215 protein-coding genes, 3 tRNA genes and 2 pseudogenes (2 of these 220 only partly in view) are annotated in these 230686 nt (G+C 65.4%); 112 read left to right on the top strand and 108 right to left on the bottom strand.

The window, feature by feature from the left end; all coding sequences use genetic code 11:
* Both hxlA and hxlB read right to left on the bottom strand, forming a co-directional pair.
* On the bottom strand, positions 1-351 hold the 5' portion of the coding sequence (hxlA, locus tag JQT59_RS07035; protein WP_109334663.1) for a 3-hexulose-6-phosphate synthase. The gene continues 279 nt to the left of window position 1, outside the view; 351 of the gene's 630 nt are visible here — the first part of the coding sequence; its start codon is at positions 349-351; the stop codon falls past the left edge of the window.
* Between the two features lie 47 nt (positions 352-398).
* A complete protein-coding gene (hxlB, locus tag JQT59_RS07030) occupies positions 399-980 on the bottom strand; it encodes a 6-phospho-3-hexuloisomerase (RefSeq protein WP_213575519.1) in 582 nt (193 codons plus the stop codon).
* Between the two features lie 190 nt (positions 981-1170).
* Here hxlB and JQT59_RS07025 point away from each other — a divergent pair, with 190 nt between their 5' ends.
* Positions 1171-2391: a LuxR C-terminal-related transcriptional regulator gene (locus JQT59_RS07025; protein WP_213577475.1), complete on the top strand. Its 1221-nt coding sequence runs from the start codon at positions 1171-1173 to the stop codon at positions 2389-2391.
* A gap of 296 nt (positions 2392-2687) precedes the next feature.
* On the opposite strand, the gene zigA is transcribed toward JQT59_RS07025, so the two are convergent.
* The 5 genes from zigA to JQT59_RS07000 form a co-directional block, all read right to left on the bottom strand.
* On the bottom strand, positions 2688-3899 hold the full coding sequence (gene zigA, locus JQT59_RS07020; RefSeq protein WP_213575518.1) for a zinc metallochaperone GTPase ZigA: 1212 nt from the start codon (positions 3897-3899) through the stop codon (positions 2688-2690).
* Positions 3900-3998: 99 nt separating this feature from the next.
* Positions 3999-4637 carry a nitrile hydratase subunit beta gene (gene nthB / locus JQT59_RS07015; RefSeq protein ID WP_213575517.1) on the bottom strand — a complete coding sequence of 213 codons (639 nt, stop codon included), beginning with the start codon at positions 4635-4637 and terminating at the stop codon, positions 3999-4001.
* Between the two features lie 26 nt (positions 4638-4663).
* Positions 4664-5287, bottom strand: a complete 624-nt coding sequence (nthA, locus tag JQT59_RS07010) for a nitrile hydratase subunit alpha (protein ID WP_213575516.1) — start codon at positions 5285-5287, stop codon at positions 4664-4666.
* 74 nt (positions 5288-5361) lie between these two features.
* A complete protein-coding gene (gene oxdA / locus JQT59_RS07005) occupies positions 5362-6429 on the bottom strand; it encodes an aliphatic aldoxime dehydratase (protein ID WP_213575515.1) in 1068 nt (355 codons plus the stop codon).
* Between the two features lie 258 nt (positions 6430-6687).
* Entirely contained in the window at positions 6688-8241 is a 1554-nt protein-coding gene (locus JQT59_RS07000) for an amidase (protein WP_213575514.1), read from the bottom strand.
* Positions 8242-8958: 717 nt separating this feature from the next.
* Here JQT59_RS07000 and JQT59_RS06995 point away from each other — a divergent pair.
* Together JQT59_RS06995 and JQT59_RS06990 are read left to right on the top strand one after the other, a co-directional pair.
* Positions 8959-10002: an AraC-like ligand-binding domain-containing protein gene (locus JQT59_RS06995; protein ID WP_213575513.1), complete on the top strand. Its 1044-nt coding sequence runs from the start codon at positions 8959-8961 to the stop codon at positions 10000-10002.
* 201 nt (positions 10003-10203) lie between these two features.
* Positions 10204-10419: a hypothetical protein gene (locus JQT59_RS06990; RefSeq protein ID WP_213575512.1), complete on the top strand. Its 216-nt coding sequence runs from the start codon at positions 10204-10206 to the stop codon at positions 10417-10419.
* A 602-nt stretch (positions 10420-11021) separates the two neighbouring features.
* On the opposite strand, the gene JQT59_RS06985 is transcribed toward JQT59_RS06990, so the two are convergent.
* Entirely contained in the window at positions 11022-12464 is a 1443-nt protein-coding gene (locus tag JQT59_RS06985; RefSeq protein ID WP_249354188.1) for an MFS transporter, read from the bottom strand.
* A gap of 460 nt (positions 12465-12924) precedes the next feature.
* Here JQT59_RS06985 and JQT59_RS06980 point away from each other — a divergent pair, with 460 nt between their 5' ends.
* Complete coding sequence (locus JQT59_RS06980) at positions 12925-16206, top strand: protein kinase domain-containing protein (RefSeq protein ID WP_213575510.1); 3282 nt, start codon at positions 12925-12927, stop codon at positions 16204-16206.
* Here JQT59_RS06980 and JQT59_RS06975 read toward each other — a convergent pair.
* Positions 16203-18236 (bottom strand): helix-turn-helix domain-containing protein, encoded by a 2034-nt coding sequence (locus JQT59_RS06975; RefSeq protein WP_213575509.1) that lies wholly within the window; start codon positions 18234-18236, stop codon positions 16203-16205. The genes JQT59_RS06980 and JQT59_RS06975 overlap by 4 nt on opposite strands.
* Positions 18237-18486: 250 nt before the next feature.
* Between JQT59_RS06975 and JQT59_RS06970 the strand changes: the two genes are divergently transcribed.
* A complete protein-coding gene (locus tag JQT59_RS06970; RefSeq protein WP_213575508.1) occupies positions 18487-20070 on the top strand; it encodes a class I adenylate-forming enzyme family protein in 1584 nt (527 codons plus the stop codon).
* Positions 20071-20152: 82 nt separating this feature from the next.
* Here JQT59_RS06970 and JQT59_RS06965 read toward each other — a convergent pair whose 3' ends face one another.
* Entirely contained in the window at positions 20153-20830 is a 678-nt protein-coding gene (locus JQT59_RS06965) for a FadR/GntR family transcriptional regulator (protein ID WP_244372896.1), read from the bottom strand.
* Between the two features lie 412 nt (positions 20831-21242).
* Between JQT59_RS06965 and JQT59_RS06960 the strand changes: the two genes are divergently transcribed.
* The 5 genes from JQT59_RS06960 to JQT59_RS06940 all read left to right on the top strand — a co-directional run bounded on the left by JQT59_RS06960 (position 21243) and on the right by JQT59_RS06940 (position 26083).
* Positions 21243-22457 carry an amidohydrolase family protein gene (locus JQT59_RS06960; protein ID WP_213575502.1) on the top strand — a complete coding sequence of 405 codons (1215 nt, stop codon included), beginning with the start codon at positions 21243-21245 and terminating at the stop codon, positions 22455-22457.
* A gap of 169 nt (positions 22458-22626) precedes the next feature.
* A complete protein-coding gene (locus JQT59_RS06955; RefSeq protein WP_249354185.1) occupies positions 22627-23466 on the top strand; it encodes an HpcH/HpaI aldolase family protein in 840 nt (279 codons plus the stop codon).
* 31 nt (positions 23467-23497) lie between these two features.
* Positions 23498-24598 carry a thiolase family protein gene (locus tag JQT59_RS06950; protein WP_213575507.1) on the top strand — a complete coding sequence of 367 codons (1101 nt, stop codon included), beginning with the start codon at positions 23498-23500 and terminating at the stop codon, positions 24596-24598.
* 117 nt (positions 24599-24715) lie between these two features.
* Positions 24716-25714 (top strand): zinc-binding dehydrogenase, encoded by a 999-nt coding sequence (locus tag JQT59_RS06945; protein ID WP_213575506.1) that lies wholly within the window; start codon positions 24716-24718, stop codon positions 25712-25714.
* 3 nt (positions 25715-25717) lie between these two features.
* Positions 25718-26083 carry a cupin domain-containing protein gene (locus JQT59_RS06940; protein WP_213575505.1) on the top strand — a complete coding sequence of 122 codons (366 nt, stop codon included), beginning with the start codon at positions 25718-25720 and terminating at the stop codon, positions 26081-26083.
* 291 nt (positions 26084-26374) lie between these two features.
* On the opposite strand, the gene JQT59_RS36745 is transcribed toward JQT59_RS06940, so the two are convergent.
* From JQT59_RS36745 to JQT59_RS06895, 9 genes and pseudogenes are all read right to left on the bottom strand, one after another.
* On the bottom strand, positions 26375-26449 hold the full coding sequence (locus tag JQT59_RS36745) for a hypothetical protein (protein ID WP_249354556.1): 75 nt from the start codon (positions 26447-26449) through the stop codon (positions 26375-26377).
* A gap of 103 nt (positions 26450-26552) precedes the next feature.
* The gene (locus tag JQT59_RS06930) at positions 26553-26783 is read right to left on the bottom strand and encodes a hypothetical protein (protein WP_249354181.1); all 231 of its coding nucleotides are present in this window, start codon (positions 26781-26783) and stop codon (positions 26553-26555) included.
* A gap of 203 nt (positions 26784-26986) precedes the next feature.
* Positions 26987-27193: an alkyl hydroperoxide reductase gene (locus JQT59_RS38295; protein WP_213575504.1), complete on the bottom strand. Its 207-nt coding sequence runs from the start codon at positions 27191-27193 to the stop codon at positions 26987-26989.
* Positions 27194-27592: 399 nt separating this feature from the next.
* A complete protein-coding gene (locus JQT59_RS37980) occupies positions 27593-27742 on the bottom strand; it encodes a DoxX family membrane protein (protein ID WP_349307031.1) in 150 nt (49 codons plus the stop codon).
* Positions 27743-27958: 216 nt separating this feature from the next.
* The gene (gene folE, locus JQT59_RS06915) at positions 27959-28549 is read right to left on the bottom strand and encodes a GTP cyclohydrolase I FolE (protein ID WP_213577465.1); all 591 of its coding nucleotides are present in this window, start codon (positions 28547-28549) and stop codon (positions 27959-27961) included.
* A 47-nt stretch (positions 28550-28596) separates the two neighbouring features.
* Complete coding sequence (locus tag JQT59_RS06910) at positions 28597-29223, bottom strand: VOC family protein (protein ID WP_213575503.1); 627 nt, start codon at positions 29221-29223, stop codon at positions 28597-28599.
* A 161-nt stretch (positions 29224-29384) separates the two neighbouring features.
* Positions 29385-30599 carry an amidohydrolase family protein gene (locus tag JQT59_RS06905; protein WP_213575502.1) on the bottom strand — a complete coding sequence of 405 codons (1215 nt, stop codon included), beginning with the start codon at positions 30597-30599 and terminating at the stop codon, positions 29385-29387.
* A 778-nt stretch (positions 30600-31377) separates the two neighbouring features.
* Positions 31378-31581 carry a zinc-ribbon domain-containing protein gene (locus JQT59_RS06900; protein WP_213575501.1) on the bottom strand — a complete coding sequence of 68 codons (204 nt, stop codon included), beginning with the start codon at positions 31579-31581 and terminating at the stop codon, positions 31378-31380.
* Positions 31582-31672: 91 nt separating this feature from the next.
* Positions 31673-31768 (bottom strand): annotated as a pseudogene (locus JQT59_RS06895) (FitA-like ribbon-helix-helix domain-containing protein); the annotation flags it as partial.
* Positions 31769-31947: 179 nt separating this feature from the next.
* Here JQT59_RS06895 and JQT59_RS06890 point away from each other — a divergent pair.
* A complete protein-coding gene (locus tag JQT59_RS06890; protein ID WP_213575500.1) occupies positions 31948-32484 on the top strand; it encodes a DUF488 domain-containing protein in 537 nt (178 codons plus the stop codon).
* Positions 32485-32523: 39 nt separating this feature from the next.
* Here the strand turns inward: JQT59_RS06890 and JQT59_RS06885 are convergent, their stop codons facing one another.
* The 3 genes and pseudogenes from JQT59_RS06885 to JQT59_RS06875 form a co-directional block, all read right to left on the bottom strand.
* Entirely contained in the window at positions 32524-34029 is a 1506-nt protein-coding gene (locus JQT59_RS06885) for a protein adenylyltransferase SelO (protein WP_213575499.1), read from the bottom strand.
* Between the two features lie 46 nt (positions 34030-34075).
* Positions 34076-34354, bottom strand: a complete 279-nt coding sequence (locus tag JQT59_RS06880) for a hypothetical protein (RefSeq protein WP_213575498.1) — start codon at positions 34352-34354, stop codon at positions 34076-34078.
* A gap of 298 nt (positions 34355-34652) precedes the next feature.
* Positions 34653-34959, bottom strand: a pseudogene (locus JQT59_RS06875) (DUF4193 domain-containing protein).
* Positions 34960-35281: 322 nt separating this feature from the next.
* Between JQT59_RS06875 and JQT59_RS06870 the strand changes: the two are divergent.
* On the top strand, positions 35282-35674 hold the full coding sequence (locus tag JQT59_RS06870) for a DUF2267 domain-containing protein (protein ID WP_213575497.1): 393 nt from the start codon (positions 35282-35284) through the stop codon (positions 35672-35674).
* 11 nt (positions 35675-35685) lie between these two features.
* On the opposite strand, the gene JQT59_RS06865 is transcribed toward JQT59_RS06870, so the two are convergent.
* On the bottom strand, positions 35686-36741 hold the full coding sequence (locus JQT59_RS06865; RefSeq protein WP_213575496.1) for a YeiH family protein: 1056 nt from the start codon (positions 36739-36741) through the stop codon (positions 35686-35688).
* 101 nt (positions 36742-36842) lie between these two features.
* Here JQT59_RS06865 and JQT59_RS06860 point away from each other — a divergent pair, with 101 nt between their 5' ends.
* Positions 36843-37748, top strand: a complete 906-nt coding sequence (locus JQT59_RS06860; RefSeq protein WP_213575495.1) for a LysR family transcriptional regulator — start codon at positions 36843-36845, stop codon at positions 37746-37748.
* Positions 37749-37756: 8 nt separating this feature from the next.
* Here JQT59_RS06860 and JQT59_RS06855 read toward each other — a convergent pair whose 3' ends face one another.
* The 3 genes from JQT59_RS06855 to JQT59_RS06845 all read right to left on the bottom strand — a co-directional run bounded on the left by JQT59_RS06855 (position 37757) and on the right by JQT59_RS06845 (position 41016).
* Entirely contained in the window at positions 37757-38488 is a 732-nt protein-coding gene (locus tag JQT59_RS06855; RefSeq protein ID WP_213575494.1) for a sulfite exporter TauE/SafE family protein, read from the bottom strand.
* A gap of 40 nt (positions 38489-38528) precedes the next feature.
* A complete protein-coding gene (locus tag JQT59_RS06850; RefSeq protein ID WP_213575493.1) occupies positions 38529-39557 on the bottom strand; it encodes a phosphotransacetylase in 1029 nt (342 codons plus the stop codon).
* An 88-nt stretch (positions 39558-39645) separates the two neighbouring features.
* A complete protein-coding gene (locus JQT59_RS06845; RefSeq protein ID WP_204164849.1) occupies positions 39646-41016 on the bottom strand; it encodes an aspartate aminotransferase family protein in 1371 nt (456 codons plus the stop codon).
* A gap of 219 nt (positions 41017-41235) precedes the next feature.
* On the opposite strand from JQT59_RS06845, the gene ald reads away from it, so the two are divergent.
* Complete coding sequence (gene ald, locus JQT59_RS06840) at positions 41236-42357, top strand: alanine dehydrogenase (RefSeq protein ID WP_213575492.1); 1122 nt, start codon at positions 41236-41238, stop codon at positions 42355-42357.
* A 105-nt stretch (positions 42358-42462) separates the two neighbouring features.
* Entirely contained in the window at positions 42463-43926 is a 1464-nt protein-coding gene (pdxR, locus tag JQT59_RS06835; protein WP_213575491.1) for a MocR-like pyridoxine biosynthesis transcription factor PdxR, read from the top strand.
* A gap of 62 nt (positions 43927-43988) precedes the next feature.
* On the opposite strand, the gene JQT59_RS06830 is transcribed toward pdxR, so the two are convergent.
* The 3 genes from JQT59_RS06830 to JQT59_RS06820 are packed head-to-tail and all read right to left on the bottom strand — an operon-like array spanning position 43989 to position 47343.
* Positions 43989-45593 (bottom strand): amidohydrolase, encoded by a 1605-nt coding sequence (locus tag JQT59_RS06830; protein WP_213575490.1) that lies wholly within the window; start codon positions 45591-45593, stop codon positions 43989-43991.
* On the bottom strand, positions 45593-47089 hold the full coding sequence (locus tag JQT59_RS06825) for a sodium:solute symporter family protein (protein ID WP_213575489.1): 1497 nt from the start codon (positions 47087-47089) through the stop codon (positions 45593-45595). The genes JQT59_RS06830 and JQT59_RS06825 overlap by 1 nt, the downstream gene beginning before the upstream one ends.
* Positions 47086-47343 (bottom strand): DUF3311 domain-containing protein, encoded by a 258-nt coding sequence (locus JQT59_RS06820; protein WP_213575488.1) that lies wholly within the window; start codon positions 47341-47343, stop codon positions 47086-47088. Before JQT59_RS06820 ends, JQT59_RS06825 begins: the two co-directional genes overlap by 4 nt.
* Before the next feature lie 179 nt (positions 47344-47522).
* On the opposite strand from JQT59_RS06820, the gene JQT59_RS06815 reads away from it, so the two are divergent.
* A complete protein-coding gene (locus JQT59_RS06815) occupies positions 47523-48749 on the top strand; it encodes a PucR family transcriptional regulator (RefSeq protein WP_213575487.1) in 1227 nt (408 codons plus the stop codon).
* Here the strand turns inward: JQT59_RS06815 and JQT59_RS06810 are convergent.
* Positions 48699-49454 carry a sulfite exporter TauE/SafE family protein gene (locus JQT59_RS06810; protein ID WP_213575486.1) on the bottom strand — a complete coding sequence of 252 codons (756 nt, stop codon included), beginning with the start codon at positions 49452-49454 and terminating at the stop codon, positions 48699-48701. The two genes, JQT59_RS06815 and JQT59_RS06810, sit on opposite strands and share 51 nt — an antisense overlap.
* A gap of 161 nt (positions 49455-49615) precedes the next feature.
* On the bottom strand, positions 49616-51424 hold the full coding sequence (xsc, locus tag JQT59_RS06805; protein WP_109334701.1) for a sulfoacetaldehyde acetyltransferase: 1809 nt from the start codon (positions 51422-51424) through the stop codon (positions 49616-49618).
* Between the two features lie 199 nt (positions 51425-51623).
* Here xsc and JQT59_RS06800 point away from each other — a divergent pair, with 199 nt between their 5' ends.
* From JQT59_RS06800 to JQT59_RS06785, 4 genes are read left to right on the top strand one after another with little or no spacing between them, the layout of a single operon-like run.
* Complete coding sequence (locus JQT59_RS06800; RefSeq protein WP_213575485.1) at positions 51624-52457, top strand: IclR family transcriptional regulator; 834 nt, start codon at positions 51624-51626, stop codon at positions 52455-52457.
* A gap of 10 nt (positions 52458-52467) precedes the next feature.
* Positions 52468-53436 (top strand): AAA family ATPase, encoded by a 969-nt coding sequence (locus tag JQT59_RS06795; RefSeq protein ID WP_213575484.1) that lies wholly within the window; start codon positions 52468-52470, stop codon positions 53434-53436.
* 10 nt (positions 53437-53446) lie between these two features.
* On the top strand, positions 53447-55153 hold the full coding sequence (locus tag JQT59_RS06790) for a cobaltochelatase CobT-related protein (RefSeq protein WP_213575483.1): 1707 nt from the start codon (positions 53447-53449) through the stop codon (positions 55151-55153).
* 43 nt (positions 55154-55196) lie between these two features.
* On the top strand, positions 55197-55880 hold the full coding sequence (locus tag JQT59_RS06785) for a phosphonatase-like hydrolase (protein WP_213575482.1): 684 nt from the start codon (positions 55197-55199) through the stop codon (positions 55878-55880).
* 23 nt (positions 55881-55903) lie between these two features.
* Here the strand turns inward: JQT59_RS06785 and pdxS are convergent, their stop codons facing one another.
* The 4 genes from pdxS to JQT59_RS06765 form a co-directional block, all read right to left on the bottom strand.
* The gene (gene pdxS, locus JQT59_RS06780; RefSeq protein ID WP_109334706.1) at positions 55904-56794 is read right to left on the bottom strand and encodes a pyridoxal 5'-phosphate synthase lyase subunit PdxS; all 891 of its coding nucleotides are present in this window, start codon (positions 56792-56794) and stop codon (positions 55904-55906) included.
* Positions 56791-58338: an amino acid permease gene (locus tag JQT59_RS06775; protein WP_213575481.1), complete on the bottom strand. Its 1548-nt coding sequence runs from the start codon at positions 58336-58338 to the stop codon at positions 56791-56793. The genes pdxS and JQT59_RS06775 overlap by 4 nt, the downstream gene beginning before the upstream one ends.
* Positions 58339-58538: 200 nt before the next feature.
* Complete coding sequence (locus tag JQT59_RS06770; RefSeq protein WP_213575480.1) at positions 58539-59705, bottom strand: glutamate--cysteine ligase 2; 1167 nt, start codon at positions 59703-59705, stop codon at positions 58539-58541.
* 82 nt (positions 59706-59787) lie between these two features.
* Complete coding sequence (locus JQT59_RS06765) at positions 59788-61047, bottom strand: hypothetical protein (RefSeq protein ID WP_213575479.1); 1260 nt, start codon at positions 61045-61047, stop codon at positions 59788-59790.
* A gap of 280 nt (positions 61048-61327) precedes the next feature.
* Between JQT59_RS06765 and JQT59_RS06760 the strand changes: the two genes are divergently transcribed.
* From JQT59_RS06760 to JQT59_RS06740, 5 genes are all read left to right on the top strand, one after another.
* The gene (locus JQT59_RS06760; protein WP_213575478.1) at positions 61328-62263 is read left to right on the top strand and encodes a hypothetical protein; all 936 of its coding nucleotides are present in this window, start codon (positions 61328-61330) and stop codon (positions 62261-62263) included.
* Positions 62264-62628: 365 nt separating this feature from the next.
* Positions 62629-64032, top strand: a complete 1404-nt coding sequence (locus JQT59_RS06755; protein ID WP_249354553.1) for an amino acid permease — start codon at positions 62629-62631, stop codon at positions 64030-64032.
* A 141-nt stretch (positions 64033-64173) separates the two neighbouring features.
* Entirely contained in the window at positions 64174-65505 is a 1332-nt protein-coding gene (locus tag JQT59_RS06750) for a GlnX family signal transduction membrane protein (RefSeq protein ID WP_213575476.1), read from the top strand.
* On the top strand, positions 65505-66527 hold the full coding sequence (locus tag JQT59_RS06745; RefSeq protein ID WP_213575475.1) for a glutamate ABC transporter substrate-binding protein: 1023 nt from the start codon (positions 65505-65507) through the stop codon (positions 66525-66527). Before JQT59_RS06750 ends, JQT59_RS06745 begins: the two co-directional genes overlap by 1 nt.
* An 11-nt stretch (positions 66528-66538) precedes the next feature.
* Entirely contained in the window at positions 66539-68716 is a 2178-nt protein-coding gene (locus tag JQT59_RS06740; protein WP_213575474.1) for a serine/threonine-protein kinase, read from the top strand.
* A gap of 10 nt (positions 68717-68726) precedes the next feature.
* Here JQT59_RS06740 and JQT59_RS06735 read toward each other — a convergent pair whose 3' ends face one another.
* Positions 68727-68942, bottom strand: coding sequence for a hypothetical protein (locus tag JQT59_RS06735; protein ID WP_213575473.1), 216 nt, complete (start codon positions 68940-68942; stop codon positions 68727-68729).
* 199 nt (positions 68943-69141) lie between these two features.
* Here JQT59_RS06735 and JQT59_RS06730 point away from each other — a divergent pair, with 199 nt between their 5' ends.
* Entirely contained in the window at positions 69142-69942 is an 801-nt protein-coding gene (locus JQT59_RS06730; protein WP_502939840.1) for a thiazole synthase, read from the top strand.
* Here the strand turns inward: JQT59_RS06730 and JQT59_RS06725 are convergent.
* Both JQT59_RS06725 and JQT59_RS06720 read right to left on the bottom strand, forming a co-directional pair.
* On the bottom strand, positions 69893-70897 hold the full coding sequence (locus JQT59_RS06725; RefSeq protein WP_213577463.1) for a PHP domain-containing protein: 1005 nt from the start codon (positions 70895-70897) through the stop codon (positions 69893-69895). The two genes, JQT59_RS06730 and JQT59_RS06725, sit on opposite strands and share 50 nt — an antisense overlap.
* A gap of 44 nt (positions 70898-70941) precedes the next feature.
* Positions 70942-71817, bottom strand: coding sequence for a LysR family transcriptional regulator ArgP (locus JQT59_RS06720; protein ID WP_213575471.1), 876 nt, complete (start codon positions 71815-71817; stop codon positions 70942-70944).
* A 72-nt stretch (positions 71818-71889) separates the two neighbouring features.
* Here JQT59_RS06720 and JQT59_RS06715 point away from each other — a divergent pair, with 72 nt between their 5' ends.
* From JQT59_RS06715 to JQT59_RS06700, 4 genes are all read left to right on the top strand, one after another.
* On the top strand, positions 71890-72510 hold the full coding sequence (locus tag JQT59_RS06715; protein WP_213575470.1) for a LysE/ArgO family amino acid transporter: 621 nt from the start codon (positions 71890-71892) through the stop codon (positions 72508-72510).
* A 101-nt stretch (positions 72511-72611) separates the two neighbouring features.
* A complete protein-coding gene (locus JQT59_RS06710; RefSeq protein ID WP_213575469.1) occupies positions 72612-73025 on the top strand; it encodes a TIGR03668 family PPOX class F420-dependent oxidoreductase in 414 nt (137 codons plus the stop codon).
* Positions 73026-73069: 44 nt separating this feature from the next.
* Positions 73070-73738, top strand: coding sequence for an SDR family oxidoreductase (locus tag JQT59_RS06705; RefSeq protein ID WP_213575468.1), 669 nt, complete (start codon positions 73070-73072; stop codon positions 73736-73738).
* 172 nt (positions 73739-73910) lie between these two features.
* Complete coding sequence (locus JQT59_RS06700; RefSeq protein WP_213575467.1) at positions 73911-74252, top strand: hypothetical protein; 342 nt, start codon at positions 73911-73913, stop codon at positions 74250-74252.
* 3 nt (positions 74253-74255) lie between these two features.
* Here JQT59_RS06700 and JQT59_RS06695 read toward each other — a convergent pair whose 3' ends face one another.
* Complete coding sequence (locus JQT59_RS06695; protein WP_213575466.1) at positions 74256-74906, bottom strand: maleylpyruvate isomerase N-terminal domain-containing protein; 651 nt, start codon at positions 74904-74906, stop codon at positions 74256-74258.
* Positions 74907-75075: 169 nt separating this feature from the next.
* On the opposite strand from JQT59_RS06695, the gene JQT59_RS06690 reads away from it, so the two are divergent.
* Together JQT59_RS06690 and JQT59_RS06685 are read left to right on the top strand one after the other, a co-directional pair.
* Positions 75076-75633, top strand: a complete 558-nt coding sequence (locus JQT59_RS06690) for a CsbD family protein (RefSeq protein ID WP_213575465.1) — start codon at positions 75076-75078, stop codon at positions 75631-75633.
* A 28-nt stretch (positions 75634-75661) separates the two neighbouring features.
* On the top strand, positions 75662-76339 hold the full coding sequence (locus JQT59_RS06685; protein ID WP_213575464.1) for an IF2 family translation initiation factor: 678 nt from the start codon (positions 75662-75664) through the stop codon (positions 76337-76339).
* Between the two features lie 11 nt (positions 76340-76350).
* Here the strand turns inward: JQT59_RS06685 and JQT59_RS06680 are convergent, their stop codons facing one another.
* The 5 genes from JQT59_RS06680 to leuS form a co-directional block, all read right to left on the bottom strand.
* Positions 76351-77331 carry an alpha/beta fold hydrolase gene (locus JQT59_RS06680; RefSeq protein ID WP_213575463.1) on the bottom strand — a complete coding sequence of 327 codons (981 nt, stop codon included), beginning with the start codon at positions 77329-77331 and terminating at the stop codon, positions 76351-76353.
* On the bottom strand, positions 77331-79070 hold the full coding sequence (gene kstD, locus JQT59_RS06675; RefSeq protein ID WP_213575462.1) for a 3-oxosteroid 1-dehydrogenase: 1740 nt from the start codon (positions 79068-79070) through the stop codon (positions 77331-77333). The genes JQT59_RS06680 and kstD overlap by 1 nt, the downstream gene beginning before the upstream one ends.
* Positions 79071-79149: 79 nt before the next feature.
* A complete protein-coding gene (locus JQT59_RS06670; protein ID WP_213575461.1) occupies positions 79150-80217 on the bottom strand; it encodes a DUF6777 domain-containing protein in 1068 nt (355 codons plus the stop codon).
* A 63-nt stretch (positions 80218-80280) separates the two neighbouring features.
* On the bottom strand, positions 80281-80655 hold the full coding sequence (locus JQT59_RS06665; RefSeq protein WP_213575460.1) for a nuclear transport factor 2 family protein: 375 nt from the start codon (positions 80653-80655) through the stop codon (positions 80281-80283).
* A 119-nt stretch (positions 80656-80774) separates the two neighbouring features.
* Positions 80775-83612, bottom strand: coding sequence for a leucine--tRNA ligase (gene leuS, locus JQT59_RS06660; protein WP_213575459.1), 2838 nt, complete (start codon positions 83610-83612; stop codon positions 80775-80777).
* Positions 83613-83729: 117 nt separating this feature from the next.
* Here leuS and JQT59_RS06655 point away from each other — a divergent pair, with 117 nt between their 5' ends.
* From JQT59_RS06655 to JQT59_RS06645, 3 genes are all read left to right on the top strand, one after another.
* Positions 83730-84131, top strand: a complete 402-nt coding sequence (locus JQT59_RS06655) for an SdpI family protein (RefSeq protein WP_159926703.1) — start codon at positions 83730-83732, stop codon at positions 84129-84131.
* A 22-nt stretch (positions 84132-84153) separates the two neighbouring features.
* On the top strand, positions 84154-85119 hold the full coding sequence (locus JQT59_RS06650; RefSeq protein WP_213575458.1) for a DUF1648 domain-containing protein: 966 nt from the start codon (positions 84154-84156) through the stop codon (positions 85117-85119).
* Between the two features lie 94 nt (positions 85120-85213).
* The gene (locus JQT59_RS06645; protein WP_208959879.1) at positions 85214-85996 is read left to right on the top strand and encodes a Mut7-C RNAse domain-containing protein; all 783 of its coding nucleotides are present in this window, start codon (positions 85214-85216) and stop codon (positions 85994-85996) included.
* On the opposite strand, the gene JQT59_RS06640 is transcribed toward JQT59_RS06645, so the two are convergent.
* The 3 genes from JQT59_RS06640 to JQT59_RS06630 all read right to left on the bottom strand — a co-directional run bounded on the left by JQT59_RS06640 (position 85984) and on the right by JQT59_RS06630 (position 87647).
* Positions 85984-86193: a hypothetical protein gene (locus tag JQT59_RS06640; protein ID WP_109334731.1), complete on the bottom strand. Its 210-nt coding sequence runs from the start codon at positions 86191-86193 to the stop codon at positions 85984-85986. The two genes, JQT59_RS06645 and JQT59_RS06640, sit on opposite strands and share 13 nt — an antisense overlap.
* An 83-nt stretch (positions 86194-86276) precedes the next feature.
* Positions 86277-86882: a YqgE/AlgH family protein gene (locus JQT59_RS06635; protein ID WP_213575457.1), complete on the bottom strand. Its 606-nt coding sequence runs from the start codon at positions 86880-86882 to the stop codon at positions 86277-86279.
* A gap of 69 nt (positions 86883-86951) precedes the next feature.
* A complete protein-coding gene (locus JQT59_RS06630; protein ID WP_213575456.1) occupies positions 86952-87647 on the bottom strand; it encodes a TetR/AcrR family transcriptional regulator in 696 nt (231 codons plus the stop codon).
* Between the two features lie 132 nt (positions 87648-87779).
* Between JQT59_RS06630 and JQT59_RS06625 the strand changes: the two genes are divergently transcribed.
* The gene (locus JQT59_RS06625; protein WP_213575455.1) at positions 87780-88721 is read left to right on the top strand and encodes an NAD-dependent epimerase/dehydratase family protein; all 942 of its coding nucleotides are present in this window, start codon (positions 87780-87782) and stop codon (positions 88719-88721) included.
* 10 nt (positions 88722-88731) lie between these two features.
* Entirely contained in the window at positions 88732-90045 is a 1314-nt protein-coding gene (locus JQT59_RS06620) for an MFS transporter (protein WP_213575454.1), read from the top strand.
* A gap of 19 nt (positions 90046-90064) precedes the next feature.
* Here JQT59_RS06620 and JQT59_RS06615 read toward each other — a convergent pair whose 3' ends face one another.
* On the bottom strand, positions 90065-90475 hold the full coding sequence (locus tag JQT59_RS06615; RefSeq protein WP_109334736.1) for a PaaI family thioesterase: 411 nt from the start codon (positions 90473-90475) through the stop codon (positions 90065-90067).
* Positions 90476-90512: 37 nt separating this feature from the next.
* Positions 90513-91004 carry a hypothetical protein gene (locus JQT59_RS36735; RefSeq protein ID WP_249354178.1) on the bottom strand — a complete coding sequence of 164 codons (492 nt, stop codon included), beginning with the start codon at positions 91002-91004 and terminating at the stop codon, positions 90513-90515.
* Between the two features lie 242 nt (positions 91005-91246).
* Between JQT59_RS36735 and JQT59_RS06605 the strand changes: the two genes are divergently transcribed.
* Positions 91247-92761, top strand: coding sequence for a glycoside hydrolase family 183 protein (locus tag JQT59_RS06605; RefSeq protein WP_213575453.1), 1515 nt, complete (start codon positions 91247-91249; stop codon positions 92759-92761).
* A gap of 32 nt (positions 92762-92793) precedes the next feature.
* Here JQT59_RS06605 and JQT59_RS06600 read toward each other — a convergent pair whose 3' ends face one another.
* The 6 genes from JQT59_RS06600 to JQT59_RS06575 form a co-directional block, all read right to left on the bottom strand.
* A complete protein-coding gene (locus tag JQT59_RS06600; RefSeq protein WP_213575452.1) occupies positions 92794-93873 on the bottom strand; it encodes a sulfate/molybdate ABC transporter ATP-binding protein in 1080 nt (359 codons plus the stop codon).
* A complete protein-coding gene (locus tag JQT59_RS06595) occupies positions 93870-94676 on the bottom strand; it encodes an ABC transporter permease (protein ID WP_213575451.1) in 807 nt (268 codons plus the stop codon). Before JQT59_RS06595 ends, JQT59_RS06600 begins: the two co-directional genes overlap by 4 nt.
* On the bottom strand, positions 94673-95443 hold the full coding sequence (modA, locus tag JQT59_RS06590) for a molybdate ABC transporter substrate-binding protein (protein ID WP_213575450.1): 771 nt from the start codon (positions 95441-95443) through the stop codon (positions 94673-94675). Before modA ends, JQT59_RS06595 begins: the two co-directional genes overlap by 4 nt.
* Positions 95440-95844: a TOBE domain-containing protein gene (locus JQT59_RS06585; RefSeq protein WP_213575449.1), complete on the bottom strand. Its 405-nt coding sequence runs from the start codon at positions 95842-95844 to the stop codon at positions 95440-95442. Before JQT59_RS06585 ends, modA begins: the two co-directional genes overlap by 4 nt.
* An 87-nt stretch (positions 95845-95931) precedes the next feature.
* Positions 95932-100065 (bottom strand): bifunctional nitrate reductase/sulfite reductase flavoprotein subunit alpha, encoded by a 4134-nt coding sequence (locus JQT59_RS06580; protein WP_213575448.1) that lies wholly within the window; start codon positions 100063-100065, stop codon positions 95932-95934.
* A 232-nt stretch (positions 100066-100297) separates the two neighbouring features.
* Complete coding sequence (locus JQT59_RS06575; RefSeq protein WP_213575447.1) at positions 100298-101749, bottom strand: CCA tRNA nucleotidyltransferase; 1452 nt, start codon at positions 101747-101749, stop codon at positions 100298-100300.
* Between the two features lie 149 nt (positions 101750-101898).
* On the opposite strand from JQT59_RS06575, the gene JQT59_RS06570 reads away from it, so the two are divergent.
* The 5 genes from JQT59_RS06570 (at position 101899) to JQT59_RS06550 (ending at position 110304) form a co-directional block, all read left to right on the top strand.
* A complete protein-coding gene (locus tag JQT59_RS06570) occupies positions 101899-102474 on the top strand; it encodes an NUDIX hydrolase (protein ID WP_213575446.1) in 576 nt (191 codons plus the stop codon).
* Between the two features lie 2 nt (positions 102475-102476).
* Positions 102477-104867, top strand: coding sequence for a DUF6049 family protein (locus tag JQT59_RS06565; protein ID WP_213577461.1), 2391 nt, complete (start codon positions 102477-102479; stop codon positions 104865-104867).
* A gap of 113 nt (positions 104868-104980) precedes the next feature.
* Complete coding sequence (gene murJ / locus JQT59_RS06560; RefSeq protein WP_213577459.1) at positions 104981-108853, top strand: murein biosynthesis integral membrane protein MurJ; 3873 nt, start codon at positions 104981-104983, stop codon at positions 108851-108853.
* Between the two features lie 47 nt (positions 108854-108900).
* Positions 108901-109482 carry an RNA polymerase sigma factor SigM gene (gene sigM, locus JQT59_RS06555; RefSeq protein ID WP_213575445.1) on the top strand — a complete coding sequence of 194 codons (582 nt, stop codon included), beginning with the start codon at positions 108901-108903 and terminating at the stop codon, positions 109480-109482.
* Positions 109483-109560: 78 nt separating this feature from the next.
* Positions 109561-110304, top strand: a complete 744-nt coding sequence (locus JQT59_RS06550) for an RsmA family anti-sigma factor (protein ID WP_213575444.1) — start codon at positions 109561-109563, stop codon at positions 110302-110304.
* Between the two features lie 11 nt (positions 110305-110315).
* On the opposite strand, the gene JQT59_RS06545 is transcribed toward JQT59_RS06550, so the two are convergent.
* A complete protein-coding gene (locus JQT59_RS06545) occupies positions 110316-110873 on the bottom strand; it encodes a TetR/AcrR family transcriptional regulator (protein ID WP_213575443.1) in 558 nt (185 codons plus the stop codon).
* An 88-nt stretch (positions 110874-110961) separates the two neighbouring features.
* Between JQT59_RS06545 and JQT59_RS06540 the strand changes: the two genes are divergently transcribed.
* The 5 genes from JQT59_RS06540 (at position 110962) to JQT59_RS06520 (ending at position 115989) form a co-directional block, all read left to right on the top strand.
* Positions 110962-111933 carry an SDR family NAD(P)-dependent oxidoreductase gene (locus JQT59_RS06540; RefSeq protein ID WP_213575442.1) on the top strand — a complete coding sequence of 324 codons (972 nt, stop codon included), beginning with the start codon at positions 110962-110964 and terminating at the stop codon, positions 111931-111933.
* A 36-nt stretch (positions 111934-111969) separates the two neighbouring features.
* Positions 111970-113157 (top strand): 4,4'-dithiodibutanoate disulfide reductase, encoded by a 1188-nt coding sequence (nox, locus tag JQT59_RS06535; RefSeq protein WP_213575441.1) that lies wholly within the window; start codon positions 111970-111972, stop codon positions 113155-113157.
* Between the two features lie 108 nt (positions 113158-113265).
* Positions 113266-114249 (top strand): thioredoxin-disulfide reductase, encoded by a 984-nt coding sequence (gene trxB, locus JQT59_RS06530; RefSeq protein ID WP_213575440.1) that lies wholly within the window; start codon positions 113266-113268, stop codon positions 114247-114249.
* Between the two features lie 48 nt (positions 114250-114297).
* Positions 114298-114621 (top strand): thioredoxin, encoded by a 324-nt coding sequence (gene trxA, locus JQT59_RS06525; protein WP_109334752.1) that lies wholly within the window; start codon positions 114298-114300, stop codon positions 114619-114621.
* A gap of 168 nt (positions 114622-114789) precedes the next feature.
* Complete coding sequence (locus JQT59_RS06520) at positions 114790-115989, top strand: N-acetylmuramoyl-L-alanine amidase (protein ID WP_213575439.1); 1200 nt, start codon at positions 114790-114792, stop codon at positions 115987-115989.
* 4 nt (positions 115990-115993) lie between these two features.
* Here JQT59_RS06520 and JQT59_RS06515 read toward each other — a convergent pair whose 3' ends face one another.
* From JQT59_RS06515 to rpmH, 9 genes are all read right to left on the bottom strand, one after another.
* On the bottom strand, positions 115994-116689 hold the full coding sequence (locus JQT59_RS06515) for a GNAT family N-acetyltransferase (RefSeq protein WP_213575438.1): 696 nt from the start codon (positions 116687-116689) through the stop codon (positions 115994-115996).
* Positions 116690-116844: 155 nt separating this feature from the next.
* Entirely contained in the window at positions 116845-117906 is a 1062-nt protein-coding gene (locus tag JQT59_RS06510; protein WP_213575437.1) for a ParB/RepB/Spo0J family partition protein, read from the bottom strand.
* Positions 117903-118916: a ParA family protein gene (locus tag JQT59_RS06505; protein WP_159926747.1), complete on the bottom strand. Its 1014-nt coding sequence runs from the start codon at positions 118914-118916 to the stop codon at positions 117903-117905. Before JQT59_RS06505 ends, JQT59_RS06510 begins: the two co-directional genes overlap by 4 nt.
* 69 nt (positions 118917-118985) lie before the next feature.
* Complete coding sequence (gene rsmG / locus JQT59_RS06500) at positions 118986-119669, bottom strand: 16S rRNA (guanine(527)-N(7))-methyltransferase RsmG (RefSeq protein WP_213575436.1); 684 nt, start codon at positions 119667-119669, stop codon at positions 118986-118988.
* Between the two features lie 1740 nt (positions 119670-121409).
* Positions 121410-121964, bottom strand: a complete 555-nt coding sequence (locus tag JQT59_RS06495) for a Jag family protein (RefSeq protein ID WP_109334759.1) — start codon at positions 121962-121964, stop codon at positions 121410-121412.
* 19 nt (positions 121965-121983) lie between these two features.
* Entirely contained in the window at positions 121984-123093 is a 1110-nt protein-coding gene (gene yidC / locus JQT59_RS06490) for a membrane protein insertase YidC (RefSeq protein WP_213575435.1), read from the bottom strand.
* 4 nt (positions 123094-123097) lie between these two features.
* Positions 123098-123490, bottom strand: coding sequence for a membrane protein insertion efficiency factor YidD (gene yidD, locus JQT59_RS06485; RefSeq protein ID WP_213575434.1), 393 nt, complete (start codon positions 123488-123490; stop codon positions 123098-123100).
* 6 nt (positions 123491-123496) lie between these two features.
* Positions 123497-123862, bottom strand: a complete 366-nt coding sequence (rnpA, locus tag JQT59_RS06480; protein ID WP_213575433.1) for a ribonuclease P protein component — start codon at positions 123860-123862, stop codon at positions 123497-123499.
* Positions 123863-123889: 27 nt separating this feature from the next.
* Positions 123890-124033 carry a 50S ribosomal protein L34 gene (rpmH, locus tag JQT59_RS06475; protein ID WP_005263481.1) on the bottom strand — a complete coding sequence of 48 codons (144 nt, stop codon included), beginning with the start codon at positions 124031-124033 and terminating at the stop codon, positions 123890-123892.
* A gap of 706 nt (positions 124034-124739) precedes the next feature.
* Here rpmH and dnaA point away from each other — a divergent pair.
* The 19 genes from dnaA (at position 124740) to JQT59_RS06380 (ending at position 146235) form a co-directional block, all read left to right on the top strand.
* On the top strand, positions 124740-126326 hold the full coding sequence (gene dnaA / locus JQT59_RS06470; protein ID WP_213575432.1) for a chromosomal replication initiator protein DnaA: 1587 nt from the start codon (positions 124740-124742) through the stop codon (positions 126324-126326).
* Between the two features lie 63 nt (positions 126327-126389).
* Positions 126390-126638 carry a hypothetical protein gene (locus JQT59_RS06465; protein WP_213575431.1) on the top strand — a complete coding sequence of 83 codons (249 nt, stop codon included), beginning with the start codon at positions 126390-126392 and terminating at the stop codon, positions 126636-126638.
* Between the two features lie 349 nt (positions 126639-126987).
* Positions 126988-128172 carry a DNA polymerase III subunit beta gene (gene dnaN, locus JQT59_RS06460; protein ID WP_109325305.1) on the top strand — a complete coding sequence of 395 codons (1185 nt, stop codon included), beginning with the start codon at positions 126988-126990 and terminating at the stop codon, positions 128170-128172.
* A complete protein-coding gene (gene gnd / locus JQT59_RS06455; protein WP_283254081.1) occupies positions 128169-129146 on the top strand; it encodes a phosphogluconate dehydrogenase (NAD(+)-dependent, decarboxylating) in 978 nt (325 codons plus the stop codon). The genes dnaN and gnd overlap by 4 nt, the downstream gene beginning before the upstream one ends.
* A complete protein-coding gene (gene recF, locus JQT59_RS06450; protein WP_213575429.1) occupies positions 129147-130388 on the top strand; it encodes a DNA replication/repair protein RecF in 1242 nt (413 codons plus the stop codon). It begins immediately after the preceding gene.
* Complete coding sequence (locus JQT59_RS06445) at positions 130372-130932, top strand: DUF721 family protein (protein ID WP_213575428.1); 561 nt, start codon at positions 130372-130374, stop codon at positions 130930-130932. Before recF ends, JQT59_RS06445 begins: the two co-directional genes overlap by 17 nt.
* 123 nt (positions 130933-131055) lie before the next feature.
* On the top strand, positions 131056-131970 hold the full coding sequence (locus JQT59_RS06440; RefSeq protein ID WP_109325313.1) for a metal-dependent hydrolase: 915 nt from the start codon (positions 131056-131058) through the stop codon (positions 131968-131970).
* A complete protein-coding gene (locus JQT59_RS06435) occupies positions 131967-133085 on the top strand; it encodes a PDR/VanB family oxidoreductase (RefSeq protein WP_213575427.1) in 1119 nt (372 codons plus the stop codon). Before JQT59_RS06440 ends, JQT59_RS06435 begins: the two co-directional genes overlap by 4 nt.
* A gap of 49 nt (positions 133086-133134) precedes the next feature.
* Entirely contained in the window at positions 133135-134058 is a 924-nt protein-coding gene (locus tag JQT59_RS06430) for an alpha/beta fold hydrolase (RefSeq protein ID WP_213575426.1), read from the top strand.
* 222 nt (positions 134059-134280) lie between these two features.
* A complete protein-coding gene (gene gyrB, locus JQT59_RS06425; RefSeq protein WP_213575425.1) occupies positions 134281-136323 on the top strand; it encodes a DNA topoisomerase (ATP-hydrolyzing) subunit B in 2043 nt (680 codons plus the stop codon).
* A gap of 416 nt (positions 136324-136739) precedes the next feature.
* Positions 136740-139592: a sensor histidine kinase gene (locus tag JQT59_RS06420; protein ID WP_213575424.1), complete on the top strand. Its 2853-nt coding sequence runs from the start codon at positions 136740-136742 to the stop codon at positions 139590-139592.
* Positions 139589-140005: a roadblock/LC7 domain-containing protein gene (locus tag JQT59_RS06415; RefSeq protein WP_213575423.1), complete on the top strand. Its 417-nt coding sequence runs from the start codon at positions 139589-139591 to the stop codon at positions 140003-140005. The genes JQT59_RS06420 and JQT59_RS06415 overlap by 4 nt, the downstream gene beginning before the upstream one ends.
* A 7-nt stretch (positions 140006-140012) precedes the next feature.
* Entirely contained in the window at positions 140013-140387 is a 375-nt protein-coding gene (locus JQT59_RS06410; RefSeq protein WP_109325322.1) for a DUF742 domain-containing protein, read from the top strand.
* A gap of 13 nt (positions 140388-140400) precedes the next feature.
* On the top strand, positions 140401-140952 hold the full coding sequence (locus JQT59_RS06405) for a GTP-binding protein (protein ID WP_109334763.1): 552 nt from the start codon (positions 140401-140403) through the stop codon (positions 140950-140952).
* Positions 140953-140963: 11 nt separating this feature from the next.
* Complete coding sequence (locus tag JQT59_RS06400; RefSeq protein ID WP_213575422.1) at positions 140964-141806, top strand: MHYT domain-containing protein; 843 nt, start codon at positions 140964-140966, stop codon at positions 141804-141806.
* Positions 141807-141955: 149 nt separating this feature from the next.
* Positions 141956-144478 (top strand): DNA gyrase subunit A, encoded by a 2523-nt coding sequence (gene gyrA, locus JQT59_RS06395; protein ID WP_213575421.1) that lies wholly within the window; start codon positions 141956-141958, stop codon positions 144476-144478.
* Positions 144478-145860 carry a DUF3566 domain-containing protein gene (locus JQT59_RS06390; RefSeq protein WP_213575420.1) on the top strand — a complete coding sequence of 461 codons (1383 nt, stop codon included), beginning with the start codon at positions 144478-144480 and terminating at the stop codon, positions 145858-145860. The genes gyrA and JQT59_RS06390 overlap by 1 nt, the downstream gene beginning before the upstream one ends.
* A 108-nt stretch (positions 145861-145968) precedes the next feature.
* A tRNA-Ile gene (locus tag JQT59_RS06385) sits at positions 145969-146042 on the top strand.
* Between the two features lie 120 nt (positions 146043-146162).
* A tRNA-Ala gene (locus JQT59_RS06380) sits at positions 146163-146235 on the top strand.
* A gap of 81 nt (positions 146236-146316) precedes the next feature.
* Here JQT59_RS06380 and JQT59_RS06375 read toward each other — a convergent pair.
* Positions 146317-147414 carry a site-specific integrase gene (locus JQT59_RS06375; RefSeq protein ID WP_213575419.1) on the bottom strand — a complete coding sequence of 366 codons (1098 nt, stop codon included), beginning with the start codon at positions 147412-147414 and terminating at the stop codon, positions 146317-146319.
* Positions 147401-148084 (bottom strand): hypothetical protein, encoded by a 684-nt coding sequence (locus JQT59_RS06370; RefSeq protein WP_213575418.1) that lies wholly within the window; start codon positions 148082-148084, stop codon positions 147401-147403. The genes JQT59_RS06375 and JQT59_RS06370 overlap by 14 nt, the downstream gene beginning before the upstream one ends.
* Before the next feature lie 10 nt (positions 148085-148094).
* Between JQT59_RS06370 and JQT59_RS06365 the strand changes: the two genes are divergently transcribed.
* From JQT59_RS06365 to JQT59_RS06315, 11 genes are all read left to right on the top strand, one after another.
* Entirely contained in the window at positions 148095-148289 is a 195-nt protein-coding gene (locus tag JQT59_RS06365) for a helix-turn-helix domain-containing protein (RefSeq protein WP_213575417.1), read from the top strand.
* Complete coding sequence (locus JQT59_RS06360) at positions 148289-148495, top strand: hypothetical protein (protein ID WP_213575416.1); 207 nt, start codon at positions 148289-148291, stop codon at positions 148493-148495. The genes JQT59_RS06365 and JQT59_RS06360 overlap by 1 nt, the downstream gene beginning before the upstream one ends.
* Positions 148496-148498: 3 nt before the next feature.
* The gene (locus tag JQT59_RS06355) at positions 148499-148963 is read left to right on the top strand and encodes a helix-turn-helix domain-containing protein (RefSeq protein ID WP_213575415.1); all 465 of its coding nucleotides are present in this window, start codon (positions 148499-148501) and stop codon (positions 148961-148963) included.
* Positions 148964-149324: 361 nt separating this feature from the next.
* A complete protein-coding gene (locus tag JQT59_RS06350) occupies positions 149325-149783 on the top strand; it encodes a WhiB family transcriptional regulator (RefSeq protein ID WP_213575414.1) in 459 nt (152 codons plus the stop codon).
* A gap of 41 nt (positions 149784-149824) precedes the next feature.
* The gene (locus JQT59_RS06345; RefSeq protein WP_213575413.1) at positions 149825-149986 is read left to right on the top strand and encodes a hypothetical protein; all 162 of its coding nucleotides are present in this window, start codon (positions 149825-149827) and stop codon (positions 149984-149986) included.
* The gene (locus JQT59_RS06340; protein WP_213575412.1) at positions 149983-150357 is read left to right on the top strand and encodes a hypothetical protein; all 375 of its coding nucleotides are present in this window, start codon (positions 149983-149985) and stop codon (positions 150355-150357) included. Before JQT59_RS06345 ends, JQT59_RS06340 begins: the two co-directional genes overlap by 4 nt.
* Before the next feature lie 2 nt (positions 150358-150359).
* Positions 150360-150515, top strand: coding sequence for a hypothetical protein (locus JQT59_RS06335; RefSeq protein ID WP_213575411.1), 156 nt, complete (start codon positions 150360-150362; stop codon positions 150513-150515).
* A 132-nt stretch (positions 150516-150647) separates the two neighbouring features.
* On the top strand, positions 150648-151421 hold the full coding sequence (locus tag JQT59_RS06330) for a hypothetical protein (protein WP_213575410.1): 774 nt from the start codon (positions 150648-150650) through the stop codon (positions 151419-151421).
* 561 nt (positions 151422-151982) lie between these two features.
* Complete coding sequence (locus JQT59_RS06325; RefSeq protein WP_213575409.1) at positions 151983-152726, top strand: hypothetical protein; 744 nt, start codon at positions 151983-151985, stop codon at positions 152724-152726.
* A gap of 99 nt (positions 152727-152825) precedes the next feature.
* Positions 152826-153452 carry a hypothetical protein gene (locus tag JQT59_RS06320; RefSeq protein ID WP_213575408.1) on the top strand — a complete coding sequence of 209 codons (627 nt, stop codon included), beginning with the start codon at positions 152826-152828 and terminating at the stop codon, positions 153450-153452.
* Positions 153453-153615: 163 nt separating this feature from the next.
* The gene (locus JQT59_RS06315; RefSeq protein ID WP_213575407.1) at positions 153616-153927 is read left to right on the top strand and encodes a hypothetical protein; all 312 of its coding nucleotides are present in this window, start codon (positions 153616-153618) and stop codon (positions 153925-153927) included.
* Between the two features lie 202 nt (positions 153928-154129).
* Here JQT59_RS06315 and JQT59_RS06310 read toward each other — a convergent pair whose 3' ends face one another.
* Together JQT59_RS06310 and JQT59_RS06305 are read right to left on the bottom strand one after the other, a co-directional pair.
* Complete coding sequence (locus JQT59_RS06310; RefSeq protein WP_213575406.1) at positions 154130-154321, bottom strand: hypothetical protein; 192 nt, start codon at positions 154319-154321, stop codon at positions 154130-154132.
* A gap of 21 nt (positions 154322-154342) precedes the next feature.
* Entirely contained in the window at positions 154343-154492 is a 150-nt protein-coding gene (locus JQT59_RS06305) for a hypothetical protein (protein ID WP_213575405.1), read from the bottom strand.
* A 535-nt stretch (positions 154493-155027) separates the two neighbouring features.
* Here JQT59_RS06305 and JQT59_RS06300 point away from each other — a divergent pair.
* The 3 genes from JQT59_RS06300 (at position 155028) to JQT59_RS06290 (ending at position 159878) form a co-directional block, all read left to right on the top strand.
* Positions 155028-155759 (top strand): hypothetical protein, encoded by a 732-nt coding sequence (locus tag JQT59_RS06300; protein ID WP_213575404.1) that lies wholly within the window; start codon positions 155028-155030, stop codon positions 155757-155759.
* Between the two features lie 421 nt (positions 155760-156180).
* Positions 156181-156891 (top strand): hypothetical protein, encoded by a 711-nt coding sequence (locus JQT59_RS06295; RefSeq protein ID WP_213575403.1) that lies wholly within the window; start codon positions 156181-156183, stop codon positions 156889-156891.
* Positions 156892-157310: 419 nt separating this feature from the next.
* Positions 157311-159878: an AMP-binding protein gene (locus JQT59_RS06290; RefSeq protein ID WP_213577457.1), complete on the top strand. Its 2568-nt coding sequence runs from the start codon at positions 157311-157313 to the stop codon at positions 159876-159878.
* A 15-nt stretch (positions 159879-159893) separates the two neighbouring features.
* Here the strand turns inward: JQT59_RS06290 and JQT59_RS06285 are convergent, their stop codons facing one another.
* From JQT59_RS06285 to JQT59_RS06275, 3 genes are all read right to left on the bottom strand, one after another.
* Positions 159894-160934 (bottom strand): ABC transporter ATP-binding protein, encoded by a 1041-nt coding sequence (locus JQT59_RS06285; RefSeq protein WP_213575402.1) that lies wholly within the window; start codon positions 160932-160934, stop codon positions 159894-159896.
* Positions 160931-162439: an ABC transporter permease gene (locus tag JQT59_RS06280; RefSeq protein ID WP_249354549.1), complete on the bottom strand. Its 1509-nt coding sequence runs from the start codon at positions 162437-162439 to the stop codon at positions 160931-160933. Before JQT59_RS06280 ends, JQT59_RS06285 begins: the two co-directional genes overlap by 4 nt.
* 80 nt (positions 162440-162519) lie before the next feature.
* Entirely contained in the window at positions 162520-163551 is a 1032-nt protein-coding gene (locus JQT59_RS06275; protein ID WP_213575401.1) for an iron ABC transporter substrate-binding protein, read from the bottom strand.
* Positions 163552-163698: 147 nt separating this feature from the next.
* Between JQT59_RS06275 and JQT59_RS06270 the strand changes: the two genes are divergently transcribed.
* The gene (locus tag JQT59_RS06270; RefSeq protein ID WP_213575400.1) at positions 163699-164280 is read left to right on the top strand and encodes a chorismate mutase; all 582 of its coding nucleotides are present in this window, start codon (positions 163699-163701) and stop codon (positions 164278-164280) included.
* A 46-nt stretch (positions 164281-164326) separates the two neighbouring features.
* On the opposite strand, the gene JQT59_RS06265 is transcribed toward JQT59_RS06270, so the two are convergent.
* Positions 164327-164791, bottom strand: a complete 465-nt coding sequence (locus tag JQT59_RS06265) for a hypothetical protein (RefSeq protein ID WP_109325329.1) — start codon at positions 164789-164791, stop codon at positions 164327-164329.
* Positions 164792-164954: 163 nt separating this feature from the next.
* Positions 164955-165392: a hypothetical protein gene (locus JQT59_RS06260; protein ID WP_213575399.1), complete on the bottom strand. Its 438-nt coding sequence runs from the start codon at positions 165390-165392 to the stop codon at positions 164955-164957.
* Between the two features lie 102 nt (positions 165393-165494).
* On the opposite strand from JQT59_RS06260, the gene JQT59_RS06255 reads away from it, so the two are divergent.
* Together JQT59_RS06255 and JQT59_RS06250 are read left to right on the top strand one after the other, a co-directional pair.
* The gene (locus JQT59_RS06255) at positions 165495-166022 is read left to right on the top strand and encodes a peptidylprolyl isomerase (RefSeq protein WP_109325333.1); all 528 of its coding nucleotides are present in this window, start codon (positions 165495-165497) and stop codon (positions 166020-166022) included.
* A 12-nt stretch (positions 166023-166034) separates the two neighbouring features.
* Positions 166035-166976, top strand: coding sequence for a rhomboid family intramembrane serine protease (locus tag JQT59_RS06250; RefSeq protein WP_213575398.1), 942 nt, complete (start codon positions 166035-166037; stop codon positions 166974-166976).
* Here the strand turns inward: JQT59_RS06250 and JQT59_RS06245 are convergent.
* On the bottom strand, positions 166970-167425 hold the full coding sequence (locus JQT59_RS06245; protein WP_109325335.1) for a PH domain-containing protein: 456 nt from the start codon (positions 167423-167425) through the stop codon (positions 166970-166972). The genes JQT59_RS06250 and JQT59_RS06245 overlap by 7 nt on opposite strands.
* A gap of 73 nt (positions 167426-167498) precedes the next feature.
* Positions 167499-167762: a cell division protein CrgA gene (crgA, locus tag JQT59_RS06240; protein WP_109325346.1), complete on the bottom strand. Its 264-nt coding sequence runs from the start codon at positions 167760-167762 to the stop codon at positions 167499-167501.
* 120 nt (positions 167763-167882) lie between these two features.
* Between crgA and JQT59_RS06235 the strand changes: the two genes are divergently transcribed.
* Both JQT59_RS06235 and JQT59_RS06230 read left to right on the top strand, forming a co-directional pair.
* On the top strand, positions 167883-168584 hold the full coding sequence (locus tag JQT59_RS06235; RefSeq protein ID WP_213575397.1) for a DUF881 domain-containing protein: 702 nt from the start codon (positions 167883-167885) through the stop codon (positions 168582-168584).
* Between the two features lie 54 nt (positions 168585-168638).
* Positions 168639-169292: an aminodeoxychorismate/anthranilate synthase component II gene (locus tag JQT59_RS06230; RefSeq protein WP_213575396.1), complete on the top strand. Its 654-nt coding sequence runs from the start codon at positions 168639-168641 to the stop codon at positions 169290-169292.
* A 60-nt stretch (positions 169293-169352) separates the two neighbouring features.
* Here the strand turns inward: JQT59_RS06230 and pknB are convergent, their stop codons facing one another.
* The 7 genes from pknB to JQT59_RS06195 all read right to left on the bottom strand — a co-directional run bounded on the left by pknB (position 169353) and on the right by JQT59_RS06195 (position 179098).
* Positions 169353-171272: a Stk1 family PASTA domain-containing Ser/Thr kinase gene (gene pknB, locus JQT59_RS06225; RefSeq protein ID WP_109325350.1), complete on the bottom strand. Its 1920-nt coding sequence runs from the start codon at positions 171270-171272 to the stop codon at positions 169353-169355.
* Positions 171269-172642 carry a serine/threonine-protein kinase gene (locus JQT59_RS06220; RefSeq protein ID WP_213575395.1) on the bottom strand — a complete coding sequence of 458 codons (1374 nt, stop codon included), beginning with the start codon at positions 172640-172642 and terminating at the stop codon, positions 171269-171271. Before JQT59_RS06220 ends, pknB begins: the two co-directional genes overlap by 4 nt.
* 2 nt (positions 172643-172644) lie before the next feature.
* Positions 172645-174132 (bottom strand): penicillin-binding transpeptidase domain-containing protein, encoded by a 1488-nt coding sequence (locus JQT59_RS06215; RefSeq protein ID WP_109325352.1) that lies wholly within the window; start codon positions 174130-174132, stop codon positions 172645-172647.
* Entirely contained in the window at positions 174129-175583 is a 1455-nt protein-coding gene (locus JQT59_RS06210; RefSeq protein ID WP_213575394.1) for an FtsW/RodA/SpoVE family cell cycle protein, read from the bottom strand. Before JQT59_RS06210 ends, JQT59_RS06215 begins: the two co-directional genes overlap by 4 nt.
* Positions 175583-177019 (bottom strand): PP2C family protein-serine/threonine phosphatase, encoded by a 1437-nt coding sequence (locus tag JQT59_RS06205; protein WP_213575393.1) that lies wholly within the window; start codon positions 177017-177019, stop codon positions 175583-175585. Before JQT59_RS06205 ends, JQT59_RS06210 begins: the two co-directional genes overlap by 1 nt.
* Complete coding sequence (locus JQT59_RS06200) at positions 177016-177480, bottom strand: FHA domain-containing protein FhaB/FipA (protein ID WP_109325356.1); 465 nt, start codon at positions 177478-177480, stop codon at positions 177016-177018. Before JQT59_RS06200 ends, JQT59_RS06205 begins: the two co-directional genes overlap by 4 nt.
* A gap of 325 nt (positions 177481-177805) precedes the next feature.
* Entirely contained in the window at positions 177806-179098 is a 1293-nt protein-coding gene (locus tag JQT59_RS06195; RefSeq protein ID WP_213575392.1) for an FHA domain-containing protein, read from the bottom strand.
* A 259-nt stretch (positions 179099-179357) separates the two neighbouring features.
* Here JQT59_RS06195 and JQT59_RS06190 point away from each other — a divergent pair.
* The 3 genes from JQT59_RS06190 (at position 179358) to JQT59_RS06180 (ending at position 180831) form a co-directional block, all read left to right on the top strand.
* A tRNA-Leu gene (locus tag JQT59_RS06190) sits at positions 179358-179443 on the top strand.
* 234 nt (positions 179444-179677) lie between these two features.
* The gene (locus JQT59_RS06185) at positions 179678-180118 is read left to right on the top strand and encodes a DUF6292 family protein (RefSeq protein WP_249354175.1); all 441 of its coding nucleotides are present in this window, start codon (positions 179678-179680) and stop codon (positions 180116-180118) included.
* Between the two features lie 32 nt (positions 180119-180150).
* Positions 180151-180831, top strand: coding sequence for a helix-turn-helix transcriptional regulator (locus tag JQT59_RS06180; RefSeq protein WP_213575391.1), 681 nt, complete (start codon positions 180151-180153; stop codon positions 180829-180831).
* Here the strand turns inward: JQT59_RS06180 and JQT59_RS06175 are convergent.
* Positions 180818-181219, bottom strand: coding sequence for a VOC family protein (locus tag JQT59_RS06175; protein WP_213575390.1), 402 nt, complete (start codon positions 181217-181219; stop codon positions 180818-180820). The genes JQT59_RS06180 and JQT59_RS06175 overlap by 14 nt on opposite strands.
* Before the next feature lie 115 nt (positions 181220-181334).
* On the opposite strand from JQT59_RS06175, the gene JQT59_RS06170 reads away from it, so the two are divergent.
* Entirely contained in the window at positions 181335-181730 is a 396-nt protein-coding gene (locus tag JQT59_RS06170; RefSeq protein ID WP_213575389.1) for an SRPBCC family protein, read from the top strand.
* Positions 181727-181972, top strand: coding sequence for a hypothetical protein (locus JQT59_RS06165; RefSeq protein WP_249354174.1), 246 nt, complete (start codon positions 181727-181729; stop codon positions 181970-181972). The genes JQT59_RS06170 and JQT59_RS06165 overlap by 4 nt, the downstream gene beginning before the upstream one ends.
* 130 nt (positions 181973-182102) lie before the next feature.
* Here JQT59_RS06165 and JQT59_RS06160 read toward each other — a convergent pair whose 3' ends face one another.
* The 4 genes from JQT59_RS06160 to JQT59_RS06145 all read right to left on the bottom strand — a co-directional run bounded on the left by JQT59_RS06160 (position 182103) and on the right by JQT59_RS06145 (position 185884).
* A complete protein-coding gene (locus JQT59_RS06160; RefSeq protein ID WP_213575388.1) occupies positions 182103-182897 on the bottom strand; it encodes a hypothetical protein in 795 nt (264 codons plus the stop codon).
* Entirely contained in the window at positions 182894-183616 is a 723-nt protein-coding gene (locus tag JQT59_RS06155; protein WP_249354173.1) for a DUF8176 domain-containing protein, read from the bottom strand. The genes JQT59_RS06160 and JQT59_RS06155 overlap by 4 nt, the downstream gene beginning before the upstream one ends.
* 73 nt (positions 183617-183689) lie before the next feature.
* Positions 183690-184547: a glycoprotein gene (locus JQT59_RS06150; protein WP_249354170.1), complete on the bottom strand. Its 858-nt coding sequence runs from the start codon at positions 184545-184547 to the stop codon at positions 183690-183692.
* A gap of 314 nt (positions 184548-184861) precedes the next feature.
* A complete protein-coding gene (locus JQT59_RS06145; RefSeq protein WP_213575386.1) occupies positions 184862-185884 on the bottom strand; it encodes an FAD-dependent monooxygenase in 1023 nt (340 codons plus the stop codon).
* A gap of 55 nt (positions 185885-185939) precedes the next feature.
* Between JQT59_RS06145 and JQT59_RS06140 the strand changes: the two genes are divergently transcribed.
* The 5 genes from JQT59_RS06140 to JQT59_RS06120 all read left to right on the top strand — a co-directional run bounded on the left by JQT59_RS06140 (position 185940) and on the right by JQT59_RS06120 (position 194404).
* Positions 185940-186488 carry a TetR/AcrR family transcriptional regulator gene (locus JQT59_RS06140; RefSeq protein ID WP_213575385.1) on the top strand — a complete coding sequence of 183 codons (549 nt, stop codon included), beginning with the start codon at positions 185940-185942 and terminating at the stop codon, positions 186486-186488.
* Between the two features lie 306 nt (positions 186489-186794).
* Positions 186795-191393, top strand: coding sequence for a glutamate synthase large subunit (gene gltB, locus JQT59_RS06135; RefSeq protein ID WP_213575384.1), 4599 nt, complete (start codon positions 186795-186797; stop codon positions 191391-191393).
* Entirely contained in the window at positions 191386-192837 is a 1452-nt protein-coding gene (locus JQT59_RS06130) for a glutamate synthase subunit beta (protein WP_109325420.1), read from the top strand. Before gltB ends, JQT59_RS06130 begins: the two co-directional genes overlap by 8 nt.
* Before the next feature lie 184 nt (positions 192838-193021).
* On the top strand, positions 193022-193936 hold the full coding sequence (locus tag JQT59_RS06125; RefSeq protein ID WP_159926760.1) for a cutinase family protein: 915 nt from the start codon (positions 193022-193024) through the stop codon (positions 193934-193936).
* Positions 193937-193969: 33 nt separating this feature from the next.
* Complete coding sequence (locus tag JQT59_RS06120) at positions 193970-194404, top strand: acyl-CoA thioesterase (RefSeq protein WP_213575383.1); 435 nt, start codon at positions 193970-193972, stop codon at positions 194402-194404.
* 70 nt (positions 194405-194474) lie between these two features.
* On the opposite strand, the gene JQT59_RS06115 is transcribed toward JQT59_RS06120, so the two are convergent.
* Positions 194475-195383: an SDR family NAD(P)-dependent oxidoreductase gene (locus JQT59_RS06115; RefSeq protein ID WP_208963217.1), complete on the bottom strand. Its 909-nt coding sequence runs from the start codon at positions 195381-195383 to the stop codon at positions 194475-194477.
* A gap of 31 nt (positions 195384-195414) precedes the next feature.
* Between JQT59_RS06115 and JQT59_RS06110 the strand changes: the two genes are divergently transcribed.
* The 3 genes from JQT59_RS06110 (at position 195415) to JQT59_RS06100 (ending at position 196976) form a co-directional block, all read left to right on the top strand.
* Positions 195415-195912, top strand: a complete 498-nt coding sequence (locus JQT59_RS06110; RefSeq protein ID WP_213575382.1) for a hypothetical protein — start codon at positions 195415-195417, stop codon at positions 195910-195912.
* A 61-nt stretch (positions 195913-195973) separates the two neighbouring features.
* Complete coding sequence (locus JQT59_RS06105) at positions 195974-196267, top strand: putative quinol monooxygenase (protein WP_213575381.1); 294 nt, start codon at positions 195974-195976, stop codon at positions 196265-196267.
* A gap of 10 nt (positions 196268-196277) precedes the next feature.
* Positions 196278-196976, top strand: coding sequence for a dienelactone hydrolase family protein (locus JQT59_RS06100; RefSeq protein WP_213575380.1), 699 nt, complete (start codon positions 196278-196280; stop codon positions 196974-196976).
* Here the strand turns inward: JQT59_RS06100 and JQT59_RS06095 are convergent.
* Complete coding sequence (locus JQT59_RS06095; RefSeq protein ID WP_213577451.1) at positions 196954-197523, bottom strand: dihydrofolate reductase family protein; 570 nt, start codon at positions 197521-197523, stop codon at positions 196954-196956. The genes JQT59_RS06100 and JQT59_RS06095 overlap by 23 nt on opposite strands.
* Before the next feature lie 37 nt (positions 197524-197560).
* Here JQT59_RS06095 and JQT59_RS06090 point away from each other — a divergent pair, with 37 nt between their 5' ends.
* A complete protein-coding gene (locus JQT59_RS06090) occupies positions 197561-198085 on the top strand; it encodes a class I SAM-dependent methyltransferase (protein ID WP_213575379.1) in 525 nt (174 codons plus the stop codon).
* 58 nt (positions 198086-198143) lie between these two features.
* Positions 198144-199502, top strand: coding sequence for a DUF7159 family protein (locus JQT59_RS06085; protein ID WP_213575378.1), 1359 nt, complete (start codon positions 198144-198146; stop codon positions 199500-199502).
* Positions 199503-199541: 39 nt separating this feature from the next.
* Here the strand turns inward: JQT59_RS06085 and JQT59_RS06080 are convergent, their stop codons facing one another.
* The 4 genes from JQT59_RS06080 to lysX are packed head-to-tail and all read right to left on the bottom strand — an operon-like array spanning position 199542 to position 204992.
* Positions 199542-200141, bottom strand: a complete 600-nt coding sequence (locus JQT59_RS06080; protein ID WP_213575377.1) for a histidine phosphatase family protein — start codon at positions 200139-200141, stop codon at positions 199542-199544.
* 5 nt (positions 200142-200146) lie between these two features.
* Positions 200147-200983 (bottom strand): alpha/beta fold hydrolase, encoded by an 837-nt coding sequence (locus JQT59_RS06075; protein ID WP_249354168.1) that lies wholly within the window; start codon positions 200981-200983, stop codon positions 200147-200149.
* Entirely contained in the window at positions 200980-201660 is a 681-nt protein-coding gene (locus tag JQT59_RS06070) for a DUF998 domain-containing protein (RefSeq protein ID WP_213575376.1), read from the bottom strand. The genes JQT59_RS06075 and JQT59_RS06070 overlap by 4 nt, the downstream gene beginning before the upstream one ends.
* The gene (lysX, locus tag JQT59_RS06065; RefSeq protein WP_213575375.1) at positions 201657-204992 is read right to left on the bottom strand and encodes a bifunctional lysylphosphatidylglycerol synthetase/lysine--tRNA ligase LysX; all 3336 of its coding nucleotides are present in this window, start codon (positions 204990-204992) and stop codon (positions 201657-201659) included. Before lysX ends, JQT59_RS06070 begins: the two co-directional genes overlap by 4 nt.
* Before the next feature lie 110 nt (positions 204993-205102).
* On the opposite strand from lysX, the gene JQT59_RS06060 reads away from it, so the two are divergent.
* Positions 205103-205330, top strand: a complete 228-nt coding sequence (locus JQT59_RS06060; RefSeq protein WP_159918489.1) for an RNA-binding S4 domain-containing protein — start codon at positions 205103-205105, stop codon at positions 205328-205330.
* On the opposite strand, the gene JQT59_RS06055 is transcribed toward JQT59_RS06060, so the two are convergent.
* Both JQT59_RS06055 and rraA read right to left on the bottom strand, forming a co-directional pair.
* Positions 205321-206682 (bottom strand): dipeptidase, encoded by a 1362-nt coding sequence (locus JQT59_RS06055; RefSeq protein WP_213575374.1) that lies wholly within the window; start codon positions 206680-206682, stop codon positions 205321-205323. The two genes, JQT59_RS06060 and JQT59_RS06055, sit on opposite strands and share 10 nt — an antisense overlap.
* 59 nt (positions 206683-206741) lie before the next feature.
* Positions 206742-207212, bottom strand: a complete 471-nt coding sequence (rraA, locus tag JQT59_RS06050) for a ribonuclease E activity regulator RraA (protein ID WP_109325459.1) — start codon at positions 207210-207212, stop codon at positions 206742-206744.
* Between the two features lie 154 nt (positions 207213-207366).
* Between rraA and JQT59_RS06045 the strand changes: the two genes are divergently transcribed.
* A complete protein-coding gene (locus JQT59_RS06045; RefSeq protein ID WP_213575373.1) occupies positions 207367-208044 on the top strand; it encodes a TetR/AcrR family transcriptional regulator in 678 nt (225 codons plus the stop codon).
* Positions 208045-208077: 33 nt separating this feature from the next.
* Here the strand turns inward: JQT59_RS06045 and JQT59_RS06040 are convergent, their stop codons facing one another.
* The 8 genes from JQT59_RS06040 to JQT59_RS06005 form a co-directional block, all read right to left on the bottom strand.
* Positions 208078-208479 (bottom strand): hypothetical protein, encoded by a 402-nt coding sequence (locus JQT59_RS06040; protein ID WP_213575372.1) that lies wholly within the window; start codon positions 208477-208479, stop codon positions 208078-208080.
* 410 nt (positions 208480-208889) lie between these two features.
* Complete coding sequence (locus JQT59_RS06035) at positions 208890-210668, bottom strand: acetyl/propionyl/methylcrotonyl-CoA carboxylase subunit alpha (protein ID WP_213575371.1); 1779 nt, start codon at positions 210666-210668, stop codon at positions 208890-208892.
* A 27-nt stretch (positions 210669-210695) separates the two neighbouring features.
* Positions 210696-210968 (bottom strand): acyl-CoA carboxylase epsilon subunit, encoded by a 273-nt coding sequence (locus JQT59_RS06030; protein WP_249354164.1) that lies wholly within the window; start codon positions 210966-210968, stop codon positions 210696-210698.
* Positions 210969-210991: 23 nt separating this feature from the next.
* Positions 210992-212614, bottom strand: coding sequence for an acyl-CoA carboxylase subunit beta (locus tag JQT59_RS06025; RefSeq protein ID WP_213575369.1), 1623 nt, complete (start codon positions 212612-212614; stop codon positions 210992-210994).
* Positions 212615-212739: 125 nt separating this feature from the next.
* Positions 212740-213126 (bottom strand): DUF5313 family protein, encoded by a 387-nt coding sequence (locus tag JQT59_RS06020; protein WP_109325471.1) that lies wholly within the window; start codon positions 213124-213126, stop codon positions 212740-212742.
* A gap of 120 nt (positions 213127-213246) precedes the next feature.
* Positions 213247-214008 (bottom strand): MerR family transcriptional regulator, encoded by a 762-nt coding sequence (locus JQT59_RS06015; RefSeq protein WP_213575368.1) that lies wholly within the window; start codon positions 214006-214008, stop codon positions 213247-213249.
* Positions 214009-214046: 38 nt separating this feature from the next.
* Complete coding sequence (locus JQT59_RS06010; RefSeq protein WP_213575367.1) at positions 214047-215900, bottom strand: AMP-dependent synthetase/ligase; 1854 nt, start codon at positions 215898-215900, stop codon at positions 214047-214049.
* 66 nt (positions 215901-215966) lie between these two features.
* Entirely contained in the window at positions 215967-217268 is a 1302-nt protein-coding gene (locus JQT59_RS06005) for an MFS transporter (protein WP_213575366.1), read from the bottom strand.
* Positions 217269-217339: 71 nt separating this feature from the next.
* Between JQT59_RS06005 and JQT59_RS06000 the strand changes: the two genes are divergently transcribed.
* Positions 217340-218338 carry a GlxA family transcriptional regulator gene (locus JQT59_RS06000; RefSeq protein ID WP_213575365.1) on the top strand — a complete coding sequence of 333 codons (999 nt, stop codon included), beginning with the start codon at positions 217340-217342 and terminating at the stop codon, positions 218336-218338.
* Here the strand turns inward: JQT59_RS06000 and JQT59_RS05995 are convergent.
* Positions 218310-218861, bottom strand: a complete 552-nt coding sequence (locus JQT59_RS05995; protein WP_213575363.1) for a GNAT family N-acetyltransferase — start codon at positions 218859-218861, stop codon at positions 218310-218312. The genes JQT59_RS06000 and JQT59_RS05995 overlap by 29 nt on opposite strands.
* Positions 218862-219046: 185 nt before the next feature.
* On the opposite strand from JQT59_RS05995, the gene JQT59_RS05990 reads away from it, so the two are divergent.
* The 5 genes from JQT59_RS05990 to JQT59_RS05970 all read left to right on the top strand — a co-directional run bounded on the left by JQT59_RS05990 (position 219047) and on the right by JQT59_RS05970 (position 225267).
* Positions 219047-220408, top strand: a complete 1362-nt coding sequence (locus JQT59_RS05990) for an MFS transporter (protein ID WP_213575361.1) — start codon at positions 219047-219049, stop codon at positions 220406-220408.
* A gap of 47 nt (positions 220409-220455) precedes the next feature.
* Complete coding sequence (locus JQT59_RS05985; RefSeq protein WP_213575359.1) at positions 220456-222051, top strand: aldehyde dehydrogenase (NADP(+)); 1596 nt, start codon at positions 220456-220458, stop codon at positions 222049-222051.
* Between the two features lie 25 nt (positions 222052-222076).
* Positions 222077-223012, top strand: coding sequence for a 5-dehydro-4-deoxyglucarate dehydratase (locus JQT59_RS05980; protein WP_213575357.1), 936 nt, complete (start codon positions 222077-222079; stop codon positions 223010-223012).
* The gene (locus tag JQT59_RS05975) at positions 223012-224283 is read left to right on the top strand and encodes a glucarate dehydratase family protein (protein WP_213575355.1); all 1272 of its coding nucleotides are present in this window, start codon (positions 223012-223014) and stop codon (positions 224281-224283) included. Before JQT59_RS05980 ends, JQT59_RS05975 begins: the two co-directional genes overlap by 1 nt.
* Before the next feature lie 90 nt (positions 224284-224373).
* Positions 224374-225267: a LysR family transcriptional regulator gene (locus JQT59_RS05970; RefSeq protein WP_213575353.1), complete on the top strand. Its 894-nt coding sequence runs from the start codon at positions 224374-224376 to the stop codon at positions 225265-225267.
* 3 nt (positions 225268-225270) lie between these two features.
* Here JQT59_RS05970 and JQT59_RS05965 read toward each other — a convergent pair whose 3' ends face one another.
* Complete coding sequence (locus tag JQT59_RS05965) at positions 225271-225753, bottom strand: carboxymuconolactone decarboxylase family protein (protein WP_213575351.1); 483 nt, start codon at positions 225751-225753, stop codon at positions 225271-225273.
* 245 nt (positions 225754-225998) lie between these two features.
* Between JQT59_RS05965 and JQT59_RS05960 the strand changes: the two genes are divergently transcribed.
* The 3 genes from JQT59_RS05960 (at position 225999) to katG (ending at position 229153) form a co-directional block, all read left to right on the top strand.
* Complete coding sequence (locus tag JQT59_RS05960; RefSeq protein ID WP_213575350.1) at positions 225999-226337, top strand: histone-like nucleoid-structuring protein Lsr2; 339 nt, start codon at positions 225999-226001, stop codon at positions 226335-226337.
* Between the two features lie 107 nt (positions 226338-226444).
* The gene (locus JQT59_RS05955) at positions 226445-226891 is read left to right on the top strand and encodes a Fur family transcriptional regulator (RefSeq protein ID WP_159918509.1); all 447 of its coding nucleotides are present in this window, start codon (positions 226445-226447) and stop codon (positions 226889-226891) included.
* A gap of 33 nt (positions 226892-226924) precedes the next feature.
* A complete protein-coding gene (gene katG, locus JQT59_RS05950; RefSeq protein ID WP_213575349.1) occupies positions 226925-229153 on the top strand; it encodes a catalase/peroxidase HPI in 2229 nt (742 codons plus the stop codon).
* Positions 229154-229233: 80 nt separating this feature from the next.
* On the opposite strand, the gene JQT59_RS05945 is transcribed toward katG, so the two are convergent.
* Both JQT59_RS05945 and JQT59_RS05940 read right to left on the bottom strand, forming a co-directional pair.
* A complete protein-coding gene (locus tag JQT59_RS05945; protein ID WP_213575347.1) occupies positions 229234-230070 on the bottom strand; it encodes a mycofactocin-coupled SDR family oxidoreductase in 837 nt (278 codons plus the stop codon).
* Positions 230071-230093: 23 nt separating this feature from the next.
* Positions 230094-230686, bottom strand: partial view of an SDR family NAD(P)-dependent oxidoreductase gene (locus tag JQT59_RS05940; protein WP_213575345.1) — the 3' portion only. It continues 151 nt past the right edge of the window; the window shows 593 of its 744 coding nt (coding positions 152-744); its start codon lies off the right edge, out of view; it ends in the stop codon at positions 230094-230096.

Below are 230686 nucleotides of genomic sequence, written 5' to 3'. Positions count from 1 at the left end.
ACGGTTCTCGACGCCGATCAGGTCCGCGACGACCTTCTTTCCGTGCTTCTGACCCGCTTCGACCGCACCCTTGATGGTGGCATCACCGGCGGCACCGAGGACGGTGACCAGGTCGGCGCCGGCGGAGAACGCCAGGTCTGCCTCGAGGAAGCCGGCGTCGGCGGTCTTGAGGTCGGCGAAGACCTCCTTGTCCGGGTGCGCCGCCTTGATCGCGCTGATGGCACTGAGGCCGGCGCTCTTGATCAGCGGGGTGCCGAGTTCGATGATGTCGACGTACGGGGCCACCTTGTGGGTCAGCGCCAGCGCATCAGCAGTGGTGAGCAGATCGACTGCAACCTGCAGCTTCGTCATGTGTTTCTCCTGGTATCTATCTTCGGGGGGGTCTTGGGGGTTTCGGGTCAGCCGATGTTGGCGTGGCGTTCCCACAACCGCTCGGCGGTCTGGTCTTCGTTGTCCCACAGCGCCTGGAACAGCGCGTCGAACGCGAGGAGCACGGACTGCTCGAACAGGCTGCCCGCGTATTGGCGGGTGATGGTCGCGCTGTGGTCCTCCTTGTCGGCCGCCGGCAAGACCAGCACCTCGTCGGCACGCCGGGCGAGCGGCGAGTCGGATGCGGTGGTGACGGCCAGGATCGAGGCCCCGACCTTCTTCGCGGTGTCGGCGGCGCCGACCACCGATGCGGTAGAACCCGACCCGGACACGGCGATGAGTACGTCGCCGTCGCCGACCGCGGGGGCGGTGACCTCACCGGCGACGTGCACGCGCAGGCCGAGGTGCATCAGCCGCATGGCTGCCATCTGAACGGCCAGGCCGCTGCGTCCGTTGCCGATCACGAACACCGCCCGAGCGGAGGTGATCAGCGCGCCCGCGCGGTCCCATTGTTCGGCGGCAACGGAATTGAGCAGCCGCTCGTTCTCGTCGAGCACGATGCGGCGCCCGTCACTGAACCGTGTGCGTGTCTGCTCGACGGTGACGGTCATGATCCTCCTCGGTGATAGCCGATCTGTGGTGAACTCGACACTGCCAACTACCGCCTGCTTCGACACCCGGCCGCTCGGCGGGTTCGGGCTGGCCGATTGGCCAGTGCCCACCCGTCCCTACCGGCGATACGGTGGATGCGTGTTAAGCACGGAGGACTCTGTTCGGTTGCAGGTCGACCCCTGGGTGGAGATGCGGAAGGTGATCACGGGACCGCTCCCGGACATCGCGACGCGCTTCTCCCTGTTCCTCGGCCAGTTGTGGCCGCATGATGCCCTGGTCATCTTCACCCCGGAGTGCACCGGGCGTCCCCGCAAAGTAGCCGGTAAGCGCGAAATCGTCGACCGGGTCACCATCGACGAACTCGACGAGATCAAGCAATCCCTCGAACCGGGTGGCGTTTACGACGGCGTCGCCATGCTGGCCGGCGTCCGCCGCCGAGTGTGGGCCATCCGCGACGTCTGCGACACCCTGCTGGTCCTGGTTCCGCGGCCGTCTCAGACGGGTGGACCCGACCCCGATGAGGTCGCCGCCGTGTTCGGGATCGTCGCCACGTCCATCCAGCACCAGGTGGCGCAGGCCAGCCCCGACTATCTCGCCGAGTCACGGGCCGCGTCGAGTGAACGTGCCCGCACCATCGCCGAATTAACCGAGGTTCACGAGGCGACCCTCTCCTCGATTCTCGGAACCCTGCGCTCGAACGATCTCGACGACCGCCGCTCGCGGATCACAGGCAGCGAAACAGCCTCGGCCGCATTGATCGCACTGCGGTCCGCAAGTGCCGCCGACCGTGCCCTGTCCGAGGAAGCGGTCACCACCGCATTCGCCAGGCTCCAAGGGGAATTACGACCACTGCTCAAGCACCGCGAGGTCGACGTCGACTACATCGAACCGCCGGCCGACGGTCGTCCACTCCCCGGAGAGGTGGCACACGCGGCGCGGGCGATGGTCCGGGCCATCGTCCTGGCATTCCTCGCCCAGCCGGTGCTCACCAAAATGCGGATCGCCTGGGATTGCGACGGCGACAACGTGCTGATCGAAGCCCGCGACCAGGGTCCCGGCAACATCGACCGCAACGCCCTCACACGGCAGCTGTCCGGGCGCCTGAATACCTTGCGCGGGAGGATCGACATCGAATCCATCCCCGCGTGGGGGAGCAGGGTGACGCTCACCATTCCGTTGGACCCACCCGCCGCCCGACCCGACGAGCACCTGCTCTCCACCCTGAACCCGCGCGAACTCGAAGTCCTCGCCCACCTCGCAATGGGCAAACGCAACCGCACCATCGCCGAGGAACTCGGAATCAGCCAGAGCACCATCAAGTTCCACGTCGCCAACGTGCTCGAGAAGCTCGACGTCGCCAACCGTGGAGAGGCCGGGGCAATTGCAGTGCGGGCCGGCATCGTGCCGTAGACCCAGTGCTTGGCCGGCGTAATCAGGGCCATAGTGTTCTCGCTCGAGAAGCCGACGGTGGCATCAGGCCACGACGAATGATCGAGTGTCATCTCATGAACGGCTCGGCCGCGCTGAGTGGGAGGAGTTGGTCCCGGCTTTAGTGGGTCATTGTCTCACGCCGATCGGTCCGGTGAAAACCGAGAAGCGACCCCTGGTGGCCTGAATGTCAGTGGGAGGAAGGTTCGCGCGGGTTCCTAACCAGGTGATCGGTTGGCATTTGGTGCCATCGAGACGACGGAGGTCATGGCGCTTGTTCAGGCAAACGTGCGGGTGACCTGGTCGGTAAGATTGTCGCCGAGTGGGTCGGGCCATGTTGTCCAGATGTCGGGGCCGAGTTCGATCTCGGCGGTGGTCAACAGACACGCGTCGAGCTGGTCGCGCAATGCGTCGGGGTCGATTCCTTGGCCGATGAAGACCAGTTCTTGGCGGCAGTCACCAACGGGTTCTTCCCATTTGTCCAGTATTCCCGCGCGGCGATACTCGTCGTCAGGCCAGTAGCCCTGCGGCACGAACTTCCACCAGCGTCCAATGTAGCCATGTCGGATCAGGTGGCCGGCTTGGGAGATACTGCCGATCTCGGTGAATCGGCTCGCGTTCCAGAAGTAGCCTTTGGCTCTCAGGAGACGTCCATTGCCCCATTCGCCGGTGAGGAACTGGTGCAGCCGCCCGGGGTGGAAGGGGGCGCGTTCTCGGTAGACCACGGAGCTGATTCCGTATTCCTCTGTCTCGGGGGTGTGTTCTCCCTGGAGTTCTTGGAGCCATCCGGGCGCCTGGGCGGCCTTCTCCAAGGAGAACAGGCCGGTGTCCAATATGGTTTCGAGCGGGATCAGGCCGTGGGACATCGACTTTATGCGGGCATTGGGGTTGAGTGAGCGCAGGACCGCGGTCAGTTCGGTCAGGTGCTCTGCTGTGACGAGGTCGGACTTGCTGACCAAGATGACATCAGCGAACTCGATCTGATCGACCAGCAGGTCGGAGATGTCGCGTTCGTCGTCTGGTGCGTCGGCCTCGATGCGGCCACCGGTCTGGTAGTCGTGAAGGAAGCTGTGGGCATCGACGACGGTCACCATGGTGTCCAGGCGGGCGATATCTGCCAGAGCGTGTCCGTCGGTGTCGATGAAGGTGAACGTTTCAGCGACCGGTAGCGGCTCGGAGATACCGGACGATTCGATCAAAAGGTAGTCGAATCGTCCATCGGCGGCCAGTGCACTGATTTCCGCGAGAAGGTCTTCGCGCAGAGTGCAGCAGATGCAGCCGTTGGTCATCTCGACGAGTTTCTCTTGTGAGCGGCTCAGTGAGATCTCCCGTTCGACTTCGGCGCTGTCGATGTTGATCTCGCTCATGTCGTTGACGATGACGGCCACCCGCCGGCCCTCCCGGTTTCGCAGGACCTGGTTGAGAAGGGTGGTTTTTCCTGCACCCAGAAATCCTGACAGCACGGTGACAGGAAGTCGTGTGTCGGCCATTGTTTGGAGTCCTTCCGACGGTCGGGGAGATCCCGGCTAGGGAGGGCGTGGGCGGGAACGCGTACCCGCCCACGCCGTTGGTGACAGTGCGGCAGCGGGTCAGGCTGCCGGTTCGAGATATCCCTCGAATAGGTCGACTACGACGCTGCCGGCGTCGGTGTCGTCACCGAAGAGGTCTTCGGCCGCGAACTTGACGTGGTAGGTCGGTTCCTCGCCGGCGTCCGCGCGGCCGTGGCCGATGGCGTCGGGGAAGGGCCACTGGTCGCTGGTGCGGTGGGTGACGGTCCCGACCCGGCCGCGGCAGTAGGCCGGCATGCGGATGTGCCCTGGGACGTACTCGTCGCGCACCCGGACACGTTGCCCGACCTCGAAGGTGATGGTGTCGGTGCGTGCCGGACGTCCCTCCGACTCGGCCGGCCGGGACAGCGGGAACGGGCCCCCGGCGAGCGCTTCGAGTTCTTCGTGGGTGAGGATGCCTTTTTCGACCATGAGGGTGGCAACGCCGATGGCGTACCTCTCGTAATAGGGCGTCATCATGTAATGGCGGGGTTCCATCCGTTCGACGACGTAGCGGACCTCGTCGACACTGAAGGCCCCCAGCTCCGCCACTCCGAGGAAGAACAGGCTGTAGGGCAGGTGTTCCCAGTCGGCGTGGAAGGTGGGACCGATATCGGCGTTGACGGTGTGGGGCACCTTGCCGAACCCTTGAACACCGGCGAGATCGTGAACTCCATCCATGGGTTTAACTCCTTTGATTCGGTGGATCAGTTGGCCGGGACCTGCGGGACTGCGACCCCGATCAGGCAGTCCTTGGTGACGATCTGCTGCAGTTGCTCCTGGGTCCAGCCTTCGGTGCCGGCGGGCCGTTGGGGGAGCACGATGTAGCGGGTCTCGGCGGTGGTGTCGTACACCCGGATCTCGACATCGTCCGGAATGACGGTGCCCATCTCGGACAGCACCTTTCGCGGTTCACGGACGACGCGCGCACGATACTCGAAGCTCTTGTACCAGGTCGGCGGCAACCCGAGGATGGGCCAGGCGGTGCACGAGCAGAGGGAGCAGACGATCACGTTCTTGAGGGCGGGGGTGTCCTCGAGCGCGACGATGTATTCGCCCTGTGGTCCGAGGTAGCCGTACTGGTCCACGGCCGCGGTGCCGTCGGTGAGGAGCAGGTCGCGGAACTCCGGGTCGGTCCAGGCCCGCGCGACGAGTTCGGCACCGCGCTTCGGGCTGAAGTCCTCCTCGAAGGTCTTCTTCCACCCTTCGGTGTAACCCTCGGGTACCAGGCCCTTTCCGTCGAGCGCACGGAACAGTGCCCACGCGCGATCAGACGCCGGGGCTTGAGCCGGTGCCGCGTTGTCTGGTGTGTGTTCGATCGTTGAGGTCATTTTTTTCACTTTCTGTAGGGGACTGGTACGTACGAAGTGGGACATTGATGTGTCAGGACGCGCTATGGAGTAGGTCAGCTCTTCGAGGTGCCCACTGATTGCGCATCGCGCAGCATGCCGGTCCCGGGATGGCAGTTGATGTACTCGTACAGTTGGTCGCGTGCGTCTGACACCGATACCTCGTGATACAGACGCAACTTCGACAAACCCTCGGCGACTCGGAAAAAGGTAGTGAAGATTCGCAGATGGGTGGGATGGGATTCTGCCCAACGCTCCAGTTGGTCGAGCGAAGCCCAGTGCCCGATGTTATAGCTCAAATCAAGGAAGTTCCCCTCCACATCGATATTGCGTACGAACCTATTGCTGTAACAGCCGACCGTCTCACCGTTGTCGCGGAGAAAATCCATGCCCTCCTGCAATGTTGGGAGGATGTCGTCGAGATACAGGGAGCGTTCTTCTGATTCGGCATCCTTCCAATCCTGACCGGAGCGAATCAACGCGATGTTGTCGTGGCCCTGGATAATTACCCGACCACCAACGGCAGGATCACCACTGATCACCCGCAATCCGCCCGAAGGCTGCATCCAATCAGTTTGGGACAGCGGGAAACGTTCGCGCATCGAACCCCAGTACCCGTGCTCGTTGATGTCGCCGCTGATCCCGTCCATCACCGCGCCGATACCAGGAAGGTCTTCCTGGAAGGCGTACAAAGTTTCGAATTGCTCGGCCCGGGGGGCGACGATCTCGCGGAAGTAGCCGAGTCCCTCGGACAGTCGTTCGTCCGATGTCCACCAGTCGGACACGACGGAGGTGCTTATCCAACGGGTGTAGGAGGCAACATCTTTCCAGTATCCCACCACCATCAGGTTCTCGTAGCCCTCGTTGTCCTCATGGTGGGTCAGATCGTGGTGCAGAGGTCCGTCCTCCATATCGAAGCTGGCGACGATGCCGCGCATTGCCGCAAGAGCGGCCGTCCGGAGCTCGTCGCCGCGGAATTGCACGCCCAGATACGCCATCACCACCTGGCGGAGGGTTTCATCAGCGCGTCCTACCCACATGGGGAAGGGAGGTTGGTAGTCGTCGGGCACACGTCGATTCAACGTTCGCGGACATACGAGGTGGTCGCTGATTGCAGATTCCATAAGGACTCCTGTTTCATCGAGTTGGGGCTTCGAGAGAATCTCGGAAACTCGTATAGGTCAGAAGCTACCGTCCTCTAACGGTGTGAATTTGACCACGAGCGACTGATAGTTCGACGATGAGCGACAGTCAGTGAAGAAGCGCGAGAATTGCCGGAAACGGACCGGAATCGCGGCCTTCTCCAATTCGGCACGGAAGACAAGTTCGCCCGCTCCAGGACAAGGCCGAGCCCGTCCGTATCCTGAGGACGAATACTTCGTTTACGCAAAACTTCTTGCGGTCGCGGCGGCCGGTGGCGTGGGGAATACGCCGACAGCCTGTTCATAGGTGTGTGCCACGCGCAGAACCGTGGCATCGTCGAAACGCTTGCCGACGATCATCAAACCGGTCGGCAGGCCGCCGACCAGACCGGCTGGAACCGAACACGCCGGGTGCCCGGTGCCGTCGAAGGGGGCAGTATTGCCCACCATCGACAGCGCGACGTGCAGGTAATCGGCCAGGCCGGCATCGGCCGGGGGGATCTCTCGGGCCGTGTAGGGGACGGTGGGCATGACCAGGACGTCGTAGTACGCCAACGCGGCGTCGTACGCCGCGCGCAACTCGGGTACGAGTTGGCGCGCCATGGCGTAGTACTTCCCGCCGCCGACCTCGAAGGTATAGCGACCCGACAATCCCACCAGTTTCACGGTCTTGGACAGCTCGTGGCCGCGGTCGAGGCGCTGGGTGGCGAAGTGCGCGACCAACTCCGGATCGTAGAAGCCGTCGGCATTCATCCCGTACGCGTTGCCATCGAGCATCTGATAAGCGGCGCCCTCCGTCGCGATCACATTCCACACGTGCATGGCGTCGAGATGCCAAGGAATCGACACCTCCTCCGCCGCCAGTCCGGCACCGCGCAGGACATCGACCGCAGCCCGGACGGCCGAATCGACTTCCGGATCCGACACCGCTGTGCCGAACCCCTCGGTCACGACACCGACACGGAGCCCAGACGCCGATTGGGTGATCGCGGACAGGTAATCGACGACCTCGATTGTGGTCGGCTGGCGGGGATCGGCGCCATCGGGTCCTGCCAGCACACTGAGCATGACGGCCGCATCGGCAACGGTGCGGGTGATCGGGCCGAGGTGGTCGATGGTTCGCTCGATGGGAAACGCCCCGGTGTAGGGGACCAGTCCGTGCGTCGGCTTGTGACCGACGGTTCCGCAGAACGCTGCGGGGATCCGGATGGAGCCGCCCTGGTCGCCGCCGACGGCCATATCGACGTCTCCGTTCGCAACGAGTGCTCCACTGCCGCTGGAGGAGCCGCCGGAATTGCGTGTCGGGTCCCATGGGTTGCGGACCGGTGCGGGCTGTGATGTGAAACTGGCCCCGGAGAAACACAGGTCCTCGCACACTGCCTTACCGGTGATCGTCGCACCGGCATCGAGGAGCCGCCGGACCACCGTCGCATCGCGGCGAGGGATGAAACCCTCCACGGTGCGGGATCCGTTCATCATCGGGACACCGGCGACCGCGACATTGTCTTTGACTGCCACCGTCTTTCCGGACAGTGGGCCGTCCGGCGCGCCGGCGATCTCGGTGGTGACGTACCAGGCACCGAGACGGTTACGCTCCGGTGCGGCCGGCGCCCATTCCCGCTGCGGGGTCGGTGGGGCGGAGCGCCGATAGAGGTCCTCGACGGCGGTCGACGCACCGAGGGACGCTTCGACCGCAGGTGCAAATTCCTCGAGTTCCGAAGCGGACAGGCCGAACCGAAAGTGCCGATCAAGGGCGGTCAGACGTGCGGAATCGGGTGGGGGCAATGCAGACATGAAAACTGTGTCTCCTTCGGTTGAACCACGGCACACCCGCAGGGGCCTGGTCTGGACAGTCGAGAATCCTGTGCTGCTGGGGCAGTTGTTCGGCAGTGGCAGGGGTTCGGGTGATTTGGGCGACCTCGGGCCAATGGGGCATGGTCTACCGGCTGACCGTCGTTGCCACATTATTCGTAAGATGGGACCGTCCACGAGGCCGCGTACTCGCGAGCAGGCTTCAGGCGCCTCGGTGGCGATGAACCATCCGACGGTGCAGGCGCGGGCTTGACTTGTCCGTCCACGTTCACGCGGCCTCCAGCACACATCATTGTCAGTCCAGGAGGTCCCCTGAACACCCCGGCAATTTCCGGCGTACTCGAACGGTAGGCGCTTCAGGGGCGTGGCGTTTGACGCTGAGCGCCAGCCGCCTTTGCACGTTGCGACACTCGCGGGGGCCAATCACGTGATCGGGACTGGAGGACGTTCCAGCTCTATGCGGCCGAAGCGCCCGGGACCAGCCCGTAGCGTGCTAGTGAAGACGCATGAATTGTTCCGCGGCCCGGTCAGCGGATCGGGTCATAGCACCGCGCGTGGTGTTGCTGCTGTTCTTAACGCGCTGCCTGCTCCCCGCCGCCGGGTCGGTGGCATGCTTCTTCGGCGTAGGAAGTCCGCGCAGGTTGACATGTGATTTCATCGCTCTTAGCGTGGTGTTCGCGCGAGCAGAAGGAGCCGTTCATGTCGTCGTTGCCGCCGCCGGATGGTGACGTGGTGGACAATGACTGCCCGGAGTGCCGCCGCTCGGACGAGTCGATCAAGGTAGCGCCTGCTCCAGTCCCGTCGCCATCCCGCCAGGGCCGCGAAGTGGTGCGAACCACCGCGCTCGGCACCTGGATCGAAACGATCCGCGACACGTTCGTGGCACTGGACATCGCGCCGATCGAGCCAGAGAACTTCACCGGGGCGGTGCGCACCCGCCATTTCGCGCACCTGATGGCGGCCGACGTCACCGCCACATCCCAGGTCTTCCGCAGAACCGTCAGGCTTGCCAACCTCCATCCGCTCGAGTTGATGCAAATCGGCATGGTCGTCGCCGGTGAGGGACAGCTCACCCAGGACGGGCGCACGTGCACCCTCGGCCCGGGAGATTTCGCCCTCTACGAGACTTCGAGGCCATTCACCTGGAGTTTGCATCCGGAGTGGCACCTGCGCGTGTTCACTTGGCCACGGGCTTCGTTGTCGCTCACCGAGACTCAGTTGCAGGACTTGACAGCACGGACCGTACGGTCCACGTCCCCCGTAGGACAGTTGCTCTCACCGATGCTCTCCACCCTCCTGGCCGCCGATGGGGAGGTATCGTCCGCGGGTGCCATCGGCCTAGCCAGCGGGCTGGCGGACCTGGCCATCACGGCGGCCCAAGAGGAAGGTCAGTCCAAGGATCCGGATCCAGGTCTGCGGGACCTCTACGCGAGTATGGTGCGGCACATCGAACGCCACCTAGACGATCCGGATCTTTCCCCCAGCGGTATCGCCCAGGCTTTCTTCGTCTCCACTCGTACCGTTCACAGAGTGTTCGCACGCTTCGACGCAACCGCTGCCGCCACGATTCGCGAGCACCGGCTCGAGGCTTGTCGTCGCGCGATGATGGTTCCACGCAACAGGTCCCGATCCTTGACCGACATCGCCACACAGTTCGGATTCGTCGATCTGTCGGTCTTCAGCAGGGCATTCACGGCGACCTACGGCATCAGTCCGAGCCGCTACCGCGAACAACATCGATGAATCGTGGACCGAAATACTCGATCAGAGCCGGTTCGACTGTGCAGCAACAAGAGACGTGGTTGAACTACTGAGCGCGAACCCACTCGCGGTCGTTCCGCCAGTTGTGGGGCTGAGCACACCGATGCCGTCGGTGTCCATCTCGAACACCTTCTTCGATTTACACCCCGTTGGGTCGACCTGCAACGCGACCTGTGGATCCTCGTGTTCGCCACCCATCCGGACTACGCGATCACACTGTTTCACGACCAAGCCGACATTCTTGCCGACCCGCTGCTGCGGCAGCTTTTCCGCGACTACGACCACGCGTACGACCTCGACGCCGATGATCCCCGTATCGACGACCTCGCGCGCCGGATCGTGGCAGCGACTCGACACCCTCATATGCGCACAACTGGACCCGTGACTCGGCGCGACTGACAACGTGCATCCGTCAGCGCGCGCCGCGGAAGGTTGGGGCCTGGCCGGATGTGAAGGAAGCCACGAGAACGATGTCGTTGTCGTTGCCGAGTCGGCTGTGTCAGGTCATCGATCGACCTGAGGGGGCGAATACGGATAGGTGTCGGCGAGCTCTCTGACAGTTTCGGCATCGAGGCCGGCCTCGACGACGAAGTGGTGAAGCATCTGTACGAAGCGAGTACGTGTCATGCCGAAGCTGACGAAGATGTCCTCGTCAGTCGCGCCGCCGTAGGGAATCCACGCTCGAGCGAATTCGATGAATCGAGCGGCTTCTCCCCGGGACTTGTACTCCGTCTGTATCTGTCGCCCGGTGTGTTTGGTCCGGCGTAATTTCCGATACTCGCGCGTGTAGGTTTCGACGCCCGTAGAGTCTGCGCCGTTCTTTGTCGGCTTCAATGGACAGCTTTCTGGCATCCGCTTTTAACCGGGCGGTCTGTTTGTTGATGTGGTCACCCGTGCAGGTGCGGCAGTCAGCGGAATGGCGGACTGACCGGCGACTGCCGCACCCGAATTTCGACGACGTCGAGCCGACGACTACTTCTGACTAACCGGGCGGGGTCAGGTCAGTCTGTCGAAACCCTGGTGGTGACCAGTGGTTCTGCTCCTTGTGCCGAAGTTGTCACTTTCCGTGGCAAAAGCAAGCAGCTGACGGCAACCAGGGCTGTGACGACGATGCCCATCACGAACACGATCGTGAAGGAAGTCCAGGTCGGCGCAGCCGTACTGGTGCCGGTGGTGAGGATGCTTCCCGAAAGTTGGACGCCGAGTGTGCCACCGACTGCCTTGACGACAAACGCGAGACCGCTGAACGCCCCGATCCGGCTGACCGGAGACGTCAACGCCACTGTGTTCATTGCCTGCGTCAGTGTGATCCCACCCGAAGCGCCAATGAGGATGGTCGCTCCCATGACCATGAGGAAATGTCCGTTTGCAGTGAGAAGAAGGACGAACGACGCCCCAGCCAGAATGACACCAGTGAGCATGGTGGTTCGTCCACCGACCCGAAGATCGAGCCAACCTGTCAGCGGTGCTACAACGGCACCGGCCAAGCCGAGGGGGAGCAGGAGAAGGCTCGTCGTGAACTCGGAGGCGCCGAGACCGAACCCTGTGTCGGTCGGTTGCTGCACCAGCATGGGTACCGCCAGAAACAGTGCATTTGTAGCGAACCCGCACAGCAGATACACGAGGCAGCTCACTGCAAGTGGCCGCGTCGCAAGCAAGCGCACGTCGATGAGCGGCTCGGACGAACGGAGCTCGAGGACGACGAAGGTTGTCAACAGCGCAACGCATGCGAGCACTGTTGCTCCGAACTCGACAGAGAGCCAACCCCACTCGGGCGCCTTGGTGATTCCGATGAGAATGACGGCCATTCCGCTGCCGAGGAAAGCGGCACCCGTGTAGTCGACGCGGCCGTGATTGGCAGGTGGACACGATGGGACCAGGCGCCATGCGGCGACGAAGATGATGGTGATGATCACGAAGGGGACCGAGAACAACCAACGCCAGGGGAGAACGCTCACGAGCAGCCCAGAGCCGACGAGCGCAAACGCCGTCCCGGCGTAGATGAAGGCAATGACCGAACCATTGCCCGACTTGATCCGGGCTTCGGTCTGAGTATCGCGAATAATTCCGAAGGCAAGGGGGACCACCGCAAGGCCAACACCCTGCAGGAGCTGTCCCAAGGTAAGCATCAAGATCGAGTTCGAAAGACCCGAGACTGCGGTTCCGGTTGCGACGATTGCCAGTACGGCAAGGAGGATCGACTTCTTGTCGCGAATGTCAGACAGGCGGCCGATCAACGGGGTGGCCACCGCACCCGTGAGCAGCACACCGGTGATTACCCACGCGATCTGTGCTTCTGTTGCGCCGAGGGACTCTTGAATCAGCGGCAGAGCAGGGGAAAGGATCGATTCGAGACCCTTGTAGGCGAATACTGAGGCAACAACGACCGCAAGCGTCAGCGTTGGATTGACGCGGCGCCCCTGCGATCTTTCGGATAATGTCACTTCTGGTCCTCCGGAGAGATGATGGTGATTGCCGTCGATTGCACCCGACTGAACTTCACTGATCATCTGGTTTCTGTTGCGTAGCGCGACTCCTTGGTTTCCGGCGAGCAGGGTTGGTCGGGACCGGAGCTGATCGGGCAGCCATGCCCGTCAGCTCGGGCGTGCGAGACCGTGGTGATCCGCGACACACAGAGACAGTATTCCTGGTTGGAGCAATGACAAATGTCCGCCGGAGACACACTGCCCTCGACTTTGTGTCCCCGAGGGAGTAGCCAGCCGTTAGTGCGAGTTCGTGACGGTGCATTCGAGGATTACGGGGCCGTCGAATTTCCGGTTTGCGGTCTTCAGCCCACGGCCGCCGCACACTGTTGGGGGACGCGTCCAGCGATATCCTGGTGATCCAGGAGGTGTCGGCCGACACCTCATCGAATCCCTCAACAGGGCAAAGAGCGCATCGCAGATGGCGACCGACAATGATCCCTTCGCAACACAGCGTGTCGACAACGCTGTGTTGGTGACGGACCTGGAATCGGCGGGATTTTTCAATGCCGAGGAGATCGGGCGCGGTGGCTTCGGCGTCGTGTATCGCTGCACGCAGACCGCTCTGGACCGCACTGTCGCGGTGAAGGTTCTCACCGCAGACTTCGACGACAACGAGAATCGGGAACGATTTCTCCGCGAACAGCGGGCGATGGGGAGGCTGACAGGGCACCCGAACATCGCGAATGTCCTGCAGATAGGTACCACCGACCGTGGCCGGCTTTTTCTTGTGATGCCCTACTACGCCCGTGGCTGCCTCGACACGCGAGTCCGCCGGCACGGACCTCTCCCACTGGACGAGGCCCTTCGCTTCGGGGTGAAGATCGCGGGCGCCCTCGAAACAGCGCACCGGCTCGGCATCCTGCACCGCGATATCAAACCCGCGAACATCTTGCTCTCCGACTACGACGAGCCCGCACTGGCCGACTTCGGTATCGCGCGTATCCAGGGGAGTTTCGAAACCGCCACCGGTACCGTCACCGGCTCACCTGCGTTTACCGCGCCCGAGGTTCTAGCCGGGAAGTCGCCGAGCCCGGCCTCGGACGTCTATGGGCTGGGCGCCACTCTCTTCTGCGCATTGACCGGTCATGCTGCTTTCGAGCGGCGCAGCGGTGAGCAGCTGGTCGCGCAGTTCGTTCGCATCACCACCGAGCCCGTTCCGGATCTACGGGAACAGGACATCGCTGACGACGTCAGTGCGGCGGTGGAACGGGCGATGGCCACATCCGCACCGGACCGGCACTCCGCCGCCACCCTCGGTGAGGCCCTCCGGCGCGCGCAATTCGACCACGGTTTCGCGGTCGACGACATGGCACTCCACACCGGTTCCGGAGGTGAGCGGCCGCAAGAGGCCCTACCGAACTCCATGGTTGTTCGTCCCACCGGAGGCAATTCCTATCCTGGCCCGACTCGGTTGCCGGGCAGGACGACAGGGAACTTGCCGGTGGAGCTGACTAGTTTCGTCGGTCGCAGGCATGAACTGTCGGAAGTGAAACGCTCCGTGGAAACATCGCACTTGGTGACACTGACCGGTTTCGGAGGCGTCGGCAAAACACGCCTCGCACTCAGGGCAGCTGACAGTATGCGACGCGGATTCAACGACGGAGTATGGCTGGTGGAGTTCGCCGAGCTATCGGACGGTTCATTGGTGGCAGACCTTGTGGCTGCAGCTTTAGGCTTGCGGGATCAACGGGCGAAGAACCAGCGCGACGGCCTGTTGAACTTTCTGGCTCCACGCGAGCTCTTACTGGTGCTCGACAACTGTGAGCAGGTGGTGGACGCGGCGGCAGAGCTGTCCGTAACCCTTCTTCGCGGTTGTCCGCAATTGCGTATCCTCGCCACCAGTCGCGAGCCTCTCGGCATCGCCGGGGAAGTTGTTCTGCGTGTCCCGCCGCTCACCATTCCCGAGCACGTGCCCTCACTCCGAGGAACACCTAGCTACGACGCCGTGACATTGTTCGCCGAACGCGCCGCCACGGCTCTCCCGACGTTCAGACTGACCGAAGACAACGCGGGCACTGTGGCCCAGATCTGCCATCGGCTCGACGGATTACCGTTGCCCATCGAACTCGCTGCGGCCCGGGTGCGAGCCATGTCGCCAGAGCAAATCCTCCAGCGGCTGACCGACCGCTACACGCTGCTGTCCCGCAGCAGCCGAACCGCCCCGACCCGGCAGCAAACTATGCGTCTGTGCGTCGACTGGAGTTATGACTTGTGCAACCCCGTAGAGCGGTTGCTGTGGGCACGGCTGTCGGTGTTTGCGGGGAGCATCGAACTGGATGCGGCCGAGCAGATTTGCGGCAGTGACATGGATGCGCAGGAGGTACTCGATGTGCTGACCTCTTTGGTCGACAAGTCGATCCTTATTCGGGAGGAGTCCGGCGCAGTAGTGCGCTTCCGGTTGCTCGACATCCTGCGGGACTATGGCAGGGAACTCGCGCAGGGAACCGAGAAGTACGCAGATCTGCGCTGTCGCCACCGAGACTGGTACCGGCAGTTGGCGCTCGATGCAGAGTCGGATTGGATCAGCCCCCGACAGCTCGACTGGATCTCCCGCCTGGATCGCGAACAGACCAACCTTCGCGAGGTGATGGAGTTCTGCCTGAGTGACAATCCTGGAATCGGACTGACGATCGCCGCCGCCCTCCAGCCGTTCTGGCAGGCGCGCGGACTGTTCAGCGAGGGTCGGCGCTGGCTCGACCGACTCCTTGCTGTGCCGTGGAAGACTCCGACGGTGGAGCGGGTGAAGGCCTTGCATGCACACAGCGTCCTGGCCGAACTGCAGGGCGACCTGACCGCGGCCTCAGCCTCGGTAGCCGAGGCACGCATGGTGGCCCAGAAGGTTTCCGACTCTACGGCAGATGCATTCGTCGCCCGAGCCGAAGGAACACTCGCTCTGTACCGCGGCGATTTTGCGCGGGCGCGATCACTGCTGGAAACCGCGATCGAAAAGTTCAGCGCTCACGATTTCTCGCACATCGAGGTACTTCACATGCTCGGGCGGGCATGTGACCAGGCGGGTGACGAACGACGAGCGAACGAGTGCTATTCACAGGCACTCGCGATCACCGAGTCCTGCGGCGAGGTCGTACACCGCGCCGCGACCCTCCGGGCATTGGGCATCGCCGCATGGCGACGATCAGACCACCCCGGCACGGTTGAACTGCTGCGGCACGCACTGCAGTTGTCCCGTGAGGTAGGCGATCTCCGTACGACCGCAACGTGCCTTGAAGTCCTTGCCTGGGTCGCAGCCGAGAACAACGATGCGCGGCGTGCAGCTGTACTGATAGGTGCCGCGGAGGAAATGGCGCAGTCCGTAGGGACCTTCACGCTGTGGTTCCCGAACCTGCTCGATTATCACGACGAGTGCGAGCGCAGGACGACGCACGCGCTCGGCGAACCGACATTCGCGGCTTCCCGAAGGGACGGCCGAGGCCTGGGATTCAACGCTGCCATCGCCTATGCCCTCGGTGAGAAAACGCCCACGCCGCCGCCCACACCTGGGGAGACCGCGAAGTTGACCAAGAGAGAACGTCAGATAGCAGAGGCCGTCGCGGAGGGCCTGACCAACAGGGCCATCGCCACCCGATTGGTCATTTCCCCGCGCACCGTTCAAGGCCACGTCGAGCACATTCTGTCCAAGCTCGGGTTCACCAGCCGCGCGCAGATCGCAGCGTGGGTCGTCGAGCAGACTTCTACCTAGCCTTGAACAGAACCGCTCGACCAGCTGCCGGCCGAGGCGGCGCCCCTGTGCGGAGCCGACTGGGCATCAGCCTCCAGTGTGTTCTGATTGAGCCGATGAAGTTTCAGCGCGAGACGGAGTTCGCTCGTTCGATCCACAGTTCTCCAATCGTCTCCCAATAGGTCCTTCAACCGCTGCATTCGCTGTTTCACCGTACTGACGTGAACATGCAGAACTTCCGACGCTGCTGTCGGACTTCCATCCGTTGCAAGGAGGGCCTCGAGAGTGCTCAACAATTCGGTGTGGTGCGCCGCGTCGTACCGGGCCACTGGGGCGAGCGTCATCCGCACGAATCGGTCCACATTCGGTCGATTACTCAGAACCAGTCCGACGAACCCGAGATCCTCCAAGGTGCCCGACATGGCACCGCCCTGTATCCGTTCCATCGCATCACTGCAGGTCACCGCCTCATCGAACAGCTCACGAACGCCGGCTACCGCGCGCGTCGGTCCCGCGCCGGCCACCGATGGCGTCACCCGTCCGGCGCGCGCGATTGCTGAGGACAGCTCGGCGGAATTCGACCGCGGATCATTTCCTGGTATCAGGGCTACTACCGACGACTTGTTTCCGCGCTGGAGGATATGGCTTTGCCCGGCCAAGCCCCCTCGGATCTTCGCTGCTTCGTCTGCGAGGTGAGCGAGCCGACGTTGCTGCAGGGGTGCTCGCACTACATGAACGGTGTACGGCTGACGCAGTTCCATTCGCAGCTGCGCGGCTCGGTGGATCAGGCGGCTGGGAGCTTCGTCACCAGACAGGAGATCGTCGATGAAGTCGTCGCGACGAAAACCCGCGGCTCCGGCCTCTGCCTCGGCCAAGAGTAGAAGCAAAGCGGCGACGACTGCTGCACGTTCGAGGATCTGAATGTCTGGCTTCGCGGGAGTCTCGTCACCTTGGTAGTACAGAATGCCGAGAAGTCTGGCGGCCGCCAAGATCGGGATGGCCACGAGGCTTCCGGACGTTTGAGTGGTCCGCGCGAGAGCCGCGAGACGAATCAACTCGGGAGGCTGCGCAGTTCCGCTGAGGTCACCGGCGTCAGCGAGTAGGCGGTCGTCCGGATCGAACACAGCCAACTCACCGCCGACGATCTTGACGACTTCCTGAACCAGATTGTCGATGTTTCCGCCGGCCAAGGCGACCTGGGAAAGCGTGAAGTGCGCCGTGGTCGCGCGCTCGGACTCGGCGTTACTCCGGGCCAGCTCGCGGTTCGCGTCCTCGAGTGACCGCAATGCAGTCTTGGTTTCCTCGGCAAGCCTCGAGCGTTCGATCGAGATGGCGGCATGCCCGGCCAGCGAATGCAGAAGATCCAGATCCGCTGGAGTGTAGGCACGTTCGTCACGGTTGGCAGCAATCAACGCACCGAGCCGTTTAGATCCGTTCACCAGGGGCACGCCGACGGTCGCAACGATTTTCTCCCGCTCCATGACCCGGTCGACGTCTGGAAAATGAACAAAATTCGGATCGCCGAAGTACCTCGAAACGATCAACGGCATTCCGCTCTCTATTATCCGCCCTGTCATCGCCATCCCCGCCGGTACACGCAGATCGAGAAGCTCGGAAGTCATGCCCCCCGAGGTCGCACCCAGGTAAGCGTATTCACCGTCTCGTTCCGCTAACCAGAGGTAGACGACGTCGGCGCGAAGAAGCCTCCGCGCACGATCGGCAATACCGCCGAGAAGCCTGTCCGGATCGTCTTCCGAGGTGATGTCAGCGACGGTGTCCAACAGGGCGCGATACCGATCATCTCGCGCCTCGTGCTGACCGGCGACTTCTCTGAGGAGAGCAAGCAGGGCCGGATGGAACCCGGGCTCCTCAGCGCTGACCGGAACGTCCGAAGCCGCGCTCAAGATCTCGACGACCGTGCGCTCGACCTTCCCGAGATCCGAACCCGTGCGGGAGACGGCGCGCACCAGCTCAGAGGCGACTCGCAGGATGTTGGTGGCTGTGCCACCCGCGAGATTCTCGGAAGATGTGAGCTGCAATTCGTGTTTCATGATCGCCTCATCTCATCCTGCGCGCATTCAGCCGCAGCAGTTGCCTTCACCATACGGTGTATGTCCACCACGGACCAGAATCGGCGCAAGTACCGTCTCCATCGGACATATCGACACGGACACGACGAACGTAGGCTTCGGCGGAGGCCCGATTGACGCACGAAGTGTAGGGCAGACCGAACACGTTGTGGGTGCTCGACGAGGCACCGAGAACGATCCGAGATATGTACGACAATCTGTGAGGTGCACGTTGGACGCCGTTGCCTGCGCAACATTCGCACGAACCTGGAGCGAGACCGTCGCGGTTCACGCGAGCGAGACCTTCTTGGTCTTCGAAGGGTCGACGAACGACGTCACGCAATGGACCTATGAGGAGTTCGATCGAATCGTCGATTCGACGGCCGCCGCGCTCGAAGAGGCAGGGGCAGTGCCCGGGTCGGCGGTCCACGTTGTCTTGAAGAATTGTCCCGCTTTCGTGGCAGTGTGGCTCGCCACAGCGCGTATCGGCGCCACCGCCATCTTCGCCGATCCGGCGTCCTCCGCCAGGGACATCGCGATGCATATTCGTCGAACGACACCGACTGTGGCGCTGTGCGGTTCCCGGAATGCCGACACGTACCTCCAGGGCGTCAAGCGTGCGTTCGACGAGGGTGCAGCGTCGGCGCTCGATATAGAACTTATTGTCCTGAAGGAAGATTCGATCGACGTGCTTCCTGGCAGCGTCCTGGTCTCCCGCGACCGCCTCCCACGTCTGGTCCACGAACCAGGCCCGCATGACCGACTCGCAGTGATGTTCACGTCTGGAACGACATCCGAGCCCAAAGCTGTTGTACTGACGCAGTGCAACTATGCACACGTCGCCCAGGCGATGGCGAAGGCCGCCGACCTGAGACCGGGGGACCGCTGGTTGGTCACACTTCCACTGTTCCATGCGAACGCCCAATACTATTGCTTCGCTCCGGCGATCGCGGTGGGTGCAAGCGTGGCCCTGACCCACACATTCTCGGCCTCTCAATGGGGTAAGCAGGCCGCCCGACTCGCGGCTACCCACGCCAGCTTGTTTGCGGCCCCGATCCGGATGATTCTTGCGCGGCGTCCCGAGGACACACCCCAACTGAGCCTCACGCACGTCTGGTTCGCTCAAAGCCTCGCTCCCGGTCACTTCGAGGAGTTCGCGTCGATGGTGGGATGTGCACCGCGCCAGCTGTACGGAATGACCGAAACCGTTGCCATGGTCACGGCGGAACGCCCCGAAGACGCGAGTCCGGTCTTCATCGGCAACCCCAGCGACGCAGGACGCAGAACCGCCATTGTCGATCCCCACAGCCTCGAGCCCGTCGAAACGGAGACCCCCGGTCTCTTGTTGGTGGCCGGCACCCCCGGGTGTGACCTCTTTCAGGAATATCTCTCGGACCCGAAGGCGACGTCGGCCGCACTTCTCGAAGAAGGCGGCGAGACGTGGCTACGAACTGGCGACCTGGTGGTGTCCGATCAGGACGGGCGCCTGCGATTCGTCGGCCGGGTCGACGACGTCATCAAGGTCTCCGGCGAGAACGTCAGCCTCACCGAGGTCGAGGCCGCATTGGCGCAGGCACCCGGTGTCCTGGAGGTCGCCGTCGTCCCGCGGCCGGACCCCATTCGGGACGTTGTTCCCGTCGCCTATGTAGTAGCGCGGAACGCGGAGACACCGCTCGACATCGATGAGCTCACCGCCTGGGCGTCGAACAACCTTCCACCGCAAGCATGTCCACGCGATTGGCACCAGGTGGCGGAACTTCCACGAACAAGTGTCGGCAAGATCAGACGCTCACAGCTGAGGTGTGAGGACGCGTAACCGTCACGACCATCGAACATCCTGCAGAATCCGGGGAGCGCGCGCCAGTCCTGGACAGTCGGGGTAGAACGACAGAGGACAATTAGTTCCAGTCCACTACCTGGTCCAGCACCTCGGGACAATTCTTCTCCAACGCGTCGACATAACTCCGAATATGATCACGCATGAGGCGCTCAGCTTTTTCGGAATCACCACTCTTGATGGCGTCGGCGATTTGATCGTGCGATACCGGCAATTCTTCTCGGGGAATCTTCTCGTCGGCGGATTCATCGACATATATGCTGCGGAGTCCGTCCGCGAATAACAGTAAAATCGGGTCGCCGGTGAACCGGGCCACTGAAAAGTGGAAACTACCGGACTCCGCGTTGTCCCCGATCCCGTCCGCCTCGTCAGGATCCCAGGGTATACCCGACTTCACGCGTTCACTCGCGAGCCGAGCCATCAAAGGCTCGACCTGCAGGCGCGTGTTCAGCACATTCCTGAGCGTCAGGCCGAGTAGATGGAAATACAACGATGAAGCGCTCGCAAATTGCGAGCTTGCGACCTGATTTACTCGGGTACCCCCACCCGGGCCGGGTCGAATGGAGATGACTCCGTACATTTCGAGAATACGAAGGGCTTCGCGAAGCGACGGCCGGCTGACCTCGTAGCGTTCGAGCAACTCCGCTTCCGAGGGAAGCCGGGAGAGCCCTTCGTCTCCAATGTCCTGCACGATTCGACCCGCCACCAGTCGCGCAGTCTTCCGGCCAACAACTTTCATAACGCTCATGATAGCCCTCGCCCCAGGGATTACCGCTGCGTGAAGCGATGTAGATGGGTGAGGTCGCCAATTCGTCGGCACCGCCGACGAAGTTATGGTGGCTCAACACATCCCGAGATCGTGCCAACACGAGAACAAACTCGAGAGGCGGCTTGTCCGCCGTGGCCAAAGTGCGGCGCTGACGAACTTGCCAGGAATCGGGTCCGACGAGTAGGCCGCCCCGCTTCGGAGGAATCGATGCGACGGTGGTCTGCGTTCCGGGGTCAGGTGTGCGCACTGCTGCGCAGGGGTGTTGAGCAGGTGTTTCCGTGGGCCGGGGTGGGGGTGGCGCAAAGTGATGGTTGACACAAGACCCGGTTGCTGTAGATCATCTATAGGAACTGTTTCTGAGTCAGCAAAGGAATGTGGTGCCATGAGTAAGTACCGGGTTATCGACACTGATACCCATCTCATCGAGCCGGCGGATCTGTGGACCGAACGCCTGCCGAAGGCGTGGGGCTCCGACGTCCTGCACGTCAAGTGGGACGAGAAGACCCAGTCGGACCTGTGGTTCTTCGGTGATCAACCGCTCAAGGGTGCGTGGACGTGGGCGAACTGGAACTGGAAGAACTTCAACTCCGAGCTGCACGACGGGAGCGGCCCCACCCGCCTCGACGAAGCCCATCCGGCGACCTACGACGTCGACGAGCGCGTGAAGTTCATGGACGATCAGGGCTTCGAGATGCAGGTGCTGTACCCGAACCTCGCCGGGTTCGACTGGAAGCCGTTCGTGCAGCACCCCAATCGGAACCTGGCGATCGCGCACCTGGCCGCCTACAACGACTTCCAACTCGAATGGGTGGCCAAGTACCCGGGCCGGTTCATCCCGATGATGGTGATCCCGTACTGGGACGTGGCGGCGTCGGTCGCGGAGATCGAACGCCTCGCCGATTCCGGCTTCGGCGGCATCGTGACCACCGGTGCCCCGCACGAGCACGGTCAGGCGCCGCTGGGCAGCCGTAAGTGGGATCCGCTGTGGAAGGCCTGCGAGGAGGCGGGCCTGTCGGTCAGCTTCCACACCGCCAGCGGTGACTTCCGCGAGATGCTCAAGCACGACGAGGACGACGGGTTGGTCGGCGGTGTCAAAGTCGCCGCCGACGGACCCCACATCTACCTCGCCAACGCCGTCATCGTCAGCGACCTGCTCGTCTCCGGAATCCTCGCCCGGTTCCCGACCCTGCAGTTCGTCTCCGTGGAAAGCGGAATCGGCTGGGCCCCGTTCGTTCTCGACGCCCTCGACAAGCGATTCCAGAAGAACGGCGTGTTCCGCTCGCACCCCGAGTTCGGTGACATGCTCCCCAGCGACTTCTTCAAACGGCAGGTATCGCTGAACTTCTGGTTCGAACAACTCGACGACTACCACATCGAGACACTCTCACTCAAGCCGTTGATGTTCGAAACCGACTTCCCCCACCCCACCAGCTTCCACCGGCCCACTCTCGAGGAAAACATCGAACTCGTCCTCGGCAACCAGCCCGAAGAGGTCCGCCGCGCCGTCCTGTGGGACAACGCCGCCCGCCTCTACGGCAAGGCCATGGAAAAGCAGGGAGTCAACCCGAACCAAGCCGTGGCCGGCCTGACCAGCTGACCACACCCCACACCACCACCAACAAGAGCCGGGCGCTCTGGGGCACTCCACCCGCACCCGACGGTGCCCCAGAGCGCCCAACCCCACCACCCCGACACGGTCACCACGCCCCACGTTGGTATGCCACCCACTGTCGCATGCCGTTCGAAGAGTGAGAAGAGCTGTTGCCATGATCTTGAGGCGAAACCATCTACTGGAAACCTTGCAAGATGGTCGTATTGCGTTGGGGTGCAGTCTCAATGAGGCGCGCGACCCAGGCATGGTGTACGCCATGGCCGCTGCGGGTGCGGACACGGTGTTCATCGACCAAGAGCACAATCTCCACAACACCGAGACGGTGTTCGACTTGGTCGCGCATGCCCATGCCGCCGGAATCAGTCCGTTGGTGAGGCCACCCCAGATCGACTATGCCTGGATCACTCGATTGCTGGACGGGGGATGTCAATCCTTGCTGATTCCGCATGTGCGACATCCGTCCGAGGTCGAGCGCCTCATCGACTTGGCGTTCTATCATCCAAGGGGTCGACGCGGCGTCGCCTTGGTCGGCGGAGCGGGCGTCAATTATCAGGAGGTCACCAGCGCGACAGACGTCATGCGCTGGGCCAACGAGAATCTGCTTGTTGGGTTGATTATCGAAACCCCGGAAGCGGTCGAGGCGTTGGACGAGCTTCTTCTTCCGGGCATCGGCCTGGCACTGGTGGGGCACGGGGACCTTGCCCAATTGTATGGAGTGCCCGGAGATCCGCGACACCGCCTTGTGCTCGAGGCGCAGGAACGGGTGCGTGCGCTTTGTGCCGAACGCGAAATTGCCTACGGCGTGTTCCAACCGAGCCCCCATCTTATTGCCTCCGAGGTTGAACTGGGAGCGCAGTTGATCGTCCATGGTGGGGTCTTCTCCTTCATCCGCAAATCGGTCGGGGATTTTCGTAGGAGTGTCGAAGGGGCCCTGACTGCGGACTCGACATCGGCGATGGTCCAGCCCTGCGGCCTACCTTCAGTGCACCGTTGAAATATCAGAGTGTGGAGTTCGAGGTAATCCGATGACTAACGAAGTAGTAATCGTCGAGGCAGCGCGATCGCCGCTCACCCAGCGGCAGAAGTACGGCAGAACCTACTGCGAGCTCACGGTGGAAAAGCTGTTGGACGTCACCGTCAACGGCCTACTGCAACGCGCCAAGATCGATGAGGACGTTGTCACCACCGTGATCACTGTGGGTGACGGGGCAGCGTCGCGCCGGTATGCCGAATCGTGGCGGAATGTGTTCGATCATATCGATCTGCACGAGACGATTTCGTCCACTTCTGCAGTCAAATTGGCCAGTGAAGCGATCAACGATGATCCGCGAAGGGTGGTGCTGGTGGCGGGAGCGGTTGGCGGGCATTCTCTCCATGAGCCTGGGCAAGCTGCGGGTCAGCCGACGCCGCGGGGAGCGGACCTATGGTCCATCACGCGAAAGAAGCAAGGCGACTTTGCTTTCGCGTCCCACCGACGCGCCCGGGAATGCGCCCTGTCGGGCGATTTTCGACGCGAGATCATCCCTCTCGAAGTTCACCTCGACCACGAAATGACCGAGTTCATCGCGAGCGACGAGCTTCGGCAGGTGCCCGAGCCGCGCGGTGCCCTTACGCCAGCCGGTGCGCCGGCTTCGAACGGTGGAGCCGGCCACGATTGTCGCGCCTCCCATCACAACGCTCGTGCCGCGAGTGGCGCCGGCGCGCTGGTGCTCACGAGCGCCGCCCGCGCCGACGACCTGGGATTGCACCCTCGCGGGCGTCTGGTGGGAGTCGAGATGCTGTTCGACACGCCGCTGACGAATGTATCGGTCTCTCAACTTGAATCGGTGCGTTCGTATCTGCGGGCACTCGAAGTTCCGCTCAACCGGATCGATCAATTCGAGGTTCCGGAAGAGGTGGCGGTGACACCGCTGATCTGGCTCGAGCAGTTCCGCCTGAATCCCTACATGCTAAATCCGCGGGGTGGGGCGTTAGCCTTCGGTCACCTGGGTGGACTCGAAGGAATTCGGTGTGTGACAACCATGCTCAGCGCCCTGGAGGATACCGGCGGAACCTACGGCGTGGTGGCCACGTCGGATCCCGAAGGATCCGGCGTCCTGCTCGTGGAATGCCTGAACAGCCCCTGACCGCGCGGGGCTCAGCACGGATTACATGCTCTGCAACGGCTGTCGCCACGGCAACCGCATCTGGCGGTCCTCGCCAGTTTCGATTTTCAAGATCAAGAGGGGTTGAGAATGAAGGCAATGGTCATCGATCGAGAGTCGAATAGCCCTGGACTGGATCTGGTCGATGTGGTTCCACCCGAGGTAGGGGACACACAGGTCCGCATCGCGGTGCGAGCGGCTTCGGTGAACCGCGCCGATCTGGCCCAGCTCGCCGGAACCCATACCGCTGGGGGTGGTGTACCGCAGGTCCAGGTGGTGGGGCTCGACGCGGCGGGGGAGATCATCGAAGTCGGTCCGGGTGTCACCGACTTTGCGCGAGGCGACCGCGTGATGACGATGGTGGCTGGTGGTCTGGCGGAAGAGGTGGTGGTGGATGCCTCGATGCTCATCCCGATACCGACGAACTGGAGCTACCCCGAAGGAGCTGCGGCAGTATTGGGCTTCATGACAGCCCACAACGCGTTGATGACAACTGCGCGGATGACCGGGGGCGAATCGGTTGTGATACACGCCGCGACATCCGGCGTGGGCATGCAGGCCGTCCAGCTGGCTCGTTACTTCGGAGCCCGGCTCATCGTCGGTACCACCCGTTCGGATCGAGGCCACGCGCTCCTTGACGCCCTGGGGGTCGACGAAGTGATCAACACCAGTGCAACCGATTTCGCCGCGAGAGCGCTGGAGATCACCGCCGGCAACGGGATCGACATCGTTCTCGACCACGTCGGTGGCAGCTACCTTCCGATGAACATTCAGGCCGCGGCAGTGAAGGGCCGAATCGTGGGGATCGGACGCCTCGGCGGAACGGAGGGGCTCCTGGATATGGAGGCGCTGGCATTCAAACGGATCGAATTGGTCGGCGTGACATTCCGCACCAGGACTCCCCAGGAAAGGGCGGAGATCGTGCGCGCGTTGCGGCGAGACATTGCACCCTTCCGCCCGCATGCCGCCCACCGCGATATCCACGAAACGCTCCGCCCGGTCGTCGCCCGCGTCCTGCCCTGGAGCGCAGCGGATCAGGCCTATCAATTGATGTCTGACAACGAAGTACTTGGCAAAATCGTGCTGGAAGTGGGTTGACATATGCAGGCCAACATCTTCGATTTGAATGAAACGATCGGTTTCAAGCCCGTGCAGGGGATGGATGGGCGTGCCGTTTTCGGCGCACATATGCAATTGACCTATGTCACCTTCGAACCCGGCACGGTGGTGCCGATCCACTCCCATCCGCAGGAACAGATCGGGTTACTCCTCCGCGGCGACGCGACACTGTTGCTCGACACCGGCGAGGTGCAGTTGACCGAGTTATCCAGCTACGTGGTGCCCGGCGAGGTGCGACACGGCCTGGTCGTCGGCTGGGAGGGCGCTGTGTTCGTCGAAGCGTTTCATCCCCTGCGGCAGGACTATGTCGATGCCGCCCGCGGGAAAGATGTGGTGCCGTTCCAGTGAGCCCGAGTCGGGCGGGTACCACCGAAAAGTCGCCCTCGCTATGACCGTCGTGCCGAATGCTGCTGCGCCAGTGCCTGCCTCGTCATGGATGTGAGCGGTTGCGGGTGGCGATTGGGTTGCGATGTGGCACGCCCCGAGGGAGGGAGATTCCGAGGACCTCGCTGGCCTCGGCGCTCGAACTGGCACCCTCCCGCAGGATAGCGGGGTGGGCGGCGGAGGTGAGGTCCACAATGGTGGAGGGCAGACTGTCGGTCGTGCCGCCGTCAAGACAGGACCGAGGCCGGCTTGTCACTACCGCGCTGTTTTTTCAGCCAACAAGGCGTGCACGGCCTCCCGGTCGAAGGCGTCTGAACCTGCCGCGTACAAGGTGTCGGTGGGGAAAACGATCAGGCGACCTGAACGGAGCGCGTCACCCGCGTGAGAGAGTCCGCGCTGCCTGGCCTTCGGGACGTGGCAGTTCAGCGGTTGGTCACCGTCGAGGGCTCATCGCCGCTGATGTAGCGGTGTCCGAACGCGTCGGCAGTTCCACCGACAGGAGGCGCTGGCTGACCTCGATCAATCGATCTTCGCGACAGGCCGCGGCAACGATGAACTTTCTGAGCGCACTGCGGGCGTCGACCAACTCCCAGAACATGACATCAGTGGGCGCGTCCACTGGTGAGAGCTTCGCGTATTGCGTCATCAATTCATCGATGCTCATCGCAGGTACGTTCCGAATATCTGCGAGTAGCCGATTTCGGTCCCATGCTTTGCCGGCGAGGCCTGGCCGTGGTGTCCTTGACAGGCACGTCATTCTTGCTGACAGCACCCCGGCGGCGTACGGGACGACTCGTCGAGCAATGATGACCTTCGCGGTCTTCGCAACGGCAGTGGCAGTCGCCACAATTTCTCGTCCGGCCATGATTAAACGCTCCTACTCGAGAATGCCCCCGGCGAGATGGTGGGGTCGCCCCTCTTCCAGTTGCAGGTGCACAGCTGTTCGGATTGCAGGGCGTCGAGGACCCGGACGGCATAGTCGACCTTGCGGCGCGGGGAATTTGAGAGGTCGTCAACGATGACAGCGGTTCGGTTGTAGGCGGGAACCTGATCACCGATGGTCAGCAGGGCCATGGGAGTTCCTTTCGGAGGGCCTGGGCGTGGTCGAGCTACGGTGGCCGGATCAGCCGGCTCGTTCTCTCGGCTCTACCGTGTCGAGATCGGGCGTTCGCGGTTGAGCGTCTGGCGGGGTACGTCGGGGACTTTTCCAGAACACGGACGTGTGGCTTGCCGCCGATGCCGCACCCACGATCAGTGTGGCAAATGCGGCTCTGCCACCGCGGAATCGTCCGAGCCGGAGATGCCGATCCAGACCGAACATGCCGGCGGGGAGACTGACAAGCGCCACACATCCGGCGGCAAGGCCCGCTGCGTACTCATATCCCTCGGCCGTGATGAAAAACCCGTTGGGGGCATGCACGGTTCGGATCGCTACACCCATCGTGCCAATCACCGCCGCCGCTGCCACCGGGGTCATGGTCCCCGCGATAAGGGCGCTCCCGAGAGTATTTCGACGCCGGCACTGGTGGCTGCCTGAAACTTGGGATCGCGGAACCCGATCGATTCGAACCACCGCGTCGTGCCGTCGAGCGAGCGAGCGTGTTTTACTCCGTGTGCGACCATGGTCGCTCCGATAGTCGTTCTCAATAACAGTTCCGCGATGTCAACGCCACCAAACACGCGTTTCTGCCTGACTCGATCCGACTCAGCTCTCATGGATACCCCTTGGGTTGTGCTGTTCCACCTCGGCGCGCCGACCTGTGAGGACCTCGGTGACGCGACGGGCATGGCTTTGACGTTTCGACGATTTACCGGAAGGAGCAGGTTTCCGTCGTGGCTCTAGACGCCTGTCAGCGCGAAGAACTCTTGGCGTGATCGCGGATCATCGCGCAACGATCCCGACAGCGCCGAGGTGACGGTGGTAGAGCCGATGGCGCGTATCCCGCGCATCGACATACAGCTGTGCTCGGCTTCGATCACGACCCCCACACCCTTCGGCGCGAGTTTTGTTGTCAAGCAATCCGCGACTTGCTTCGTGAGTCGTTCTTGCACCTGAGGCCGACGGGCGAAGAACTCGACGATGCGGGCAAGTTTCGACAGGCCGAGGACGCGTTCGCCCGGCAGGTATCCGACATGCGCGACACCGCTGAACGGCAACAGGTGGTGTTCACACACCGAGCGAACCGGAATGGATTTTGCCACCACCAGCTCGTCATACCCTTCATCGTTCGGGAAGGTCGTCAACTCGAAAGAGTTGGGGGTAAAGAGATCAAGGTAAGCCCGTGCCATCCTGCCGGGTGTATCTCGCACACCGCTGGCGCCGGTATCGATCCCGAGCGCGTCCAGAAACGCGCGCGCAGCGGACTCCGCAGCGACCAGATCCGCGTTCCGCGGATCACTTACGCCGGCCAAGCCGTCGTATAGCAGCAAATCGATCGATTGCGTCGAGCTAGCCTCGACTGCGCTCCTTGTCTCCGTCACGCCGGGTTCACGCGGAGGGCGGGGACAGGGTTGGGATCGCGGAACCAGTCCGTCGGTCGGTGAGATTCCCACTTCGGGTTGCCGAGGTCGAAGGTGGCAATTTCGAGGGGGATCCCGTCCGGGTCGTAGAAGTAGAGGGACTCCACCCACGCCTCGTGATCGCGGGCGATAATCTTGCTCGTCTTGACACCGCAGGCCTGCAGGTGGTCCCGGAACCACACCACGTCGTCGTGACTGTCGACGTTGAATGCGACATGGTCGAACTTTCGCGGAGTCCATTGGTTTTCTGGAACGCCGGGCCACAACCATTCGGCACTGACCGAGGGCTCTGCGGTCGTGGGTGTATCGCTGATGCCAGCTCCACCTACCACAATGAGCGACAGCAGGTTCCCGTTCCCCATATCAAGAAAGGTGTTTTTCAGGATCTGGTATCCGCGTCCGGGCGCCGGATAGTCCGCGGTGGTGCGAACAACGGTCAATCCCAGGATGTCGCGGTAGAACCGGACACTGGCGTCCATGTCGCTGACGATCAGTTGCAGGTGATTGACACCGGCGAGGCGGCCTGTCGCAGCACCGGCCTGTGTCAGGATTTCCGGCTTGGAATCCGTTGTCTCGGTGGTCATTTATGCTTCCTCACATTGTTTCGAAGAGGTTCCTCGACATAATTCGCACGAGTTCGAGGAACCGTGTCGGGGTGGTGGGGTTGGGCGCTCTGGGGCACCGTCGGGTGCGGGTGGAGTGCCCCAGAGCGCCCGGCTCTTGTTGGTGGTGGTGTGGGGTGTGGTCAGCTGGTCAGGCCGGCCACGGCTTGGTTCGGGTTGACTCCCTGCTTTTCCATGGCCTTGCCGTAGAGGCGGGCGGCGTTGTCCCACAGGACGGCGCGGCGGACCTCTTCGGGCTGGTTGCCGAGGACGAGTTCGATGTTTTCCTCGAGAGTGGGCCGGTGGAAGCTGGTGGGGTGGGGGAAGTCGGTTTCGAACATCAACGGCTTGAGTGAGAGTGTCTCGATGTGGTAGTCGTCGAGTTGTTCGAACCAGAAGTTCAGCGATACCTGCCGTTTGAAGAAGTCGCTGGGGAGCATGTCACCGAACTCGGGGTGCGAGCGGAACACGCCGTTCTTCTGGAATCGCTTGTCGAGGGCGTCGAGAACGAACGGGGCCCAGCCGATTCCGCTTTCCACGGAGACGAACTGCAGGGTTGGGAACCGGGCGAGGATTCCGGAGACGAGCAGGTCGCTGACGATGACGGCGTTGGCGAGGTAGATGTGGGGTCCGTCGGCGGCGACTTTGACACCGCCGACCAACCCGTCGTCCTCGTCGTGCTTGAGCATCTCGCGGAAGTCACCGCTGGCGGTGTGGAAGCTGACCGACAGGCCCGCCTCCTCGCAGGCCTTCCACAGCGGATCCCACTTACGGCTGCCCAGCGGCGCCTGACCGTGCTCGTGCGGGGCACCGGTGGTCACGATGCCGCCGAAGCCGGAATCGGCGAGGCGTTCGATCTCCGCGACCGACGCCGCCACGTCCCAGTACGGGATCACCATCATCGGGATGAACCGGCCCGGGTACTTGGCCACCCATTCGAGTTGGAAGTCGTTGTAGGCGGCCAGGTGCGCGATCGCCAGGTTCCGATTGGGGTGCTGCACGAACGGCTTCCAGTCGAACCCGGCGAGGTTCGGGTACAGCACCTGCATCTCGAAGCCCTGATCGTCCATGAACTTCACGCGCTCGTCGACGTCGTAGGTCGCCGGATGGGCTTCGTCGAGGCGGGTGGGGCCGCTCCCGTCGTGCAGCTCGGAGTTGAAGTTCTTCCAGTTCCAGTTCGCCCACGTCCACGCACCCTTGAGCGGTTGATCACCGAAGAACCACAGGTCCGACTGGGTCTTCTCGTCCCACTTGACGTGCAGGACGTCGGAGCCCCACGCCTTCGGCAGGCGTTCGGTCCACAGATCCGCCGGCTCGATGAGATGGGTATCAGTGTCGATAACCCGGTACTTACTCATGGCACCACAATCCTTTGCTGACTCAGAAACAGTTCCTATAGATGATCTACAGCAACCGGGTCTTGTGTCAACCATCACTTTCCGTCACCCCCACCCCGGCCCACGGAAACACCTGCTCAACACCCGTACGGCCGAGACATCTCGTCGGCCGGCTTCGGTAGCGGGCGGGGTTGGAAACTCGAGCGGCAGCCCCACCGTTCGTGGGCCGCCCGATCGAGTCACCGTCGTGAAGCGCTTTGGATGCCAGCATCACAGCCCAGTTGGGTGCCGCGTCTGCCTACGCGGAGGCCGGTCGCCGGCACTGGCTCGATCTGTCGAGGAAGGCAGGATTCTGGGCGGCAGAGACGGGAACGCACTGCGTGCCCCGCCACGAACACGAGTTCGCTGCTCTGCGGCAATTCGCCGATAAGCACGGTCCTGACCGTGCGCAAGTGCTCGACCGCCGCCAGATCCTCGACCGAATACCAATCTCCGGGGAAGACGTCATCGGAGGGATGTACCTGCCGATGGATTTCAGGTCGATCCACGCCAGGCCACACCGTCGATGGCGGAGTGGCTGGAGCAGTCCGGCGTCCACTTTCCACTGGCGCACCGCCGCAATGTTTTTCGACGCCGCTACGATCGACACCTCCCGCGGACCGCTACGGACGAACACGATCTTCGTGTCGAAAAGGCTGCGCACACAGTTTCCCGGCTATGTGGATCTGGACTCTGGATTCGAGGTTCTGCTCGCCGATGCGCGAAAGTTGTTCGGAGTGGACGTGATATGCCCGGTGCCTCAGACCTCGACGGCGGTGCCGCAGATGCCACATTCCTCGAATTGCCGGCGATTCCAGCGTGCGACGGGAACAAAAAATAGCGTGAACTGCTTGGATGCCCGTATCCGTGCCCACTGTGTGGTGTTGTGGCAGCGCGGGCACGTTCGGGTCTGCCCCGCACCGAGGTGTTGCCGCTTGGTGCCGAAACCGAATAGTAAGAACACCGCACCAGCATAGAGCGGACCTCAGTAGACGGTCATCCGCTGGCAGATCAGAAGTTGTCGCCCGGTCGACGGATTTTCACACCGAAGTCGGGAGGATCCCGCGTACCTCTGCTTCGACCGACCGGTGATGCTGCTCGGCGCGCGCCCGCCGGGCGGCCTTGGTTCCCGCGGGAAGGTTGCGAATCAGGATCTGTTCCACTGTGACCACCTCCGATATCACCTGAGAGTGTCGGTGGACGTCGACCCGGACCCTGAACTCACCGAGTCGTAACATCACCACCAACGCTCCCCGTCCGTTCCCGGCGCAGAGCGGAGGTCCGACGAAGCGACACCACTGGCCGGTTCCGAGGAGAAGAAGGTAAGACGATGTTGATCTCGGTGGGGCACGGCCGACTCGGCCGGGAAGAAATGACGACGCTGCTGGAGACGGCCGCCATTGAAGCGGTAGTCGACATTCGGCGATATCCAGGCAGTCGTCACAACCCCGACGTCAGCAGTGAGGCGCTCACGCGATGGCTACCGCACGCCGGAATCGACTATCGCCACGAACCGCGGCTGGGCGGGCGCCGCCGCCTGCCGTCGGGCGAGGAGCGGGAGGACCCCTGGTGGCAGGTCGACCAGTTCGCTGCGTACGCGGCGTATACCCGCACGACCGAGTTCGCTGACGCCTTCGCCGAGTTGGTGGAGCAGGCGAGTCGGCGGCGAACGGCGATGATGTGCAGTGAGAGTGTGTGGTGGCGTTGCCACCGCCGCCTCGTCGCCGACGTCGCCGTCCTCGCCCACGAGGTCGAAGTCGAGCACCTCATGCACGACGGCCGGCTAACTTCTCATCTGCTTGCGGCGGGTGCACGGGTCCGATCCGACGGACGGGTGGTCTGGGACGGTGACCGAGCATCGTCGTGAACGACCGCGAACCGCTCGGCGTGGCCGTGGGTCCGTAGGTCAGGTGCCGCAGAAGGTTTGGAAGGTATCGCTGAATGCACGCGGTGCGGGCGTGGTGTAGTCGGACCATTCGTCGCGGTGGTCGAACGGATGCGTAACGACCTCGAGCAGCTTCTCGAACGGAGCGAGATCACCGCCGGTCGCGGCGCGCAAAGCAGCATCGACCTGATGGTTGCGCGGGATGTACAGCGGGTTGACGCTGTCCATTGCAGCTGCGGTGTCCGCTGCCCCGAGCCCGTGTGCGGTCAGGACGCCGCGCCAGCGTTCCAACCATGCCCCGATGTGCTCGCGCGGTACTTGCTCGCCGAGAGGTGTCGAGTTCCCGCGTAGCTCCTCCGCGAGAGCGCGGAAGGTGCCCGTCCAGTCGGCACCGTGTTCCTCCATCAGCGTCAGCAGGTCGTCGATCAACGCACGCTCGGTGAGCGTGCCGGCTACACCGAGCTTTGCCGCCATACCCGCCGAGTACTGGCGGTCGTATCGCTCGTCGAAGGTGTCGAGGACCGCCGAGACCGCGGTAATCGCGTCATCCACCGTCGAATCCACCAGCGTAAGCAAGGTTTCCGCGAAGCGCGCCAGGTTCCACTTCAGGACGGCGGGCTGGTTGCCGAACGCATAGCGGCCGCCGTGGTCGATCGAACTGAACACTGCAGCCGGATCGAATGCGTCGAGGAAAGCGCACGGACCGTAGTCGATGGTCTCTCCTGAAATGGTCGTGTTGTCGGTGTTCATCACCCCGTGCACGAACCCGGTGAGCATCCACTGCGCCACCAGTGACGCTTGAGCCTCGACCACCGCCTCGAAGAACGCCAGGTAGCGATTGCCGTGACCCTTCTCCGGCAGTTCGGTCAGCTCCGGGTAGTGGCGGGCGATCGCGTAGTCGGCGAGGGGCTGCAACACCTCACCCCGCCGCACCGCGAATTCGAAGGTGCCGACCCGCAGGTGACTGGCCGCCACCCGGGCTAGCACGGCACCGGGCTCGGCGCCGTCTCGAAGAACGTGCCGGCCGGTCGCCACCACCGACAGCGCGCGCGTAGTGGGGACGCCGAGGGCATACATCGCCTCGCTGACCAGGTATTCACGCAGCATCGGGCCAACAACAGCGAAACCGTCGCCGCCCCGCGAGAACGGTGTGCGCCCCGAACCCTTGAGATGCACATCCACTCGTCGGCCGTCACCATTCTTCACTTCACCGAGTAGTAACGCCCGACCATCCCCCAAGAGGGGTACGTACCCACCGAACTGATGGCCGGCATACGCCATCGCCACCGGCTTGGCCCCAGCCGGCGCCGTCGACCCGGACAGGACGGCGACCCCGTCCTCGCTTCGCAGCGCCTCGATATTCAGCCGCAACGACGCGCCGAGCTGCTCGTTGAGCACGAGCAACTTCGGGTCGGGCGCCTGTGCGCCCTGCCATGGCACCGTCAGGGCGTCCAGCTCGTCGGCGAAGGTGCTCTCGAGGCCGGCCATCGCAGCGGTAGTGCCGACCGTGAAATCCGGGATTGCCATCTTTCGAGACTAACCACCGCGCGGAAATCCAACCGGGTCGCGGCGCTCATTTCATCGCGCCGAGTACAGCCCCGTCTCGGGGCACCAATTCGAACCAGGCGCTGGTGCCGCCGCGGATATGCGGCTCCGGGTAGCACAGGGCCAGCGACTGCGCCTCGAACGCGGTGAACCACTCGTCCCAGGACAGGCGCTCCAACCCGGTGACGGTCCCGAGGAAGTCGATCCGCAACTGGCCCGCACTGTCCCGCGCAGGTGCCCCGTGATGCGCCTGAACCCACCGGCGAATCTCGTCGTGATCGGTGGTGATGTGCGGTGCGATGGTCATCGCGCTCGTCCTCCTCGCGTCCTGCCTGCGTCTCGCCCCCTGCCTACAGGCGTTGCCGTCGGCGCGGTGAACGAAACGTCGAAGCCTGGAATGTTCCGGGGGCTCGAACGCCGCGCGCCGGTAACCGCCGACCGCACCCACGGTGAGCTGGGCTTTTCGCGGCGCCGCCCTCGTCTTCTCGGGGACGGCAGAATCCGATCATAACGACCTTTCATCCCCACTGGCCAGGGCAAAAGGTCACCAGCGCGCACGCCCGGCCGAGACCGCTGTTCCAGGTCCACTGCGGCGGATAGATCGATCAGTCGGCGCAGTCGCGGCAGATCATCCGACTCTCGGTGCGCTCGGCCAACCGGCTACGGTGGTGGACGAGGAAGCAACTGGTGCAGGTGAACTCGTCACTTCGCTTCGGTACCACCTTGACCATGAGCTCTTCACTGGACAGGTCGGCGCCCGGCAGCTCGAACGACTCCATGACATCTGCCTCATCGAGGTCGATGTCGACGTCGGGCGATTGGGGGTTCTTTCCTGGTCTCGAGCTGATCGAGCGACTCTTCGACAAGATCATCCGGACCGCTCAGTCTGGGGGCGTCGTAGTCGGTGGCCATGACCGTTTCTCTCCTTCGTGCAATCACGGTCAACGCTCGCTAAGGCGATAGCTACCCGCCCGGGCGACAGCTAATTGATAACGCCGGGGGACCGACGTTCATGCCCGGGGTAGCTGTGCGACACGGGTTCGCACACACCACGATTCTCGAGGTTTGATGACCAGCTCGGGTGGGTAGGGCGCAAGCATGGCGTCGAAGAGGCTCCCGGACCGAAAACGCTCCATGGATGAGACTCCACCGGCACGTCCGACCGCTGGACCCACGCGAACTCCGGGAACTGGAACGCCCCTTCAAAGACCCACAGAGGAATGGAGGAGCACAGATGAACAAGGAAGAGCTCGTTTCCGCAGTACGCAGCACCGCGGGAATCGATACCGTCGAGCACGGCGAGGCCGCTATACGGGCGACATTGCGGGTGCTCGGCCAGCGTCTGTCCGGTGGTGAGACCAAGGATCTCGCCGCACAGTTGCCGCCGGCGTTCACCGATACCTTGCCCGCCACCGGGCCCGGCGAGCGGTTCGGAGTCGATGAGTTCTACGGAAAGGTCGCCGAGGACGAAGGTCTGGGGTGCACTAAAGAACAAGCCCGTCAGCACGCGCGGGCGGTGCTGGCCGCACTGAAGGCTTCCGTGACGGGCGGTGAGTTCGACGATGTGGTGGCCCAGCTTCCCGACGAGTACGCGGATCTCCTCGGTACCGGACCCGTCCAGCACTGATGCCGCGGTGGTCAAGCGACCAGAAGAACACCGACCAGCGCGATCGAGGCCACCCAGACGGTGGAGATGCCCGCGAGCACGAAGGGCCGCGCACCGACCTTCTTGATCGTGGTGATCTGTACGCCGGCGCCGAGGGCGAACATCGCGGCGGTGAGTAGGGCGGTTTGCACAATCTTGGCCTCGGCGAGCAGGCCGGCGGGCAGCAGCCCGGACGACCGCAGGCCGACGCAGGCGAGGAATGCGAGGACGAAGAGCGGGACGAGCGGTGGCCGCTTCACGTCGGCGTCGGTGCCGGCGAGTCTGCGCTGGCGCACGCTGAGGACGGCCATGACCGGGGCGAGCATGAGGACTCGCGCGAGTTTGACCACCGCGGCGACGCCGAGGGCAGCACCGCCGATCGCGCCGCCCGCGGCGACGACCTGCGCAACCTCGTGGATGGAGCCGCCCGCCCACAGGCCGGCGTCGGTGTCGGAGAGTCCCAGCGCTCGCGACAGCAGCGGAATCGCGGGAATCATGAGCGTGCCGAAGATGACGACGAGCGCGACCGCGGTGATCACCTCTTCCTCGTCGGCGTCGACGACTCCGTCCACCGCTGCCACGGCGGCCGCACCGCAGATCGAGAATCCGCAGGCGATGAGCAGACGCTGGGTCCAGCTGAGGCCGAGCAGCTTGCCCGCGAACATCGTTCCCACGATGCCGAGACAGACAATCGAGACGACCACGACGATAACGCCCCAGCCCAGTCCGAGGATGTCGCTCAGCATCAACTGGAGTCCGAGGAGCGCGATACCCACCCGCAGCAACTTCTTGGCGGAGAACTGCAGTCCCGGGCGCAGGCGTTCGGGCAGATGCACGATGTTCGACAGAACGGCGCCGAGAACGATGGCGATGAGCAGCGGGCTCACCGTCGGAAGGAACCGGCCGACACCCATCGCGGTGCCGGTCGCGACAGCGCACAGCGCCAGACCTGGCACGAGAGTGGCCGTGGCGTTGTGCAGTCGCGGCAGCGTGGCGGTGCTCGGGGCGCGCTGTTCCTCGGACTTCGATTCCCTCAGCTGACTACTCATACGTCTACGGTCGATCAGAATCGACGTCTCCGGTAGCCGTCAGTTCGGCATGGGCACATATCAGATCGATATGTCTTGCGCGCAGGCCATATACTGAATGCATGTCCCGCAAATGGCCCGATTTCGCCGTGCTCGAGTTACTCGTCGGCGTCGACGACCATGGAAGTCTCGGCGCCGCCAGTAGACTCGCTGGAATGGCCCAGCCGAACGCGAGCCGCGCCGTGAAACAACTCGAGCGCCAGTTCGGCATGACACTGCTGCAGCGCAGTCCGACTGGCTCCACGTTGACCCCTCAAGGCACGGTGATCGCGCACTGGGCTCGCCGGGTTCTCTCCGATACCCGCCGACTGCTCGATGTGGCGGACGGATTGCGCGCCGAACGCACCGCCGAACTGACGGTCGCCGCCAGCATGACGGTGGCAGAGCACTTGATGCCGGCATGGCTGGGCCAGTTCCGCAGCCAGCACCCGGACGTCACCATCCATCTGCAGGTGCATAATTCGACGCAGGTATTCGACCGGGTAGCCGGCCGGACGTGTGACGTCGGGTTCGTCGAATCCCCCTCGGTGCCGAGACCCCTGAAAAGCCTCACGGTGGCGCGTGACCGGTTGGTGGTCGTCGTTCACCCCACCCATCCGTGGGCGCGCAGGCGTAAAGCACTAGCCGTAGCCGAGTTGGCCATGACGCCCCTACTCGCCCGTGAACCGGGCTCGGGTACTCGCACCACGCTCGATGTGGCGTTGCAGGAATATGACAGGGCGGCACCGCTCCTGGAACTCGGCAGCGCCGCCGCCATTCGCACCAGCGTGCTGGCCGGGGTCGGGCCGGCGGTGATGAGCACGCTCGCCGTGGCGGAGCAGGTGGAGGCCGGCGAGCTGAAGGTGATCGACGTCGAGGGTCTCGACCTCGACCGCGTACTGCGCGCAGCGTGGCGCGGACCTCGTCAACTCGACGGTCCGGCAGGCGAACTGGTGCGTCTGGTCCGCCGAGTCGGTATCGACCGCTGAGCGCGTGCCTATCCGACGGTGAGGGTCACCGCGCCTGCGGCGATCACCAGCACGATGACGGCAGAGCGGAACACGCCCGGCGGCAATCGCCGGGCAATCGCCAGTCCGATGAGGTTTCCCGCCAAGGCCGCGAGCACGAATACCGGAAGGCGTGGCCAGATCATCGACTCCGTTACCTCGTCGCGAAACCAGAGAACTGCCAACGCCATGACATTGGCGACGATGAAGTAGCCCGCGAGGTCGGCGATGAAGGACAGTGGCGGCAGCCGCGCCCGCATGAGCAGCAGCACGGGGGGTGGTCCGTTGAGAGATGTTGTGGTTCCGAGGTATCCGCCGACGGCCCCGGTGAGCGCCAGCGCCGGGGTCGACGGCGTCCGTGGTGTCTCCGTCCGCACTGGAAGAGCCATGGCGACCCCGCACATCATGACCAGCGCTCCCGCAGCCGGTTTCAAGAACTGCTCCGGCAGCATGCTCAGCGTGACGGCACCCAACCAGGCCCCTGGCAGGCTGCCGGCTCCCAGCAACGCCACTCTGCCCCAATTGATCTGGCTCCGTAGCTGATATGCCGCGCTGAGGCGGGTGACCAGTCCCGCGACGAGGTTCACGAACACCACCTCGGCGACGTCGAATCCGGCCATCAACATGACCGGGGTCGCGATGAGGGCCGTTCCGAATCCGGTGGCGCCACCGATGACCGAGGCAATACCGATACAGAGGGCACCCAGTATCAGCATCGCCATGGTGAATCCCTTCGTTCGGAGGCCTCGGTAACGAGGTCGATCAGGTGGCCAGCGATTGGATCGCACTCACCAGAGACATCAACTCGATGTCGCTGCTGCTGCATCCGCGGGACAGATCGTTCCACGGCGCCGACAGTCCCTGCAGAATCGGTCCCAGCGCTGTTGCGCCACCGAGCCGCTGCGCGATCTTGTATCCGATGTTCCCAGCGTCGAGATTCGGAAATACCAGTACATTCGCGCGGCCCGCGACCCTCGAATCCGGAGCCTTCGACGCCGCGATTTCGGCGACGAGGGCGGCATCGAACTGAAGATCTCCGTCGACGTGCAGGTCCGGGTCGCGCAACCGCACCCGCTGCACCGCCTCGCGGACCTTCTCCACCCGCGGGTGGCTGGCACTGCCCTGCGTGCTGAACGAGAGCATTGCCGCGACGGGCGGCTGCTCGGTGAGCTGGAAGTGGGTGGCGCTTGCGGCCAGGGCTATATCCACCAGTTCGTCGACGGTGGGGTCGGGCACGACGGCGCAGTCGGAGAACGTCAGCTGCCTGCCGTCCGGTAGCAGCATCAGGAACGAACTCGACAGGATACTCGAGCCCGGTGCGAGACCGACGATGCGCAATCCGGCTCGCAGCACGTCGGACGTCGGCCTGCTCGCACCCGCGACGCAGGCATCGACCACTCCCGCGCGTAACGCCGCCGCGGCGAGGCACACCGGGTCGGACAGCGCCGACTCGATCCGATCGGGGTATTCGGCGAATCCCGATTCGACGGCGTCGCGGAGCGCGGGGTCGGCGGCCGCCTCGGCGAGGTCGATGACGAGTTCCTCGGCTAGGGGGATATCCGCAGCCTCGGCGATACGCCGGATAACATCCCGCCGCCCGAACAACCTGGGGGAGACGACGCACTTGTGGTGCAGGTGGTGGGCCGCGCGGATTGCGCGTTCGTCTTCTCCGTCCGCGAGACCGACGACGCGATTCGCCCCTCGCAGGGTGGCGATCCAGTGGTCGATCAGCGACGAATCCTGTACTCGTGCAGTGTCAATGAGTGGTACAGCGGTGACGCTCGGGGCCATGGCCTCGCTCTCCCATCACTACGAAGGGGGTGGCGGTCGTCGAACTCGACGACCGCCACCCGCTGGAACTCGGGGAACGTGTCGTTCCCTACGGCTGAATTGCCTTCTCGATGTCGGTGAGCATGCTGTCGATTCCGTGGAGCAGCTCCGAGAGCACCTCGTCGTCGGCGACGAGCGGTGGCGAAATCATCAGCATCGTGGCACCACGGTCGTCGCCGCGGAGAATGACCTTGGTGCGGGCAAACGCCTCCGGCAGCACCTTGCGCAACACCGTCAGCGACTCCTGCTCGGTGAACTCGCGGCCGCTGTCGCTGTCGGCCATCAGTTCGATCGCGTAGAAGAAGCCGGTGCCGCGCACGTCCTTGACGCAGCGGTGCGCGTTCATCAGCGAGTCGAGTGCCGACCGCAACTTCGGGCCCCGCGCGGTGACGTTGCCCAGCACGTTCTCGTCGCGCATCGCGGTGATGTTGGCGACCGCCACCGCCGTCGACACCGGGTGTCCGCCCCACGTCGCGCCGTGGGTGAATACGCCGCCCTTGGGCGAGTCGTACAGCTCGCGCACCAGCTGCTCGCGGACGATCAGGCCACCGAGCGGGGCGTATCCGGAGGTGGAGCCCTTCGCGAACGTGATCATGTCGGGCACCACACCGGTGAGCCCGTGCCCGAACCAGTGTCCGAGGCGGCCGAACGAGCAGATCACCTCGTCCGAAACGAGCAGGATCCCGTGCTTGTCGCACAGCGCGCGCAGCGCGGGCCAGTACCCGTCCGGCGGAACGAGGGCGCCACGCCCGTTCTGAACCGGCTCGGCGAACACGGCCGCGATGGTTTCGGCGCCCTCTTCCTCGATGACGGCTTCGATCGCGGCGATGCAGTCGAGCTCGTTCGCCGGGCCGCAGTCGCCGAGGTAACCGAGGGTGTTGGGCACGGAGCGAACCCCGGGCAGCAGCGGTCCGAACGGGTCTTTGATCTTGGGCAGCTGTGTCACCGAGAGCGCGCCGAGAGTGGTTCCGTGGTATGCCATCTCGCGGCTGATGATCTTGGTTCGCTGGGGGTTGCCCTGGCTGCGATGGTACTGCCGGGCGAACTTGACGGCCGTCTCCACCGCCTCGGATCCCGAGTTGACGAAGAAGGTCGTCCCGAGATCGCCGGGCGCGAGGTCGGCGATGAGCGCGGACGCCTCGATCGCGGGAATGTGGGCGCTGCCCCAGTTCGAGGCGTACGCCAGCGTCCCGATCTGCTCGCTCGCCGCCTTGGCGATGTCGTCACGGCCGTGACCGATGTTCACGCAGAACAGGCCTGCCAGACCGTCGAGAAAACGGTCCCCCTCGGTGTCGATCAAATAGCTGCCCTCGCCACGAACGAACACCGGGAAGTCGCTGTCCCAGGTGTCCTTGCGGGTGAAATGAGGTCCGAGGTGCCGGCGGGCCCGTGCTCGCAATTCGGTGACGTCCACGACCATCTCCTTCGTTGTCGAATGGCTGTGATCCACACCATACGGATGGCGTGGACCCCAGGTCAGGGCCAGAAGAGCAGTATTCGATGGGTCCAGACTGGTCCCGATAGCCGACGCAAAACTGGTCCTTCTGGTCCCATGCCAGGGTGATCCAGACTTCGTTATCGCCCCGGCACCACGACTTGTGGACGGAGCAGTGATCAGCCCAGCCAACGGAGGTCTCAGATGAGGATCGGTATCCCCAAGGAAGTCAAGAACCACGAGTACCGGGTAGCGGCCACTCCGGCCGGAGTGCACGAACTCGTCACCCACGGACACGACGTGTTCGTGGAACGTGGTGCGGGAGAGGGATCGTCGATCGGAGACGACGCCTATGGCGCCGCGGGGGCAAAGATCCTCGACACGGCCGACGCCGTCTGGCAGAGCGCCGAACTGGTCCTCAAGGTCAAAGAGCCCATCGCGGAGGAATACCACCGGATGCGTTCGGACCTCACACTGTTCACCTACCTGCACCTCGCTGCGGGTGAGGAGTGCACCCGCGCCCTGCTCTCTGCGGGAACCAATTCCGTTGCGTACGAGACCGTTCAACTTCCCGACGGGTCACTGCCCCTACTGTTCCCGATGAGCGAGGTCGCCGGCCGGCTCGCACCACTCGTCGGCGCACAGGCACTCATGCGGCCCGAAGGTGGCCGAGGCGTACTCATCGGCGGGGTGTCCGGGGTGCTGCCGGCCCGCGTCGTCGTCATCGGCGCCGGCGTGTCGGGCATGAACGCCGTCGCGGTCGCCGCCGGCACCTGGGCCGACGTTGTCCTGTTCGACAAGAACGTCGACAAGCTCCGCGCCGCCGATCGGATGTACCAGGGCCGGATCCGCACCCTCGCCGCCAACGCCTACTCCATCGAGCAGGAGGTCATGCAGGCCGACCTCGTCATCGGTGCCGTGCTCGTCCCCGGCGCGAAGGCCCCGAAGATCATCTCGAACTCGCTGGTCTCCCGGATGAAGCCAGGCAGCGTTCTCGTCGACATCGCCATCGACCAGGGCGGATGCTTCGAAGATTCGCGTCCCACCACCCACGCAGACCCCACGTTCCGGGTCCACGACTCGGTGTTCTACTGCGTGGCGAACATGCCCGGAGCGGTGCCGCACACCTCCACGCATGCGCTGACCAACGTCACCCTGCCCTACACGTTGCAGATCGCCGAGAAGGGACTCGCGCGCGCCGCGCGGGAGAACGCCGCTCTCCGCGCGGGCGTCAGCACGGTCGCGGGGCGGCTCACCAACGATGCCGTCGGCGTCGCACTCGGAATCGAGTCGATCGACGTGGAAGAAGGGCTCGACCTCGTCTGATTCCACTCGCCGGCCCGGCATACTGAGGAGTGCTCACCCGAGAACTTCTCGGCGTGCCGGGCCGGCCTCGTCGTCAGCCCGCCGTTGATGTACAGGAGGCGATGCGTGCCGAGAACACTGATCGAGGTCGACCGCACTTCCACCGAGCCGCTCTACCGTCAGGTTCGGCGGGCGATCGAGCACGGCATCGCCAACGGACTCTTCGATCCACGTCACCGCCTTCCGAGCTCCCGCGAGCTTGCCGTCGACCTGGCGATTTCGCGAAACACGATCAATCTGGCCTATCAGGAGCTGATCGCGGAGGGTCTGGTCCAGAGCCATCAGCGGTCGGGCATGTTCGTGAATCCCGACATGATCGAGACCCTGGCATCCGACGCGCGCGCGACCATCCCACGCATCGACTGGTCCACCCGGATAAGGCGTTACGCCGACGTCGACGTTCCGCACATAGAGAAGAATCTCGACTGGCACAGCTATCCCTACCCCTTCCTGGCCGGCCAGATCGACATCCGGAGCTTTCCCGCCCGCGCGTGGGTGCGCTGCCTGCGTGACGCGCTGTATCAACCGCACGCCTACGCGAGCCTTCAGGACAGCGTCGGAGCGGACGACCCGATGCTCATCGACATGATCCGCCAGCACCTGCTGCCGTCCCGCGGAATCGAGGCGAGTGCGGACGAAGTACTCATCACCGTCGGATCACAGCAAGGCCTGGACCTCGTCGGGCGGGTGCTGCTCGGCCCGGAACACCGCGTGGCCATCGAGAACCCGGGCTATCTCGATGCCCGGCACATCTTTCTGCGCACCGGCGCCCAGGTGTACGGCATCGATGTCGACGAGCGCGGCCTGCGCCCACCCGAAACTCTGCGCGGCACCGATCTGATGTACCTGACGCCCAGTCACCATCATCCGACCAATGCGACTCTCGGAATCGACCGGCGTCAGCACCTGCTACAACTCGCCGCCGAATCCGGCACCGTCATCGTCGAGGACGACTACGACAGCGAATTCCGCTATCACGGCAGTCCCAGCCCGGCACTCAAGGCGCTCGACTCCAGCGGCGACGCCGTGTACCTCGGCACCTTCTCGAAGTTCCTGGCACCCGGACTGCGCCTCGGTTACCTCGTCGGGCCCGCCGACCTGGTCCGCGAACTGCGCAATGCCCGCCGATACGTGCTGCGCCACCCACCCGGCCATCAGCAGCGCGCCCTGGCCATGTTGATCGACAGCGGCGAGTACCACCGTGCACTACGACACCACCGCAGCCAGATGAAGCACAAATGGGAACGCCTCTGCGCGGCCGTCGACAAGTACCTTCCATGGCCGCAGGAGTCGTATCCGCCCGGGGGCGTCAGCCTGTGGATGACCGGGCCCGAGAACCTCGATTGCCGGGTCCTGGTGCGCGAGGCGGAAACCCGCGGAGTCCTCATCGAACGGGGTGACATCTTCTACACACAGCCCGTGCCGCCGCGCAACAACTTCCGAATCGGCTACGGAGCGATTCCCCTGCGCTCCATCGAAGAAGGTATCGCGCTCCTCGGCCAGGCGTGCCAGGCGAGTTTCCGCCGGTAGGCCGAACCCGCCCTCGCCTGTTCAGCGAGGGCGGGTCACCAGTTCCGTTTCAACTGATGGGGTCAGCTCACGCCCACCGATTCTCCGTCGATCATGACCATTGTGGGACGCGGTATTTCGGTGGTGCCGGTCGCGAGTTCCCCGAGGCTGCCGTCGAGCGCCACCAGGTCCGCACGACGGCCCGCCGTCAAACTGCCGACACGGGTCTCGTCGTGCACCAGGTACGCGCTGTCGATGGTCATAGCCCGGATCGCGCGATCCACTCCGATCCGCTGGTTTCCGCCGAGCACCGTGCCGCCTCTCGTCATCCTGGTGACCGCGGTCCTGATGGTCGCGAGCGGATCCATCGGGGTGATCGGGCAGTCCGAGTGCAGTCCGAATCGCAGCCCCAGTTCGTCGGCGCAGGCGAGGGGATCCATCGCGGCTGCGCGCTCGGGACCGAGGAACCGGTCGCGGTGGCGATCGCCCCAGTAGAAGACGTGGTTGACGAAGAAACTCACCCCGAGTTCGGCTTCCCGGATCGCGGCCAAATCGCTCGGTGCACTCACCTGGCAGTGTTCGATGCGGTGGCGTCTCACCCGGCCGTCTGTGGCTTGCGCTCTCCTCAGCGAGGTGATCGCGGCACCGACCGCCGCGTCGCCGTTCGCGTGCACGGCGACCTGGCCACCCGCACGATGCACCCGCACAATCATCTCGTCGAGCTGCTCCTGCGGGTAGAGCAAGTCACCGTGATGGCTGGGGTCGCACGCGTACGGCGTGCGGAGTGCGGCGGACAGCCCCTGGATCGATCCGTCGGCCCAGAACTTCGCGCCGGCCAGCCGGAAGCGCGCGCCGGCCGCGAGTGCATGCTCGAACGTGACTCCCCGGTCGTCGAGGGCTTCGAGCGCCATATCGCCGCGTAGGAACCCGACGACGTGCACCGGTAGCTCACCCGACGCGTCCAGCGTGCGGTAGGCGGTCAGCTCCTGCTCGCCGGCCGAGAGACCCACGCCGAGATCGTGGATCGTGGTGATACCTCGCGACCGCGCCGACCGCAGGCTGCGAAGCAGGGCACCGTTCACCTCCTGCCCGGTCAACGCGGGAACCGCCGCGGTGAGCCTCGCCACCGCATCGATTTCCCACGCCATCCCGGTCAGTCGACCGTCGGCGCCGCGAGGGAACAGCGGATCGTCCACCGGCACCGTGGATTCGTCGATGCCTGCGGCCGCGAGCGCGGCGGTGTTGGCGACGGCGAAGTGACCGCAGATGTGCAGCACGATGACCGGCCGGTCGGTGCTGACGGCGTCGAGATCCGTCCGGGTCGGATGCCGGCCCTCGGCGATCTGGGTGTCGTCGTAACCCCACCCCCTGATCCATCCGCTGCCGGTGGCCGCGGCACGCAGCGCCTGCTGGATGTCGGCAATCGACCGGCAGGGTGGTGTCCGGCAGTCGGCCCAGCCGTCGGTGAGGCCGGCGTAGGTGGGGTGGATGTGCGATTCGATGAGTCCCGGGATCACCGTGGCACCGGGCAGGTCGAGGCGGCGGGCCCCGATTCCTGCGTAGTCGGCCATGTCCTTCCTGGTGCCGGTGGCGACCACGTCGGTGCCGTCGATGACCAGCGCTTCGACCGTCGGCGACGACGGGTCCTGGGTGTGAATCGAATCGGCGGTGAGCAGTGTCCTGGACATCAGGCACCCACCTCGCTGCGTGCAGCCGGGGTTCCCACGGCGGCGATGGGCATCCGGCCGTCGGCGCGAAGGCCGCGGATCGGATCGGTGGGTGGCCAGAACACCCGCGTCGACACCACGAAAAGGATGTTGAGAACCAGGGCGGCCGCGCCGAGGTTGACACCGTGCTCGGCGAGCCATGCGGACACGGGGCCGTGCTTGTCGATATATAGCCACAGCACCACGATGTCACCGAGCACCACGCCCATGGCGAGTGCCGACGGGCGCAGTTTCCATCCGAAGACCATCGTCGCGAAGACCACAGCGGCCTGAGTGACACCGTAGTACGCGGTGTTGACCAGGGTCAGCAGGAGCTGAGGTGTCGCGAGGGTGAGCAGGAGCGAGATCGCGAGGTACGCCACGACCACTCCTCGCACCCAGATTCGCTGGCGAGATTCCGGAATCCCCGGAATGATGTTGCGCGACACGATCGCACCGATTCCGAGAGCAGCCCCGCACAGCACCACGATCGCGCAGAGGGCCGCGCCGCCGGCAACGACACCGGTCAGCCAGTCGGGCAGCAGCTGTCGCGACAACTGGAGGAGTACCTGGTCGGATTCCGTTCCCTCGAGCTTGGTCGGCAGCAACGTGATCGCCCCGAAGGCGGCAGCGACGAGGAACGGATACATGAGCATGTACAGGGGATTGAACTTGGCTACCTGCTTGATCGTCGCCTCGGACTTCGCCGCGAGCACGGCCTGCACGATGATCGGGAAGATGAAGAATCCAACCGATTGGAACACGATCGTCGTCAGGACGAAGGTCAGTGACGACCCGGTGACCGTGGAGTGTGAGGCCGAGCCGCCACCACTGGCTGCCGCTGCGGCGAACAGCTTCTCGGTCCCACCGGTCTCGATCACTGCCGCGAGTCCGATCAGGACGGCGCCGAGCAGCAGGGCGGTGTCCTTGACATAGGACACGAATGCGGGGGCGCGCACCCCGGACAGCATGAGGAACAACAGCGCGAGGGCTGCGCCCGCGAATACCGCGACGGTCGGGTCGATGGAGATACCCAGACCGGTCAGCGCGATCTGCAGTCCGGCAAGCTGAAGCTGGCCCCACGGAATGAGGAATACGACCGACGCGATGGCGATCGTCAATTCCAGCCCACGCGAACGGAAGTGGCGTCCGGCGACATCGGGCAACGTCATGGCGCCGTATCTCTTGCCGGCACGCCAGAGGTAGGGCGCGAAGAAGTACCCGATCGGGTAGGCCAGCAGGATGTACCCGATGAACCAGACGCCGTAGCTCGCCCCGTGCGCGTACACGCCGCCGGGGAATCCGATCAGGGTCCCGATGCTGTAGGCCTCGCCCACTCCCAGAATGAAGACCAGCAGCGGACCGAACGACCGGCCACCCACAAGATAGTCGGAGATCTCCTTCTTGCTGCCGCGCCGCGACAGCACGCCTGCCCCGAGGGCGAGGACGAGCACGAGGGTGAAGAAGGCCGCGGTCATGACTGTGCTCCGTTCCCAGCACACGCAGCGGCCGATTCGGCACGCTCGGTAGCTTCGAAGTCTCTGCGGTCGAATAGCTTCCAAGAAAGATGGAGGCACAGCGACGTGAGCGGCATCCACAGGAACAACCACGCGAACAGGATGGGGACTCCGAAGACCGTGGCCGTGGATCCGGCCAGGGCAACGATACCGCCGAGGACCCCGGCGAACGGGACACCTATCGCGAGTAAGGCGCTTTTTGCCTCGTTGGACATGATTGTTTTGTCTCCTATTCCGACTGCGTCCACCGGCGCCGCGGGTTGGGTCCGGTGCCGGTCGACGTGCACTCTGGCACTAGTGTGGTCTGAATCACTCCCTTCGAGCCATGGGCGAATCCCGGAAAACGCCGAGGCGGTTCGTGAATTTCACGGGAGTGCGGAAAACGAGGGAGAGGGTGCCCGAGTCCGTGGGTGAAGACACGATCCAGCGGTTGTGCCGGCGGGTCTCCGAGGAGATCGAGTCGGTGACCGACCGGGCGGTGGGTCAGATCCGCGCCGAGTTGCAGTCGTACGCCGCCGTTCCGATCGACGAGCAGCGTGGATACATCAGCCGACAGCTCGTCGCGACGCTGCACGCACTCGCGGAGAGCGAACCCCTCGCCGACGACGTCCTCGAGCGTTCGCGTCAGCTCGGCCGACGCCGCGCAATGCAGGGATTGCCACTGTCCGACGTCATCGAGACGTACCACATCGCATCCCGCGAATTGTGGAACACGATGGTGGCCGCGGCCGCTGAGCCGACCACCGACCTGCTGCGCGCAGGCGGCATGATGTGGGATCTCGTCCACACCGCCACCAGTGCGGTCGCCGTCGGACACACCGACGCGACCCGAAGCGAACAGGCCATCCGCGCGGGGGTGCGATATCGGTTCTTCGAGGCCCTCGCGAGGTCGGTCGACGGCGACCGCCGTGATGTGCGAGAGCTGGCGGAGGCGCTGGGGTTCACACCACAGCACGAGTTCCAAGCGGTGTGCGTCGCTGCGGAGGAGTGGTCGGAAGCGCAGCTCGAACGGCTGCAACGCATCTTGGACACGATCCCGGGGACGACTCAATGCAGTGGGCACGGCGCCGTCATCATCGCCCTGAGCCAGCGCGCACCGGTTGATGACATCATCCGGGAGGTCCGGCTCGGCCACCCGGGCACCACGGTCGGAATCGGATTGGCCCGCGCCGGCCTGGCCGGCGCGGCGATGAGCATCACGGACGCGCGCCGGGTCCTGCATCTGGCCTCGCCTACCGGCGAGGTGGTCCGTTTCGCCGACGAGTGGGTTGCCGCCACCCTGGCCGACCATCGCGACGAACTCGCCACGCTGCTGGAGCCCGGTGTCACCGTCGCCGCGGACCATCCGCACCTCGTCGAGGCGGTTCTGGCGTTCGCCCGTAACGGGTTCTCCATCAGTGCGGCCGGGCGGGACATTCATCTGCATGCCAACTCGATCACCTACCGGCTGGATCGCTGGCAACAGCTGACCGGCTGGGATCCTCGGACTCTCGACGGCCTGCAGCGGTCGGTGTCGAGTCTGAGACTGTTCCAGCATGATTCGGGCAATTCGAAGCCCTGGGAAATACGATCAGCGCAACGCCACCTGCACGAGGACGGCGGCGCCGAGGAAGCCGAGTAGCCACAGCACCCGTTGGCGGACCTGCTGGGCGGTGGTGCGGTCGAACAACCATTTTCCCGCGGCTGCGCCGAACATACAGAGCGGCGTGAACAAGGCGATCTGCGCCAGGACGGGAACCGTGAGGAGACCACCAGCAGCCGAGCCGGCGGCGCCGAACGCGTCGATGACGAGAAAGAACACGACGAGCGAGGCACGCCCGGCCGCCACGTGGGAGGACGCGGAAAAATACATCAGGACGGCGGGTGGACCACCGAGGGCGAAGCCGCCGTTGAGGAGGCCGGACGCCACGCCCGTCACGGTCGTCGCGCCGGGGCCGGGCAGTGACTGGCGGTCGGGGACGGCGGCCATCGCGACGGCGGAGCCTATGATCGCCACACCCAGGAGCACGCGCACCAGGTCACCGGACAGCTGTGTGAGCGCCCACATCCCGAGCGGCATGCCGATCAGGGTGCCGACGAACAACCAGCGCAACGACTTCCAGTGCACCTGCCGCCACACCTGGGGCAGCATCGCTGCACTCGCGACGACCTCGAGGACGAACACGGTGGGGATCACCGACGTCGGCGGGAGCAGGACGACGAGTCCCGCCACCCACACCATCGCACCACCGAAGCCACCGAAACCGCGGACTACGCCGCCGGCCACCACGATGCCGAGCGCAAGGAGGAGGGCGGGCAGCGACAGATCCCACACCGTTGCCGCCATACCCTGTTGCACCGCTTCCGTTCGCCGTTGTCCCCGTCAGAAGTGTGGGGGTCGCGGCGGCGAAGCGACAGGTCCAGACGGCGCCCGATCGTCAGTACCAGAAGAGCACGGGACGTAGCCCCCGGCATCGGCGCCGGGGGCTACGTGGTCGCAAAAGCGGACTACACGTAGTCCTTGTACTTGTCGAGCAAGCGAACCGGCTTCGACAGCGCGTCGCGGCGGAAGGGGTCGCCGAGTTCGCGGGTGCACATGATCTCGATGACCGTCGTCTTGCCCTCGTTCATCTGTGCGGCGACCGCGCGCTGCAGTGCGGGGCCGACCTCTTCGAGCTTGTCGACGACGATGCCTTCGGCGCCCATCGCCTGTGCGATCCCGGCGAAGGACTCGCTCTCGAGTTCACCGGCGACGAAGCGGCGGTTGTAGAAGTCGACCTGGTTCTTCTTCTCCGCACCCCACTGCCGGTTGTGGAAGACGACGGCTGTGACCGGGATGTCGTGCCGGACCGCGGTCATGACCTCGCCCAGGCTCATCCCCCAGGCGCCGTCACCTGCGTATGCGATGGCGGGCCGTTCCGGTGCCGCCGCCTTCGCGCCGATGATGGTGGGCAACGCGTATCCGCAGTTACCGAAGCTCATCGGAGCCAGGAAGCTGCGCGGCTTCTCGAACCGGAGGTAGCTGTTGGCGACGGAGTTGATGTTGCCGATGTCGGTGGAGACCATCACGTCTTCCGGCATCGCCTTCTCCAGCTCACGCAGCACCTGGCGGGGGTGCAGCCAATTGCCCTCCTCGCCTTCCTGTTCGGCGATCATGTCGAGGCTGAACGGATCGCGCTCATGCGTCCACTCGTCGAGTTCCTTCTCCCACGCGGCTTTCTCGGCGTCGATCTTCTCGCTGCGTGCCGCCCGATTGGCGTCGCACGCGAGGGCCTTGCCCTCGAGGCGTTCGGTGAGTGCGACGGCCGCAGCCTTCGCGTCGCCACAGATTCCGACCGACACCTTCTTCACCAGGCCGAGCATCTTGTGGTCCGCATCGATCTGGATGATCTTCGCGTTCTTGGGCCAGTAGTCCATGCCGTGCTGCGGCAGCGTGCCGAAGGGGCCGAGACGGGTGCCGAGGGCGAGCACCACGTCGGCCTGGCTGATCAGCTTCATCGCGGCCTTGGAACCCTGGTAGCCCAGCGGTCCGGTCCACAGCGGGTGGCTGGCGGGAAACGAGTCGTTGTGCAGGTAGCTGTTGACGACGGGGGCGCCGAGACGCTCGGCGAGGGCCTTGCACTCCTCGACGCCGTCGGCCATCACCACACCGCCACCGGACACGATCACCGGGAATTCGGCCTGGGCGAGCAGTTCTGCAGCCTCGTTCAGGCTCTTTTCGCCGCCGGGACCGCGGTCGAGCCGGGTGGGCTGCGGGATCTCGGTCTCGATCTCGCCGTAGAAGAAGTCGCGCGGGATGTTGAGCTGCGTCGGACCCATCTCGGACATCGCGCGGTCGAAGCACCGGCCGGTGAACTCGGCCATGCGCTTGGGGTTGTTGACGTGCCCCTGGTACTTCGTGAATTCCTGGAACATCGGCAACTGGTTGGCTTCCTGGAAGCCGCCCAGGCCAGTTCCCATGGTGCCGGCCTCGGGGGTGACGATGACGACGGGGCTGTGTGCCCAGAATGCGGCGGCGATCGCCGTGACACAGTTGCTGATTCCCGGCCCGTTCTGGCCGATCACCATTCCGTGCCGCCCGCTGACCCGGGCGTATCCATCCGCCATGTGTCCCGCGCCCTGCTCGTGCACCACCGGGACGAGCCGGATCCCGGCGGGCGCGAAGATGTCCATCGCATCCATGAAGGCCGAACCCATGATGCCGAACATGTCTGTCACACCGTTCGCGACCATGGTCTCGACGAACGCCTCCGACGGTGTCATCTTCTGTACGCCGGAGACAGCGGTGCGATCGGCACCGTTCTTCTTCTTGCTCATGCGTGATCCTCCTTCAGGGGTGCGCCGGAAACGGCTGAGAATGTCAAAAATCGGAACGTTTCGTTCGTGATTTTGTGATGTATTCGAACAGTAGGCCACGTCACACACTTCGTCAATGAATGTTCCTAAAACTGGAACGGGATGTATGATTTTTCGATACACGACGTGAAGGCGTCGCCGTCTGGGCCTAGGAGGAACCGTGGGTGAGATTCACCGGATCGACGAGTCGAACGGACACCCGACAACGGAGCTACCCGGAGACACACCGACGCTCCGCCTGTTCGCGCTGCTCGAGATGATCGCGTCCAAGGACCAGCTGTTCACGTTGCAGGGGCTCGTCGAGGAGACGGGCATGGCCAAGCCGACCTTGCACCGGATGCTCCAGCAGCTCGAGGGCGCCGGACTCCTCACCCGGCAGAACAACGGCAGGCATTACGGCACCGGCGTGCGCCTGCGCCGCTTCGCCGAGAATCTGCTGCTCAACGACACCCACCACGGTGCGCGCCACGCCATCCTCCGAAACCTCGTCGCGGAACTCGGCGAGAGCTGCAACGTGACCACCCTGTCGGGTAGCGAAGTGGTGTATCTCGACCGAGTGGAAACCTCCGAGCCCCTGCGGTTTACACTCCATGCGGGTTCGCGGGTGCCAGCGCACTGCTCGGCCAGCGGCAAGATGATCCTGTCACAGCTCAGCCCCGCCCAACGCCGGCGACTCCTCGGGCGGATGCCGCTCGAGCGCTACACCAACAAGACCGTCACCGACATCGAGCTGATCGAGAACGAACTCAAGCAGGTGCGCCGCGACGGCTACGCCATCGACGACGAAGAGTTCCTCCCCGGACTCGTCTGCGCCGCGGTGCTCGTCCCCTGCGCCACAGGCAATTCCAATCTCTGCATTGCGGTCCAGGCCCCGGTCATGCGACTCACCCCCGACAAGGCGCTCAAGCTCCTTCCTGCGTTGCGGAGGGCGGCCGACGCCATTGGCGAGATCGAGAACGAGGTCACGGAGACCGAAGTGACAGACCTGAACTGAAGGAGGGCGCATGCCCGAAATGACCACTGCGGCCCCCAGCCACGTGGTGTCCGCGCGCGAGCTGTTCGGACTCCACACCGACCTGACGGTGCGTGCCTTCCGCGAACCCGTCGACCACGTCCCCGACATCGACCCCGCGTACCGGTTCGATCACGCGGTGACGACCGCCCTGCTCGCCGGGTTCGACCGCAACCGCCGGGTGATGGTCCAGGGACTGCACGGCACCGGCAAGTCCACACACATCGAGCAGGTCGCGGCTCGGCTGAACTGGCCGTGCGTGCGGGTCAATCTCGACGGACATCTCAGCCGGCTGGACCTGATCGGCAAGGACGCGGTCGTCCTCCGAGAAGGCAAGCAGGTCACCCAATTCCAGGAAGGCATTCTGCCCTGGGCACTGCAGCGGCCCGTCGCGCTGATCCTCGACGAATACGACGCCGGCCGTCCCGATGTCATGTTCGTCATCCAGCGCCTCCTCGAGCGCGACGGAAAACTGACCCTGCTCGATCAGAACCGGGTCCTGACTCCGCATCCGGCGTTCCGGTTGTTCGCCACCGCCAACACCGTCGGCCTGGGCAATCTCAACGGGTTGTATCACGGTGTGCAGCGGCTCAATCACGCGCAGATCGATCGCTGGAACATCGTCGCGACACTCGATCACCTGCCCGCGGAACAGGAAATCGAGATCGTGTCCGCACGAGTGCCGTCGCTGAGCCGTCAGCTCATCGGGTCGATGGTCGCCGTGGCCAATTTGACCCGGAGCGGATTTCGCGTCGGCGACCTGTCGACGCTGATGTCGCCGCGCACGGTGATCACCTGGGCCGAGAACATCGAGATCTTCCACGACCCGGCGCTCGCATTCCGGCTGTCATTCGTCAACAAGTGCGACGAGGCCGAGCGGCCCGTCGTCTACGAGTACTTCCAGCGGTGCTTCGACTCGGAACTGGAGCGGTCGGCGATGCTCGCGACGAGCACGGCCTGAGCGGGCAGTCATGACAGAACTGTCCGTGCGCCCCACATCGGTCCGCCGTCAGCAGGAAATTCACGAACTCTGTGCCGCCTCGATCCGCGCCCTCGCGGGCCAGGGTGGACTGCACTTCCGCGGACCGGAACTCCACCGCGGACATCGGCGCGTGCCGATGCCCGCCCCGCACCTCCACCCGACGTTCGACGGCGCCGGCTTCGCGTCCTTCCGCGGTGCGGCGGACGGCATGGCGTCGCGCCTCCTCCACACCGATCCCGTCCTGCACCGGAGCCTGTGCCCGGATGATACGGCGCGTCGGCTGGTCTTCGAGATCCTGGAACAGTTCCGCGTCGAGTCGCTGGCCGCCGACGCGTGGATCGGCGTGCGCGCCAACCTCTCCCACCGCTTCACGCAGTGGTCGCAGGACTACGTGACGTCCGGTCTGACCGAGACGGTGCACGGAATGCTGTTGTTCACGGTGACACAGATGTGCCGGGCCCGGATCACCGCCGAACCGATACCCGAGGCCACCGAGGACCTGATCGAATCGACCCGGTTCGCTCTCGCCTCCGTTCTCGGCGGACACCTCCCATGGCTGCGTCGAACCCGCTTCTCGCAAAACGACTTCGGGATCCACGCGCAGGCCGTCGCCGAGCTGATCGGCCGTCACCTGGAGTCACCCACCGACACGGACGTCTCGACCGACGACCGGAGCGACGGCCGGACGGCGTTCTCCCTCCTGTTCGACTTCGACCCCGAAGACGACGAGACCTTCCAGGCCGCAGTATCGGGACGCAGTCGCGCGCTGGGGGAGGGCGGAGACGGGTATCGCGTGTTCACCCGCGCCTACGACGAGACCCGGCAGATCGCGTCCCTCGTCCGGCCGGAGTTACTCCAGGAGTACCGCCGGCGACTCGACCTCGTCATCGACCTGCAGCACCTCAACGTCCGGAAACTCGGACGGCAGCTGAAAGCCGTGCTCGCGGAACCGGTCCCCGACGGATGGGACGGCGGCCGGGAAGAGGGATACCTCGACGGTCGGCGGCTCGCCCAGCTCGTCACCTCGCCAACCGAGCGCAGACTCTTCCGGGCCGAACGCACCGAGCCGCACACCGACACGACCGTGACCTTCCTCATCGACTGCTCCGGTTCGATGAAAGAGTTCGGCGAACCGGTCGCAGTCCTGGTCGACGTGTTCGCCCGGGCACTCGAACTGGCCGACGCCCGCTGCGAGATCCTGGGTTTCACGACCGCCGCATGGAACGGGGGACGGGCACGCCGAGACTGGCTCCGGTCTGGCCGTCCGCGCAACCCGGGCCGCCTCAACGAGGTGCGGCAGCTGGTGTTCAAGGACGCCGAAACCTCATGGCGCCGAGCCCGTCCCGAAATCGCGGGGCTGCTGAAGAACGACCTGTTCAAAGAGGGCGTCGACGGTGAGGCCGTCGACTGGGCGTGCTCCCGGATGCGGGACCGCCAGGGCCGGAGGCTCCTGTTCGTGATCTCGGACGGAAGCCCACTGGACGGCGCCACCGCCCTGGCCAACGACGAGTTCTACCTGGACCACCACCTGCAGGACGTGGTCGAGCGACACGAGGACGAGCGGGCCGTCGAAGTGTACGGGCTGGGAGTCGGGCTGGACCTGAGCCCGTACTACGACCGCTGCCGGACGCTCGACCTGTCGTGCGGTATCAACAGCGACGCTATTGCCGAAGTGCTGTCGATGATCGCCCACTGACAGTCATCACCTGCCGGTGGCTCAACAGCGAGGAGTCACACTCATGGCCGAACACGGGGTTTCCCTGGTCACTCTGGACATTGCCGGAACGAGCGTCGACGAAGGCGGCGCCGTGTACGTCGCGTTGCGCGACACCGTCGAGAAGCACCTCGGCAAACCGATTCCGGACGATCGGTTCGACAGGTGGAAGGGCACCGGCAAACGGGAGGCCATCGAGGGCCTGCTGCGGGAGAGCGGCACGTCGTCCGAGAAAACGGTACTGGACGCCGTCGAATCCGATTTCACCGCAATGCTTCTGGCTGCGTACCGCAAGACTCCGCCCACCGCACTGCCCGGGGTTCACGACGCCTTCGGCGCGTTGCGGCAGCGCGGCATCAAGGTCGTTCTCCAGACCGGCTATTCACGCCAGATCGCGGAACCACTACTGGAGCAGGTCGGGTGGGAGATCGGCCGGGACATCGACGGCGTGATCACGAGCGATCAGGTGCAGATGAGCAGGCCGTCGCCCTATCTCATCTTCCACGCCATGGAACTCGCCGGAGTGCAGAGCGTCGACGAGGTACTGGTGGGTGGGGACACTCCGAACGATCTACGGGCCGGGACGAACGCCGGGGCACGGTACGTTGTGGGTGTCCTGACCGGCGCGCACGACGCGGCGAAGCTGAGCCGGGAGCCCCACACGCACATACTGGACAGCGCAGCGGAGATCCCTGAACTGCTGGGCTGAACGACGACTGTGGGTTCGGTACGTCACCAGCCGCGTTCGGCGAGGCGGTGCGGAACCGGGATGTCGTCGACGTTGATCCCGACCATCGCCTCACCCAGTCCACGCGAGACCTTCGCAAGCACGTCCGGGTCGTCGAAGAACGTGGTGGCCTTCACGATCGCCGCGGCCCGCTCCGCCGGATTACCGGACTTGAAGATCCCCGACCCGACGAACACACCCTCCGCACCGAGCTGCATCATCATCGCCGCATCCGCCGGGGTCGCGATGCCACCGGCGGTGAACATGGTGACCGGCAACTTCCCGGCCTTCGCCACCTCGACGACCAGGTCGTACGGCGCCTGCAGCTCCTTCGCCGCAACGTACAGCTCGTCCTCGCTCAGCGACGTCAACCGGCGAATCTCCCCACCGATGGTCCGCATATGCGTGGTCGCGTTCGACACGTCGCCGGTACCGGCCTCACCCTTCGACCGGATCATCGCCGCACCCTCGGTGATCCGCCGCAACGCCTCACCCAGATTGGTCGCACCACACACGAACGGGACGGTGAACTTCCACTTGTCGATGTGGTTCGCGTAATCGGCCGGGGTCAAAACCTCGGACTCGTCGACATAATCGACCCCCAGGGACTGCAGGATCTGCGCCTCGACGAAGTGCCCGATCCTGGCCTTGGCCATCACCGGAATCGAGACGGCGGAGATGATGCCGTCGATCATGTCCGGATCACTCATCCGCGACACCCCACCCTGCGCGCGGATGTCCGCGGGAACCCGCTCGAGCGCCATCACCGCGACCGCACCGGCATCCTCGGCGATCTTCGCCTGATCGGGGGTGACGACGTCCATGATGACCCCACCCTTGAGCATCTCGGCCATGCCCCGCTTGACGCGCGCAGTGCCGGTGGTGGATGCGCTCATGACTCTCTCCTCTGATGACGGTCGGTGTGTGGATCCTGTTGTGCCGCTGCCAGCAGTTCGAGGTCCGAGCCGCCCAGCGTTTCGATCGCCTCGATGCGTTTCTCGGCCTCCGCGACCGACTCGTCCTGCGAACCGATAGGGGGAGGACCGGACAGCGCGTCGTCGTCGGTTCCGCCCTTGCCGAGCCACCGCCGCACTTCGTAGGTGACCAGGATGGCGATGAGCGTCAGTCCGCTCATGAGGAACTGGGAGCGGGTTGTCGGCAGGAAAGCCATCGCGAGGATGACGGTGGCCATCAGGGCGATGGTCGCGTAACTCAGCCACGGGAACAACCACATCCGGAGTTGCAGTGCGGCAGGGTCTTCGCGTTCGAGTCTGCGCCGGAGCACCACCTGGGAGATGGCGATCAGGAGGTACACGAAGAGCGCGACGGCGCCGTACGAGTTGACGAGGAAGCTGAAGACAATGTCACCCCACACATAGGTGCAGGCAACCGACACGTATCCGACGGTGGTGCCGAGCAGGATCGCCCGACGAGGCACACCGTTGTGGGAGAGCTTGGTGAAGAACTTCGGTGCGTCGCCGTTGCGGGTCAGCGCGAACAACATTCGCGATGTGGTGTACAGCGCGGAGTTCAGACAGGAGAGCACTGCGGTGAGGACGATGAAGTTCATGATCGCGGCGACGCCGGGAATGCCGAGCACTTCGAGCACCGCGGCGTACGGGCTCACACCGACGCTTTCGGTGTTCCACGGCTGGATCGCGACGACGACGAGAATGGAGCCGACGTAGAACGTCACGATGCGCACTACGATCGACCGCATGGCATGGGCCACTGCCCGCTTCGGCTCCTCCGACTCCGCAGCCGCAATCGTCACGATCTCGGCGCCGGTATAAAAGGCGACGCAGGGGACGACCGCGGCGAGCACTGCGCCCCAGCCGAGCGGGGTGAACCCACCATGGTCGACAAGGTTGCCCAGCCCCGGCGTCGAGTCCGGCCACAGCCCGGTGATCCACAGGGCACCCATTCCGAGGAAGAGGACGATCGCTACGACCTTGATCGACGAGAACCAGTATTCGAACTCACCGTAGGAGCGGGCGGAGACCATGTTGGTGGCCGTCAGCAGCAGCATCAGTCCGAGGCTCAGCAGCCACAGCGGAATCATCGGCAGCCAGAGCTGCAAGATCCGGCCGCCGGCGACGGCCTCGACAGCAACAACGATGACGAAGAAGTACCAGTACATCCACCCCGTCGCGAACCCGGCGCGACGTCCGAGCGCCTGCCGGGCATAGACGTAGAACGACCCGACCACCGGCCTGGCTACCGCCATCTCCGCCAGCATCCGCATGATCAGCAACGTGATGATGCCTGCAATGAGGAAGGAGATGATCGCGGCCGGGCCCGCACCGCCGATGACGACACCGCTGCCGACGAAAAGGCCGGCACCGATCACGCCACCGAGGGCGATCAGGTTCATGTGCCGGCGTTTGAGCCCCTTGCCCAAACCGGAGTTGTCGGTGTGTTCAGGAACGGTACTGTCCACGTTTCCTCCAAATAGCGGCGGCGAAGTCCGCGCCACCCTGCCTGTCCTGCCGGTGAGCGGCGCGGATCGAACGCCCTGGTATGTGTGACTCACATCACCTTTGCGGGAGTCACCTCACATTACGACTCGGAGATACAGACCGCCCAGAACCAGATCTGAGGGAAGGAGAGGGACCAGGGACGCGGGGGCCTCCCGCGGTTTCAGAGCGGCAGCGCATCGCCCGGTTCGGGGAGGCAACCTTCGAAGGTGCGGCGTGCGCATTCGGAGATCACCTCGGCAACACTGCCCCGGTGGGCAAGGGTCTGGCGTTGCCGGATAGCCCCGTTGCCCTGATCGAGCACCGACGCCAGCGACGTATTCACCTGCCAGTACTCACCGAGCTCCGCCAGAGCCGGCTTGACGTGTGCCAGAAGTTGGTACACCAGGCGGTGCGCGGGCACCCGGTGCGCGGTCACCGGATCGAGACCGTGCCCGGCGAGCCCGTCGCGGGCCGCCAACCAACACGCCCCGCGCAGCACCTGCTGATCGATCGCCGGCGCCGATTCGCCGCGGTGGATCGCCCTGATCGCGGTCATGACCAACGCGTGCACCAGGGTGGTCAGGGTCATCGTCTCCCTGATGGTGGCAGGGACGTCACTGATCCGGATCTCGACAGTGGGGAGATGATTCGACACCCGCACATCCCAATAGACCATTCCGGTATCGAGGATGGCGCCGGTCTCGAGCATCACCTGCACCGCGTCGTCGTAATGCTGCGCCGACTGGAAGTACGGTGGCGGTCCCGCACTGGGCCACCGGCCGAACAGGACGTACCGCCAGCTCGCATAACCGGTATCGAGGCCACCGGCGATGGGGGAATTGGCGGTCAGCGCCAGCAGCGCCGGCAACCAGGGCCGCAGATGGTTGCTCACCTGCACCGCTTGCTCGCGGTCCTCGATGCCGACGTGCACGTGACAGCCACACATCACGCCCGTGGAGAGGGCGCCGAATCGCGCGGCCATCTGCTGATACCGCGGTGTGTCGGTTATCGAATTCGAATTCGGTGGCGGGTCGTACATCGGCGTTCCGACTGCCAGGAGCTGGCATCCGGTGCGGGCAGCGGCGTCGGCGGTCACCGCGCGCGATTCACACAACTGATCGCGCAGATCGCGGATGTGGGTGCCGACCGACGTCGACGTTTCGATCTGGCAGCGACAGAACTCGCGCTGCAGGACGATGCCCAGCTCGTTCGCGGCGTCGCACACCTCGGTGTTGTACAGACTGGGTCGTCCGGTGTTCGGGTCGACGAGGACGAACTCCTCCTCCACCCCCAGAGTCGGACCCGCCGGGAGAATCGAGCTACTCGTCGGCACGGTGGTGGTTGCCATTTTCGTACCTCCAACCCACGAATACCACCAACTTTACGAGCATCCAGGCTGTTCCTGCGCGGGCCCGTTCAGTGCGCAACGATCAGCCGCGGCACGCCGGATTTCCGGGGAATGCCGGTACACCGAATCGGCATCCGACCTCGGTGACGGCGTGCAGACGCTCGACCGGCTGCCGGACTTCCAGCGCAGGCAGAAGGCCGTCGTGCAGGAGTGCATTCTTCGTCTCAGGTGCCCGGGCCCGGGCATCGAGAGTTCCGCGGATTCGTGCGAAGTCGACGAGTTCGTCGTAGACCATCGACAGCGCCGCCTCTGTGGTCTGATCCTCGGGCGCGAGCCCGGCGAAATCCACACCGGTCTCGTACTCGTGCCGGACTGCGTGCGGACCCTGATCACACGTGGGTTTGTTCAGATCGATCCGGAACTCCGGCCGATCCGGCGATGGTGCAGTGATCGTCCCGGCGTCGGTGCAGACATGATGCGAAATGCGGTCACCGAGAGCATGCAGGTAGATGCCGATTCTCGCGTTCGAAGATTCGCTACCGATCCAGGAATCGAATTGCGACGATCGGACTTCCCCCGAAATAACCTGCTGCCCGGTCACGTTGGTGAACGGAATTGCGACCGGGGTCTCGAGGCTGTACACACCGTTGATCTGTGCGGGCCGATCGTCTCCGTAACACCCTGTGCCGGTGGCATAGTCGCCGTCCGCGGACGGATTGGTGAAGCCAGCCGTGCACAGTGGCGTGCTACTACCCGGGCCTGCCATGGCCCAGCGCCGCACGTGCGTGAGCATGACCTCGTGTCGCGGATCACCGATATCGGGTCGCGAGCCGTCGGGTTCGGGATCGAGCGGTCCACGCATCGTCGGCAGAAAGTGGAACAGAAACCCACCGGTGGCGAAGTGGGTGCGCACGAGGCCGCCGATGTCCTTGGTGGTCCAGGCGTCCGCGTCGGGGACGAGTCGGCCGTTGATATCGCGCGGCGTGAAGGTGCCGAGGTCGGTCGCTTCGTCGTATGCCGCGATCCAATAGGCGTCGCGCGCCGAGAAGCCGACGGTGCGGGCGATGATGTACGTGGAGTCGGCGTGCACGAGGCTGCGTCCACCGAGCGGTTGACGCAGGGTATACCCGTAGCGCGCGAATGCCTCGAGGCCGCAGATCGGGCCGTTGGGGTCGTCGAGCGAACAGCTGGGCGGAAGAGGCGCGCAGTTGTGTGGCGGTGCACCGTCCGGGCCGTAGCAGATGTCTTCGGCGAAGCCATACGCCGACGGTGGGGAGACGATGAACACGGCAGCGACCAGTGTCAGTGCCACGGTGGCCAATCTCCGAATGGAACCATTCATCGAAAGCACCTCTCCGGTCGCCCTGTGCGTCCACGTTAACACCGGAGCAGTGAGCAAGACTCGAATATCCGCGGAGTCATGGATGCGGCGTTCTCTGAGAGGCGGGACGTATTCAACTGTGTCGAAACGGTTTTACGACTTCGGCTATCCAAAGGCGTTCAGGGTGACGATTACTAACCCTCAGGTGACTGTTCACACCCGCCCATCTGCCGGACGCTGAGAACGTCAGAACGGGACCCTCAGAGAAAGAAGCTCCCTCCATCGAAAGGAACTCACCCCTGTGTCGCACAACCTCGGCACCACTGCACCCGCCGCGCACGATCACGAGTTGGCGCGAACCGCCGCGCCCACCGTCGAATCCGGCCCGAAGCGAGTCCGCCACCACTGGACCCTTACCCGGACAGGCCTGTACCTTCTGCTCGCCGCCTTACCGCTACTGGCGATCTCGGCGCAGGTGTTCGGTGTCGTGCCGATGAACACCACCGGCGCGCTGGTGATCATTCCACTCGCGGCCGCCCTCGCGGTGTTGTGCGTATTCGCTCCGCACCCGATCGACCGCATCGTCGGCCATGGCCTCGGCTGGGGGATGTTCGCGTGTCTGGTCTACGACATCTTCCGCCTCGATACCGTGTACCTGCTCGACCTGTGGGGTGACTTCATTCCGAAAATGGGTACCTGGCTCCACGCGGGATCCGACACTCGGACCGGCGCGATCGTCGGTTATCTCTGGCGTTACATCGGTGACGGAGGCGGAATCGGGATCGGTTTCTTCCTCATCGCCCTTGCCTTGGGCCTTCAGCACTTGTCACGCCGCACCGTCGTCCTCACCTCCGTCGCCTTCGCGGTGTTCCCGGTGTGGGCCGGCCTCATCGCCACGGTCGCCCTGTCGCCGGACGGGCAGCAAGCCATGTTTCCGCTCACGCCGACGACGCTCGCACTCTCGTTGATCGGGCACCTGATCTTCGGGCTCGTACTCGGCCTCGGCTTCCTGCGGGCGCGGCGCAGCGTCGGCCGGCACTGGCCCTGGTCGCCGCTCCTCCCGGCGGCGCGGAGGGCGGGTCGCCGTACCCATCCGACGATCGACTCCGATGGCCGACCTGCGTCGCGCTTCCGGTCCGCGGTTCGGTTGCCGGCCCGTGCCGGGCGCCCGCGCAGTGCGGCGCTGATGCAGGCATGCGGTGAGTGCGGCGCGACTGCCCGTGACACCGAAGGCTAGGACTTTCGATGCGCCTGCGCGTGGGTCACGCAGGCGCATCGAACTGTCCCCGCCCTCTCGCGTACCTCCCTTTCCCTCCTCACCTGGATCTGGACCTCAGAGGTGTGCCCGAACTGGCACTGTGCTCCCCTCCACACCCTCCATACAGTGTTGTGAATCACACCAACAGTTCAGTTCGCGGTAGATCGTCTCCCGTATCTCCCGCCGGCACTGTTCTCCGTTCCGAACCGCCGACGGTCCGCCCCGGACCGCGATGGCGACCTGACGATCCCGGTCAGCGCACAGTGGAGGAAGACGTGACCTCAACACCACCCCCGGTCCGAACTCAGGACTCCGGCCTCGGAAAAGGCCTGAAGAAACGGCACATGAACCTCATCGCCCTCGGTGGCGTGATCGGTGCCGGATTGTTCGTCGGCAGCGGCGTCGTCATCGAGAACGCCGGCCCGGCAGCGATCGTGTCGTTCCTGATCGCGGGGGTCATCACCCTCCTGATCATGCGGATGCTCGCGGAAATGGCGGTGGCGAAGCCCGTCGTCGGATCTTTCTACGTCTACGCCCGGGAAGCGCTCGGTAATCGCGCCGGCTTCTCCGTCGGGTGGATGTACTGGTACTTCTTCGTCATCGTCGTCGCCGTCGAGGCCATTGCGGGCGGGCGCATACTGCAGCTGTATCTACCGTCCGCGCCGCTGTGGATCCTCAGTCTCGGCCTCCTCGTCATCCTGACCTGCACTAATCTTGTCTCTGCGCGTTCATTCGGCGAGTTCGAGTACTGGTTCTCCTCGATCAAGGTGATCGCGATCGTCCTCTTCCTGGGGTTGGGCGCACTCTGGATCACCGGACTGTGGCCCGACTCGACTCCCGGAGTCGCGAACCTCGTCAGCCACGGCGGGTTCGCCCCGCTCGGTTGGGGCGCGGTGCTAGCGGCGGTCGTCCCCTGTGTCGCCTTCTTCACCGGCGCCGAGATCGTGACCATCGCGGCGGCCGAATCGGCGGAGCCGAAGAAGGCGGTCGCCCGGGCGATGCGCTCCATCGTGGTCCGGATCATCACGTTCTACGTCGGCTCCATCTTCGTCGTCGTCGCGGTCGTGCCGTGGAGCACCGAGGCCGTCGGAGTCAGCCCCTATGCAGCAGCCCTCTCGGCCCTGCACATTCCCGGCGTCGCCACGATCATGAACATCGTCATCCTCACCGCGGTGCTGTCCTGCCTGAACTCGGCGCTCTACACCTCCTCCCGAATGCTGTTCGCCCTCACTCGGAACGGCGACGCCCCCCGGATGTTCACGCACCTGTCCCGCGGCGGGGTGCCACGGCGCGCGATCCTGGCCGGCACGGTGATCGGGTATGCATCCGTGGTCGCGGCCTTCGTCTCCCCGGACCTGGTGTTCTCGTTCCTGGTGAACTCCTACGGCGCCGTCGCGCTCTTCGTCTACCTCATGATCGCCCTCTCCCAGGTCGCCCTGCGGAAGAAGCTCGAAGCGCAGGACCCCTCGGCCCTCAGCCTGAAGATGTGGCTGTTCCCGTGGCTGAGTTACGCGACCATCGGTTTGATGGGGGCCGTGATTGCCGCGATGGCGGTTCTGCCCACCACCCGTTCGCAGTTCTGGCTCAGTGTGGTGACCCTGGTCTTCATCCTGATCGGTTACGAATTCCGCCGCCGCAGCCGGTCGGCTGCGGAACCGCAGTGCACCGTCCCCGCGGCCGAAGAAGCATCGGCACCCAACCCCGAATCGGAGCAACTCGTCGGAGTTTCAGCGCGCGAGCAACTCTGACGAACCCGCATCGAACTCGAGGACAGGGACCGAACCGGGTCCCTGTCCTCGTTTCTGTGTCCGGCCCCCGACATCGACTTTTCGGCACGATACGGCGAAAATCGGGCACACTGGCAGTACACCTCGGCGGAGGAGGACACCGTGTTCCACCGCGGAGACAACGCCGTCACCGAAGAGCACTCGCTGGACGAGTCACTGCTCGTCGAGCCCGAATCCCGACGGCAGCCCTGGCGCGAATTTCTTGCCTCGACACCGGGCCGGCTCTCCGTGCTGGGCATCGCACTGGTGACTGCAGCACTCGCGACGGGGGCCATCGCTTCGGCCGCGATCGGTGCCCGTCAACAGCGGATCGACGTGCTACGGACGCATACCGAACCGCTCGCGTACGCCGCGGAAGCTCTGTACAGCTCTCTGTCGATCGCCGACGCCGCAGCCACGACCTCCTTCATCTCCGGTGGAATCGAACCCCGCGAGGTACGCAACCGGTACAACCAGGCGATCGGCGATGCATCGAACGCCCTGGTGACTGCGTCTAACGGAGTGTCTTCGACGGACGCCGGGGCGCTGCGCCTGCTGTCGGAGGTGTCGAGGCACATGTCCGTGTACACCACGCTCGTCGCGACCGCCCGCGCCAACAACCGGTCGGGCAATCCGGTGGGCGTCGCCTATCTTGGTGACGCGTCCGCGCTGATGCAGGACACCATCCTGCCTGCAGCCGAGCGTCTGTACATCGAACAGTCGCGGTCCGTCGCCGACACGCAGGCCCACGGTGCCCGGCTGCCGCGGGCCGCATTCGTCGTCACCGCGGGACTGCTGATCGCACTTGTCCTCGCCCAGGTCTACCTGGCGCGCAAGAGTAAGCGTCGCGTCAACCCCGGTCTCGTCGTTGCCTCACTTCTCACCGCAACCCTCCTGGTGTGGCTGGCCGCGGCCGCACTGGTCTCCACATCGGCGATCGACCGGGCGAGAAGCGAAGGGGCACAACCACTCGCCACCATCACACAATCGCGCATTCTCGCCCAGCAGGCACGGGCGGACGAGACACTGGCATTGTTGCAGCGCGGCTCCGACGAGCAGTCCGAGATCGATTACGCGGCGCACTCCTCCGCAGTGGCCGACATCCTCGGACGGTTACAGAGCGACGGGCGACCCGAGGTTGCCGACGCGCTTGCCGCGCTGGACGGGTGGCGGACCGCCCACGACATGCTGCAGCAAAGGCTCGCGGCCGGCGACTACTCGGGTGCGAGCGCCCTCGCCATCGGTTCGGGCGAGCTCGCGTCGACCGCTCGGTTCGCCGCCCTGGACGAATCTCTCCGGACCGGCATCGAGCGATTTCGCGCCGAGGAACTGGACGGAATGGCCGCAGCGTATCGGTCGTTGTCGCTGCTTGCGGTGGGTAGCATAGTGATCGGCGTCCTCTGCGGGTTCGCCGTCGGTGGGGGGATCTGGCCCAGACTGAACGAGTACCACTGATGATTCCGGTGGATCGACCGAGACGGACGAGACGGCGCGCCTTCCGCCCGCACCTCCTGGTGTGCGCGTGCGCCACCGTCCTCTTCGCCGGGTGCGCCACCCCGCAACCGCTCTCGCCGATCCCCGGCGGCGACTACGCCGAGTTTCCGTTGTCCGACGGGGCGCAGATTCTGCCTCCGTCGGGCATCGCGCCGGCGGAACCGCCCACACCGGACACGTGTGGTGCGCTCGCCAGCCTGCGGCCCGGCCCGGCTGTCCCACCAGGAACTCGACCCGCTGATTCTGCGGTGGCCGACATTCTGGCCCGTGGACGCCTGGTCGTGGGACTCGACCAGAACACCAACCTCTTCAGCTTCCGCGACCCCACCACCGGCACCCTGATGGGATTCGACGTCGACGTCGCGAAGGAGGTTGCCCGCGATCTGTTCGGCGATCCGTCCAAGGTCGAGTACCGGCTGCTCACCTTCGGTAGCCGCTTCGACGCGCTGGAGAACGACGAGGTGGATCTCGTCGTCAAGGGCACCACGATCACGTGTGAACGTGCCGAGCGCGTCGCCTTCTCGACGGTCTACTTCCAGGCCTACCAGCGACTGCTGGTGCCGAAGGGTTCCGGCATCGAGGGACCGGCGGACCTTGCGGGCAAGCGAGTGTGCACCGCCACCGAGACCACGTCGCTCGCCACCGTTCAGCGAGTGCAACCCGAGGCGACGATTGTCGCGGTTCCCGACTGGGACGACTGCCTGGTGGTCCTTCAGCAACGGCACGCCGACGCCGCCAGCACCGACGACTCGATTCTCGCCGGGCTGGCCGCCCAGGATCCGAATCTCGAGATCGTCGGCCCCCCATTGGAATCGGAGCCGTACGGCATCGGCGTCAACAAGAGCCATGAGGATCTGGTGCGCTTCGTGAACGGCACCCTCGATCGGATGCGGGCCGACGGGACGTGGATGGCGCTCTACGACAGGTGGCTGACCGTACTCGGCCCCGTTCCGGGCCCGCCCGCCCCGACCTATCGGGATTGAGGTGTCGGGCCGTGAGCGACGAAACTCAGCGAACACCCCCGGTTGAGCCGCAATCCACACGCGGTGTGCGGTTCGACCCGTTCGCCGACGATACCGACTCGGCGACGACGACTGTGGACCGACCTGGAACACAGGAACTTTCGATGCTCCTCACCAACCCCGTGGTGGCGGAGAACAAACGGTTCTGCGACCGGTGCCGTCGCCCGGTCGGGCGTTCGACGAGCGGGAAACCCGGGCCCACGGAGGGCGTCTGCGAGCACTGCGGCACCGTGTTCACCTTCTCGCCGCAACTGGAGACAGGCGAGCTTGTCGCCGGGCAGTACGAGGTGCTGGGCTGCCTGGCGCACGGCGGGGTGGGCTGGATCTACCTCGCGCTGGACCACAACGTGAACGATCGCTGGGTGGTGCTCAAGGGACTGCTGCACTCGGGCGATCCTGAGGCGCAGGAGGTGGCTCTGGCCGAGCGGCGGTTCCTCGCAGAAGTCACGCATCCCAGCATCGTCAAGATCTTCAATTTCGTCGAACACCCGGGGCTGGACGGCAATCCCATCGGATACATCGTCATGGAGTACATCCGGGGGAAGACGCTCCGGGACGTACTGGCGGAGGTCGGGGCGGACACACGCGACGGTGCGCCGCGGCCGATGCTTCCGGTGGAACGGGCGATCGGCTACATCCTCCAGGTGACGCCCGCAATGGCGTATCTGCACTCCATGGGACTGGTGTACAACGACCTCAAACCCGAGAACATCATGATCGGCGACCACGATCAGCTCAAGCTGATCGATCTTGGCGCGGTCGCGCGCATCGGCGACCACGGCTACATCTACGGCACCCCGGGTTATCAGGCGCCGGAGATCGCCACTACCGGTCCGACGGTGGCTTCGGACATCTACACCGTCGGCCGCACGCTCGCCGCGCTCACCATCGATCTGCCGTCGGAGTCGGGACGCTACGTCGACGGTCTCCCCGCCCCGGAGCAGGCCCCGCTACTGGCCGAGCACGAGTTCTACCATCGGCTGTTGCTCAGAGCAACAGATGCCGATCCGGACCGTCGGTTCGTGTCCGCCGAGGAGATGTCGACACAGTTGGACGGCGTGCTCCGGGAGATCGTCGCGCAAAAGACCGGGCGTCCGAATCCCGGTCTCTCCCGACTGTTCAGCCCGCAGCGCACCACCTTCGGCACGGACCTCGCCATCAGCCGCACCGATGTGTATGTGGACGGGCATCGCCGCAACGAACGCGTCAGTGCGATAGGTGTTGCTCGGGCGCTTCCTATCCCACTCGTCAACCCCGATGATCCGGCGGCACCGTACCTCACGGTGGTGCACAGCAGGCCGAAGGAACTCCTGGATTCGTTGAGCCGGGCGCGGGAAGCGGTGGGGGGCGGTGCGGGGCCCAGCATCGAGATCCCGCTCGCCGAAGCCCGCGCGCACCTCGACCTCGGACATCCCCGGGAGGCAGGGCAGATCCTGTCTTCTCTGCCGCTCGAGCGCGGAGACGCGTGGCGCATCGACTGGTACAGCGGGATATGTGCGCTTCTCGAGGGCGACTTTGAGGCGGCGCCAGCCCGTTTCGACGCCGTGTTGACTGCGCTGCCCGGCGAGGATGCTCCGAAGCTCGCGCTGGCGGCGACGGCGGAGATGCGCTGTGAGTACCGGGAAGGGGAGGACTGCGAGGTGTGGCGGCGAGAGGCCGAGAAGTTCTACCGCACAGTGTGGCGGACGGATCACGGCGTCGTCAGCGCGGCGTTCGGCCTCGCCAGGCAACTCGATCACCGTGGTGACCGGGACGGCGCCGTCCGGGCACTCGACGAGGTGCCGCCCACCTCGCGACACTACGCAGAAGCGCGGTTGACGAGCGTGCTCGTGCTGGTCCACGACCGCCCCGTCGCGGACGTGTGCGAACGGGACCTACTAGAAGCCGCCCAACGGGTCGAGCTCCTCGCCCACGACGAACGACGTGCACTGCAGACCCGCGTTCTCGTGCTCGGTGTGGCGGTGGACTGGTTGCGGTCGGGTCGAATACCCGCGACTGCAACGCTTCTCGGTGTCCCGTTCACCGAACACGGCCTGCGGACGGGGGCCGAGTCGGCACTGCGGGCGCTCGCCCGCAAAGCGCCCGAGCGTCGGCATCGATACACCCTGGTGGATCTCGCCAATCTCATCCGCCCGACCACCTGGCTGTAGCGCAGCCGAATCACAGCACGCCGAACCCGATCTGCTCGCGTCCCCAACGGGCATTCCACGTCATCGCCTGCATCCGGTCGCGCAAATCGTCCCGGCTGCGCGCGGTTTCGTCGAGCTGGCCCATCAATTCGATGATGCGGCGACGGGCGGATTCCAGTTCCGCCGCGAGGCACTCCGCCTCCCTCGGTATGCGGGTGCGGTTCCTGTGCCCGGTGATCGTGGTCATCTCGGCTCCCATCGTGTGCTCTCGCACCTCATTCTGGGCCGGCTGGTACGGGTCCAGAAGATCCAGATAGTTGCGCGCCCGTGGGTCCAATCTGGACCTATGACCCAGCACACATGTGGCTCTCACCTCCGTGTTCTCTGGCTCGTAGGGTGCGGTACACGAAGAAGTTCCGGCCGAAGGAGGTGCAGGGGTGGCGGAGATCCGGGTCGACCCGCTCACGATCGCAGACCGCACATTTTCTTCGCGGCTGATCATGGGAACCGGTGGTGCAGCGAACCTTTCCGTTCTCGAGGAGTCACTCCTCGCATCGGGCACCGAACTGACCACTGTCGCGATGCGCCGCGTCGACTCGGCCGGGAAGACGGGGATGCTCGAACTGCTGAACCGACTCGGCATCGCACTGTTGCCCAACACCGCCGGTTGCCGAGGTGCCGCGGAGGCCGTGCTGACTGCTCGGCTCGCGCGCGAGGCGCTGGGCACCGAATGGGTGAAGCTCGAAGTCGTGGCGGACGAGCGGACCCTTCTTCCCGATGCCGTCGAACTCGTATCGGCAGCAGAGCAACTCGTCGACGACGGCTTCGTAGTGCTGCCCTACACCAATGACGACCCCGTGCTGGCGATGCGGCTCGAGGACGCCGGCTGCGCCGCCGTCATGCCACTCGGTTCACCGATCGGCACCGGACTCGGCATCTCCAACCCCCGCAACATCGAGATGATCGTCGCCCGCGCCGGTGTCCCGGTCATCCTCGACGCCGGGATTGGCACCGCTAGTGATGCGGCCCTGGCCATGGAACTGGGGTGCGACGCCGTGCTGCTCGCGTCCGCCGTCACCCGCTCGTTCGATCCGCCGCTCATGGCCGCGGCCATGGCGGACGCGGTTCGAGCCGGACGCCGCGCACGGAATGCCGGTCGAATTCCGAAGCGCTTCTGGGCGGAGGCATCCTCTCCCCTTACCGGGAACCTGCCCACTCCAGCAGGTCGTCGGCCGGCCACGTATTGATCACCTGTTCGGGTTCGACGCCACACCGCATCGCCCGCTCACACCCGTACCCTTGCCACGCAAGCTGTCCGGGCGCGTGCGCGTCGGTGTCGATCGAGAACAGACACCCGAGGTCCACGGCCAAGTCGATCAGCCTGCTCGGGGGGTCGCGGCGTTCGGGACGGCTGTTGATCTCGACGGCGGTGCTGTGGTCACGGCAGGCGGTGAACACCTTCTCGGCGTCGAATGTGGACTCCGGCCGAGTGCCGCGGCCTCCCATGACGAGGCGACCCGTGCAATGTCCCAGCACATCGACTCGCGGATTCTCCACGGCTTTCAGCATCCGCCGCGTCATCGCACCACTCTCGGCCCGAAGCTTCGAATGCACACTGGCGACCACGATGTCGAGTTCGTCGAGGAGGTCCGGATCCTGATCGAGGGAACCGTCTTCGAGAATGTCGACCTCGATGCCGGTGAGAATACGGAAGGGCGCCAGCTCCTCGTTGAGGCGGGCGATCACCTCGAGTTGGGCGCGCAGCCGATCGGCGGACAATCCGTTGGCCACGGTCAGTCTGGGGGAATGATCTGTGAGAGCGCAGTATTCGTGACCGAGCGAAGCCGCACTCCGCATCATCTCGTCGATCGGGCTGCCACCGTCGGACCAGTCCGAATGAGTGTGTAGATCACCCTTCAGCGCTTCGCGGAGTGCACCGCCACCGAGGGGCTCCGCCTTTTCCCGCAATTCCGTGAGGTAGGCAGGAACACCGTCGAGTGCCTCACGGATCACCGTCGCCGTCTTCGGTCCGATGCCCGGCAGGTCCTTCCAGCTGTCGGTCCGCTGACGGATGTCCCGCTGTTCCTCCGACAAACCCGCCACCACGTCCGCGGCGCGCCGATACGCCTTCACCCGGTGCGTCTCCGCCCTGGATCGCTCGAGCCAGAACGCTGTCTCGCGGAGAGCCTGCACCGGGTCCATCGGGCTGTCGGCGTCCATGCCACCAGTGTTGCGCCCACCCCACGTCACCGCAACGCTTCGCGCGCCCCCTCGCGGACGGCACTGGTGAGAGCCGTGAGAAGCGGCGATTCCAACTTCCACCGCTGCCAGTACAACGGCACATCGATCGGCCGCGCCGGATCGAGCTCGACCAGTCCGTGGTCGGTGCCTGTGTGCAGTTCGGGGAGCAGTCCCCAGCCGAGCCCGTAGTGGACCGCGTCCGAGAATGCAGAGGAGCCGGGAACGAAGTGCCGCGGTGGATGCATCCGTCGTCGAGTGAACCCCCGCAGAAATCTGGCCTGCAATTCATCCTTGCGGTCGAAGTCGAGCATGGGGGCGACTGCGAGGGCCTCGGCGGTCGGCCCGTCCGGGAACCAGTGGTCGGCGAACTCACGGCTGCACAGTGCGCGGTATCGCATCGATCCGAGTGTCTCCACCGTGCATCCCTGCACCGGCTCCGAAACGGACGTCACCGCCGCCATCACCGTTCCCTCCCGCAGCAGCGCCGTCGAGTGGTACTCGTCTTCGCGGTGCAGGTCGAACAGCACACGATGTTCCGGTGCCAACCGGGCTAGGGCCGGGATCATCCACGTCGACAGCGAATCCGCGTTCACGACGAGGGGCAGCGTGCTTGTCTGCGCAGTATCCGGATTGAGCGAGGCCATCGTCTCCTGCTCGAGGTGGGCCACTTGCCGTGCGAGGGTGAGCACCACGCGCCCCGAGTCCGTGGCCCGCGCCGGCTTCACCCGCTGCACCAGCACGCGTCCCACCTGTTGCTCGAGCGCCTTGATGCGCTGGCTCACGGCGGACGGTGTGATGTGCAGGGTTCGGGCCGCCGCCTCGAACGTCCCTTCGTCGATAACGGCGGCGAACGTACGCAGCGCGGCAAGGTCCAGCTCCATGTGAAGCGATGCTAATGGCAATGAAGGATAATTAGCTGGCCTGAAGTGTGGCGGCTTCGTAGCGTGGTGTCCATGGACATCACACCCAGTGTGCTCACGGCAGCAGCGGGCTTCGGCACCGGTCTGTCGCTGATCGTCGCGATCGGCGCCCAGAACGCCTTCGTACTGAGGCAGGGCATCGTCCGCCGACACGTCCTTCCCGTCGTCGCTCTCTGCGCGGTCTCCGACGTCATCCTGATCGGACTCGGGATCAGCGGAATTGCCACGATCCTCGCCCACGCGCCCGGCGCAATCACCGTCATCCGGTGGGCCGGAGCCGCGTTCCTGCTGGCCTACGCGGCGTTCGCGGCCCGTCGAGCCCTACGTCCCGGCACGCTCGACACTCCGCAGGAAGTCGGGTCCGCGACACTTGCGACCGCGATTCTCACCTGCCTCGCACTGACCTGGCTGAATCCGCACGTCTACCTCGACACGGTGCTGATGCTCGGATCGGTCGCCAACAATCAAGGAGATCCCGGGCGTTGGCTGTTCGGCCTCGGAGCGGCCGTCGCGAGCGTCAGCTGGTTCCTCGCCCTCGGCTACGGCGCCCGATTCCTGCACCGAGTATTCGCCCGTCCCGGCGCCTGGCGGGCACTCGACGCCGGTATCGCCGCCCTGATGCTCACGCTCGGCATCACATTGGTGGTTTCGTAGTCAATTCGAGGTTGACGTGCCTCGCCGGGTCGACCGATACTTGGCCGCGTGCCCTCGCGATCGAGTCAGCTGCTGTCGGACGCGAACGTCAGGGAGTCGTAATGGATCCCGTGCAGCGATTCTCCGCTGCCCGCGTCGCCCGGCTGGCTACCGCTGGACCCGACGGAGTACCGCATCTCGTACCGTTGGTCTTTGCCCTCGCCGAGGACACGATCTACTCGTGCGTCGACTTCAAACCCAAGCGCACCACGGCATTACGTCGACTGAAGAACATCGCCGCGAATCCCTCCGTCAGCATCCTCGTCGATCACTACGACGACGACTGGGACCAACTGTGGTGGGTGCGGGTCGACGGCGTGGCCGAGGTACTCGACGCGACCACGGCGGAGGGAACCGCCGCCATCGACGCTCTCGCTGCCAAATACCCGCAGTACGCCGCGCGCCGTCCGCAGGGACCGGTGATCACCGTCCGCTCCCTGCGCTGGCATCACTGGTCGGCCGTGAGTACTTCTTAACACCGGAGCGTTGAGAAGTGCTCACGGGCGCTAGCCTCGGGTCCGTGCCCACAGCCCTGATCACCGGAGCCAGCCGCGGCCTCGGAGCCGCCATCGCCCGCGAACTCGCACCGAGTCACGACCTCCTTCTCGGAGCCCGCACAGCAGCGTCGCTGACCGCCATCCTCGGCGAACTCCCCGCCGCGACTCCCTGGCCCGTCGAACTCACCGACTACGACGCCGTGGCCGAGGCCTGCGCGCCGATCGAGCACCTCGACGTGCTGGTACACAACGCCGGGGTCGCCGACCTGTCGACCGTCGCCGAGTCCAGCGTCGAGCAGTGGCGTCACACCCTCGAAGCGAACGTGATCGCCGTGGCCGAGCTGACGCGCCTCCTCCTACCTGCCCTACGCGCCGCCGGAGGATACGTCGTGCTCATCAATTCCGGTGCGGGAATCCGGGCAAATGCCGGGTGGGGATCCTATGCGGCGAGCAAATTCGCCCTCCGCGCCTTCGCGGACTCCCTGCGGCTCGAGGAGCCGGACCTGCGGGTCACCTCCCTTCACCCCGGACGGATCGACACGGACATGCAACGCGCCATCGTCGCAGGCGAGGGCAACGAATACCGTCCCGAGAAGTACCTCCGAGCCTCGACGGTCGCCGCTGCCGTACGTCAAGCCGTCGAGACGCCGGCCGACGCACATCCCACCGAAGTCGTCCTGCGCGTCCGGTGACAGCGAGACTTTCGCGGCGTCCCGGCAAAAAACCGGCGTGAGATACATCACTGTTTGGTCCTTCAGAAAACCCTTAAGCTGCTCACAATCAACCGCCCTACAGTTCTTCACGTCAGCACAGTTCGCCAGCACGAGTCGGGTCTTTCACGTCGGCTCAGGAGGTAACGCCACGATGAATACCGAACAGCGCAAGCCGAACGATTCCGTCATCGACGTGAGCGGCGATCTCTTCGCTTCGATGTTCTCCCTCGATCTCGGCGACGGCGACGTGGACTACGACGCCGTCGAGCGGATCCATGATGGCGAGTTCGGCGAGTGGACCCTCGCGGCCGCCCGCTCGGGGCTGTTCCCGCCCCACGCTGTGGAAGCCCTGCAGCAGTCGTGGCAGAAGACCCCCCGCTCCCTGCTCGACGCCCTGCTCACCGACGCCGACGAAATGACCCGTAAGCGCTGCAACATCATCTGGGCCGGCCTCGACGAGGCCAGCTCCTTCGACACCGCCGAATACGCCTGACGGTCAGAACGGCCAGGCGGGAACCGACGGCAGCCCGGTACGGGTGGGACGGCCGATCAACCACGCGAGCAGCTCGTGACGCGGCAGTTCCGGAATGGTGACGTCGGGATGGAGTGCCTTCAACTCGGGTAGCTCCGTCGCCAACGTGTTGTCGACGAAGGCCTCCGGCCAGTCACCGACCGCATGGTCCAGGCCGAGGTCGACGTGATGGATCTCGAGTTCACGCCACCGCAGTACCGGCACATCCCAGGCCGTCACCGGCTTACGCCAGTTCACCGGCGTCTCGTACCGGTCCGCGGTGATCTCCCGAAGCGAATCGATCACGCGGCGGCCGGCGAATCGGAAGTCGGCGGCGAGGAGCTCGACAGGCCGGCCCGCCCCCTCCTCTATCGCGGCTGCCCGGGCAGCAGGCCCGCCGGGATACATCTCCGGAGCGGGTTCCCCCGTAATCACGCCGACGGCGAACCGATTGAGAGCATCCGCGTTCCTCGCCAGATGCGTCACCACATGACCACGACTCCACCCCGGTAACCGGGAGGGTTCACGGGCCTGCTGGTCGGTCAAGGTCTCGAGCGTCGACTCGAGCGCCCGCTGCGACGCGGCCACCTCGTCGAGCAGTGCGGTATACGACTGATCGGTGTGCGTCGCGGTCATGGCCCCGATGCTAGGTGATCACACCGGCGAACCCACGGAATTGACGACTGCGGCAGAATCCGGCGATTCGCGATCGCCCATTCTGGTTACTCGTCGGTTCGGGACGGCAAAGCCTGGCCTTTTCAGCACACGACAGCCCGTTCAGCCCACGACAGTAGGAGAACCATCCATGAGTGATCGCGACACGTCCGGGGAAGCCCGCGAAGGTTTGCTGGACTCCGTCAAGGGCAAGGCGAAAGAGGTCGCCGGAGCGGTGACCGGGAACGACTCGCTGACCGCCGAGGGACAATTGCAGCAAGCCGAGGCGCAGCAGCGCAAAGAAGCCAACTCCGCCGAAGCCATCGCCCGGGCGGAGACCGAGCAGGCGGCCGAGGAACTCCAGGAAGTGCGTGCCGAAGGGGCCGCAGAACGCGCCGAGGTCCGGGACGAGGCGGATGTTGCACGGCAAGCCGCCGAAGAGCAGCGCCGAGCACAGCGCCGAGCGGCTGAAGAGGCGCAGCACCGTGAGGTGGTCACGGAGCAGGCCCGGGCCGGAGTCGACGCCCGGATCGAAACCAGTCGGGCCGAGGAGAATGCGCGCACCGAGGTCGCTGCCGCGGCGGAGAGCGCCGGAGAGGCCGTCGAGGAGCACCGCCAGTCGATACGCGAAGCGGACGCCGCGCGGGCCGAAGCCGAGCGTGCACGTCGTGAAGCCGAGGCCCTGCGCGACGACGCCGAACAGTCCTGATAACCACCCACGTATCGAGGGAGATTCGATGAATATCGTCAGTGTGCCGTTAGCGGTCCTGCGCCTGCAATACAAGATCGTGCGGTTCCCGTTGCAACTGATCGAGGACCAGTTCATGTCCCGGCTGGGCACCGAGGCCCCGGCGCGGGTGATGTACGAACGCACTCTCGGCGTCCTCGACGGCGCCGTCGGCAGTGTTCTGGGCGATCAGGAGGTCGAGCAGCGCGGCGCGGCGCTCACCAAACGCAGCGACGCGCTACTGCGGGCAGCGGAACTCGATGCCGAAGCGAGCCGCAAAGAGGCGGAGGCAGACGCCGAGTTGGAAGCCGAGCGACAGCGCGCCAACGAGCAGCAAGTTGAAGCGCAGGAGGCAAAGCAGCGCGAGGTCGAGCAGGCCCGTAAGCGTGAAGAAGAACGCAAGCGCACCGCCGCTCAGGAGGCCGAACAGCGCAAGCAAGCCGCGGCGAAGCAGGCCGACGAGCAGGCGGCTCAGCGTAAACAGGCCGCGGAGGCCGCCGCACGCAACGAGCGGGAGAAGATCAAGGCCTCCGAGGAGAAGGCCGCTTCCCCTGCCAAGGAGCAACTGCAGGAAGCCGCCGACAAGCAGAGCGAGGCAGCAGACAAGCGGGCGCGGGCCGACCGCGTGGAGGATTTGGCCGAGTCCGAGGCCGCCAACCGCAAGAACGAGAAGGCCGCCGGCAACTAGTTGTAATTCAACTAGTGGCCTGCGGACCCGGTGACGTCCAGGTCGGTCACGAAATCCAGCAGGAGCTTGTTCACCTCGGTGGGCCGCTCCTGCTGAACGAAATGCCCGGCGCCCTCCAGTAAGTGCACGCCCCGCAGGTCGGGAACGGCTTCCCGCATGCGGTCGAATGCCGCCGAACCGCTCATCGCGAGGACGGGATCACGGGCGCCGGTGATGAACAGCGTCGGGACCTCGATGGGGGCGCCATCGAGGTCCACGCTGCGTTCCCAGTTCGCGTCATACGCCCGATACCAGTCGAGGCCACCGGTGAACCCGGTAGCGCTGAATACCTCGACGTAATGGTCGAACTCGGCCTGCGACAACCACGACCACGGCAACGGCGGCGCGGGCGGCAACACGTCGAGGTAGCCGTTGCCCTCGGACGGGTGCTGCCAAATGTCGAGGTAGTGATAGTCGCCCGAGAGCGCGTAGAACAGCCTGTGCAGGAATCGGCGAGGGTCGGCGTCGAGCTCCCGATCCGCGACACCGGGTTCCTGAAAGTAGTGGATGTGCAGAAAGTGCTTGCGCGCCAACGCCGCATACAACTCGGACGGTCGGGCGGGAAAGCGGTCGGGCGCATAGGGCACCGCCAGGAGCACCAGCCCCGACACCCGCTCGGGGTGGCGGAGAGCGAGCGTCCACGCGACCGGGGCGCCGAAGTCGTGGCCGACGAATACCGCTCGATCCTCACCGAGCGTGTCGAGGAGGCCGACGAGTTGGTCGGCCACGCGATCGTTCGTGTAATCGCCGATGGTGACGGGGGTGTCCGTGCGACCGTACCCGGGCATGTCCGGCGCGAGGGCCCGGAAGCCGGACTCGGCGAGCGCGCGACTCTGATGGCGATAACTGAACCCGAGTCCCGGGAATCCGTGGCACATCACCACCGGCGGACCTGCGCCCAGATCGCTGATATTCCAACGGAATCCGTCGACCATGACCTCGCGTTCGGACATCACTCTCCGGACGTGCCGGCCATCGACCGCGCCCTATCCACGATGTCGAGTGCCGCGAGATAGCCGAAGACCAGCGCAGGCCCGATCGTGGCTCCCGGTCCCGCGTAGGTGTGTCCCATGACCGGCGCGCTGGTGTTTCCCGCCGCATAGAGTCCCTCGATGACGGTTCCGTCTTCGCGAAGTGCTCGCCCCGCCGTGTCGGTGTTGATGCCGCCCTTCGTACCCAGATCGCCCGGGACCATCTTGGCCGCGTAGAACGGGCCCCTGGTCAACTCGCCCAGGCTCGGGTTGGGTTTGTTGCTGATGTCGCCGTAGTAGTGGTCGTATTTGCTCTCACCACGGTGGAAGTCCTCATCCACACCCCGGCGGGCGAACCCGTTGAACCGTTCGACAGTAGCGGTGAAGCGGTCCGCGGGAACGCCGATCTTCTCGGCAAGGCCCTCGAGAGTGGACGCCTTGACGATCGCCCCGCTGTCGAGCCATTTCCTGGGAAGTGGGGCACGCGCCGTGACACTGGCGAAGAGGTACCGGTCCCGGTAGGTCTGGTCGAAGATCAACCAGGCGGGGATGTTCTCGCCCGGGCCGTCGCCCTGCCCGTACTCACCGCCATACATGCGGTGTACCGCCTCGACATACGGCAGCGACTCGTTCATGAAACGCTCGCCGCGGTCGTTGACCATGATGCTGCGCGGCAGCGACCGCTCGGCCAGGGCGAACCACGGTCCCTTGGGCAGCGGAATGCTCGGACCCCACCACGCGTCGCTCATGAAGCTCACCCCGGCACCGAGTTTCAGCGCCGCATTGATCCCGTCGCCCGTATTCGACGGTGCCCCGGTGGTCCAGTCGGAACCGATCGGCTCGCGCTGGTACTTCCGTCGCATCTCCGCATTGTTGTCGAATCCACCGCACGCCAGGACGACACCGTGCCCCGCGCGCAGCGTCGTAGTCTGCTCGTTCGACTTCACGACCACCCCGACCACGCGGCCGTTCTCGGTGACCAGATCGGTCAGCTCGGTGTTCAGCCGCAGGGGGATCCCCGCTTGGCGGACCCCGAGCAGGAGTTCCGCCATCAGGGCCGCACCCATGCCGATCAGGTGCTGTCGCCGCGCCTTCGCGACCATACTGCGCAGTCCGACCCGCACCATCCGAACCGGTCCGCGCCAGGTCCGGAATCCCGTACTCAGCCAGCGATAATCCGACTGCTTCACGACGACGTTCAGCGGGGTCTTGCTGTACGGCGGATGCAAGGTGTCGAGGTCGTCGCCGAGTGCGCGCGCATCGAACGGCACGGGCTCACACGAGCGCCCGGTGGCCAGCCCACCCGGTGCCTCCGGGTAGTAGTCGGAGTAGTTCTTCACCCATTCCAACTTCAGCGGACTGTGGTCGATCAGGAACTGGAGTGCTTCCGGCCCTCTGTCGATGTAGGTGTCGATCCGCTCGGGATCGACGACCGGTCCGACGATGCTGCGCACGTACGTGCGGGCAGCCTCGAGATCGTCGGGGGGAGCGTCACGTTGGAGCACCGTGTTTCCCGGAATCCATACTCCGCCACCGGATCGGGACGTGGAGCCGCCCCAATACGGCGACTTCTCGACGATCACTACTTTCAGTCCGCGCGCGGCCGCGGTGATCGCCGCACTCATTCCGGCAGCGCCCGATCCGACCACGACCACGTCGAAGCTCTGGTCCACCGATTCCTTCGCGGGGAGGATGGCGTGGTTGTCCCCTGATGTGGTCATACGGCTCCCTATCGGTACGTGAAGTACCAAAACTAGAACACGTTCCACCATAGATCAAGGGTGGCGTCACTTCCGATCCCTAGGGAATGGGAATGACCAGGAGAGGCATGCCGGGAATCTGCACCCGGATCTGCGGCTGCGGCAACGGCGCGGGGGCCGGAGGCGGTGGCAATTCGACCTGCGGCGGGGGTGGGGGCGGCGGCGGTGGTGGCGGCGGGGGAGGAGGCGGTGGCGGCGGCGCAACCGTAGCCGGGGCAGGACGTGGCGCAGCCTGCTGCACCGCGATCGGCGGCGAATCGACGACAGGGGCTTCGGAGATCACCGGCGCCGGCGGCCTCGGACGCTCCGCCGGCTGCCCCGGTCCCGCACCGACCGGAACGGGAGTAAGGCCTCCGGTCATCAAGTCCACGACGGCGATGTCGTTCATTGCGAGGTTCGACGGCTGCACTACCAAGAGCCGATCCTCCTGAAAATTCGGCCACGGGTCACCCTGCATTTCCGAATTCTCGCCGAGGATGGGGGCCAGGAGAGGGCTGCCTTGTACACACCGAACCCGCGGCACGCCGTGGTCGTCGACCAGAACGATCGTCCCGGCCTCGAGAACCGATTGGACCGGCTGCGCCCGGCCCCCCTCGAACCCGTGGTCGGTGACCCGGGTATCCGCGCGAAGCAAAACCGGCGTCAGCGTCCGTACGTAACTCCGAACGTCGTCGACGTCGAATACGCCGGACCACGCCGTCATTCGGGCGGGGTCCCGTTCGAGGTCGTCGACGAGCTTCTGGCGGTCGCACAGCAACCGGTCCGGGCTTCCCCCGTAGAGACCCGTGCGGTCACCCACCACTCGGATGCCGCCGGTGCCGCCCTCGGTGGGCAGCTCGGTGCCGGCAGGACCGTACGGAACGGTGGTGGGCGTCTGCGGCGGCAGCAGCACCTGCGTCCAGGGATACCCGTCGTCCATGGCGCCGTTGAGCTCGACGGAGGCGGTCCTGACCTCCGACCCGGAGGAGCAGGCCACCATCACCGTGGCGGCGACGGCACCCGCTACGACCAGCCAGTGACGCGGTGCGCGCCGAAAGCGCGTACCTGCACGTGCGACTGCTCTGCGTCGGGCACCCCTTGCGGCCGGCCCGGCGTCGTCGGTGGCCACACCGACATCGTAAGCACAGTTTCCGCTCGACCGGGCGGTAATCCCGCTGTGGTCGTGCGCGTGTCAGCGCGTAACCATGTCCTCCTGCGACCAGTACGCCTTCATGGTCGTGATCTTGCCGTCGTCGTCGAAGGTCATCACATCGATCGGCGCTATCTCGAGTTTCTGCTCGCCCAGTTCGGTGACCAGCGAGAAGTGGAAGGCCGCTGTATTTCCGGCGATCCTCAGCGTGTGCAGTTCGCTGGTCTGCTGCAGCGGCTCGATCACCCCGTAGAACTCGCGAATCGACTCCACCGTGGTCCGCGGGTCGGTCCCCACCGGATCTTCCACGATCGCACCGTCGGCATAGAGCGCCAGCACGTCGTCGACGGTGCCCGTGGCCACCACCTCGACGTACCTCTCGACGGTCTTGCGGATGTCTTCTACGGACGGTGCCATGGCGAATGCTCCTGAAGTCGACTAGAACGTGTTCTATTCGAGACAGTAGCGCAAACACGACACCCGTGAGCACTTCTCAACCACGGAGTGTTAAGAAGTGCTCACGGGTGCGGAGCACGTCAGAGGACGATATTGACCATCTTCCCCGGTACGACGATCACCTTGCGCGGGTCCTTGCCTCCCAGCAGTGCCACGATCTTCTCGTCGGCGAGCGCGATCTTCTCGATCTCCTCGCGTGACGCGTCGGCCGCCACCGTCACTCGGCTGCGGACCTTGCCGTTCACCTGGATCGGGTACTCGACGGTGTCCTCCACCAGCCACTTCTCCTCGGCCACCGGGAAGGGGCCGTGGGCCAGCGACTTCTCGTGGCCGAGCCGCGACCACAGCTCCTCCGCGAGGTGCGGGGCCAGCGGCGCGAGCATGAGCACCAGGGGCTCCACCGCGGAGCGCGGGGCACCACCGGGGTAGGCCTTGGTGAGATGGTTGGTGTACTCGATCAGCTTGGCCGCCGCGGTGTTATCCCGCAGCGCCGTGTAGTCGTCGCTCACCCCGGCGATGGCCTTGTTCAGCGCACGCAGGGTGTCCTCGGAGGGGGCGTCGTCCGTGACCCGCACGGCGCCGGACTCCTCGTCGACCACCACACGCCAGGCGCGCTGCAGGAAACGCTGAGCGCCGACCACGTCCTTGGTCGCCCACGGACGCGACGTATCCAGCGGGCCCATCGACATCTCGTACACCCGGAGGGTGTCGGCCCCGTACTCCTCACAGATCTCGTCCGGCAACACGGAGTTCTTGAGGCTCTTCCCCATCTTGCCGTACTCGCGGTTGACCTCCGCGCCCTGATAGAAGAACTTGCCGTCCTTCTCCTCCACCTCGTCGGCCGGCACGTACACCCCGCGCGCATCGGTGTAGGCGTAGGCCTGGATGTAGCCCTGGTTGTACAGGCGGCGGTACGGCTCGCTCGAGCTGACGTAGCCGAGGTCGAACAGCACCTTGTGCCAGAACCGCGAGTACAGCAGGTGCAGCACAGCGTGCTCCACACCGCCGACGTACAGGTCGACGCCGCCGGGATCGTTCGGTCCGTGGATCTCCGGCCGCGGACCCGTCCAGTACTGCTCGTTCTCCTTGTCGCAGAACGTGTCCTGGTTGGTCGGGTCGATGTAGCGCAGCTGGTACCACGAACTGCCCGCCCACTGTGGCATCACGTTGGTGTCGCGGCGGTACGTCTGCAGCCCGTCCCCGAGATCGAGTTCGACATTGACCCAGTCGACAGCCTTCGCCAGCGGGGGAGAGGGCTCCGAGGAGGCGTCGTCGGGATCGAAGGACACGGGAGCGTAGTCCTCGACCTCCGGAAGTTCCACCGGCAGCATGGAATCCGGCAGTGCGTGCGCACTGCCGTCGGCGTCGTACACGATCGGGAAGGGCTCGCCCCAGTACCGCTGACGGGCGAACAGCCAGTCGCGCAGTTTGTACTGGATGGTGCCCTTACCGGTGCCGTCCGCCTCGAGACGCTCGGTGATGACCCTCTTGGCGTCGGCGACGGTCATTCCGTTCAGGAAGTCCGAGTTCACGATGGTGCCGTCGCCGGTGTACGCGTCCTTCGTGAGGTCGCCACCGGAGATCACCTCGACGATGTCGAGACCGAACTCGGTCGCGAACTCGTAGTCACGATGATCATGGCCGGGGACCGCCATGATGGCGCCCGTGCCGTATCCGGTGAGGACGTAGTCGGCGATGAACACCGGCAGCTCGCGCCCGTTGACGGGGTTCACCGCGTAGGTGCCGAGGAAGACACCCGTCTTCTCCTTGTATTCCTGACGTTCCAGATCCGACTTGGCCGCGATCGACTTCCGGTACGCCGCAACGGCTTCGGCCGGATTGGCCGCAGCGCCGGTCCATCGCGGATCGACGCCCTCGGGCCACTCGGCGGCGACGAGCTCGTCGACGAGGTCGTGCTCCGGCGCCAGCGTCACGTAGGTGGCACCGAACAGCGTGTCCGGTCGAGTCGTGAACACCTCGATCTTGTGACTGTTGGCCTGGAACTTCACCTGCGCACCGTGCGAGCGTCCGATCCAGTTGCGCTGCATGGCCTTGACCTTCTCGGGCCAATCCAGGTACTCGAGGTCGTCGACGAGACGGTCGGCGTAGGCGGTGATCCGCATCATCCACTGCTGCAGGTGCTTCCGGAACACGGGGAAGTTGCCGCGGTCGCTGCGGCCGTCCGCTGTCACCTCCTCGTTGGCCAGGACAGTGCCCAGACCCGGGCACCAGTTGACCATCGAATCCGAGTGGTACACGAGCCGGTAGGAGTCGAGGACGGCTTCCTTCTCGGAGACCGACAACGACTGCCAGTCCCGCCCGTCCTCCACGCTGCGCTCACCCGAGGCGAACTCCGCCTCGAGCTCGGAAATGCGCCGGGCCTTTCCTGCCTTCTTGTCGAACCAGGCGTCATGGATCTGCAGGAAGATCCACTGCGTCCAGTGGTAGAAGTCGACGTCGGTGGTCGCGAACGTGCGCCGCTCGTCGTGCCCGAGGCCGAGACGCCGCAGCTGGCGCTTCATGTTGATGATGTTCGCCTCGGTGGTGGCCCGCGGATGCGTGCCCGTCTGCACCGCGTACTGCTCCGCCGGCAGACCGAAAGCGTCGTACCCGAGCGTGTGCAGCACGTTGTGGCCCTGCATCCGGTGGTAGCGGGCGAACACGTCGGTGGCGATGTAACCGAGGGGGTGCCCCACATGCAGACCCGTCCCCGACGGGTACGGGAACATGTCCTGCACGAAAAGCTTGTCGGCGGGAACCGGGCCTGCCAGCGGGCCGACCGGGTTGGGCGCGTCGAAGGTGCCCTCCGCGCTCCATCGGTCCTGCCAGCGCTGCTCGATCTGGCCGGCGAGTTCCGCGGTGTAGCGGTGCTGCGGGGTCGCGTCGGACGGGTTGGCGGGCTGCGCGTGCTCGGTCACTGTGGTCGCTATCTACTTGGCTGACATTCGTGGATGGAGAGGAATACCGTCAACCAGGGTAGAGCCTCACCCCACCCGGACTCACCTGCGCATCCGGGTGCGCCGTATCCTGGTGTCGTGTTGATTGCCTCCGTCGTGCTGTTCGTCCTCGCCGTCGCCGTTGCCGGCGTCGCCCTGGCCGGCCTCACCGAACGTCTGCCGCGCAACCGGTGGGCGGGTGTCCGGACCGCCGAGACACTGCGCGACGACGACGCCTTCGCCCTGGCGAACAAGGTCGCGGGCCCCACGCTTCTCGCCGCGGCCGGGCTGCTGATCATCGGTGGTGTCGCCGGAATTCTGGTCGGTGGAGTCATCGGGATCGGCGCCCTCCTGGTCAGCGTCGTCGCTGCCGCGCTCACCGCGGGTACGGGCGGATCACTCGGTGCCCGTGCCGCGGCAGCCGTCCCCGCCGCCGACACCGGTGCCTGCGGCAACTCCTGTGGAGCCTGCTCGCTGAAGGACGCCTGCCAGCCGTCCTGATCGGCTGCAGACGGCCCACCCGGTGCCCAGTTCGAAAATCGTCGACCCCGCCGGAGCCGTCTTCGGTGTGATCCTGCCCGTGGTAGCCGCGTTGTCCGGCGTGCTCCTGACCAAGCTGTGGGAACCCCGGCTACCCGCGGAAATCGCCACGCATTGGACCACCACCTCGGCGGACGGTTTCGCCACCCCGATGTCCAGTGCCTGGACGTTCGCTCTCGTGACGGTCCTCTTCGGCGGTGGCTGCGCCGGCGTTGCCGCCCTCGCGCCGGCCTTGCTCATGATGCGCCGCGCCATGCTCGTCGTCGGGTTGTCTGTGGTCGGCATGGTCAGCACCGTGCACGTGGTGATACTTGCCGTCCAACTCGACGTCACCGATCCGGCCGATACCGAGCTTCCGCTGTGGTCCCTCGGCGCCGGGACCGTACTCGGCGCCGGTGTCGGAATGATCGGCGCGGCGTGTCTGCGGGACTACCGTCGCCGGGTCTCGGCCACGCGTCGACCCGACGTCACCCTGCCCCGGGCCGCCGCATCTGCGGCAGTGGCAGCCTCCGTGGGTTTCGGGACAGCGGGGTCCGGAATCCTGCTTCTTCTGCTCGGCGTCGTCCCCGCCCTCGTCGTCTGCCGCATTTCCGGCGGCTGGTGGCCGCTCGCCGTATTCGTTCCCGTCGGGCTGTTGATCGTCAGCCTCCTGCGCTTCCGTGTCATCGTGGACGAGGACGGCATCCGAGTGATCAACATGGGCATGACCGCCCTCGACTACGGCATCGACGAGATCGAGGGTGCGCGCGTCGACGTGGTCAAGCCCTTCGACGACTTCGGTGGGTGGGGGTTGAAAGTGAAGGGGCCGCGAAACTACGGCGTCGTCACCCGCACAGGGCCCGCGGTGATCGTCACCACCGCGTGCGGTGACCGATTGACCGTCACCACCGCGGAAGCCGAGGACATGGCCGGGGTCCTCAACGCATTCGCCGACCGACGGCGGGGGTGAGCGCCCGGGTCGACAGTCGTCGTCCACCGCCTGCAGGGTGACGGCACACGCGCGATCGCGAGGAGTCGCCCAGTACTGTGGCCTCAGGAAGTGAATGCTGATGCCTGAACCGCTTCGCCAGTGCGAGTTCCGCTTCTACGAGGAGCTGAACGACTTCCTCGCGCCGGAGTCGCGGAAGCGCACATTCGCGCATTACTTCATCGGCACACCCTCGGTGAAGGACCGCATCGAAGCGCTGGGCGTGCCGCACACCGAAGTGGACCTCGTGCTCGTCGACCAGATCTCGGTCGACTTCGCGCACCGCCTCGTCGGGGGCGAACGGGTCACGGTGTATCCCGTGTTCGAACGCGTCGACATCACGGGTCTCACTCGACTGCGACCGCGACCGTTACGCGAATCCTCGTTCGTCCTCGACGTGCATCTCGGCCGGCTCGCCGGCTATCTCCGGTTACTCGGCTTCGACACCCGGTACCGCAACGACTTCGACGACACCGAACTGGTCGAGATTTCGGTGTCCGAGCACCGGATCGTCCTCACCCGCGACACCGGCCTCCTCAAGCGTGCGGCAGTGACCCACGGCGCCTTCCTGCACGAGACCGATCCACGCCGCCAGCTACGGGAAGTACTGGACCGCTTCGATCTCCACGCACGGATCGCGCCGTTCACCCGATGCGCGGGGTGCAATGGGACCTTGACCACGGTGTCCTGGGACGAGGCACGCCACGAGGTGCCGCCCGGAGTGGCGGAACGGGAGCGCGACTTCAGTCGGTGCCGGAACTGCGGCCACCTGTACTGGCCGGGCAGCCACCTTTCCCGGTTACGCCGTCGCCTGCACGAGGTGGGCGTGGATCTGGGGCCGATCCCTCAGGAGGCGTGACGCAGTTCGGCAGTGAACTCCGCGGTGCAGAAGCATCCGTCGCCGAGTTCCTCGCAGTCGATGATCAGGGTATGGCGAACCTCGGACAGCTCGACGCACGACTCGTCGGTGCACTCGATGCCGCGCCGGCTGTGCACGATCAACGTTCCGTGGCAGTGGTCGAGTGCCGTCTCGCAACGTCCGCATGGTCTGTTCACGTCTGCTGCCTCCTTACTTCGTCCTGCTCTGTTGATACCACCCGTCTCCGACAGACCCCGGGACGTACTCGAGGTGTGTCGGCTCAGTTGCGCTCGACGTCGATCGGGTGAGTGGCCAACAGGGCGAGAGGAAGAGGCTGACGTCGCAGGACCTGGGCCCAGACGTCGATGCGCGCCGGCGCCACGACGTCCGACGGCAGCGCGGACACCACCATCCAGTCGTCACGCTGCAGCTCCGAGTCGAGCTGCCCGAACGTCCAGCCCGAGTAACCGGCGAAGATGCGAACACCTTCCACCAGGGGTGCGATGACCTCGGGGTCGGAGTCGAGATCGACCATCACGACGCGGCCGTGCACCCGGCGCAGTCCCGCGACCCCGTCGATGAGCGCACCGGTCCGCAGGGTGGCCAGGCACAGCGCGGCGTCACGCTTGACGGGACCACCGACATAGAGCGCGGCGGGGCTGGCGGTGAGCGGTGCCCACTGTGGCAGCACCTCCTGCACCGAGGTCTCGCTGGGGCGGTTGATGACCACGCCGAGGCTCCCGGCCTCGTTGTGTTCGATCACATAAATCACGGTACGACGGAATGCGGGCTCGACCAGATCGGTGGACGAGACCAACAAGCTCCCCGGGCGGACCACCGGTTCCGTCGACGCCATTCGATCCTCGGGTTCTTCTGCGTGCGCCACCCGAACATCATCCCACCGCGGCGAGAGTGATGTGTCCCAGGACGCGAGCTGCGTCCGGTTCGCACGAATTCAGGCGGGCGGGAGCCCGGCAGTGTCGGCGAGCACGGTGAGATGGTGTTCGAACAGGGCAGCCGGATCGGTGAACGTATCCGCGCCGTATTGACCGAAGACCTCGAAGTTCACCGCACCGAACAGGCTGGACCACACCAGCACCCCGCGGGCGAGCAGGTGATCGGGAGTGGTGAGGCCGAGCTCCGCGCGAATCCGGTCGAGGTCGGCGGCGAGACCGGCGTCGACGGGGGCGGATGCGTCGGCGTCGAGGAGGCCCGAGCGGTAGGCACCGTCGAAGATGCGGACCAGCGCGTAGATGACCCGGGTCCCGGGCGTCGTGGTCTGTTCGCCGGGGGCGTCGTAGCCGGGAACCGGGCTGCCGAACAGTAGTCCGTAGCGCGCCGGCTCACGCAGAGCCCACGCCCGCACCGCGCGGCCGAGGGCCAGGAACTGCTGCCGCGGATGCTGCGCGGCCGCGACTGCGGCGTCCACCTCGTCCCCGAGCTCGCTATATCCGTCGACGACGAGCAGGGTCAGCAGTTCGTCACGGCTCTTCACATACCGATACACGGCGGACGAGACCACTCCGAGGTCCCGGGCCACCGCTCGCAACGACAGCGCCGCGGCGCCGACGGCCGCCAGCTGTTCGCGGCCTATTCGGGTGATGTCCTGCAACGTCTGCTCTCGGGCACGTTCCCGTGGTGTTGCCGGCATGGGGTCCAGGGTGCCGATCGCGGAGAGCGGTGTCAACAAACGAGAGCAGTGCTCTTGACTTTGCGCTCATACGGGCGCATTCTTCAAACAGAGAGCAGTGCTCTCTTTGGACACCACACACCAGGAGCGGAAATGTCGAACATCGAAATCGTCACCGGCGCGGGACCCGTCGGCGCGACAGTGGCACAGCAGCTCGCAGAACAGGGGCGACGCGTCCGCGTGCTCACCCGCTCCGGAAGCGGTCCGGAACACCCGCTGATCGAGCGAAGGGCGGTCGACGTATCCGACCCCTCGGCCGTACGTGCAGCTTTCGAGGGTGCCACCGCCGTCTACCACTGCATTCACGCCGCCTATACCGCCGAGGCGTGGGAGCGCACCCTCCCCGCGGCCGAGCACACCGTTCTGGAGGCGGCAGGAGAGGTCGGTGCGGTGGTCGTGTTTCCGGAAAGTCTCTACTCCTACGACACCGAACAGCAGCCCATGACCGAGACCACGCGGCGGTCCGCCACGACGGGAAAGCGCGGAATCCGTGCCCGGCTGCTCGACGCTCGCGCCGCCTCCTCGACCCCCACCGTCAGTGTCGTCGCCTCCGACTTCTTCGGTCCGCAGGTGCTCAGCGCTCACGCCGGTGAGCGCATGGTCCCGGTTGTGCTCGCCGGCAAGACAATGCGTGTCCTGGGCTCTGCCGACACGCCCCATTCCTTCACCTTCGTCCCCGACCTCGCGGCGGCGATGATCGTCGCCGCACACGACCGCGACCTGTGGAACTCCGTGCTGCACGCGCCGACGGCCCCCGCGGTCACCCAGCGGCAGATGGTCCAGGCTTACGCCGACGCAGCGGGGGTGCCGGCACCGAAGGTGAGCGCTCTCCCGGGATGGGTTTTCCGAGCGGCAGGCCGCCTCCACGAGGGTTCCCGCGAGCTGGCGGAAATGATGTACCAGTTCGAAAACCCGTTCGTCATGGATTCGACCGCCAGCGAGCAGCGACTCGGGCTGAAGCCGACGCCACTGCCCGACGCCGCAGAGCAGACCGTCCAGTGGTGGCGGGAGAGGTCCCTCGCACAGGCCGGATAAGGTCCCGTGAATGGCGGAACAGCTCGGGAACCCCCGAGGACGACGAAGCGGGGAGGCGTGGCGCCGTACCGCACACACCCTGCGCCGGTCGCCCGGACTGGCCCGGCTCGCCACGGTGCGATTCGCCAGCCAGTTCGGCGACGGAATGTTCCAAGCGGCGCTGGGTGGCGCCATCCTTTTCAATCCCGAGCGCGAGACCGACCCGCTGGCGATCGCTGCCGGCTTCGCGGTATTACTGCTTCCCTACTCGGTCATCGGACCCTACGCGGGGGCACTCCTCGACCGCTGGGATCGTCGGACGGTGCTGCTGTGGGCCAATGTCATACGCGGAGTATTGATTCTGGTGACCGCCGCCCTTCTGGGGTCCGGGGCCGGTGAGTTCCCGATCCTTCTCCTCGCCCTCGCCGCCATCGGTGTCAGTAGGTTCGTACTCGCCGGCGTCTCCGCCGCGCTACCGCGCGTGGTCCACAAATCGTGGCTGGTCGCCACCAACTCCGTGCTCACCACCACCGGTTCGGTCGTATCCGCTCTCGGAGCCACGACATCCGTCGCCATCATCGGTGTCGCTGGCGCAGGCGACCGCGGATCCGGTATCGCCGTCGCCGCCGCCGCGGTCGGTTCCGCGATCGCCGCTCTCGCGGCGTCCCGATTCCATCGTCGGCTTCTCGGTCCACACGCGGACGAAAGAGCGGATTACGGGGTGATCCGTGCCGTCGCATCGGGACTGCGCAACGGAGCCGTGGCCGTGTGGCAGTCCCCGGGCGTCACCACCGCCATGATCGGCATCGGCACGCATCGGATCGTGTTCGGCGCCAATACGCTGATCATGGTCCTCGTGCTGCGAGACACGTCCAGGGCCGGTTCCCTACCGGGAGGACTGGCCGGGTTCGGTGTCGCGGTCGGCGCGACCGCGGCGGGAATGCTGCTCGCCGCGATCTCCACACCGTTCACCATTCCGCGGATCGGTCGCTCCCGCACCATCACCACCGCGTTGATCCTCGCCCTTGCGGCGCAGACGACGCTCGTGGCGACCCTCACCCAGGCCTCCCTCCTGTGGGGTGCACTGGTCCTCGGATTCGCCGGGCAGTCGATCAAGCTGAGCGGCGACGCCGCCATGCAGATCGACATCGAAGACGACCGCCGAGGGCAGGTGTTCGCGCTCCAGGACACGGTGTTCAACGTGGCGTTCATCGCGTCGATCGCCGCCGCAGCCCTCGTGATCGCCCCCGACGGCCGATCACTCGGACTGGTTCTGGCCGGTTCGGCCCTTTACGCCCTGGGACTCGTCGCGGCCCTACTCAACACACGTCGCGCCCGACCCTGAGCGGTCCTGGACGCTCCTCCTATCCGGAACCGGGCAGCGGCACATTCTGCAGACGGACCTGTCCACGGGCCACCTCTTTGCCGGTGTCGGACGCGGTGATGACCACCGACCACAACTGCTGGATACGGCCCTGCTGAATCGGTAAGGCCACCACGTCGACGCGACCTTCGGTGCGGGACCGGATGAAGTCGGTGCCGTTGTGCACACCGACCGCGAACTGGCCGCGGTCTGCTACTGCCGTGCTCGCGCCGATACTCGCGGCGCTCTCGACTGCCGTCGTGTAGACGCCACCGTGCACGACACCCCACGGCGTGTGGTGCTCGGCGGACAGATCGATGTGGCCGACGACTTTCGTGCCCGATACCTCATCGAGTTCCAGGCCGGCAGCGGCGACGAAAGCGCTCGCCGCGGACGTGGTCAGGTCGGTCATGGTCCATTCTCCTTGTTGATCCGTACTGGGTTTGAAATCACAACTTACCCTCCCCGATCTCAGGGGCCACGTCAATGCTGCCGCCGTGGCCGAGTACCGCCTCCGACCGCCAGAGAGAAAGTGCACCGACCGTCACGGCATCGGGAATCCGATCGGAAGCCACCGTGCGCACGCTCGGGTCGGACGGTTCGTCATTCCGTCGATCGGGCACCGGATCCGGATGGCGACGCAGGTCGTACGCGGGTTCGATGTGGTCGCCGGCCACCCGCACCTCGCGGTCCCACGTCCCGCTGCCGCTGGGGTCGGTGAAGTAGCGGGCTTCGTCCCCGGCGTCGTAGTCGAGCACCGAGTGGTCGGCCGTCCCGTCGCCGTTGTCGTCCCACATAGCGTCGTCGAGAAGCCCGTCACCGTCGAAGTCGAGCCGCACCGCGTCCATTCCGCCGAACGGACCCAGATCGAGGTCGGCTGGGGAGATCCAGGTCGCGGGGGCTTCTGCGCCGGTTCCGAACGAATACTCGAGAGGGTCCATGTAAGGATTCGACGCAGCGCAACCGCATCCGGTTCCGCTGGAGCCGGAAAATCCGGGGCTTCGCCACATCCCGGGTGCCCCGATCAGCGAAATGCTATGCGACCGTGACACCGTACTGTGACCGGACTGCGACCGGGCACGCCGGGCACCGAACCCGAGAACGCCGCCACCGGGTGTTACCTTTTGCCCTGAACGTGCAGGTCGGTCCATCCTGACTCCGACCACCGATCTGGAGGGGTCCCGTGGTCGAGAAGTCCTGGTCTGTTGCCGGAGCACCGTTGTGCGTCGCCGCCGTCGTCGCGGCAACGATCGGGTTCTCGGCAGGTCCCGCTGCGGCGGAGATCAATTCGTGGTTGCCGGTCAACATCTGTGGCGAGACCGGGTTCAACCCGGCCAAGGAGCCCCCGACTCCCGGTGGTCCGCTGCTACCGCCGATACCGCCGACCATCGCCATCCCGATTCCGTACCCCGACTTCGTGCCGGTGCCGGTCCCCGGCCCTACCGTCAATCAGACTCGCGTGCCACAAGACCTACCCGCCGACCCGTGCGCGGACCCGTGCCCGGACCTCACCGACGAGATCGAGGAACCCGAGCCCGAGGTCGGCTCGTCGGGATCCTCCGGGTCGAGCGCGCTGCACATTCCGAAGATCGAAATCGACCCACGACCGGAAACCATTCCGATCCCCGTCCCCGGCGGCCCGGGTCCCGCGCCGCAGCCCGCACCCCCGGTGCAGATCAACCCGGCCGAACGCGGCTCCCTCACCGAAGCACTCGGCACCCCGGCGGTCGGTGACGTGCGCCTGGTGTCGCAGCTGACGGGCCACGGTTCGGAAAATCGGACCGATAAGCGCTGGCAGGTGGACGGTACGGACCTCGGCATTATCTGGGAGACGAAGCCCGGGGAGGTGGCCATCGCCTTCGGTGACACCTTCGGTAAGGACTGGAATCCGCCCGGCGCCTTCGGGGAAGACTGGCGCAGCAACGTTCTCGGGCACAGCACGGACACCGACCTGTCCGACGGCATGACCATCGACAGCATGGTGCAGGACAGTCGCTGCCACGCCGCCGAGATCATCGACAGCCGGCACATCCCCAACTTCGAGACGACGACCATTCCCACGTCGGGGTTCACGATCGGCAACCGGCAGTTCCTGAGCTACATGTCGGTGAAACGGTGGAGCGTGGTGCCCGGCATGTGGTACACGAACTACGGCGGCATCGCATACTCGGACGACAACGGTCAGACGTGGACCAAGGATCAGCACGCCAAGTGGCACAACATTTTCGGCGCCCGGTTCCAGGTGTCGGCCATGGTCCCCCACGGCGACTACGTGTACATGTTCGGCACTCCGAACGGGCGTATCGGCACCATCGGCCTGGCCCGGGTACCGGTCGATCAGGTACTCAACACCACGTCGTACCAGTACTGGTCGAACGGAACATGGACGCCGGTCTCCGAACATCTCGCGACCCCGATCGTCGGTGGGGTGGCCAGCGAGCTGTCGGTTCGCTACGACACCGGCACCGGCACGTGGCTGATGAGCTACCTCGAGCCCATCGGCGGGCGGATCATCCTCCGCCAATCCTCGTCCCCCCAGGGCGTCTGGTCCGGCGGAGCCACCCTCGTCGACACGGCCGACTACCCGAAGGCGTACGGCGGCTTCATCCATCCGTGGTCCACCGACAAGGACCTGTACTTCACGATGTCGGAGTGGGACAGCTACAACGTCTACCTGATGCACGCGTCCCTGCGCTGACGCACCCGTGAGTACTTGTTAACCACGGGATGTCAATAAGTACTCACGGCGTGGATTGCCACCTCGGTGGCCTTGACGACGAAGAACACGTCGAGTCCGGGTACCAGATCGAGCTCGGCGACGGATTCTGCTGTCACATCGGCGCTCAGTTCCAGCCGACCACGGGCAGTCACCGCCCGCACCCGCACGATAGGGCCGCGCACCTCGATTTCGGTCACGGTCACGCCGAAGACGTTGCGCGGACTGCCTTCCGGTGAGCGCCGGTGGACCGCCACCGAATGCGGCGCGAACACTGCGACGGCCGGAGCGGTGCCTCCCACGTCGTCGTCGGGCAGGCCGTGCATCCGGACACCGTTCTCCGTCTCGAACCCGGACGGGGTAGCGAAGACGGCCACGAGGTTGAGTCCTGCGATCCGCGCCGCGAACGAGCTGCGGGGCCGGGAAAGCACATCGCGCACAGACCCCGACTCGACGACTCTTCCGCCGTCCACCACGATCACGCGGTCGGCCAGCGCCAGTGCGTCGAGGACGTCGTGAGTGACGACGACGGCGGTCCGATGCTCCTCGCGCAGGACTTTTCGGAGCAGAACCCGCAACGCGGGAGCCGCAGCCACATCCAGAGCCGCCATCGGTTCGTCGAGCAGGAGCGCCTGAGGATCCGCCGCCAGAGCCCGCGCGACCGCGACACGTTGAGCCTGCCCACCCGACAACTGGTGGGGTCTGCGGTCGGCGAACTGCGTCGCGTCGACGGCGTCCATCCAATGCCGGGCGATGGTCCGTGCTTCCCTGCGACTCCGTCCGGCGCTGCGGGGGGCGAAGGCCACGTTGGCGGCGACAGTGAGATGCGGAAACAGCAACGCCTCCTGCGCGAGTAGCGCCATTCCCCGGCGATGCGGTGGAACGGCGATCCCGGCGTCGGTGTCGGTGAGTACCCGGCCGTTCAATTCGACCCGGCCGGCGTCGGGCCGTATCAGTCCGGCGGCGACGGACAGAAGTGTCGACTTGCCGGCGCCGTTCGGGCCGAGGACGGCCAGAACCTCACCCTCCGCGACGTCGACGGCCATCTCGATGTCGCGGGCCTGTATCCGCGCATCGAGGCTCAGCCCGCTCACGGCACCGCTCTCGACGCCCAGCCACGCGACCCCACGACGATGACCACCGCGACGATCACCAGAACCAGCGATAACGCCACTGCCGCATCGGCATCCGTTTCCCGCTGGAGATAGATTTCCAGCGGAAGGGTGCGAGTGACCCCCTCGAGGCTGCCGGCGAACGTCAGGGTGGCGCCGAATTCACCGAGTGCCCGCGCAAACGACAACACGGCTCCGGATACCAATCCCGGCAACACAAGTGGAAGAGTCACGCGGCGGAAGACCGTAGTGGGGCCGGCTCCGAGTGTGGCCGCGGCGGACTCGTACCGCCTGCCCGCGGTACGGAGCGACCCTTCGAGACTGACTACCAGGAACGGCAATGCCACGAAGGTCTGTGCGAGCACGACCGCCGTGGTGGTGAACGCGACGGAAATTCCCGCCACTTCCAGATGCTGTCCGATGAGACCCTTCCGGCCGAACGTGTAGAGCAATGCGATTCCGCCCACGACGGGTGGGAGCACCAACGGCAGCAGCACCAGCGACCGCAGCACGGGAAGACCCCGAAAGCTACTGCGCGCCAATACTGCCGACATCGGTACACCGAGGAGGATGCACAGCACCGTGCTGGCGGCAGCAGTACGCAGACTCAGCTCCAGCGCGGCGAGCGAGGACTCGGAGGTGACCAACTCGACGAATCGGGGCCAGTCGACGCTTGCCAGCATCGCCGTCAACGGAAGGACGACGAACAACCCCCCGACAGCCGCCGGGACGAAGAGCCAGCGCGGCAGCCCGGAGGGAACCACCGTACGTGCCGGACGGGTCACGGCTCACCGAATCCTGCAGCGGCAAGAACTGCCCGGCCGTCGGGTCCGGTGACGAACTCGACGAATTCTCGGGCCGTTTCCTGCGCGCCTGAATCGGCAAGAGTAACTATGGGATAGGTGTTCACCGCCTGCGCGGCCTCGGGTACGGCCACCGCCGTCACAGCGTCACCCGCTCCGGTCGCGTCCGTGACGTACACCAGTCCGGCGTCCGCCTGCCCGGCGATCACCTTGTTCAGGACATCCGTCACCGACGACTCTTCACTGACCGGTGCTAGATCGACACCCGTCGACGATTCGACCATCTGCGTCGCGGAGCCGCACGGCACCTGCGGCGCGCAGGTGACCACCAAGGTTCCCGGACGGGCCAGGTCAGCGAGGGTGGTAATCCCTTTCGGGTTTCCGGGCGCGGTGACGACGGTCAGGCTGTTCGTGGCGAAGTCGACAGGACTACCCGCAGTGAGTCCCGCATCGACGACCTTGGCCATGTTGCGCTGGTCTGCGGACGCGTATACGTCGGCGCGAGCACCCTGATCCAGCTGGGCTGCCAGATCGGAAGAACCGGCGAAGCTGAACTCCACCCGAGATCCCGGATGCTCTGCCTCGAATCTTTCCGCGAGTTCGGTGAAGGTGGACTTCAGGGAGGCCGCCGCGAACACCGTGATCCGTTCACCCGGGTCGGTGTCGTCGGAGCCACACCCGGACAGAGTTCTGAGGATGAGCACGGCCAGGGCGATGACGGCGACTGCTCGGCTCGAGTTCTGCTTCATGAGGTCTCGACGGGAGTTTCGACAATGACCGTGGTGGACTTCACGACGGCCACCGCGATCTTCCCGGGTTCGAGCCCGAGGTCGCGTACGGCTTCACTGCTCATCAGGGACACCACCCGGAACGGCCCGCATTGCAGCTCCACCTGCGACATCACCGTGTCGGAGACGATGGCCGTCACGATCCCGGTGAACCGATTCCGCGCCGAGGACCCCGATCCGAGGAGATCCGGCGACGCGGACGCGTGGGCGCGGGCGAACTCGGCGAGTGCCGCGCCGTCGACGGCCATGCGCCCGGAGTCGTCCTTCTCGGCGAGGAGGCTGCCGTTGTCGATCCACCGCCGGACGGTGTCGTCGCTGACGCCGAGCAGTTCGGCGGCCTGGCGGACCCGGATGCGCGTCATCTAGGCGTGACTCCGCGGATGCGTCATAACGCTCATCGTATGCGCGCGTTTGCGGAATGATCAAGCGATACGACCCGCAGAAGCGGATCAGTACACGTCGCGTACGTACCGTTTGTCAGTGGACAACTGCTTCATGTAAAGCTCGGTGTCCTCTTCGTCGAGCCTGCCGTGCGTGCGGACCACTTCTCGGATCGTCTCGTCGACGTCCTTCGCCATCCGGCTGGCATCCCCGCACACGTACAGGTACGCGCCCTCCTGCATCCAGTTCCACAACTTCGCTCCGTGTTCGCGGATGCGGTCCTGCACATAGATCTTCTGCCGCTGATCGCGGGAGAATGCTGCATCGAGGTGGGTGAGAAATCCGTCGCGGTGCATAGCTTCCATCTCCTCGCGGTAGTAGAAGTCAGTCGCTTCGTGCTGCTCACCGAAGAACATCCAGTTCTTGCCCGTGTGCCCGAGTTCGCGCCGCTCGTGCAGGAATCCGCGGAACGGGGCGATTCCCGTGCCGGGGCCCACCATGATCATGGGCGCATCCGCCGACGCCGGCGGTCGGAAATGCGCCGACTTCTGCACGAAGATCGGCACCTCGGCCTCGTCGCAGTGATCCGCGAGGAACGTGGAGCAGACGCCGGACCGGTCCTTGCCCTCGTGGTTGTACCGCACGGCCGAGACGGTCAGCTGCACCTCGCCGGGATCGATCTTGGGGCTGGACGAGATGGAATACAGTCGCGGCTGGAGCCGCTTGAGAACGCCGAGCCACTCCTCGACCTCGGCGTGAACGCCGTACTGCCCGAGCACGTCCATCGACTGCCGGCCCCACAACCACTGCTGAAGGGCAATTTTGTTCTGCGGTCGCATCAATCGGGCCAGCTCGGTGTCCTGCGTACGACTCTGGACGAACCGGAGCAGCTCGGGCGTCACCTTGGTGATCTCGAATTTGGTCCGCAACGCCTCGTGCAGCGGCATCTCCGGCAGGTCGGCCACGGTCACCGGGACATCGGGCTTCAGCCCCGTCACCTTCAGCCACTCGTCGACGACGGCGTCGCTGTTGGTCGGCCAGACGCCGAGCGCGTCACCCGCCTCGTAGACGAACTCCGGATCACTGACCTCGAAACCGAACTGTCGCACGTCCTTCGACGATCCCGCCGCGCTGAGGCGCACGTTCTTCGTGAGGCGGGTGACGAACGGTGACTTACGCGTGAAGGCCGCTGCCTTCTTCGGCGCGGGCGCGGGCGCGACGGAAGCGACTGCCACACCTTCGACGGCCTCCCTGTCGCGAACCAGTTTCTGCACCTGCGCCAGCCATTCGCGTGCCTGATCCTCGTAGTCGGGTTCGCAGTCGACGCGGGCGGTGAGACGCTTGGCCTGCAACTGCTCGAGCCGAGCATCGAGCCGCTTACCGTGGCCGCAGAAGTCGTCGTAGCTGGAGTCGCCGAAAGCCAATACCGCATATCGGGTTTCGGTCAGTGTGGGTGCCTCGTCACTGCTGAGCGCCGACCAGAAGCTGCTGCCGTTGTCGGGCGCGTCTCCGTCACCGAACGTGCTGGTGATGATGAGGAGGTCACGGACACCGCGCAGGCTTCCGACGTCGTAGTCGTCCATGCTGATCAGATGTGTTCCGTGCCCGGCCGCCTGCAGTTGCGCGGCACATTCGGCGGCGAACTCCTCGGCGTTGCCGGTCTGCGAGGCCCACACCACCACGACAGGCTGCTGGACCGATTCAGTACCTGCCGCGCCGCCATTCTGCGCGGCGACCCCGGCTGTGTCGCCCGAACGTGAGAACAGACCGGCGAGCATCCCGTCGAGCCACACCCGCTTGGAACCCGAGATCGGGGCGTCCCGGGGAAGGACCGGCACGCCACGGACCTCGGTGGACCGCAGTCCCGACAACAGCCCCGAAAGATAAGTGCGTTCGTGTTCGTCGAACTTCGGGGGAGCCGAATCATCCAGTCCGAGAAGCTGGGTCAGTTCATCGGCTGGGCTCGCGAGCTGCAGCTGGGATCCGCCGGTCTCCGGAACCGCCGGCTGCGACACCGGTGCCACGCGAGTCAGTGACACTGCGCAGGCCTTGAACTCCGGCTGGAACGACATCGGGTCGACGGCATCGTTGGTGACGGCGTTGATGCTGAGGTACTCGCCGAACGAGTCGTTCCAGTGGAAAGGCGCGAAACAGCCACCGGGAAGCACCCGGTCACTGACGACCGCGGGAAGCACCGCGCGGCCACGCCTCGACGCCACCTCGACCTTGTCACCGTCGGAGATCGACAGCCGCCGCGCATCCGCGGGGTTGATCTCGACGAAGGGTCCCGAGTTCAGCTTGTTGAGCTTGGCCACCTTGCCCGTCTTCGTCATGGTGTGCCATTGGTGCTGCAGCCGACCCGTATTGAGGACGAACGGGTAGTCGTCGTCCGGCAGCTCGGCCGGCAGCATGTGCGGTCGCGGGAAGAAGGCTGCCTTCCCGCTCGGGGTGGCGAAGGCGAGCCGGGGGAGCGAGCCGTCGGGAGCCGACAGCAGCCTCTGACTCACCCCGTCATTGACGTAACGGATGGGGTTGCGGTCGGTGCGGTCACCGGGCGGGCTCGGCCATTGCACCGGCATCTGGCGGAGCCGCTCGTAGGTGATGCCGCGAAGGTCGTAACCCGTCTTCGGGTTCCACGTGCGCTTGATCTCTTCGAACACGTCCTCGGACGTCTCGTAGGTGAAGGCGTCCGCGTATCCCATCTCGCAGGCCACCCGCGCGATGATCTTCCAGTCGGGCAACGCCTGACCCACCGGGTCGACGGCCTGCTGCAGCAACGTCAGGTTGCGCTCGGAATTGATCATCACCGAGTCCGACTCGGCCCACAGCGCGCCCGGCAGCAGAATGTCGGCGTAACCGTTGGTCTCGGTGTCGAGGAACACGTCCTGTGTGATAACGAGCTCGGCTGCCTCGAGTCCCTCGATGACCGTTCGCCGATTCGACACGGTGGCGACAGGGTTGGTGCAGATGATCCAGCAGGCCTTGATTCGGCCCGCGACCATCTGCTCGAACATGTCGACGGTGCCCGTGCCGACCTCGGTGCGGATGGTGCCCTCGGGCAGGTCCCACAGGTTCTCGACGAACGCGCGGTCGTCGGCCGCGAGGATCGACCGCTGACCGGGCAGACCCGGGCCCATGTATCCCATTTCGCGGCCACCCATGGCATTGGGCTGGCCGGTGAGAGAGAACGGTCCGCTGCCGGGACGGCAGATCGCGCCGGTGGCGAGGTGGAGATTGCAGATCGCGTTGGTGTTCCAGGTGCCATGGGTGCTCTGGTTGAGGCCCATCGTCCAGCACGTCATCCATTCGGCGGCCTCGCCGATCCACTGGGCGGCCTGTCGGATGTCGGCTTCGGGGATGCCGGTGATGTCCGCGACCTTGTCGGGCGTGTACTCCTCGAGGAATTCCGGCATCACCTCCCAACCCTCGGTGAACTCGGCGATGAATGCGGGGTCGGTGTGCCCATTCTTCACCAGCAGGTGCAGGAGGCCGTTGAGCAATGCGAGGTCGGTACCGGGCGTGATCTGCAGAAAGAGATCGGCCTTGTCGGCCGTCGTATTGCGCCGCGGGTCCACGACGATCAGCTTCGCTCCCGCCTTCACGCGCTCGAGGAGGCGCAGGAACAGGATTGGGTGGCAGTCCGCCATGTTGGCGCCGATCACGAAGAACACGTCGGCCTTGTCGAAGTCCTGGTACGACCCGGGGGGGCCGTCGGCGCCCAGCGACTGCTTGTACCCGGTGGCGGCACTGGCCATACAGAGGCGTGAGTTGGACTCGATCTGGTTGGTGCCGACGAACCCCTTGGCCAGCTTGGTCACGAGGTACTGCGCTTCGATGGACATCTGGCCGGAGACGTAGAAGGCGACCGCGTCCGGTCCGTGCTTGTCGATCTGCTCCTTCAGCCGGCGTGCCGTCGCGCTGATCGCGGCGTCGACGTGCACAGCCGTCGGTGCCTCGCCGCGCTCGTCGCGAAGGTAGCCGGTCTCCATCCGGCCACCGGCCACCAGCATCTCGGCGCTCGTCGCGCCCTTGGTGCACAACCGGCCGAAATTGGTCGGATGCTCCTTGTCGCCGGACGCCTTCAGAACGCGGCGCGCACCCGTCTCAGGGTTCGTTTCGACTTCGAGGACCATGCCGCAGCCGACACCGCAGTACGAGCAGGCGGTCTTCACTGTGGAAGTACCGGCTTTCTGCTGCTGCATCGACTGCTCCTTCACCTGCACGGCCGCGACATGTCCACCTGGTTCTCGGCCCCTATCAAGAGTGCCGATTGGTGTGTTTCGTCGGGATTAACCCCCGTGAGCGTTCGATGACGTCTGTCGCACCCGAGAAGCAGCGGGGTGGTGAGTCGAGAGGGGTATGGCAGCAATACCTGTGACGGGCGTCACCGCAGGTGAGCCGGTCGGGTAAGCAATTCTCACCCGTCGCCGCGGGTCAGCCCCGCTGCGACGCCCACCACGACAGCAGTTCGGCCTCCGCTTCGTCGCGGGTGAGGGGACCACGATCGAGTCGCAGCTCCTTCAGGTACTGCCATGCCTTTCCCACGTCGGGACCCGCGGGAATGCCCAGCAGTTCCATGATCGCGTTGCCGTCGAGGTCGGGGCGCACCCGGGCGAGATCCTCCTGCTCCGCCAGCCTCGCGATCCGCTCCTCGATGTCGTCGTAGGTGGCCTGCAACGCCGCCGCCCGCCGCTTGTTACGCGTGGTGCAGTCGGCGCGGACCAGCTTGTGCAACCGCGGCAGCAGCGGTCCGGCGTCGGTGACATAGCGACGTACCGCCGAATCCGTCCACTGACCCTTGCCGTAGCCGTGAAAACGCAGGTGAAGGAACACCAGCTGAGAGACGTCGTCCACCATCTGCTTGGAGTACTTGAGAGCGCGCATCCGCTTACGCACCAACTTGGCCCCCACCACCTCGTGGTGGTGGAAGCTCACGCCGCCGCCCGGCTCGTTGCGCTTGGTGTCCGGCTTACCGATGTCGTGCAGCAACGCAGCCCACCGCAACACGAGGTCGGGGTCGCCGTCCTCGAGGTCGATGGCCTGCGCGAGCACGGTCAACGAATGCCAGTACACATCCTTGTGCTGATGATGTTCGTCGATCTCGAGCTTCATCTGCGGCACCTCGGGCAGCACGTGGTCGGCCAGCCCGGTCTCACACATCACGTTGATGCCGTCATTGGGGAATTCGCCCAGAATCAGTTTGTCCAGTTCGGCGCGCACCCGTTCGGCCGTGATGCGTTCGATCTGCGGTGCCATGTCCGTGATCGCCCGATGTACGCGCTCGTGGAGGGTGAAACCCAGCTGCGACACGAAGCGGGCGGCCCGCAGCATGCGCAGCGGGTCGTCGTCGAAGGAATTCTCGGGAGCCGACGGGGTGTCCAGCACACCGGCCAGAAGCGCATCCATCCCGCCGAGCGGATCGACGAAGTCCTGCGAGCCGTCCGCACCGATCTTCACCGCCATCGCGTTGACCGTGAAGTCTCGCCGCACCAAATCGTCCTCGAGCTTCGACCCGAACGAGACGACGGGGTTGCGCGACACCCGGTCGTACGCGTCGGCCCGGTAGGTGGTGATCTCGATCTGCTGCCCCGCCTTCGCGGCGCTGATCGTCCCGAAGTCGATACCTGTGTCCCACTGGTTGTCGGCCCAGCCCGACAGCAATTTCTGCACCTGCTCGGGCCGGGCATCGGTGGTGAAGTCGAGGTCGGTGCCGAGGCGTCCGAGAATCGCGTCCCGGACACTCCCGCCCACCAGGTACAGCTCGTGGCCCGCCGCAGCGAACCTCTCTCCGAGCGGCGTCAGGACTTCGGACAGCTCGCGCAGCGTCACCGCGGCGCCGGCAAGCAGTCGCGTACGGCGCTCGTCGTCGAGAGAAGGGACAGTCACGTCCAGGAAGCTTACCGAGGTGCGCAAATAGCGGGGTATGCATGCGAGGGCGTCACCTCGAAGTTTCGATCACCACAGGACCGTCACGAAGCGTCTCGGTTGGGTGCGGCAATCAGGGAGACGCCGGGAAGGCAACTACTATCGATGGGGTGTCTGCTGCCGAACGTGCGAACAGGAGTCGCCGCAACTCGCGGCGGCGCGGCGCCGTCGGCAAACCCGCGAAACCCCACATGAGGACGGTTCGGGAAACCTCGGCGGGTGGTCTGGTGGTCAACGGTCTCGACGGACCCGGGGAGAACCTGTGCGCGGCGCTCATCGGGCGGACCGATCGGCGCGGCCGTCTGCTGTGGTCGCTGCCCAAGGGGCACATCGAGCAAGGGGAGACGGCCGAGCAGACCGCCATGCGTGAGGTCGAAGAGGAGACAGGCATCCAGGGCACGGTCCTGGCTTCACTGGGCAGCATCGACTACTGGTTCGTCACCGAGGGCAGGCGTGTCCACAAGACGGTGCATCATTATCTGCTCCGTTTCCTCGGCGGGGAACTGTCCGACGAAGACGTGGAAGTCACCGAGGTAGCGTGGGTGCCGCTCGCCGAGCTGGGGTCACGCCTGGCCTACGCAGACGAACGGAAACTCGCAGAAATCGCCGGTGAATTGATCTCCAAGATGACAACCACTCTTCCCGACCCCGATCTGAAGCTCCAGAAGGGGCACGACGCCGGATGAGAATGGCTTTTCGCCGGATCGGGGCAGCGGCATCGACCGCACTCGTGGTTGCTCTCGCTCCCATCGGCACCGGAGTGGCTGTTGCCCAGGATCCCGTTCCGCCGGTGAGCGCCGGGAGCCAGACCGTCGACGAGGATCCGGAGTTTCTCGAGCTGCACATCGACAAGGTCACCCCCAACACGGTCACCACCACCAGCGATCCCTTCGTCACGGTGTCGGGATCGGTGAAGAACATCGGCGACCGCACGGTCAGCGACGTCAGCGTGCGCCTGCAACGGGCCCCCGCCGTCGCGAGCAGCGATGCCCTTCGAACCTCCCTCACACTCGACCAGTCGCGGTTCGACACGGTCGGCATGTTCGACACGGTCGCCGAGAGCCTCGACGAAGGCCAGAGCAAGCAGTTCACGTTGTCCCTGCCACTGCGGTCGGACACCGATCCCGCACTCGACATCACCGAACCCGGCGTCTACCCCATGCTGGTCAACGTCAACGGCACCCCCGAGTACGGTGGCGCCGCGCGCCTGGACGATGCCCGCTTCCTGCTCCCCGTGTTCGGGGTGCCCGGTACGCCGGCAATTCCACCCGACATTTCCAGCCCCGTCGCGGTCACCATGTTGTGGCCGCTCGCCGACCGGCCGCGACTCGCCGCCGGAGTGCCGGGCTCGGTCACCGACCCGGTTCGTCTCGTCGACGACGAGCTCGCGACCTCACTTGCCGACGGCGGACGCCTCCACGAGTTGCTGGCGTCCGCGGAGTTCGCCACCGGTGACGCTGTGGATCGAGATCATGCACTTCGCGACAGCACGTGTCTGGCCGTCGACCCCGACCTGCTCATCACGGTCGAGAACATGACCCGCGATTATCTGGTGGTGGACGATCCGTCCGACCCCACCGGGCCTGCGCACGCGGGTACCGGCCGGGAGGCCGCGGCGGACTGGCTCGAGCGAGCCCGGTCGCTCGCCGCATCGATGTGCACCACGTCGGTGCCGTTCGCCCAGGCCGATCTGTCCGCGATCAGTGCCGTGGGGAACACCGAGCTCACTGCCGCCGCTCTCGAGGCTCCCGCCGACATCGTCGACAACATCCTCGGGGTCACCTCGCTGCGGAACTTCGTGTGGGGCGACGCCGGAGTCCTCGACGACGACACGGCACAGCTGTTACGCCGCGATCAGCCCACCACCACCCTGCTCGCCGCCAACGCCGTCGACACCGACGCACCGAGGGACAGCGCCCACGTCATCGAGGCCAGTCCGGCGCAGGCGCCGGTGCCCGGGAACGGTGAAACGACCCCCGCGGCCACCGGGACATCCGCGCCCACCGGCAGCCTCGACGCGCTGCTGTTCGATCCTGCGGTCGGCGCTGCACTGGCCGCGACCGGCACCACGCCGCAGACTCCCTCGTACACCCCCGCGCGGGCCCGGTTCGACCTCACCGACGACTCGCAGGCAGCCCGGTTGCAAGACGCCCTGGGTGCCGTGTCCTGGTCTGCACTCGAACCGGCCGTCGCCCGCAGTTCCGGGACACCGCGCTCCCTCATGGTGGTGCCGCCCCAACTGTGGACCGCCGGCGAGGACGACGCCGAGACGATTCTGTCGACGGTGTCGTCGATGATCCGGACCGGTCTCGCCACCCCCCGGCCACTTCCCACTCTGCTGGGTCGCCAACCCGGATCACCGGAGCTGTCGTCACTGGACTACCCGGACCAGGCCAACAAGGACGGGATTCCCGCCCACCACCGCGACGCCGTCGCCGAGCAGATACCCCGCATCGAGACACTGAACACGGCGCTGATCGACGACCCGCAGGCCACGCTGACCCCGGAGCGGTTCACCGCACCGCTCCGCGAAGATCTGCTGCGTTCGATGAGCCTCGCCCATCGCCGTGACGAGGAGCACGACTCGGCGAGCGAGGCATCCGACCTGCGCACCGAGCAGGTGGCCGACACCATGAACGACCTGTTCGGAGCCGTCACCGTCGTGTCCCCCGGCGGTGTCTACACCCTGGCGTCGGAACAGAGCCCCCTTTTGCTCGTCGCACGGAACGACCTGCCCGTGGGCATCACTGTCCAGCTGCAGGTAGCCGCGCCGTCCGGGATGACCATTACCGACATCGGGCCGACGCCACTGCCGCCGCGGGGCAGCCGGACGCTGACCGTGCCCACCGAGGCCAACGACTCCCGCAAGCTCGTCGTCACCTTCTCGCTGACCACGGCCGATGGGCAGCAACTCGGTGAGCCGACCAGCGTGACGGTACGGTCCAACGCGTACGGGCAGGCCTTGGCGATCCTGACAGCGTGTGCGGGCACTCTGCTGCTGTTCCTCGCCGGCCGCCGGCTGTGGCACCGATTCCGCGGCCAGCCGGATCCAGCTGACGAAGGGTACGAACGTTCATGACCGGGAACTTGCCCGACCGGGGCCAGAGGCTTCCCGATCGCTCGCATCCCCGGGTCGCACCGTGGGAGCGGGACCACTGGGCACGGGAGATTCGACCGGACGAGGCACCGACGGTGCAGTTCGCGGCCATCCGGGTCGACCCCCCGCCGCCGCCGGTCCGGGACTCGGGACCGTCGACGGCACCGCAGAAACAGAGCAACTCCCGCCTCCTCGCATCCACCGGCTCGATCGCGGTGGCGACGCTCGTCAGCCGCATCACCGGATTTGCCAAGCAACTGCTGGTCCTGACGTTGCTCGGCGGCTCGGTGGCCAGCTCGTTCACCGTCGCCAGCCAGATCCCGAACATGATTTCCGAGCTGGTGCTCGGCGCGGTGCTGACCGCCATCGTCGTGCCCGTGCTGGTCCGCGCGGAACGTGAGGACCCGGACAACGGTGCCGCCTTCGTGCGCCGCCTGTTCACGGCCACCTGTGTGCTCCTCGGAACGGCAGCGTTGCTCGCCACCGCGGCCGCACCGGTGCTCACCACCCACGTGTTCCTGTCCGACGACGGCAAGGTCAACACGTCCCTCACCACAGCTCTGTCGTTTCTCCTCCTGCCGGCGATTCTCTTCTACGGGCTCTCTGCCCTGCTCACCGCAATTCTCAACACCAGGCAGGTGTTCAAACCCGGCGCTTGGGCCCCGGTGCTCAACAACGTCGTGATGCTCACCGTGCTGGTGATCTACTACGCGATGCCGGGCGAAATCACCCTCGACCCGGTGCGGATGAGCGACCCGAAACTGCTGGTCCTCGGCGTAGGTGTCACCCTCGGTGTCGTGGTGCAGGCCGCCAGCCTCGTGCCTGCGATCCGGCGCGAAGGCATCTCGTTGAAGCCGCTGTGGGGCCTCGACGACCGGCTCAAGCAGTTCGGTGGGATGGCCGTCGCCATCATCCTGTACGTGCTGATCAGCCAGGCGGGCATGATCGTCGCCACCCGCATTTCGTCCCACGCGGACGCGTCGGGTCCCGCGATCTACAACAACGCGTGGCTCCTGCTGCAGCTGCCGTACGGCGTGCTCGGTGTCACCGTGCTCACCGCGATCATGCCGCGGCTCAGCCGCAACGCCGCCGCCGACGACACCCCCGCCGTCGTCGACGACCTCTCGGTGGCGACGCGTCTGACAATGATCTCGCTGGTCCCGATCATCACCTTCCTCACCTTCGCGGGACCCGAGGTCGGGCAGGCCCTGTACGGGTACGGCAACTTCGGTACGGGTGACGCAGGGCGTCTCGGCCAGGCCGTCAGTTGGTCCGCCTTCACACTCATCCCGTACTCCCTCGTCCTCATCCAGCTCCGCGTCTTCTACGCCCGTGAACGCGCCTGGACTCCCACCTGGATCGTCCTCGGCATCACTGCGGTGAAGATCGCACTCTCCGCACTCACCCCCCTCATCGCCTCGAGCGACGACCAGGTGGTGATCCTGCTGGGCGCCGCGAACGGCATCGGGTACATCACCGGTGCACTCATCGGTGGGTATCTCCTGCACCGCAGCCTCGGAAACCTCCAAATGGCCAACGTCGGGAAAACCGTGTGGGTGGTGGTGCTCGCCTCCCTCGCGGGCGCACTCGCCATGCTCGGCGCCGAACGCCTCCTGCAACTGGACCGTCTCACCACATTGTTCGGCGGCCCGGGTTCCCTGGCCCGAGTCGCGATCAGCGGGATCTTGATGCTCGGTGTCACCTTCGTCATTCTCTGGTTCGCGAAGGTCCCCGAAATCATGTCGATCACGGTCGCCGTCACACGCAAGATCCGGGCATTGCGCGGTCGCGGCGGTGAACCGGAACCCGAGCCCGACCCGCTCGCCGACGCCCAAACAGAACTGATTCCCGTGGTCCGCGCCACACCGCGCGACTTCGGTGGTCGCCCGCGTGGTATCGAACGACCCGGTGGTCTCCCGTACCCTGGACACGAGCGGGTCGGATCGCCGCCCGGTACGGGTCGGAGTTGGGCATTCGAAAATGAAGGAGTGAGGGTGAGCGACGACGACGTGGCCGGCAGCAAGCGAGCCGGAGGTTCTACGGTGCAAGCGTCCGAACGAAATTCGGCTGCTTCGTCGAATGGCGTCGACGCCCCCACCACCCGAATCGAATCGGAGCCCGCAACTTCCGGCAATCCGAAGACCAAGTCGGACCAGGCGACCACCGCCGACGCCGGCTCCACGACGCCACCGGCGAACGGCACGGCTAGGCCGAACGTCGCCGGCTCTGCTGCGTCGGCCGACACTGCCGTTCCGGATAAGACTGCCGTTCAGGCCGAGACTGCCTCCTTCGATGCAGGCGGTCCCGCGCGCAAGGACCCCCGGCCGACGGGTTCAGCAGCGGGCCAAGACACCAGTTTCGACACCGGCGTGATTCCGATCACTCCCGGACCCGGTCGTGATCGAGGCGCCGGCCCGCGTCCTATTCCCCGCGGCCCCAAGCTGATTCCGGGCGCCTCCGTCGCCGGTGGCCGTTACCGCCTGCTCACACCGCACGGTGGGTCCCGGGGCCTGCAGTTCTGGCAGGCCCTCGACGTCAAGCTCGACCGTGAGGTCGCTCTCACCTTCGTCGACGCCGAACAGCGTTCCACCTCGGCCGGACCCGAAGGACCGCAAGCGATCCTGTCCCGCACGCTGCGCCTGGGTCGCATCAACTCGCCCGGCCTCGCCCGGGTTCTCGACGTGGTGCGTGGCAGCTCGGGCGGCATCGTCGTCGCCGAGTGGACGCCCGGACGTTCGTTGCGGGAGATGGCCGACACCAAGCCCTCTCCGATCGGCGCCGCCAAAGCAATCCGGGCACTCGCCGCAGCAGCGGAGACGGCGCATCGGGCCGGTGGGGCGCTCTCCATCGATCACCCCGACCGCATCCGGATCAGCATCAACGGCGACGCCGTCCTGGCCTTCCCGGCCACCCTCGCCGATTCCGACTCCAGTTCCGACGTACGCGGTCTGGGCGCCATGCTCTACGCGCTCATCACCGCCCGCTGGCCTCTCGGCGATCCCTCCGCACCGGCAGGCGACGCCACCCATCGGCCGGGAAGTGTCGGTGGCATGCGGCTGGCCGACCGCGACTCCAACGGCCAACCCATCGGCCCCCGGGTCATTCGCCCGGAAGTCCCCTTCGAAATCTCGGCGGTCGCGCTGCGCTCGCTGGAGCCGAACGGGGGCATCCGCACAGCCGCCACGGTCCAGCACATTCTCGACCAGGCGTCGGTCATCAACGAGAAAACCGAACTGATCCCCGCCCTGCGGCTCGGACAGCGCACGCCCGGCGTATCCGGGCATGAGCTCGCCGACCCCGAAGCCATCGAGGCGGAGAAGAAGAAGTCCAACAGGATGCTCGCCGCCCTCGTCGGACTCGGGGTCGTGACCATCATCGTGTTGGCTCTGCTCGGTTTCTGGCTTGCCACGTTCTTGACCGGAAGCAGTTCGGATGCTCCGCTCACCGAGCAGGACTTCGGCCTCACCACCTCCGCCGAGCCGCCTCCGGGCGCCGCCGCTCCCGCTGCACCGGCACCGCCGGCCAACGTCGCACCGGTCACCCCCGCGTCGGCCACCGTGTTCTCGCCGCAGGGCACACCCGACTCCGCTGCCAATGCCCGGCTCGCCATCGACGGCAACACCGCCACCGTGTGGAGTACCGACTCCTACTTCCAGCCGTTCCCGGCACTGAAGAACGGTGTCGGCCTGATGATCACCTTGGACGAGCCGGCCAACCTGTCCAGCGTGTGGATCAACTCGCCGACGCCCGGCACCAAGGTCGAGATTCGGAGCGCCCCCTCGGAGGAGCCCACCCTTGACCAGACCCAGGTCATCGGCTCGCAGGTGCTCGGTAGCGGTGTCACCGAAATCCCCGTGACATCGGAGGCGCCCACCACCAACGTCCTGGTCTGGATCACCGGCCTCAGCACTTCCGGGGGCAAGAACCAATCCTCCATCGCAGACGTGGGATTCAACGCCACGACGTAATCGGCTCCCGCTGCTCGTGGCCCGGCGTTCTGAGCTAACATCCGCCGGTGCGCATCTTCCGGGGGGTCGCCGAGGGCGGACCCTCGGATGTCGAGTTGCTCGCTGCGCATGTCGCCGGTGATCCACACGCCTTTGCGACGTTGCTCGGTCGCCATTACGACCACCTGTGGCACGTCGCGACGCGCACCAGCTACACGCGCGAGGATGCCGCGGACGCACTACAGGAGGCATTGCTGTCGGCACACCGCAATGCGGGCTCCTTCCGACGCGATGCCGCGGTCCGGAGCTGGTTGCACACGATCGTCGTCAATGCCTGCCTCGACCGCATCCGCCGGAACAAGGCCCGCCCTGCGGTGTCACTGTCGGCCGACGAGGACGACGAGCCCCGGGACGTCCGCGATCGGGTCGCCGAGCTCGAGATGAGCCTGGTAGTCGATCGTGCATTGGCGCAGCTGCCGCCGGACCAGCGGACCGCGATCGTGGCGGTAGACCTCGAGGGTCACTCGACCAGTGAAGCCGCCAGGCTGCTCGGTGTTCCGGAGGGCACGGTGAAGAGTCGATGCGCGCGTGGCCGCAAGAAGCTGGCCGCTTCTCTCGAATATTTCCGGGACGAGGGGAACCGATCATGATCCTGTGGCGTCAAACTCTTATAGGAGCGCAGGACTGTCCGGCCGGTCGGGACCGAGCGGAATCGGTGAGGAGGTGTCATGGCCACTGATGATGTCGGCTCTTCGGGTGAGTTGCCGGCTCCGCCGTACTCCGCCGATCTGCTGTCCGATCTTCACGCCGGAGTGCTGCCCGAGTCCGTGAGTGAGCGCCTCTGGCCCCTGGTGCGGAACGATCCACAAGCTATGGAGGTCATTTCCGCGCTCGACAGGGTCACCGAGCAGCTAGGGGCACTGGGCCGCGACCATTCCGTCGCGTCACCGATTCCCGACGACGTGGCCGACCGCATCACTCGGGCACTCGCGGAGGAAAGGGAGTCCTCGGTCTCTCGAGTGGTGCCCCTCGCGCGGCGCAGAAGGTGGGCGGCTGTGGCGGGCGGCGCACTGGCCGCGGCCGCTGCGGTCGTGGTGGCGGTCGCTGTCGTCACGCCGACGAGCAATCCCACCGATCCGCCGATTGCTTCTCCGAGCACCTCCGAAACTTCATCTGGTCCAGCGGTTCTCGAGCTGGACGCCGACCTCGACGCCGCGCGTCTCCTCACCGTGATCGGATCCCGCCGACTGGGCGCGCTCGAGAACCCGGAAGTCCTCGCAGAGTGCTTGCGCGCGAACGGAATCGAGCCGTCTCGTACGCTCCTGGGGTCGGGGGAAGTGCGGCTCGACGGCGCCCCCGGAGTACTCCTCCTTCTTGCCGGGCCTCAGCCACCGCAGATCACCGCTCTGGTTGTGGGAAACAGTTGCAGTGCCACGAATCCGGCCACCATGTCGGTCACCGATATCGGTTGAGCGACAACGAATCAGGTCGTGCCGTGCGCAGACGGAACGAGTAGTTCGAGAATTTTGGCACGCAACTCGGGCGTGTCGTCCTCCACGGCGATCAGACTCGCGAACATCGCGGCACCAGCAGCGAGGACGAGAAGGGCCTTTGCGGTGCTCGCCTCAGCCTGATCACCGTCGAACAGGCGGGTGCTGGGCCTGCTGAACCCCTGCCACAAGGCATTACGCAGTTCGGCGTGATCCCGGATCGCGGCGAGGAGGCCGGGAGTTGCCGCGCGAACCTCAGGCCGTGCGAACAGCTCGGCACTGCCGGTCACGACCCACCGAATCCAGCCTTCCCGATCGGTGCCCTCGAACGGCGTCAGGTCGGGGGTGGCACCGAGAATGGCGTCGAGCACGAGATGCGCCTTGGACGGCCACCGCCTGGTAATCGACGCCCTGCTCACCCCGGAACGGGTGGCGATCGCCCGCATGCTCAGTTGCTCCCACCCGGACTCGACGAGCATCGCGCGGGCCACGGCCAGCACGTCGGTGTCGATGCGCGGGTCACGGGGTCGTCCTGTTCCGGTGGCATTCATCAGCTCGAATTGTGGGACAAAAGCGCCGTCCTCGCTATATCGTACCTAATACGAGACCACTGGCATCGTAATTCGACAGGACGGGCACATGAAGATTGCGGTCACGGGCGGCACCGGTTACGTCGGCGCTCACACGACCCTGGCGCTGCTCGCCGACGGCCACACCGTCCGCCTGCTCGTCCTTCCACACGAGTCGATCGACGCTGTGGTGACGTCGGCGGGGGACGCCTCGGCTCGGATCGAAGTCGTAGTCGGGGACGTCCGCGACCGAACGTCCATCGACCAGCTGCTCGACGGGTGTGACGCACTTCTGCACGGTGCAGGGGTCGTGGGCACGGACGACCGGCGTGAGCAACTGATGTGGGAGGTCAACGCTCAGGCCACCGCCGCCATTCTCGTCCGAGCCGCCTTCCTCGGTCTCGACCCGATCGTTCATGTCGCGAGTTTCAGCGCGCTGTTTCCGTCCCCTGATCCCGTGATCGGGCCCGACAGTCCTACCGCGGCGGGACGCAGCGCGTACGGGCGGACGAAGGCGGCCGCCGATCGCGTCGCCCGTGCTCTGCAGGACGCCGGAGCACCGGTCGTCATCACCTATCCCACCAGTGTGGTCGGTCCCGGCCTCGAAGGCACCAAAGGTGTTACCGAACAGGGTTGGGCCGTCCTACTGGGCAGCGGGGTAGCTCCGCGGTTCAGCGGCGGCATGCAGATGATCGACGTGCGCGATGTTGCCGATGTCCATGCCGCCGTAATGCAGCCCGGCCGCGGACCTCGGCGTTACGTCTGCGGCGGCGAGCTGATCGAGTTCAATCACCTCATCGACATCCTCGAACATTCATCGGGACGACGACTGCGCCGGATCCCGCTGCCCGGGGGAGTTGTGCGGTTCCTGGGACGGCTCGCCGATGCCGTCGGCAAATACACCGCGGTCAGCGCAGGCTTCAGTTACGAGGCCGCCTGGCTGCTCACTTCGGCCACTCCCACCGACGACTGCCGCACGCGCGACGAACTGGGTCTGAATTGGCGTCCGCCCCGAGACGCCCTCGCCTCGACGTTCGCCTGATCGCAGCCCTCACCTCCTCGCCCGAAGGCAGACACAATGACCACTCCGACCGACCGGCGCACGATCTGGGAACCCGCCCGTCTCGGCCCCCTGACCCTGCGCAACCGCATCATGAAAGCCGCCACCTTCGAAGGAGTCATGCCTCGCGGGCAGGTCACCGACAAGCTCGTCGAATTCCACGCCGAAGTGGCCCGTGGCGGCGCCGCGCTCACCACCGTTGCCTACTGCGCCGTCTCACCCGGCGGACGGGTTCACGCCAACACCCTGGTCCTCGACAAGGCCACTGTTCCCGGACTTCGGCGGCTCACCGATGCCGTCCATGCCGAAGGAGCGCTGGTGTCGGCGCAGATCGGGCACGCCGGGCTGGTCGCGAACACGCTCTCGAACCGCACGAAGACGCTGGCCCCGTCCACGCGCCTGAGTCCGCCCGCCATGGGACTGGTGCGTGGTGCCACCCATACCGAATTGGATCAGGTCGTCGCGGACTTCGAGAACGCTGCACGGGCGGCCGTCGACGCCGGCTTCGACGCCATCGAGGTTCATCTCGGCCACAATTACCTGCTCAGTTCCTTCATGAGCCCCAACCTGAACAAGCGAACCGACGAATACGGGGGCAGCCCCGAAAGGCGGGCAGCCTTCCCACGCCGCGTGGTCGAGCGGATACGCCGCGCCGTCGGCGACACGATCGCCGTCACCGCGAAGTTCAACATGACGGACGGTGTTCCCAAGGGATTGTGGCTCGACGAGAGCCTCCGCATCGCTCGACTCCTCGAACGGGACGGGCATCTCGACGCGCTGCAACTCACCGGCGGCAGTTCCCTCCTCAACGGAATGTACTTCTTCCGCGGAGAGGTGCCGATGGCCGAATTCGTTGCATCACAACCGAAATTGGTCGGGTACGGTCTGAAGCTCTACGGACCCCGCATCTTCCCGACCTACCCGTTCGAAGAAGCGTTCTTCCTGCCGATGGCTCGCCAGTTCCGCGAAGCGCTGTCCATGCCTTTGATTCTTCTCGGGGGAATCAACAGACTCGACTCCATCGACACCGCACTGGGTGAAGGGTTCGAGTTCGTAGCGATGGCCCGCGCACTGCTCCGCGACCCGGACCTCGTCAACAAGTTCCGCGATCAGCACGTAGCGGAAGGCCTGTGCATTCACTGCAACAAATGCATGCCCACCATCTACACCGGCACCCGCTGTGTCATCCGGGAGACTCTTCGCTGATCAGAGGCCCGTGGGGGAGCGATAGGTATCACCTACAGTCCGGGAACAACACCCTTTAGTCTGGTGTTGATCAATTCGACTGTGCACGCTCCCTATCGGAAGGCCCGCATGACCACTCCATCGACGGTTCATGAACTCATCATCGTTGGTTCGGGACCTGCCGGATATACCGCAGCCGTCTACGCGGCGCGGGCGGAACTCGAACCGCTGCTCTTCGAGGGCACCCAGTTCGGCGGTGCTCTGATGACGACGACCGAGGTCGAGAACTTCCCCGGATTCCGGCAAGGAATCATGGGCCCCGACCTGATGGACGAGATGCGCGAGCAGGCCAAGCGCTTCGGCGCCGACATCCGTACCGAGGACGTCGAGGAACTCGATCTGACCGGGCCGATCAAGAAGGTCGTCGTCGGTGGCGAGACCTACCAGGCACACGCGGTCGTACTCGCAATGGGCGCGGCTGCCCGATACCTCGGCATCCCCGGCGAGGAGAAGCTCCTGGGCCGCGGCGTCAGCGCCTGCGCCACCTGTGATGGCTTCTTCTTCAAGGACCAAGACATCGTGGTCGTCGGTGGTGGCGACTCCGCAATGGAAGAAGCGACCTTCCTCACCAGGTTCGCCCGCAGTGTCACGGTGGTCCACCGCCGTGAGGAGTTCCGGGCCTCCCGCATCATGCTCGAGCGCGCCAAGTCGAACGAGAAGATCCGGTTCGTCACCAACGCAGAACCGATCGAGGTGCTCGGCGAGAACAGCGTCACCGGTCTGGTCGTGCGCGACACCGTCACCGGTGAGCAGTCCACGCTTCCCGTCACCGGAATGTTCGTGGCCATCGGCCACGACCCGCGCAGCGAACTCGTCAAGGGTCAGGTCGACGTCGACGAGGCCGGTTACGTACGGGTGCAGACGCCGACCACCGCGACCTCGCTGGACGGCGTCTTCGCTGCCGGTGACCTGGTAGACCACACCTACCGTCAGGCGATCACCGCAGCCGGCACCGGATGTTCCGCGGCCATCGACGCCGAGCGTTGGCTCGCCGAGCGCGGCGACATCACCGCGAACACCATCGCGGCCGCCGGTGCACCGGTCGACGCCTGAGTTGTCCACGATCGTCCAAGTTTTATCCGTCGAGTAAGGGGATTTCCCGTGTCGAACACCGTCACCATCACCGATGATTCGTTCCAACAGGATGTGCTGGGCAGCGACAAGCCTGTGCTCGTCGATTTCTGGGCTACCTGGTGCGGCCCGTGCAAGATGATCGCTCCGGTGCTGGAGGAAATTGCCGGCGAGCACAGCGACAAGCTGACGATCGCCAAGCTCGACATCGACGCGAATCCGGGTGCCGCCCGCGACTTCCAGGTGATGTCGATCCCCACGCTGATCCTGTTCAAGGACGGCAAGCCGATCAACACCATCGTCGGCACGAAGGGCAAGGCTGCGCTGCTGAAAGAGCTGGCCGACGTTCTCTGATCGACACCTGAACAGCCTGCCCGATTCCCGATTTTGTGGGAATCTCTGAGACAATCGATCGATGTGCTCCTGTCGCATCCGCGAGCGGGACACATCGATCGACTCGTTTGTAGAGAGCTGTGCTGTAGTGATACACACGGCCGTGGAATCAGACTGAGAGGCCCGAACATGCACCGACTCCGTCACGGCGACCATGGTCCGGCCGTCGCTGAGATTCGGGGCACTCTCGCCGGTCTCGGGTTCCTCCACGACGGTATCGCCGACACTCGCCGCGACACCAACAATGGTTCGCACTGGATTGCGCCCGACGCCGTCTTCGACCACCACCTCGACAGCGCCGTACGGGCCTTCCAGCAGCAACGTGGGCTCCTCGTAGACGGAGTCGTGGGTCCGGCCACCTATCGGTCCATGAAAGAGGCGTCCTACCGCCTGGGCGCACGCACACTGATCTACCAACTGTCTGCACCCCTGTACGGGGACGATGTCGCCACCTTGCAGACACGGCTGCAGGACCTCGGGTTCTACGTCGGCCGGGTCGACGGATTCTTCGGACCGCAGACACACGAATCGCTGTCGTCGTTCCAGCGGGAGATCGGGATCGCCGCCGACGGAATCTGCGGCCCTGCCACCCTCCGTTCCCTCGAGTTGCTCGGTACCCGGGTCACCGGTGGTTCGCCCCACGCGATGAGCGAAGAAGAAATGGTCCGCAGCTCCGGTCCACAGCTCAGCGGCAAGCGCATCGTGATCGACCCCGGTCTCGGTGGGGACACCTACGGCACGATCGTCCATTCTCCGTATGGCACCATCTCGGAGTCGGACATCCTCTGGGATCTCGCCAGCCGGCTCGAAGGCCGGATGGCGGCGACAGGGATGGAAACCTTCCTGTCCCGACCGCATCACGCGAACCCTTCGGACATCCAACGCGCGTCCACGTCGAATGCCTTCGACGCCGACCTCATGATCTCCCTGCGATGCGACAGCAACTCCAGCCCCGCTGCCAACGGCGTTGCAAGCTTCCACTTCGGCAACTCGCACGGTTCGACGTCGATGATCGGCCAGGTTCTCACGGGCTTCATCCAGCGGGAGATCGTGGCGCGCACCCCATTGCAGGACTGCCGGACGCACGGACGCACCTGGGATCTGCTCCGCCTGACCAAGATGCCGACCGTGCAGATCGATCTCGGCTATCTCACCAACCGGTCCGACGCTGCTGTCCTGTCCAATCCGCGGGCACGTGACGCGATCGCGGAGGCCATCCTCATTTCGGTGAAGCGTCTGTACCTGCTCGGGCAGGACGATCAGCCCACCGGTACGTTCACCTTCGCCGAGCTGCTCGCCGAGGAACTGTCCTCTTCTGAACGGTCCTGACCCGTCAGCGCACTCCGACCGGGGTGCGCTCACCGATGTCGACCATGCTCACCGATGCCGTATGCAACAGGCGTTCCAGAGCAGCCTCCACGTCTTCCTTCCACCCGTGGTCACGATTCAACTCGAGCCTCAGCCGAGGGAACCGGTGGTGTGGAGCGACGATCTCGAACCCATTGTCTTCGAGAAACTCCGCGGGAATCATGCATTCCGCGGGGGAGCATTCCATGGCCGCGGTCGCCGATGCGATGCCGGAGTGGTCGGTATCGCTCGACCCACCGTCTCGAATACCGAAGGCCTCCAGGGCGCGGACACCGCGCCTCACCAGATCAGCGACCACCGCCTGAATGAGGGTGGCACCCAGATTTTGTTCTTCCCCGGCGGGCTCGAGTCGCAAGCTGGTGAGAAGGACGGCATCGGCACCCACCGGAGCAGTCGGCAGAAGCTGCGCCCGAGGCACGGTGCGTGGGGGAGCGTATAGCGCGCTGCCGACCGGTTTTCCATCCATGACGGCGACCTGACCGCAGGAACCCCACTCGAGCATGACCATCGACAGCCAGGCTTCCTTCTCGAATTCCTGGTCACAGAATCCACGCGAACTATGGATGGCCGCGGGATCCATCTCCCAGAAGACGCAACGACGAGCGTGGGCGGAGAGCTTGTCCAGGCCGTCGAGGGTGAGCGACGTGACGTGAGTCGACACTGGCTAGATCAGCCTCCAAATGTCACTACTACAAGTCATGTGTTGTCCTCTGATCTTCACTGCTCGTTGTCCCCGCTGATCTGCCCTCGAGATGCTGTCACCGGTGCTGTCACAGTGACGGATTACCCGCGGGTGCTTCTACCTCGCCCGGACGGTCATGAATCGGCTCGTTGCGCCTCCATCATTCCGACAATTCGCTGCAGATCGTCAACCGAACCGAACTCGACGACGATCTTGCCTTTGCGCTTACCGAGGCTGACGGTCACCCTGGTATCGAAGGAGTCCGACAGCCGCTCGGCCACGTCCTGAAGCCCGGGCATCTGGATCGGCTTCCGGCGTTGCGGAGGCGTGATCTGATCGTCGTTGCGGTTCGCCAGGGTGACCGCCTCTTCCGTGGCGCGGACGGACATGCCCTCCGCCACGATTCGAGCAGCCATCACCTCTTGTGCGTCGGCACCGGCCTCGAGGGACAGCAGTGCACGGGCGTGTCCTGCGGACAGCACTCCCGCGGCCACGCGGCGCTGGACGGGAATCGGAAGCTTGAGGAGGCGGATCATGTTGGTCACCACGGGGCGGGACCGACCGATCTTCGCGGCCAGTTCCTCGTGAGTCACCTCGAACTCTTCGAGCAGCTGCTGATAGGCGGCCGCCTCTTCGAGCGGGTTGAGCTGCACCCGATGAATGTTTTCAAGGAGGGCGTCGCGGAGCATCGCGTCGTCACCCGTCTCACGGACGATGGCCGGGATCGTGTCGAGTCCGGCTTCCTGGCCGGCCCGCCAGCGGCGCTCACCCATGACCAGTTGAAACTTGCCGTCTTCGACTGGGCGCACCACGATCGGCTGCATCAAACCGAACTCGCGGATGGAGTGCACTAGTTCCGCCAGCGCCTCGTCATCGAAGACCTGTCGCGGCTGCTTCGGGTTGCGCACGATCAGGTTCGGGGCGATTTCCCGGTACACCGCCCCGGTGGGGGAGGGGAGGGGTTCAGCCCCATTCGTAACCTCTCCATCGCCGTTGTTTCCCGTGGATGCAGGGGCTCGGTCGCTGTCGGAAGGTGATGTCGACGAGTTCGGGGTGGGCTGGGCGGGGATGTGACGCTTGTCCGTGCCGATCACTACATCGGCGGCAGCAGTGCCCAGTCCGGGTGCCGTCGTGGGACCGGTCGGAATCAGCGCCGCCAATCCACGGCCGAGTCCACCCTTACGCGTCTGACTCATCTCTGCTCCTGCTTCGTGATCTGTGCTGTGCGCGCTGCGAGTTCACGTCCCGCGTCGAGGTAGCTCATCGCGCCACGTGAACCGGGGTCGTAGTCCAACACGGTCATCCCGTATCCGGGCGCTTCAGAGACTTTCACACTTCGGGGGATGACCGCGCGGAGGACGGCGTCTCCGAAGTGGGACCGGACTTCCGCTGCCACCTGGTCGGCGAGCTTCGTTCGTCCGTCATACATCGTCAGTAGCACGGTCGAGACATGCAGGTCCGGGTTGAGGTGGGCTTGCACCAACTCGATGTTCCGCAGCAATTGACCGACGCCTTCGAGCGCGTAGTACTCGCACTGGATCGGAATCAGAACTTCCTTGGCCGCGACCATCGCGTTCACCGTCAGCAAGCCGAGCGATGGAGGGCAGTCGATGAGGATGAAGTCGGCGTCGATATCTCGGAGCGCTTTTTCCGACAGCGCCCCCTTCAGCCGGCCCTCGCGGGCCACCATCGACACCAGCTCGATCTCGGCGCCGGCGAGGTCGATAGTCGCCGGGATGCAGAAGAGCCGCTCGTTGTGGGGGCTCGTTTGGATCGCCTCGGCGGCGGTCACCTCACCCAGGAGCAGTTCGTAGCTCGACGGGATACCCGAATGGTGGGCCACTCCGAGGGCGGTGCTGGCATTTCCCTGGGGGTCGAGGTCGATCACGAGGACCGTCAGGCCCTGCACTGCGAGAGCGGAGGCGAGGTTGACCGCACTGGTGGTCTTGCCGACCCCGCCCTTCTGATTGGCGATTGTGAGAATCCGGCGCTCCGGCGGTTTGGGTAGCGTCACGGAGTGGGGGTGGAGTACCTGACTGGCTCTATGCGCGGCCGCGCCAATGGGAGTCTCCTCGGCGGAGATGCCGTTATACGGAGCCGTGAATCCGTCGTCTCCGTTTCCCGAGCTCGTCGCGTGGTCGGATCGATGTTCGGTTTCACGTGAAACTGTTTCACGTGAAACGGCGGATTCAGGCCCACCCGACATTGATTACTCCTTCGATTGGGAATCGCTCGTTACTCGACATACTCACTCCGCATCCGTCGCCCGAGTGTCTCATCGGCGCTGACGGCGTTTCGGTACACGCTCTGCCCGAACCACCACGGTAGGAACCGGAAGAAGACCCACTCCACATTCCACGATGTCCAGCTTGCCAGCACCCAGCCGAGTCAAAGCGGCACGGTCGCGGTCGATCTCGTCGGCCGCGCTCGAACCCTTCAGTGCAAGCATTCTCCCATGCTCGTGGATCAACGGCAGCGACCACTTGGCCAACTTCTCCAACGGTGCCACTGCCCGCGATGTGACGACATCCGCGCCACCGGCTTCTTTCACCACGCCAGACTCTTCCGCACGACCACGGACAACCAACACATCCAGACCGTTGGATTCGACGAACTCCGCAAGATACACCGACCGTCGCAACAGCGGCTCGACCAATGTGATCCGCAAGTCAGGGCGGGCAATTGCCAACGGAATACCGGGCAATCCCGCTCCGCTCCCGACATCCACCACGGACTCGCCCTCAGCGATCAACTCACCGATCACTGCACAGTTGAGAAGGTGCCGTTCCCACAGCCGAGGAACCTCTCGTGGCCCGATCAGGCCACGCTCTACACCGTCACTTGCCAGAGACTTGTAGTACCGCTCCGCGATGTCGAATCGTTCACCGAACACCTGGCGAGCCGCCGCTTGTTCGTCCCAGTCGGCCGGCTTCTCACCATTCGGTTCCACGTGAAACATCCTCCCGCGAAGAGCTCATCTTCTACAAACTCAGCCTCTCCATTATCCGCCCTGATTCCCGACTGCGTCCCCTAACACCCACCCGCAACGCCGAACAGTGTTTAGACCGCCACACCCTCGGTGGGGGAGGGGAGGGGCACCGTCGGCGAAACCCCGCCACCGGACGGACAACAGACGATCAGCGGGCACGCAATGAAACGTGCGCTCCCGCCTTGCCCCACGATCGAGAGGTTGACCTCTTGCGAGGCATCCGCTTCCGTGTGCGCTCGGGATGCGGTTTCTTGCCGAGGGTTGTGTCCGGCGCTCGGACACACGTCGGACCCCCTTTCATGCTTCTCCAACGGGCCATATCTCGGCTCGTGTTTCACGTGCAACATGCGGACACGCTCTCGGGATCGTCGCCGACTTCACTGCGGATCGCACGCCCGGCCCGGCCCGGCGAAGTCCATTAGGACCCGCGGCGCATCTCTGCGTCGAACATCAGCCCTCGACGCAGATGGACGCAGTGACGCCGGTTCCACGTGAAACATTGACTAGCTGCGGCGGACCTTGCGTTCCGAACTGTGAGGGTTTCACCCGATTTGGGCGCGCTGCCGGGAATGAGCGCGCTGCCGGAAACCGATGTACCCGTTCGGCGGCCTGAAAGCTACCGCGAAGAAGCTCGCCCGCCTCTGTGCCGGCGCAGGTGGCCCCGAGTTCAGGCATTCACCACAGGGCGGCCGACGTGTGGGGGTTGGCCGAGGTCTCGTTCTCGAACGCGGCCGTTGGGCAACTCCCTTGGTGCGGCGTCAGTCCGAGAATCATCAACGGCCACCATCGGTGGTTCCACGTGAAACATCGCTCCCGGGTGCCGACATACATTTTAAACCGATCGGCTGACGAGACCGCCGACACAGGGGTCATATCGTCGCCATCCAATCCTGCCGCTGCTGCCGCCACTATCGCTGCATCTCCGATTGCCTGACGAATCCCGAGATGCGCCCATTGCGGCGCGTCGACAGGGGCGACTCGGAATCATCACAGTGACGAAACTCCCAGGGGTGGTTGGATAGCCGGAAACCGACCCCAAATTTCGCCAATTTTCGTAATGGCACCGCCCGTCTCACCTGAACCGAAGGAATCCCGGACCGCCGACCGCTCGCCGCTGGGTCCAAAGGCCAGCACCGAAACCAGCCTCCTCCGACGCTCCAGGCACACACCTTCGCGCGCTTCGATCGAAACGAGCATCACGATCACGCGGTCGTGCGCAGTCGGCATCCTCGGTGGAAGTGTGGCACGGCGCAAGTAGCCGAGCTCGCTGCAGCGAAACTCAATCGACCGGAACGCCTGTCTCTCGCCGGTATCGCCACCGACGTCGCTCGGCCCCAGGCCCTAACGCGCGTGGCACCAATCCTTCGTCGAGCGATGACCACAAACGCCGACTCGACGAATGGACGATTCACCGGTTCCGGTCCAGGAGGAGTTCGCAGAATCGGCAGTCGCGGACGCCTCCCTCCCACCGAGCCGTCCGGACGGCCGTCCAGGCCATCACGTCCAGTGCACGCGCGAGGGCCGTGGATCATCACCATGTCTTGCAGTGAGTGACTGTGGCACATTGCCGTCCGGCCGACGACTCAGGCCGGGGGAGGGAAGGGGCTGGTGTGTTTCACGTGAAACGAGAGACACCGACCACCGTTGCCGGAACGGAGAAGGCGGGCCCAAGGTATCCCTGGGCCCGCCTTCGAAATGTAGTGTGCTGAGTCAGTCCTTGATCACGACTACGCGACGCGACGGCTCGGCGCCCTCACTCTCGCTGGAGACCCCAGCGACCTTGGCAACAGCGTCGTGCACGATCTTCCGCTCAAACGGGGTCATCGGAGTGAGCTCCTCCCGTTCGCCGGTCTCGAGCACGCGGCGTGCTGCGGACGCACCCAACTCGGTGAGTTCCGCGCGACGCCCGGCACGCCAACCAGCGATGTCCAGCATCAGTCGGCTGCGTTCACCCGTTGCCTGCTGCACAGCAAGGCGTGTGAGTTCCTGGAGTGCGTCGAGTACCTCACCTTTGCGGCCGACCAACTTGGTGAGATCGTCACCCCCGTCGATACTGACGACTGCTCGATCGCCTTCGACGTCCAGATCGATATCACCATCGAAATCGAGCACGTCGAGGAGCTGCTCGAGGTAGTCGCCGGCGATCTCGCCTTCCTCGATGAGGTAGTCGTCAGAATCGGAGTCAACCTCGGTGTCCGGGTTCTGCGTCGGAGCAGTCACGTCTGTCTCATCTCCGTCCACTGCGATGTCAGGCTCAGTAGCCATACTCGTTCTCTTTTCTGAATCAGCGCCGCTTGCGCTTAGGGGACTTTCCGCGGTTCGTCTGAGGTCGGGCACCGGGTTTCGGCTTCGACGTACCCGTCGGTGAACCGTCACCGCTCACAGTTCCCGTCGGCTGTTCGGAGGCGTCGTCTTCCACCACTCCGTCGACGACCTCTGGTTCGCCCGGGGCTCCGTCTACCGCAGCCTTCTTCTTCTTCGAAAGATTGGGGCGTGCACCGGGCTTCGGGGCGTTCTCCGCTCGACGAGCCAGCGCTGCCTGCTTCTTCTCTTCCTCTTCCGCATCGATCTTCCGGAAGACGATGTGCTGCTGTGCGTAGGTCCAGATGTTGTTACTGACCCAGTAGAGAAGGATTGCGATGGGGAGGAAGGGGCCACCGACAAGGACGCCCAGTGGGAAAATCCACAGCGCAAGCTTGTTCATGATCGCGGACTGCGGGTTCGCGGCGGCCTCAGGGCTCTGTCGAGCGACGGAGGCGCGGGAGTTGAAGTGCGTCGCAACGCTCGCGATGACCATGAGCGGGATAGCGACCGCTGCAATGTTCAGCATGGTCGGGACCGGACCGTAGATCGCGAACGCCTCGAGCTGATCCGACGGGGTGGTGATCGCAGCCGAAATCGGTGCACCGAAAAGTCGGGCACTCAGGAAGGACTGGACGTCCTCGACGCTGAAGAAGTAGTTCGGCGTGTTCGCGTTGTCCTCGACCGACATGCCGAGCTGGCCGAAACCGGTGCCGGTGCGGTTGAACGACCGAAGAACGTGGAACAGACCGATGAACACAGGCGCCTGAGCAAGCACGGGTAGACAGCCCATGATCGGGTTGAATCCGTGCTCCTTCTGGAGCTTCTGCATCTCGACGGCCTGCCGCTGGCGGTCACCTGCGTACTTCTTCTGCAGTGCCTTGATCTGCGGTTGCAGTTCCTGCATCTGGCGCGTGGTACGCACCTGCTTGACGAAAGGCTTGTACAGGATGGCGCGCAAGGTGAAAACGAGGAACACCACGGAGAGGGCCCACGTGAAGCCACTGTCCGGTCCCAGGAAGGGAATCGCCCCGAAAACCTTGTGCCAGACCCACAGGATCCCGGACACCGGATAGTAAATGAAGTCGAGCACGGCTCTATGTACTCCTCTGTTCGTCCACGTTCACCGGACAGTGGTGACGGCTACCCGGATGACGGCTACCCGCATGTTGGTGAGGGATCGAATCCGGCCCACCGGGCACGGGATCCCACCCACCAGGGTGCCAGGGCGCACATTTCGCCAGCCGGACCACCGTCAAGACAAGACCTTTGAGAACCCCGTGGGTGCGCAGGGATTCGACTGCGTACTCGCTACAGGTGGGTGTGAACCGGCAGGTCGGCAACCTCAGGGGCGACACATATGTCCGGTACAACTCGATCAGAAAGATAAGGATTCGCGCCGGGAGGGCACGAATGGTCGCCCACGTGGACGTCGTCGGGGTATCGGCACCCGCCACGGCGGCGCGCGACTCGTCGAGTGCGCTTTTCATGCGAAGTTACTCATGCGCAAGAAGATCCAATCGGGAGAGACCTGCACGAAGTTGCTTGTCCAGATCCCGGCTACTTGCAGTCGCGGCTCCCGGAAGAGCCCGAATCACCACATCGGTGGTGACTGGAACAGCACCCACCAGGTCGATGCAGATATGACGAAGCCGGCGTGCGACTCGATGTCGAATCACCGCCGGCCCGACAGCCTTACTCACAACCAGTCCAAATCGTGGACCGCCGCTACTCACCAGCTCATCTGTCTGTCCACGGTCGAATGCGTGGACAACCAGATCGCGTCTTCCCATCCGGCGACCGCGTCGTACAGTCAACGAAAAGTCTGAATGACGACGCAATCGGTACGGCTCAGGCAACACCCCGAGCTCCTGAACCCAGTATCGGGATCAGGCGGTGAGGGATTCGCGGCCCTTACGGCGACGCGCCGAAACGATTGCACGACCCGCACGGGTCCGCATACGAAGACGGAAGCCGTGAACGCGCGCGCGGCGTCGGTTGTTCGGCTGGAACGTCCGCTTGCCCTTGGCCACGGTCAACACTCCTCGAAATTCATCGACGCCTCCCGGCGTCCTGGATCTAACATGGTCGAAAACTCAGGTGGTCAACCAGCAGTGACACACGACATCGCCGCTGGACTGAATCCAGCACGATACCGCCACCTCACCACAGGGTGACTGTTCGAGAGTACTGATGACTCCCGGTCAGGTCAAACTCGCTCACCTGCGCTTCCTCTGCGAACGGGATAACCGACACGCCGAGGTTTGATAAATGCTTGCACCCCAACTTCCGATGTGCCAAACCGCTGTGAGGTTGCCGACACTGTTGCTAGCGTTGAAACATGGTCTCGCCGATGAACCCTGATCGAGTGCCCAGCTCTCGACTTCACCGTTCTCATCTGCACATTCACCACAATTCATCCACAGGGCACAGATGGTGTCCCGCCTTCGGTCACCCCGAGGGTTGCTGACGCACGTCACATCCCTGGTCGGTCCACCCCCTTCATCCGGACGTCCTGCGCAAAACCACAGCTCAGGGCGGTAAATCTGGAATTTTCGCCTCGTAACGACGTCTTCACACCGGTCCTCCATGCTTTGTCCACATCTGTGGATAATTGTGTGGAAACACAGTTCAGATGGCATATTCGTAGGTCCGTACGGGGTCCATCCTCAGGTCGGGGAACGCCCAATTCCACCTCGGCGACGGCACCGACATCTCGACAAACTGGGGAGGAACCACGTGAACGAGGATCCGAATGCACTCGCACGGATCTGGATCGACGTCGTCGCTGACCTCACGTCAGATTCACCCGGTGGCGATCTGCCACCGTTGACGCGTGGCCAGAAGGCATGGTTGGCACTCGTCAAACCTTTGACACTCGCCCAGGGTTTCGCTCTACTTTCGGTTCCGTCGCCGTTCGCGCAGGAAGCGATCGAGCGGGACCTTCGTGAACCGATCCTCCACGCGCTGGGCCGGCACCTCGGTGAACAGGTGGAGGGTCTCGGCGTTCGGATCGCAGCCCCGGTCGACAACGAACCCGATTCCGATCCTCCTCCCCGGGACCACCGACCCGAACCGGACCACCGGCACACTCCCCGGCATCTCGAGCCTTCGGCCACCAGCGCGGGCACCTATCGCCGTCGCCGATTCGGTTCCGGTGAAGACCAGCCCTACTCCGACACCACAGACTTCGAAGAGGTCGACGACGACAGTGAGGCGCTCGCGAGTGTCCACGAATCGTGGCCGTCGTACTTCACGAAACCACCGGCCGGCCCGGCGCCCACAGCGACGGGTGGCAACAGCCTGAACGCGAAGTACACCTTCGACACTTTCGTCATCGGCTCGTCCAACCGCTTCGCACACGCGGCCGCCGTCGCCATCGCCGAGGCTCCTGCCCGCGCCTACAACCCGCTGTTCGTGTGGGGCGCGTCGGGCCTCGGCAAGACCCACCTGTTACATGCGGCCGGTCACTATGCGCAACGTCTCTTCCCGGGGATGCGGGTGAAGTACGTTTCCACCGAAGAGTTCACCAACGACTTCATCAACAGCCTCCGCGACGACCGGAAAGTGGCGTTCAAGCGTCGCTACCGTGAGACCGACGTGCTGCTGGTCGACGACATTCAGTTCATCGAGGGTAAAGAGGGTATCCAGGAGGAGTTCTTCCACACCTTCAATACGCTTCACAATGCGAACAAGCAGATCGTGGTGTCTTCCGACCGACCGCCGAAGCAGCTCGCCACGCTGGAGGAACGCCTCCGCACCCGCTTCGAATGGGGCCTGATCACCGACGTCCAGCCGCCCGAACTCGAGACCCGCATCGCGATCCTCAGCAAGAAGGCCCGCATGGACCGGCTCGAGGTGCCGGACGACGTCCTCGAGTTGATCGCCAGCCGGATCGAGCGGAACATCCGGGAACTCGAGGGGGCACTCATCCGCGTGACCGCTTTCGCGTCCCTGAACAGGCAGCCCCTGGACCTCACGCTGGCCGAAGTAGTCTTGCGTGATCTGATGCCGGATTCGTCGAGTCTCGAGATCAATGCCGCCACGATCATGGCCGTGACGGCTGAGTACTTCAACATGTCGATCGACGACCTGTGTGGCCCGGGCAAGGCCCGTCCGCTGGCGCAGGCACGGCAGATCTCCATGTACCTGTGCCGCGAGCTGACAGACCTCTCGTTGCCGAAGATCGGTCAAACATTCGGCCGCGACCACACCACCGTCATGTACGCGGACAAGAAGATCCGCAAGGAGATGACGGAACGCCGGAAGGTGTACGACCAGGTCCAGGAGCTCACAGCCCGCATCAAGCAGCGCTCCAAGCGGTAGATCTTCGCCTCTGCCCTCCTCGTGCCCCGGAAGTTCGATTGCCGGGGCACGAGTCGTCTGAGGGTGGGGCCGGCGAGTGAGGGGTGGCTCGAGCCGTCCCTCGAGGGCCTCCTCGAGCCCTTCCTCGAGGTCACCCTCGAGGGGTTGCTCGAGCGTCGGCTCGAGGGGGTACTCGAGGGTGGGCGCACCGAGCGGGGGCGCGACACACCGGTGCAACACGCCGACGCCGAGACCTGGGGAAAAGCATTCACACCTGTGGATAAGTGTGGGGATGACGGGGAATCTCTGTGGACAGAACGTGTAGAACTTTGAACAACCTCGAGTAGTCCACACGGGTGCCTGATTGGTCCTCGAGTTTGTCCTCGAGAATTCCCCATGCGGGCGGGCGGACCGACCAGCGCCTAAGGCCGTTCGTCCACAGATTCCACAGGACCTAATAGTACTTCTGAATATTTCTTCTAAGAAACTCTTTCAAAACAGGCTTGGGGATCGAGTCGGTTCACAGGCCTCCGCCGGGGACTCGAGGACCGGGACGTTCCGCTTTCAAGTTCGTCCTCGAGGGCTTACGGTTATGCATCGCCGCTCTGTGAAAGACTGCAGTGCCAGTGGTCACGGCTCGACCGTGCCGACCAACCGTGCTACCGAGAGGAACAACCCGGCGATGGAGCTTGGAAGCCTGAAGTTTCGCGTCTCCCGGGAAGAATTCGCTGATTCAGTGGCATGGGTCGCCCGCAGTCTGCCGTCGCGACCCCCTGTCCCGGTTCTCGGCGGGGTTCTCCTTGACGCAACCGAACAAGGGTTGACGGTTTCCGGATTCGACTACGAGGTGTCGGCCCAGGTGCGGGTTGCGGCAGAGGTCGGCAGTACGGGACAGGTCCTGGTGTCCGGCAAGTTGCTGGCTGACATCACGAAGGCGCTCCCGAACAAGCCGGTCGATGTGACCCTCGAAGGCACACGCGTTCTGATCGCCTGTGGAAGTGCCAAGTTCTCGCTGCCCACCATGCCGGTCGAGGACTACCCCCAGCTACCGCAGCTGCCCCAGCAAACTGGTTCGATCCCCGCGGACCTGTTCTCCGAGGCAATCAGCCAGGTGGCGGTCGCTGCCGGCCGAGACGACACTCTGCCGATGCTGACGGGCATTCGTGTCGAGATCGAGAAGAGCACGATCGTGCTAGCCGCTACCGACAGGTTCCGTCTCGCCGTGCGTCAACTCGAGTGGTCGCCCACCAATCCCGACACGTCGGCTGCCGTCCTCATCCCTGCCAAGACCTTGTCCGAGTCGGCTAAAACTCTTGCCGGAGATGCCACTTCGCCCGTCGAGCTCGCTCTGGGTTCCGGCTCCGCCGTCGGCAACGACGGCCTTCTCGGCATCGTCAACGACGGCCGCCGCACCACCACCCGACTCCTCGACGCCGAGTTCCCGAAGTTCCGCCAGCTCCTGCCGTCCGAGCACACCGCCATGGCGACTGCCCCGATTGCCCCGCTCATCGAGGCCATCAAGCGTGTGGCGCTGGTCGCGGAGCGGGGCGCACAGGTCCGCCTCCAGTTCTCTGCCGAGGGACTCCTCCTCTCGGCCGGGGGTGACGACGCGGGCCGGGCCGAGGAAGGCCTCAACGCGGTGTTCCGCGGCGAGCCTCTGACCATTGCCTTCAACCCGGGTTATCTGATCGACGGACTCTCCTCGCTCCACAGCGAGGAGGTGCTGTTCGGTTTCACCACCCCCAGCCGTCCAGCCGTGCTGCGCCCCGCCACCGAAGAAGAGATCGAGCCTGACGATTCCGGCAACTTCTCGGCACCCGAGAGTGCGTACACCTACCTGCTGATGCCGGTCCGCCTCCCCGGCTGACGCCTCGCGAGGAGCGAAAGGGTCACTGTCGGAAGAAATCTCACGAGCGGACGGAGATCACGATGCAGGTCGGGTTGGTCGGACTCGGGAAAATGGGATTCAACATGCGCGAGCGTCTGCGCGCGCACGGTCACGAGGTCGTCGGCTACGACCCTCGTCCCGAGGTCACCGACGTGGCATCCCTGGCGGAACTCGCGCAGCGACTCGAGTCTCCGCGAGTCGTGTGGGTGATGGTTCCGGCGGGGAAGATCACCCAGGACACCGTGTCGGAGCTGTCGACCGTGCTCGAGTCCGGGGACCTGGTCATCGACGGTGGAAACTCGAGATATACCGACGACCGTGTGCACGGCGAGATGCTGGCGTCCCGGAGCATCGGTTACCTGGACTGTGGTGTGTCCGGCGGAGTCTGGGGACTCGAGAACGGTTACGGGCTGATGGTCGGTGGCGCGGAAGCCGATGTCGCACGGGCACTTCCGATCTTCGATGCGCTTCGCCCCGAAGGAGAGCGGGCGGACGGCTTCGTCCACGCAGGTCCGATCGGAGCCGGCCACTACGCGAAGATGATTCACAACGGCATCGAATACGGCCTGATGCAGGCGTACGCCGAGGGATACGAATTACTCGAGGCCGAAGAGCTCGTCACCGACGTTCACGGTGTTCTGCGCGCCTGGACCAAGGGCACCGTCGTGCGGTCGTGGCTGCTCGAACTTCTGGTCAAGGCGCTGGGTGACGACCCAGATTTCGCGGAAATCTCCGGGTACACAGAGGATTCCGGTGAGGGCCGCTGGACGGTGCAGGAAGCGATCAACCATGCTGTTCCGGCGCCCGTGATCTCGGCGGCGCTGTTCGCGCGTTTCGCCTCGCGGCAGGAAGATTCCCCGGCCATGAAGGCGGTGTCCGCGCTACGTAACCAGTTCGGTGGACACGCTGTGAAGAAGGCCGCGGGCGAGCCGGAAACCGGCTCTGGAACATAGGTGTTCGTCCGCGCATTCTCGCTCAGAGACTTTCGGTCCTGGGACGCACTGAGCCTTGACCTGCGTCCGGGGTGCACCGTGTTCGTCGGTCCCAACGGACACGGCAAGACGAACGTGCTCGAGGCGCTCGGCTATCTGTCCACGCTGTCGTCGCATCGAGTCAGCTCGGATGCTCCGCTGATCAGGACGGGTACCGGACAGGCCTTCGCGGGCGCGACCGTCGTCAACGCCGGTCGGGAACTGACGGTGGACGTCGAACTGATCGAGGGTAAGTCCAACAAGGCCCGGATCAATCGATCGCCGACTCGTCGTCCGCGCGAAATTCTGGGGATCTTGCAGACGGTGTTGTTCGCCCCCGAGGATCTGTCCTTGGTTCGCGGCGACCCGGGAGATCGGCGGCGCTACCTCGATGAACTCCTCACTTCCCGGATCCCGCGGATGGCCGCAGTGCGTGCGGACTACGACCGTGTCCTACGGCAGCGGTCGGCACTGCTGAAGACGGCCGGCGGTGCGTTGCGGCGGGTCTCGCGCAGCGGTTCTTCCCCTAGTGAGGACGGCGCAAGCGCTCTGGCGACCCTGGAGGTGTGGGATGGGCATCTGGCCGCGCACGGAGCCCAACTGCTCGCCGGAAGGCTACAACTCGTCCACGACCTCGCCCCCCATCTGGCGGAGTCGTACCGATCACTCGCTCCCGAATCCAGACCGGCGAGTATCCGTTACCGCTCGAGCCTCGGCTCGTCCCTCCCGCCGGAATTCACCGACCCGTCGCGGAATCCCGCGCCTGATGACATCGCCTTTCTCGAGGAGCGATTCCTCCACGAGTTGTCGGTCATGCGGTCGAAGGAGATCGAGCGGGGGGTGTGCCTGGTCGGACCTCATCGCGACGATCTCGAATTGCAACTCGGCGACACACCTGCCAAGGGATTCGCGAGCCACGGGGAGTCCTGGTCGTTCGCCTTGTCTCTGCGACTGGGGGCGTTCGCGTTGCTGCGAGCAGATGGCAGTGATCCGGTTCTGATGCTGGACGACGTGTTCGCCGAGCTGGACCGGCGTCGTCGCAGTGCGCTCGCCCGCGTCGCCGTGGACGCCGAACAGGTACTCATTACCGCTGCGGTGCCGGAGGACGTTCCCGTAGAACTCGATGCCGTCCGGTTCGGTGTGGAGGCCCGCGACACGGATCGAGGACGCATCTCGCAGATTACGGACAAGAGTAAGGAGTTGCCTGATGACGGAGGGTCATGACCCCACCCCCTCGGAGACTCCGGAACCGGAGTTGAAGGGAGTCGACCTCGCCCGGCGCGCCCTCGAGGAGGCACGGGCCGCCGCAAAGGCGAGCGGTAAATCGGTCGGCCAGGGTCGGCGTTCCGGAACGGGGGTTCGGAGCCTGCGTGCCCGTCGCCGGCGTGGGTGGTCGGGTCCGGGGCCGGACGATCGTGATCCGCAGCCGTTCGGTGCGCTGACGAGCGCACTCGCGAAACAACGAGGCTGGGCACCCAAGGTGTCTGAGGGGACGGTCCTGGGTCGGTGGACGCAGGTTGTCGGTGAGGACATTGCCTCGCACGCCGAGCCGACCGGACTTCGCGACGGAATCTTGAGTGTGTCCGCGGAGTCGACTGCGTGGGCTACCCAGCTGCGAATGATGCAATCACAGATACTCGCGAAAATTGCCGCGGCCGTTGGTGACGGCGTCGTGAAGTCGCTCCGTATCACCGGCCCCTCTGCTCCGAGCTGGCGAAAGGGGGAGCGACACGTGCGCGGTCGCGGGCCGAGGGACACCTACGGCTGAGCTGATTCGGTGACAGGCGCTGGCCGTATCTGATACCCGATGTTACAGTTATCTCGAGTTGTTGAGTGAACTGTGCCACATCGAATCCGCGTGGCTCAGTGGTCGGCACGAAGGAGTAACCGAATGTCCGCCCCGACTGCACCGCGTAACCGAACGGCGATCCCGGAACCGGATCACATTCTGTTGCAGGCCAGAAACGTCGAGTTCGACTGGTCGAACCTCCCGATGCACTGGATCCCGGGCGATCCGTTCAGCACGCATGTTCTGAACGTTCTGCACCTTCTCCTCCCCGCAGGAGAGGAGTGGTTCGTCGACACGTTCAAGGAGGCGCTGCCCCTGATCGAGGACGAGCAACTGCGTGACGACGTCGTGGGCTTCATCGGCCAGGAGGCAATGCACTCCAACGCCCACTCGGGGGTGTTGATTCATCTGAAGGAGAAGGGCCTCGATCCCACGCCCTTCACCGACCAGATGGAATGGACCTTCAAGAAGATTCTGGGACCGCGTCCACTGACCGGGTTGCGGGAAAAGAACCACTTGATCGAGCGCCTCGCCGTCATCGCCGCCATCGAGCACATCACCGCATTTCTCGGTGACTGGGTGCTCAATGCCGAGGGTCTCGATCGCGCGGGAGTGCACCCGACCATGCTCGACCTGCTGCGGTGGCACGGTGCCGAGGAGGTAGAACATCGCTCCGTCGCCTATGACGTCATGCGGTACTTCGACAAGCGTGAATCCCGGCGCATTCGTACCCAGCTGATCGTGACGCCGGTGATCGTATGGCTGTGGGTGCGGGGAACCCGTTTCCTCATGCGTAACGATCCTGAACTCGCCCCGTGGTCGGAACATCGGCGTAAGCCGCATCTGTCCGACTTCTTCGCGGCGGGTAAGCGGGGAACCTTGCCCACGGCATGGGAGCTGACGAAAAGAATGTCGACGTATTTCACTCGGTCGTACCACCCCTCGAACGAGGGGTCCACGGCGCAGGCGGTGAAGTACCTGGCGTCGTCGCCGGCGGCACAGGCGGCGCAACGATGAAACTCGCTTCCATGCGAAACGTTTTGAAAGCCAAGGGGCTGACTCGCTACGACGCACCGCCGGACATCAAGGGTCGAGAACGACCGGACCGCGCCATGCGTATCACCGAGGCCGTCGCCGAGAAGTACCTCCGGGTGCTCACGGCCTACGAGTACAACCCGGTGGTTGCCGGGCACAATCCCGACAGCGCGATGACGCTCGTCGTGTCGCACCGTCAGGTCGTGGCCCGCGACGCGAACGTGGTGTTGCTCCGGTTCGAGTCGGAAGACGGTGCGGCACTTCCCGAGTGGCACCCCGGGTCGCATCTCGACTTTCACCTGCCCTCCGGTCTTCGGCGCCAGTACTCGTTGTGCGGCGATCCGTCCGATCGACACGGCTACAGTGTCGCCGTCCGGCGAATCCCGGACGGGGGCGGCGGCTCCGTCGAGATGCACGCGCTCGAGCCCGGGTCCTCGGTGACGGTCCGCGGTCCCCGTAACGGGTTTCCGTTCGTCGGTGAGGGCAGCGCGCTGTTCGTCGCAGGCGGTATCGGAATCACTCCCATCCTGGCGATGGTGAGGGCGGCTCGCGAACTCGGAATGGATTGGCAGTTCGTGTATTCCGGGCGTTCGCGTGAATCGATGCCGTTTCTCGACGAGATCGAAACCTTCGACTCCGCACGGGTGTTCATCCGTCCCGACGACGAGTTCGGACTGCCGAGCTCGACCGACCTGCTCGAGCGTGCCGCCCCCGGCGGCGCGGTCTACTGTTGCGGGCCCACTCCGATGCTCGAATCGGTACGGCGCGGATTCGCGAACAGTCCTGCCACGGCGCTGCATTTCGAACGTTTCGGTGCACCACCGGTACTCGACGGCCGCGAGTTCGAAGTACAACTGGTAGGCACCGGCGAAGTGCTGACCGTTCCCGCCGACGAGTCGGCGCTGAGCGTGATCAAAGACAGGCTGCCCGGTGTCGGATATTCGTGCCAGCAGGGTTTCTGCGGTACCTGCCGGGTAAAGGTGCTGGCGGGCAAGGCGGAACACCGTGAAAACCGGCTCACCGACGCCGAGCAACAGGACGAAATGCTCATCTGTGTCTCCCGTTCCGAGGGCGGTCGTCTCGTCCTCGACCTGTGAACCGACGACACCGACGACACCGAAGCTTCGAAAGAGTCGAGGACCCTTCATGAGTGCACACATCCCCGGTACTGCCGTGCGGATTTCCCACGGACCCGTGGAACTAGCGGTGTTCGAACAGGGCAATCCTGCCGGCGACACGATTGTCCTGGTACACGGCTGGCCGGACACCCACGAGTTGTGGCAACGCGTGGTGCCCTTCTTGGCGGAGCGTTTCCGGGTGATCAGCTACGACAGTCGCGGGGCAGGGGACAGCACCGTGCCCACCCGCGTGGCGGACTATCGACTGCCCGAGCTGGCGGGTGACCTGTTCGCGGTCATCGATGCGGTGAGCCCGGGGAAGCCGGTTCATGTCCTCGCCCACGACTGGGGGTCTGTGGAGGCGTGGGAAGCCGTCTGTGAGCAGGGGGCCGCCGAGCGGATCGCGTCCTTCACGTCGGTGTCCGGGCCCAACCTCGATCACCTGGGCAAGTGGATGCGCCGCCGGATATCGGACCGCAGCTTCGGTGGACCGCTCGCCCAGGCGGTGGCGTCGGCCTACACGGTTCTGTTCCAGATTCCCGGGCTTGCCACACTGCCGCTTCGGTTGTGGTTCTCGCGGCACTGGCCGGCATTCCTGAAATTCTTCGACGGACTGGACCCCGCGCTCGTGCGGCCCGGCCCGACGCTGGCGGACGACATGGTGAACGGTCTGAAGCTCTACCGGGCGAATATCAGGACGTGTCTCGGCAGGCCTCGCGACCGCTACACGGACGTGCCGGTTCAGCTGATTCTCAACGCCAGAGACAAGGCAGTGCGCCCGGTGGGCTACGAGGACACCGAGAAATGGGCACCCGACCTGCGACGTCGTCACATCGACGCCGGACACTGGTCACCGATCTCGCACGCGGAGGACATTGCCCAGCTCACGGCGGAGTTCGTCCTCGATCTCGACGAGCGGGCGTTCCGCGATGTCGGGGAGCGCGGCGCCTGACGAATCTCAGGGCCGTTCGGCCTAGGTTTTCACCCCCGAACCATCCTGAAAATTCGCCTACGGGCCGCTCAGGGGTGTCATAGCCCTCTTGTGGCCGTGGCGTACCAGTATGATGGCCGAGGTAACTAGCGGCAAGATTCCCGACTCTCGTTCTCCGCAGGCCCGGACAGGGCGGCGGACGCGTGTGCCGGGTAGTGGACGGAGAAGGAGAGCTACCCACCCGTGGCTGCCCAGAAGTCAGACAAAAGCACCTCCAGCAAGGACTACGGCGCTTCTTCCATCACCGTCCTCGAAGGACTCGAAGCAGTTCGTAAGCGACCGGGTATGTACATCGGTTCCACCGGTGAACGCGGTCTGCACCACCTGATCTGGGAAGTCGTCGACAACTCGGTCGACGAGGCCATGGCCGGCTACGCCAGCAAGGTCGAGATCACCCTTCTCGAGGACGGCGGGGTCCAGGTCGTCGACGACGGTCGTGGCATTCCGGTCGGAATGCACGCGTCCGGAGTTCCCACCGTCGAGGTGGTCCTCACCCAGCTGCACGCCGGCGGAAAGTTCGACTCCGACTCGTACGCCGTCTCCGGTGGTCTGCACGGTGTCGGTATCTCCGTGGTGAACGCGCTGTCCACCACCCTCGAGGTCGACATCAAGCGCGACGGCTTCCGCTGGACCCAGACTTACACGGATTCCAAGCCCGGTGAACTCGTCAAGGGCGAGCCCACCAAAGAAACAGGAACGACCGTCCGGTTCTGGGCCGATCCGAACATCTTCGAGACCACGACCTACAGCTTCGAGACGGTCGCGCGGCGCCTGCAGGAAATGGCATTCCTGAACAAGGGCCTGACGATCACGCTCACCGACGAGCGCGTCAGCGACGCCGAGGTCACCGAGGAGGTCGTCAGCCAGGTCGCGGAAGCGCCGAAGACCGCGGAGGACGAGTCGGCCGAGGCGCAGTCCCCCGCCGTCCACAAGGTCAAGACCCGCATCTACCACTACCCGGGCGGTCTCGAGGACTACGTGCGGCACATCAACCGCACGAAGCAGCCGATCCACAACTCCGTCGTCGGGTTCACCGCGAAGGGCACCGGCCACGAGCTCGAGGTGGCAATGCAGTGGAACTCCGGTTACTCGGAGTCGGTGCACACGTTCGCCAACACGATCAACACCCACGAGGGCGGCACCCATGAGGAGGGTTTCCGGTCGGCGTTGACCGCAACGGTCAACAAGTACGCGCTCGACAAGAAGCTCCTCAAGGAGAAAGACCCCAAGCTGACCGGTGACGACATTCGTGAGGGTCTCGCGGCCATCATCTCGGTGAAGGTGTCCGAGCCGCAGTTCGAAGGACAGACCAAGACCAAGCTCGGCAACACCGAGGTCAGGTCCTTCGTGCAGAAGGCGTGTAACGAGCACCTGTCGCACTGGTTCGAGGCCAACCCCGCAGACGCGAAGACCATCGTCAACAAGGCGGTGTCCTCGGCGCAGGCGCGCGTGGCGGCACGTAAGGCGCGCGAGCTCGTGCGTCGCAAGAGCGCCACCGACCTCGGTGGTCTACCGGGCAAGCTCGCCGACTGCCGGTCCAACGACCCCAGCAAGTCCGAGATCTACATCGTGGAGGGTGACTCCGCAGGCGGCTCGGCCAAGTCGGGGCGTGACTCGATGTACCAGGCGATCTTGCCGCTGCGCGGAAAGATCATCAACGTCGAGAAGGCGCGCATCGACCGTGTCCTGAAGAACACCGAAGTCCAGTCGATCATCACCGCGTTCGGCACCGGAATTCACGACGAGTTCGATATCGCCAAGCTCCGGTACCACAAAATCGTGCTGATGGCCGACGCCGACGTCGACGGCCAGCACATTGCGACGCTGCTGCTCACACTGCTGTTCCGATTCATGCGGCCGCTGGTCGAGCACGGGCACGTCTACCTCGCGCAACCGCCGCTCTACAAGCTCAAGTGGCAGCGCAGCGACCCGGAGTTCGCGTACTCCGACCGTGAACGCGACGTCCTGGTCAAGGCCGGTCTCGAGGCGGGCAAGAAGATCAACAAGGATGACGGCATCCAGCGGTACAAGGGTCTCGGCGAGATGAACGCCAAGGAACTGTGGGAGACCACCATGGATCCGTCGGTGCGTGTTCTGCGTCTCGTCACCCTCGACGACGCCGCCGCCGCCGATGAACTGTTCAGCGTCCTCATGGGCGAGGACGTGGAGGCCCGGCGAAGCTTCATCACCCGTAACGCCAAGGACGTTCGCTTCCTCGACGTGTAGGTATCGGGCGTAGATCCACACCGAAGTCGTTGCAGCCACCGGCGGGCAGAGCCCCCGGTGGCTGCGCCGTATACGGGGTGACCGATGCCTCGACTCCGCGACGATCTCGACTGCGCCGCGCGGTTCTGTGTAGCCTGGGCCGCTGATCAACCCGCAGAAACGGGAACGTACGAGATCAGTGGTGCGCATGTTACTCGAAAGTAAGAGTCGGTGAAGTTCTGTGGTAAAACGTTCCCCGTAGGGACGTGATGAACTCGTTACATTCGGAGATGGGTGCGCCGGGCAGCGCCGCACGGCGCAACTGATCGATCACTTCCCTCCGTCGTCACGTGTCGTCGCGGCCGACCGTCTGCTGCCGCGGGCGTGGTTTCGAACACCGACCCGCGATCGATGAATGGGTGGAAAGGAAGCGTGGGATGAGCGACGATTCGCCGCCCCGGGCAAGGTTCTGGGATATCGAGGGCTGGGGGCTGCGATGGAAGGTCACTGCAGTCCTCGCGGTCCCCGTCACGGTCGCCATGGTGCTCGGTGGGCTCCGAGTGCAGAGCGAACTGAGTAACGCCGTTCACTTCACCGAGGCTGCCGACCAGATCGTCGGCGTCCCCGACATCGTGGCCCTCGAGGCAGCGATGGGCACCGTCGCCAGCGGTTATGCATCCGGCACGCTCACCAAGGAAGACCGGGAAATCACGGAGACACTGATGGCTGAGGTGTCCGAGCAGGCCCGCAACCCAGAACTTCAACCGAACGTTGCCTCGTCGATCCGCCAGACGGTGTCGGATGGGCGTGCACTTCTGAACCTGATGGACTCCCCAGGGGTCAGCGCTGACCTGATCGCGGAACGAAACCAAGTGTTCGCAAAGGATTTCATTGGTGTAGTGGACAACATCGTGCGGCCGATTGACGACAGCGAAGTGGTCGACAAGGGATACCTGCTGTCCAGCGCGTGGCAGGCGCAGCGCAGGTTGTTCGATCAGGCTATGGGTCTCATCGCGGTCAAGGACGCCTACGCGGGCCCGCAGGGCCGGGAGAAGGCGCGAAACGGCGACCTTCCCATGTCGTCCGTGGTCGCCGCGGCCGGTGCCGAAACCAGCCTTCTCGACGTTCTGAACAGGTACTACCCGAAGGACGATGCTCGGCTCACGACCCTGCGCGACAACACCGCGGCCCGCAACACGCTCATCGATCAGGGTCTTGCCGATGCAGCGCGGGGCGGGGTCCTCCCCATCTTGCAGCTGCGTTCCTCGCTGATCGGCAGCCGTGACGTCTACCAGGAGCTGACGAGCGAGGCTGCGCAGGACATCGCCGCCACGGTGCAGACGCGGGCAGCAGAGACTCGGTCCGCCGCGCTGCGCGATACCGCCATCGTCCTCGGCACACTGCTCGCGGCTCTCGTCCTGGCACTCCTCGTGTCGCGGTCGCTGATCGGCCCGATTCGACGACTGCGGTACGGCGCCCTGAAGGCGGCCCGCCGCGACCTGCCGGATGCGATCGAGCAGATCAAGTCCAGCGACGATCCGAGAGATCTGTCATTCGATCCGGTGGCCGTGCACTCGACGGAGGAGATCGGACAGCTCGCCCGCGCCGTCGACGACATCCACGGTCAGGCCCTCAAACTCGCCGGTGAGCAGGCGCAACTGCGCCTCCAGATCAACGACATGTTCGAAACCCTCGCCCGCCGAAGCAAGTCGCTGGTCGACCAGCAGCTCGGACTCATCGAAAACCTCGAGTTCGAGGAAAAGGACCCGAAGCGACTCGAGAGCCTTTTCCGGCTCGACCACCTGGCCGCGCGTATGCGCCGAAACGGTGAGAACCTCCTCATCCTGGCCGGTACCCGGGTGCGTCGTTCCCAGGCGGCGCCCATTGCTCTCGGCGACGTTCTGCGTGCCGCGATCTCCGAGGTGGAGGACTATCAGCGCGTCCAGATGGGAGCGACACCGGAAGGTGCCCTCAGTGGTGCAGTCGTCACCGACGTCGTCCACCTTCTCGCCGAACTCGTCGACAACTCGCTGCGGGCCTCACCACCCGACACGGTGGTCACGTTCAGCTTCGCCCGGGCGGTCGACGGCGGGGTGCTCCTCGAGATCGCCGACCGCGGCATCGGTATCCCGGCCGACGACATGCGGGACATCAACGAGCGGCTCGCATCCGGCGGCGAGGTCGGTCCGGAGACGGCACGCCACATGGGTCTGTTCGTGGTGAGCCGGCTCGCCAAGCGGCACGGTCTCACGGTGCGGCTGCGGTCCACTTTCGACACCGCACGGAACCCCGGCGTGACCGTGAGTATTCACATTCCCAACGCACTGATCGTTTCGCAGGCGGCTCGTCAGGACACCGGCTCACAGCGCAAGATCAACCAGGCACCCGTCCGGGCGGCCATCGCGGCGCCCGCGCCTCGGCGGGACAACGCGCAGCAGCCCTCTACCCGGGGCGCTCTGCCCACCCGCACGCCGCAGTCTCGGCCGGATCCGACGCCCACCACCGCCGCACCCGCCGTCACCACGGCGTTGGGGACGAGCCTGCCTCGTCGTCAGCCCGGCGCGAGCGGTATCGCCGGCGACTCAGGTACGCCGGCCGCGGTATCGAACGGTCAGTCGCCGGACACCGTGAACGTCCGCGGAACCGGCGCCATGCCGAAACTGCCCGTGCGACGACCGCAGGCGGCTGCCCCCACAACGCCGGCTGCCCCCGGAACGCCGGCTGCCGGACCTCGGTTGCCGCAGCTCCCGCGGCGCGACGACCGGCCCGTGCCGGATCGCTCGGCGTCTACGACGCCGCCGCCCCCCGCATCCGGTGATCAGGCACCCGTGCGGCACCGCTACCGCACCGACCCGGCCAAGACGGCGTCGTTCTTCCAGTCCCGGATCGATCCGCCTCCGGCGGAGGCGGTGCAGCGGCCCGGCGGAGGTACTCCGATCTTCGCCGACATGGTGTCCGACTGGCTCACCGATCCGACGGGAGACGAAGGCGCCCCCGGTGTCTGGCAGTCCGCCGGTGACGCGGGCTGGTCCGCCGTCGAGCGGGTCACGTCGGCCCCCGTCGAGGTGGACCCCGAGATCGGCCTGCCGAAACGCCGGCCCGGCGAACGCCTGCTTCCCGGCACGGTCGAGGGCGCGCACAATACGGGGACGCTGCGACGCGTGCGCGATCCTGAGACAATTCGCGCGAATCTCAGCCGTCACCAACAGGGCGTCCGAAACGGCAGGGCCACGAGGCTCGCGCAACGCGACAGTCTTGCGGAACGCAACAGTATTGAAGGAGACCGATGAACACCGCTCATGGATCCGACGTCACGCGACCTCTCGACTGGTTGGTGTCCAACTTCGCCAGCGACATACCCGGCGTCTCCCATGCCGTGCTCGTGTCGGCGGACGGCCTCCTCATGGCGGCCAGTGCCCACCTGCCGATCGACCGGGCCGAGCAGCTCGCCGCGGTGACCTCGGGGCTCGCCAGCCTGTCGGCGGGGGTGTCACGCCTCTTCGAAGGTGGTGGAGTGCTTCAGTCGGTGGTGGAGATGCAGCACGGCTACCTGCTGTTGATGAGCGTCGGTGACGGATCTCATCTCGCCACCCTCACGGATGCCGAATGCGACATCGGGCAGGTCGGGTACGAGATGGCCATCCTCGTCGATCGCGTCGGCGCGTCGGTCGAGGCGACGCCGCGCACTCCGCAGGGCCTCTGACTCCGAGATGGCCATGGACGACCAGCACTTCGAGCATCCGGGACCGAATATCGTTCGCCCGTACTCGCTGACGTCGGGGCGAACCCGGCCGGCGGTCGAGCTCGCTCTCGAAGCATTGATCCAGGCGTTGCCACAGTCGGTGGACCGGCAGTGGGAACTCGACGACGTCAACGCGGCCATCGTCGCGTTGTGTCAGCAGTCGCCGTCGGTCGCCGAGATCGCCGCTCGGGTCGGGGTGCCCTTGGGGGTGGCCCGCGTCCTGGTGGCCGACCTCGTCGAGGCTGGTCATCTGCAGATCCTGGCAACCCTGAAGGAAGATTCGACCGACTCCGAACGTCGTGAACTCATCGAAAGGGTCCTCAGTGGACTTCGCGAAATCTGAACCCCGCAACCGGGTGACCTCGACCAAGATCGTGATCGCCGGTGGGTTCGGCGTCGGCAAGACCACGCTGGTCGGTGCTGTCTCCGAGATCGTCCCCCTGCGGACCGAGGCGCTCGTCACCAACGCGAGCGACGGCGTCGACAACCTGGCTGCCACCCCGCAGAAGGGCACGACCACGGTCGCGATGGACTTCGGTCGCATCAGCCTGGCCGACGACCTGGTCCTGTACTTGTTCGGAACGCCGGGTCAGCACCGGTTCTGGTTCATGTGGGACGACCTCATCCGCGGCGCGATCGGGGCGATCGTCCTGATCGACACCCGCCGCCTGGACGAGAGCTTCGCGGCGGTCGATTTCTTCGAGGCCCGTCGCCTGCCGTTCCTGGTCGCGATCAACGAGTTCGACGACGCGCCGCGTTATCCGATCGAGGACATCCGGGCGGCGCTCGCGATTTCGGAGGATGTGCCGATCATTCCCATCGATGCCCGCGATCGGGAGTCGGCGAAGCAGGCGCTCGTGGCGATTACCGAATATGCACTGACCAAGCTTCACACGGCCGTGTACTGAGGATTCGAACAATGTCGGACGAGTTGCAGCAGTTCTCCATGGGCACGTGGGTGGTCGGTCTTGCCGTGGTCACCGCGTTCATCGGCCTCTTCGTCGGTATCGCCAGTGGCCGCAAGGCGATGACGGCGACGAGTCCGCGCCAGCGCTACCTCTGGCTGGCGTGGGGTGCGTTGTCGATCGGTGGCATCGGGGCGTGGCTGCCGCACTACATCGCAATGGTCGGGCTCGAGGTCGCGGGTACCACCCTGCGTTACGACGCACTGTGGATCGCGGTGTCGTTCGCGGTACCGGTGCTCGCAGCCGGCGTGGCGTTGCTGATCGTCAGTCCGCCGCCGAGTAAGCATCGGCGGCCGACCACCTCGGTGGAGATCAGCCGGCTGGCCGCAGCTGCCGTGATCCTCGGTGTCGGGCTCGCCGGCATGCACGTGGCTATCGTCTCCTCGCTCGTGATCCAGGGATCCGTGAGCTTCGACCCGATACTGACGGGCGCCGCAGCGGTAATAGGCCTGGTCATCGGTGCTGCGATCATGTGGTCGATCTCGATTCTCGATTCGCGGGCGCTGCGTCTGGTTGCGGCGCTGGTGCTGGCGGCCGCCCTGGTGGCCATGCACTACACGGGTGTGTTCGGTGTGAGCGTGACGGTCGATCCGGAGGCTCCGCGCCCCGACGGTCTCGAGGTGTTTTCAATCCTGTTCCCCGTCTTCGTGCTGGGCATGCTGGTAGTGACGATCCCGATCACGGCGCTGCTGATGGCGCCCGACCGGGTGGCTGCCGAACTCGAACTCGAGGCCGACATGCTGGCCGCCGAATCGCTCGCGGCCGAAAGCCGCGGTAGGGAACTGGAACTCCGGTAGCGGACACGCGGAACCCGCCCTGTTCAGGAGTGCATCCGAGTCCTTCACCGTTCCAGCTGACCTGCACCTATAGACTCGGGTGGTTGCGTGACGTCGTGCAGGACCACTCGTCCGCGAGGAGACGTCAAGCCGAGTAGAAGAAGGAGCTCATGACTGACACAACGTTGCCGCCGGAGGGACCGGGGCACGACCGCATCGAGCCCGTCGACATTCAGCAGGAGATGCAGAGCAGCTACATCGATTACGCCATGAGCGTGATCGTGGGTCGCGCGCTGCCCGACGTGCGGGACGGCCTCAAGCCGGTGCACCGGCGTGTCCTGTACGCAATGTACGACAACGGTTACCGGCCCGACCGCGGTTATGTGAAGTCTGCGCGACCGGTGGCCGAGACCATGGGTAACTACCACCCCCACGGTGACGCTTCCATCTACGACACCCTCGTGCGCATGGCGCAGCCGTGGTCGCTGCGCTACCCGCTCGTCGACGGTCAGGGCAACTTCGGTTCCCGCGGTAACGACGGCGCCGCAGCCATGCGATACACGGAGTGCCGCCTGACTCCGCTGGCCATGGAAATGCTGCGTGAGATCGACCACGAAACGGTCGATTTCGCTCCGAACTACGACGGCCGGACGCAAGAGCCGACAGTTCTCCCCAGCCGTATCCCCAACCTGTTGATCAATGGTTCCGGTGGCATCGCCGTCGGTATGGCCACCAACATCCCGCCGCACAACCTCCGCGAGGTAGCCGAGGCGATCTACTGGGCTCTGGAGAACTGGGAGGCCGACGAGGAGTCCACCCTCACGGCCGTCATGGAACGGGTCAAGGGGCCCGACTTCCCGACACACGGCCTGATCGTCGGTGGTCAGGGCATCCATGACGCGTACACCACGGGTCGCGGATCGGTGCGGATGCGCGGTGTGGTGGAGATCGAGGAAGACGCCAAGGGGCGCACCACGATCGTCATCACCGAACTGCCGTTCCAGGTCAACCCGGACAACCTGATCACGTCGATCGCCGAGCAGGTCCGCGATGCCAAGATCGCCGGCATCTCCGACATCCACGACGAGTCCTCGGACCGTGCGGGTATGCGCATCGTCGTCACCGTCAAGCGTGACGCGGTCGCGAAGGTCGTTCTCAACAACCTGTACAAGCACACTCAGCTGCAGACCAGCTTCGGGTGCAACATGCTGTCCATCGTCGACGGTGTGCCTCGCACGCTGCGCCTGGACCAGATGATCCGGCACTACGTCGTCCACCAGGTCGAGGTCATCCGCCGTCGTACCGAGTACCTGCTCCGCAAGGCCGAAGAACGCGCGCACATCCTGCGCGGACTCGTCAAGGCGCTCGACGCCCTCGACGAGGTCATCGCCCTGATCCGCGCCTCGCAGACGGTCGACATCGCTCGCGCCGGCCTGATGGAACTCCTCGACGTCGACGAGATCCAGGCCGATGCGATCCTCGCCATGCAGCTGCGTCGTCTCGCGGCTCTCGAGCGTCAGAAGATCGTCGACGAACTCGCCGAGATCGAACGCGAAATCGCCGACCTGCAGGACATCCTCGCCAAGCCCGAACGCCAGCGTGCGATCGTGCGGGACGAGCTGAAGGAGATCGTCGACAAGCACGGCGACGATCGACGCACCCGCATCGTCGCGGCCGACGGTGACGTGGCCGACGAAGACCTCATCGCCCGCGAAGACGTCGTCGTCACCATCACCGAGACCGGCTACGCCAAGCGCACCAAGACCGACCTCTACCGCTCGCAGAAGCGTGGCGGCAAGGGTGTGCAGGGCGCCGGCCTCAAGCAGGACGACATCGTGTCGCACTTCTTCGTCAGCTCCACGCACGACTGGCTGCTGTTCTTCACGACGAAGGGCCGCGTGTACCGGGCCAAGGCCTACGAGCTTCCGGAAGCGAGCCGCACGGCGCGCGGCCAGCACGTGGCCAACCTGCTGGCCTTCCAGCCGGACGAGCGGATCCAGAGCGTCATCAAGATCAAGACCTACGAGGACGCGCCGTATCTCGTTCTCGCCACCCGCAACGGCCTGGTCAAGAAGTCGAAGCTCACCGATTTCGACTCCAACCGGTCCGGCGGCATCGTCGCCGTCAACCTGCGCGGTGAGGACGAACTGGTGGGCGCCGTGCTGTGTTCCGCCCATGAAGACCTTCTGCTGGTGTCGGCGAAGGGGCAGTCGATCCGTTTCTCGGCCACCGACGAGGTGCTGCGCCCGATGGGCCGCGCCACGTCCGGTGTCCAGGGCATGCGGTTCAACGAGGACGACGAGCTGCTGTCGCTCAACGTCGTGCGCGAAGGCACCTATCTGCTGGTCGCGACGTCGGGCGGGTACAGCAAGCGCACTCCGATCGAGGATTACGTGCCACAGGGACGAGGCGGAAAGGGCGTACTCACGATCCAGTACGACCCGAAACGTGGCACCCTGGTCGGAGCGCTCATCGTGAACGATGACGACGAGCTCTACGCGATCACCTCGGGCGGTGGCGTCATCCGCACCGCCGCCAAGCAAGTCCGCAGGGCCGGTCGGCAGACCAAGGGCGTTCGGTTGATGAACCTCGGGGAAGGCGACACCCTGCTCGCGATCGCGCGCAACGCCGACGAACCCGACGAGCCCGAAGACAACGCCGAGAGCAGCGGCAAAGGAGCTAAGGAGTCCTAGTGAGCACTCCCAACCAGCCAGGCGGTGACAAGCCGAGCGCGGGTTCTGCCGGGTCGGCGGCCTCCGAGCAGCACACCACCCGCACGCCCGAGAACGGCTCTGCCCGGTCGAACCCCACCTCGGGTTCGACCCCCGGTCAGGCGCCTGCGGGTCGTGGGCCCGGCCCCGCGGCAGGTCCCGCTGCCCGGCCCGGCGCCGCGCCGCCGCAACATCAGGGGCCTCGTACCCAGGCTCCCCACACGCAGGCCTCCCAGGGTCGGCCCTTGCCGCCTCAGCAGGGACGGCCCGCTGAGGGTGCTCCCGGCCGTCAGGGACCGCCCCAACAGGCGCCTGCCGACCGTGCCGCCGGCAACCAGGCGCCCGCCCGCAGCCAACCGCCCGGCAACCCTGCTCCCGGTAGTACGGCTCCGGCCGATCCGGCAGGCAACCGGGCACCTGCGTCCGGCGCTCCCGTCGACGGTGCACAGCCCGTTCGGGGAAGTCAGGCACCGCCGTGGCAGCGGGGGATGCAACGAGAGCCACAGACCAACCTGAAGCGGCCGCTGCAGGGACAGCCGGGGCAGCCCGGCTCCCAACAGCGCCCGCGTCCCGACTCCCCGTCGTCCGCTACGGCTGGTGCGGGCACCGCTGCTGCCGCAGCAGGGGCGCCGAGCGCGCCGGGTGCACAGAAGCCGTCCACGGCGGCGCCCACCACGCCGCCGGGGGCACCGACTCAGGCCGTTCCCGTCCAGAAGGGACCCCCGGCCGCGCCGAAGCAGCCCGCTCCCGCCCAGGGGCGGCCGTCCAGCGCTGCTGCCGCTGCCGCCGGCGGTGTCACCGGTACCGCTGCTGCGGCCGCGGTGTCGCAGCGGGAATCGGCCAAGGCCAAGGCGTCCGCGATCGACGGGCCCACCCGGCACATCAATCGTGACGTGCTCCCCAAGGACATGCCCGACCTCTCCGAGGCGAAGCACCCACTGCCTGCGTCAGCGGCCACCGGGCAGCAGCCGAAGGTGGCCGCCGCCCCCCAGCGCGTCGGAGAGGGCGAGGCTCTGCGGGCGACGGTGCAGATCCGCAAGGTCGACCCGTGGTCGACGCTGAAGATTTCCTCGGTCATCTCGGTGTCGCTGTTCTTCGTGTGGATGGTCGCGGTCGGCCTGCTGTACGTCGTGCTGGACGGTATGGGCGTCTGGGACCGGCTGAACAACGCGTTCACCGACATCGTGGCGGAGTCGAGCTCGGAGGGGCTCGTGACGGCCGGCCAGGTCTTCGGTTATGCCGCCGTCATCGGACTCGCGAACATGGTGTTGTTCACGGCGCTCGCCACCATCGGGGCGTTCATCTACAACCTCTGTTCCGACCTCGTCGGCGGTGTCGAAGTGACGCTCGCCGATCGAGACTGAACTGGGAAAAGGCAGTCTCACCGGACCGGTTTTGGTATCTGCCGGTCCGGTGGGGTAATCTTCCGACTCGGTTCAGGGAACTGCGCAAGACTGGTTTCCAGACTTCAGGGGCCTATAGCTCAGGCGGTTAGAGCGCTTCGCTGATAACGAAGAGGTCGGAGGTTCAAGTCCTCCTAGGCCCACTCCTGGTGCCGGTGAAAGGTCATACGCATGAAGGTCCTCCTGATCGTGGGAGCCGGCGTGCTGGTGACGATAGGACTCACCAAGTTGCTGCGCAGCAACGAGGTGTGGCACGAGGTAACGGGGCCTTAGCTCAGTTGGTAGAGCGCTGCCTTTGCAAGGCAGATGTCAGGAGTTCGAATCTCCTAGGCTCCACAAGTTAGATAGCAGGTCAGAGCCACTTTCTCGGGAACGGGAAGGTGGCTCTTTTGCTGTCCTGCCCACATTTTGCCCACATCAGCCGACAACTCGGAGTGATCTCAGCTCACCTTGAGCCAGTTTGTCGAGCTGGTCGCCGACCATTCCGAGGTCGTCATCGAAGAGGTGGCCGTACCGGTCGAGCGTCAGGGCGGCCGAGGAGTGGCCCAGCATCCTCTGCAGCGTCTTGATGTTCGCCCCTGCGGTGATTGCCAGGGACGCGCACGTGTGGCGCAGCTCGTGAGGCGTGAGGCCCTCCGGCGCCGTCGACTTCTCCACGGCCGTGTTCCACCAGCGACGCCGGACGTTGTTCGCACGCATCGGCCCACCGCGCGAGTCCGGAAACACGAGGGTGTCCGCGCTTCGCCCGGCGAGGTGCGTCTCGAGGAGCTCGCAGAGGAAGCCCGGGATGGGAACGTCACGGCCCTTGTTCGACTTGGTGGAGGAGAACACGAGCTTGCTGTCGACGACGGTCACCGAGCGGTGGATACGGAGGCGCTGACGCTCGAGATCCACGTTGGCGACCTGTAGCGCCGCCGCCTCTCCGAACCGCGGGCCACAGTAGGCGAGCGTGTAGCAAAGCACTGAGTGCGCGCCGGCCGCCGCGGCGAGCGAGTCCACTTGCTGAACGGTGAGGTACCGCATTTCGTTGTGCTCGATCGTAGGGAGGTCGAGCCCGCTTGCTGGGTTGGCCACGATCCGCGCGTCCTCGACGGCCTGCTCGAGCACCTGGCGCAGAACGCCAACGTTCTTCTGCACTGTCGCCGCCGAGTTCGTCGCACTCATCGCTGTAACCCAGCGCCGCAGCTTCTCGCGACTCATGTCAGCCAGGGGAGTGGTCTTGAACTCAGGCAGCACATGGACGTCGAGCGCTGACCGGTAGCGCGAGCGTGTCGACGCCGACAGGTTCACCTTGTCGGCCATCCACTGCTCGGCGCACTCACCGAATGTGACGCGCCCGGCCGATGGAGGAATATACGAGCCGGTGAGCTTCTCGACTTCCACGGTCGCGGCGAAGTCTTGAGCGGCCCGCTTGGTGGTGAAACCCCGCTTGTCAGTCTGCTTGCGGTCGGGCGTGCGGTAGCGCACCCGGTAGCGCTTGCCGGATTTGGCGTCGTAGCTCTCAATCGTCGCCATCTGACGCCGCCTCCTCAATCGCCAACTGGAGTTCTGATTTCAACTCGCGCATGGTCCGGCCACGCTTCTGAGGATTCGCGTCGCCTGCGCGCACGTCTCTCTCTTCTGAGAGAAGGCGGCCCCACAATCGATGGGACCAGTAAGCCAGTTGGCCAACTGAGATACCAAGGCCCTTGGCTGCGCGTGACTCGGCTTCCCCCGAGGTTCGGATCAGTTGTTCGACGCCGAAGAGTGCCTTGCCGGCGGCGACGCCACCAGCGTCGCCCTGTTCGCGGACGAGGCGCAGTGCGTCGAGCCCGGAACCTGCCGTTTCTTGCACTTCGGCCGCGATCAAACCTGCGGACTGACCGCGCAACAGGCCCTTCAAGGCGCCACCCCTCAGCGTCACGCCCTTGTTGATCTGGATCGGCTGATCGTCGTCACATGACACGAGTTCGGCGAGAGGAAGCGGTCGACCTGCAAGGTTCTCAAGTGCCGCCGCCATGGCGAACAGCAGATGGATGGTGGGGGATGCACGACCGGACTCGACTGCGCGAACGCTACTGCCTTGCCAGTTGAACCGAACGAGAAAGCCCCCGCCGACGGCCAGGTCGACGAGGGCGACGAGAACTGCACCAACCCTAAGAGGAGCAAATTCTGTGATCCACGATAGCGCGATTGCCGACACCATTGCCGAGTCCGTGAGGGCCTCGATTGGCAACCTACATCTGCGGTCGACGATTCTCGCCGGCGTCATCGGAGTCTCGCAGCGAACCGCGGAGCGACGGCTCGCGGGTACGCGCGCCTTCACCGTGACCGACGTCCTGCTGACCGCGCGGCACATCGACGTCCCCGCCGTTTCCCTCACGGGACTGCACCCAGGCGAGGTGGCGTGATGGCCTACCTGTCGATGGACGTCGTTATGGACGAATTGCCCACCGTGAAGCACGCGCCTGAGACAGGCAAGATCCGGGTCTTCTTCGGCCTACACGGGCACCTCTCGCTCGCGATCGACGAGGCCGCGCACCTGGTGACCGAGCTTGCCGCCGCGCTCGGCGAGGCCCAGGGCGCAGAGATCGAGCCACGGCAAGGGGATTTCTGAATTATGACAGCAGAGCCAGCGGAGTTCACCGCGTCTATCGATGCTGCCCCAGTCGGGCCGATGGAACGGTTCGAGTGGGAGCGCATCGTGCGACGCGTCAAGATGCCTCCTACGACGAAGCTCGTTGCGCTCACGCTGGCCACCTACGCGGATCAGAACGGAACCCGCGTGCGCCCCGGCACGGAACGGCTCGCCAGAGTGACGTGCGTGTCCCTACCCACCGTGAAGCGAAGCCTTGCCTGGCTACGAGAGCACGGTTTCGTCGACCGGACGAAGCAAGGCAACCGATGGGCGAAACAGGCCGACGAGTACCGACTCTCAGTGCCGCCAACCCTGCTCGAGTTGGACCTACTGAGCCCCGAGGAGACGCAGAGTCTGGGTATCGCCCATGAGACAGACATTCATCCGCAGACCACGGTCTACAGCTCACCCGTGATCCCCAGACTGGTTGCCGCCGAGAAAGTCTAGGGATCATCTGGGCCGTGTCTGGGGATCATTTGGCGAAGTCTGGGGATCACGGGTGATACCCCACCAACCCATAGTCACCAACCCAGCAATCACCACCCACATACCAACCCACAGTCGGCGCCCTGGGAACGCAACTTACGACCGCGCGTGTGCGCGAGAGGAGAACCGCCATGACCCTCGATCGATATGGGGAGGCACGCGGGGCGGCGAAAGCATTCGTTGCGCCGCACGATCTGCGGTGCCGGACCGGTTGGCTCGGCGAGGACAGCGAAGGGCGGATGATCCCCTGTCTCGTCTGCAAGCCACACCTTCGCCCGCAAGAGTCTCGGGAGGTTCGCTATTGACTGCCGTCGAAGAGGTCATGACCGACCTTGAGCGCCTGGGAGTGCCGGTGACGGCGACCCGCGCCGAGGCCCAGCAATCGCTACGGCGGGCGGGGCGGGGCGTTTCGACTGACCGACTGCGCGCCGCGCTCAACTCCCGCAGATCGAGCGCCGGCGTTCCGTCGAGGAACCGCAGTGTCGCGACACTGCGGAATCCCGAGGGTCGCCGCAAGCATAAGGCGCCGCCAGTGCTGACCAACTTGGTCGACGACCGCCTGATCGGCGCCGCGTGCGTCGGCCTCCACCACCTCTTCGACGATCGGCACGACGGCGAACAGGAGCCCCAGCGCGCGGCCCGGCATCAGGCAGCCGTGCGTTTTTGTATCAGCTGCCCGGTTCTCACGGCGTGCCATGACGTCGCCGCCGAGCACGCGCAGTACATCGAGGGCGTCTGGGCCGGTGTCATCCCAGCGGCAACCCATCAGGAGAAGCCATGAAGAAGCGGCGCCGCGAGTGTCGCGAACTCAGGTGCACGAAAATGCACATCTCGTCTACAGGCTTCTGTGCGCAACATCGCAGCCAGTTCGACGTCCTTCGCGACGCCGACCGCATCCGCTTCGCCGGCCGCACCTACACGCTCGACGAAGCGATTCGCCTGGCTGACGCGATCATCGACGCGGTCGAAGTGGAACCGCGATGACCAACCCGCCAACCGTTCAGCGCTTCGGTGGTGCAGTCGTTCTCACTGGCACCGCGGTATCGACCACGCTGCGAGCAATCCTCGTCCAGATCCGCGCCAGGAAGAGGAACGGCCTGCCCGACTCGGGTGAGTTGTCCCGGATCGTAGATGCCCTGGTGTCCGCAGACGGACATGCGGACGTCCGCGAAACACCTTCTGTTGCAACATCTTACGAACCGTCCGTACCGATTGAGGAGGCAGCCAAGATGCTCGGTCTCAGCACGCGACAGACACGAAGGCTCGCACCGCGACTGGGAGGTCAACAGGTCGCCGGTCGCTGGCTTCTCGACCGCCAGTCGATCCTCGAACACCGCAACCAGGAAGAAGGTTAATCATGGACCGACGCGACTTCATCGACTACCTCGCAGCTCTGGAACCCGACGAATTCGACGCAATCATCGAGGAAGCCCGCGGCACCGGCTCGCAAAAGGCCGCCCGTATGCAGGCTGGCCGCGACATGTTCAACAACCGCCGCGGGGGCACGAAGTGACCGGCACTCTGAGCGACCGCGCTTTCGCTGCGATCCCCGAGTACGCCGAAGCTCAGGCAGCCGTATCGACTCTGGAGAATTGGGTTGCTCAGTCACCTACCCTGCCCCCGCGCACTGCCCTGGAGACCGCGATTGCCGCTGACGTTCTCGCGGCCGCACAGAACGGCACGGGACGACCCGCACGACATTGCGAAGCGCCTCGCCGAGTACGACATGCAAGCACGGTCGGCGGCCGAAGAGCGAGCCCTCGTCGACCGTGCCGTCCACAATGCCCGCCATCTAGCCGCCGAGGCGAAGCGGAACGGCATCCCCGCAGCATACGAGGTTGTGCGCACTGAGCTGAGCGAGATTGTCGGCCTGGTCGAAGAGAACGCTGACGTGTTGCGGACCGCGACGACCGCCGAGGACGCCTTGCGGTCGGGTGCACACGATGGTCGGCTCCTTGTCGACGGCCTCGTCACTCGATATGAGGGCATGCGCAATGCGCACTGGGACGTCGCCAGGTTCGACAGCCAGGACGGAAGTCGGTCCCCGAGCTATGAGGTCTTCTACGCCTCCGCACTCCTCGCCAACCACTTGGACGTCGATCCGTATTGGCGCGGACGGCGTTCGGCAGCGGCAGCGTCCATCTCGGGATCTGCGCGAGGCGATCTGGCTCAGCATCGAGCCTGGCTAACGCCGACCGAGCATCGGCTCGGACAGATCGACGACCGCGGTCACTCAGCACTGTGGCCGCAAGGGGTATCGCAGCAACGGTGGCTACTCCACATCGTCGAGCACGGACAGCCTTGGGTGCTCGACGCCGCGGGTATCGAGCAGGTACATCGGCTCGCGACCAGCGCAACCCAACCCCTCGCACAGAGTGACCAGTACGCGCTGCGCGCAGCGATGAGTGCCCGCGACTAGCACGCGGAGATCGAATCCGCATGAGTACTTGCCCCGCCCCATCACCGGCCGTTCCTTCCGTGCGAGGTCCATCGACGGTCGCGCAGTGGGGCGGGGCATCAGCACATCAACCGAGAGGAACTGACCATGCCCACTAACTACGTGAGCCCCCTGCTCTTACTTTCCCGCCTCGAGCGGTACCGCGTAGCGACCGAGGAATGACTCAACGGACTGAGCGAGGCCGAGTTCGACGCCGTGCTCACCCGAGTCCGCGCCGGCGAGCTGCTCGGGCCCGAGGCGTAGCGCCGTTCAAGACCCGATCGTCGCGCAGGGAGGCGCTGTGTTCCAGCATGGCACCCCATGGGGGGTACCCCCCTCCCCGCCCCCATAGGACACACGGTCGGCATAGGGCCTCGGACTTTGTGTGAAATACAGGCTCTTTCAGGATCTACGAGTTTTGCACGAGCTGCAAGCAACGTCCTAGCCGTCTGAGCGCTGATCCCGAGAAGGCAGCGGACACCGTTTCGGCGTAGCGCCCAAGATGAGTACGGGTCTGGCGAACTCGTGACAAAATCGTGAGCTATGGCGCGCACATTGAACCCGGATAACGTTGTTGATGAATTCGTCGACGATGCAAACGGCTCACTCGCCCGATTCACGAGGTTGTACACACTGATTGAAGGCGGCGCTAATGCCCACCGGCCTGAAAAGCAAGCACTCGCGGCTGATGCTGCCTTTCGCCTTGGAATTTTGTGGGAGACCTTCGTCCACCGGTGGCATGTCGCAGCGATTTCGAAGAGTCCAGACGTATTTGTCGCGCGCGTGGCGGGCGACTTGGGGAAAGAACTAGCAAAGGGGGAGCTTGGCGCCAAGTTGGAGGCTCTGACCCCAGGCTGCACGGCCGTCCCCGATCGACCCACTAAGGACCAGATTGAGGGGCTGCTCGATCCGCTTAGAAGGAACGTTACCTTCAAGGACAATGAGACCTGGATCAAGCATGCGAAGGCGGACCTAGATGGTGTTTACGCGAACAAGGTCAGTTCGATAGTCAGCACTCGCGAGGACGCGTGCATCATTGCACTGATCAAGGGGCTGCGAAACTATCTCGCGCACAAGAGCCCCGCTGGCCTCACGCACTTCAATGCGCTCATCCGCGCGGAAAACAATGGGCTCGGACTGGTCGGTCAAGTCAACAAACCACTTGTCCGCGCCGAACGAGACGCCCGTGACGTTGCTGTGTATCTGCACCGAACTGTTGGCGGCAAACGTCGTGTCGAGCATCTGTATTCGCGAGTGACCGACGTTGCTCAGGCCATGAAGGTTTAACCGCCGAGTCGCCCCAAGAGCTTGGTGATTCTAGCCCTCAATTCTTGGCGCTCAGTAAGCTTGCCTCTGCTGTCGGAGCTAATCATTACAGTGTCGAGAATGGTATCCAGTGAGATCCGCTCTGCCTTCATTCCCTTCGACCACGAAGTCGGCTACGAACGAGCCGTCGCACTGGCCGCCGCCTACTTCAACGAGTTCGGACTGCGCCCAGTCATTGTCGCACCGAATAAGGCAGTGCTTGAGTTCAACGAACGCCTCAAGCACTACTCTAAGGGCCGGGACGTCGTCACGCCGATGAACGAGAACCGGTCTCGGGTTGGGCACGGCGTCCCTGTGCTGATCTACGTGCCGGCCCTGAAAGAGCTTGAACTCGGATTGCGGCATGCGAATGGGGCCCCGGTCGTCGTGATCGAAGACCAGTTCAATTCTTGCGTGGCGTGGGCAGACGAGACCGGTGCGATCAACCTGCTCGAAGCTGGCAAGGTGCATGCTGTCGACCGGACACCCGAGCACGAGGAACTTCTCGAGGCAATCGACTTCGCAGGCAATAATGGCTGGTCCGACGATTACGGCAAGCGAGACCTGCGGAAGCTGCTTGCCGAAGCGAAGCGAGCGGGGTGGCTCAACAAGGACGATATCGTTGCGTATCAGCTGGTCAAGGGTCGTCACCACCACTACCACTCGCTGGTGTATCTGCAGGAGGAAATCGACAAGGCTGCTGGCTAGCTCGGGATCCCGTGGCGTGGACGCCGGGCAGCCGATTTTCCGCACCAACACAGCGGCCTCAACGTCGCGAGAACGTGCACGTGGATCCGCAAACTGCTGGCACTGTCGATTGAGCGAGGGTTACCGTCGACATCCGGCCGCCTGACTAGGAGGTGAGTGACCGATGGCGAACACAGACACGATTGAAGTGCGCGGCCCACGGTCACTCGACGAAATGGTCTCGGCAATCGGCGCGCAGACCGGCGAGACCCGGAAGGGCGCACCCGTCGTCCGACTCAGCGACACCGCAGTGGCCATCGTCGGCTACGACGAGCGCGACGAGTACCCCTATGTCGTGTCGATCGACTCGAAGAGCGAAGTCGACGTGCGCAGGGTCGACTCGCTCGCGCTCTTCAAGCGGCTGCAGGAGACGCCATGGGCGCTCCTGTTGACGTCCGACGACGATGACGTCGAGCAGCTGCGACCAGCGCTCTGACGGTCGTCGAATTGCAGCGTCACTCGTCGCTCTAGTCACCGCGACGGATGATCCAGGCAGCGATCACAGATGCGAGGACAGTTTCCGCAACGCCGGAGGCATGGTGTGCGATGGCAACGAGAAGATCCGTGACGGGCATGGTGGGCTCCAGGGACTCAAGATCGAGTGCCCGGCCCGAGGCCAGCGGCGATTGATCGGAAGGCTACCTCGAGGCGCTGATAGGCACCGGCTGACCGATCTTGCGCACAGTCACGGGTCCGTTCTTCGCCTGCCACTCCTCGTTCTCCCGCCGCACCCGTTGCATGCGGGTTTCCGTCGCCGGCTTCCATTTCGGCGGCTTCGGCGGGACGAGGTACTGCAGTGGCGCGGCGGCAGGTGTCTCCGGGTTAGTCACGGCACGATCATGCACGTCAGGTCACTGGTTCGCCACGCGACCAGGTGATCCCGATTCGGCAGCGGCCTGGCGGCGAAGTGCGCTCGCGTAGCCCGACACGAGCCTCGCGAACACATCGTCGGGCGCCCGCCCAACCTTCGCGACCCATGTGTCGATCTCGTCGTCAGTCACCTTGCGCACCTCTTGCTTGAGTCGTCGTTGTCGCCCAGCTGCCGCGTCCCATGCTTAACCGACGTCCGGAACCGGGACACGACGCGCGCGAACACATCATCCGGGACTTTGACGACTTCTCCCAGCCAGTGGTCTATGTCTTCGTCTGTCCAGCAACTACTCACGCTTGCAGCTCTCTGTGCGGGCGGCACACTGTGCGACCGCCCGTCCGTAATAGCAATGTCTCGCCGTTGCGTTACCGCTTGGGCCGGCGCTGTGGGGACTCCACAGCGGCTGTCGGTCGGTTGTAAAACGGGCCTGGGTCGATGGACGACTACTCACCTGGTGCAGTCGCCTCCAGACTGGCTGCATCGCAGCGCCCCGCCAGCCCCCGGGGCTGGCGCGGCATTCTTGTCCAGACACTCGCCGCATCTTCCCAAGGCGCGTCAGCTAGCTCCTTATTCCAGTCGGCTCCCGATCAAGAACACGAACAGGTTGGCTAGTAGTGCGCCGTCGACTGCTAACACGACCAATCGCTGAGGTACTGTTCTGCCTGATGGACGCCTATGCCCCCACCTCGCGCACTGTGAGTTTCCTCTGGGATCGAGTTCGCTACGAGCTACTAGATCGGCGCGCCTCCATTCTCGCGGAACTCGACACGCAGAAGCTGCTGCAGGGTTTTAACGCTACCCACGACTCGCTTACCATTCAGTTACGCGACCGTCGTACGGTCGATGTCTCGTTGAAATCCGTTTCGGTGCATGAGCACATCAGGGCGGAGATCGCTTCCGTCTCGTCGTCCGAAGTTGCCGAGTTGATTGGGCATCTCCTAGGTGCCGTGCGGGCTATTCCACAAGCAAGCTTTCAGCATCTCGTCGGCTGGCCCGAGGACATCGACTCGACTCAGGCTTATGCGCAAGGCGCCACAGCCATCGTTAATGATGCCTCCGAACTCGGAGTCTCCGACTTCGCTCTGCTGATCGATGGCGCAGCGTCCGACGTATGGATCTACCAGGCTGAAGTCGGAATCATCAACAGAGAGGAAGCGCCTGATCGCGTGACTCGCGTCACCGGAAGGTCTCCCGCACCGCGCCCTGCTTCGCAACCGGACCTGGAGGATGTGACCTTTCCGCAGGTTGCAACCTTCGTCGATTCGTTCTGGCAGTGCACGTTGCAGAAACCCATCCCACTCGCGGACGCCTCGGATTTGGTGACGACCGTTACTCCCGAAGCCTGTCGTCTAGTTGAGGCGTTGCATGCGCGCCTTCGCGGGACCCAGCTCAAGTGAGCCTTCCTCGGGCAAGTAGCCTTGTACAAGGCGTTCGTCGTGTCGTCGCGATTGGATTGTGTCCTGGAGCACACCAAATCCGCACCCGATGTAATGAAACTATGGCAAGTTGGGATATGAATTACGTGATGGGATTGGGAGGCGAGTATCAGTGACCATAACCTTGTCTGAGCGGACGACCGTTGAGGAGCAGCACGAGTTCCTGCAGGTCCACATCACGTATGAGCTTGTGGCAGACGAGTCGATTGCCGCGTGGCGCAGGTCGGAACTTGAGGCATTGGAACGCGAATTCTGCGGAACACCGGCGACGCTGTCTGACAAGGGACCGGTCATTGGCCGTGGTCAGAGCGAGACTCCGAGTGTTGAGGTATTCAACAGCAAGCCTTTCAACCGCGTTCGTCCGCCGCGGCCATAGCATCGCGTGGACCTTTCCCCAGAAGGGGATGTGCGCGTCGTTGTCTTCGACGTCAACATCTACCTAGATGTCGCGCGCCTACTTGGTGCCCCCTTCTCCTGGGATCGTTACCAGGCATTTCTGCGGGATAACCGCAGCGCATACGTGCCCAACGGCTCTAGCTCAGCGATTGACAGCGCATTCGCGATCTCACACTCATTGTCCGGCGAATTCTCAGGCGGCGTTGGGCTGCAGGTGTGGACCTCGAACCACATCGACAACCTAGTGATGACGAAAGCTGGCCAGCCGTCGCGTGAGGAACTTGAGGCGCGTGCGGCGTTTGGCCAGTCTGTTCGCGATGAGGATTGCGGCCTCGGTTGGACGTCCGAAGCATCGGAGCTCCTAGTCCATGACCTTGTGTACACGGTCGTGTATGACGAGACGGATGGCGGTTCGGTCGGCGATATCACCTTTCCGATTGGTAATCCGCCCCTAGACCACGAGGACGGGAAGGTTTTCGCAACGGCCCGAATGGCGGGTTGTGAGGTCGCCGGCGAGCAATGCGTGACCTACTGCGTGACGCGGGACCACGGTTTCCGTCATCCGAAGACCCCCCTTCCGCGAACGGTGACCGTGCTCTATCCCCATGAATGGATCGCCCTTCTACGCAAGGCGCGGTATACCGCGCGGTCCGCTAAGCCGGAAATGCTCCGCCGGGTACGCGACCGTACTCACTGATGGGAACGTTCGTCGCCAACGCTGCCGGGGGTGCTTACACGCCGCTGTATGCTGCCGCAACGGCCGTTCAGCGCGGGTCGGTTGGGGCGGGTGACGCCGTTCCCTCCATGCCCACATTTTGCCCACACTTGCCCGCGAAACCGGGTGAATCCGGGTGAATTCCGAAGATGTAAATGACCAGGTAAGAAGCGATTTCGGTCGCCTGACCTCTGTGCTGCTACGCATTTGCAAGGCAGATGTCAGGAGTTCGAATCTCCTAGGCTCCACAGAAGAATCAACGTAAAGCCACCTCCCGAAATCCGGGTAGGTGGCTTTCGTGCTTCACTGACCTGCATCGGGTCCCGCCTGCTGCGTACCTCTTCACGGGTGATGCAGGGCAGCGCTTCTACACTGGGTCGGTGCCGCGTCCGTTCGACCGTATGGAACGTCCCGGCGTGCCCTTCGCGCGTCGCTTGGACGAGTACGGCGACGCCCCGGCACTGATCACGCCGGACGGCACGGTCACGTACAGCGAGCTCGCCGCGCGGGTCGAAACCCGGGCTCGTCAGCTGGGCGGCATCCGGCGCCTGGTGTTGATCTGCGGTGCCAACGACGTCGAAACGATTGCCACCTACCTCGCGGCCTTGGCAGCAGGCCATCCCGTCCTGCTCGCGCCGGGCGACAAAGCGGCCGGCGCCGACGCGTTGATCGCCGCCTACCGACCCGACGTCGTCGTACGCAGGGATCCCAGCGGTCGGATGGCTGTCGAGGAACTGCATGCTGGGTCCGCGCACGTGCTGCACCCCGACCTCGCGTTGTTGCTGAGCACCTCCGGTTCGACCGGGTCGCCGAAACTCGTCCGCCTTTCCCATAGCAATGTGCAGAGCAATGCGGAGTCGATCGCCGAGTATCTCGACATCAGGTCGAGCGATCGGGCGGCGACAACCCTTCCGATGCACTATTGCTACGGCCTGTCGGTCATTCACAGTCATCTGCTGAGCGGTGCCGCCCTGGTATTGACGTCGCTGTCGGTGGCCGACGCCGATTTCTGGGAGCTGTTCCGCGCGCACGGCGGCACGAGTTTCGCGGGCGTGCCCTACACCTTCGACCTGCTGGACCGTGTCGGGTTCGACGCACTGGATCTGCCCGGCCTGCGATATGTGACGCAGGCCGGTGGACGCCTCGCGCCGGACCGCGTGCGGAAGTACGCCGAGTTGGGTCGGCGCCGCGGCTGGGAGTTCTTCGTCATGTACGGGCAGACGGAGGCGACTGCCCGGATGGCGTATCTGCCGCCGGAGCTCGCCACGAGCCACCCGCACACCATCGGCCGGGCGATCCCCGGCGGATTCTTTCGGATCGAGGCCGTCACCGACGCCCCCGATGACATCGGCGAGCTTGTCTATTCGGGCCCCAACGTGATGCTCGGCTATGCCGAGGAGCCTGAGGACTTACGCCTCGGTGACGTTCTCGCTGGCGAACTGCGCACGGGTGACCTCGCCCGCTGTCGCCGAGACGGGTTGTACGAGGTGGTCGGACGACGCAGCCGATTCGCCAAGGTCTACGGGCTGCGGATCGATCTTGCGTTGGTCGAGTCGACGCTGGCCGAGCACGGCCACCGCTCGTGCTGTGTCGGCGGGGCGGAGGAGCTGATCGCGGCCGTCGAATCCCGTGGTGACGTGGACGGCGCGAGGCAGATCGCTGCGCGGGCCGCCGGGCTGCCGGTCGGAGCGGTCCGCGTGTGCGCCGTCGACGAACTGCCGCGGACCGCCACGGGTAAGCCCGACTATTCGGCGGTGACCGCGCTCGCGCGGCGGCCGGAGCCGACCCAGAGTGCCTGCCGGGAAGGGCGCGCCGATGCGGACGCACTGCGCGCGCTGTATGCCGAAGTCCTCGGCTCCCCGAACGTCACGGATGACAGCTCGTTCGTCAGCTTGGGTGGAGACTCGCTCTCCTACGTCCGTATGTCGTTGCGGCTCGAGCAGTTGCTCGGCTACCTACCCGAGAACTGGCACACCACACGGATTCGCGACTTCACACCGCGCCGCGGACGCCGACGACCGTCAGTGGAGACCAATGTTCTGCTCCGCGCGATCGCCATCGTTCTCATCGCCGGCTCACACATTCATCTGTTCACGCTTCTCGGTGGGGCGCACGTGCTCCTCGGCGTTGCTGGTTACAACTTCGCCCGGTTCCACCTGAGTTCGGCGGGGCGTACCCAGCGGCTACGCCATACCCTCATGAGCGTCGGCCGGATCGCCGTTCCGAGCATGGTGTGGCTCGGATGTGTCATAGCCCTGACAGGGGAATACCGCATCACCAGTGCATTCTTGCTCAATGGAATTCTCGGTCCGCCCGGCTGGACGATCGAGTGGCGATACTGGTTCGTCGAGGCAATCGTGTACATCCTCCTCGCCGTCGTCGTGCTGCTCTGTATTCCGTTGGTGGACCGCACTGAGCGCACCTACCCGTTCCTCTTCCCGATGGGACTCGTCGCGGTCGGCCTGCTCACCCGGTACGGAGTGATCGACATCGACGACACTCGCAACCGCATCCTCACCGCTTCGGTCGTTTTCTGGTTCTTCGCGCTGGGCTGGGCTGCCGCCAAGGCGACGACCATGTGGCACCGCATCTGCGTCACCGCGGCGATCGTGGCAACGGTGCCCGGATTCTTCTTCGGCGACACCAGGCGCGAGATCATCGTCATCGGCGGGCTGTGCCTGCTGGTGTGGCTGAGGTCTGTGCGCTGCCCGACAGTGCTGAGCCGAGTGGCCGGGGTGCTGGCGAGCGCCTCCCTCTACATCTACGTGACGCACTTCCAGGTGTACCTCCCGCTGCGCGACGACCACCCCTGGCCGGCGCTGGCGCTCTCGCTGCTCGTCGGCGTCCTGTACTGGCAGGCGGTTACCTTCGTGCTTCAGCGGGACCGCCGCGCCGCCCTCTGGTCGGCAGCACGTCGGGTACTGCCCTGGGAGAGACCACCGATTCCGACGCCGAACACGGCTCGATAGAAGGCTCGGCCATTTTCACTGCTGGTAGGCCACTCCCGTACCGAGAACCCGTATTCCGACGCGCTCGCCGGGCGTGAGCGCGGTGGCACCGAAGCGGCGCACCGTGACCCGTTCGGAGACGACGCCATCCGCGGTGTCGAGGCGGATACCGAGCAGCATCTCCGAGCCCAGATACTCCACATCGACGACCGTCCCGGCCACGCCGGCACCGTCCGCGGTCACTTCGATCTGCTCCGGCCGCAACATGACGCGAGCCTCACCCTGTACACCGTTCGCGATCACGGCCACGTCACCCAGCGCGCACCGGGCACGCTCGCCCTCGACGTGCGCGGACAAGACGACGGCGTCACCGATGAACTCGGCGGTGGGAACGTCGATCGGCGCGGAATAGATTTCCCGGGGAGTACCCACCTGGGCGAGCCGGCCGTCGCTCATCACCGCCACTCGGTCGGCGAACGAGAGCGCCTCGGGCTGGTCGTGGGTGACGAGGATGGTGGTGATGCCTGCCTTGGCGAGCACATCGGCGACGATCCTCCGGGTATTTGCGCGCAGGCCGGCATCGAGCGCGGAGAACGGCTCGTCGAGCAGCATGAGCTCCGGTTCGCGTGCCAATGCCCGCGCGAGCGCCACCCGTTGCTGTTGCCCGCCGGACAGCTGGTCGGGGCGCCGGGTTGCGTACGAGTAGTCCAGTGACACCATCTCGAGCAATTCGGTGATTCTGGCACGGGTGCGCGACCGCCGGGGCAACCCGAACCCGACATTGGCCGCCACCGTGGCGTGCGGGAACAGTGCGCCGTCCTGGGCCACGTACCCGACCGACCGTCGATGCGCGGGAATCCACTCGCCGCCCGCAACAACCCGGCCGCCCAGTGTGATGGTGCCGGCGTCGGGTCTTTCGAACCCCGCGACGAGGCGGAGCAACGTGGTCTTACCGCAGCCGGACGGACCCACGATTGCCGTCGTAGATCCTGCCTCCACCGAAAAGGCGATGTGCCGAAGGACGTTCGTGGAGCCGAACGACTTGTCGAGTCCGTTTACCTCGAGCGCGTATGTCATAGCCCGGCAACCTTTTTCGACTGAGCGAAGAGCACATACGTCACGGGCAGCGACAGAACGATCATGAGTAGCGCGTACGGAGCCGCGCCCGCATAGTCGATCTCACTGCTCAGCGACCAGAACTGCATGGACAGGGTGCGAGTTCCGGTGGGCGCGAGCAGGAGAGTGGCCGTCAGCTCGTTCACCACACCGAGAAACACCAGTGCCCCGCCCGCCGCGGTTGCCGGCGCGGCCAGCCGCAACGTCACGCGCAGGAATGTCCACAACGGCGAGACGCCCAAAGACCGTGATGCCTCCTCGAGCCCGACCGGGGCCTGGGCGAGGCCCGCCCGCACATTGACCAGGGCGCGCGGCAGGAACAACAGCGTGTACGCCGCGATCACGACTGCCACGGTTTGGTACAGAGGACGGAAATAGTGGATCGCGATCGTGACGAACGCCAGCGCCACCACGATGCCCGGCAGGGAACTGGAAATGTACGTGGTGCCCTCGATGAATCTGCTGAACCGTCCGCGGTGGCGAATCGAGATCCAGGCGATGGGAAAGGCGAGCACGCACGTGACGACGGCACCGGTTACCCCGAAGGCGAGCGTCTGCGCCAGCGCCGACGCGACGGCGTCCAGCCCCCAGACGGCAGTCCCGCCGACGACGAGCCATCGCACGACACTGATGACGGGCACTCCCAGAGACAGTGCGATCACCATTCCGAGGAACAACAGGGCAAGGGGCTCGTAGCGGAAGCCGAGGTCGGCGGGCACCACTGCCCGCGGCGCGCCCGCTCCCACCCGGGCGTATCGGGCGCTGCCCCGCACGACCGCTTCGATTACCAGCAACGTGAGGCAGAGCAACACGAGAACCCCCGCCAGCATCGTCGCCGCGGCTCCGTTGAAGGTCGATTGGTACTGCTCGAAGATTGCCGTCGTGAAGGTGTCGAACCGGATGAAGACGAAGGCGCCGTACTCGGCGAGCAGGTGCAGGGACACCAGGAGCGCTCCGCCCGCGATGGCCAGTCGCAGCTGCGGCACCACCACTCGGAAGAACACCGCCCACGGTCCGAGCCCGAGTGCACGCGCGGATTCCTCGACGGCAGGGTCCAGCCTGCGGAGGATCGCCGCAGTAGGGATGTAGACCAACGGAAAATAGGACAGGGTCGCGATGAGAACGCCGCCGGCTAGCCCGCCGAGCGACGGAATTGCCGTCACCCACGAGTAACTGTTCACGAAAGCCGGAACTGCCAGCGGTGCCGCAAGGAGCACTGCCCACACCTTCGCCCCCGACACCCGCGTGCGCTCGACGAGCCACGCGGCGACGACGCCGACGGCGATGCAGATCGGCACCGTCACCACGACCAGAAGCACGGTGTTCCCGAGCAATTCGCGTACCCGGGGTCGAAACAGCAGTGCCGACGCGGTTGCCCAGCCGGTGTCGATGCTCTGCGCGACCACGTAGCCGAGCGGGATGAGCGACACGGCGACGACGACGACAGCGGCGAGGGCGAGGGGGATCGGGGGACGGCCGGAGCGGGCAGTCGGGCGGCGCCTCGTGTCCGGGTCTCCCGCCCGCGCTCTGCCGACCGGTGCAAGGTTCAGAGCAGACCGGCTTCCGTCATCAGTGCGGTGACCTGCGGGCTGTTGAGCTTCGCGGGATCGACCGGCGGGGCCTGCAGGTCTGCCAACGGAACCAGCTCGGGGTTGGCGGGCACGTCACTGGCCACCGTGTACTCGAACGAAGTGCCGGTCTGCAGAACTTCCTGTCCCGACTTACCCGTGACGAACTTCAAGAACTGCTGCGCGGCATCCTGATTCGAGCTGGACTTCAGAACTCCACCGCCCGAGACGCTGACGAATGCACCCGGATCCTGATTCCTGAAGTAGTGCAGAGCGACGTTGTTGCTGTTCTCCCCGGTCTTGGCCTGGTCGCCGAACCAGTAGTAGTGGTAGATCACTCCGCCCGGGACTTCTCCGGCATTGACAGCCTTCATCACCGTGTTGTTGCCCTTGTAGGTGCGGACGTTCTCCTTCATCCCGGCGAGCCACTGGCGGGTCGCATCCTCGCCCCTCAGTTCGAGCAGCGCACTGACGATGGCCTGGAAGTCGGCCCCCGACGGCGACGCCGCCCAGCGGTCTTTCCACGCTGGGTCCTGCAGGTCGAGCAGCGACTTCGGGAGCTGGTCCTGGGGCAGTTGGTCCTTGTTGTACGCGAAGACGGTGGAGCGCGCGGCGATACCGGTCCAGGCACCGCTCGACGGCCGGTACTGGCTGGGCACCTGATCGAGGACATCCTGGTTCACGTCGGCGAACAGGCCGGCATTCTCCACGAGGGTCATTGCCGGCGAGTTCTCGGTGAGGAACACGTCGGCCGGCGATTGGTCCCCCTCCGCGACCAGCTGGTTGCCGAGTTCGGTGTCGCTCCCGTTGCGGAGTTCCACCTCGATGCCGGTCTCGGCCGTGAACGCATCGGCCCATTCCTGAGTCAGCGACTCGTGCTGCGCGTTGTAGACAGTGAGCGTGTCGGCGTCGGACGAGGACTCCGAGCCGGAACCAGAGCACGCTGACACTGCCATCATCGCGGCGGTGGCGAATGCGATCCCCGCCATCAGTCGGATCTGCTTTCTCATGACATCCATCCGTCCTGTGTGTACGCCGGACCGCGCCTGGCCCTCGCGATGATCGTACTGTCAGGCTTGGCAATCCTAAGGGGATTGGCAACCTGGTCTCGGGCATCTTTCGGCAGCGTGCGGTTTATTCGGTCGATACATTGAGTCATGCCGTTCCGCGTCCTGCGCCGCGCCGCTGTCGTCCTCGCATTCTGTGGTGTCCTTGCCGGGATCGGCGGTCCCGCCGCGAGCGCCGAACAGGAGGGCCGTCCGCTCCAGCCGATCGTGGAGGCCGTTGCTCTGCGTCTGACGACAGCAGACACGGTGGCCGCGTCCAAGTGGCGAAGCAATGCACCCATCGACGATCCGGCCCGCGAGGAGCAGGTCCTCGCGTCGGTCACGGCACAGGCTCTCGACGAGGGTCTCGACGCAGCCCGAGTGCACCAGATATTCCGGGATCAGATAGAGGCCAACAAGGATGTGCAGCGGGCGCTGTTCGCGTGGTGGAGTGTCTCACCCGGTTCCGCGCCCGCGATCGGCCCCGAACTGTCGCAGGTGCGTCTGGTGATCGACCGGCAGAACACGCGGATTCTCGATCAGATGCAGGAACAAAAGGCAGTGCTGGCCGGACCCGATTGTCTACCCGTACTTCTCGACGCCGCTGGTGCAGTCGGGCAGACTCTCGGCCCGCTGCACCAAGCGACGTTGGCGCGTGCACTCGTCTCCCTCTGCGGTCCGGTCGCACCGTAACTGGGTCCTACACAACCGTTTCGAGAGATCGACGCCCGTCAGCCCGTCACGCGATGAACGTTCCGATCGCCGGATTCGCCTGACAGATCGGGCTGCTACCGAAGTTGATCGAGCCGAATGCCGTCGCGATCACGTTGCCCACGCCGGTGTTCACCGTGGCCGACAGGAACGGGTACACGCCACGCAGATCGACGATCCCGGAGCGGCCGTTGTCCGTGTTCACCCAGGCGACGGTGATCTGCGCGGCGGCGGGAATCGGCGGAGCGGCCGGGCGCGATTCGAAACGGATGTCGCCGTCGGCGATCGGCGGCGACGCCTCCGGTCCGGACTGCCCCGTGAGCGCCGTCAGCGACATCAAGCTGCCCTGGTTCGGACACCCGATGGTGAGGGCCGGACCACCGAACGGATGAGGCGGGTCGGCCGCAGCGGTTCCGGCGGACAACACGGTGGCGCAGGCGGCGACCGGAAAGGTGATGGCGGCGATGCGGTGGACGAAACGTGCGACGGTCATGACGACTCCTCGGAACGGTCCTCGCGGATGATTCGCTTGGGGATACCCCTGGTACAACGCATGAAACAGGGTTGCCCGAAAGGGTGTCCGATCCTTCAGCCGTCCGACTGGAGTCCCGCCGACCTCAACCGGATACGCGCGGTGGTGGTCGGCGAGTGACGCGTCAGTTCGTGGTGGGTGCCGACGTGATGTCGGGGGAGGTGAGCTTGGCCGAGTTCTGCTCTTCGAGATCCTCGAGGCGCGGCGGAGCGGTAGCGATCGGGGGATGTTCACGGCGGCTGATCTTGAACAGCACTGCGCCGCCTGCGATGAGGGAACCGATGAGGACACCGATCGCGAGGCGGCGTCCCCGCGTCGACTTCGTTCGCGTCGCCGTCGAGTCTCCGGGGGTCAGCGACCCCACGACGCCCTGCGCTGCCTTCTTCACCGGGGTGGTTCGCGCGCGGGTGTAGCCCTTCTTCGCCAGCGAAACACCCTGGCGGCCCAGGAACAGGCCGGCCGATCCGGTTCCGGTGGCCGCAGTGAGAGCGGCCGAACGTGCCACACGCAGGGCCTGATCGACAGCCTCTGATTTCGTCGAGTACTCCGTCGCTCGTGTCATGTCCCCACTTTGTCACAAGACGGGGGCTCGCGAACGGATCGAAAGGCGCCCGATCCCACCGCGGAGGAACCACCGGCAACCGCACAATGGCACGATGGTGGGGTGACTTCACCACATCAGACCGCAACCGCAACGCTGCACACCAACCGCGGCGACATCAAGATCGCGCTCTTCGGCAACCACGCTCCGAAGACCGTCGAGAACTTCGTCGGCCTCGCGCAGGGGTCGAAGGAGTACACCACCGCCAACGCAGGCGGCACCAACTCCGGCCCGTTCTACGACGGCGCCGTCTTCCACCGCGTCATCGACGGCTTCATGATCCAGGGCGGTGACCCCACGGGCACCGGCGCCGGTGGTCCGGGCTACAAGTTCGGTGACGAGTTCCACCCCGAGCTGCAGTTCGACCGCGCCTACCTGCTGGCCATGGCCAACGCGGGCCCGGGCACCAACGGCTCGCAGTTCTTCATCACCACCGGCCCGACGCCGCACCTCAACCGTCGTCACACCATCTTCGGTGAGGTTGTGGACGAGGAGTCGAAGAAGGTCGTCGACGCCATCTCCTCCACCGCCACCGACCGGTCCGACCGCCCGTTGGAGCCGGTCGTGATCAACAGCGTTTCGATCGCGTAAGGAACACCAGACATGACCAACCCCGGCTGGGGCGGTGCTGCGAACGAGGGCACGCCGCCCCAGCCGCGGTGCGTCCGGCATCCCGACCGTCCCACCGCGTTGTCCTGCAATCGGTGTGGCCGCCCGTCGTGCCCCGACTGTCTGCGTGAGGCCTCGGTCGGTTATCACTGCGTCGACTGTGTCGCCGCCGGCCGGCGCGACGTCCGGCCCGTGCGGGGTGTCGCCGGGAACACGGTGGTGCCCGGCCGTGTGACGCCGATCGTCACGTACACGCTGATGGGCCTCAACGTTCTCGCTTTCCTCGCAACTGCGGCGCAGTCACGCAGCATCCTGCACAACGAGAGTCCGTCGCCGCTGTTCTCCGACTGGGCGCTCAATCCCGGGTTGGTGGCCGACGGCCAGTGGATCCGGTTGATCGGCAGCGGCTTCCTTCATTTCGGTCTGATCCATCTGGCCGTCAATATGTTCGCCCTCTATATATTGGGCCGCGATACCGAACTGATCCTCGGTCGCGCCCGCTACACGGCGGTGTACCTCGTGTCGCTTCTGGGCGGGTCGGCGTCCGTGATGGCGTTTCAATCCGTCTTCTCTTCGGGTGGCGGATTGAGTTGGACTGCCGGCGCATCGGGCGCAATCTTCGGCCTGATGGGTGCCCAGGCCATCATCTTGCTCCGCTTGCGTCGCAGCCCCGCCCCGATCGTGTCGGTGATCGCCATCAACGTGATCATCAGCCTGTCGATCCCCGGAATCTCGTTCTGGGGGCACCTCGGCGGCCTGGTCGCCGGCGCTCTCGCCACCGCCGGAATTCTCTACGGTCCTCAGGTGCTCGGTGTCGGCAACAACCGGGAACGCGCCGTCACCGTCGGCTGGCTCTGCCTCGGCGCGGTTCTAATTGCGACGCTGGGCGTGATCGCCGTGCGCATCGTGCAGCTGCGCGCCCAACTCGGCTACTGACGGGACTCCGGGCCTACCAGGCGGTGAACGGACAGGGCATCGAACACATCTTCCGGATTGGTACCCAGATCCCACCGCCCGAAGATCAGCAGGCGTTCGGTGCCGTCGGGGGCCCGAACGTCGATCTCGAGCATCGGCACCCGGCGTCCCAGCCGCGGGTAGCGGACGATTCGCGCGCGCTCGATGTCAGACCGGTGGTACGTGCGGCGACCGCTCAAGCGGCCCACCACGATGCGTCCCGCGTTCCGATCCACCGCGAGCCGGGGGCGCTGACGTCCCGCAGACGCCGCCGTCAGAAGTAGGCCGAGGGCGGCCACGGACACGAGAAGTCGCCCCGCCGGTTCCGTCGACACCAACAGGCCCGCGGCGCCCAGCGCCACTCCGCCGATCGCGAGGGCGGCAACAGCGCTGAGCGGAGTGGACCACTGCAGCGGCGCGTCTTCAGTCATGGTCGGCCGACCTGCGGTTATCCACAGGGGTTGTCCACATTGGGGATGAATGACATCGGTGTAATTGGCTGTCTCAGCGCCAGCGCATCGTCATGATCAAACCCACCACCATGAAGCCGAACCCGATGAGGAAGTTGTAGGCCCCGAGGTCGTTCATCCAGGTGAGCTGATCGGCGGCCAGGTAGTAGACCAGCAGCCAGACCAGCCCGACCAGCATGAAGCCCAGCATGACCGAGACGTACAGCGTGCTCGACGGACCTGCCTTCACCTTCACCGGTGTGCGGCTCGCAGGGTTGATCGTGTAATCGGTCTTCTTCCGGACCTTCGACTTCGGCATGACGTCCTCGTTCGTGCGGTTCTACTGGAATGTGTGCAGGTAGATTCGAACTACCTGCGTTGCTGTACACGCTAACGTAGCCGCGATTCACAGGGCGAGGACGAGGGGACGGAAACACCGGTGACCAGGTCCAACTTGTGGCGGATCGCCGTGCTGGTGGTGTGTCTGGTGGCCGGGTTGCTGGTGGCCACCACCAGGGAGGTGTCGCACGGCAACGAGATTCGCGCCGGTGACTCCACTCGACTGTCCGACCTCGTCCGCAACGCCCAGGCCGAGACGGACGACGTGGCCGAGACACGCGACCGGCTGGCAGCCGAGGTGGAGTCGCTGCAGCAGGAGGCCGCCGCTTCGGACACCGGGGTCGCGCAGGTGCTCGCCGACACCAAAGCTCTTGCCACGGACGCCGGGCTCACCCCGATGACCGGGCCTGGAGTCACCGTCACTCTCACCGACGCACCCCGCGCGGCGGACGGGAAGTATCCGGTGGACGCAGCCCCGGACGATCTCGTCGTGCACCAGCAGGATGTCCAGAGCGTGCTGAACGCTCTGTGGGTGGGCGGTGCCGAGGCCGTCGGCATGCAGGACCAGCGGATCGTCAACACGTCGGCGCCGCGGTGTATCGGCAACACGCTGCTGCTGCACGGACGCACCTACAGTCCGCCGTACGTGATGTCGGCGATCGGCGACCCGGCCCGCCTCAAGGCGGCATTGGCCAACGAGCCGGGCATCCGGGTGTTCAAGCAGTACGCCACGCGGTTCGGCCTCGGCTATTCGCAGACGGCGTCCGGCCAGTTGACCGTGCCCGGATACGCGGGGCACTGAGTTTCAGCGGTCCCGGGTGCGTACCGAACGAAGGGCGCAGAATACCCTGGTCCCATGAGGATTCTCGTCGTCGACAACTACGACAGCTTCGTGTTCAACCTGGTCCAGTACCTCGGGCAGCTGGGAACACGGGCCGTGGTCTGGCGCAACGACGATCCGAACCTCACCGGGCCGGAGGCGATAGCGGCCGCAGCAGCCGACTTCGACGGCATCCTGCTCAGCCCCGGACCCGGCACACCGCAGCGGGCGGGCGCCACGATGGACCTCGTGAAGGCTTGCGCCGACTCCCGCACCCCGCTGCTCGGAGTCTGCCTCGGCCATCAAGCCATTGGAGCCGCGTTCGGTGCCACCGTGGACCGGGCACCGGAACTGCTGCACGGCAAGACCAGCGTCGTCCACCACAGCGGGAGAGGTGTCCTGGCCGGCCTGCCCGATCCGTTCACCGCCACGCGTTATCACTCACTCACCGTTCTCGAGGACACCATCCCGGACGAACTCGAGGTGACGGCCCACACGGACAGCGGCATTGTCATGGCCATGCGACACCGGGATCTTCCCATCCACGGTGTGCAGTTCCACCCGGAGTCCGTGCTCACGCAGGGCGGGCACCGGATGCTGGCCAACTGGCTCACCGTGTGCGGCGACGCCCCGCAGGACTCGCTGGTCGACACCCTCGAGGCCGAGGTCGCGGAGGCGTTGGGGGCGTAGCCCCCGTGAGTGGTTGACGAGTGCTGAGACTCGTTAACCACTCACAGGCGGCGGAGCCGCCTACCGCGGGATGCCGAGCGTGCCCACACCGACGGACACGACCGCGTCCTTGGCGATCTCGGATCCCGGCGGCTGCTGCTGAGTGAGAACCTTCCCGACCATGTCGGGGTCGAGCGTCGACGTCTGCGTCTGGGCCAGTGAGCTCGACGAGCCGCTCCAGCCCGCACTGCGGAGAGTGGCCAGCGCCTGCGACACCGTCTTGCCCGTGAGGTCGGGCATCGCGATGTTGTCGCCGTTCGACACGCGAATCGTGATGGTGTCGCCCTTGGCCGCGGTCGAGCCACCGACGGGATCCGTGGACACCACTTCACCCTTGGGCTGACCGGAGTCGATCTGCTGGATGACCGCGGTGAATCCGGCGCCCTCGATGTTGGCCTGCGCCACCTCGACCTTCTGTCCGGTCACGTCGGGAATCCGAATCTGCTCCGGCCCGCTGCCGAGGGTGATGGCCACCACGGAGTCGAGTGCGATACTCGCCCCCGAAGACGGGTTCTGGTCGATCACCGTGTCGATCTCCGACGGCGACGACGGCGCACGGGCTACCGCTGTATCGAGGCGTAGCCCGACCGCGTTGAGTTCCTGCTGCGCTTCCTGCTGGCTCAGGCCCGCGAGTCGCGGCACCTTCACCTGTTCGGGACCGCTCGACACTTCGAGTGTGATCGTGCTGCCCTCGTCCACCTGGACGCCGCCGACGGGACGGGTGGTGATGACGTTGCCGGTCGCCACGACAGCGTCCGGTTTCTGCTGCCTGGCTACCCGGAAGCCGAGGTTCTGCAGAGTCGTCTCCGCCTCGTCCGCGTTCTGGTTCGTCACATCCGGCATGGTCACCTGGTCGGCCTCCGAGCCCGGTCCGACGGACCACAGGAAGGCGCCGACGATGCCGACGACGATCAGACCGGCCAACGCGAGCAGTGCCATGCGCAGGGCGTTGTTCTTCTTCTCCGGTTCGGCCGGCTCACTCCTCGTGGCGGGACCCGGAACCGGTGCGGGCGGGCGGCGGTAGTGCCCGGCGCCGGTGTCGACGGCACCGAGGATGGTGGTGCGATCTTCGTCGCTCATCACCATCGGCGCGCTGGGACGCTGCCCGCCGAGGACCCGAACCAGGTCGCTGCGCATGTCGGCGGCCGTCTGGTAGCGGTTCGCCGGATTCTTGCTCATCGCCTTGAGGATCACCGAGTCGAGCTCGCGCGGAATGTCCGGGTTGATCTCGGACGGGGTCTGCGGATCCTCCCGCACATGCTGGTACGCCACCGCGACAGGTGAGTCGCCCTTGAACGGCGGCTGCCCGGTCAGGATCTCGAACAGCACGCAGCCGAGCGAGTACACGTCGGAACGGGCATCCACCTGCTCACCGCGGGCCTGCTCCGGCGACAGGTACTGGGCCGTGCCGATCACCGCGGCGGTTTGCGTCATCGGGCTGGAGGCGTCGGAGATCGCGCGGGCGATGCCGAAGTCCATCACCTTCACCGCGCCCGCACGGTTGATCATCACATTGGCGGGCTTCACGTCGCGGTGCACGATGCCGTTGCGATGACTGAAGTCCAGGGCGGCGCACACGTCGGAAATGATCTCCATCGCGCGGCGCGGGGCCATCGGACCCTCGCTGCGGACGATGTCGCGCAACGTGTCGCCGTCCACGTACTCCATCACGATGTACGGCAGCGGCCCCGCTTCGGTTTCGGCCTCACCGGTGTCGTAGACGGCCACGATCGCCGGATGGTTGAGCGCGGCCGCGTTCTGCGCCTCACGGCGGAACCGGAGATAGAACGTGGGGTCGCGGGCAAGGTCGGCGCGCAGCACCTTGATCGCCACGTCGCGGCTGAGGCGAACGTCACGAGCGAGATGGACCTCGGACATGCCACCGAAGCCGAGAATCTCACCCAGCTCGTAGCGTGAGGAGAGGTTACGCGGTGTCGTCATGGCAATCCTTGTGAAGTCGAAGTAGCTGACTCCTCCGACGTGGTCGTCGTGGTCGTCGTCGGTTCGGTGGTGGTGGTCGTGGTGGTCGTGGTCGTCGTCGGTTCGGTGGTGGTCGTCGTCGTTGTGGTGGGCGGTTCCGTCGTCGTGGTCGTCGTCGGCGGTTCCGTGGTGGTCGTGGTGGGCGGTTCGGTGGTGGTCGTCGTCGTGGGACGGGGTGTCGTCGTGATCGTCCGCAACGACGAGGTGACCGCCGGAACCGTCGGATCCTTCGTGTCACCGCCGTCGAACAAGATCATTGCCAGGGCGATGATCGCCGCCAGCAGCAGAATGCCGCCGGCGCCCCAGGCCACCGCCTTCTGACCGTTGGTCAGGCCGCCGCGTTTCCGGTCGTCGTCGTCCGGGTCGGGAACCTGCCCGGTGACCGGGCCCAGGTATGCCGCCTGCGAAGGGGGCATCATCTGGGTGGCCCCCGTCAGAGGAGGAGGCGGCAGCACGCGTGCCGTTCCACCAGCCACCGCGCCGGGCGGCGGAGGACGTCGGCCCGCCCGCACAGCAGCGACCGCGTCCGCGAACTCGCCGCCACTGGAATAACGGACCGTCGGGTCCTTCGCGATGGTGATCTCGATCAATTCACGAATGTTCGGCGGCAGGTCTGCCGGCAGCGGTGCCGGAGCCTCCTGCACGTGCTTCATCGCCACGGTGATCGCGCCGTCCCCGATGAACGGACGCCGCCCCGACAGGGCCTCGTAGCCGACGATGCCGAGCGAATACACGTCACTCGCCGCAGTCGCGTCCTGCCCGAGCGCCTGCTCCGGAGCGATGTACTGGGCGGTGCCCATCACCATGCCGGTCCGGGTGACCGGCGAGTTCTCGACGGCCTTGGCGATACCGAAGTCGGTGATCTTCACCTGACCGGTGGGGGTGATCAGGATGTTGCCCGGCTTCACGTCACGGTGCACGACCCCTGCATCGTGCGCCACCTGCAGTGAACGGCCGGTCTGCTCGAGCATGTCCAGCGCATGGGGGACCGCGAGCCGGCCGACCCGCGCCAGGACGGCATTGAGCGGTTCACCGTTGACGAGTTCCATCACCAGGTATGCGGTCGAATCACCGGTGCTGTCCCGCACCTCGCCGTAGTCGTAGATACCGGCGATTCCGGAATGGTTCAGCTGCGCCGTGGTTCGCGCCTCGAAGCGGAAACGTTCGAGGAATTCGGGGTCCGACGAAAACTCGGACTTGAGGACCTTGACGGCTACGCGCCGGTTGAGCCGGTTGTCCGTCGCCTCCCAGACCTGTCCCATTCCACCCGTCGCGATGAGGCGGATCAGGCGATATCGATTGGCGATCAGCGCGCCGTTGTTCAGTGCCACAATCAGCCCCCTTGTAGTCCGGCTGCGATGACGGCACGGCCGATAGGTGCAGCCACCGAGCCGCCGGTTGCGGCCAGTGCTCGATCTCCGCCGTCCTCGACGATCACCGCGATGGCGACCGTCGGGTTCTGTGCGGGTGCAAAAGCGATGTACCAGGCGTGAGGCGGTGTGTTGCGCGGGTCGGTTCCGTGCTCCGCAGTTCCCGTCTTCGAGGCGATCTGCACTCCGGGGATCTTGCCTGTACCGCTGGTGTTGTTCTCGGAGCCGATCATCAGGTCTGTCAGGGTGGCGGCCACCTGCGGCGACATCGCCTGACCCTCGGACACCGGGTTGGTCGTCGCGAGGTTGGACAGGTCGGGTCCCTGCAGTTCCGAAACCAGCTGCGGCTGCATGCGCACCCCGCCGTTGGCCACGGTAGCGGCGATCATCGCGTTCTGCAGGGGTGTCAGCGCCACGTCGCGCTGGCCGATGCTGCTCTGACCGAGTGCGGCGTCGTCGGGAATCGACCCCACCGTGCTGTCCGCGACCGGGAACGGGACACCCGGCATCTGACCGCCGACGCCGAGCGCCGCAGCCTGATCGGTGAGGGCGTCGGCCCCCGTCTTGATGCCGAGTTCGACGAACGCCGTGTTGCACGACCTGGCGAGTGCCTCACGCAGCGACGCGGTCGGTGCACCTCCGCAGGTGGAACCGTTGTAGTTCTCGAGTGTCGTCGCAGTATCGGGGAGGGTGATCTGCGGCGCTGCCGTCAACTGGTCTTCCGGGGTGGCTCCGGCGCCGAGCGCGGCCGCGGTGACGACCACCTTGAACGTGGAGCCCGGCGGGTAGGTCTGAGAGACGGCCCGATTGAGCAGAGGCTTGCCGGGGTCGGCGTTGAGAGCCTCCCACGCCTGCGTGGTCTCGGTGCCGTCGTGGCTCGCGAGGACGTTCGGGTCGTAACTCGGGGTGCTCACCATCGTCAGGATCCGGCCCGTGCTCGGCTCGATGGCCACGACCGATCCCGTGTAGCCCTTCGACGTCAGTTGGTCGTAGGCGACTTGTTGCATCACCGGATTGATCGTGCTGACGACGTTGCCGCCGCGCGGATCACGCCCCGACACCAGGTCGAAGAACCGGCGGCCGAACAACCGGTTGTCCGAACCGTTCAGTACCGGGTCCTCCGCACGCTCGAGACCCGTACTGCCGTACTGCATGGAGTAGAAGCCGGTGACGGGTGCGTTGGCCAGCGGGCTCGACGGCGCAGCCGGGTTCGGCGGGTAGGTCCGCAGGTACTTGTAGCGGTCCTCGGTGGGCACGGACGCCGCGAGTACCTGTCCCGCGGCGGAGATCTGACCGCGCTGGCGGGAGTACTCGTCGAGGAGGACGCGCGAGTTCCGCGGATCGGCTCGAAGGTCGTCCGCCTTGATGACCTGTACATAGGTGGCGTTGGCGAGGAGGGCGACCACCATGACCATGACAGCGATCGCGACGCGGCGCAGTGGTGTGTTCATGTGCGCGGCACCATTTCGGTGGGAGCGTCGGCGATGGGGGTGGGACCCTTCTTCTTCGGGACGGCCGGCTCGCGGGCGGCGTCCGAAATCTTGATCAGAATGGCGAGCAAAAGGTAGTTGGCCAGCAGCGACGACCCACCGTACGACATGAACGGCGTGGTCAGCCCGGTGAGGGGAATCAACTTGGTGACGCCGCCGACGACGACGAACACCTGCACGGCGATGGTGAACGACAGTCCGGCCGCGAGGAGCTTGCCGAAGCTGTCTCGTACTGCGAGCGCGGTGCGCAGGCCGCGGATGACGAGGATCAGGAACAGCATCAGTACGGCGGCGAGGCCGATCAGACCAAGTTCCTCGCCGATCGTGGCCACGATGAAGTCGGTCTTCGCGAACGGCACCTGCGCCGGCCGGCCGCTGCCGAGTCCGGTTCCGGCGACACCACCGGTCGCGAGCCCGAACAAGGACTGCGAGATTTGGTATCCGGTGTTGTTGTAGTCGGCCAGCGGGTCGAGCCACGTACTGACGCGGACCCGTACGTGACCGAACAGGTGATAGGCGAAGAAGAAACCGATCGCGAGGAGGCCACCGCCGATGAGTAGCCAGCCGACGCGTTCGGTGGCGATGTACAGCATCACCAGAACGGTGCTGAACAACAGCAGTGACGTGCCGAGGTCCTTTTCGAACACCAGCACGCCCACCGACACCATCCAGGCGAGGAGGATCGGGCCGAGGTCACGGGCGCGGGGCAGATCCATCCCGAAGATGTGCTTGCCGGCCGTGGTGAACAGGTCACGCTTCGCGACCAGGACGGACGCGAAGAAGATGATCAGCAGAATTTTGGCGAACTCGCCGGGCTGAATGCTGAAGCCGGGAAGCCGGATCCAGATTTTTGCGCCGTTCACCTCGGAGAAGCTCGACGGAAGGATGGCGGGAATGGCAAGGAAGACCAGCCCCGCGAGACCCAGCGTGTAGCTGTAGCGGGCGAGCAGGCGATAGTCCTTCAGCAACACCAGGACAGCGACGAAACCCGCGATGGCCAGCGTCGTCCACAGCACCTGCTGGTTGGCGTCAGGCGAGGGGACGGGCAGCCCGAAGTACTGGGCCGACTGTGCGTCGGCCAGATCGAGGCGGTGAATCAACACCAGCCCGAGGCCGTTGAGTAGCGCGACGATGGGAAGGATCAGCGGGTCGGCATACGGCGCGAACCGCCGGACCGCGAGGTGCGCGATCAGAAACAGTGCTGCGTACGCTGCCCCGTACTTTCCGAGATCCCAGGTGATGCTCTGTTCCTGACTGGCCTCGACCAACACCAGTGACAGAGTCGTGATCAGAATCGCGAGACCGATGAGGATCAGCTCGGTGTTGCGACGCGTCGATTGGACGGGGGCTGGTGCGAACCCGCCCGGTGGACTGGGAAACTGCGCCCCCGGTGAAGCACTTGCGACGGACATCAGCTAGCCGTCCTGCAGTTCTGACCGGGGACCTGGGTCGTGGTCGGTGTCGGGGTCGGTGGTACAGCCGTCTCGGGAGTGGCCGGCGGAGCAGGTGTGGTCGCCGGGGGAGGCTCCGGAGTGGGTGACGGCACCGGAACCGGGGTAGTGGTGGTGATGGCCGGCTGCGATTCGCAGACGGGCAGGAGATCGTTGTCGGCCAGCCGTGCCATCTGGTTCCGGACGTCGTCGAGCTTGCCCGACGGCAAACCGGCGCGGACCTGTTCGCGGGCCGACGGCTGCAGGTCGTCGACCTGGAGAATTGTGCACCCGTTCGGGGAGTCGGTGGGCGACATCAGCGTGAGCGAACCGGTGTCGGTGACACAGCCGACGAGGTTGGCCTCCTGGAGCGAGTAACCCAGCACCGAACCCGGGACACCACGCAGCACGGTCACACGTTCGCCGTCGGCGCCGACGTAGTAGTTGTTGCGGATCAGAGCCCGCCCTACGAAGGCAGCGACGGCGACTACGACGATGAGACCGAGCGCCAAAGCCGCCCACCACATGCGGTGGCGCGTCTTCTTCGTCGGCGCCTCCTCGACCTGCGGGACGACGCGTTTGGGCGTCGCGCGCGGCGGCCGCATCGCTGCGGCACGGCCTGCGGCGGTGTTCGGCGGCGGGGCGTCATCGTCATCGTCGGCGGATGCCGCCCCAGCCACGATCGGGTGGCTCTGCCCGTAGTCGAGGTCGATGACGTCGGCGACCACGACCGTCACGTTGTCGGGACCACCGCTGCGCAACGCGAGTTCGATGAGCCGGTCGGCGCATTCGTCCTGGCTGCCCTCACGCATCGTGTTCTCGATGGTCTCGTCACTCACCACATCCGAAAGCCCGTCGGAGCACAGCAGATAACGGTCGCCGGCGCGGGCCTCCCGGACCGTGAGGGTGGGCTCGATCTCGTTGCCGGTGAGCGCCCGCATGATGAGGGAACGCTGCGGATGGGTGTGCGCCTGTTCCGCCGTGATCCGTCCCTCGTCGACGAGGGACTGCACGAACGTGTCGTCGCGCGTGATCTGCGTCAGGGTGTTGTCGCGCAGAAGGTAGGCACGGGAGTCGCCGATGTGGACCAGTCCGAGTTTGCTCCCGGAGAAGAGGATCGCGGTGAGCGTGGTGCCCATGCCGTCGAGCTCCGGATCCTCCTCGACGTGGTCGGCGATGGAGTCGTTGCCCTCACGCGTGGCCGCCTCGAGCTTGCCCAGAAGGTCTTCGCCCGGCTCGTCGTCGTCGAGGTGCGCGAGCGCGGCAATCATCAACTGGGACGCGACCTCACCTGCCGCATGACCACCCATACCGTCCGCCAGCGCCAGCAGTCGAGCACCGGCGTAGACAGAGTCTTCGTTGTTGGATCGGACGAGGCCACGGTCGCTGCGGGCGGCATAGCGGAGTACGAGGGTCACGGGCGCAACTCGATTACCGTCTTGCCGACGCGTACGGGAGTACCGAGCGGCACGCGGACAGATGTGGTGACCTTGGCGCGGTCGAGGTAGGTGCCGTTGGTGGAGCCGAGGTCTTCGACGTACCAGTCGGCCCCCCGCGGAGAGAGCCGGGCGTGCCGGGTGGACGCGTAGTCGTCGGTGAGTACGAGGGTGGAGTCGTCGGCCCGCCCGATCAGAACCGGCTGGGTACCCAAGGTGATGCGAGTGCCCGCCAGGCCACCCTGCGTGACCACGAGATACTTGGCCGTCTTCGTCTTACCCAGAGAAGGGAGAACGTTGCCGGTGCGCGAGTACCTGGGGGGAACCCGGACGCCGGACCCTGCGTAGATGTCACCCCGGAGCGCTCTGAGTACAGACCACACAAAGAGCCACAGCAGAAGCAGAAAGCCTGCTCGCGTGAGTTGCAAAATCAAACCTTGCACGGCAGTCCACCTCCTTCTGTTGCCGAAACGGTCGAGTCTCCGGCGTCTTTTTCTCGCAGCATCATAGGGGCAATCCGCACCCTGCGATCAGGATACGGACAGCCCCCAACGATACGGAGTCGCCACCGTGTTACCTCCGACACGGCCTCCGACGGGGTGTCGGTCGAGCATCGAACGCGTCTCGAAAGGGTCTCGGCACGCGGTCCGGATAAGTTGTGTCGGCTTCGCCTCGGGTCGCTTGGTCGGCTTCGCCTCAGGTCGCTTGGTCGGCTTCGCCTCGAGGTCTCCGGTCGGCTGCGCCTCAGGTCGGTTGGTCGGCTGCGCCTCAGAGGATTCGAACCAGGATCTCCGAGTGCCCCGCCCGGATGATGTCGCCGTCGGCGAGCTGCCAATCCTGCACCGGCGCACCGTTGACCGTGGTCCCGTTGGTGGATCCCAGGTCGGACAGCATCGCGACCTGACCGTCCCAGCGGATGTCGATATGGCGACGCGACACCCCGGTGTCGGGCAGACGGAACTGTGCCTCCTGGCCGCGACCGATGATGTTGTTGCCTTCGCGCAGCTGGAAGTGGCGTCCACTGCCGTCTTCGAGTTGCAGCGTGGCGGTGTACGTGTGCCCCTCGGGCGGGTAGGCCTGCTGGTTGTAGCCACCCTGGTCGTAGTCCGAGTAGCCCTGGTCGTACGTCTGCTGGTCGTAGCCACCCTGCTGGTAGCCCCCACGGTCGTACGCCTGCGGCTGCTGGTAGCCGGCTTCGGCGTAGGTGCCATCCGGGTAGCGCGCGGGAGCGCCCTGGTCGTAGCCACCCCGGTAGTCCTGGGCGTATCCGGCCTCGCGGTAGTCGTAGCCGTCGTCGGCGGGCTGCTCGTAGCCGGGCGCCTGCGGTGCCTGCTCGTAAGCCTGGCCGTAGGCCTGCTGATCCTGCGGGTACCCCCCACCACGCGGCGCCTCGGGGTAAGGCTGCTGTTGGTCGTAGCTGCCCTGCGGGTATCCGCCCCGGTCGTAACCGTTCTGGTAACCAGGCGGGTATCCCTGGTCCTGGCCCGCATGGGCGTGACCGTTGCGCGCGTACTGCGGATCGGGCTTACGGTTGCCCGCTGGTTCGCGGCTGGGGTCGTAGCCTGAGTTCTGCGTCATGGGGCCAGCTCCTGGATTCGACGTGACGGGTACAAACGGTGCCTGTGGTCGCGGTGCGGGACCGCGCGGCGGTTCGGGTCGCCCCGGTGGGGTCGCGCCCGGGCGACCCGCATCCGGATCCACCGAACCCCGGGTGCGGAACTGCCCGGTGTGCAGTGAAGGCGATGGTTCGAACGCGACATGAATGGGACCATACGTCTGCCAGCCCTGGTCGCGAATGAAGTCTTCGAGGTGACGAGAGAAGGCTTTGACCGTCAGGTCTCTGTCGGCGGCAAGGCCTTCGTGGTCCGAGTTGTTGATGGCGATGACGTAGCTGTTCGGAGCAAGCAGGTGGCCGCCCTCGAGCTCCTGGATACGATCGGCGGCCTCCTGCTGAAGTGCCGCCTCCACTTCCTGCGGCACCACGCCGCCGCCGAAGACCCGTGCGAACGCGTCACCCACTGCTCCCTGGAGCTTCCGCTCGAAACGTTGCACTATCCCCATCGGAACCTCCTTACAGTGTCTCGCTCGTCGGCCTGCGACATGTTCGGCGCGGTGTCGGTCGTGCCGTGACCCCGTTCGTGTCGCGACACTTCCATGCGTATATCCCACGGTACTGTCACTGCATCGAGCCGCGACACGGGTCTACGCACTAGCATGATATCGGTCTTTGTCCGGACGAGGGTTTTTGTGGGCATTTCCGGGCTTGATCAGCACGAATCGCGATTTCCGATGGCCTCGTGATAATGTTCTCCAGTCGCTCGGGCGAGTGGCGGAATGGCAGACGCGCTGGCTTCAGGTGCCAGTGTCCTTCGGGACGTGGGGGTTCAAGTCCCCCTTCGCCCACCACAGCGGTTTTCGGACCGCGACAACGAAGCCACGAACTTAAACGAGTTCGTGGCTTTCGTCGTTCCCGGCGGAAAGTCGATCCCGTCCGCAGCCGGTTCTGCGCCGAATACCTGACGAGAGGGACCCGATCGGCGGGTTCCGTCCCCGCTCAGCAGCGCAGCGGGTAACTGAAGGCTGAGGCGCACGAATTCGCCGGCCTCTGCGCCGCCGGATTCGTCGAAGGTGGGTCGAATCATGAACAAAGCGCTCCGGGTTGCCGGTGCTACACATGTCGTCGAGTACATTCGGTCCGTTGCTGCGACGGTGGAAGCGGACACGGTCGAGTGGTGGCAGATACCCGCCTTCGACGCGGTCCTGACACTGTCCTCGGAAATCCCCTGCTACCCGGGACGGAAGGTCGTTCTGGCCTGGAACCGCCACTTCGGGTGGTCGGTCGGAGTACGCGGACTCACGAACGGGAACGTGGTGATCATCGAGGGCCTCGGGATCGGACGGGTGCCGGAGGCCACCCGATGTGCCGACCGCGTCGTCGAAGCGGTCGCCGATCTCGGTGAGTGGGTGCCCGGGGCGTCCAGGGGGCCTGCGGTCGGCGATCTGCGTCTGCGGGCGCTCCGAGAACTTCACCACGGAGTCCAGCCTGCACCGAGAGTCGTGCGGGGAGTCTTCGGGGAATAGTCCGGGTCGGACCCACTGCCTAGCATGAGCGCATGTACTCGGAGCGGAGCTCTACCTTCGCCGGCGCCGTGGTGTGGGAAAAGACCGCAGCGGACGGTGACGGCGCGATTCTCCCCGACGGATGCATGGATCTCATCTGGATGAACGGCGACGTCGTCGTGGCGGGTCCGGATTCTCGTCCCTACATTGCCCGCACTCGCCCCGGCGATCACCTCGTGGGACTGCGATGTGCGCCCGGCACCCTGCCGGCGTTGCTCGGGACACCGGCGGAGGCTTTGGCGAACGCGCGGGTGCCGCTCGCCGACGTGCTCTACGACGACGACACCGCCCGGCTTCTGTCTTCGATCGCCGAGCACGGTGACCCCGCCACCCAACTCGAGAAGTTCGCCGCCCGTCGCCGGCTGATTGCGAGGCCGGACCGCAGAATCGCGGTGACCGTGAGCCTGCTTGCACGTCAATGCCCCGTCCGGGAGGTGGCGGATCGTGTCGGTATGAGCGAACGCCAACTGCACCGGCTGTGTCGACGGGAGTTCGGATACGGGCCGAAGGTGCTGGCGCGAATTCTCCGGCTGCAGCGGGCCATGGAGTTGGTGGGGTCTATGTCTGCCGCGGAGGCGGCAAGCTTGGCGGGGTTCGCCGACCAAGCTCACTTGATCCGCGAGTCGAACGAGTTGACCGGCCGCTCCTTCGGCCGATTGGTCACGTCGTCGTGAGTGGCGCGAACAGGTCGACCGGATTGCCGTCCGGGTCGTCGATCGTGGCGTAACGCTGACCCCAGGGCGCGTCCCAAGGGGCATGTCTCTCGCGGTAGCCGGCGTCGGTCAGATCAGTGAATACCTTGTCCACGACATCCGGACTACCGCAATCGAACCCGAGTGCCACCCGATGTCCACCCTGAGGCGTCGTCCAGTCCGGCTCGAACGACCGGATGGTCTCGACGGTGTCCCACAGCAGTCGTATTCCGCCGGGAAGTTCGAACTCGACATGTGGCGCCTCCTCAGACCCGGCCGGGATGTCGAGGCCGATGCGGCGGTAGAACGCCAGTGATGCGGCGAGGTCGTGAACCACCAGTTCGATGGCGGTAAAAGTAGGAATCGTCATGCCGTAAAGCTAGCTTCGGACGACGTCGTGGAAATAGAAGATTTCAGACATCGACGCCGACGCTCCCGTCCGATTCCTTCAATCAGGTTCGCGGAACATCGGGGATGCTGGAGCCATGACCCGCGAATCCACCCATGTCAGTGTGTTCATCGCTCGCAGTGCCGCCGACGTCTACGCCTATGCGAGCGACCCAGCCAATCTGCCGGCCTGGGCGGCCGGTTTGAGCAGCAGCATTGCCCGCGAGGGCGATCACTGGGTCGCCGACTCGCCGATGGGGCAGGTGTTCGTCGCCTTCGCGCCCCCCAACGACTTCGGAGTGCTCGACCACCACGTCACCCTCCCGGACGGAGACACCGTCTACAACCCGGTTCGCGTCATCCCCGACGGCGAACACAGCGAAGTCGTCTTCACCCTCCGACGAAGAGAAGGGATGGGGGTCGACGAGTTCACTGCCGACGCCTCGGCCGTCACCGCGGACCTGCAGCGGTTGAAGGAGTTGCTGGAGCGGTGAACTGGCGTTCTGTCGCCGACGTGTTCCGCAACGATCCAGACACCGGCTGCTACGGCGTCGGAACGGGATGGGAAGGACCACAGCACTACCTCGGCGAGTACCTGCGAGGAGTCCTACCCGACCGCCCCAGCACCGAGTGGTACACCTTCGACGAAGCCGAGGAGTTGCGTCTCGCCAACCACCGCGGCAGGGAATGGGCCAAAATCGAGGCACAGCACGCGGGCGGCACCGAGAGCGAGTGACTTGATGGCGCTGGGCTTCGGGGCGACGGGGGCAAACTCACCAGGTGCCTGTTTGCGCACCAATTAGTCTTTTGCACAGGCAATTCGGTGCGCAAATGGCGAATCCGTGCGCATCTGTGGAATCAGTGGATTACTCCGACACCGGCGCGGGCACCGGTTCGCGGGGCCCGTCGGCGACGGCCGAGGCGATGTCGAGGAGCCGTTCGTAGGCCGCGCGGGTGTCGGCGGCGAGGTGATCGTGGCTGATGACGACCCCCATGCCGAGGTGCTCGTCGTACGGGATGGTCTCCACACCCCACACCTGCCCGCCGAGGTAGTCGCGCAGCAGATCGACGTCCACTTGCCATCCGGTGTTGTCCTGATTCGACACGGTGACGACTGTCCGGGACAGACCGGGTTCACCGAGTGTGTCGCCGATCGACTGCAGTGCGGCGCGTAGTCGGTTGAACGCGTCGGCACGGCAGGGCACGACGAGGATGATCGGAGTCGGTGCGGCCAGCAACGGTGACAGGTAGGAAGCGCGCAATCGGTGGCCCAGGTCGTACACGGAGCTCGCCCCGCGCGCGTGGAGAGCTTCTGCGAGCAAGGACATTTCGCTGTCGGTGGCCGTCTGAGTGCCGAGCCGATTCAGGATCCGGGCGTCCACGGTTGTGCGCGAGCAATACCCGTCGAAGATGTCGTCCGGGACGGCTCCGGACGCTGCCACTGTCACCACGTGTTCGAGCCCGCTCACGGAGAGCACGGCGTCGGCGCCGCGCTCGGCGATGTCACCACCCGCCGGAGTTGCGTCGACTGCGACCACTGCATTCCCGTGTACCGCCGCGGTGTTGGCGAGTCCGAGGGCCGTCGTGGTGGCGCCCGCGCCTCCGCACGCGCCGAGGACGAGCGTGGAAGATGTTGTGCTCCAGCAGGTTCGGTATGTCACTGAGCGTCTCCAATGGATGTGATGTAGGTGCGGCCGTCACGGTCGGTGGTGGTTACGACCTGCCGATACTGGTGGGTCGACCCGTCCGGTCGCTGCTCGGTGAGGGTGACGGCATAGCGCCCGGGTTCGATGGGGCTGATCGTGAGGCAATGTTCGGTGCCCTCCGGCAACGAGTCGATGCCCCGCTGAATCGTCTCGGCCGACCCCATCGGGGCATCGGCGGTGACCACGTCGCGGGCCTTCGCTCCACTTCGCTCCACGTAGTAGGCGTGGTCGAAAGCCAGAATCACTTCGGTGCCGTCCGCCGTACCGCCGGGACCGTTGCCGGTGACCGCGCCGTCGTTCCGGGATTCGACGCACCAGTCCGGATCCACGTCCGCGACGGGACTCCCGGTCTCGTTCGAGGATCCGAAACTCGAAACGATTACGACACCGACGATTACTGCTCCCAGGGCCGCAGCGGCGCCGGCGAGAGCGAGTCTCTGTTTTCCGCGCCCGCCGCGAACGACAGGCGTGGTGTCATGCTGGTCGCTCGGCGCCAGCCAGGTGGGGACAGGCGGCGGAAGCTCGAGCTGTGAATCCCGGACTACTTCGGTCGAGTCCGCAGCACTCGTAGATGCAGTACGCAAAGACGCGGGGGTAGGTGTGAAGGGCGGGAACCAATGTGCGAAGCGATCGCGGGTAGCGCTGTCGTCGTTCCTGCCGGGCGGTTCTGTCACAGGTGAATCCTCCACACCTCATTCCGCCGGGCGGAGCCGGCCCTGTAGCCGGCGCCGCCCGGAAGATCACCGATCAGACGTGCAGCGTTGCCTGGCTGCGCACGTTGACGCCACCGATCGTGACGGCGCTCGGCCCGCTGTCCGTCGACTGCAGCTGCGGTAGCTGCGGTGCCGGCAGGGCGGCGACCGCGTCGACGAGCGAGCCGAAGGCCGGGTACCGGTCTGCTGCATCCGAGATGGCGGCGGCGATCGGTGTGACGTCGACCGGCGCCGACCAGTTGATCGGGTGCTCGGCCTGGGAATCCGCGACGAACGCCGACACGGCGGCGGCGGTGGGGGAGGAGGGGTCGATCGCGATGCCCGCGGTGCCGGTGGCGTCACCGATGCGCCAGCCGACGGTGCCGGCATATCCCTCGGGGTTGCCGTACTGGCGACCGTTGACAGCAACCGGAAGGGCACCGATCAGGGTGTCGGCGGCGGCGTTCACCTCGACTACCGGCTTGGGCACGGGAAGGGTGGGGGCGACGGGCGCCTGGTTGGTTTTCGGCATGTCGTCCGGATCGATCCACACCGCAGCGGGCTGGGCGGGGGCAGCCTCGACTGCGCCCGGGGCGGCGGGCGGCGGGGTGTCACCGCTCGGTGCCGGGCCGGGGGTGGCCGCGTCGCCTCCGGGTACGGCCAGGGGTGCCTGCGGGGGAGCGGGTGTCGTCGGGGCTGCGGGGCCGGTGACGCCAGGCTGTGACGTCGTAGGCGGCGTCGCCGGATTCGTCACTCCCGGCTGGGACGTGCTGGGTGGCGTCGACCGGTCGGTGACGCCGGGCTGTGACGTCGACGGGGCGGTGTTCGGAGCGGCGTGTGCGGTCGCGGCGCCGAGCACTGCTGCAGCGGATACCGACAGTGCGGCTGCCACTGCGTGCATGCGGATCTTCACGTGGTTACTCCTGATGTCGAGTGAAAGTGGATGCAGGCTGGTGCCGCATCCGAAGAGCAGAGATCGATGCAGATCAGGGGTACCGCGAATGGAAAAGGTGCACGCCGGCGGCAGGACAGTATGCCCCCGCCGCAGAGAAAGGTGTCACCCCCGACGAGGTGGATCTGGTATTCCCCCGATGAAAATTTTCGGTTCTGCCGACCGCATCACTGCAGCCGTCGTCCACCGCCCCCATGACCGCCCCCGGTTCGTCTCGTCCCCCTACCGCGGGAAAGTACCAGACGGGCAGGCATTGCTGCGCACCCGGATTCTCGTCAGGCCAGGGCTGCGGCCAGTTTCATCGTCCGATCGCGGACCGGACGCAGATGTCTGGTCATCGCGATCGACGCCATGGCACGTGATCCGAGAACCAGTCGCTGCGTCACCCGACGGCGCGCGCGGTCATACTGTCGCAGCGACTCGCGAATGTCGTTCTGCGAGGACAGGAATCGTCCGAGTGTGACCGCGTCGACGAGGGCCTCGCACGCTCCACGTCCGAGATTGGGAGCCATCGCGTGGGCGGCGTCGCCGATCAGCGCCGTGTGTCCCGACACATACGAGGGCAGGGCCGGCGACTCGTAGAGGTCGTGATGAAGCAGGGCGTCGGGGGTGATCGCATCGAGGACGGCCCGGACGTCGGCGTGCCAGCCCCCGAACCGCCACCGCAGGTAGTCGAGTCCGTCCTCGGATCCGGGGTCGGTGCGGACGCACGCGAACCAGTTGACGAGGTTGCCCTCGCGCGGTGTGATTCCGAAAAGCGCTCCGGCGTCCCAGGTTTCGCTCACCGTGTCGCGCCGTCCGGGCACCCATCCCCGCCACGCGGTGGCGCCCGTGTAGACGGGCTCGAATTCGTCACCGAACAAGCGACGCCGGGTGGCGCTGCGTAGGCCGTCCGCGCCGATCACGACGTCGTAGTCGGAAAGGGCGTCCGCGGGAGGAGCGGGGGTGCCGAACGAGACCATCCCCTCGGGCAACGATGTGGCCAGCTCGGCAAGGAGGGCAGGCCGCGACAGCAGGTAGGCGGTGCGCGCGGAGCTGTCGACGGTGCCGATGACGGACCCGTCCGGCCGCAGGAACGACCCTCGATGCTGCGGAGATCCGAGAGCGCGGACCCGGTCGCCGAGTCCGATCGTGTCGAGCGCGTCGACGGCCTGGGGCCACATGCCGAGGGCGGTACCCGACGTCGGAAGGTCCGCAGAGCGCTCGAAGACCTCGACGTGCCAGCCGGCGCGGAACAGGAAACGGGCGATGGCCAGGCCGCCGATGCCGCCGCCGAGGACTGCTGCCGAGTGCGTCATGGCCTCAACACTACTACGCCTGTAGTGGAATTACTACGGCTGTAGTGTTGAGTGCATGACAGGGAGGCGAGAACAGCTGCTCGACGCAGCTATCGACGTGCTCGGCCGGAAGGGGGCGCGCGCCCTCACTCATCGAGCGGTCGACGAATCGGCGGGGATGCCGCAGGGCTCCACCTCCAACTACTTCCGCACCCGCGGCGCCCTCCTCGAGGGAATGGTCACCCGCCTCGCGGCACGTGACGTAGACGACTGGGAGAAATTTGCCGACCTCCGGCCCGACGGGATGGAGGCTCTGGTGGAGGCGCTGGCCGCGTTCACCCTGTACGCCGCGGGACCCGACCGGATCCGCTCGCGCGCCCGCTACGCCCTTTTCGCGGAGGCCTCGGCGGTCCCGGCACTCGGGGAGATCATCGGCTCTGCTCGCGCGGGACTCGTAGAATGGGGCGCGAGCATGCTGGACCTCGCCGGATCGAGGAATCCAGCGGCCGACGCAGTGGTTGTCACCGACTATCTGGATGGAGTGATCCTGCATCAGCTGACCGTTCCCGACCCCGATTTCGACCCGACTCCCGGAATCACAGCAGTACTCGGCGTACTCACTTAATATGAACTGGACGTTCTCGGCCGAGGTCTGCCCTCGAGAAAAGGCCTGTTCACGGGATGAATAGGCCAACCTAAGTTGTGTTTCTTCGGGGGGTCTGAATTATCGTTTTCGTTACACGTTGGACCCACGAAAGTCCGACCCGACCGAAAAGCCACGTCGCCTGGTGCGAGGACCACACCCAGCGTGCTGCAAAGGGCGATAGCCGATCGGTGGTGCCGATCACATCCTGACGGTACTTGCATTGCAAGTTGATGGCCATCAGCGCTGCTGGTCGTCGGTGCATCTTTTGGCATACGAAGGCTAGGTATGAAGCAACTTCCAGGCCCCCAGGGGCTGTATCACCCGGCGAACGAGCACGACTCCTGTGGCGTCGCGTTCGTCGTGGACATGAAGGGTCGCCGCAGCAGGGACATCGTCGAGAAGGCGATCACCGCTCTGGTCAACCTCGAGCACCGTGGTGCCGCGGGCTCCGAACCCAATACGGGTGACGGCGCCGGCATCCTGATCCAGGTTCCGGACGCGTTCTTCCGTGCTGTGGTCGACTTCCCGCTGCCCGCCGCGGGCACCTATGCCACGGGCATCGCATTCCTGCCGCAGAGCAAGGCCGACGCGCAGCGTGCATCCGACGCCGTCGAGAAGATCGTCGAGAGCGAGGGCCTGAAGGTCCTCGGCTGGCGCGAGGTCGCAACCGACGACTCGTCGCTCGGCGCTCTGGCACGCGACGCGATGCCGACGTTCCGGCAGATCTTCATCGGCAGCGAAGGTGACTCCCTCACCGGTCTGGACCTCGAGCGCAGGGCGTACGTCGTCCGCAAGCGCACCGAGCACGAGCTGGGTAGTGAAGGCGCCGGCAAGGACGGGCCGGGTCGCGAGACCGTCTACTTCCCGAGCCTGTCGAGCCAGACGTTCGTCTACAAGGGCATGCTCACCACCCCGCAGCTCAAGGGTTTCTACCTCGACCTGCAGGACGAGCGCGTGGAGTCGGCGCTCGGGCTGGTCCACTCCCGCTTCTCCACCAACACGTTCCCGTCGTGGCCGCTCGCCCACCCGTTCCGGCGCGTCGCGCACAACGGTGAGATCAACACCGTCACCGGCAACGAGAACTGGATGCGTGCCCGCGAGGCGCTCATCGACAGCGACGTCTTCGGTGGTCGCGAAAACCTCGAGAAAATCTTCCCGGTCTGCACCAACGGGGCCAGCGACACCGCGCGCTTCGACGAGGTGCTCGAGATGCTGCACCTCGGTGGTCGTAGCCTTCCGCACGCGGTCCTGATGATGATCCCCGAGGCGTGGGAGCATCACGAGAGCATGGACCCCGAGCGTCGGGCGTTCTACCAGTACCACTCCACTCTCATGGAGCCGTGGGACGGTCCGGCGTCCGTCTGCTTCACCGACGGCACCGTGATCGGCGCGGTTCTCGACCGCAACGGGCTGCGTCCCTCGCGGCTGTGGGTCACCGAGGACGGCCTGGTCGTCATGGCCTCCGAGGTCGGCGTTCTGCCGATCGATCCGGCCACGGTCGTGAAGAAGATCCGGCTCCAGCCCGGCCGCATGTTCCTGGTCGACACCGATCAGGGCCGCATCATCAGCGACGACGAGATCAAGTCGGAGCTTGCCGCCGAGCACCCGTACCAGGAATGGCTCGACCAGGGCCTGACCCACATGGACGACCTGCCTGACCGCCCGTACACCTACATGTCGCACGAGCGTGTGGTGCTGCGTCAACAGATGTTCGGGTTCACCAACGAAGAGGTCAACGTCCTCGTCAAGCCGATGGCGGCCTCCGGCGCGGAAGCACTCGGCTCGATGGGTACGGACACCCCGATCGCGGTGCTGTCCTCCCGGTCGCGGATGCTGTTCGACTACTTCTCGCAGCTCTTCGCGCAGGTCACCAACCCGCCGCTCGACGCCATCCGCGAGGAGGTCGTCACCAGCCTCGGCGGAACGATCGGCCCAGAGCACGATTTGCTGCACCCCACGGCGGAGTCCTGCCGGCAGATCTACCTGCCGCAGCCGATCCTGCACAACGACGATCTGTCGAAGCTCATCCACGTCAACGACGACGGCGGATTCCCGAGCTTCCGCAGCGTCATCGTCCGCGGTCTGTACCCGGTGGCCGAGGGCGGTGCGGGTCTGCGCAAGGCGCTCGACGACGTTCGCTACCAGGTCTCCGAGGCCATCGCCGGTGGTGCGCGCCTCATCGTCCTGTCCGACCGTGAGTCGAACGAGACGTACGCCCCCATCCCGTCGTTGCTGCTGACGTCGGCCGTGCACCACCACCTGGTGCGCGAGAAGACCCGCACCAAGGTCGGTCTCGTCGTGGAATCGGGTGACGCCCGCGAGGTGCACCACATGGCGCTCCTCATCGGCTTCGGTGCAGCAGCCGTCAACCCGTACATGGCGTTCGAGACGGTCGACGAGCTCTTCCGCGGCAACGAACTGCAGGGCCTGAGCCTCGACAAGGCCATCCAGAACTACATCAAGGCCGCGGGCAAGGGTGTGCTCAAGGTGATGTCCAAGATGGGCATCTCGACCCTCGCCTCGTACACCGGTGCGCAGCTGTTCCAGGTGATCGGACTGTCGCAGGATCTGGTGGACGAGTACTTCACGGGCCTGAACTCGAGCCTCGGTGGTATCGGTCTCGACGAGATCGCCGCCGACGTCGCGGTCCGGCACTCCAACGCGTACCTCGACCGTCCCGAAGAGCGCGCGCACCGCGAGCTCGAGGTGGGCGGCGAGTACCAGTGGCGCCGTGAGGGCGAATACCACCTGTTCAACCCGGACACGGTGTTCAAGCTTCAGCACTCCACGCGCACCGGGCAGTACGAGGTGTTCAAGGAGTACACGAAGCTGGTCGACGACCAGTCCGAGCGCCTCGCAGCGCTGCGCGGCCTCTTCGAGTTCAAGAAGGGTGTGCGCGAACCCGTCCCGCTGGACGAGGTCGAGCCGGCCACCGAGATCGTCAAGCGCTTCTCGACCGGTGCGATGAGCTACGGCTCCATCTCCGCCGAGGCGCACGAGACCCTGGCCATCGCCATGAACCGCCTCGGTGGCCGTTCCAACTCCGGTGAGGGCGGCGAGCATCCGTCGCGCTTCGAGCCGGACGAGAACGGTGACTGGCGCCGGTCCGCGATCAAGCAGGTCGCGTCGGGACGCTTCGGCGTCACGTCGCACTACTTGACCAACTGCTCCGATATCCAGATCAAGATGGCGCAGGGAGCCAAGCCCGGTGAGGGCGGCCAGCTGCCGGCGCACAAGGTGTACCCGTGGGTGGCCGAGGTCCGGCACTCCACACCCGGTGTCGGCCTGATCTCGCCGCCCCCGCACCACGACATCTACTCGATCGAGGATCTCGCACAGCTGATCCACGACCTGAAGAACGCGAACCCGCAGGCGCGGGTGCACGTCAAGCTGGTGTCCGAGGTGGGTGTCGGCACGGTCGCCGCGGGTGTCTCGAAGGCGCACGCGGATGTCGTTCTGATCTCCGGCCACGACGGTGGCACCGGTGCCACTCCGCTGACCTCGGTCAAGCACGCCGGCGCTCCGTGGGAGCTCGGCCTGGCCGAGACCCAGCAGACGTTGCTGCTCAACGGCCTGCGCGACCGCATCGTGGTGCAGGTCGACGGACAGCTCAAGACCGGCCGTGACGTCATGGTCGCCGCGCTGCTGGGCGGCGAGGAGTTCGGTTTCGCGACCGCTCCGCTGGTGGTGTCGGGCTGCATCATGATGCGGGTCTGCCACCTCGACACCTGCCCTGTCGGTGTCGCGACGCAGAACCCGGTGCTGCGCAAGCGGTTCAACGGCAAGCCGGAGTTCGTGGAGAACTTCTTCCTCTTCATCGCCGAAGAGGTCCGCGAGCTCATGGCCGAGCTCGGCTTCCGGACGCTCGACGAGGCCGTCGGCCAGGTCGACGTGCTCGACACCACCAAGGCGCTCGAGCACTGGAAGGGCAGCAAGGCCGGCAATCTCGACCTGTCGCCGATCCTGCACCAGGCCGAGTCCGCGTTCATGGATCAGGACCTGTACTGCACGGGTACCCAGGACCACGGCCTCGACAAGGCGCTCGATCAGCAGCTGATCGCCCAGAGCCGCGACGCTCTCGACAAGGGTGCCAAGGTGTCGTTCGAGTCGCCGATCACCAACGTCAACCGGACGGTCGGCACCATGCTGGGCCACGAGGTGACCAAGGCGTACGGCGGTGAGGGCCTGCCCGACAACACGATCGACATCACGTTCACCGGCTCGGCCGGTAACAGCTTCGGTGCTTTCGTGCCCAAGGGTATGACCCTGCGGCTGCATGGCGACGCCAACGACTTCGTCGGCAAGGGTCTGTCGGGTGGACGCATCGTGGTTCGTCCTCCGCTGGAAACCGCGGCCGGGTTCGTCGCCGAGGACAACATCATCGGCGGCAACGTGATCCTGTTCGGCGCGACCAGCGGTGAGGCTTTGCTGCGCGGTGTCGTGGGCGAGCGGTTCGCGGTACGTAACTCCGGTGCCACTGCGGTTGTCGAGGGAGTCGGCGACCACGGCTGCGAGTACATGACGGGCGGCAAGGTCGTCATCCTCGGTGCGACGGGACGCAACTTCGGCGCCGGCATGTCCGGTGGCGTGGCCTACGTCTTCAACCCCGACAAGGCGTTCGAGGCCAACCTCAACACCGAGCTGGTAGACCTCGAGGATCTGACGGGTGACGACTTCACCTGGCTGAAAGCCGCTATCGAGCGTCACCGCGACGAAACCGGTTCGGAGGTTGCCGCGCGCATCCTGTCCGATTGGTCACAGCAGGTCAATCACTTCGCAAAGGTGATGCCCCGCGATTACAAGAAGGTGCTCTTGGCCATCGAGGCCGCGAAAAAGGATGGAAAGAACGTGGACGAGGCAGTAATGGAGGCAGCTCGTGGCTGATCCAAGCGGCTTTCTGAAGCACCCGTCACGCGAACTGCCCGTTCGCCGTCCGGTGCCGTTGCGTCTGCTCGACTGGAACGAGGTGTACGAGGAGTTCCCGAAGGAAAACCTCCGCACCCAGGCGAGCCGGTGCATGGACTGCGGTATTCCGTTCTGCCACAACGGCTGCCCCCTCGGGAACCTGATTCCCGAGTGGAACGACCTGGTGTACCGGGACCGTTGGCACGACGGCATCGAGCGGCTGCACGCCACCAACAACTTCCCGGAATTCACCGGGCGGCTGTGCCCCGCACCCTGTGAGGCGTCGTGTGTCCTGGGCATCAACCAGGATCCGGTCACCATCAAGCAGGTCGAGGTCGAGATCATCGATCACGCATTCGACGAGGGCTGGGTCACGCCGGTTCATCCCACCCGGTCGACGGGCAAGAGGGTGGCCGTCGTCGGTTCCGGTCCTGCGGGTCTGGCTGCAGCGCAGCAGCTGACGCGTGCCGGTCACCTGGTCACCGTGTTCGAGCGTGCCGACCGTATCGGCGGTCTCCTCCGCTACGGCATCCCCGAGTTCAAGATGGAGAAGCGCCACATCGACCGCCGTCTGGATCAGATGGAGGCCGAGGGCACCGTCTTCAAGACGAATGTGAACGTGGGCGTCGACATCTCCGCCGACGAGCTGCGCGAGCAGTTCGACGCCGTGGTGCTGGCGGGCGGTGCCACCGCGGCTCGTGACCTGCCGATTCCCGGGCGCGAACTGGACGGCATCCATCAGGCGATGGAGTACCTGCCCATCGCCAACCGTGTGCAGCTCGGCGACCTCGAAGAGCCCACCATCACCGCCGAGGGCAAGAAAGTTGTCATCATCGGTGGCGGCGACACCGGCGCGGACTGCCTGGGTACCTCACACCGTCAGGGTGCGGTCAGTGTTCACCAGTTCGAGATCATGCCGCGTCCGCCCGAGACCAGGGCCGAGCAAACCCCGTGGCCGACGTACCCGCTGATGTACCGGGTCGCGTCCGCGCACGAGGAAGGCGGCGAGCGCCTGTTCTCCGTCAACACCGAGAAGTTCGTCGGTGTCGACGGCAAGGTGACGGCGCTGCACGCCCACGAGGTCGAGATGAAGTCGGGCCGCTTCGAGAAGGTGGAGGGCTCGGATTTCGAGCTCGAGGCCGATCTCGTGCTGTTGGCCATGGGCTTCGTCGGCCCCGAAAAGCCGGGACTGCTCACCGATCTCGGTGTCGACCTCAACGAGCGCGGCAACGTCGCCCGCTCCGCGAAGTGGGCCACCAACGTCGACGGCGTCTTCGTGGCCGGCGACATGGGACGTGGACAGTCGCTCATCGTGTGGGCCATCGCCGAGGGTCGCTCCGCCGCTGCGGCGGTCGACGCCTACCTCGAGGGTGAGACGGCCCTGCCGTCTCCGGTCGAGACCACCAGCGCACCCCAGCGCTAGTTCAGTTCGTTATCCACCAGCACCCCGGCGTTATATTTTCCGCCGGGGTGCTGGTTTCGGGTGCGCCGGTCGGTTTTGCTCGGTAACGTTCATTTACCGATCGTGCATCTTCAGGTCACGTCGGCCTGGCAGCATCCCGTCTGCAGGTCGACGAAGGGGAGAAGAAGAGTTGAGGGCCATGGCAATGAAACGGGTTATCGCAACATTGACCGCAACGGCTGCAGCGGTGGCCATTCCGGTGGTCTCGGGCGTGGTCGGCACCAGCGCGGTAGCGAACGCAGACCCGTGCCCGAGCCTGTACGTGGTGGCGATTCCGGGAACATGGGAGACGTCCACCAAGGAGAATGTCCGGCCAACCCCCGGCCTGCTGTCGGCGGTCACGAACGGGTTACCGTCCAATATCCGCACCGACTACGTGACCTACGCCGCCACTGCCTTCCCGTGGGAGGGCGATGTGTACGGGCGCTCGAAGGCTCAGGCGGTAGACAACGCCCGCGGGATGCTCGTCAACATGTCTCAGCAATGCGCCGGAACCAAGCTTGCGCTCATCGGCTACAGCCAGGGCGCTGATGCTGCGGGCGATCTCGCGGCTGAGATCGGCACGGGCCTCGGCGCGGTGCCCGCCGACAAGATCGCTGCCGTCGGGCTCGTCTCCGATCCCCGTCGGTCGCCCACCGACGCGCTGGTCGGGCCTCCCGTCGCCGGTGGTGGCGCCGGCGGACCTCGCATCGGCGGTTTCGGCTGGGTCAGCCAGAACACCCGAACCTTCTGCGCATACGGCGACCTGTACTGCTCCACCCCGAAGGAAGACTTCGTGACCCGGCTCGCCGGTTTCCTCGCGCAGACGTCGGACCCGTCGCCGTCGCTGCTCGGCCGGTACCAGGCGGAGGCCGAAGCCATTTGGCGTGACCTCCTCGACGCCGGTGGTGTCCCCACCCTGATGGCTCAGTTGGACGAGCAGGCCAACCAGAGGCGGATCGACGAACTCGAGCAGTTCTACAAGTCGCAGGCCCATCAGGATTACACGCGATACGCGGTAGACGGTGCCGGAACGTCGGCCACCAACTGGCTCAGGAACTGGTTGCGCGACGTGGCGTAGGTCGAGTCGGGCGTGGCAGGAGAAGATGATCCGATGACGGACACTCCTGCCGCGCCCGGTTACGACGCTTTCGTCACCGTTCGGTGGTCCGATATGGACGCCTTTCAGCACATCAACCACGCCAGGATGGTCACGTTGCTGGAAGAGGCGAGGATCGACTGGTTGCTCAGTGAGGGCGCCGAGAATTCGTCTCTCATCACCAGTGCGTTCATCGCCGACATCCACGTCAAGTACCGGGCTCAGCTGACGCACTCGGACAGTCCGTTGCGGATCACCATGTGGATCGCGAAGCACCGGGCCGTCGACTTCACCATTGGTTACGAGGTCCGGGGTGCGCGCGCCGGCCGTACCGATCCGCCCGCCGTCACCGCCACCACCCAGATGGCCGTCGCCGACGTCGATGCGCAGCGGTTGCGGCGTATCACCCCCATCGAGCGCGAGTACCTCACCCGCTGGTCCCGTGCGTGACAGTGCACAGCGCGAGGGTCCGTGGGCGTTCAACGGCGGCGTGACCGTGCGGACGGCAACCTCGCGTGGATCAACCTAAGTCGAAACGCGCACCGAGTCGCATGCTGCCTGGCGCCAGCCGGCTCAACGCGCGGCCGAATTTGGCCTCGGGGGTCACCGGGACGACGGCCCTGTTCGATCTGACGGCTTTCAGGATCTGCGTGGCCACCCGATCGGGGGTGAATCCACGCTTGCGGTAGAACGTGTCGGATCGGGACCGCATCTCTTCTTGTTTCTCGGGGGTGGTCCCGGCGAAATCGGTGTTCTTGACGATGTTGGTGTGGACGATCCCGGGGCAGATGGTGCTGACGCCGATGCCGTGGTCCACCAGTTCGGCGCGGAGGCAATCCGAGAGCATGTAGACGGCGGCTTTGCTGGTGGCGTATGCGGTGAGTCGCTTCTGCGGGGTGAAGGCCGCCGCCGAGGACAGGTTGACGATGTGTCCGCCCGTTCCGCGCTCGATCATCTGCTCCGCGAAGACCCGGCAGCCGTACACGACTCCCCAGAAGTTGACGTCCATCACGCGCTCGAATTCGCTCTGCGGCGTCGCGGTGAAAGTGCCGGAGTAGCCGATTCCCGCATTGTTGACCACGACGTCGGGGGTGCCGTGCTGTGACTGCACCTCCTCGGCGAACCGCCGCACCTCCTCTTCCACCGCCACATTCACCCGGTAGGCGTGCGAGCCACCGCCGAAGATCGCGACGGCGCCGCCCCCCTTCATCTGCGCCGAATTGATGAGGTCCGCTGTGTGCTGCGCCGATTCGAGGTCGAGGTCACCGACCACGACGACCGCACCCTCGGCGGCGAACGCGAGTGCGGTTTCGCGGCCGATTCCGCTACCGCCACCGGTGACGACGACGAGCATGCCGTCGAGATCACGCAGTCGGCGGTGCTTTCGCGAACCGGTACGCCAACCCTTGACCTCACTGAGAAGACTCATGGGACCATCTTGTCCGAGTACCGTCGATCGTGTGCTGATCTGGTACGTCAGTTATGGGTCGAACATGGCGACGACTCGCCTCGCCTGTTACCTTCGCGGTGGTTGCCCGCCCGGCGGCAACCACTCTCATCCCGGTGCGCGGGACACCAGCGAACCGCGCGAATCGGTCCCTGTGGTGATCCCCGGTTCAGTGTTCTTCGCGGGGGAGTCGCGCATTTGGGGCGGCGGACGCGCCTTCTACGACCCGGATGCGCCCGGGACGGTCGCGGCCCGCGCCTTCCTCGTGACGCAGGAACAGTTCGAGGACATTCACGCCCAGGAACCGGCCTGTTACGACCGGCTGGTTCCTCTGGGAACTCGCGACGGCATCGTCATGTGCACGTTCACCACCCGCGCCCGGGGTGACGTGGTCACCCGGAACGCGCCCGCCCCCGCCTACATCGCGACCATTGCTGATGGGCTTCGTGAGGGTCACGGCTGGGACGATCCCCGCGTCGAGGATTATCTGACGCGGCTCCGGGTTTCCTAGCAACCACAAGTGTGCTTACGTGATACGAGCCACATCCGGTGGCCGTCACGAAAGGAAGTCGATGTCCGATCTGCATGTCGTAGCGACCATTCCTGCCAAGCCGGGCTCCGAGGACACGGTGCGCGAGGGCCTGTCCTCCCTCGCAGCGGAGAGCCGCAAGGAGGAGGGCTGCGTTTCGTACGAGTTGTTCGAATCTGCCGCGCAACCCGGGACCTTCGTCACTGTCGAGGTGTGGGCGAACCAGGAGGCCGTCGACGCGCACATGACGTCGCCGCACTTCCAGTCCGCGGTCGCCGTTTTCGGTGAGCATCTCGCTGGCGCTCCCGCAATTCATCCGCTGAAGCCGGTGTCCTAGGGTCCGTTCGGTGACCACACCCCTGACCAGGGTTGTTCCCGAAGGCCGTAGTCGGGGAGGCGTCATCGTCATCCAGGAGGCCTTCGGGATCACACAACACATCGTCGACGTCTGCTCCCGATTCGCCGACGCCGGCTACCACGCCGTGGCGCCCCATCTGTTCCACCGGGCCGGCGACCCGGTGCTCGGCTATGACGACCTGAAAACGGCTATGCCGCTGCTGGGCACGCTCACGTCAGCACAGATCGACGAGGACGTCGATGCCGCCGTCACCGTTCTCTCGGATGCCGGGATCGACGCGAGGAGCACGTCGATCGTCGGCTTCTGCATGGGCGGCACGGTCGCGTTCCACACCGCGGCCCGCCTGAAACTCGGCGCCGCGGTGAGCTTCTACGGTGGCGGCGTCGAGAAGGGACGGTTCGGCTACCCCTCGCAAATCGACGCCGCGGAACGGCTGTCGACTCCCTGGCTGGGGCTGTTCGGTGATCGTGACACGGGGATCCCGTCCGAGCAGGTCGAGGAGTTGCGGAACGCGCTGTCGCAGGTACCGGTGGACACCGAGATCGTGCGGTACCCCGACGCCGGGCACGGATTCAACTGCAACGACCGCCCGGCCGTCTACAACGAGGCGGCCGCCCGGGACGCCTGGTCACGGACGGTCGACTGGCTCGGCACCCACCTGCAGGTCAGCAGCGGCGGAATCGGCTGACCGTGGCCCCGCTCGGGTATCCCTTCCGGTCGGCGAGCTCGAAGGCCGTCGGTTCGAAGTCGGTGTCGAACATGGGCGTTCCGCGACCGGCCACCACCGGGTATTGCTTGATCACCAGCTCGTCGATCTCCGGAAGCAGAGCGCCCGCAAGCTTTCCGCCTCCCGCGAGCCAGACACCGAGAGTGCTGTCCTCGGCCTTGAGCTGCCGGACCTTCGCGAGCGGGTCGGTAATCACTTCGACGGCGGGGTCGGAACTGGCGCCGAGCGTGCGTGAGACGACGTACTGGCGCAGGTGCGCGTACGGACTGGTGATTCCGGCTGCGAGCGCCGGCTCGTACGTCGAGCGGCCCTGGATCACGGTGTCGAAATGCTTGTTGGCCCCGTCGACTGCGAACTGCTCCCGTAGGTGCGTCGGAATCGTTTCCGGGTAGTCCTGCGCCATGAAACCGATGATGTCGTCGAGCATCGGAAAGAAGCCGACATCGCCGTCCGGGGCGGCGATGAAACCGTCGATGGTAATGCCGACGAAGTAGGTGAGTGCGCGCATCATGTCCTTACTGTGGTAGCCGTCGAAGGGTGGTCAGATGGCAGTTCCGAACATCCCTGCCCGGATCCGTTGTGTCGTCGAGCGGTTGAGGGTGGATCCGTCCGATCGGATCCTAGAGGTGGGCTGCGGACCAGGCGTGGCAGTTTCTCTCGTGGCCGACAAACTTCTCGACGGGCGGATCACGGCAATCGACCGGTCCGCCACCGCTATAGCACGAGCTCAGCAGCGTAACGACGTCCTGTCAGCGCGCGGCAGAGTAGAACTTCAGAAAACCGACCTGGCCGGGTTCCGCTGCGCCGCTGCGTCGTTCGACAAGGCCTTCGCTGTCAACGTGAATGCCTTCTGGACACACGACGCGACCGAAGAGGTCCGGATTCTTTGGGAGGCCCTGCGCCCCGGCGGCATCCTGCACCTCGTCTACGACGGCACCGAAACGGTGCACGACGACGCGAAGTCGCAACGCATCGTGAACGCTGTGACCCAGGTTTTGCGGCGAAAGGGGTTCGAGGTGAGTGCAGACACGGGAAACCCGCTGTGCATCACCGGGAAGAGGCCGGCCTGACCTGCGAACACCCCTCTACCTCAGCGCGGCTCGTGACCGAACCGTTATAGTCGGTCTCATGACTTCGGTTCTGGGTGTGTCGGTCGGTGCCAGCGCTGTGCGCGTTGCGTGCCGTGACGCAGCCGACTCGGTTGACGCGACCGGGCCGATCTTCCGCTCGACGGCGGTATCCGCAACCCTCGAACGGCCCGAGGACGTGGCTGCCGAATCCATCGGAACTGCCCTGGGAGACGGCGAAGACTTGGGCGAGGTACAGGCCATTGGCGTGGCCTACCAGGACGAGGCCCAGGCTGATGCGGTCGAGGCCGCCTTGGCCCGCGAACACATCGGCAACGTCCATCTCGTGCCTGAAGTGACCGCCGCACTCGAGATGCTCGAGGTGTCGGGTGACCTCGGAAACCATTCGACGCTGGTGTTCTACGACCTCGGCAGTTCCGGACTCACCGTTACTGTCGTCGAGCGCTCCACCGGGACGGTCCTCGACAGTGCCCGCACGGACGAGATCAGCGGTGACCTCGTCGACCGCTTGATTCGCGACCAGCAACTCGAACTGCAGAAGATCGCGCAGCCCGCCGACGAAGCTGCCGCACTCGAACTCGACGCCCGGTGTCGCCTCGCGAAGGAGCAGCTCTCCAGCACAGGCGCGGTGTGCGTGCCTGGTGACGGGGGGCTGCTGCTGCTGTCGCAGGACACCTTCGAATCGCTCATCCAGGGACCGGTCGAGACTTCCGCTCGGATCACTCGCGATGTGATCCACCGGTCCGGGCGTCTGCCTGACGCCGCGGTCCTCATCGGTGGTGGCGCGTACATTCCGCTCGTTACCTCGGTGATGGAGTCGTGGCTGAAAATTCCGGTGATCGTCCCGGAGCAGCCGGAACTGGTGGCGGCTGAAGGTGCCGCCCTGTTGGCCCAGCACGCACCCGCCGAGGTGGTCGCAGTGCCCGAGCCCCCGAAATCCCGCCGCCGCGGTGCCGTCCTCGCCGGTGGGGCCCTCGCCGCGGTAGCGGCCCTCGGACTCGTCCTCGGGGTGGGTGGCGACGTCTTGGAGGGGTCGGAGAAGGATCCGCAGCCGGACCCGACCGAGCCGGAAGCTCCGGCCCCGGTCATCGAGAACGCGGCACCATCCGCAACGACGTCGGCTACGGCCGCCGATCTTCCGTCGCCCGTGCCGCCGCAGGTGGCTACCGAAGCGGAGGCGCCTACGGCGGGCGTGGCCCGAACCGAGGCCTACACCCCGTATGTGCAGCCCCCGACCGCCGCACAGCCCGACAGCGGGACGCAAACCGATGTGAGCAGGAACGAGCCGGCACCGGCCCCGTCCCCACCGCCGCTCATCCCCGGCCTACCGCAGTTTCAGCTGCCTGTTCTCCCGCCGCCGGCCCCGCTGCCCGAGCTACCGCGAATTCCGGGTCTCTAGTCGCCGAAACGCCCGGTGGCCGAGCCTCACACGTCGCAACTAACGCCGCAGCATGTCCCGGACGTGGCCGGTCTCGTTTACCGAGGCCACCCGTCGCTCGCCGCTGCGCGAGACGAGAACGCGGGTGACCGAGACGTACTCGATGGGGAACACGAGGGGACGGTCCAGGCCCAGCAGTTCCTGTAGGTACACGTTGATGACGCCGCCGTGGGCGAATATCGCGACGGTGTCGCGGTGGTCGGACTCCTGCACGACCCGGCCGAGCGCATCGAACACCCGCGTGCGGAAGGCGTCGGCGTCGATCCCCGCGGGAAGCTCGCCCGCCCGGATGCGGGCGTACGCTTCGGGCGCCCGTGCCTCGGCTTCGTGGAACGGGATGTAGTGGTCGAGGTCGTAGTCGTACTCGGCCAGTCCCTGGTCCCGCGTAACAGGGAGGTTGAGTGCCTCGGCGAGTGGTGCTGCCGTCTCCAGGGCGCGGCGCTGCGGGCTGCTCACGATCCGGGCAATGCGGTAGGGACCCAACGCGGCAGGCAGGCGCTTGGCCTGGGCCTGGCCGTCCTCGGTCAAGGCAGGATCGGCTCGTCCCTCGGACGTGGTCACGAGCTCCGGTAGCGCATGTCGGATCAATAGCAGTTGCACGACGATCAGCTTGCCAGTTCCCGGATCAGTGCCGCGACCTGGCCCGGTTGGTCGATCATGGCGTGGTGACGGGCGGGTTGCACGACGCGGAAGGCGGCGCCGAGACGCTCGGCGAACTGTCGTTGGCGCCGAACCCACTCCCACCCCCACGGGGTCCGATGACCGGTGTGTGCGGCGGCCACGAGTACGGGGACCGGCATCGTGAAAGCGGCGCGTAGGGCGGCAATCTCCTCGGCGAGGGCCGGATACGACGCGTTCTCGACCACGGACGACTCGAGATACGCGGGCTCGCGGTAGATCCGGGCCACCCACTGCCGAGTCTCGGGCGTTATTCCACCCGGTGGCGTTGACTGGTTCAGCACGGCTCGAACGGTAGGGCCCAGCAGTCGCTGCAGCCCGAGCCGGCTCGACGCACGGGCCACCCGCCGGCCGGCCGCCACCCGCCAACGGGTCGGAATGACGCGGTGGGGTCGCAGAGTGATGGTCGCGTCGAGCAGCATCACACCTCTCGTGCGCTGTGGGAACAACCGGGCGAAGGCCTCGGCGTAGATGCCACCGAGCGAATGCCCCACCACGACGGCCGGCGCAGTACAGCCGAGCGCGTTGAGTACCGCGACGATCCTCTCCGCTTCACCGTGGGCCGTGGGTGGTGTGGCGGAGGCGGGGCTGAGCCCGTAGCCGGGTCGATCGATCCGCACGACGAGGCAAGAATCGGAAAGCAGTGCGGCGACGTCATTCCAGTCGAACCAGTTGCCGCCGAGACCGCCGTAGAGCACGACGGGGAGCCCGGCGCCGTCGAGGACGACGTGCACACCCGAGACCATTTTCCCAGGACGTTTCACGTGGAACCATCATTTTCGCCGGTGACGTAAACCACGCTGAGTGATACGAAGATCAGCCACCCGCTGAAAGCGAGCAGCTGCACACGCTGGCCGAGTCCCAGCCACACGTCGTGCTCGCCGCGAATCGCGGCAGCTGCCAAAGTCCAGGCGGTGCCCACGACGACCACCGCCGACACTGCCGTCCCGGTCAGCGTCAACCAGCGCGGCCAACCGTAAAGACAGGCCGCCAGCGCGAAAGCGAGCGCCGACACCACACCGCCCGTCGACGCAGACGTACTGGTGACGGCATGCAGTTCATGCGACAGCGGCAACTGACCCGAATCCTCCCGGGCAGCGCAGAGGGGATCAGAGGTGACCGCACAGCTCATCGACATCCGCGAATCGAGCGCAGTGGCGGCCCCGAATACGCACAACGCGAACCACCCGATCGCGGTCGCCCACCCCTCCGAGTACCGCCACAGTCCGAGGACGCCCGCCACCGCGACGGTGCAACCCGCCACAAGGTCGCCCGTACGGAACAGGGCGCCGTGACGTTGGTCGGTGGCCGCGAGTTCGCTCGCGAAACCACGCAACGGGTCGATCCCGGTGCCCACGACGAACTCCAGCAGCCACGACGAGTAGGCCACCGCTCCGACGATCAACAGGGCGGCCACAGCAACGCGGCCACGGGAGGTCACTGCTTCGGCTTGGCCAACGGAAAGGCGAGGGTCTCCCGGATACTGCCGCCGGTGATCAGCATGACCACGCGGTCGACGCCTACGCCGAGTCCGCCGGTCGGGGGCATGGCGTGTTCGAGCGACTGCAGGAAGTCTTCGTCGAGTTCCATCGCCTCCTCGTCCCCGCCGGCGGCGAGCATCGACTGCTCGGTGAGGCGGTTCCGCTGGTCGACCGGATCGGTGAGTTCGCTGTACGCGGTACCGAGTTCGACGCCCCACGCCACCAGGTCCCACTTGGCCGCGACTCCGGGAATTGTGGGATGCGGGCGCGTGAGCGGCGACATCGACGTCGGGAAGTTGGTGTAGAAGGTAGGGAACTCGGTGTAGTCCTCCACCAGGTGCTCGTACATCTCCTGAGCCACGGCCCCGGCGTCCCACGTGGACTGGTACGGAATGTCGTGATCGTCGCACAGCCGTTGCAGATCCACGAGCGGTGTCTCGGGCGAAACGTCTACCCCGAGTTTCTCGGCCACGGCCTGATGCATCGTCTTCACGGGCCATTCCCCGGAGATGTCGATCTCCACCATGGTGCCGTCGGGTCCCGGGCGCATGATGACTTCCCGTCCGTGGGCCGCGATCGCCGCCGTCTGGATGAGCTGGCGGCACAGCACCATCATCTTTTCGTAGTCGCTGTGCGCCTCGTAGGCCTCGAGGATGGTGAATTCGGGATTGTGCTTGAAGTCGACACCCTCGTTGCGGAAGACCCGGCCGATCTCGAAGACCTTCTCCATCCCGGCGACGCAGAGCCGCTTGAGGTAGAGCTCCGGGGCGATCCGCAGGTACAGGTCCAGGTTGTAGGCGTTGATGTGCGTGAGGAAAGGCGCCGCGTTGGCGCCGCCGTGTACCTGCTGCAGGATCGGTGTCTCTACCTCCAGGAAGCCACGCTCACCCAGGGAATCACGCAACGACTTCACGACGGCGCTGCGGGCCTCGAGAAGCCGACGGGCGTCGGTGTTGATCATCAGGTCCACGTATCGCTGGCGCACCCGGGTTTCCGGGTCTGACAGACCTTTCCACTTGTCGGGAAGCGGGTGCAGGCATTTACCGGTCATCCGCCATTCGTTCGCCAGTAGCGACAGCGCTCCCCGGCGGCTGTAGCCGATGACACCGGCAACCTCGACGAGGTCGCCGAGGTCGAATTCGGCGGCGAACGCCCGGATGCGTTCGGTCCCCACCCGGGCTTCGTCGACGAGGACCTGGATGTCTCCGGACCAGTCCCGGACCGACGCGAACACCACACCGCCGTAGTCCCGCAGGCGGAGTACGCGACCGGCGATGCGGACGGTCGTTCCTTCGGGGGATTCCGCCGCGGCGGCCACCGTATGCGTGGGCGGATACGCGACGGGGTAGGGGTCGATGCCCTCCTGCGCGAGTGTCGCCAACTTGTCGAGCCGGACCCGAACCTGTTCGGGGCGTTTCGGTCCCAGACTCGCCGCCGGACTACCGTCTCCGGGGGCGCTGCCGTCCGCGTGCAACCCCTCGGCGGCGACCAGACCTGCGGGCACGGCCGCGTGAGTTCCGGTGTGCTTGACGGCGTCTCCCGCTGTCGAACGCCCGAATCTCGGCAAGGTGACGAAGCCCTCGGCGATCGCCGACGCGAATCCGACGCGCAGCAATTCCCGGTTGTCCTCGAAGCACAGGTAGCGCGGGACCCATTCGGGTTGGTACTTCACGTTGGAACGGTAGAGGGCCTCGAGCTGCCACCACCGCGAGAAGAAGACGAGGATCGACCGCCAGATCCGCAGGATCGGCCCGGCACCGATGCGTGATCCCTCCTCGAACACCGACCGGAACACGGCGAAGTTCAGGGACACCTTGGTGATGCCGAATTGGTCGGAGTTGGTGGCCAGTTCGGTCACCATCAACTCCACGACTCCGTTGGGAGAGGTGGGTTTGCGACGCATCAGGTCGAGCGAGACTCCGGTCGCACCCCACGGTACGAGGGAAAGGATCCCGACGATGTCGTCGTCCGCATCGATGGCCTGCACCAGAAGGCAGTCACCGTCGAGGCGGTCACCGAGCCGTCCGAGGGCCATGGAGAAGCCGCGTTCGGTTTCGGTGTCGCGCCAGGCGTCGGCGAGCCGGATCGTTTCGGCCATCTCCTCGACGGGAACGTCTCGGTGCCTGCGAATCCGCACCGTGACGCCTTGGCGCCGCACGCGGGTGACGGCCTGGCGCACCTGCCGCATGTCGCGCCCGCTGAGATTGAACTCGCGGGTGCGGAGAATGGCCTCGTCGCCGAGTTGCAGCACGGTGAGACCGGCCTTGGCGTAGGCGGTCGCGCCGGTTTCGCCGGCTCCCATGACGGCGGTGGCCCACCCGTATCGGGACGCGAGCGCCTGCCACGCCTCGATCGCATGGGGCCAGGCCTCGGGGTCACCGATGGGGTCGCCGCTGGCGAGACAGACACCGATTTCCACCCGATAGGTGATCGCCGCTTTGCCGCTGGGAGCGAACACCACCGCCTTGTCGCGGCGTGTGGCGAAGTAGCCGAGCGAGTCGTCGGCACCGTACTGCAACAAGAGGCCGCGCAGCGCCGACTCGTCGTTTCCGGTGAGTGCGTTGTGGGAGCGCTGGGCGCGGAACAAGGTCACCACGGCGGCCAGCAGGGCGGCAGCCCCGAACAAGCCGAGAAGGGTGTTGACGAAACCGTGTGGCCTGCCGGTGAATTGTTCGTTGTCGACGGCGGCGAGCGCGGTCACCCGGTTGAGGGACCACAGGAAGCGTTCCCCGGGTGGGAGGGTGCCGGGGAAGAGTTCGACCAGCCCCCACCCGACGAGTGTGCCCACGGTGAGGCCGATGAGCAGCACGCCGAGGGCTTTCCACCCGGCGCCGCGGCGGACGCGGGTGTAGAACTCCGAACGGGCAGCGACCAGAATCCCGATCACTGCGAGTTGCACGGCGGCCGCGACTCCGGCGTTCCAATTGCGGTCGGTGATCGCGACCACGATGTTCGCCACCATGAACAGTCCCAGGTACACGGTGAGCAACCACCAGGCGATACGTTTGCGGCTGGCGAGCGCGGCGGCGAGCAAACCCACCACCAGGGCCCAGGACAGGCTCGTGTCGGGAGCATCGAAGTAGTAGCTGTCGACGTACTCGCGCGGCACGTGCACGTAGTAGCGCAATACCGGCGACAGACTCCACAGGAACACCAGCACCGAGAAGACACCCAGAATCAGTCCCGCGACGTGCGGAACCTGATGCAGGCGGCGGTTCGCGGAACCCGGGGCGGGACGGGCCCGCGGTGGGGCGGAGACAACCTCGGACGTGGTCTCGGTGCTAGCTGACATCGAGCGTTCCTTCCCGGCACGAGATGCGTACTGATCACTGCGGACAGGTGTGCTGTGTCCTAGTGTGATGCGTCGGACCGCTGTTCGTGGTGAAGAGGGAAGATAGAGGCATGTCCGACATTCACGAAGCCGTGCCGATCCGCGACGAATCCATTCGTCTCGGCCAGTTCCTCAAGCTCGCCAACCTCATCGAGTCGGGGGCCGAGGCCAAAGAGGTGATCGCTGACGGTCTGGTGTCGGTGAACGGTGAAGTCGAGGTCCGCCGCGGGCGGCAGCTTCGCGACGGTGACGTCGTCGAGATCGGGGGGATGACGGCGCAGGTGAGTTCTCAGGCCTGACGCCGGGCGGTGTCGGCCGCGAACCGCTGCAGGAACGTCGCTTCGGCGACGGCGAGTTTCTCGATCTCGCCGGGATCGACGCTCTCGTCGGGCGCGTGGATTCGGCTGCGCGGTTCCTCCACCCCGATCAGAGCGATCTCGGCGTTCGGGATCATGTCGGCCAAGACGTTGCACAACGGAATCGAGCCGCCTTGCCCGACGGATCCCATCGGCTTGCCGAAGGCCTCTTCCATCGCCTTGCCGAGGGCGGCGTAGCCGGGGCCGTCGGTCGTTGCCCGGAACGGCGAGCCCACCGCTTCTCGGTCCACCGTCACTCGCGCACCCCACGGCGCGGCGTTCTCGAGGTGCTTGACCAGGGCGTCCTGCGCCTCGAGGGGGTCCATTCCGGGCGGCACCCGCAGGTTCAGCCGGGCCGATGCCCGGGGCGCGACGGCTGCGGCCGATCCGACCACCGGTGGACAGTCGATGCCGAGCACAGTCAGCGCGGGTCTCGCCCACACCGCGTCGGCGACCGAGCCCGTACCGGCGAGGCCGACCCCGTCCAAGACGCCGGCGTCCGCGCGGAACTGCTCGGCGGGGTAGTCGACCCCTGTCCAGGTCTGGTCCGATGCGAGGCCGTCGACCACCGTGTTCCCGTCCCGGTCGCGCAGCGTCGACAGCATCTGGACGAGGGCCGCCACCGCGTCGGGGGCGGGACCGCCGAACATCCCCGAATGGACTTCACCGGCCAGGGTTTCCACGTGCACGACGATGTTAGCGATTCCGCGCAGGGTGGTGGTGACGGTGGGATTGCCGGCTTCGGAGTTGCCGGTGTCGCCGATGAGGATCATGTCGGCCTCGAACAACTCCGGCCGCGCTTGGACGAGATTCTCCAGCCCGCCGGTACCCATTTCCTCGGAACCTTCGGCGACGATGCGGATCCCGACCGGGAAGGGGGTGCCGAGTGCCCGCAGCGCCAGGAGGTGCATGACGAGGTTGCCCTTGCAGTCCGCAGCGCCGCGCCCGTACCAGCGGCCGTCACGTTCGGTCAGTGTGAACGGCTCGCTGTGCCACAGTGTCTCGTCGCCGGGAGGCTGAACATCGTAGTGGCAGTACAGCAGGACGGTAGGGGCGCCCGGAGGGGCCGGCTCGTAGCCCACCACGGCGAGGGATCCATCGGACGTCTCCAGGAGATCGACGGACCCCACCCCGGCCCCGAGAAACGCGTCCCTCACCCATTCGGCCGCGCGGCGGCACTCCTCAGGCGGGAATTGCCGTGGATCCGCCACCGAACGCAGGGCGACGAGCGCCGCGAGTTCGTTCCGCGCCGTGGGCATCAGCTCCGCGACTTTGGTACGAATGTCGTCCGACATCAACGCCTCCTCGGGGATGGGTCTCTACAGGGCCGGTCACTCGCGCGACCAGCGGCCGGTCAGCGAACGACGACACCGTCCTGATCGCTGTACACGGTCTCGCCGGGGTTGAACGTCACTCCGCCGATTTCGAGGGGGACGTTCTTCTCGCCGGACCCGGTCTGAGTGCTCTTGCGGGGATTAGTGCCCAGCGCCTTCACGCCGATGTCGAGGGTCTTCAGGATCGCCGAGTCGCGAACCGCACCGTTGACGATCACCCCGGCCCAGCCGTTGTCGACGCCGCGGCCGGCGATGATGTCTCCGACCAGTGCCGTATGGATGCTGGCGCCGCCGTCGACGACCAGCACTCCACCGTTGCCCGGCTCGCTCAGCGTCTGCTTGACCAGCAGGTTGTCCTGGAAGCACTTGATCGTGGTGATCGGTCCGGAGAACACGTCGCGCCCACCGAACTGGAGGAACTGCGTGTCGCAGCTCCGGATGTCGGGGCCGATCTCGTCTGCCAGGTCTGCGGTTGCCACGGGTTCAGTCATAGGCGTCAGGATAGTGGGACGACTCTGCGACGAGCGCGTGCCGTGACCCTTGCCGTGACAGGCACCACCGGGCTCCATCGCCGCAGCCCTTGGCGCAGTACCGCAACAGCTACACTTGACGCGTCCTGGCATAGCGAGCGGTAGATAGGTCATCATGGTCAGCTCATCCAAGGGTTCGACGCCCACCGTGGTCGGCAATGCAGCAGACTGGCGCCGCCTCGAACCCACGAAGTTGACGCCGATCCTCAGCGCCTCCCTCGACGCATTCTACGAACACGGCTTCCACGGCACCTCGGTACGCGACATCGCCCGCCGAGTCGGTGTCACGGTACCCGCTCTCTACTACCACCACGAAAACAAGGAAGCCGTTCTCCTCGCTCTCCTGGAGCTTTCCACCAGCGACGTTCTGGAACGGGCGCACGCGGCGAGTGCCGACGGCGGCGACGATCCCGTTCAGCGACTCGCCAATGTCATCGAGGCAATCGTCCTGCGGATGACCATGCGATCCCGTCTGGCGGCGCTCGAGAGCGAGGTGCGCTACCTCAGCCCGGAGAACCGGCAGCGGTACAGCACGGTCCGCAAGGGTGTCGAAGAACTGGTCCTCGAGATCGTCAAGGAAGGGAAGAAGCGGGAGCTCTTCGACGTCGCCGATGCCGCGGAGACCACGCGGGCGCTGCTCGGGATGTGCCAGTCGATCCCGCGGTGGTACCACGCCGAAGGCAAGCTGACCCCGGACGCCGTGGCCCGCAAGTATGTAGAGATCGCCATGAAGACCGTCGGGTCCACGGTGGCCCCCGCCAAACCGAAGCGCAGGCGCACCGCCGACGTGTGACCGGCGGTGCCCCTGGCTTCGGCCCTATCCGGTCTACGAACCCAGACTCGGTCCCTCGACGACGTCGAATTCCGTTGTGGTGGTGGCTGGCTCGTCGGCGTTGGGAGGGTCGTAGGTGAACTCGGCGACGTATCTGCCGGCCTCATGGACGCGGGTTGCGACCGTGGCGCCACCGAGCGTGAGGGGAAGAGTCCGAGTCGTCACGTCACCGTCTGGTTCCGTGAGTTCGAGAAGGACCGGTGTGGTGCCGTCTTCGCCCGTCGGTGTCGGCATCACGAGTACGCCGAGCGTCACGAGGTTGTTGGCGTAAACGGTACCGATCGGGGGCAGAACGTTGATCTGGTATGCGGTGGCTGCGGTTGCTGTGGGAGCCAGCCCCACCGAGGCCGCACCGGCCAACGCGGCAATGGTCATGGTCGCTCGCGAGAAGTTCATGCACGATCCCTTCCTGTCGACGGCGTCTACGACGAGTCGACGGAGGACATGCTGGGCTCCGCGAATCTCGTTCGTGGTGACAGCCGTTCATTCGTGGGCGGCCGGGGTCGGCCGGCGTCTGACGTCGAGTGGCTCAGACCGCAGTCACGTTACGGCAGGGAAGGGGTGAGTCAATGGATCTTCACCGCGTGTTCGAGAACAGTTCGACCGCAGGAGTTTCCGGACCACCGCACCCGAAAACTCTTGAAGGTGAGGCGGTATCCGCGCTCCCCATACCCGGAGTGCGCTGCGCACGGGGCGTTGCGGGGAAGGTGTCCGTTTTCGCGACCTTGTACCGGGTGGCGGCCGCGGTCCACGGCCGCCACCCGTGAGTACTTCTCAACAACGGGCGGTTGAGAAGTACTCACAAGCTATTTGAGCTCGGCGAGGACGGTGCCCTGGGTGATGGCGGCACCGGGTTCGACGGTCAGGCCGGTGACGATGCCGGCCTTGTGGGCGTTGACCGGGTTTTCCATTTTCATGGCCTCGAGGACGGCGATGAGGTCGCCCTCGGCGACTTCCTGGCCTTCCTCGACGGCGACCTTGACGACGGTGCCCTGCATGGGGGCGGTGACGGCGTCACCGGACGCGGCGCCGCCGCCGGCGCCGCCGCGGGTGCGGGCCTTGGGCTTCTTCCGGACGGCACCGTTACCGGTGGTGGGGGCGCCGAGGCTGAACTGGCCGGGCAGGGACACCTCGACGCGGCGGCCGCCGACCTCGACGACCACGTTCTGCCGGGGCAGGGAGTCGTCCTCGTCGACCGGCTGGCCGCCGGTGAACGGTTCGATCTGGTTGTTCCACTCGGTTTCGATCCACTTGGTGTAGACGTCGAAGCCGGTGCCGTCGCCGATGAAGGCGGGATCGGAGACGATGGCCCGGTGGAACGGGATGACCGTGGCCAGCCCCTCGACCTGGAATTCGGCGAGGGCGCGGCGGGCGCGGGCGAGGGCCTCGTCGCGGGTGGCGCCGGTGACGATGAGTTTGGCGAGCATCGAGTCGAACTGGCCACCGATCACCGATCCGGTTTCCACACCGGAGTCCATCCGCACACCGGGGCCGGTGGGTGGGACGAACTTGGTGACCGGGCCGGGGGCGGGCAGGAATCCGCGGCCGGCGTCCTCACCGTTGATCCGGAACTCGAAGGCGTGCCCGCGGGGGGTGGGGTCCTCGAGGATGTCGAGTTTCTCGCCGTTGGCGATCTTGAACTGTTGCAGCACCAGGTCGATGCCGGCGGTTTCCTCGGTGACCGGGTGTTCGACCTGCAGGCGGGTGTTGACCTCGAGGAAGGAGACGGTGTCGCCCTGGACCAGGTATTCGACAGTGCCGGCGCCGTAGTAGCCGGCCTCTTTGCAGATGGCCTTGGCGGAGGTGTGGATCCGGTTGCGTTGGTCGTCGGTGAGGAACGGGGCGGGGGCCTCCTCGACGAGTTTCTGGAAGCGGCGCTGCAGGGAGCAGTCGCGGGTGCCGGCGACGATGACGTTGCCGTGCTGGTCGGCGATGACCTGGGCTTCGACGTGGCGGGCCTTGTCCAAATATTGTTCGACGAAGCATTCCCCGCGGCCGAACGCGGCGACGGCCTCGCGGGTGGCGGAGTCGAACAGTTCGGGGATTTCCTCGATGGTGTGCGCGACCTTCATGCCGCGGCCGCCGCCGCCGAACGCGGCCTTGATCGCGACCGGAACCCCGTATTCCTTCGCGAACGCGACGACCTCGTCGGCGTTGCGGACCGGGTCCTTGGTGCCGGCGGCCATCGGGGCCTTCGCCTTTTCGGCGATGTGGCGGGCGGTGACCTTGTCGCCGAGGTCGCGGATCGATTGCGGGGAGGGGCCGATCCAGATCAGGCCGGCGTCGATCACGGCCTGGGCGAAGTCGGCGTTCTCGGAGAGGAAGCCGTAGCCGGGGTGGATCGCGTCGGCGCCGGACTTGGCGGCGGCGTCGAGGATTTTGTCGAACACCAGATACGATTCGGCGGAGGTCTGCCCACCCAACGCGAACGCTTCGTCGGCCAGGCGCACGAACGGGGCATCGGCGTCGGGTTCGGCGTAGACCGCGACACTGGTGTACCCGGCATCGGCGGCGGCCCGGATCACCCGCACTGCAATCTCACCGCGGTTCGCGACGAGCACCTTGGAAATACGTGCACTACTCATCGAAATGTCTTCCCTTTTCTGCAAGTGTCAGTAGCCTGCGTTGACCAGTACCGCGGCGGCGGCCACCTGTCGGCGCAGGATGAGAGCTGGTGTGCCCCACGGGTCTTCGTCGGAAACGGGAGCGTCCGCCGTGGAGCCCGCCGAGGCGAGTGCCGCGAAGACCGCCAGCACCGCGGCGATGTCCGTATCGCTCGGGTTCCCCCGAAACGTGACGACCGGCGCCGCCGGTGCCTGTTCGGTCAGCGCGACCCCCGACGCGATCTCGTCGAACACCTCGTCGACCACAAGTTCGGCGGTCATCGTGCCGGATGATTCGCCGCCGCTCATAGCGGAATGTTCCCATGCTTCTTGGGCGGGAGGGTGACCATTTTGCGTTCGAGGAGGCGCAGGGCGGCCACGATCTGTCCGCGGGTGTGGGAGGGCGGGATGACGGCGTCGACGTAGCCGCGTTCGGCGGCGACGTAGGGGTTGACGAGGGTGTCTTCGTATTCGCGTTGCAGTTGCAGGCGCAGCGCGTCGACGTCGTCGCCGTTCTTGGCGGCCTCGAGGAGGCGTTTGCGGTAGACGAACCCGACGGCGCCGGAGGCGCCCATGACGGCGATCTGGGCGGTGGGCCAGGCCAGGTTGACGTCGGCGCCCATGTGTTTGGAGCCCATCACGTCGTAGGCGCCGCCGTAGGCCTTGCGGGTGATCACGGTGATCTTCCCGACGGTGGCCTCGCCGTAGGCGTAGAGCAGTTTCGCGCCGCGGCGGATGATGCCGCCGTATTCCTGGTCGGTGCCGGGCAGGAAGCCCGGGACGTCGACGAGGGTGATGATCGGGACGTTGAACGCGTCGCAGGTGCGCACGAAGCGGGCGGCTTTTTCGGAGGCGTCGATGTCGAGGCAGCCGGCGAAGACGGTGGGCTGGTTCGCGACGATCCCGACGCTGCGGCCGTCGACGCGGCCGAAGCCGACGACGATGTTGCCGGCGCGTTCGGCCTGGACCTCGAGGAATTCGTCGTCGTCGAGGATCCGGCGGATCACCTCGTGCATGTCGTAGGGCTGGTTCGCCGAGTCCGGGATGAGGGTGTCGAGTTCGAGGTCCTCGTCGGTGAGGAAGTCTTCGATGGCGCCGGGGATCGGGTCGGTGGGCTGGGTGCGGGGGGCGGCGGCCTGGTTGTTGCTGGGCAGGTAGGACAGCAGGTCCTTGACGTAGTCGAGGGCGTCCTGTTCGCCGGAGGCGACGTAGTGGGCGACGCCGGATTTGACCATGTGGGTGTGCGCGCCACCCAAATCTTCCATGGTGACGTCTTCGCCGGTGACGGTTTTGATCACGTCGGGGCCGGTGACGAACATCTGGGAGGTTTGATCGACCATCACGACGAAGTCGGTGAGGGCGGGGGAGTAGACGTGGCCGCCGGCGGCGGGGCCCATGATCAGCGAGATCTGTGGGATGACGCCGGAGGCCTGGACGTTGCGGTGGAAGATTTCGCCGTACAACCCGAGGGAGACGACGCCTTCCTGGATGCGGGCGCCGGCGCCTTCGTTGATGCCGATCAGGGGGCGGCCGGTCTTGAGGGCGAGGTCCATGACCTTGACGATTTTTTCGCCGTAGATTTCGCCGAGGGAGCCGCCGAAGACGGTGGCGTCCTGGGAGAAGACACACACGTCGCGGCCGTCGATGGTGCCGTAGCCGGTGACGACGCCGTCGCCGACGGGGCGGTTGTCGGCGAGGCCGAAGTTCACGCTGCGGTGGCGGGCGAGGGCGTCGAGTTCGACGAAGCTGCCCTCGTCCAACAATGCGGTGATGCGTTCGCGGGCGGTGAGCTTGCCCTTCGCGTGGACCTTCTCGACCGCTGCTTCACCGCTGGGGTGCTGCGCCTCGGCCTGACGATTACGCAGGTCGGCGAGCTTTCCCGCGGTCGTGTGAATATCGGGCGTAACCGTCGAATCTGTGACTGTCATCTAGAACTGCTTCCCGTCGAGGCTGTCGGAACCTGCGGTCACCCTCAGGGTGCGCGGCTCGTGGGGCTACCACTCGGACGTCGCCACTTTAACGCATTACTTATCGATCGCTCACGTGTGCTGCGTCACTCCACCCCACGGCCATGGCGCTTTTCATAGTCCTCTCGGGTGCGGTCGGCCCGGCGCTGCGCCTTCGCCGTGAGGAGGTCGGGGTCGAGTCCGTGACTGAGAAGACGGTGCCGACGATAGATGTTCATCAACGCGACCGCGAAGTACAACAGCGGGAGCAAGAGCAGCGCCATCATCGCCAAGGGGACCCAGATGGGGCCGGGTATGAGAAGGAACAGCAACAGCACTGCGACGACGGGAAGCATGAACCGAAGGACGTACCGCACGGAGGCGCCGGGACCCACGAGGTCGTTGCGGACCCATTCCTGCATGGAGTCCGGAAGCGTGCGACCGAACAGATACCCGACGTACTGGCTGGGACTGGGACGCTGCGGATCGGCCATGGGTTTCAGAATAGTGCCGACATGCGGAAACGAACTCGACGGCAGCGTGCCGTCGAGTTCGCTCCGTTGTGGCCGTCAGCTGCGCGGGTTACTCGAGCCCGCCACCCCCGCCGTTTCCCGTCACTGCTGCTCGGCGTTCGCGACGATGATGTCGCGAACGAACTGCGCCAACCCGGGCGCGATGTCGTCGTAATGCTGGCGAAAACGATCGTCCGCGACGTACATCTCGGCGAGATTCACGTGCATCGGGTGGTCACAGTCGTAGAACTTCGCGATTCCGGCGCGGTGCTCCTCCGCCAGGGCGTTCGCACGATCCGAGCCGGGTTCGACGCCTTCCGCCATTGCTTCGGCGAGCTTCGCTTCGAGAGCGTCGCCCTCGGCCTTGATGCGCTGCCAGTCCTTCTTGTCGAACTTGGCCGTGCGCTGCTGTGATTGTTTCCACGCGTCGGTGTCGCCCCATCGTTCCTCGGCCTCTGCGGCGTATTCTTCGCCCGGCCAGTCGGCACCGAAAATTTCGTTCTGCTCTTCGGGGGTGAGCTGAATGCCCATACTTTTCGCCTCCATCATCTTCTCCACGGCTGCAGCCATCTCGTGTAAGCGATCGATCCGTTCGCTCAGCAGTTCGTGCTGTCGCCGCAGATGCGCGAGGGCATCCACGTCCGGGTCGTCGAGAAGGGCTGCGATCTCCTCGAGGGGGAAACCCAGCGCCCGATACGTCAGGACGCGGTGAAGACGTTCGACGTCTGCATCCGAGTAGCTGCGGTACCCGCTGGGTGTGCGGTCCGACGGCGTCACCAGGCCGATCTCGTCGTAGTGATGCAGCGTGCGCACACTCACTCCGACCAGCTTGGCGACGACGCCTACCGTGTGTTTCTCGCTCACGTCTCTACCGTGGGGCCTGACGCCGCGTGAGGGTCAAGTCAGTTGTAGAGATCCTGGAGTTCGTCGGAGAAGTTGTTCATCACAACCTTGCGCTTGAGTTTCATGCTCGGCGTGATTTCGCCGTTCTCGACGGTCAGTTCGCGATCGAGAATCCGGAACTTCTTGATCTGCTCCCACCGGTTGAGTCCGGCGTTGAGCTCTTCGACATAACCGCCGATCAGGTTGCGTGTCTCCTGTGCCTGCGCGATCTCGGAGAACGACTTGTCGCCCATACCGTGATGTTTCGCCCACTCGCCGATGGCCTCGGCGTCGAGGGAGATGAGCGCGACACAGTACGACTTGCCCTCACCGTCGACGATCAGCTCGCCGACGTAGGGGCAGATCCCCTTGAAGGTGGAGGCCACCGCGGACGGTGCCACGTACTTGCCGTTGGACGTCTTGAACATGTCCTTCTTGCGGTCGGTGATCCGCAGGTAGCCGTCTTCGTCGATCTCACCGATGTCACCGGTGCGGAACCAGCCGTCCTCGGTCAACGCCTCCGCAGTCGCCTCCGGGTTCTCGTGATAGCCGCTCATCACGCCGGGGCCCTTGATCAGAATTTCACCGTCTTCGCCGATCTTCGTCTCGGTTCCGGGGATAGCCCAGCCGACCGTTCCGAAGCGGTAGGCCGACGGCCGGTTGACGAAGGATGCCGCGCTGGTCTCGCTGAGTCCGTAACCCTCGAGAACTTTGATGCCGACGGCGTCGAACCATTGGGCGACATCACGATTGAGCGCAGCGGATCCGGAGATGAAGAATTTCAGGCGCCCACCGAACCGCTCGCGAATCGTGCTGTACACCAATCGATCTGCGAGTGCATGCTGCACCGACTCGAGAAGGGATGGGCTCTTTCCTGCCTGTTTGGCCCTGGACACCGCGAGTCCGACCCCGATGGCCCAGTCGAAGATCTTCGCTTTCACGCCGCCCTCTTCCTGGACGGTGGAGACGATGCGGGCATAGGCCTTTTCGAAGATCCGGGGAGCGGCGCCCATGAAGGTCGGGCGCACTACCGCAAGATTCTCGACGATCTTGTCGACCCGTCCGTCGACCGCGGTGGCGAACCCGATCTGCAGTGGCAGGACGAGCAGCACCTTTCCGAAGACGTGCGAGAGTGGTAGCCACAGATACTGCAGGTCGTCGGGATCGAGCAGGCCGGTGGAGTCGATCGCGGCCGCGACATAGGTCCACGCCGAATGCGGAAGACGCACGCCTTTCGGCTTCCCGGTGGTCCCGGACGTGTAGATGAGGGTGGCCAGATCATCCGGCTTGATCGCATCGATCCGCTCGTTCACCGCATCCGGCTTCTCGGCCAGCAACTCGGCGCCGAGGTCGTGTAACTGCTCGAACGTGATCACCCAGTCGTCGCCTTCGCCGGGTGTGCCGTCGATCAAAACGACCTTCTCGACATCCGTGAGCTCAGTGCGATTGTCCCGCAGCTTCGCCAGCTGCGAGTCGTCCTCGGCGATGACGACACGGCTCCCCGAGTTGGCGACGATGTAGGCCACATCGGGAGCGGTCGTCGTGGGATACACCGTGGTGGTGGCGGCGCCGGCGCACATCACCGCGAGGTCGGCCAGCACCCATTCGTAGCGGGTGGCGGAAGCCAGCGCCACGCGCTGCTCGGCCTGCACCCCGAGCGAGATCAGGCCGGCGGCGAGGTTGCGCACACGATCACCGGCCTCGGACCAGGTGACGCTCACCCACTCGTCGCCGTTTCCGGGTCGGATGTAGCGGAACGCCTCGTGACTCGGCGATGTGGCTACCCGATTGATGAACATTGCGGCCACCGACGGGGCCCGATTCTCGATCTTGGACTGGTCGACGACCTCGTCCGATGCGCGTTGAGCTGCCATACATGGATCTTAGGAAGCGAGGCGGCGTCGAGGAGGCGGATTCGCCCAGGCCGCGCAACCGTGACCTCAGGCGATCGCGCGCGGCGTCTTCGCGACGATGGCCAGCGACATGACAGCGGCGATCGCACACAGACCCCCGGCCACGTAGAACGCGGCGTCGTATCGACCGAACTCGTCACGCACAAACCCTGCCAGAAACGCGACGATGCCGGCCCCGATCTGGTGCGAGGCCAGCACCCAGCCGAACACGATCGGCGCATCGGCGCCGAAGTGCTTGCGGCAGAGAGAAACTGTCGGGGGCACCGTGGCCACCCAGTCGAGGCCGTAGAAGATGACGAACGCGATCATCGGCGGGTGAACGGTGCCCGCGAAGAGGATCGGCAACAGCATCAAAGAGATGCCGCGCAACAGGTAATAGATGCCGAGCAGCTTGCGCGAATCGAACCGGTCGGTGAACCACCCCGACGCGATGGTTCCGACGACGTCGAAGATTCCGATGACGGCGAGCAGGCTCGCCGCCGCGGTGGTCGGCATGCCGTGATCGTGTGCGGCGGGCACGAAATGGGTGCCGACCAGCCCGTTGGTGCTTGCACCACAGATCGCGAAGGTGCCCGCCAACAGCCAGAAGACCCGAGTGCGGGCCGCGGAGAGCAACACGGTGACGGCCCGGCCCGCAGCGCCGCCGCGTCCAGTCGGTGCGGGTGGTTCCGCGAGGTAGTCGGGCCCTGCTCCGTACGGCACCGTACCGACATCCGATGGCCGGTTGCGGAGAAACATCAGCACCAGCGGGACGACGGCGAGGGCCGCGAACGACACCGTCAACGCCACCGTCTGCCAGTTGTATCGCTCGGCGAGCACGGCGAGGATCGGCAAGAACACCAGCTGTCCAGCCGCGCTGCCGGCGGTGAGAATGCCCGTGACCAGACCGCGCCGCGCCACGAACCAGCGATCGACCACGGTGGCGACGAACGCGAGCGCCATCGAACCAGTGCCTAAACCGACGAATACACCCCACAGGAGCACCAGCTGCCAGGTGGCGGTCATGAAGATGGTCAGCCCACTGCCGGCAGACACGAGGACGAGCGCCGCCGTCACAACCCGGCGCATGCCGAACCGCTCCATCAGAGCTGCGGCAAACGGTGACGTCAACCCGTACAGCACCAGGTTGATCGACACCGCCGAGGAGATGCTTGCCCGCGACCAGCCGAAGTCCTCGTGCAGCGGGTCGATGAGGATGGACGGCGCAGCACGGAAACTTGCCGCCCCCACCAGAGCGAGGAAAGCGACCATCGCCACCAGCCAGGCGTAGTGCAGGCGGGGCGGGGCTATTCGGGCCTGGGGTGCCGGGGGCGCGATGTCGGACGTCACGACGGTAAGTCTGCGGGACGGCGTCCCGCCGGAAAAGTTGCCGGAATGCCAACATGTGAAAGAATCTGGCCATGGTCGAACGTCATCGGGTGGTCGTGCTCGCCTTGGACGGTGTGATTCCGTTCGAACTCGGCATCCCCTCGCGCGTCTTCGGCCGGGCGCACGACGCGAATGGCAATGCGCTGTACGAAGTACAGACGTGCACGGCCGACGGCCGACCGGTGCGGTCGGACGCGGACTTCTCGATATCCGTCGATCACGGGCTAGAGCTGCTGGCCGAGGCGGACACGGTCGTGATCCCCGCGTCGTATGAATTGGGCCCCGCCTACGACGGCCATCTGCCGCCGAAGATCGAGGCGGCACTCGCGTTCGTCCGGCCCGGCACCCGATATGTCTCCATTTGCACCGGCTCCTACATCCTCGCCGCAGCGGGTCTCCTCGACGGTCTGCGCGCCACCACCCACTGGCGCAACACCGAGCACTTCCAACGGACGTACCCGCAGGTCCGGGTCGATCCCGACGTCCTGTTCGTCGACGAGGGACAGGTCCTCACCTCGGCGGGCGTCGCCGCCGGACTCGACCTCTGCCTCCACATCCTGCGCCGAGACCACGGCTCCGACCTGGCAAATCAAGTGGCGCGCCGATGCGTCGTCCCGCCGTGGCGCGACGGCGGGCAGGCGCAGTACATCGAGAGGCCGATTCCGGCAGCCGGTGCGGAGTCCACCGCGGTCACTCGTAACTGGGCTTTGGAGCGGCTGGGGGAATCGTTGACGCTGACCCGGATGGCTGCACACTCCAACATGAGCGTTCGCACCTTCACCCGGCGGTTCGGTGAAGAGGTCGGCACCACCCCCAACCGCTGGTTGATCACCCGCCGGGTCGACCGCGCCCGGCAACTCCTCGAGACCACCGACCTGTCCGTCGACGTCATCGCCCGGGAGGTCGGTTTCGGGACGACGGCGTCCTTGCGCCAGCACATGGGTGCCGTCCTCGGTGTCCCACCGTCGGCCTACCGCAAGACGTTCCGCGGTCGCCGCAGCCTCATACCGAGCGCAAATCCAGCCTGCTGATGTAGTGGGCCCCGTCGTCTATGGGGTTGTCGGGCGGGAGGTAGCCCGCTCCGACGCGGCGGAAGCCGGCCTTCTCGAGTGCCCGCCAGGACGCACGATTCGGTACGACGACGGGAACGATGATTGCTGTCGCGTCGGGTGAGTCCGCGCGGCACTTGTCCACGAACGCGGTGATCATCGCAGTGCCCACGCCGCGGCCGATGAGTTCCGGGTCGCCGATGAAGTAGTCGATCGACAAGCTCCCGTCCGGTACCTCGACGAGTGCCGTGAGCAGTGCGAGGTCTTCCGGGTAGTCGGCGAGGTGATACCGCTGGATGAATCCCAGAGGACGGCCACCGCGCAGGACCAGGAAATCCTCGCATGGTTCGGTGCCGTCGATACTTCCCCCGAAGTCGCGCTCGATATCGGCGTCCGATGTCTCGTGGTTCCAGAAACGTCCGACGTGGGGTTCGCGTAGCCATTTCTGCAGCTGGGGGAAATGGTCCCGGGTCGTACGGAGAAACTCGAAGTCGGAGGCTGCCACGCAGGCGACGCTACCAAGGGATCGTCGCCGGCCATCAGTTCAATATGAGCATTGATCACGACTTTTTTTGACTTGGACATGTATCGAACGCGGCTCTAGCGTGGCTTTATGACTCAGGTCACGCCGGTGAACCAGCGTGCACCGGGTAGCCCAGTCGTTACACCAGAACCCGAGAGGAGTCACCGATGACCCTCCCCCTCGCCGTCTCCCCGGCGGTCGACAGTGCGGTATCGAAGATCTTCCGCCGCGTCGTGCCGTTGTTCATCGTGATGCTGATTTGCAATCAGCTCAACCGGTCGAACATCGGTTATGCGCAGACTCACCTCGAGGCCGATGTCGGCATCGGCGCCGCAGCCTACGGTTTCGGTGCGGGTGTCTTCTTCATTGCCTATGCGATCTTCGAACTGCCGTCGAACGTGCTCATGGAGAAGTTCGGCGCCAAGGTGTGGCTCACCCGCATCATGATCTCGTGGGGCCTGGTGTCCGCGGCGATGGCGTTCGTCAACGGTCCGGAGATGTTCTACGTCCTGCGGTTCCTTCTCGGTGTCGCCGAGGCCGGCTTCTTCCCGGCGATCATCTTCTACTTCACCCGCTGGCTGCCGAACAACCACCGCAGCCGCGCTACGGCACTGTTCATTGCGGGGTCCTCCATTGCTGCCGCGATCTCGGGACCGCTGTCCGGACCGCTGCTGTCCCTCGACGGGCTCGGTGGGCATCATGGCTGGCAGTGGATGTTCGCGCTGGAGGGACTGCTGTCGGTGGTCGTCGGGTGCATCGCCTACCGATTGCTCGACTCGAAGATCGACGACGCGAAGTGGCTCACCGGCGTGGAGAAGCACGATCTGCAGGCCGTCATAGCCGAGGAGGACGTGCTGCGCAGTAAGGCGTCGGTGAAGCGTGGCGAGTCGGGTTCGCGCTGGAAGCTGCTTCTGCAGCCGCGGATCCTGGTGTGCTGCGGCATCTTCTTCGCGATCACCATGGCGATCTACGCCAACACGTTCTGGCTTCCGTCGATCATCCGCCGTATCCCGGGTACCAACGACGTCACCGTCGGGCTGCTGTCGTCGCTGCCCTGGATCTGCGCGATCTTCGCGATGTACTTCTCCAACCGCTCGGCCGACCGCACCGGAAGGCACAAGCCCTACCTCGTCGCCGCGCTGCTCATCGGCGGTGTGGGCACGATGGCCGCCGCGTTCGTCACCCCGTGGCTGGCGCTTCCGCTGCTGTGCGTTGCGACGATGGGATTCAAGAGCGCGAGCCCGCTGTTCTGGTCGATCCCGCAGCGCACGCTGCACCCCATGGTGCTGGCACCGGCGATCGCAATCATCAACTCGCTCGGCAACCTGGGTGGCTTCGTCGCCCCGTTCGGCTTCGGGGTGATCAAGGAACAGACCGGCACGGTGACGATGGGCCTCGTCGTGCTGTCGCTCTTCGCCCTCGCCGCCGCCGCAGCGGTGACGTACTTCCGGCGTGACAAGGAAGACATCGACGACGTCGCGAACCTGGCCGAGGTGGGCTCCGCCGAGTCAACCGTGGCAGCGAAATGACCTCTCACCGGCACATACGAAACGCAGAGAACTAGAGGACCCACATCATGACAGCAACGGTGAACCGGACCGACGTGACCGGACAGATGATCATCGCGGGCAAGCCCGTGCAGGGTTCGGGCCCGACGATCCACGGCATCAACCCCGCCACCGGCGAGCGGCTGGAACCGGGTTTCGCGCACGGGGCCGAGCGGGACGTCGAGGCAGCCTGCGCAGCGGCCGACGCGGCATTCGCGCCGTACCGCGCAACGAGCAGCGAGGACCGCGCCCGGTTCCTCGAGGCGATTGCCGACAACGTCGAGGCCCTCGGCGACACGCTCGTCGCCCGGGCGTGTGCCGAATCCGGACTTCCGCAGGGCCGCATCACCGGTGAGGTGGGCCGCACGTCCGGACAGCTGCGGTTGTTCGCCGGCGTCCTCCGTGACGGTGGCTGGAACGGTGCCCGCATCGACCCCGCCCAGCCCGACCGCACCCCGCTGCCCCGGGCAGATATCCGCCAGCGCAAGGTCCCGCTCGGACCCGTTGCGGTGTTCGGCGCGAGCAACTTTCCTCTGGCGTTCTCCGTCGCCGGTGGCGACACCGCGTCCGCGCTGGCGGCGGGCTGCCCCGTCGTCGTCAAAGCCCACGACGCACACCCGGGTACCTCCGAACTGGTCGGACGGGCCATCACGGACGCCGTCGCGAGCACGGGTATGCCGGCGGGAACCTTCTCGCTCCTCTACGGTGCCGGTCCCGAGCTCGGCACGGCACTGGTGAAGGACTCCCGGATCAAGGCGGTCGGATTCACCGGATCACGTTCCGGTGGAACCGCTCTGGTGGCGGCGGCCGCGGGGCGGCCGGAACCGATCCCGGTGTACGCGGAGATGAGCTCGATCAACCCGGTGTTCCTCCTCGAGAACGCACTCGCCACCCGCGGCGCCGACCTCGGTCGCGCATTCGTCGCGTCCCTGACGCTCGGCTCCGGTCAGTTCTGCACCAACCCCGGACTCGTCATCGCCGTCGACGGTCCCGGCCTGGCCGCGTTCGTCTCGGCCGCGAATGCGGCCGTCGCCGAAACTGTGCCGACGCCGATGCTCACCCCGGTCATCGCCGGCTCCTACGCCGACGGGGTTGCCGCCCTCGAGGGCACTGCCACCGTGGAGGCCCGCGGCGCCGAGTCGGACGCACCCAATTCGTGCCGGGCGGCACTCTTCAGCAGCGACGCCGACACGTTCCTGGGCTCGGACGTGTTGCAGCAGGAGGTGTTCGGGGCCTCCAGCCTGGTCGTCAAGTGTCGCGATGCCGAGCAGGTGCGCGCCGTGGCGGCGAGGCTCGAAGGTCAACTGACCGCGACCGTCCACGCAGACGAGGAAGACCTGGACGAGGCCGGACGCCTGCTGAGCGTTCTCGAACTCAAGGCCGGCCGAATCCTGTTCGACGGCTGGCCCACCGGGGTGGAGGTCGGACACGCGATGGTGCACGGCGGTCCCTACCCCGCGACATCCGACTCGCGCACCACGTCGGTGGGATCGCTGGCGATCGAACGCTTCCTGCGACCCGTTGCCTACCAAGATGTTCCGCCATCGTTGCTGCCCACCGCCGTCGCCGACGGCAACCCCGAACAGTTGTGGCGTCGTATCGACGGCCGCCTCACCCAAGACTGACATCGTCTCGTAAAAGGAGAAACCCATGCTCGACGGAGTCCTGTTCTTCCCCGTCACACCGTTCACCGAATCCGGTGACGTCAACTACGACCGGCTCGCCGAGCACGTCACCAAGGGGGTGGATGCCGGACCCGGCGGCGTCTTCATCGCCTGCGGCACCGGCGAATTCCACGCCCTCGGACTCGAGGAGTTCGGCAGGATCGTGGCCACGGCCGTCGACGCGGTCGGGGGACGGGTCCCGGTGTTCGCCGGTGCGGGCGGCTCGATCGCGCAGGCGAAGGAATTTGCGACGAGCGCCAAGGCCAATGGCGCCGATGGCATCCTGTTGCTCCCGCCCTACCTCGTGACTATGCCGCAGGCCGGATTGGTGGACTACACCCGCGCGGTCGCAGACACCACCGACCTGCCCCTCATCGTCTACAACCGCAGCAACGCCCGTTTCGACGAGGCGTCCGCCGTCGCGGTGGCCCAGTTCCCCACCGTCATCGGCCTGAAGGACGGGACCGGTGACCTGGACAAGGTCGCGCGTATCGTCCACGCCGTGAAGGACGCGCTCGCACCGTCGGGTAAGCAGTTCCTGTTCTTCAACGGCATGCCCACGGCAGAAATCTCCCAGCAGGCGTACCGGGCCATCGGTGTCACGCTGTACTCGTCGGCGACCTTCGCGTTTGCACCAGAACTGGCTCTCGGTTTCTACGATGCACTCGAATCGGGCAACGAGGAACTCACCGACGCGCTGCTCCGCAGCTTCTTCCATCCTCTGGTCCGCCTGCGCGATCAGGTGCCGGGTTATGCGGTGTCACTCGTCAAGTTCGGCGTCACCATGGAGGGCCTCGAAGCCGGGCCGGTGCGCCCGCCGCTCGTGCAGCCGAGCGAGGCTCACAAGCGGGAACTGGCCCAGATCACCGCTGCCGGACGGGCAGCGCTCGCCGACGCTTTCGCGGTTCAAGCGGTGCGCTGATGTCCTCGGAACCCATCCGCATCACTGGTGCCCGCATCACACCGGTCGCCTTCGTGGATCCGCCGCTACTCAACACGGTCGGCGTGCATCAACCGTATGCGCTCCGTGCGATCATCCAACTCGACACGGACAGCGGCCTCGTCGGGTTGGGTGAGACCTACGCCGATACCGCGCACCTCGCTCGACTCCAGGCTGCCGCCGAGTCCATTACCGGACTCGACGTGTTCTCGCTGAACGCCATTCGGGCGGTGATCGACGCGAAGATTGCCACGCTGTCGATCACCGGCGGTGACGGAGTCGCCGGGATGATCACCACCGCCAGTACGACCGATCGGGTGTTCTCCCCCTTCGAGGTGGCGTGCCTCGACGTGCAGGGCAAGGCGCTCGGCCGGCCGGTGTCCGATCTGCTCGGCGGCAAGGTGCGCGACACGGTGCCCTTCAGTGCTTACCTCTTCTACAAGTGGGCCGGGCACCCCGGTGCCCGCCCGGACGAGTGGGGTGAGGCGCTGGACCCGGACGGACTGGTGCGTCAGGCACAGAAGATGATCGGCGAGTACGGTTTCGAGGCGATCAAGGTCAAGGGTGGGGTGTTCTCACCGGACGAGGAGATCGCCGGCATCAAGGCGCTGCGTGCCGCGTTCCCGGATCTTCCGTTGCGGCTCGACCCCAACGCGGCGTGGACCGTCGACACCTCGGTCCGGGTCGCGTCGGAACTCGACGGCATCGTCGAATACCTCGAGGATCCGACGCCGGGCCTCGACGGCATGGCCGAAGTCGCGCGTGAGGCGAAGATGCCGTTGGCCACCAACATGTGCGTCGTCGCGTTCGATCAGCTGAAGCCTGCCGTGCTGAAGGATTCTGTGCAGGTCGTGCTGTCGGACCATCATTACTGGGGTGGCCTTCAGCGGTCGCGGTTGCTCGCCGGCATCTGCGACAACTTCGGCCTGGGACTGTCGATGCACTCGAACTCGCACCTGGGCATCAGCCTGGCCGCGATGGTGCACCTCGCCGGGGCCACGCCGAACCTCACGTACGCCTGCGACACACATTGGCCGTGGAAGACGGAGGACGTGGTCAAGCCCGGCGTGCTGAAGTTCGTCGACGGCACGGTCGCGGTGCCGACGACGCCGGGATTGGGCGTCGAGATCGACGAGGACGCGCTCGGCGCACTGCACGAGCAGTACCTCGACTGCGGGGTGCGCGACCGCGACGACACCGGGTACATGCAGTCGATCGATCCGGCTTTCGAGAACACCTGCCCACGCTGGTGAACCGGGTGACCGTCGATCCGGGGTGCACGTGCGCAGGTCCGCTACATTGTTCGGACGAGCGCCCCGGTTCGACGGCAGAGGAGTAGGTCGATGTTTTCCCTTGCGCGGCTGTCGTGCTTCATCGCCGTCGCGGAGGAGTTGCATTTCGGGCGGGCCGCGGAACGGCTCCACATGACTCAGCCTCCGCTGAGCCGGCAAATTCAGCAGCTCGAAAGTGAACTGGGCGTGCAGCTGATCGACCGCACCAGCCGATCGGTCACGCTGACCGCCGCGGGAACGGCGTTCCTGCCCGACGCGCGCCGCATCCTCTCCCTGTCGGAGAGCGCGGTACTGACGGTGCGGCGGGTACCCGCGGGCGATCTGGGAACTGTGGTCGTCGGGTTCACCGGCGCCTCGGCCCACGCGGTGCTACCGCGACTGCTCGAGGCCGCCCGCGACACTCTTCCCGATGTGAAGATCGATCTCCGTGAAATGGTGACGTCGGTGCAGATCGATGCTCTCACCAGCGGTGAATTGGACCTCGGACTGATCCGGCCCATTCTCACCCGGCCCGGAATAGACACCCGGCCTATTCACCACGAGAACCTCGTCGCCGCGCTCCCGCAGGGACACCCGCTGGCCGAGCAGGACCACCTGACCGTGGAGGACTTCGACGATCAACCCGTCGTCATGTATTCACCCGTCGATGCGCGGTATTTTCACGAACTGCTGATCAGTACCTTCACCATCGTCGGAGCGTCGCCGCGGTACGTGCAATACGTGACGCAGGTTCATACGATGCTCGTCCTCGTGCGTTCCGGTCTGGGAATGGCACTGGTGCCGGAATCTGCGCAGACAATGCATCCCGAGGGTGTGGTGTTCCGGCCGGTCACCTCGGTGCGGGATCGGCCCGTGCAAATGAACGCCGCCTGGCGCGCGGACAACCGCAACCCCGCACTGCAGCGGATAATGAAAGACGTTCTGCCGCAGAATGAATGGAATTGACGATCAGAGCGTGAGCCGACAGCTCTGACCGATGTCGAGCACCCGCAGCACGCGGCCGGTTCCCAACCACAGCGCGCACGACAAGGCGAGGTCGGTGAGAAGTTCGTCGGAGAAGTGTTCATGACACCGCCGCCAGAAATCCTCGTCTTCGCGTAGCGCGGTGTGGTCGGTGGCGAATCGGTAGGCGAACTCGGCCGCCGTCCGCTCCCGCTCGCCGTATCCCGGCCACGACTCCCACTCGAGGACGTGATCGTAGAAGTGCTCGTCGATACCGGCGTCCGGCCCACCGCCGTCCCGAGCCCCGCGGCACACCGCGCACTCGTTCGCCACGGCGATCGCCATCCGTGCAATCTCCCGTACGCGCAACGGTAACCGGTTCCGGTTGTACACGGCATCGGTGAAGCCGCCCAGTGCCTTACCCAGCTCCGGTGAAGCCGACAACCAACCAGCCAGGTCATCGTCGCTGTAGCTACCCACTCGGCTCATTCCCGAATGCTACAGCGAACGGCGCGCGAGACGATAGAGTTGACACAGGTTCTATTCTTTCCGTCACTCCGGCACAGGGGGTGAGTCTCCTGGAGATCCCGTCGACCCCCGCCCTGTGTCTGTCACGCCCTCAGCCGGGAGATGCGCGGCGGACCGATTCCTCGAACCGGGACGAAGCCGGACCGGGAAACCGCGTGTGGGCAGTAGTGTCTTGTGGGCTGTAACCAGATCAAAAGGAGTTCAGGGTGGCGAAGAAAGTGGTCGTGGAATTGGTCGACGACATCGACGGGAGTCTGATCGAGGTCGGGAAGGGCGAGCACATCACCTTCTCGGTCAACGGTGTCGACTACGAGATCGACCTGAAGACGAAGAACGCCAGAGAGTTCCTGCGCACCATGGACTTCTACATCGAGCACGCCACCCGGGTCGACGGCCGGAAAGGTCGGTCCACCGCGAGCGCGAAGCCGCGCGGCCGTGCCCAGGCGAGTACGGTCCGCGAGTGGGCGGCGGAGAACGGGTACGACATTTCCTCGCGAGGCCGCATTCCCGCAGAGGTGCAGGAAGCGTTCGACGCAGCGCATTGACGAGCGACAGCCGAGATCGAGGCGAAGCAGTCGCTGTTCCGGAGAAGTAGTGCATCTGGTTATCCAAAATCGTGACTGACTCCAGAAAAGTGCGTCATAGTAGTGAGGTGCCCTCGACGCGGGATTACGAAGTGCAGTTGCGTGCAGCCCAGCTACGCGTGACTCGCCCTCGCCTGGCGGTGCTGGATGGCGTCCGCGAGCATCCGCACGCCGACACGGAAACTATTTTCGACGCCGTGCGAACGCACCTACCAGGAGTTTCCCGGCAAACTGTGTACGACGTTCTGCATGTGCTCACCGACGTGGGCTTGGTGCGGCGGATCGAGCCGTCCGGCTCCGTCGCACGCTACGAGTTGCGTGTCGGTGACAATCACCATCACGTCGTGTGCCGGGCGTGCGGGGTTATCGCCGACGTCGACGGCGCCGTCGGCGAGGCGCCCTGCCTGACTGTGTCCGACGACGGCGGTTTCGTCGTCGAGGAGGCCGAGGTCATCTATTGGGGTCTGTGCCCCGACTGCTCGACATCACACACTTCGCGAAAAAAACCGCGATAACAGCCCGATCTACTCGCTCCTGGAAGGAATGCTGTGTCCGATAGCTGCCCGGTCGCTCATGACGGCAACACTCAGAGCACCAGTGAAAGTGAAAACCCCGCAATCCCGTCCCCCACGGTCAAAGAGCATCGTCCGAGGACGAACCGCGACTGGTGGCCCAACCAGCCGGAACTGTCAGTGCTGCACGCACACTCGTCGAAATCCAACCCGATGGGCGCCGACTTCGACTACGCCGAGGAGTTCGCCAAGCTCGACGTCGAGGCGCTCAGGCGAGACGTCATCGATCTGATGACGACCTCGCAGGACTGGTGGCCTGCCGACTACGGCCACTACGGTGGGCTCTTCATCCGAATGAGCTGGCACGCTGCCGGCACCTACCGCATCGCCGACGGTCGCGGCGGTGGCGGGCAGGGTGCCCAGCGCTTCGCCCCGCTCAACAGCTGGCCCGACAACGCGAGCCTCGACAAGGCGCGCCGGCTGCTGTGGCCGGTCAAGCAAAAGTACGGCAAGCAGATTTCCTGGGCGGATCTGCTCGTCTTCGCCGGCAACTGTGCCCTCGAGTCGATGGGGTTCAAGACTTTCGGATTCGGCTTCGGCCGCGAAGACGTCTGGGAACCAGAGGAAGTGTTCTGGGGTCCGGAAGACACGTGGCTCGGCGACGAGCGCTACAGCGGTGATCGCGAACTGTCCGGTCCGCTCGGGGCCGTGCAGATGGGTCTGATCTACGTGAACCCGGAGGGACCGAACGGGCAGCCGGATCCGCTGGCAGCGGCCCGCGACATCCGGGAGACGTTCGCCCGCATGGCGATGAACGACGTGGAGACCGCCGCGCTGATCGCCGGAGGCCACACCTTCGGTAAGACACACGGCGCAGGTGACGCCGACCTGGTCGGTCCGGAACCGGAAGCCGCCCCGATCGAGCAGCAGGGCTTGGGCTGGAAGAGCGCATTCGGCACCGGCGTCGGCAAGGACGCGATCACCAGCGGCCTCGAAGTCGTGTGGACCCCCACCCCGACGAAGTGGGACAACAGCTTCCTGGAGACGCTGTACGGCTTCGAGTGGGAGCTCACCAAGAGCCCCGCCGGTGCCTGGCAGTGGACCGCCAAAGACGGCGCGGGTGCGGGCACGATCCCCGACCCGTTCGACTCGTCGGCGGGACGCAACCCCACGATGCTCACCACGGACCTCTCGTTGCGCATGGACCCCACCTACGAGAAGATCACTCGGCGTTGGCTCGATCACCCCGAGGAGTTCGCCGAGGAGTTCGCCAAGGCGTGGTACAAGTTGCTGCACCGCGACATGGGACCTGTCACTCGCTACCTCGGCCCCTGGGTTCCGGAGGCGCAGCTGTGGCAGGACCCGGTTCCCGTGGTCGATCACCCGCTCATCGGTGACAGTGAGATCGCTTCGCTGAAGGGCAAGATCCTCGATTCGGGGCTGTCCGTTTCCCAGTTGGTGTCCACCGCCTGGGCGTCGGCGGCAACCTTCCGCGGCACCGACATGCGGGGCGGCGCCAACGGAGCCCGGATCCGGCTCGAGCCGCAGAAGAACTGGGAGGTGAACAACCCCACCGAGTTGTCCACGATCCTGCAGACCCTCGAGCAGATCCAGCAGGACTTCAACTCGTCGCAGTCCGGCGGGGTGAAGGTGTCACTCGCGGACCTGATCGTCCTGGCCGGTACCGCGGCTGTGGAGAAAGCGGCGAAGGCCGCCGGCCACGACATCACGGTCCCGTTCACCCCCGGGCGCACGGATGCGTCGCAGGAACAGACCGACGCGGAAACGTTCACCGTGCTCGAGCCGAGGGCAGATGGGTTCCGCAACTACCTGCGAGCGGGCGAGAAGTTGCCGGCCGAGGCCCTCCTGGTCGACCGGGCTTACATGTTGAATCTGACCGCTCCGGAGATGACGGTTCTCGTCGGTGGCTTGCGGGCCCTGAACGCGAACTTCGGCCGAACCGAGCACGGCGTCTTCACCGACCGGCCCGAGGTGTTGACCAACGACTTCTTCGTCAACCTCCTCGACATGGGTACCGAGTGGAAGGGATCCGCCTCGGCCGAGAACGTCTACGAGGGCAGTGACCGGGTCACCGGTGAGACCAAGTGGACCGCGACCGCCGTCGACCTCGTCTTCGGTTCCAACTCGCAGCTGCGTGCTCTCGCCGAGGTCTATGCCGCCGCCGACGCGCAGCAGAAGTTCGTGCAGGACTTCGTCGCTGCGTGGAACAAGGTGATGAATCTCGACCGGTTCGACCTCGCCTGAATCTCAGACGAACCGCATACGGCACCCCGTGAGCTGACTCCGCTCGCGGGGTGCCGTGCGTGCCGTCGCGCCGTCGGCGGTCAACCCGTGACGCGAGCTGCGTTCCCGGCGTCGACGGGCAGGACGATGCCGCTGATGTGTTCGCTGCCCTCCGCGGTGAGGAACAGGACGACGCGGGTGATCTCGGCGGGGTCGAGCCACGCCACGGGCTGGGCGTGCAGGCTGCGGAAGACCGGTGCGACATCGTCGGATCCGGGATTGTCGAGGTCGGGCCGCATCATCCGGTACAGGGAATCGTTGTGGATCATGGGAGTCGAGATATTGCCGGGGGCAACCGCATTGACGGTGATCCCGTGCGGTGCGAGGTCGAGCGCCGCACTCTTGGTAAGTCCGATGACGCCCCATTTGGATGCGGCGTAGGCGGCCATGTTGGCATTTCCGGCCCGCCCCAGCATGGAGGAGACGGTAACGATGCGCCCGTATCCCCGGCGGATCATCCCCGGGGCCACCGCTCCGACGGTGTTGAAGACGCCGGTCAGGTTGGAACCGATGGCCTCGGACCACTGCTCCTGGGTGAGGGACTGGACGGGTGCGGCCACGGACACGCCGGCATTCGCCACGGCAATGTCGATTCGTCCCAGTTCGGATTCGGCTCGTGCGACGAGCGCGTCCATGGCGCTTCGGTCGGCGGTATCCAGTATCGCTGTGATGCAGCGACGTCCGGTCGACCGCACCAGTTCCGCGGTCTCGTCGAGATCGGCCTCGGTGGCGAGGGGGTAGCCGACCACCGGGCTGTCCGAACACCGATCGCACAGGACGATGTCTGCGCCGCGTTCGGCAAACTCCACCGCGTGGCTACGGCCCTGGCCGCGGGCTCCGCCGGTGATCAGGGCGACTCGGCCATCGAATCGATCCATCGTTCTCTCCTTGTCCGGACGTACTACCGCAGCTTGATGCTGCCGCCGTCCGCCATCAATGTCTGGCCGGTCATGTACCGCGAATCGTCGGTAGCGAGGAACACCGCCACGGGCGCGATGTCCGTCTCGGGGTCGCCGATGCGCTGCAGGGGAACCTTCGCCACGGAGGCCGCCGCGCGTTCGGGAAACGCGGCCTGCCACGCGAGGACTCCTTCGGTGGCCGCGAACGGACAGATCACGTTTACTCGGATCCCGTCGGCCGCCCACTCGTTGGCGGCCACGCGGCTCACGCCCCGGATCGCTTCCTTCGCCGCGGCGTACGACGTCTGGGTGGGCATGCCGTCCAGGCCGGACCCGGACGCAAAGTTGATCACCGAACCTTTCGCCGACTTCAGTTGCGGGTAGCACGCTTGCATCAGGTGCACCACGGGATAGAACCCGGTCTGGAAGGAAAGGTCGAACATGTCTTGGGTATGGTCCACCAGCAGTGCCTGGCGCGACGCGTGCGCGTTGTTGACCAGAACATCCACGGACCCGAACGCGTCGACTGCGGCGTCGCGGATCTGGTCGGCGGACTCCCGCCGGGCGATGTCGACGTTCAGGAAGCGGGTGGCCG

It is taken from the genome of Rhodococcus sp. USK13, from assembly GCF_018343855.1.
GTDB lineage: Bacteria > Actinomycetota > Actinomycetes > Mycobacteriales > Mycobacteriaceae > Rhodococcus_F > Rhodococcus_F oxybenzonivorans.
This window is presented reverse-complemented; position numbering and strand designations above follow the sequence as displayed.

What these genes read in the sequence shown, in the direction of transcription:
- JQT59_RS06320 (WP_213575408.1), top strand. Translation starts at nt 152,826, where the DNA reads ATGGTATCCAGTGAGATCCGCTCTGCCTTCATTCCCTTCGACCACGAA.
- zigA (WP_213575518.1), bottom strand. Translation starts at nt 3,899, where the DNA reads ATGGCCGACACACGACTTCCTGTCACCGTGCTGTCAGGATTTCTGGGT.
- JQT59_RS06930 (WP_249354181.1), bottom strand. Translation starts at nt 26,783, where the DNA reads ATGAGCATCGATGAATTGATGACGCAATACGCGAAGCTCTCACCAGTG.
- JQT59_RS06885 (WP_213575499.1), bottom strand. Translation starts at nt 34,029, where the DNA reads ATGGCAATCCCGGATTTCACGGTCGGCACTACCGCTGCGATGGCCGGC.
- JQT59_RS06355 (WP_213575415.1), top strand. Translation starts at nt 148,499, where the DNA reads ATGACAGCAGAGCCAGCGGAGTTCACCGCGTCTATCGATGCTGCCCCA.
- JQT59_RS06025 (WP_213575369.1), bottom strand. Translation starts at nt 212,614, where the DNA reads ATGACAGTCACAGATTCGACGGTTACGCCCGATATTCACACGACCGCG.
- nthB (WP_213575517.1), bottom strand. Translation starts at nt 4,637, where the DNA reads ATGGATGGAGTTCACGATCTCGCCGGTGTTCAAGGGTTCGGCAAGGTG.
- JQT59_RS06710 (WP_213575469.1), top strand. Translation starts at nt 72,612, where the DNA reads ATGGATCCCGTGCAGCGATTCTCCGCTGCCCGCGTCGCCCGGCTGGCT.
- JQT59_RS05975 (WP_213575355.1), top strand. Translation starts at nt 223,012, where the DNA reads ATGTCCTCGGAACCCATCCGCATCACTGGTGCCCGCATCACACCGGTC.
- JQT59_RS05945 (WP_213575347.1), bottom strand. Translation starts at nt 230,070, where the DNA reads ATGGATCGATTCGATGGCCGAGTCGCCCTGATCACCGGCGGAGCCCGC.
- rraA (WP_109325459.1), bottom strand. Translation starts at nt 207,212, where the DNA reads ATGACTGAACCCGTGGCAACCGCAGACCTGGCAGACGAGATCGGCCCC.
- JQT59_RS06350 (WP_213575414.1), top strand. Translation starts at nt 149,325, where the DNA reads ATGACCGACCTTGAGCGCCTGGGAGTGCCGGTGACGGCGACCCGCGCC.
- JQT59_RS38295 (WP_213575504.1), bottom strand. Translation starts at nt 27,193, where the DNA reads ATGGCCCTGCTGACCATCGGTGATCAGGTTCCCGCCTACAACCGAACC.
- JQT59_RS06265 (WP_109325329.1), bottom strand. Translation starts at nt 164,791, where the DNA reads ATGACCGTCGCACGTTTCGTCCACCGCATCGCCGCCATCACCTTTCCG.
- JQT59_RS06855 (WP_213575494.1), bottom strand. Translation starts at nt 38,488, where the DNA reads ATGGCGATGCTGATACTGGGTGCCCTCTGTATCGGTATTGCCTCGGTC.
- JQT59_RS06250 (WP_213575398.1), top strand. Translation starts at nt 166,035, where the DNA reads ATGACCAACCCCGGCTGGGGCGGTGCTGCGAACGAGGGCACGCCGCCC.
- JQT59_RS06975 (WP_213575509.1), bottom strand. Translation starts at nt 18,236, where the DNA reads ATGAAACACGAATTGCAGCTCACATCTTCCGAGAATCTCGCGGGTGGC.
- kstD (WP_213575462.1), bottom strand. Translation starts at nt 79,070, where the DNA reads ATGACCACATCAGGGGACAACCACGCCATCCTCCCCGCGAAGGAATCG.
- JQT59_RS06410 (WP_109325322.1), top strand. Translation starts at nt 140,013, where the DNA reads ATGGCCATGGACGACCAGCACTTCGAGCATCCGGGACCGAATATCGTT.
- JQT59_RS06940 (WP_213575505.1), top strand. Translation starts at nt 25,718, where the DNA reads ATGCAGGCCAACATCTTCGATTTGAATGAAACGATCGGTTTCAAGCCC.
- JQT59_RS06145 (WP_213575386.1), bottom strand. Translation starts at nt 185,884, where the DNA reads ATGACGCACTCGGCAGCAGTCCTCGGCGGCGGCATCGGCGGCCTGGCC.
- JQT59_RS06010 (WP_213575367.1), bottom strand. Translation starts at nt 215,900, where the DNA reads ATGGCAGCTCAACGCGCATCGGACGAGGTCGTCGACCAGTCCAAGATC.
- JQT59_RS06120 (WP_213575383.1), top strand. Translation starts at nt 193,970, where the DNA reads ATGACGGACACTCCTGCCGCGCCCGGTTACGACGCTTTCGTCACCGTT.
- JQT59_RS06825 (WP_213575489.1), bottom strand. Translation starts at nt 47,089, where the DNA reads ATGACCGCGGCCTTCTTCACCCTCGTGCTCGTCCTCGCCCTCGGGGCA.
- JQT59_RS06495 (WP_109334759.1), bottom strand. Translation starts at nt 121,964, where the DNA reads ATGGCTACTGAGCCTGACATCGCAGTGGACGGAGATGAGACAGACGTG.
- JQT59_RS06665 (WP_213575460.1), bottom strand. Translation starts at nt 80,655, where the DNA reads ATGGCACCGTCCGTAGAAGACATCCGCAAGACCGTCGAGAGGTACGTC.
- JQT59_RS06615 (WP_109334736.1), bottom strand. Translation starts at nt 90,475, where the DNA reads ATGACCGACCTGACCACGTCCGCGGCGAGCGCTTTCGTCGCCGCTGCC.
- JQT59_RS07025 (WP_213577475.1), top strand. Translation starts at nt 1,171, where the DNA reads ATGCGGAAGGTGATCACGGGACCGCTCCCGGACATCGCGACGCGCTTC.
- JQT59_RS06215 (WP_109325352.1), bottom strand. Translation starts at nt 174,132, where the DNA reads ATGAACACACCACTGCGCCGCGTCGCGATCGCTGTCATGGTCATGGTG.
- nox (WP_213575441.1), top strand. Translation starts at nt 111,970, where the DNA reads ATGACCACTCCGACCGACCGGCGCACGATCTGGGAACCCGCCCGTCTC.
- JQT59_RS06630 (WP_213575456.1), bottom strand. Translation starts at nt 87,647, where the DNA reads ATGCCGGCAACACCACGGGAACGTGCCCGAGAGCAGACGTTGCAGGAC.
- JQT59_RS06720 (WP_213575471.1), bottom strand. Translation starts at nt 71,817, where the DNA reads ATGGAGCTGGACCTTGCCGCGCTGCGTACGTTCGCCGCCGTTATCGAC.
- JQT59_RS05970 (WP_213575353.1), top strand. Translation starts at nt 224,374, where the DNA reads ATGTTTTCCCTTGCGCGGCTGTCGTGCTTCATCGCCGTCGCGGAGGAG.
- JQT59_RS06745 (WP_213575475.1), top strand. Translation starts at nt 65,505, where the DNA reads ATGATTCCGGTGGATCGACCGAGACGGACGAGACGGCGCGCCTTCCGC.
- ald (WP_213575492.1), top strand. Translation starts at nt 41,236, where the DNA reads ATGAGGATCGGTATCCCCAAGGAAGTCAAGAACCACGAGTACCGGGTA.
- JQT59_RS06415 (WP_213575423.1), top strand. Translation starts at nt 139,589, where the DNA reads ATGAACACCGCTCATGGATCCGACGTCACGCGACCTCTCGACTGGTTG.
- JQT59_RS05990 (WP_213575361.1), top strand. Translation starts at nt 219,047, where the DNA reads ATGACCCTCCCCCTCGCCGTCTCCCCGGCGGTCGACAGTGCGGTATCG.
- JQT59_RS06645 (WP_208959879.1), top strand. Translation starts at nt 85,214, where the DNA reads ATGCTGATGCCTGAACCGCTTCGCCAGTGCGAGTTCCGCTTCTACGAG.
- JQT59_RS06085 (WP_213575378.1), top strand. Translation starts at nt 198,144, where the DNA reads ATGACTTCGGTTCTGGGTGTGTCGGTCGGTGCCAGCGCTGTGCGCGTT.
- JQT59_RS06090 (WP_213575379.1), top strand. Translation starts at nt 197,561, where the DNA reads ATGGCAGTTCCGAACATCCCTGCCCGGATCCGTTGTGTCGTCGAGCGG.
- JQT59_RS06360 (WP_213575416.1), top strand. Translation starts at nt 148,289, where the DNA reads ATGGCCTACCTGTCGATGGACGTCGTTATGGACGAATTGCCCACCGTG.
- JQT59_RS06950 (WP_213575507.1), top strand. Translation starts at nt 23,498, where the DNA reads ATGACTAACGAAGTAGTAATCGTCGAGGCAGCGCGATCGCCGCTCACC.
- JQT59_RS07000 (WP_213575514.1), bottom strand. Translation starts at nt 8,241, where the DNA reads ATGTCTGCATTGCCCCCACCCGATTCCGCACGTCTGACCGCCCTTGAT.
- JQT59_RS06995 (WP_213575513.1), top strand. Translation starts at nt 8,959, where the DNA reads ATGTCGTCGTTGCCGCCGCCGGATGGTGACGTGGTGGACAATGACTGC.
- JQT59_RS05985 (WP_213575359.1), top strand. Translation starts at nt 220,456, where the DNA reads ATGACAGCAACGGTGAACCGGACCGACGTGACCGGACAGATGATCATC.
- JQT59_RS06140 (WP_213575385.1), top strand. Translation starts at nt 185,940, where the DNA reads ATGACAGGGAGGCGAGAACAGCTGCTCGACGCAGCTATCGACGTGCTC.
- JQT59_RS06945 (WP_213575506.1), top strand. Translation starts at nt 24,716, where the DNA reads ATGGTCATCGATCGAGAGTCGAATAGCCCTGGACTGGATCTGGTCGAT.
- JQT59_RS05965 (WP_213575351.1), bottom strand. Translation starts at nt 225,753, where the DNA reads ATGAGCCGAGTGGGTAGCTACAGCGACGATGACCTGGCTGGTTGGTTG.
- JQT59_RS06865 (WP_213575496.1), bottom strand. Translation starts at nt 36,741, where the DNA reads ATGAGTAGTCAGCTGAGGGAATCGAAGTCCGAGGAACAGCGCGCCCCG.
- JQT59_RS06540 (WP_213575442.1), top strand. Translation starts at nt 110,962, where the DNA reads ATGAAGATTGCGGTCACGGGCGGCACCGGTTACGTCGGCGCTCACACG.
- dnaN (WP_109325305.1), top strand. Translation starts at nt 126,988, where the DNA reads ATGGAGCTTGGAAGCCTGAAGTTTCGCGTCTCCCGGGAAGAATTCGCT.
- JQT59_RS06230 (WP_213575396.1), top strand. Translation starts at nt 168,639, where the DNA reads ATGAGGATTCTCGTCGTCGACAACTACGACAGCTTCGTGTTCAACCTG.
- JQT59_RS06340 (WP_213575412.1), top strand. Translation starts at nt 149,983, where the DNA reads ATGACCAACCCGCCAACCGTTCAGCGCTTCGGTGGTGCAGTCGTTCTC.
- JQT59_RS06175 (WP_213575390.1), bottom strand. Translation starts at nt 181,219, where the DNA reads ATGACGATTCCTACTTTTACCGCCATCGAACTGGTGGTTCACGACCTC.
- JQT59_RS06625 (WP_213575455.1), top strand. Translation starts at nt 87,780, where the DNA reads ATGTCGAACATCGAAATCGTCACCGGCGCGGGACCCGTCGGCGCGACA.
- JQT59_RS06785 (WP_213575482.1), top strand. Translation starts at nt 55,197, where the DNA reads ATGGCCGAACACGGGGTTTCCCTGGTCACTCTGGACATTGCCGGAACG.
- lysX (WP_213575375.1), bottom strand. Translation starts at nt 204,992, where the DNA reads ATGTCAGCTAGCACCGAGACCACGTCCGAGGTTGTCTCCGCCCCACCG.
- JQT59_RS06035 (WP_213575371.1), bottom strand. Translation starts at nt 210,668, where the DNA reads ATGAGTAGTGCACGTATTTCCAAGGTGCTCGTCGCGAACCGCGGTGAG.
- JQT59_RS06345 (WP_213575413.1), top strand. Translation starts at nt 149,825, where the DNA reads ATGCACATCTCGTCTACAGGCTTCTGTGCGCAACATCGCAGCCAGTTC.
- JQT59_RS06695 (WP_213575466.1), bottom strand. Translation starts at nt 74,906, where the DNA reads ATGACCGCGACGCACACCGATCAGTCGTATACCGCACTGCTCGACGAG.
- JQT59_RS06370 (WP_213575418.1), bottom strand. Translation starts at nt 148,084, where the DNA reads ATGGTGTCGGCAATCGCGCTATCGTGGATCACAGAATTTGCTCCTCTT.
- JQT59_RS06400 (WP_213575422.1), top strand. Translation starts at nt 140,964, where the DNA reads ATGTCGGACGAGTTGCAGCAGTTCTCCATGGGCACGTGGGTGGTCGGT.
- pdxS (WP_109334706.1), bottom strand. Translation starts at nt 56,794, where the DNA reads ATGAGCGCATCCACCACCGGCACTGCGCGCGTCAAGCGGGGCATGGCC.
- JQT59_RS05980 (WP_213575357.1), top strand. Translation starts at nt 222,077, where the DNA reads ATGCTCGACGGAGTCCTGTTCTTCCCCGTCACACCGTTCACCGAATCC.
- JQT59_RS06910 (WP_213575503.1), bottom strand. Translation starts at nt 29,223, where the DNA reads ATGACCACCGAGACAACGGATTCCAAGCCGGAAATCCTGACACAGGCC.
- JQT59_RS06315 (WP_213575407.1), top strand. Translation starts at nt 153,616, where the DNA reads ATGGCGAACACAGACACGATTGAAGTGCGCGGCCCACGGTCACTCGAC.
- JQT59_RS06060 (WP_159918489.1), top strand. Translation starts at nt 205,103, where the DNA reads ATGTCCGACATTCACGAAGCCGTGCCGATCCGCGACGAATCCATTCGT.
- JQT59_RS06890 (WP_213575500.1), top strand. Translation starts at nt 31,948, where the DNA reads ATGTTGATCTCGGTGGGGCACGGCCGACTCGGCCGGGAAGAAATGACG.
- JQT59_RS06210 (WP_213575394.1), bottom strand. Translation starts at nt 175,583, where the DNA reads ATGTCCGTCGCAAGTGCTTCACCGGGGGCGCAGTTTCCCAGTCCACCG.
- hxlB (WP_213575519.1), bottom strand. Translation starts at nt 980, where the DNA reads ATGACCGTCACCGTCGAGCAGACACGCACACGGTTCAGTGACGGGCGC.
- JQT59_RS06105 (WP_213575381.1), top strand. Translation starts at nt 195,974, where the DNA reads ATGTCCGATCTGCATGTCGTAGCGACCATTCCTGCCAAGCCGGGCTCC.
- JQT59_RS06960 (WP_213575502.1), top strand. Translation starts at nt 21,243, where the DNA reads ATGAGTAAGTACCGGGTTATCGACACTGATACCCATCTCATCGAGCCG.
- JQT59_RS06820 (WP_213575488.1), bottom strand. Translation starts at nt 47,343, where the DNA reads ATGTCCAACGAGGCAAAAAGCGCCTTACTCGCGATAGGTGTCCCGTTC.
- JQT59_RS06440 (WP_109325313.1), top strand. Translation starts at nt 131,056, where the DNA reads ATGTCCGCCCCGACTGCACCGCGTAACCGAACGGCGATCCCGGAACCG.
- JQT59_RS06290 (WP_213577457.1), top strand. Translation starts at nt 157,311, where the DNA reads ATGGAACGTCCCGGCGTGCCCTTCGCGCGTCGCTTGGACGAGTACGGC.
- JQT59_RS06260 (WP_213575399.1), bottom strand. Translation starts at nt 165,392, where the DNA reads ATGACACGAGCGACGGAGTACTCGACGAAATCAGAGGCTGTCGATCAG.
- JQT59_RS06725 (WP_213577463.1), bottom strand. Translation starts at nt 70,897, where the DNA reads ATGGACCCGGTGCAGGCTCTCCGCGAGACAGCGTTCTGGCTCGAGCGA.
- JQT59_RS06270 (WP_213575400.1), top strand. Translation starts at nt 163,699, where the DNA reads ATGCCGTTCCGCGTCCTGCGCCGCGCCGCTGTCGTCCTCGCATTCTGT.
- JQT59_RS06955 (WP_249354185.1), top strand. Translation starts at nt 22,627, where the DNA reads ATGATCTTGAGGCGAAACCATCTACTGGAAACCTTGCAAGATGGTCGT.
- JQT59_RS06170 (WP_213575389.1), top strand. Translation starts at nt 181,335, where the DNA reads ATGACCCGCGAATCCACCCATGTCAGTGTGTTCATCGCTCGCAGTGCC.
- JQT59_RS37980 (WP_349307031.1), bottom strand. Translation starts at nt 27,742, where the DNA reads ATGGTCGCACACGGAGTAAAACACGCTCGCTCGCTCGACGGCACGACG.
- xsc (WP_109334701.1), bottom strand. Translation starts at nt 51,424, where the DNA reads ATGAGCAAGAAGAAGAACGGTGCCGATCGCACCGCTGTCTCCGGCGTA.
- nthA (WP_213575516.1), bottom strand. Translation starts at nt 5,287, where the DNA reads ATGACCTCAACGATCGAACACACACCAGACAACGCGGCACCGGCTCAA.
- JQT59_RS06810 (WP_213575486.1), bottom strand. Translation starts at nt 49,454, where the DNA reads ATGGCGGCAACGGTGTGGGATCTGTCGCTGCCCGCCCTCCTCCTTGCG.
- trxB (WP_213575440.1), top strand. Translation starts at nt 113,266, where the DNA reads ATGACCACTCCATCGACGGTTCATGAACTCATCATCGTTGGTTCGGGA.
- JQT59_RS06520 (WP_213575439.1), top strand. Translation starts at nt 114,790, where the DNA reads ATGCACCGACTCCGTCACGGCGACCATGGTCCGGCCGTCGCTGAGATT.
- JQT59_RS06325 (WP_213575409.1), top strand. Translation starts at nt 151,983, where the DNA reads ATGGCGCGCACATTGAACCCGGATAACGTTGTTGATGAATTCGTCGAC.
- rsmG (WP_213575436.1), bottom strand. Translation starts at nt 119,669, where the DNA reads ATGTTTCACGTGGAACCGAATGGTGAGAAGCCGGCCGACTGGGACGAA.
- JQT59_RS06685 (WP_213575464.1), top strand. Translation starts at nt 75,662, where the DNA reads ATGAATATCGTCAGTGTGCCGTTAGCGGTCCTGCGCCTGCAATACAAG.
- JQT59_RS06335 (WP_213575411.1), top strand. Translation starts at nt 150,360, where the DNA reads ATGGACCGACGCGACTTCATCGACTACCTCGCAGCTCTGGAACCCGAC.
- JQT59_RS06680 (WP_213575463.1), bottom strand. Translation starts at nt 77,331, where the DNA reads ATGTCCGAACGCGAGGTCATGGTCGACGGATTCCGTTGGAATATCAGC.
- JQT59_RS06195 (WP_213575392.1), bottom strand. Translation starts at nt 179,098, where the DNA reads ATGGGGATAGTGCAACGTTTCGAGCGGAAGCTCCAGGGAGCAGTGGGT.
- JQT59_RS06510 (WP_213575437.1), bottom strand. Translation starts at nt 117,906, where the DNA reads ATGAGTCAGACGCGTAAGGGTGGACTCGGCCGTGGATTGGCGGCGCTG.
- JQT59_RS06040 (WP_213575372.1), bottom strand. Translation starts at nt 208,479, where the DNA reads ATGAACTTCTCGCGAGCGACCATGACCATTGCCGCGTTGGCCGGTGCG.
- pknB (WP_109325350.1), bottom strand. Translation starts at nt 171,272, where the DNA reads ATGACGACACCGCGTAACCTCTCCTCACGCTACGAGCTGGGTGAGATT.
- JQT59_RS06185 (WP_249354175.1), top strand. Translation starts at nt 179,678, where the DNA reads ATGAACAAAGCGCTCCGGGTTGCCGGTGCTACACATGTCGTCGAGTAC.
- JQT59_RS06980 (WP_213575510.1), top strand. Translation starts at nt 12,925, where the DNA reads ATGGCGACCGACAATGATCCCTTCGCAACACAGCGTGTCGACAACGCT.
- JQT59_RS06830 (WP_213575490.1), bottom strand. Translation starts at nt 45,593, where the DNA reads ATGTCCAGGACACTGCTCACCGCCGATTCGATTCACACCCAGGACCCG.
- gltB (WP_213575384.1), top strand. Translation starts at nt 186,795, where the DNA reads ATGAAGCAACTTCCAGGCCCCCAGGGGCTGTATCACCCGGCGAACGAG.
- JQT59_RS06850 (WP_213575493.1), bottom strand. Translation starts at nt 39,557, where the DNA reads ATGGCCCCGAGCGTCACCGCTGTACCACTCATTGACACTGCACGAGTA.
- yidD (WP_213575434.1), bottom strand. Translation starts at nt 123,490, where the DNA reads ATGAAAAGCGCACTCGACGAGTCGCGCGCCGCCGTGGCGGGTGCCGAT.
- JQT59_RS06585 (WP_213575449.1), bottom strand. Translation starts at nt 95,844, where the DNA reads ATGACGCGCATCCGGGTCCGCCAGGCCGCCGAACTGCTCGGCGTCAGC.
- JQT59_RS06020 (WP_109325471.1), bottom strand. Translation starts at nt 213,126, where the DNA reads ATGGCCGATCCGCAGCGTCCCAGTCCCAGCCAGTACGTCGGGTATCTG.
- JQT59_RS06545 (WP_213575443.1), bottom strand. Translation starts at nt 110,873, where the DNA reads ATGAATGCCACCGGAACAGGACGACCCCGTGACCCGCGCATCGACACC.
- JQT59_RS06755 (WP_249354553.1), top strand. Translation starts at nt 62,629, where the DNA reads ATGAACCTCATCGCCCTCGGTGGCGTGATCGGTGCCGGATTGTTCGTC.
- JQT59_RS06735 (WP_213575473.1), bottom strand. Translation starts at nt 68,942, where the DNA reads ATGACCACGATCACCGGGCACAGGAACCGCACCCGCATACCGAGGGAG.
- JQT59_RS06420 (WP_213575424.1), top strand. Translation starts at nt 136,740, where the DNA reads ATGAGCGACGATTCGCCGCCCCGGGCAAGGTTCTGGGATATCGAGGGC.
- JQT59_RS06880 (WP_213575498.1), bottom strand. Translation starts at nt 34,354, where the DNA reads ATGACCATCGCACCGCACATCACCACCGATCACGACGAGATTCGCCGG.
- JQT59_RS06795 (WP_213575484.1), top strand. Translation starts at nt 52,468, where the DNA reads ATGCCCGAAATGACCACTGCGGCCCCCAGCCACGTGGTGTCCGCGCGC.
- JQT59_RS06790 (WP_213575483.1), top strand. Translation starts at nt 53,447, where the DNA reads ATGACAGAACTGTCCGTGCGCCCCACATCGGTCCGCCGTCAGCAGGAA.
- JQT59_RS06375 (WP_213575419.1), bottom strand. Translation starts at nt 147,414, where the DNA reads ATGGCGACGATTGAGAGCTACGACGCCAAATCCGGCAAGCGCTACCGG.
- oxdA (WP_213575515.1), bottom strand. Translation starts at nt 6,429, where the DNA reads ATGGAATCTGCAATCAGCGACCACCTCGTATGTCCGCGAACGTTGAAT.
- JQT59_RS06765 (WP_213575479.1), bottom strand. Translation starts at nt 61,047, where the DNA reads ATGAATGGTTCCATTCGGAGATTGGCCACCGTGGCACTGACACTGGTC.
- JQT59_RS06030 (WP_249354164.1), bottom strand. Translation starts at nt 210,968, where the DNA reads ATGACCGCCGAACTTGTGGTCGACGAGGTGTTCGACGAGATCGCGTCG.
- JQT59_RS06245 (WP_109325335.1), bottom strand. Translation starts at nt 167,425, where the DNA reads ATGACTGAAGACGCGCCGCTGCAGTGGTCCACTCCGCTCAGCGCTGTT.
- JQT59_RS06505 (WP_159926747.1), bottom strand. Translation starts at nt 118,916, where the DNA reads ATGTCGGGTGGGCCTGAATCCGCCGTTTCACGTGAAACAGTTTCACGT.
- JQT59_RS36735 (WP_249354178.1), bottom strand. Translation starts at nt 91,004, where the DNA reads ATGGACCCTCTCGAGTATTCGTTCGGAACCGGCGCAGAAGCCCCCGCG.
- JQT59_RS06580 (WP_213575448.1), bottom strand. Translation starts at nt 100,065, where the DNA reads ATGCAGCAGCAGAAAGCCGGTACTTCCACAGTGAAGACCGCCTGCTCG.
- JQT59_RS06845 (WP_204164849.1), bottom strand. Translation starts at nt 41,016, where the DNA reads ATGGTCGTGGACGTCACCGAATTGCGAGCACGGGCCCGCCGGCACCTC.
- JQT59_RS06115 (WP_208963217.1), bottom strand. Translation starts at nt 195,383, where the DNA reads ATGAGTCTTCTCAGTGAGGTCAAGGGTTGGCGTACCGGTTCGCGAAAG.
- JQT59_RS06300 (WP_213575404.1), top strand. Translation starts at nt 155,028, where the DNA reads ATGGACGCCTATGCCCCCACCTCGCGCACTGTGAGTTTCCTCTGGGAT.
- JQT59_RS06870 (WP_213575497.1), top strand. Translation starts at nt 35,282, where the DNA reads ATGAACAAGGAAGAGCTCGTTTCCGCAGTACGCAGCACCGCGGGAATC.
- modA (WP_213575450.1), bottom strand. Translation starts at nt 95,443, where the DNA reads ATGAAGCAGAACTCGAGCCGAGCAGTCGCCGTCATCGCCCTGGCCGTG.
- crgA (WP_109325346.1), bottom strand. Translation starts at nt 167,762, where the DNA reads ATGCCGAAGTCGAAGGTCCGGAAGAAGACCGATTACACGATCAACCCT.
- JQT59_RS06860 (WP_213575495.1), top strand. Translation starts at nt 36,843, where the DNA reads ATGTCCCGCAAATGGCCCGATTTCGCCGTGCTCGAGTTACTCGTCGGC.
- gyrA (WP_213575421.1), top strand. Translation starts at nt 141,956, where the DNA reads ATGACTGACACAACGTTGCCGCCGGAGGGACCGGGGCACGACCGCATC.
- JQT59_RS06565 (WP_213577461.1), top strand. Translation starts at nt 102,477, where the DNA reads ATGGCTTTTCGCCGGATCGGGGCAGCGGCATCGACCGCACTCGTGGTT.
- JQT59_RS06715 (WP_213575470.1), top strand. Translation starts at nt 71,890, where the DNA reads ATGGACATCACACCCAGTGTGCTCACGGCAGCAGCGGGCTTCGGCACC.
- JQT59_RS06285 (WP_213575402.1), bottom strand. Translation starts at nt 160,934, where the DNA reads ATGACATACGCGCTCGAGGTAAACGGACTCGACAAGTCGTTCGGCTCC.
- JQT59_RS06095 (WP_213577451.1), bottom strand. Translation starts at nt 197,523, where the DNA reads ATGCGCGCACTCACCTACTTCGTCGGCATTACCATCGACGGTTTCATC.
- JQT59_RS06125 (WP_159926760.1), top strand. Translation starts at nt 193,022, where the DNA reads ATGAAACGGGTTATCGCAACATTGACCGCAACGGCTGCAGCGGTGGCC.
- JQT59_RS06700 (WP_213575467.1), top strand. Translation starts at nt 73,911, where the DNA reads ATGAATACCGAACAGCGCAAGCCGAACGATTCCGTCATCGACGTGAGC.
- JQT59_RS06045 (WP_213575373.1), top strand. Translation starts at nt 207,367, where the DNA reads ATGGTCAGCTCATCCAAGGGTTCGACGCCCACCGTGGTCGGCAATGCA.
- JQT59_RS06445 (WP_213575428.1), top strand. Translation starts at nt 130,372, where the DNA reads ATGACGGAGGGTCATGACCCCACCCCCTCGGAGACTCCGGAACCGGAG.
- JQT59_RS06905 (WP_213575502.1), bottom strand. Translation starts at nt 30,599, where the DNA reads ATGAGTAAGTACCGGGTTATCGACACTGATACCCATCTCATCGAGCCG.
- JQT59_RS06435 (WP_213575427.1), top strand. Translation starts at nt 131,967, where the DNA reads ATGAAACTCGCTTCCATGCGAAACGTTTTGAAAGCCAAGGGGCTGACT.
- JQT59_RS06550 (WP_213575444.1), top strand. Translation starts at nt 109,561, where the DNA reads ATGGCCACTGATGATGTCGGCTCTTCGGGTGAGTTGCCGGCTCCGCCG.
- JQT59_RS06000 (WP_213575365.1), top strand. Translation starts at nt 217,340, where the DNA reads ATGGTCGAACGTCATCGGGTGGTCGTGCTCGCCTTGGACGGTGTGATT.
- JQT59_RS06275 (WP_213575401.1), bottom strand. Translation starts at nt 163,551, where the DNA reads ATGAGAAAGCAGATCCGACTGATGGCGGGGATCGCATTCGCCACCGCC.
- JQT59_RS06430 (WP_213575426.1), top strand. Translation starts at nt 133,135, where the DNA reads ATGAGTGCACACATCCCCGGTACTGCCGTGCGGATTTCCCACGGACCC.
- JQT59_RS06690 (WP_213575465.1), top strand. Translation starts at nt 75,076, where the DNA reads ATGAGTGATCGCGACACGTCCGGGGAAGCCCGCGAAGGTTTGCTGGAC.
- JQT59_RS06620 (WP_213575454.1), top strand. Translation starts at nt 88,732, where the DNA reads ATGGCGGAACAGCTCGGGAACCCCCGAGGACGACGAAGCGGGGAGGCG.
- JQT59_RS06180 (WP_213575391.1), top strand. Translation starts at nt 180,151, where the DNA reads ATGTACTCGGAGCGGAGCTCTACCTTCGCCGGCGCCGTGGTGTGGGAA.
- JQT59_RS06965 (WP_244372896.1), bottom strand. Translation starts at nt 20,830, where the DNA reads ATGAAAGTTGTTGGCCGGAAGACTGCGCGACTGGTGGCGGGTCGAATC.
- JQT59_RS06055 (WP_213575374.1), bottom strand. Translation starts at nt 206,682, where the DNA reads ATGTCGGACGACATTCGTACCAAAGTCGCGGAGCTGATGCCCACGGCG.
- JQT59_RS06770 (WP_213575480.1), bottom strand. Translation starts at nt 59,705, where the DNA reads ATGGCAACCACCACCGTGCCGACGAGTAGCTCGATTCTCCCGGCGGGT.